Consider the following 223,792-nt stretch of genomic DNA (forward strand, 5'->3'; position numbering starts at 1 on the left):
CACGCGCGTGATCCAGAGATCGAAAATCCGCGGATCGCGCAGGCTCGCGAGCATACCAAGCCCGTGGATTCCGACCGCGACCAGAAGCACCCACCATGCCCTGAAGATTAGGAACAGCTCGACTGCGATGATCGCGTTGATCACGAAAAACGTATACGTCACCCCGGCAAACATCTGCGGGCGGGTCAGCGCTACAAACAGCGTGTCGCGACGGAGTTCTTCAGCCAAAGGATATCCTTCATTCGTTGGCCATTAGGCTAGCGATTCGCAACACACTGCAACACTTGAGGATTTCTGCACTTGGCCCTCTAGATTGCTAGATGTTCGCCTCGCCGTGCCGATTCAGAATCTAGCTACGCTCGCGATACCGACTTGTTGAAGGATCAGCTCGCGTTTCGCCTACGAGTGCAGTCAGTCTCCCACGTATTCATCACGCATGGCGCGGCTGTTGCGCAGGTCCTGAAGCGCCGATCCAGACTTCGAGGCGCCTTCGCGATAGGAGCGGTTATCAAGCTTCCTCTTGTATCGGTCGGGAACGATATCGTTGAGGATATCGAACATCCTCTGCTCCCAGTGCCAGTCCTCGAGCCACTGGGCCTTGCGCTTGTCGCACCTTGCGCGGCGGTACTTGTCGGCGAAGTAGTTTACTTCGTCCTGCGCCTCCGCACGGCGAGCGAGCGCTTCATCAAGACGTTGCTTCTGTTCCTTGGTCTGCGGCCCTTTGATCTTAACCTCGCCAGTCGAGGGGTTGAGGATGATGTCATCGGGATGCGGGAGCGGTTCGGGGGTGGGAAGGCCGTGCTTCTGGCAGCGTTCGAACTCTTCCGACCAGCGCTGCTTGTACTCGACCGCATTGCCGAACAGTTCGAACCTGGCGTCGGCATCACGTTGCTCCAGGTCTCTGACCAATTCAGCCATGGTCTTTTGCGCAAACCGATTTCCCTTCATCGCCGCGACCCCCATGGCCCGGAAGACCGCTTGGATCGCGGGTAGCTCGATGAGCTCGCCGTCTTCGCGCAGTGTAACCGGGCGATAGGCCTCGTGACGCAGGTATTCCTCGGCTGCGCGCATGCCATATCCGGTGTCCACCTTGGGCTTGTTAGTCGATCCCTTGGGCCGCCCTTTGGGATTACCAGACTGGCCCTTCTTGAACCGGTGCTCGACGGGCGGCTTACCGTAGCCGACCGTGTAGGGGACCACGTTGTTGTCTTCAGAAGTGGCGTTGCTTTCGTCTTTGCGCTTCACCTCACTCATTCTGCCGCCTCCAACCCGGCGCCCAGACGCTCGTCAGCCACGACTTCATAGGTTTCTCGGGTGGTCTCAAGGATCGCCTGCTTTCCGGTGTAGGCTTCCCACCGCCGGATTATCGTGTCGCAATAGAGTGGATCGTACTCGATCAATCTAGCCTTGCGCCCGGTCTTCTGGGCCGCGATCAGGGTGCTGCCCGAGCCGCCAAATCCGTCGAGCACAATTTCACCGCGGCGCGAACAGTCACGCAGCGCATCGGCAATAAGCGCGACCGGCTTGACCGTGGGATGCATGGATAGTTCATCGCTGCGCGAGCTGCTGATCGACGAGATGCCCGCATAGTCCCAGACATTGGTGCGATAGCGGCCCGTCTCGCCGAGACCGAAGCTGTTCGTATGGGCAGCTCTGCCCTTCTTGAACACAAAGATGAGCTCGTGTTTTGAGCGATAGAATGCTCCCATCCCGCCATTGGTCTTGTTCCAGACGATGAGGTTCTTGAGCTCGGTGAAGCTCTCCTCGCCGGCTTCAAGCAGCTCGCCCATGTGGCGCCAGTCCATGCAAACGTAGGCGATCGCGCCATCGCGCATGACCGATGCCATGTTGCCAAGCGTCGATTTGAGAAAGGCGGCGAACTGCTTGCGATCCATTTCGCCGCTAGCAAAAGCAAACTCGCGGTGCTTGACGGCTCCAAGCCCGCACACGTTCCCATCGATCGCGACATTGTAGGGCGGATCAGTGAACACGATGTCGGCGCTCTTGCCCGCCATCAATCTGGCAATATCGACCTGCACCTGCGTGTCGCCGCAAAGCAGGCGGTGGTTGCCGAGAACCCAGAGTTCTCCTCGCCGCGAGATGGGCTTCCCCTCGATCTGCGGCACATGGTCCTCGGCGCAATTCGGCCCATCCGGATCGGCTTCGCCGGCCTCGTCGAGCACGAGATCCACCTCCGCCAGGCTGAAACCAGTAAGTTCGGTATCGAACTCGAGATCGACCAAGGCCTGGAGTTCGATCGCGAGGATTTCCTTGTCCCATCCCGCATTGAGCGCGAGCTTGTTGTCGGCGATCACGTAGGCCCTGCGCTCGGTTTCGGAGAGGTGCGAGAGCGACAGCGTCGGCACCGACTTGATGCCGATCGACCTTGCCGCTTCTACCCTGCCATGGCCTGCGATGATTTCGCCCTCGTCCGACACGAGCACCGGATTGGTAAATCCGAACCGCTCGATGGAGCGAGCGATCTGGGCGATTTGCTTCTTCGAGTGTGTTCTCGAGTTGCGCGCGTAGGGGCGCAATTCCGCAATCTTTCGTTCCACAATCTGCTGTGCCGACATTCCAAAACCCCGTTGCTGCAACCGAATCACTGACCGATCTCGTATACATGGATTGAACGCTTGACTTTGTCAACCTCACGCCTATGTCGCTGTACAAACTGATTGAACGAGAGGGTTCATGTCGTTCGCCACAAAGCTTCACGAACTGCGCATCGCAAACCGGCTGTCGCTGCAGCAGGTCGCCGACAAGGTCGGCATCTCAAAGGCGCATGTCTGGAACCTTGAGAAAGGGCAGACCGACAACCCGTCGATGGAGCTGGTCCTGAAGCTTGCGGATCTTTTCCGGGTCCGCGTTGCCGACCTCGTTGGCGAGAATCCAGATGCCGAAGGCGAGGATCCGGAAATCATCGCGATGTTTCGCGACCTCAAGAAGCTCGAAGATGACGACCGCGAGATCATCAAGGGCCTCATGGATCAGCTTAAAAGCAGGCGCAGCGGCAAGCAGTGAAGATCGAACGGCTCGATCTCGACGGAGTGGGCGCGCCCCGAAAGCTTGCCGAGCGCATTCACGAGATTGAGACGCTGCCGCTGGCCGTACCAATCGAAGAGCTGTGCGAAGCGCTTGGCATTCTCTCAATTAAGGAAGTCGAGACCTCGGCCTTCGAAGCCGCGTTGATCACGGACGCTGTCAAATCCGCGGGTCACATCCTGGTCAATCGCAATAGCCCGAGGCATCGGCGCAGGTTCTCCATCGCGCATGAGCTTGGGCATTTTCTGATTGAGGCGCACCGTACTCGTGGCGATCACCCGATCGAATGTGCTCTGCAAGACTTGCATCTGCTGAACCCGCGCGATCGAGACAAACGCATACGCATAGAAGGCGAAGCCAATACCTTCGCAGCAGACCTGCTCATGCCGCCGAGGCGAATCCGGGAATACGTCGGCCATGTCGGCGTTTCGCTCGAAGTCCTTGTCGCAATGGCTCGCGAGTTTGAAGTGAGCAAGGAAGCCATGGCTCGCGCATTCGTTGCCTCGCATCGCGAACCCTGCGCAGTGATCGTATCGCGCAATGGCCGGGTCGAGCGTTTCTACAGACACGAAGACTTCCCATACCTGCCTGTCGCAAAAGGAAAGTCCTTGCCGTTCGACTGCTTAGCCACGGATGATCTGGCGGTGGGGACATTCACCGAGCCGGAGGAAATCGAGCCCGATATCTGGTTATCCGAGCACGATGCCGAGAGGGTTCTGGCGCTCACCGAACAAGCCCTCGGTCAGAGCAATGGCTTTGCAATGACGCTGCTACAGGCCGAGCTCGACGAAGGATGATGCCACTCGCTTCCTCGCTCCCTGTTATCGGCGATCTCGTTCCCTAATCAGTCACTGATACTTCCCTATTAAGCGCGGACGGATTCCCTGTTCCGCGTCTAGGGAATTTGCCTCAAGGAATGGCTGTTTTCTGCGAGCTTCGGGGTCTCAATCGACGACAAAATAGGCCAGCAAATTCGGAATTCGCTGTAGATTCCCTGTTTAGCAGGGAAAACAGGCAAGAGACTGGTGCGCTCGAGACTGCGTCGCGCACCAAACAGTCTCCGAGGCAAATGGAAAAAGCCTGATTGGCGCAGACCGCGCCAAAGAGCGCGCAGGTCTGCAGGGTTTCGGTGAGCTCTGCGCCCGCATTGGTGGTGGCGAACCGATAGACGCCCTTTCCGGTCTGTGGGACCAGCCCTGCGGCTTTTCTTATACAGTTCCGCAGGGAACGGGCGGCAGATTTCCGGCGGCCAGCAACTAAGAGACCAGCAGCGGTGTCCACACCGCTATGAGAGCCCGTCCCAGAAGGCTTTGAGGGGCGTGTTGAAATCGCCCGGACGCTCTTCGGGAAAGAAAAGCATCGCGCTTTCAAGTTCGATCACGGGCTCCGCATTCGGCAATGCATCATGCAGCCAATGCGCCCATTCAACCGGAAAGAAGGGGTCTTTGGCACCCCAGACAATCAAAGCAGGAGTTTGGAGCTTTCTGAGATCTTCCTCGATCACGACCAATTGAGAGTGATCCTGAAATCCCACATACCGATTGAAAGCGTCCTTGCGCGTCTGCGAAGACACTAGCGGGGCGATATTGGCGCGCAATAATTCCGGCGTCGCAAATGCGGGATCCTCGTAGACCAGCTTTCCGGTCGTTTCGGCGAATTGCTCCGGAGCCTCGAGGAAGGCGCCCATTTGATCAGCGAACACACCCGTTTTCGCCGCTTCGCGGATCTCGTTGAGCGTGGTTGGCGGCCAGTTATCGTGCACGTCGCAATTCGAGAAGGCCATCGATCGGACCCTGTCCGGAGCGGTGACAGCCATGATCTGTCCGATCGCGCCTCCACTATCGTTCATGACCAGGTCGAACCGGTCCACGCCGATCTGGTCAAGCACGGCCAGGATCATCTTCGCCTGCTCCCGGAAGCTTACATCGGCCTCCGGGAGGGCTTCCGTATATCCATGCGCCATCAGATCGATTGCAATACACCGGCGAGTGGATTTGAATTCCCTCAGCTGGCCGCGCCAGAAGTATGCGCTTTGGCCAACACCATGGAGAAACACTGCGGGAAAACCGTCACCGACATCGACAAATGCCGTGCGCCCGAACTTCGTATCGACGTAGCGCCGCGCTCCCGCGGAAAAATCGAGGTCTTCAGCCATCATAAAGCCCTTCCAATACATAACATAATTATGTTATTGTTGTTGGCATAATCGAATTATGACGGCAAGTGGCAATCATGGAGAATGCAACAGCCGCCCCAGATCGACGCTCCAGTCGCAGCGAGGCGACGCAGGCGCGAATCATCTCGGTGGCGAAGACCGCTTTCGCGAACGACGGGTATGCAGGGGCTTCCCTGGCGGAAATCGTCCGCCAGGCCGACGTTACGACCGGCGCGGTCTATCACCATTTCAAGGACAAGAAGGGCTTGTTTCGAGCGGTCGCCGAAGCACTCGAGCAGGAAATCATGGACCATGTGACGGAGCTGCCGCCCCGCGAAGATCCGTGGGAGACCTTCATACAAGGCATCGGTGCGACCCTCGAGATTTGCGCCAGGCCGGACATCAACCGCATCGTCTTCAAGGAAGCGCCGAGCGTGATCGGGCCCGCTGAATGGCGAGAAATCGAAGTGCAGTACGCTTTCGGGATGATGCAGGCGGCGATCTCCGGGTTAGCCGACGCCGGAGCCATGGATGCGCCGGACCCCGACCTCACGTCGCAAATCATCCTTGGGTCGATCATCGAAGCCGCGCACGCTGTGGCGTCCGCACCGGTAACCGAGATCGCTCTCGAAGACGCAAAATCCGCCGTTCTGAAAATGATCACTGCGCTCCGCACCTAGGCCAGACTACGGAACACTAGTGTGAAGCGCCCTGCCCGACCGACCGCATCGACATGGTCGAACCGGATGACGAAAGATCCATTCCGCTATTTGAAACGACCTCCAAAGTCATGGCATCTGCGCAAGATCGAGCTGGATGATTGGCATCACCTCAGATCGCCGAACTGAAGCTCCGCGCCGAGGCTTCCCGATAGGGATCGAACAGGGCGGCGATCGTGCGCGCGTAAGGAAGTCCTTCGGGCGTGATCCGCAGCGTAAGTTCGTCGAGCACCGCGAGGCCTCGCGCAAGGAAAGGCTGCAAACGGCTTTCAACCCGAGCGAACAGACATAGCGAAAGCTGCGCTTCGCCCTGACACAGCAGCCTCTCGATGAAGTGGCCGCGCATCCGGTCTTCGGAGGAGCGCTGGATCCCTTCGCTCGCCGACAGCCGCCCTTGCGAAGACAGCATCCGGTAGCGCCCGGTGTTTTTCTCGTTCTGCGCGATGAGGCCGGGAAATCCGCTGATCGCGGTTGCGCCCATGCCGATCAGCACGTCCGACCGGTCGTCGGTGAAGCCCTGGAAATTGCGCCGCAACCTGCCTTCGCGCGTCGCGATTGCAAGCGGATCGAATGCCCGCGCGAAATGGTCGAAGCCGACCGGCTCATAGCCGTTGCCGGTGAGGTAATCGAAGCCGAATTCCGCCATGCGGAAACGTTCTTCGCGTCCCGGCAAGGCACTCGCATCGATGACCCGCTGGCGCGGCACGATCTGCGGGACATGGGCATAGCCGAACAACGCCACCCGATCCGCACCGAGGAGCTGCGTGTATTCGAGCGAGTCCGCGAGATCCTCGAGCGACTGCTCGGGAAGGCCATACATCAGGTCGAAATTGAGCGAGGTGATGCCGGCCGATCGCAGCCAGTCGATGCTGCGGCAGATCAGGCCGTCATCCTGCACGCGGCCTATAGCTTCCTGGCAATGCGCGGCGAAAGTCTGCACGCCCATGCTGGCGCGGGTGACACCCGCTTCCGCAATCGCCTCGCCCCATGCGCTGGTCATGGTGCGCGGGTCGAGCTCGATCGACCATTCGGTGTCATCGAGCCAGAAATGGCGGTTGAGTGCATCGACCAGATCGATGAATTCCGATGGCAGGATCGCATTGGGGCTTCCGCCGCCAAAGGCGATCCTGCGCACCCTCGCGTCTTTGGGGAGGCGCGTGGAAATGATCTCGATTTCGGAGTGGAGCGCGGAAAGATAGCTCTCAACCCGCTGCCTGCGACCGGCTGCGCCGGTGTTGCAGCCACAATAGAAGCAAATCTTCTCGCAGAACGGAATGTGCAGGTAGAGCGAGATGTCCCCGCTCGTCTCCTCCAGCGCCCGCCCAAATGCATCGGCTGGAAGCTTGCCGAAATCGGCGGCGGTCGGATAGCTCGTGTAGCGCGGCACCGGCGTTTCGAGCAGGTCTGGATAATAGGGCCACATATGCAGCCTTAGACAGGGCCTCCGAGCTTGCGTCTTTGCGCGAGATCAAATGCGGCCATCGATGTCGGGCCGATTTCTAGCCCTCATCCTCATCGTCGATCAGGATGCGGTTGGCGGCACCGTCGAGGTCCTCGTACTGCCCGCTTTTCATCGCCCAGAAGAACGCGGCGAGTCCGGCCGCGCCCATGAGCAGGGCGATCGGAATGAGGAACGCCAGACCCGTCATTTGGCGGCGCCCGAAAGACGGAGCGAATTGGCGACCACCACCAGCGAACTGATCGACATCGCGATCGCTGCGATCAGTGGGGTGACATAGCCAAACAGCGCCAGCGGCACGGCGAGGATGTTGTACCCGATAGCGAAAGCGAAGTTTTGCCGAACGATGCGCATGGTCGCGCGGGCGACGCGGACCGCCAACGCGACCGACATCAGCCTTTCGCCTACGAACACGGCATCGGCGGCCTGCTGGCTGGCGTCGCTAGCGGTTCCGGGCGCAATCGACGCGTGCGCTGCGGCGAGCGCGGGGCCATCGTTCAGCCCGTCACCGACCATCAGTGGACGGCTGCCCGCAGCCTTGAGTGCTTCGAGCCTCGCCAGCTTGTCCTTCGGGCTCGCGACGGTCTGCGCTTCGATGTCGAGCCGCTCGGCCACCGCGCGCACAGGAGCTTCACGATCACCCGAAAGGATCGCGGGTTCGACGCCCATGCCCCGCAGGGCCGCGATCGTATCCGGCGCATCGGCACGCAACGGATCCCGGAAGTGGAGCGTGCGGAGGTCTTTTCCGATACGCAGTTGAGTGGCGAGGTCTCCGGTCTCGACCGAGGCGCGTTCAAGGGCAACGGGGGTTCCATTCCAGAACCCGGCAAGCCCTTTCCCGCTTTCTTCCGACACACCTTCGATGCGCGCCGGCTCGATCCGCTCCTGCCGCAGGGTCTTGGTGAGGCCCTGGCTCAGGGGATGGCGGCTGTGCTGTGCAAGGCCCAGTGCAACGGCGCGGGCTTCGGGATCGAGACCGGCAATATCCGGGCGCGGTTCGCCCAGGGTTAGCGTGCCGGTCTTGTCGAAAAGCACGGTATCGACTTCGGCAAGCCGCTCGAGCGCGCTACCGTCCTTCACCAGCAGGCCCCGTTTCAGCAGCGCGCCCGATGCGACGACCTGAGCCGCCGGAACCGCGAGCCCTATGGCGCAGGGGCAGGTAATGATCAGCACCGCAATCGCGATCACGAGCGACTGGTGCCAGCCCGCCCCCGCGATCATCCAGCCGGCGAACGCCAGCGCGGCAAGCGTGTGCACGGCGGGTGCATAGGCGCGCGAGGCGCGATCGGCGATGCGGACGTAGGCACTGCGCGATTGTCCCGCCTCGTCCATCAGCCGCGCGATATCGGCGAGAACGGTGTCGTCGGCGGTCCGGGTAAGCCTTACCCGGATCGGAGCCGAGAGGTTGACCGCGCCGGCATGGACTTCGCTGCCGATGCCGACGCGCTCGGGCGCGCTCTCGCCGGTCAGCATCGCATTGTCGATTGCGCTCGCCCCTTGCTCGATCTCGCCATCGGCAGCGAGCGCTTCACCCGCCGCAACCAGCACCAGCATTCCGGGTTCGAGTTCGGCGGCGGCAATTCGAGTGGTCGAGCCGTCGGGCCCGATCACACTCGCGCTCTTGCCCATCCGGCTGAGCAGCGCACCGATCCCGGCGCGTGTGCGATTGCGCATCACCGCATCGAGCGCGCGCCCCGCGAGTAGGAAGAACAGCAGCATGACCGCGCTTTCGAAATAGGCATGCCCGCCGCCGAATGCGGTTTCGTAAAGGCTGAGCGCGGTCGCGAGGATCACCCCGATCGAGATCGGGACGTCCATGTTCGTCCGACGGTATTTGAGCGCCATCCACGCCGAAGCGAAGAACGGCCTGCCCGAATAGGCGATCACCGGAACGGCGATCAGCGCGGAGAGCCAGTGAAACATTTCCCGCGTCGCGCCATCTGCTCCCGACCATATCCCGACCGACAGCAACATGATGTTCATCATGCCGAAGCCCGCAACCGCCAGCGCGCGGATCAGCAGCTTGCGGTCCTTGTCTTCGCTGCCGAGCGGGTTGTCGGCGACCGGCTGCGCTTCGAATCCGAGATGGAGCAGTGCATCCGCCAAGGCACCGACATCGAGCGATGGATCGTGCCGGATCGCCACCCGTTTGGCGGAGAAATTGACCCGCGCTGCAGCGATACCATCGACCTTTGGCAATTCTCGCTCGATCTTCGCAATACACCCGGCACAGCGCATTCCAGGCACGGTAAAGCGCGTGTCCGCGAGGTGCCCCTCCATGGCGGGTTCGAGGATGTGCGGCGCGTTCATCGCAACTCGCGTTCCCCGGCCCAGACATCGGAGCCCGCTTCGATCCGCAGCCGCATGGTCCATCGGCCGGCGTCTACCTTTTCGGACGAGCGATAACGCCCGTCGCCGAGCGAGGTAAATGTGAGGCTGGCGAATTCGTGCGCACCGAGCGGGCGGCGCAGTTCAGCCGTTGCCAGCGCGCCTGCGGGGATAGCGCTAGTTTCAAGGAGAACATGGCCATCGGCATCGCGGCTGGCCGCGACGTCCCAACCGAGTGCGCGCGATTTCTCCGCTTCGTCGAGCCAGGTGTTGAACTTCTGGCTCGCGACATAGGAATTTTCGACCACGACACCGTGGAATCCCCCCGTCGCGAGGCTGGCCATGAAGAGGTTCACTGCGGCGACTATGCCGAAGCCGACCACCAGCACGATCGCCATGTGCTTGCCGGTAAACTGCCCGCCGCTCGATTTACCTGTCATCATTCGCTCCCGGGGCTGCTGAATGTCGTTTCGGCCACATCCCGTTCACCCTGCCCGTCGAGCGAAGTGAGACTGAAAGCGAAACTGGCAGCGCGGGCGCCTTGCGGCACCGTGACGTAGGCGCGCACGATCCGCGTTTCGTTGGCAGGGACAGTCACGACTTGACGCTCGGCTGCGGCTTCGCTTCCGATGCGGTCGGTCCACATCAGCGCGCCTTCGGGCAGGCCGGTAAGCCCGATCTCCATGTCGCGCGGACGCGCTTCCATATTGCGCAGCCGCAGCGTGTAGGCGTTGCGCACCGCGCCGTCTTTCATCAGCATGTAGGGCGGATTGCGGTCGGGCGAAACGGTAAGGTCGGTGTGCGAACGGGTGCCGAGAGCGAACAGCATCGCCGCGCCTATCGCGCCCCAGATGCCGAAATAGATGAAGGTGCGCGGGCGCAGCAGCGCTTTCCATGCAGGGGTTGCGGGCTGACCCGCCGCCTCGGCCTCGCATTGTTCGAGTGTGGCATAATCGATCAGTCCGCGCGGACGCCCGATGTCCTTCATCACCTTGTCGCAGGCGTCGATGCACAGCGCACAGGTGATGCAGCCGATCTGCTGGCCCTCGCGGATGTCGATGCCGGTCGGGCAAACCGCGACGCATTGCAGGCAATCGACACAGTCGCCATACTTGTCGGGATTTTTCTGGGCCTTCTTGAGGCTGCCGCGCGGTTCGCCGCGCCAGTCCTTGTAGGTGACGATCAGCGATTTCTCATCGAGCATCGCCGCCTGGATGCGCGGCCACGGGCACATGTAGATGCACACCTGCTCGCGCATGAACCCGCCAAGCCAGAAGGTGGTGAAGGTGAGGATGCCGACCGTCGCATAGGCGACCGGCGAGGCTTCGAGCGCAATGAAATCGCGAAACAGCGTCGGCGCGTCGGCGAAATACAGGATCCATACGCCGCCGGTCAGCAGGCTGATGATGAGATAGACCGACCACTTGGACAGGCGCCGCGCGATCTTGGCCGGACCCCACGGCGCCTTGTCGAGCCGGATGCGCGCGTTGCGGTCGCCATCGATGAAGCGGTCGACGTGCTGGAACAGGTCGGTCCAGACGGTTTGCGGGCAGGAGTATCCGCACCATGCCCGGCCTACCGCGCTGGTGACGAGGAAAAGGCCGATCCCCGCCATGATCAGCATTCCGGCGACGAAATAGAATTCGTGCGGCCAGATCTCGATATCGAACATGTAGAAGCGGCGATTGGCGAGATCGACCAGCACCGCCTGATCGGGCGCGTAGGGCCCGCGATCCCAGCGGATCCACGGCGTGACATAGTAGATCGTCAGCGTGACGAACATGACGAACCATTTGAACCGTCGGAACGCCCCGTCGATGCGCTTGTTGTGCACCGCCTTGCGCTTCTCGTAGAGCTGGGGCGGGGGCGTTTGCGGATCGCGAAGTCGCGCCGCAGCGACCGGATCCGCCTTGGCCGAAGGCAGCGCACCGGCCCAATCGCGGGGCTTTACCTCGCCATCGTCGGCGCGGGGCGGATCAGGGGCGTTCATCGTCTCCGCCTTCCCCGGCCGCGGCGATATCGGGCGCCTCGGGGGCGACCTCTTCGACCGCTTCTTCCGGAAACTCGCCGCCGCCGCGCGAATGGACATAGGCGGCCAGCATCCTGATCGTCACCGGGTCGAGCTTGTCGCTCCAGCCCGGCATCACCCCATGGCGCGGATTGAGAATCTGGCCCCTGATGTCTTCGCGGCTTCCGCCGTAGAGCCAGATCGCATCGTTGAGCGCAGGAGCGCCTTGCTGCTGGTCGCCCTGACCACCGGGCTGGTGGCACGCGGCGCAGTTTTGCGCGTAGAGTTGCTCCCCGGTGGCGCTGCTATCCGCCTTTCCGCTTAGCGACAGCACGTGGCTCACAAGGGCATCGACCTGGCCCGGTTGGAACACACCGTCGAACGGCGGCATATAGGCGAGACGGGTCTGGTCCGAGCCCTCCCAGCGGATTCCGTGGGTGAGTGTGTATTCGATTTCCGCAAGCTCGCCGCCCCAGATCCAGTCGTCATCGTTGAGGTTGGGATAGCCATACCGTTCGTAGCCCGCCGCCCCCGCGCCGTGGCACTGGACGCAGTGCTGTTTGAAGGCGGCGGCACCGCCTGCAATCGCTTGCCCCATCAGTTCGGGATTGGCCGGCAATTTGGTGATGTCGGTCGCAGCGATCTGTTCGAAGGTGCTGCGCCGGGCCATTTCCACCTCGCTCAGCTTTTCAGCCAGCTGGCCCCGGCTCGACCAGCCTAGCACGCCTTCGGTTGCCTGCTGGAACAAGGGCCAGGCAGGGTAGAGTATGACGTAGACGAGGCTCCAGGCGATGGTCGCGTAGAAGGTCCACAGCCACCAGCGCGGCAAAGGAGTGTTGAGTTCCTCGATCCCGTCCCATTCGTGGCCGACGAATTCGGTACCGGTGGCTTCATCGATACGGGTCTTCTCAGACATGATCGTCTTCCTTGAAAATCGAGTTCTTGGCCCGGTCCGCGCCCTCGCGCGAACCCGGGAGGAAGTGCCAGCCGCACAGCAGCAGATAGAGGCCGAAAATCACCACCAGCCCGTAGCTGTCGGCGAAATGGCGGAAGATCTCGTAGAAGCTCATCGCCCTTTCTCCTCGGCGAGCTCGGCCTGCGCAGCGGCGCTTTCGACATCGACCAGCGTGCCGAGCATCTGGAGATAGGCGACCAGCGCATCCATCTCGGTCACGCGGTCGGGATCGCCATCGAAGTCCCGCACCTGCGCCTTGGGATAGCGTTCTTCGAGATCGCCCTCGTCGAGATCGGGATCGGCCTGCGCGAACAGATCGTTCTCCGCCATTTCGATGTCGATGTCCTTATAGGGTACGCCCACCCGGCGTAGCGCGACGAGGTTGGCCGAGATATCCGCAATCTCGATCGGCGTTTCGGCCAGGAAGGAATAGCTCGGCATGATGCTTTGCGGGACGACGCTCTGCGGGTCCTTGAGATGCTGGACATGCCATTCGTCCGAATAGCGTCCGCCCACCCGCGCGAGATCGGGTCCGGTCCGCTTCGAGCCCCACTGGAACGGGTGATCGTACATGCTTTCCGCCGCGAGGCTGTAATGCCCGTAGCGTTCGACCTCGTCGCGGAACGGCCGGATCATCTGGCTGTGGCAGACATAGCAGCCTTCGCGGATATAGATGTCGCGCCCGGCCTGCTCGAGCGGGGTGTAGGGCCGCATGCCCTCGACCTCCTCGATCGTGTTGTCGATCCAGAACAGCGGAGCGATCTCGACGATCCCTCCGATCGCGACGGTCACGAAGGTTGCGGCGGCAAGCAGGGTGACGTTCTTCTCAAGCTTCTTGTGGCCATCGAATACGCTCTGCGGCGGAGCTTCGGGTCGTTCTTCGGTCATTTCTCCGCTCCTTATTCGGCCGGTTGGGCTTGGGGTGGCAGAGGCCGGTCGGCGGCCTCGTCGAGCGAGTTCGAATGCAGCGGTGCCTCTTCGCGCAAGTGGCCGGCGATGGTCATCCAGATGTTGAAGACCATGATGAGAGCGCCCGCGAGGTACATCGCCCCGCCGAAAGCGCGCATCAGGTACATCGGGTGCAAGGCCTCGACCGTGTCGACGAAGCTGTTCACCAGGAAGCCGTCGGCACCGTATTCACGCCACATCAGGCCCTGGGTAATGCCGGCGACCCACATGCTCGCGGCGTAGAAAACGATCCCGGCGGTCGCGAGCCAGAAGTGCCAGTTGATCATCCGCAGCGAATACAGCCGCTCACGCTGCCACAACCGCGGTACGAGGAAATAGACGCACGCAAAAGTGATCATGCCGTTCCACCCGAGCGCGCCGGAATGGACATGGCCGATGGTCCAGTCGGTATAGTGCGAGAGGCTGTTGACCGCCTTGATCGAAAGCATCGGCCCTTCGAACGTGCTCATCCCGTAAAAGGCGAGCGCGAGCACCATCATGCGGATGATCGGATCGGTGCGGATCTTGTCCCACGCGCCGTTCAGCGTCATCAGCCCGTTGATCATGCCGCCCCAGCTCGGCATCCACAGCATCACCGAGAACACCATTCCGAGCGTCTGCGCCCAGTCGGGCAGCGCGGTGTAGTGGAGGTGGTGCGGCCCCGCCCAGATGTAGAGGAAGATCAGCGACCAGAAGTGGATGATCGACAGGCGGTAGGAATAGACCGGCCGGTTCGCCTGCTTCGGGACGAAGTAATACATCATCGCCAGGAAGCCCGCGGTGAGGAAGAAGCCGACCGCGTTGTGGCCGTACCACCACTGGGTCAGCGCATCCTGCACGCCCGCGAAGGCGCTATAGCTGCGCGAACCCAACAGGCTGACCGGCATCGCCAGGTTGTTGACGACATGCAGCATCGCCACGGTCACGATGAAGGCGAGGTAGAACCAGTTGGCGACGTAGATATGCGGCTCGCGGCGGCGCAGGATCGTGGCGACGAACACCGCGAGATAGGCGACCCACACGATCGTCAGCCACAGGTCGACATACCATTCGGGCTCGGCATATTCCTTCGACTGGGTAACGCCGAGCAGGTAGCCGGTGGCCGCCAGCACAATGAACAGCTGGTAGCCCCAGAATACGAACCGGGCGAGGTTCGGCAGGGCGAGCGTGGTGCGACAGGTGCGCTGAACCACATAGAAACTGGTCGCCAGCAGCGCGTTGCCGCCGAAGGCGAAGATTACGGCGGACGTGTGCAGCGGGCGCACCCGGCCGAAATTGAGCCAGGGTTCGATATTGAGGATCGGGAAAGCCATCTGCAGCGCGATGAAGACCCCCGCGAGCAGCCCGGCAATGCCCCAGAACATCGTCGCGATGACGCCCCAGCGGATTACGTCATCATCATATTGCGATGGCCCTGGAGGCATACGGAAAATGCTCTGCGCCCGGGCCAGCGGGTCGTAATTGCGCAGTGTTGCAATGATCACGATCCCCACCGCCAAAACGACGATGAACATGTGAATCGCAAAGCCGGTGTCCTGCGCTCCGATCAGTGCGACCATCGCCAAGAGCAGGACAAGCGTCCAGGCTCCTAGCCGTCCAAAGACTGCTTCCATGGTTTAGATCCCCTTGTTCGCAGGAACGAGTAAGCCACTTCGGGCCCGAGAGTATTTGATCCAGATCAATTCCGTCGCAGGGCGCCCGGAACTATCATGCGCCCGCCTCGTTTTTCAGCGCGTCGATATCGGGCAGCGCGACTAGCGAGCGACCCGAAGTGGACAGCAGCCCCTCTTCGCGCAGGTCTGTGAATTGCCGACTCACGGTCTCGATGGTCAGGCCGAGACTGTCCCCGATATCGCCGCGCCCCATCGGCAGGACGAATTCGCACTCACCGTGCGTGCAGCCGCAAAGACGTTTTGCCATCGAGATCAGGAAGCCGGCGACACGCTGGCGCGCGGTCTGGTGTCCGAGGCGCATCATCCTCGTTCTTGTGCGCTGGAGCGATTCGAGCGATTTGATCAGGACCGAACGCAAGACGGCAGGATCGTCTTGAGCGACGTCGAGAAACTCGTCTGCCGAGAACACCAGCAGGTCGGTCTCGCTCAGCGCAACGAGACTCGATCCGCCTTCGCCCCTACGCTGGAGCGACACGATATCGCCGGGGAAATGGAATCCCATCACATGCCGGGCCGGACCCGAAGACGTCGCAGCCGGGCCTGCGCGAGGCGTGCCGGGGCTTTCCTGCACCAGCAGCTTGGCGGCGCCGCTTGCGATGTAGACGAGGCGGTGTTCGTTTTCGCCCGACGGCAGTTCCACCCCCGGCGACAACGTGATGGCTTGTCCGATTGCGCACAACTTGTCGGCCACCCCTTGCGCCCCCGGCCCGCACGGGATCGCGGCGCGAAACGACGCGAAGCTGAAGGATTCGGAAGGGGGCGAAACGCTTGCCATGTTGCAGCAGCCAATTGCACCGCGCGCTGGTCCCGTCTTTGATCAGGATCAAGCCGGGCGATTTGATTTCCATCAATGAGGCCGGCGGATACCTGCGCCAAAGACCCTCCCACAGGCAGCAAGAACCCTGGGCCGCGAAGGGCGGCCGCTGCTGCCGAAGAGGGATGACACATGAAATACCTACTGGCTCCGGTCTGCGCAGCGCTTGCACTGGCAGCTTCCCCCGCCTCGGCCGAAAACGAGGCAGGCGACGTCCAGTTCAAGCTCGTCATGACCGGCGTTCTGCCCGACGGCGAGATCGACCAGTTGAACGTCGACCTTGTCGGTCTGCCTGCGGGCACCGACACAGCGGCCAACGACAATTATGTGCCGACTATCGCGATAGAGTATTTCGTGAGCGAGAACTTCTCGATCGAGACGATCGCGGGCACCACCCAGCACGATGTCGACGCGGTTTCGGGCTTCGCTCCAGGAACCGAGCTCGTCTCGGATGCGCTGCTGCTGCCCGCAACCGTGACAGCCAAGGCCCATCTCGATGCGGGCCCGGTGAAGCCGTACATCGGCGCGGGCGCGGCCTATTTCATCTGGCTGAAGGACGATCCCGGCGCGGCGACAGTGCCGCTCGGAGTCACGGAAACCAACCTGTCCGACGAATTCGGCTTTGTGCTCCAGGCCGGCTTCGACGTCCCGCTCGGCGATGGCGGATTCGGGCTTACGGTCGATGCCAAGCGCTACTTCATCAACACGACCGCGCAATGGTTCGCCGGGAACACGCTGGTGATCGAGACCGAGCACAATCTCGATCCCTGGGTTTTGAGCGCAGGTGTCGCCTATCGCTTCTGACACGTACGAGCGACTAGCGGCGATTTGTCGATTGGGAGAGGAGCAGAAGCCGTTTGACTACGATTGAACCAATGCGCCCCGCACCGATCGCGATCGCGAACGATCTCGCTGTGAAAGATCTTCGCGCCGCGCTCGGTGCGGGTTGGCGCGACTTCGCCGCCCGCCCCGGGTACGGGCTGTTCTTCGGCGCGATCTTCGCGGTCTCGGGGCTGGTGCTCGGCTACCTGTTGCTGGCTCGCGGAGAACCGGAGTGGCTGATCCCGGCAGCGGCGGGCTTTCCGCTGCTTGCTCCGTTCACGGCGGTCGGGCTTTACGAAGTCAGCCGCCGCCGCGAAGCCAATCTGCCGACGAGCTGGTCCGTCATCCTCGGTGCGCTCAAGGGCCGCGGAGACGAACAGATCTTGAGCATGGGCGTGATCCTGTTCGTGGCTTTCGGCTTCTGGATCATCGTCGCGCATGGTGTCTTCGCCGTGTTCATGGCCGAAGCCGGAGCGGGCGCGGAATCGCTGGCCTTTCTGACGACACCCGCGGGCCTGACGATGCTCGGGGTCGGAAGCGTGTTCGGCGCCCTGATCGCGCTCGCTTTCTATTCGATCACCGTCGTCAGCCTGCCGATGCTGGTCGATCGCAAGGTCGATTTCCTGACGGCGATCATCACCAGCCTGCGGGCATTCAGGACGCATCTCGCGGTCCTGCTGGTGTGGGCCGCCTTCGTCGCAGCCGCGCTGTTTGTAGCGATGTTGCCCGCATTTCTCGGACTACTGATCGTGCTCCCCGTGCTGGGGCATTCGACGTGGCACCTCTATCGCCGGATCGTCGACTCCGCGCCCGCTACGGAGTAGCCCGCCGCGGTCAGTGGTTTTTGGCGCTTCCCGCCCCTCGCGGCACGCGGATCAGGTCCACCAGCATGCGGATTTCGGGCGGGACGGGTCGCGTCATCTTCGCCACTGCGATGGCGACAGCGAAATTGACCAGCATCCCGATCGCGCCGATGCCTTCCGGCGATATCCCGAACAGCCAGTTTTCGGGGATGTTGGCCGCTGGCTCCAGCAGCTTGAAATAGGCGATGTAGGCGAAGGTGAAGAGCAGGCCCGAAACCATTCCGGCGATCGCGCCTTCGCGGTTCATCGACTTCGAGAAGATACCCATGAAGATTGCCGGAAACAGGCTCGAGGCGGCCAGTCCGAACGCGAACGCGACGACCTGCGCCACCCAGCCCGGCGGATAGATGCCGAGATAGCCCGCGATCACGATCGCCGCCGTCGCCGCGATACGCGCCGCAAGGAGCTCGGTTTTGGGAGAGATTTCGGGCGCGAAGGTGCTCTTGAGCAGATCGTGGCTGATCGAGCTCGAGATCACCAGCAAGAGGCCCGCCGCCGTCGATAGCGCCGCGGCGAGACCGCCCGCCGCCATCAGCGCGACGACCCAGCCGGGCAGGCCCGCGATTTCGGGATTGGCTAGAACCATGATGTCGCGATCGACATAGACCTCGTTCGCGGCATCAGGGTTTGGCGGATTCGCAATCAGCCGCTCCCCCCAAGGCCCGTCCTCGCCGGTGAAGGCCGGCTTGCCTTCGAAGGCATCGCCCGAGCGATACTGCATCACCCCGTCGCCGTTCTTGTCCTGCCACGCGATGAGATCCGCGCCCTCCCAATTGGTGAACCAGCTTTCCGCCTCGGCATATTCCGTGCCGTCGGTCTTGTTGATGAAATTGTACATGCCGAACGCGCCGACCGCCGGAGCGGTGGTGTAGAGGAGGGCGATGAAGATCAGCGCCCAACCGGCCGATTTGCGCGCATCCGACGCTTTGGGCACAGTGAAGAAGCGCACGATCACATGCGGCAGGCCTGCCGTTCCGACCATCAGCGCCATGGTGATGCAGAACATGTCGATCGTGCTCTTCGACCCGGCGGTGTACTGGTTGAACCCAAGCTCGACGAGCACGTTGTCGAGCTTCTGCAACACATACATGCCCGATCCGTCATTCAGCTCCGACCCGAGGCCGATCTGGGGGATCGGATTGCCTGTCAGCATCATGCTGATGAAGAAGGCCGGGACCATATAGGCGAAGATCAGCACGCAATATTGCGCGACCTGGGTGTAGGTGATGCCTTTCATCCCGCCCATCACGGCGTAGACGAAGACGATCCCCATCCCGATGATCACCCCCATCGTGATGTCCACCTGGAGGAATTGCGAGAACACGATTCCCACACCGCGCATTTGCCCCGCAATGTAGGTGAAGCTGATGAAAATCAGGCAGATCACCGCGACCACCCGTGCCGCCTTGGAATAATATCGCGTGCCGATGAAGTCGGGCACGGTGTACTGGCCGAACTTGCGCAGATACGGCGCGAGCAGCAGCGCGAGCATGACGAAGCCCCCGGTCCACCCCATCAGGTAAACCGAGGCGTCGTAGCCCATGAACGCGATCAGCCCTGCCATCGACAGGAAGCTCGCGGCGCTCATCCAGTCCGCCGCAGTCGCCATACCGTTGACGACCGGATTCACCCCGCCGCCTGCGACATAGAAATCCTGCGTCGAACCCGCCCGGCTCCAAATCGCAATACCGATGTACAGCGCGAAGCTGGCACCTACGAAGAGGTAGATCAGGGTTTGCGTTTCCATCGCTCGCGCGCCCTCAATCGTCGAGATCGTATTTGCGCTCGATCTGGCGCATGCGGATCACGTAGACGAAGATCAGCGCGATGAAGATGTAGATCGAGCCCTGCTGCGCGAACCAGAAACCGAGCGGATATCCCCCGAGGCTGAATTGGTCGAGGAAATCGCGAAACAGGATCCCCGCGCCGAAGGAGCAGGCGAACCAGATCGTCATTAGGGTGGCGAGCAGCCGGATATTCTCGCGCCAATAGGCCCCCTCGGCCGCGTTTTTCGCATCGCGATCCCCGCGTCCTTTTTCAACCTCGCCCGATTTCGAATCTTCCATACCCCGTGCCTCCCGCCACGGCCCTGCCTTATCTGCAAGCCACACGATGAAGGCTAGAGCGAAAGCGAATAAGTCGCGAGAGGGACTTTCGGGATTCACCCGACCAAGCGCGGATGCGACCGGAACGGATATGCGCAGCCGGTCGTATTTGCAGGCAGGGCCCCTCGCCATGGCTCGAGGCCGTGCTATGCGAGAAACGCGAACCCGAGATTCAAGAAGGATACCCCCATGAAGACCCGCGCTGCCGTCGCCTTCGAAGCCAAGAAGCCGCTCGAAATCGTCGAACTCGACCTTGAAGGCCCCAAGGCGGGCGAGGTGCTGGTGGAGATCATGGCGACCGGCATCTGCCACACCGATGCCTACACGCTCGACGGGCTCGACAGCGAGGGCATCTTCCCCTCGATCCTCGGCCACGAAGGCTGCGGGGTGGTGCGCGAGGTCGGCGCGGGTGTCACCAGCGTGAAGCCGGGCGACCACGTGATCCCGCTCTACACGCCCGAATGTCGCCAGTGCAAAATGTGCCTTTCGGGCAAGACCAATCTCTGCTCGGCGATCCGCGCGACGCAGGGGCAGGGCCTGATGCCCGACGGCACCAGCCGCTTCAGCTACAAGGGCGAGACGATCTACCACTACATGGGCTGTTCGACCTTCTCGAACTTCACCGTGCTGCCAGAAATCGCGGTGGCGAAGATCCGCGATGACGCGCCATTCGACACCACCTGCTATGTCGGTTGCGGGGTGACGACCGGCGTCGGTGCGGTCACGAATACCGCCAAGGTCCAGCCGGGCGATACTGTCGTGGTGTTCGGCCTCGGCGGGATCGGGCTCAACGTGATCCAGGGCGCCAAGATGGCGGGGGCCGACCGCATCGTCGGCGTCGACATCAATCCGGCCAAGAAGGAATGGGGCGAAAAATTCGGCATGACCGATTTCGTCAATCCGAAAGAGGCCGGCAATGTGGTCGAGACGCTCGTCGACATGCTCGATGGAGGCGCGGACTACTCGTTCGACTGTACAGGCAACACCGATGTGATGCGCGACGCGCTCGAATGCTGTCACAAGGGCTGGGGCACTTCGATCATCATCGGCGTGGCCGAGGCGGGCAAGGAAATCAGTACCCGTCCGTTCCAGTTGGTGACGGGGCGCAACTGGCGCGGCACCGCATTCGGCGGGGCAAAGGGCCGCACCGACGTTCCCAAGATCGTCGACTGGTACATGAACGGCAAGATCGCGATCGATCCGATGATCACCCACCGCCTGACGCTGGACGAGATCAATACGGGCTTCGATCTCATGCACGCCGGCGAAAGCATCCGCGCGGTGGTGGTGTATTGATGGTGGAAAAGGTCAATCTGGAAGCGAAGTTCGCGCTGTTCTCGGAGCATTGGGCACCGCGTCTCGCCGCGCGCTATAACGGCAACGAAGTGCGCCTCGCCAAGGTCGAAGGCGAGTTCCACTGGCACCACCATCCCGAGACCGACGAGCTCTTCCTGGTGATCGAGGGCGAGCTCGACATGGAGTTCCGCGACCGCACCGAGCATCTGTCGACCGGCGACCTCATCGTCGTCCCGCGCGGAGTCGAGCACCGTCCCTGCGCGCGCTCGGGTGAGGTTAAGCTGCTGGTGATGGACGCCGAAGGCACGCCCAACACCGGCGACGAGGCGACCGCGTTCAAGCCGGTGGAGGTATAGCGTGGCAATCGAGTCAGTTTCCGAAGTGTGCAGCCACGGCGGTGTGCAGGGCGTCTACTCGCACCAGTCGCAAGAAACCGGGACCGAAATGACCTTTGCGGTCTTCGTGCCTCCGCACGAGCCGGGCGCAAAGCTGCCGGTGCTGTGGTATCTCTCCGGCCTCACCTGCACCCATGCCAACGTGATGGAGAAAGGCGAATACCGCGCAGCCTGCGCCGAGCACGGCCTCGTCTTCATCGCGCCCGACACCTCCCCGCGCGGCGGCGATGTGCCCGATAGCGCGGACGAGTACGATTTCGGCAAGGGCGCGGGCTTCTATGTCGATGCGACGCGCGAGCCGTGGTCCAAGCACTATCGCATGCGCTCGTATATCGAGCGCGAATTGCCGGAAGTCATCGCCGAGAATTTCGCTTTCGACATGGACCGCCAGTCGGTCACGGGGCATTCGATGGGAGGCCACGGCGCACTAACCATCGGCTTGCGCAACCCCGAGCGATTTCGCTCGGTCAGCGCCTTTGCCCCGATCGTCGCGCCATCGCAGGTGCCCTGGGGCGAGAAAGCGCTGGGCCGCTATCTCGGCGACGATCGAGTATCGTGGCGCGAATACGATGCGGTCGCGCTAATAGAGGACGGCGCGAGCTTGCCGGAACTGCTGGTCGACCAGGGCTCCGCCGACAATTTCCTCGAGGAGCAGTTGCAGACGCATCGGCTCGTCGATGCCTGCCGGTCGGCGAACATAGACGCCGATATTCGCATGCAGGAAGGCTACGACCACTCCTATTTCTTCATCTCGACCTTCATGCCCGAGCATATCGCCTGGCATGCCGGTCGCTTGAAGCTCTAGCCGTCGATGGCGCGGAAGTGCCCGTTGAAGAAACCGAGCGCGCGCGGCTCCCCGCTTCCCGAAGTCTCCATCGCCTGCACTTCGCCTAGGATCAGGGTGTGATCGCCCGCGGGATGGGCGGCCCAGCGTCTGCATTCGATGGTGGCCAGTGCATCCCTGATTACCGGCATCCCGTTTGAAGTGCGCCTGAAGTCCGCGGGGGTCAGCGCGCTGTCTCCGCGTGCAGCATAGCGCCGGGCGAGCGCCTGCTGGTCGCCGGCCAGAATACTGATCGCGAAATCCTCGGCTTCGAGATACTCCTCATACTGGCTCGCGGAATTCTGCAGGTTCCAGCACACCAGCATCGGATCGAGCGAGACCGATACGAGCGAATTGACCGTCATCCCCGATATGCCGTGCTCGGCCTCGGGCATGTCGAACGACACCACGCACACGCCGGTGGCGAACAAGCTCATCAGCTTGCGGAACTCGGCCTGTGTGGCCGGGTCTGCCGGGCGGGTGTCGGACACAAATGCTCTCCGTGCGGGATGGATGAAGGGCTAACGGGCTCTTGCAACGCGCGTTCCCTTACAGCGCGGCAATTGTCAATTGATGCGGGACAGGCGCCGGTCTGCGCAACGCTTTTCGAAATCGAGCAAAAGCGGTCGATTTTCGGGCACCGATGCGCCGGACGCGCGTTGGGGAAGCAAGGTTACATTGTATCACAGGCAAGGGATGGGTGAACGATGATCGATCGCGTCGGCGAAGCGATGAAGGACTTCCTGAAACAGGAAAGTGCGGGCGGCATAGTGCTGATCGTGGCGGCGGCGCTTGCGCTGGTGATCGCCAACACGCCCGCAGCCGGTGCCTATTTCGGCGCGCTCGAGACCAAGCTCAACCTGTCCTACGGCAGCTTCGCGATCGACAAGCCGCTGCTCCTCTGGATCAACGACGGCCTGATGGCGATCTTCTTCTTCCTGATCGGTCTCGAGGTGAAACGCGAGATTCTGGAAGGCCAGCTGTCGAGCTGGGACAAGGCCTCGCTGCCGCTCCTCGCCGCCATCGGCGGGATGGCGATCCCGGCGCTGATCTTCGTGGGCTTCAACTGGGATTCGCCCGAGACGATCGACGGCTGGGCGATTCCCGCCGCAACCGACATCGCTTTTGCTCTGGGCATCCTCTCGCTGCTCGGCCCGAGGGTGCCCGTGGCCCTGAAGGCGCTTCTGCTTGCGGTGGCGGTGATCGACGATATCGGCGCGATCACGATCATCGCGCTGTTCTACTCGGGCGAGTTGAAGCTCGATATGCTGCTCAGCGCGGGCTTCACCCTGCTGGTCCTCGCCTTGATCGGCCGCGCGAAATTCGGCTCACGCATTCCTTACGTGCTGTTGACCGTGCTGATGTGGGTGTTTGTGCTGAAGTCCGGTGTTCACGCAACGCTGGCCGGGGTCGCCGCTGCCTTCTGCGTGCCGATGGTGACGCGTCACGGCGAACGCTTGCTCGAGGACATGGAGCACGGGCTGCACTATTGGGTCGCGTTCCTGATCATCCCGATCTTCGGCTTCGCCAATGCGGGCGTATCGCTCGTGGGCATTTCCCCCAGCGACTTGCTGGCACCGCTGCCGCTCGGCATCGCGCTCGGCCTGCTGATCGGCAAACAGATCGGCATCTTCGGCTTCGCCTGGCTCGGGGTGAAGATGGGCCTTGCCAAGCTGCCCGAGAATGTCGGGTGGAAGCAGATCCACGGCCTCTCGCTGCTCGCCGCGATCGGTTTCACCATGAGCCTGTTCATCGGCAATCTCGCCTTCACCGATGCGAGCCAGGTCGATGCGGTCAAGCTCGGCGTGCTCTCGGGATCGCTGGTTGCGGCTTTTGCCGGTTTCTTCCTGCTCAAGGCTGTCTTGCCTAAGGCTGCAGCGGAGGATACCGGCGGCGCATGAGGCCAGCCGCGCGCACCATCAGAGTCAACGGGATCAGCCTCGCCTATTTCGAATGGCGCGGCAAAACGGGAAGCCAGGAACCACCGCTGGTCTTCGCGCATGCGACGGGCTTCCACGCCCGCGTGTGGGACGCAGTGATCGAACATTTTCCGGAGCGCCGCGTCCTCTCGCTCGACCTGCGCGGGCATGGCCGCTCCGAAGGCAAGCCGGTCGATCACTGGAAGGTGTTCAGCGAGGATGTCGAGACATTCCTCGATCAGCTGCGCATCCGTAACGCCATCGGCGTCGGGCATTCGATGGGCGCGCATACGCTGCTGCAATGCGCCGCCGACAAGCCCGGAGCCTTCAGCAGGCTCGTGCTGTTCGATCCGGTGATCCTCGCGCCGGAATTCTACGCGGCCCCGGACCCGCTCTTCAGTTCCGACACCCCGCATCCTGCAATCCGCCGCAAGCGCGATTTCAAAAGCGTTGAAGAGATGATCGAGCGCTTCCGCGACCGCGATCCCTACAACCTGTTCGATCCACGGGTGTTCGAGGATTACTGCCGCTACGGCCTGCTCCGGAGCAAGCAGGGCGACTGGCTGGAACTCGCCTGCCTCCCCGAGATGGAAGCGAGCGTCTACGCCTCGAGCCGCAGCAATGCAGGCATCCTCGATGCGGCCGAGTCGGTCGAAATCCCCACGCTGGTCGTGCGCGCCCGGCAGACCGAGGAGCGCGACTTCAAGGGCTCGCCAACCTGGCCGCCGCTCGCCTCGACCATGCCGCAGGGCACGGACATGCCCCGTCCCGACATGACGCATTTCCACCCGTTCCAGGACCCGGCCGACGCGGCACGGATCATCCGCGAATTCGCCTCGGGCTGACGCCGAGGATCAGTCCCCGTCGGCGTGCGCCCCGGCGGCGTGCGCGGCAGCGGGCGATCCGTCCCCGCCGCTGCCTTCCCAGAAGTATGGCAGCCGCTTGCTGTCGCCGGTCGTCACCTCGTTCATCGTCTTGGAATCGTAGAGCCGCCCGCCGAGCATCACCTGCTCGATATCGTCCGAATTGCGGATATCGACGCTCGGGTCGGCGCTGAGGATCACGAGGTCCGCAAGCTTGCCGACCTCGAGACTGCCGATATCGTTCGCCATGCCGAGCGACTGCGCCGGCATGATCGTGCCCGTCTTGAGCGCCGCGACCGGGCTCATCCCGCCGCGTGCGAAGCTCCACAGCTCCCAATGCGCCCCGACACCGGCCTGCTGGCCGTGCGCCCCGATCGACACCTTGACCCCGCGCTCGGCGAGCTTCTTCGCCTCGCGCGCGGCGTTGTCGTCGACAAAGGCCCAGTCGGGCGCCTTGGTCCGCCGCGCGGTCGCCGCGAGCAGCTGTTTGGGCGGTGTGTGGACCATCAGCGGGTTGTCGAACACATCGGTCGCCTGCCGCCAATAGGGATCGCCCGCGAGCCCGCCATAGGTAACCGCCAGCGTCGGCGTGTAGTTCGAGTTCGACTGTCCGAAGAACTGCAGCACGTCTTCGTAGAACACGTCGCCGGGAACGTTGTGCTCGATCGTCGAATTGCCATCGGCGACGAGGTTCATGTCCATCCCGAACAGCGAACCGCCCTCGGCCACATTGAGCATGTTCTCCTCGGCAGCGGCGCGCGCGACCATCTGGCGCTGTTCGCGGCGCGGCTGGTTGTAGTTCTTCACCGAAATGCCGCCCTGCGCCTTGATCCGGCGCACATGCGCGAGCGCGTCTTCGTAAGTGTCGATCCGCGCGTAGACGCTCGGCGCTTTCGCGCCGTAAATGATCTCCCCGGTCGAGAAGATGCGCGGGCCGAGGATCCTGCCCGCCTGCTGCTGCTCGGCAGCGGCGAAGACGAGGCTCGCTTGGCTCGACGGGTTGTGGATCGTGGTCACGCCCATCGCGAGGTCCTGCAACAGCGTCCAGTTCTGCTGCGGCACGATGTCGCCGGTGCCATAGGGCCCGTGGGCGTGCGCGTCGACGAGGCCGGGCATGATCACCTTGCCGCTGGCATCGACCGTGACCGCACCGCTCGGCACGCTCACTTCACTGGACGGGCCGACGGCGACGATCCGGTCGCCTTCGATCACGATCGTACCGTTCTCGATCACGCCCGCGTCGTCCATCTCGAGGCCTGCCGCCATCGTCAGGATACGCGCGCCGGTGATCGCGACCGTGCCGGTCGGCTTGTCGGCGTTGACGGTGACCGCCATCGAAATGCCGGTTTCGGGCGGGGAATAGCCTTCCTCTTCACCCTCGCCCTTCGGCGCGCTGCGGAAGAATTCCTCGACCTGCGCGGAAAGCAGCGTCGGGCCGATCGACCAGAACAGCGTCTCGCCTCCGCGCGCCCAGCCGATATAGTCGGCTCCGCCGGTCGACACCTTGGTCACGGGCAACGCGCCAGTCTTCTCGCTGACATCGACGACCTTGCCGCCCGGGATTACCGGCATGGCAAAGACTTCGTAATTCTGGCGGAAGGCGATGGTCTTGCCATCGGGCGCGATGCGGAAATCGTTGGCGAGATCGCCGCGTGCATGGACCCGCTTGGCCTCGCCATCGAGCTCGGTCGAGATTAGTGCGAATTTGCCGTCTTCGCTGGCGGTCATGAAGATCCGTCCGTTCTCGGCGCCGAATTGCGGGTTCGAGCCCGAGCGCGAGACCTGCACCGGATCTCCTCCATAGGTGGTCTGGATGTAGATCCCGGTGTTCTCTGAATACTCGGGCGAAGTGAGGTAACCGCCCGAGCGCTTTTCATAGGCGATCATCCGCCCGTCGGGGGACCATGCAAGGTTGCCGTAATGGCCCGGCTCGTCCGAAAGCACGCTGGCATTCTCACCGTCGGCATCCGCCACCACGATCCGGCCCAGACCTTCGTCGGTCCATCGCACGAAGGCGATCCGCGATCCGTCGCGGCTGTAGGCCGGGAAGGCTTCGACCGCATCGCTGCCGTCGCCGGTGAGCGGGCGCGGTGCATCGCGGCCGCGCGCCGATTTGGTGTAGAGCTTGCCGAGGCTTTCGAAGACGACGCGCGTCCCGTCGGGCGAAAGCGTGCCGAACTTCGCCATCTTGGTGGCGAAGCGATCGGGCGCGACGTCGATCACCGGATGCGGCGCATCGGCCACGCCGCGTGTGTCGCTGATCGAGAACGGGATCACCGCATGGCCGCTGCCGTCGCGATTCACGCGATTCAATTTCCCGCCCGCCCAGAACACGATGCTGCGGCTGTCGGGCGTCCAGTCCATGTTGGGATAGACCCCGGTCACCGCCCAGGTTTCCTGCAGGTCAAGATCGAGCGCGCCGTAGATCATCCGCTCCTTGCCCGTCGCGATATCCTTCACCCAAAGCTGGCTCTGGTCCTTGTCGCGGCGAACGAAGGCGATCTCCTTGCCGTCTGGCGAAGGTGCCGGGCGCACCGCACCGCCATAGCCATCGACTGCGGTGGTGACTTCGCCGGTTTCGAGTTCGACCTTCTCGATCGCGAAGATGCCGGTCTGCGAATCCTGCGCGTAGATGAAGGTGTTCCCGCCGGTGGTGTTGCGGGTGTAGTAGATCGCCTTGCCGTCGGGCGCGAAGGTCGGCTCGCCGAGTTCCTTCTGCAGCGCCTCGCTCGCGCGCTCGACGATCTGCACGCCGCCGCCGCCCGAGACGTGGTACATCCAGATTTCGCCGGTACCGAGCGAACGCTGCGTGGTGAAGTGCTTCTTCGCGGCGATGAATTCGCCGTCGGGCGACCAGGTCGGCTGGTTCATCAGCCGGAAGTCTTCCTTGGTGATCTGTCGCTTGTCCGACCCGTCACGGTTCATCACCCAGATGTTGTCGCCGCCCCCGCGATCCGAAGTGAAGGCAATCCGCGAGCCATCGGGCGAGAAGCGCGGATGCACTTCCCATGCGAGCCCTTCGGAAATCCGCGTCGGCGTGCCGCCGGTGATCGGCATGGTGTAGATATCGCCCAGCATCGAAAAGGCGATGGTCCGGCCATCGGGCGCGACGTCGACATCCATCCAGGTGCCCTCGTCGGTCTGGATCGCGACCTGCTCGATCGAGGCTCCCTTGGGCGCGGCGATATCCCACGTCTCGTCCCTCTGCTCCTCCTGCGCGGCGAGCGGCGCGGCGGTGACCGCGGCCCCGGCGAGCAAAGCGGCGGCGAAGGTGCGAATGGTGGAACGGTGCATATGGAATCTCCCCTGTGTTGGTGCGGGAAATTAGCGGGGTAGATGGAGATTGCTAGGGGGCTTTGCCCGGAGCGGGGCGTCGTTGGTCGAATTGAACGTTTCCCACCGTCCGATTTGACTTCGCGCAACCTGCCGTCATTCTGCGCCAAGGGGGGACGCGCTTCGCATTCCCGTGGGGGGAAAGCTTTGCAGGAATCACAGAAGCCACCGCGCGTGGTCGGGCCTGTGGGTGCGACGTTGATGAGCATCAACGGGATGATCGGGGCCGGCATCTTCGCCCTCCCCGCGCTGCTCCATGCCGAAGTCGGCAACTTTGCGCCGTGGCTGTTCCTGATCTTCGGACTGCTCTTCAGCGCCAGCATTCTGATATCGGCACGGCTGTCGAACATGTTCCGGTCATCGGGAGGTCCGCAGCTCTGGTCGCAAGCGGCCTTCGGACCGCTTGTCGGGTTCCTCGTCGGCTGGGTCATGGTGCTGGCGATGGCGGCAGGGCGGGCCGCCACGCTGTATGTCCTTGTCTCGTATCTCGCGATCATCTTCCCGGTGTTCGAAGAGCCGCTGGCACGCGGGCTGGCGCTGGCATTCCTGCTCGCCGCGATCACGGGGATCATCATTTCGGGCATGAAGAACAGCGTGGGGTCGCTGGCGGTCGGCACTGCGCTGAAGCTCACCCCGATCCTGCTGCTGTGCGGTGTGGCCTATGCCAGCGGCGGAATCGCCACCGAGTTCACGCTGCCGAATTTCGGTGCGTTCGAAAGCGTCGCATTGCTGGTCTATTTCGCCTTCTCGGGGGCCAATAATTCGAGTTATTCGGCGGGCGAACTCAAGAACCCCCGGCGCGACCTGCCGATGACGATGCTTGGCTCGCTCGGCCTGATCATCGTCTTCTACATGGCGGTGCAATGGGCCTATATCGCCGCCGGCGCGCCGCAGAGCGAAGGCGATGCGACGCCGCTCGCAGCGGCGGCCGAGGCGGTCATGGGCAATACCGGCATGCTGTTGCTGAGCCTTGCAGCGATCTTCTCGATCGCGACCAACGCGCTCGCGTTTTTCATCGCCGGGCCGCGCGTCGTCTTTGCGATGGCGGATCGCGGGCTTCTGCCGGCGAGTTTCGCGCATGTCTCCCCGAGGCTGGAGACCCCCGACCGAGCGGTGATCCTGTTCTCGGCCATTGTCGCGCTGATGCTGGCGAGCGGAGCTTTCACCTTCCTCGCCACGGTGACTTCGCTCGGCGCGCAGCTTGTCACACTGCTGATCGTCGGCAGCTTCGCCGTGCTGATGCGCCGCGCTGACGACCGCCACGACGGGCGCCTTGCCGTCTATTGGTGGCCGGTCATGGTCGTATGCGCCGGGTTCGCCGTCTTCACGATCATCCAGGCACCGGCGAGTGCGTTCGCTCTGCTGGCTGTGCTGCTCGTCGTCGGGACCGGGCTCTATTTCGTGGCACGGCGCGGAGAGACCCATGTGCCCGAGCCGGAATTCGACTGATCGGCTGGTCGAAGCCGGACTTGGGGGAATGGCGGCATACGGCTGATTGACTTGGCGAACCCTTTGCTATCCAACGACGAAGGGGCGCGTTCCTGATGGGGGACGGACAATCGGATACGACAAGAAGCCGCCACGCGTGGTGGGTCTAGCGGGCGCAATCGTCATCAATCTCAACGCGGTTGTGGGGTCGGGCATATTTGCCCTGCCTGCCTTGCTGTTTGCAGCGGCAGGGACATTCTCGCCTTTCGCGATCCTGATCTATGCCTGTCTCTACGGAAGCATCATGGCGGTGATCGCCAAGCTTTCGACGATCTTCAGGCAGTCGGGCGGCGCGCAGCTTTATGCTCAGCATGCCTTTGGCCCGGTGGTCGGCTTCCAGGCGGGATGGCTGGCGCTCGCAACCAACATGATCGGGGCTTCAGCCAACTTCCACGTGCTGACATCGTATCTCGCCGCGATCTTCCCGTTTTTCGACGATCCGGTGATCCGGCTTACGACCATCGCCGCGCTGATCGTGTTCTTCACCGCGATCAGCATGAGCGGGACTTCGCGTTCCGTCAGCGCCATCAAGCTCGGCACCGTGCTGAAGCTGAGCCCGCTCGCCCTGCTGTGCATCCTCGGATTCGCGCAAAACGGCGTGCCGACCGATGTGCAATTGCCGGTCTTTTCGGAATTCGAAGCGATTGCCCTGTTGCTGGCGTTTGCATTTTCCGGGGCGGATGTAGCGGTGGCGGCAGCGGGCGAGACAAAGGAACCGCGCAAGACCTTGATGCGGGCGATCTTCATCAACCTTGCCGGCATCGCGATCCTCTATGCCGTCATCATGTGGGCCTATATCGCGATCGCGCCGAACCCGGGCGAGGTCGATGCACCGCTCGCGGCGGCGGGCGAAGCGGTACTCGGCCCGGCGGGAGTGCTGATGATCAGCCTCGCCGCGATCGTCTCGGTAGCGGTGTTCCAGCTCAACGTGTTCGTCGCGATCCCGCGCATCGCCTATGGCATGGCGCGGCGCGGCCTGATGCCGCATCCGCTCGCTTATGTGTCTCCGCGCTTCGAGACCCCGATCGTGGCCATCGGTGCGTATGGGGCAGTGATCGCGCTGCTGGCGCTTTCGGGAGACTTCACATCTCTCGCAACACTCATGGTCGGTGTGGAACAAGTCCTTTTCATATTGAGCATCGCCGCCCTCATCGTGATGTGGTGGCGCAACGATGCCGGGCTAAGGAATTCGATGGATGCCCGCTGGGCGTTGATCGTTCCGGTCGCGATCGGCGTGGCTTTGTGGCTGTTCTCTCTCGTACCGCTGGAGTCACTTAAGGTGATCGCGCTGTTCGTTGCTGTTGGCTTCGTGCTCTATTTCGCTTCGCGCCGAACCGCTGTCGCGCAGGACGGGATCGAATTGCCGGAAGGACGCGCCTAGCCGAACTTCCCCTTCTTGGGCCCGAGATAGCCGAACAGATACGCCGCCACCTTGCGCATCTGGATTTCCTCGCTGCCTTCGGTGATGCGATAGCGGCGGTGGTGGCGATAGATGTGCTCGAACGGCTTGTGCCGCGAATAGCCGATGCCTCCGTGGACCTGCATCGCGCGGTCGGCGGCTTCGCACACCAGCCGGTTCGCCCAGTAATTGCACATCGAGACTTTGTCCGAAATCGTCCGCTCGATTTCCTCGTGCGGCATGTTGTCCATCTCCCACGCGGTCTTGAAGATGAGGAGGCGGAGCATTTCGGCCTGCGTCGCGAGTTCGACCAGGGGGAACTGGATCGCCTGGTTGCGCGACAGCTCCTGACCGAAGGGCTTGCGCTCGCGCGCATACTTCACGCTCTCGTCGATGCAGAACAGCGCCGCGCCGCAGCTTGAGGCGGCCTGACGTATGCGGTTCTGGTGGACGAAGCTCTGCGCCAGCGCGAGCCCGCGCCCTTCGACGCCGAGGATCGCGCTGTCGGGCACCCAGACGTCTTTCACCGAGAGGCGCGGGTGATCCGTGGGCATATTGAAGGTCCACATCCACTCCTCGATTTCGAGGCCGGGCGTGGGATTCGGGACGAGGAAGCAGGTGATCCCGCTCGCATCGCCTGCCTCGCCGCCAGTCCGCGCAAACATCGCGCAGTGCGTGGCGACATGCATGCCGGTGATCCACATCTTCTCGCCATTGATCAGCCAGCCATCGACGCCGTCGCGGGTCTCGCGCACCGCATGGGTTTCCATGTGCGTTGCGTCGGAGCCGTGATGCGGTTCGGTCAGGCCGAAGGCGACGCGGCGCGTCCGCTCGAACCCACCGAGGATGAATTCCTGCTTCTGTTCCTCGGTGCCCCACTGATCGAACATGGCGACGAAGGGGAAGTTGCCGACGATGCTGTGCTCGTTCTGGAGATCGTTGTGGAGGCCGAGGCCTTGCCGAGCGAAATGCTCGCGGATCACCGCCATCCAGAGGTTGGAGCCGTCCTTGCCGCCATATTGCTTCGGCGCGGAGAAGCGCCAGTGTCCGGCGGCATCGGCGCGGCTTGTGGCTTCCTTGAGCAGTTCTTCCCACTCCTCACGCGGGAGGCCACCGGCTTCCCAATTGGTACGCGCGTGCTCGCGCCGGTGGTCGAAGAAGCGGATGTTGTTATCCTGCTGCTCGAGCGGCTTGATCTCGGCGGCGATGAAGGCATCGAGTTCGTCGAGATAGGCCTGCAGGTCGGCGGGAATTGCGAAGTCCATCAGTGTTCTCCGGTCTTCTTGAATCGTATCGAAGAGTCCGCCCGGGTGGGTGCGGAACGCGCCCGCCGTGGGGTGGGCGGGCGCGGGCTTCCTGCCTTCGCAGCAAGCCGGGTCACAGCCAGCGCTCCCGCGCTACAGCAAGGGCCGGGTATTTTGGTGAGTCCACCTCAATCAATTGCAAAGCATAGGATCTAAGGTGAACCAGCAATTCCTTGGTCGCCAAGGTTCGGAAGCCGCCGAGTATTTCATTCGCCAGCTCCTCTTGATCGGCACCAAATCGAATGGTGCGGTGTTCTCTCTCGATGATACCCAGGGCATTCCTTGCGACTGCCAATTGAAAGCGGTCATGCCCTTCCATGCGGCCTTTGATTGTGACGAGCCATTCTGAGATCGCCATTGCGATTTCGCCCACGTTCGCCTCTCCCGACCAATCCTCGCTCAAATCCCAATAGTTCAAAACTTCGCGTTTCTTCTCACGCTTCGGCGCATCCTCCTCCAGCAGCATCAGCAAGTCCAGCTCCTGCTCGCTCGTCCGGCGCGAGATTACCACGCGTTCGAGCATCCGGTCCTCGCCGCTGCGCCAGATCTTCGCCATCTTGAGGCAGCCCAGCGCCCACCACACGGTGCGGTGGATCAGCCAGTAGCGGAACCGCTCACGGTCGACCGTGACACCCGCCTCGGCTTCGTAGGCGGCGAAATAGTCCTCGAGGCTCCCCAGCCCCAATGCTGGCCTGTCATATCGGTGGAAGCGCCACACCGCCATACAGCCGAACGCCAGGTCCTCGTGCCGGTCGCCGAAATGCGCCAGTTCCCAGTCGAGCACGCCGGTGAGGCGCGAGTCCTCGGCGAGGAGGTTTCCCATCCGATAATCGCCGTGGATCAGCACCGGATCGACCGGATCGGGACAATTGTCCTCCATCCACTTGAGGCCGAGCGCGATGATCGGACGGTCGCCGCCCGCTTCCTCGAACTGCGCTTTGAGGTCGGCGATGGCCGCGCGATAGTCCATCACCGGCACCGCATCGGGCACATCGCCCAGGGTCAGCGAATGGATCCGCGCCAGGTCGCGCGCGGCCTCGCGCAGCATGGCGTCGGGGTTCTCCATTTCGAGGATCAACTTGGGGTTCGGCGTCCCCGGCAGCGCGCGCATGACGAAGCCCGAACCGATTCCCTCCTCCGATTCGAGAACCGCCACCACTTCGGGCGCGGTCACGCCTGCCGCCCGTGCGGCCTCGATCACCGCGGCCTCGACATCGTGCCCGAACGGGCGATCCCGCATGAATTCGAGGCTCGGCGCGCGGCGCAGCACCAAATCATTCTCGCCACACGAAAACCGCCAGCTTTCCATCGTCGCGCCACCGGTGAGGCGCGTCAGTCCCGAAGGTGACGAAAGGCCGGCTCGGGTGCAGACCCGCGCCAGCCCTTCGATCAGTTCATCGGCAGAAAGGTCGCCCACTTGCCTAAGCGGGCACGTTGTCCTTCTTGACGGTGATCACCTGCGGATAGGTGAACTCCTTGAGGCCATCGAGACCGTACTCGGCGCCGAAGCCAGACTGCTTGTGACCGCCGAACGGCGCGAAGGGCGAGAGGTGCAGAAATTCGTTGACCCACACCGTGCCGGTTTCGAGCTGTTCGGCAATCTCGACGCCCTTGTCCGGGTTCGCGGTCCACACCGCGCCCGCAAGACCGTATTCGGAATTGTTGGCGCGCTGGATTGCCTCTTCTTCGGACGAGAATTTCATCAGCGGCATGACCGGGCCGAACTGTTCCTCGGCCACGATCCGCGCGTCTTCGGGCGGATTGTCGAGGATGGTCAGCGGCACGAAATAGCCGGTTCCGCTCGGATCGGTGTCGCCGCCGAGCAGGAACTTGTAGCCGTTGTCCTTCGCGTCCTGGATCAGCTCGAGCACACGGTCGTACTGCTTCTTGTTCTGGATCGGACCGACGCCGGTGCCCTGCTCCGCCCCGTCGCCGACGACGACGTTCTTCGCATAGTCTGCGATCGCCTGGCTCAGCTCGTCATAGATATCCTCGTGGATATAGATGCGCTTGGCGGCGATGCAGATCTGGCCCGCATTGGAAAAGCTCGACCAGAACAGCTGTTCGGCGACCTTCTTGGGGTCGGCATCGGGCATCACGATCGAAGCGTCGTTGCCGCCGAGTTCGAGCGTGATCCGCTTGAGATCGCCACTCGCGCCTTCCATGATCTTCTTGCCGGTAGCGGTCGAGCCGGTGAAGGTGATCTTGTCGATATCGGGATGCTCGGTGATCAGCGGGCCGAGCGAGTCCTCGCCTGTGATGATGTTGACCGTCCCGGCCGGAACCTTGTCGGCGATCAGCTCGGCGATACGCAGCGTCGTCAGCGGCGTGAAGGGCGAAGGCTTTAGCACGATCGTGCAGCCGCTCATCAGCGCGGGAATGATCTTCTGCACCGCCATCATCACCGGGAAGTTCCAGGGCACGATCCCGCCGACCACGCCGACCGGAACGCGGCGGGTGCGCGACAGGCGCTGATCGCTGTCTTCGTTGATGACATCCTCCAGCTTCAGCGTCGCCTGTGCTGCCGACATGCCGGCCGCACCGTAAATCTCGCCCTTGGCCTGTTCGTGCGGCTTGCCCTGCTCGCTGGTGAGCAGGCGGTAAAGTTCCTCGGCGTTTTCCTTGATCGCGCCCGAAATCGCCATGCAGGCGGCCTGGCGTTCTTCGAAAGACGTCTTCTTCCACGTCTTGAACGCGGCGCGCGCGGCGGCGACCGCCTTGTCGAGCTCGTCCTTGCCGCAGGCCGGGACCTGGCCGATGACCTTTTCGTTCGCGGGGTTGACGACGTCGAGCCACTCACCGGTGTCGACCATCTCGCCATTGATCAGGTTCTTGTACTGGGTGACCATGATTGTTCCTCTCTCGAATTGCGTGTGCGGGGATTTCTCTCGCCCTTGAAGGTGGACCTTCGCGCGCGAAAATCAATCATCAATGCTGCCAGCCGTCCTAGGCTTCGAACGCAATCCTATCGCCTATCAGTTGCGCTATGCAACCGGAAGACTATGCAAGGGCGAAAGAGGAGAAGCGCAATGACCGACACCCCCGACCTCGTCATCTACGGCAGCCCCGTATCGCCTTTCGTCCGCAAGGCAGCCGCCGTCTGCATCGAGAAGGACGTCGCGTTCGAGATCGAGGCGGTCAACGTGTTCGATCCGCCGCAATGGTTTCGCGACATCTCGCCCGCCAAGCGCATCCCGGTGCTGCGCGATCGCTCGATCGCCGAGGAAGGCATCGCGGGCACCATTGCCGACAGCTCGGCCATCTGCGCCTATATCGAGAAGAAGCATCCCTCGCCCGCGCTCTATCCGGACCAGCCCTTCGCGCATGGCAGGGCGCTGTTCATCGAGGAATTTGCCGACACCAATCTCGCGGCGACAGGCGGGCTCGGCATCTTCCGTCCGATCTTCTTCTCCGTGACGCAGGGCAAGGAGCCGGACGTCGCCAAGGCGCGCGAAACCTGGGCCGAAGGCTTGCCGCCGATCCTGTCCTATCTCGATAGCGCGCTAGGCGAGGAGGAATTCTACGCCGGCGGCGCGCTCTCGATCGCCGACATAACGGTCGCCTGCGTGCTGATGCAGATCGCGCTTGTCGCGGAGATGCCGCTCAATGCCTATCCGGCGCTGGGCAGCCATTACGAGCGCATGCGCGAGCGGCCTTCGATCGCCGAGCCCTTCGCCAAGGCGGACCGCTTTATCCGCAAGGCCTTGCCCGAGCGCTTCAATCTAACTTAAGGCGCTGTCGCTAAACGCCACGAAACACTGCGGGCGGCAGACAGGGACATGTGAATGGCCAGCGAATGGTGCATCGGGATCATCGGCGGATCGGGGCTCTATAATATCGAGGGCCTCGAGGACGAGCAGTGGATCGCGATCGAAACCCCGTGGGGCGATCCGTCGGACGAGATCCTGTGCGGGCGGATCGGCGATGTGAAGGTGCGGTTCCTGCCGCGCCATGGACGCGGGCACCCTATCAGCCCGACCGAACTCAACAGCCGCGCCAATATCGATGCGCTCAAACGCGCAGGCTGCACCGATATCCTCGCGATCTCGGCGGTCGGGTCCCTGCGCGAGGAAATCGAGCCGGGGCGCTTTGCGATCATCGAGCAATTCATCGACATGACGAAGCGGCGCGAATCGACCTTTTTCACCAGCGGCTTTGTCACCCATGTCTCGATGGCCGATCCGGTGTGCGAGCGACTATCCGATCTTGCAGCCAAGGCGATCTCGGCGGCCAAGGGCAAGGTCGCGGTCGGCGCGACCTATCTCGCGATGGAAGGCCCGCAATTCTCGACTCGCGCCGAAAGCCGCCTGTATCGCCAATGGGGCGCCGATGTGATCGGCATGACCGCAATGCCGGAGGCCAAGCTCGCTCGCGAGGCCGAGCTGCCCTACGCCCTGATCGGAATGAGCACCGACTATGATTGCTGGCGCGAAGGCGAGGCGGTCGATGTCGCGCAGGTGATCGAACAGATGCAGGTTAACGGTGCGCTGGCGCGCGACATGGTGGTGAAGCTGATCGAGAGCCTGCCCAAGAAGCGCAAGCCCTCCCCGATCGACACCGCGCTCGACGACGCGGTGATCACTGCGCCCGACGAACACGATCCGGCGGTGATGGCAAAGCTCGATGCGGTGGCGGGGCGGCTGTTCGGTTGATCAGGCAAGCGGCCTCGCGCCGATTTCCATCGAAAGCGAAGACGCGGCGTCAGCGGTTGGTCGAGAGTAGCGGCCACTTGGCACTCGCCAGTTCGCCCAGCCCTTCGGCTAGCGATGGATGCTCGCGTTCCAGCTTCTTGAGCGCCCGCGCGTATTGGGAGCGTGCGTAGTTCACGGTCGCCACGCTGTCCTGGAACAGCTCCTTGCGCCGCTCGATCGGCAAGGCTTCGGAACGGTCGGCCAATGTGGCGGCTTCCATCCGTGCATAATGGAGGTAGGCCCGTGCGTTCTCGAGATCGCCTTCGTCTTTGACCGCATCGAGCTTGCTCGTCAGCCGCGTAAGCAGCTTGAAATAGACATCGCCCATCTCCGTTTCCGGGACCTCGCTCGCGCGCGGCAAATCCGCGAAGAATTCCTCGGCGACGCGCGTGTCTATCTGGTCGCTTGCCGCAACGGGCTGGTCGCCCCCGGCGGCGGCCGCGTCGTTTTCTGTGGTTTCACTTCCGCAGCCAGCAAGCAGTGTTGCTCCTGCGATGACAACCAAATGACCTTTGAACATTTCGCTCTCCCCCGCTTTCAATCATGAGCGTGGCAACGGGGTATAGGCGAGGCTTGGGCCCGAGTATTGTAAGTCTGCGCCGACCAACGTGAACGGGTGGCACCGGAGCGGCATCGGCGGTCGGGCCTACCCCTCTTTCCACCGCCCCTTGACCGGCTCGAACCGGTCGACGCGGATCGATTGCCACACGCCGCCCACCAGATACGGATCGTCGTTCACCGTCGCGCGCGCGGCGGCTTCGTCGTCGGCTTCGATGATCAGCAGCGATCCGACGTGCTCGCCCTTTGCGTTCAGGAGCGGTCCGGCGGCGAGATAGTTCTCGTCATGCTCGGCCATCCATTCGCGCTGCGCCTCGAGGTGGATCGCTCGCAGCGTCTCGCTGTTTTCGCCATCGCGGCAGTAAAAGCAGAACAGGGCCATGCACCGGTCACTACCCAGCGGCCGGGGTGCGATCAAGCAGCCAATCGCTGGCCCAATACCCTCTGGATCGCCGACTTTCCTTGAAGTCGGAGCCGCGCGGGTCCAAGTCCATGGGGAATTTCGACTCGCCAGCAAAGGAAAGCGAAGACACCACGTGACCACAATGAGCCTGCCAGAGAACTCCGCCCATTTCCTCGACCGTACCGAACTGCGCCGCGCCTATCGCGCGGAAGAGGAGGCGTGCATTGCGGAGCGGCTCGAACAGGCTGCGCCGGCGCGTAAGGTGAGCACCGCTGCGGCGGACCTGGCAATCGACATCATCAACGGCGCGCGCTCGCACAAGGCCAGCGGGATCGACGCGTTTCTGCAGCAATACGGGCTCGACACCGATGAGGGCATCGCGCTGATGTGCCTCGCCGAAGCCTTGCTGCGCGTGCCCGACGAAGACACCGCAGACGCGCTGATCCGCGACAAGATCGGCGAGATCGACTGGGGCGAGCACCTCGGCGAAAGCACATCGACTTTCGTCAACGCCGCAACCTTTTCGCTGATGCTCACGGGCGAGGTGCTGGAGCGCCCCGAGGACCACCAGAAGGGCATGCGCCGCGCGCTGAAGGGCACGATGAACCGGCTGGGCGAGCCGGTGATCCGCAAGGCGACACTGCAGGCGATGCGCATCCTTGGCGGCCAGTTCGTGTTCGGTCGCACGATCGGCGAGGCGTTGAAACGCGCCAAGCCCGAACGCGCGAAGGGCCTCACCCACTCGTTCGACATGCTGGGCGAAGCGGCGATGACCTTTGCCGATGCAAAGCGTTATGCCGATGCGTACGAAGGTGCGATCGACCGGCTGGCCGATGAAGCGCAGGGCGGGATCGGGCCGTCGCCCGGCATTTCTGTGAAGCTTTCGGCGCTGCATCCGAAATACACCTATCTCCACGCCGAAGAAGCGCGGCACGATATCGTGCCGATCGTCAAGCGGCTGGCGATGAAGGCGCGCGATGCGAACATCCACTTTACGCTCGACGCGGAGGAAGCCGAACGGCTCGAGGTCTCGCTCGACATCATCGAGACGCTGGTCGGCGACGACGAGCTGTTTACCCGCGAAGACGGATCGCGCTGGGACGGGTTCGGACTGGCGATCCAGGCGTACCAGAAACGCGGCCTGCCGCTGTGCGACTGGGCCGCCAAGCTGGCGCGCCGGCACAACCGCAAGCTCTTCGTCCGACTGGTCAAAGGCGCTTACTGGGACAGCGAGATCAAGATCAGCCAGGTCGGCGGCTATACCGATTACCCGGTCTTCACCCGCAAGATCGCGACCGATGTGTCCTACCTCGCCTGCGCGGCGCGGCTGTTCGAACACGACGACGTAATCCATCCCGCCTTCGCCACCCACAACGCCTACACCGTCGCGGTGGTGAAGGAGATGGCGCAAGGGCGACCGTTCGAATTCCAGCGCTTGCACGGCATGGGCGAAGAAGTGTTCGATGCGCTGCGCAAGCTCGAGGGCAACGATCCGACCCCGGTGCGGATCTATGCACCGGTCGGCGGCCACAAGGAGCTGCTCGCCTATCTGGTCCGCCGCCTGCTCGAAAACGGTGCCAACACCAGCTTCGTCAACCGCATGGGCGATGCCGACATTCCGGCCGAAGACCTTGTGGGCGACCCGGTAGAGGAACTCGCCGCGCTGGAACCGCGCCGTAACCCCTCGATCCCGCTGCCCAAAGACATCCTGGGTGAGCGGGTCAACAGCGCCGGAGTCGATCTCTCCGATCCGCTGATGCTCGCAGGATTGCAGGCGCGGCTGGCCGAGCTCGCCAAGATCGACTGGCACGCAGGCCCGACCTTCCCGGCGGAGACTGCGGGCGAAACCGCGCCGATCACCATGCCGCACGACCTTTCGGTCAAAGTCGGCACGCGCCGCGACGCGACGGCGGAAGAGGTCGACGCCGCCTTTGCCCGCGCGGTCATGATCCAGCCCGGCTGGGACGCGCTCGGCGGCGAAAGACGCGCTCTGCTGCTCGAAGAAGCCGCCAACCTGTTCGAAGAGCATACCGAGGAATTCCTATCGCTGTGCCAGCGCGAGGCCGGCAAGACCCTGCTCGATGGTGTCGCCGAAGTACGCGAAGCGGTCGATTTCCTCCGCTATTACGCGCAGGAAGCCCGTCGCCAGTTCGGCGGGCCGATCCAGCTTCCCGGACCGACCGGTGAAGACAACACCTTGCGGATGCACGGTCGCGGCGTCTTCGCGACGATCTCCCCGTGGAACTTCCCGCTTGCGATCTTTACCGGCATGGCCTCCGCCGCGCTCGCTGCGGGCAATGCGGTGGTCACCAAACCGGCCGAGCAGACCCCGCTGATCGCGGCACTCGCGGTAAAGCTGATGCACGAGGCCGGAATCCCGCCCGAGGCGCTGCAACTGCTGCCCGGCGCGGGCGAGGTCGGCCAGCTCATCACTTCCGATCCGCGGCTTGCAGGCGTCGCCTTCACCGGTTCGACCGAGACCGCGCAGATCATCAACCGCACCCTCGCCGGACGAGACGGTCCGATCGCCACGCTGATCGCCGAGACCGGCGGCCAGAACGCGATGATCGTCGATTCTAGCGCATTGCCCGAACAGGTGGTGCGCGACGTGCTGGCCAGCGCATTCCAGTCGGCGGGCCAGCGCTGCTCGGCGTTGCGCGTGCTTTACCTGCAGGACGATGTCGCCGACGAAATGCTCGAAATGATCCGCGGGGGGTTCGAGGCGCTGCACGTAGGCGACCCCGCAATCCTCTCGACCGATGTCGGCCCTGTGATCGATCCCGACGCGCAGGCCGCGCTCGAACGCCACGTCGCGCGCTCCGACGCTTCGGGCCGCCCGCTCACCCGCTGCTTCATTCCCGAAGAGACCCGCAAGGGCTGTTTCGTCGCGCCGACCATTATCGAAGTGGATTCGATCCTCGATCTCAACCGCGAGAATTTCGGCCCCGTGCTGCATGTCGCGCGCTTCGATGCCGACGATCTCGGCAAGGTGGTCGAGGACATCAACGCCACCGGATACGGGCTGACGCTCGGCCTCCACAGCCGCATCGCCGCCACCCGCCGCTTCGTTCAGGCGCGCGCACGGGTGGGCAACTTCTACGTCAACCGCAACCAGATCGGTGCGATCGTCGAAAGCCAGCCGTTCGGCGGCGAAGGTCTTTCGGGTACCGGCCCCAAGGCGGGCGGACCCAACTACCTCGCGCGCTTCGCGACCGAGCGGGTGACCTGCATCGACACGACCGCAGCGGGCGGCAATGCAAGCCTGCTTGCAAGCTGATGCAATAGCGCGATAATCAGCGGCCCATGCCCCGATTCATCGTCAAGCTGTTCGTCCTCGTCGCGCTCGTGTGGAGCGGGCCCGCGCTCGCCGCGGTCGAGATCCACTTCCACAGCTTCAACGGCTCGGTGCTGTTCGGGCGCTACCCGCACACCTTCATCGTGCTTGAGGGGACGCTCGACGAGACCGGCGAGGTCATCAACGAGAATTACGGTTTCACCGCGAAAAAGGTGTCGCCCGCGATCCTCAGCGGCCCGGTCTATCACGACATCAGCGTGGAGAAGCCGAAATACCTCAAGAGCACCAACCGGCATTTTTCGCTGACGATCACCGACGACCAGTACCGCCAGATCGTCGCCGAGATGAAAAAGTGGCGCGACGCGCCGGGTAAATATTACATCCTCGACGAGCGCAACTGCATCCACTTCGTCGGCGCGATGGCGCAGATCGTCGGGCTGAAAGTCGAATATCCCGACGACATGCTGCGCCGCCCGAAGAAGTGGCTCAACCACATCACCGCGCTCAACCCGCAGCTGGGCGCGAAGCAAATCAAGTGACGATCCTGCGCCGCAATGACGGCTCGGCAAGGCGAAATTAACACTTAGCCGAAATCAATTGATCAGATCGGACCGCGTATTCCCCCTCGCGAAACACCAACCGCAGGGCCACGAGGATCGCTTGTCCAAGGTAACCTTATCCGTTTTTTGTATTGCCATCGCGCTGATCGTCCTTGCGACGGCATTCGGCATGGTGCCCTTCACCACCGGCATCAGCGGCGCGCTTTTCGTCGCGGGGCTGGTCTATGCCTACATCGTCGCCAAGCGCGAAGTGACGCTGTTATCCTACGCAGTGAAGAAGCGCGATGCGGACAAATGGGGCAGCGATGCGCCGGCGTCCCCCGAGGACGGCGGCATCGAAGCACGGCTTTGAGGCAAGACTCCTTCGGATAAATCCGCCCCGCAGCTTGCCGCCCTTCGCACAATCGGGAATCACTCGCTGATGGCGATTCTTTCCGACAAGTGGATACGCGAGCAGGCGCAGCAGCACGGCATGATCGAGCCGTTCGTCGAAGCGCAGCGGCGCGAAGGCGTAATCAGCTACGGCCTTTCGTCCTACGGCTATGACGCGCGGGTCGCGCCCGAGTTCAAGATCTTCACGAATGTCGACAGCGCGGTTGTCGACCCCAAGGATTTCGCCGCGAACAGCTTCGTCGATCGCGAGACCGATGTCTGCGTGATCCCGCCCAATTCCTTCGCGCTCGCCCGCACGGTCGAATATTTCCGCGTGCCTGAAGACGTGCTGGTGATCTGCCTTGGCAAGAGCACCTATGCGCGCTGCGGGATCATCGTGAACGTGACGCCGCTGGAGCCGGGCTGGGAAGGCCACGTCACGCTCGAATTCTCCAACACCACGCCGCTGCCCGCGAAAATCTACGCCAACGAAGGCGCATGCCAGTTCCTGTTCCTCAAAGGCAACGAACGGTGCGAAACCAGCTACAAGGACCGCGCCGGCAAATATATGGGCCAAAAGGGCGTAACGCTGCCGCGGTTGTAGAGCCTCTCGATGTGAAATCGGCCGGCGAGCCGGCAATCGAACCTCGGCAAGGCAATCTGCGTTCATCGATCCGTGCGGTTCCGGCTTAGGATCGGCGGGGCACGCGGCGGCTCTTTGGAAACAATAACAGCTTGAGCCGTTGACCCAGCGCAAACGTAGGGAAGCAGGCAGCGAGCGCATCCAGCGCTATCGCAGGCGCACCATCGCCTCGGGTCAGCGCCGCTTCCCCAAACTCTATGGGGACATCCTGGAATGAAAATCAGCGATCGCAAGGAATTCGGACAAAAGCCCAAGCCTTTGACGTGTTCGCCCGGGACGACCGTCTTCGATGCGGTCAAACCGATGGCGGCCAACAATTACGGTTCGATCATCGTCGTCAATGACCAGCATGAAGTTATCGGCATGATGACGGAACGCGACATTTTTCGCCGCCTGATCGCGGAGGATCTCGATCCCAAGAAGACGAAGGTCGAGGATATCATGACAACGTCGGTCAGGACCGCAAGGGCCGACGATGAACTGGTCGATTGGCTGCGGCTGATGTCGAACGAGCGCTTCCGGCGGCTGCCCATCGTCGATGAAGGCGGCAAGCTGATCGCCGTGATGTCGCAGGGCGACTTCGTATCCTACACCTGGCCCGAGCTGCTGGCGCGATTCCAGGAGCTTGCCCAGGCCAGCCTGCCTGAGCGGATCAACCCTGCCTTCATCCTTATCAGCATTCTGATCTACACCGCCGCCATCGTCTTCACGGTCGTCAGCCTCACCTAGATCATGCGAGTGGGGAACCGACATTGCGGTTGGAACGCAGCTTTCCGCGCTGTAGCGAACAAACCGGCATGACGTGATGACCCGGCAGCGCTGGGGCGAACAGGTCGCCGGGATCTCGGGCACGAACGGGATCGAAGCGCGCTGTCCGGCGGCGCTCGGCCACCAGCTGTTTTCCTACTTCGCCGCAGCCTGCCATTATTCCCGCATGATGATGGCGGACCTCACCCTGATCGCACTTTCTTTTTCGATCCGGCGAAGTGTCAACTTCGGTTTTCCCGTGCAAGCCATTATTCTCAAATGGGAAATTCTGGATTCTCGAGAGTGACACCCTGTCAACTTCGTCACCTTCGCGTCGATCGACATGGTCTCGCCGGATCAGCCTGTGCTGGCATCTCCCGTCGAAATGCTTAACTGAAACTATTGAGATTCCAGCTTCCGCTGGAATGAAGAGCTGGAGAGAACCCCATGCCTGACACCCGCGAATTCGACATCATCATCTTCGGCGCCACCGGATACACCGGACGTCTGGTCGCCGAATATCTCGATCAGCACTATGGCAATGGCAAGGACGGCCCCAAGTGGGCGATGGCCGGGCGGAGCATGGACAAGCTCGAGGCGGTACGCGACGAAATCGGCGCGCCGAAGGATACGCCGCTTATCGTCGCCAATGCCGACGATCCCGCCGACCTCGAAGCCATGTGCAACCGCACCAAGGTCGTTCTGAGCACGGTCGGCCCGTACCAGCTCTATGGCGACAATCTCGTCGCCGCCTGCGTCAAGACCGGCACCGACTATGCCGATCTGTGCGGCGAGCCGGCGTGGATGGCGGAGAAGATCGCCGAGCACGAAGAGAACGCGAAGACATCGGGCGCGCGGATCTGCTTCTCGAGCGGGTTCGATTCGATCCCCTTCGATCTCGGGGTGATGATGGCGCAGAAGGTGGCGAAGGAGCGCTATGGCAAGCCCGCGCCGCGCATCCGGGGCCGCGTGCGCGCGATGGCGGGGACCTTCTCGGGCGGGACCGCCGCGAGCCTCGGCGCGACGATGAAAGCCGCCGCGAAGAACCCCAAGATCATCAACGTGCTGCGTGATCCCTTTGCGCTCGCACCGGGCTTCGACGGGCCCGACCAGCCCTCGGGCATGGTCCCGAAATACGAGAAGGACGTCGACAAATGGGCCGCGCCTTTCGTGATGGCGCCGATCAACACCAAGAACGTACACCGCACCAACTTCCTGCTCGGCCATCCTTATGGCGAGGACTTCGTCTATGACGAGATGATGCTCACCAGCCCGGGCGAAGCGGGCAAGAAAATGGCCGAAGCCGCCGCCGAGATGATGAAGAATCCGTTCGGCGCGAAGCCCCCTAAGCCCGGCGAAGGCCCGACCAAGGAGCAGCGCGAGAACGGGTTTTACGACGTGCTGTTCGTCGCCGAGATGGGCGACGGGGAATCGTTCCGTTACGGCGTGAAGGGCAAGTACGATCCGGGTTACGGATCGACCAGCCGGATGCTCGCCGAAACCGGAATCGCGCTGGCGAACAGCGACGGGCCAGGCGGGATCGGAACGCCGGGTTCGTTCCTCGGTGAAGACCTCGTGGAGCGTCTCGAGGAACACGCGGAGATCAGCTTCGCGGCGGAGAGCTGAACGCGCACTCGATAAAGAAGGGCGGGGCCGGCGCCAGCCAGTCCCGCCCTTCCCGGAGAGAACCCGGAAATCAGAAACTCAGGCGAACGCTCGCCTTGATGTTGCGCCCGGCGAGCGGAACGAAATCCTTGGTGAAGCTCGCATGGCGGCGGCCGGTGACATCGAAAACGTTGTCCGCCGATAGCTGGACCGTGATGTTCTCGCGGCTCGGCAGCGGGCGCCACGAGACGAGGAAATTGACCAGCGTGAAGGAGTCGGTAGCCGTCTCGAACGCCGCGACCTTGTCTTGCTCGGCGAACCACTGCACCTCGCCGCGCACATCGAAGGCATCGGTCTGCACCTCCAACCCGCCGAGCAGGCTCAGCGGAGGGATGCGCGGCACATCGGTTCCATCGCCCAGTTCGGCCCGGATGTAGGAACCGCTGAGATCGGCGACGAGTCCGAAGCCGCCATTGTCGAACACCGGGAAGGTCACATCGCCCTCGACCCCGAAATAGTCGGCATCCTGCTGGAGATAGACGAACACCGGCAGCTCGTCCTCCTCGAGACCCGTCTCGGAGAGGTAGATGTAGTTGTCGAACCACTGCTGGAAGACCGCGACATTGAATTGCGCGGTACCAAGCCGTCCGCGCACGAAGCCCTCGACGCCCCAGGCGCTTTCGGATTCGAGGTCGGGATCACCGATCTCGAAGGCCTGGGTGGCGATGTGGGGGCCGTTCGAGAACAGCTCTTCGGCGCTCGGAGCGCGCTCGGCGCGCGAGATGTTGACCCCGGCACGCAGCGCTTCGTCGCCTTCGAAGATCAAGCCGACCGCGCCGGAGAAGGTATCGAAATCGCGCGCGATCCGGTTTGCGGTGTCTTCGACATCGGTCGTCTCGAAGCGCCCTGCCAGCTCGATCTGGAACGGTCCGGTGCCGAATTCCTGCAACGCGAATACCGCAAACTGGTCGGTCACGTTCGGCGGAACATAGGCTTCCGCCCCTTCGGCGAAGAAATCGCGATAGCGATATTGCACACCGATCGATCCGCGCGAAGGGCCACTCTCGTTCTGGATCAGTTCAAGCCGCGCCTCGATGCTATCGCTTTCGAACACCGTGCCGACTTCTTCGCCTTCGAATTCGGTGTGGGTGTAATCGGAATAGCCCGCGCGCAGCTTGAGGCGTTCGAAGAAACCGTCGCCGAGAGCGATATCGGCCTTGAAGTCCGCACGCAGCTGTTCGAGGCCGATCGAGACCAGCTCCTCGCCTTCCTCTTCCTCTTCCTCTTCTTCTTCGCCCTCTTCACCGTGGTGATGTCCTGCCCCCGGTCGCGTAGGCACACCGTAATCGGTGTTGTAGTAGCCGACCGAAGCGCCGAACGTGCTCTCGCCGATGATCACGCCAAATCCGCCATTCACGGTCCAGGTCTCGCTCGCGGTGTTGGGAATGAAGCCCTGCTGGTTGGCGGCCTCCTCCAGTTCTTCCGCTTCCTCGAACTCGCCTTCCTCGAATTCCTCGGCGGCTTCTTCGAGCAGCCCCGCACGCAATTCCGGCGCAACCTGAAAGCCGGGGATGTCGAGATCGTCGGTTTCGCGCCAGCTGCCGTCCACGTGAAAGACGAAATTCTGCCCGATCGGAATGTCCAGCGAAGCGCCACCGGTGCGCAGGTCGCTCGCCGTGTCGCCGGCAACCAGCGCATCGAGATGAAAGCCCTCATCGGGAACGCGGATCGGAATGCGTTTGTCGATCACGTTGACCGCACCGCCGATCGCCTGCGAACCGTAGAGCAGCACCGCCGGACCGCGGAGAACCTCGATCCGCTCGGCAGTCAGGGGATCGATCGACGTCGCGTGGTCAACCGAGGTGTTCGAGACATCGGCCGTCCCGATCCCGTCGACCAGCACCCGTACGCGCTCGCCCTGGAAGCCGCGAAGCACCGGACGCGAAGATCCCGGGGCAAAGCTTGTGGCCGAGACGCCGGGAAGCTTGGCGAGGACATCGCCGATCTGCCCCGACAGGTTGCGCTGGATTTCTTCGGCTTCGAACACACTGGTTCCCGCCAGGATATCGAGCTGCTCCAGCCCGTCCGCGCTGACGATGATGTTGCCTTTGTAATCGACCTGGCGATTGTGGAGGTCGTCTTCGAGGCGTTCCTGGGTGGCCGAAGCATCCTGCTCCTGCGCCAACGCCGGGGTCGAGAGCGCCGTTGCCGCCAATGCGGTGACGATAGCGATACGCGAAACGTGAGAGGTCATCTGAATTCCGTATTCTTGAAGGATGTAATAACGTATCACGCACATAACGCCTTTTCGTTCCCGATCAACCGACTTCGGAGCCGGTTCGATGGAACGCGAAGTGTGCACGACGAAAGGCCCAACCGTGGCCGGATGGATTGCCGCCTTAAGATGTCGGAAAATGGAGCGGGCGAGGCGATTCGAACGCCCGACCCCAACCTTGGCAAGGTTGTGCTCTACCCCTGAGCTACGCCCGCTCACTGGCGCCAAGCAGATTCGGCGACTAAACCGCCTACCTGCTGGGGAGGCGCGCAATTAACAGTGGTCCGCGAACGCTGCAAGCCCAAAATCGCCCAATTTCGCCTTGATCGCCAGCCTCGAAACCTTCAGCGCAGCGGCAAGCTGCACTCGGCGCTTCACATCGGGCAAAAATGCCCCACATTGAGCGCAACGAAATTCACACGAAACACAGCAGGAGCATTCCCTTGGCCAGCATGGGTCTCAACATCGAAGAACAGAAAGCCGTCGAGCGCTTCCAGAAAGAGGTGGTCGAGCCCTCGAAGAGCAAGCTGGTGATCATCGATTTCTGGGCCGAATGGTGCGGACCGTGCAAGGCGCTCGCCCCGACGCTCGAGAAGGTCGCCGCCGAATATGCCGACAAGGGCGTGGTGCTTGCGAAGATCAATGTCGATGAAGAGCAATTCATCGCCGGCCAGTTCCAGGTGAAGTCGATCCCGACCGTTTACGCGATGTTCCAGGGCCAGCCGGTGGCCGACCTGACGAACGCGCGCAGCGAATCGCAACTCAAGCAGGTGCTCGACCAGTTGCTCCAGCAGCTGCCGATCCAGGCCGGGGCAGATGGCGGCGAAAACGGCGCGCAGCAAGGCCCCTCGCCCGAAGAAATCGCGCAATTCGTGAAGATGGGCGAGGATGCCTTGTCCGAAGGCGACGCCCAGCGGGCCGCGAGCATTTTCGCTCAGGTGACCGAATTCGCCGCGGACAACGCACCCGCTCACGCAGGGCTGGTGCGCGCCATGGTGCAGCTCGGCCAGGTCGACGAAGCAAAGCAGGTGATGGCAGCGCTTGAGGCCGATCCGAGGCTTGCCGGCGATCCGACCGTAACCGCTGCGAAAAGCGCGCTCGAGCTTGCCGATACGCAGGTTGACGAGGGCGAGCTTGCTTCGCTCAAGGCCGCGGCCGAGGCCGACGGCGCCGACATGGACGCGCGCCTCGCCTACGCCGAAGCGGCATTTGCCGCTGGCCAGCGCGATGAGGCGGCGGACACGCTGCTCGCCATGATCGAGGAAGATCGCGAATGGAACGAGGGCGCGGCACGCGCGAAGCTGTTACAGATTTTCGAGGCGATCGGCCTTGAAGACGATTGGGTGGTTGCCACCCGCCGTCGCCTGTCCAAGCTCCTGTTCGGGTGAAATAGCTTGGCGACACGTCTCTCCATCTTCCCCCTCCCCGGCGCGGTCCTGTTCCCGGGACTGCAGCTGCCGCTGCACATCTTCGAACCGCGTTACCGCGCGCTGGTGGGTGACGCGCTGGTGCGCGATCGCCGGATCGCGATGATCCAGCCGCAGAAGCCGGTTGACGGCGCACCGCTGTTTACGGTCGGCTGTGTCGGCCGGATCGGCGAGATCGAGGCGATGGACGATGGTCGCTACAATCTGATCCTCGAAGGACAGAGCCGCTTCCGGGTAATCCGCGAACTCGATGTGACGACCGCCTTCCGCCAGGTCGAAGCCGAACTGATCGAGGACGACGAGAACGAGACTCTGAGCTACGCTCAGCGCGGCGGGTTCGAGGCCGAGGCGCGCAAGTTCGCTGATCGGCAGGGCTATTCTGTCGACTGGGATTCGGTCGAGCGGCTTGACGACCAGTCGCTCATCAACGGCGTCTCGCAGATCGCGCCTTTCGATCCCGCATCGAAACAGGCGCTGCTAGAGGCCGAAAATCTCTCGGTGCGATGCGAGTTGCTGGTCCAGTTGATGCAGTTTTTCGGTCGCAGCGATGGCGGCGAAGAGATCATGACCCTGCAATAACCGCATGGCGGCCGGATGTTTGTGAGCGGTCGCTAGAAAGTGCGCGCGCGGTTGGTCGGTCGGTCCACCGATTTTGCGACAAGATTTCGCACAAGAGAGCTTTTGGCCAGCGCTGGAAGTAACTAAACGGTTACTTATGAATATCGCTGCGCTTCCCACAAAAGGCGAACGCACCCGTGCCCACATCGTGGCAACGGCGGCCGAGCAGTTCTGGAGGCACAGTTTTCACGGCGTGTCGGTCGATCTCGTCGCCGATGCTGCTGGGGTGAACAAGGCGACGGTCTATCGCTACTTTGCCGACAAACGCGATCTTGCCCTGGCTGTGGTCAAGTACAACGGCGCGCTGTCTCTCGAGCTCATCTTCGAGTCCACATTCGATGAATATGTGCTGCCGCAGGACCGGCTCGCCTCGATCTACAGCTATGCGTACGGCGTCCATCTTGCCACATATAAAACCGATGGCGACGTGTTCGGCTGCCCGATCGTCGGCCTCGCCCTCGAACTCGGACAGGAGATGCCGGAAATCCGGGCCGAGGCCCAGGCGGTCTTCGATCAGGTCGAGGGATATCTTACGAAAATCGCGTCCGACGCGATTGCGGCGCGGGCGGTGAAGGGTGATCCAGACGCTCTTGGGCGAACATTGACGCAACTCCTCCACGGTGCGTTCGCCTCCGCCCGCGTCGCTTCCGATCCGGCCCGGCTGCTCGATGCCGGCCATGCATCGCTCGCACTCATCGGCTTTCCGGAGAAGCGCCTTCCCGAACAGGAGCCACCAGCGTGAACCTTCCGATCTACACAGCGGCGCTAGGCGCATTCCTGATCGTCATGCAGGCCGTCTTGATGGTCGGGGTCGGCGCGCGCCGTCTCAAGGGGCCCTTTATCGGTCTCGGCGACGACAAGAACATGGAACGTCGCGTCAGGCGACACGGCAACCTGGCCGAAAACTCCGGTCTTTTTCTTGCCGTGCTCGCCTTGCTCGAACTGCTCGTTGGCCAAACCCCGTTTCTCGCCGCGCTCTGTCTGCTCTTCGCAGTCGCACGTCTGCTCCATGCAGCAGGCTTCTCTTCGCTCGCAGGGTCGCACGGTGAGGACTTGTCGGGGGCGCGCAAGGGCTTTGCTGCCATGCGCGCCCTCGGCGCTTTTGGAACGTTGATAACGGCGCTTGGGGCGGCGGGGGGAATCGCGGTCGCGCTGGCCTGATCGGCTGTTCAGCCCGCAATCGGGAACGAACCCCGCAGGCCGTCAATCACATATTGCGCCGCGAGGGCAGCCAGCAAGACACCGAGAAGGCGGGTGATCACCGCCTCGACCTTGTCGCCGAGCAACCGGATAAGCGGCCCCGCCGCGACCAGTGCAGCAGCCGTGATCAGCAGGACAGCTGCGAGAGCCGCGAACACTTCGAGCGTTTCGGCCATGCCATCGGCTTCGTTCATCAGCAGCATGATCGCCGCAATCGCGCCCGGCCCGGCGAGCATCGGCATCGCCATCGGGAACACCGAAACGTCCTCGACCTCGGACGCGCTGATTTTCTCGGCACGTTCGGTGCGGCGCTGGGTGCGCTTCTCGAACACCATTTCGAAGGCGATGAAGAACAGCATCAGCCCGCCTGCGATGCGGAAGCTGTCGAGCTGGATGTGGAGCGCCCTCAGCAGGTCTTCTCCGAAGAATGCGAAGATCGTCAGGATCGCCGCTGCGATTGCCGTGGCACGCAGGGCCATGTTGCGCGCCTGTGCGCTCGTGGCCGATTTGGTCAGCCCGGCATAGATCGGCGCGCAGCCCGGCGGGTCGATCACGACGAACAGCGTGATGAAGGCGGAGATGAAAAGCTCGGTCAGGACCATGAGGCCGGATCAATCCGAAAAAGTGTGGTGGCGGACGCGCCGCCCCTCATCATTCTTCGGGGCCGGATGCAAGCGTTTCTTCGACCGCAGTCACCCATCGGCCGTTGAAGAAATAGTCCGCGGATACAAATTTACGCCCATCCGTCAGGTGCTCCCAGCGCCACCTCAGCGTTCCGTCACGCGAAAGCTTGGCAGCACCCGGATTGTCGCTGGCAAGCGAGAGCGCGGGCGGCGGCGGCACGGTTTCACCGGCACGTGGGCAGGTCGCCACCAGCCCCTGAACCGCATCGATCGCGGTCACAACGATATCGCCGTCCTCGAACTGCTTGCGCGGCGGTGGCTGCGGCACGTCCGGGCCACCGACATCGTAGACCCACTTGTAATCGCGGTCGGACTGACGCTCCCACACGGTGACGAAGTTGCCGACGATGCCTTCGGGCGTCTGGAAGCGCCCCACGCTGACGGCAGTCGCACCGTCGCAGCTCATCACCACGGTTCGCGGGCCCCACTGGACCGGGCTTTCGGGATCGCTCTGCTGCGCCAGCCACGGTTCGGCAACGATCGTTCCATTCCGGCCGTGGATCAGCGCACCGGGCGCGGCGAATTCGCGGAACGCGGTCCACTGCCCCTGCTCGCGTGCGGCGCGGGCGAAGGCGCTCTCGGTCGCGACGATCGTGCTCGGCTGGGCTTCACCCGGAGCCCCCTTGAGCGCGCGATCGATCACCTGCGGTGGCGGTCCGCGGCGCTGCTGGCCTGCACAGGATGCCAGACCCAGCGCGACAATACTCGTCGCAAGGATAAGAGCTGGTTTGTTCATGATGCCCCTTGAATGCGTTCGACCGGCGAGTGCAATGCGGCGGATTTACCCAGCCTGACCGGGCTCAAAGGTCGTCCGGAACCTCGAGCCCGGCATTGCGATAGGCTGCGACGAGCGTATTCCGGAGCAGCACGGCGATCGTCATCGGGCCTACGCCTCCAGGCACCGGAGTGATCGCAGCCGCGACTTCGGCTGCTTCGTCATAGGCGACATCGCCGACCAGCTTGCCCTTCTCCGCGCCCGGTTCGGGAGGCAGGCGGTTGATGCCGACGTCGATCACGGTCGCCCCGTCCTTGAGCCAGTCCTTGCGAATCATCTCCGGGCGCCCGGCCGCTGCAACGACGATGTCGGCGCGCTTGACCACACCGGCAAGATCCTTGGTCCGGCTGTGCGCGATCGTGACGGTGGCGTTGGCATCGAGCAGCAGTTGCGCCATCGGCTTGCCGACGATGTTCGAACGGCCGATCACAACGGCCTCGAGCCCCGACAGGTCTCCCAGCCGGTCGGTCAGCAGCATCATGCAGCCGAGCGGTGTGCAGGGTACGAAACCGCTCTGGCCGACGCTCAGCCGCCCGGCATTGATCACATGGAAGCCATCGACGTCCTTGTCGGGACTGATCGCGGCAATGATGCTCTGTTCGTCAAGGTGTTCGGGCAGGGGAAGCTGCACAAGGATGCCGTCGACCCGGTCATCATTGTTGAGCCGCTCGACCAGCGCCAGCAGCGCTGCGGAGCTGGTATCGGCAGGCAGGCGGTGCTCGAAGCTCTCCATATTGGCCGCGAGGGTCGCCTTGCCCTTCGAACGGACATAGACGTCGCTCGCAGGGTCCTCGCCCACGAGCACCACTGCAAGACCCGCTTTGCGACCGGCGACCTCGGCGAAGCGCGCGGCATGGTCGCCCACCCGTTCGCGCAGGCGCGCGGCGAACGCCTTTCCGTCAATCCTCGTCGCGGTCATCCGTAGATGGCCGCATCAACGATGATGAGCAGGATATTCAGCCCGAGGATGAGCACCAGCGGAGAGAAATCGATCGCGCCGGTATTGGGCATGATCTTGCGGATCGGTCGCAGGATCGGATCGAGCAGTGTGTTGATCGACTGGTAGACCTGCATCAGGAACTGGTTGGAGGTGTTGACCACGTTGAACGCGAACAGCAGGCCGATCACGAACTGGATGATGATCAGCATCACCAGCACCTGCACCAGCATGCCGATAATCTGTTGTACCGCTAGCAAACCTGACATTGAATTATCCTGTATTCTTTCTGCTTGTTTCCGCAGTCCCTGATAGGCGTATTAGCGATGTAATACGCCGATGGCCAGTATCAAGCCACTAGCAGCGCGCTCAGGCACGCACCAGCGTACCCGCGCCGCGCGCGGTGAAGAACTCAAGCAGCATGGCGTGCGGCACGCGGCCATCGAGCACGACCGCCGCCTCGCAGCCCGATTCCACTGCGGAAACGCAGGTTTCGAGCTTCGGCACCATCCCGCCCTTGATCACCCCGTCTTCGCGCAATTTGGCGATGTCGGCGGGGTTGAGATCGGTCAGAAGCTCGCCCTCGCCGTCGAGCACGCCCGCGACATCGGTCAGCAGGAACAGACGTGCCGCGCCAAGCGCCGCCGCGATCGCGCCCGCCATCGTATCGGCGTTGATATTGTAGGTCGCCCCGTCATCCCCGCCTGCGATCGGGGCGATAACCGGGATCATGCCCGCTGCGACCGCCGTGTCGATCACGCTGGTGTCGACATGCGCGGGTTCACCAACGAAACCGAGATCGACAGCCTTTTCGATATTGCTGTCGGGATCGCGGGTCGTGCGCTCGACTTTCCTCGCCGTGACCAGCCTGCCGTCCTTGCCCGACAGGCCGAGCGCCTTGCCGCCCGCCGCACCGAGCCAGCCGACGATTTCCTTGTTGATCGCGCCAGACAGCACCATTTCGGCGACCTTAGCGGTCTGCTCGTCTGTGACGCGCAGGCCATCGACAAAGGTGCTTTCGACACCGAGCCGAGAGAGCATTTCGCCGATCTGCGGCCCGCCGCCGTGAACCACGACCGGATTGATGCCGACCGCCTTGAGCAGCACGATATCTTCTGCGAAATCGCGCGCCGCCTCCGGGTTGCCCATCGCGTGGCCGCCATATTTCACCACGAAAGTACGACCGGCGTACCGCTGGAAATAGGGCAGCGCCTCGATCAGCACTTCGGCCTTGGACCGGCCCGATGCTTCTGCGGATTGATCAGCTGTAGACATCATGTCCCCATTCTTCATTGCGGGCCGTCGGCAGGCTTGCGGCGGCGCTTAGCGGCTTATCGCGCGCACTGCAAAACCCGGCTTGCGCCCGGCAGATTTTCGCGTCGCTTCAACTTTCTGCGCTTTGACCTGTAACCAAACGCTGGTTGACTGCGAATCGCCCGATGACGGCGCACGCAAGTGCTGTCGTGAGAATTTTGGACAGGAGGACATTATGAAGAGCACCCGTATTACCGGATCGATTACCCTTGCAGCCATGGCCGGTCTGGCCGCGGCTTGTTCGGGCGGAGGCAATGCGCCGTCAAGCGAAGGCGCGGCAACCACCGAAGCCGAAGCGCTCGCCGACGCAGGCGGCGGCGAAAAGGTGAAATGCTACGGCGTTTCCAAAGCGGGCGAGAACGATTGCGCCGCCGGGCCCGGCACCAGCTGCGCCGGCACCAGCACCGTCGATTACCAGGGCAACGCCTGGACCTATGTCGACAAGGGCACTTGCCTCGAAATCGAAACACCGAAGGGACCCGGCTCGCTCGAACCGATCGACAGATCGGAAGCCTGACAACGCTACGTCGCCGACAAGGCGAGAAGCGAAAGGGCAGTGCGGGTTTCGATCCGCACTGCCCTTGCCGTTTGCGCATGTTGATAAGCCGTTCCGAATTCGCCAGTCACCGTGCTATCGCTACGGTTCCTGTATTGGAGGGCGCGATGACTGACCGCACGAGTGATAATTCCTCCGACGATCCACGCGGTGGCCGACGCGAAGGCGATCGCCGGAAATCAGAAGAACCGTTCGAAGGAGAGGATCGGCGCAAAGGCGACCGCCGGGATGCTGAGGACCGGCGCAAGACCCCTCGGTCCTGATCGCCCGTTCCATCTTGGCATCGCGACCGGGCCTGATAGGCTCGTCGTCCGATGGCCGCCCCCCGACCACCCCGATTCAAACGTGCGCCGCGCCGACGCGGCAGGCTGGCCAACTGGTGGATGCTGTGGCGCGTGCCTGTGCTCATCGCGATCGTCAGCGCGGCGTGGTGGTTCCTTTATCGCCCTTACGCTCATGAGCAGGGCTGGGTGCCTGTAACCGACAGCTTTGCGCTGTGCGGTGAGCCGTGGTCGGGGGCGCAAGGCTGCGTGGTCGATGGCGACACGCTCGTGCTCGGCAATGGCAGTGCCCGCCGCCGCATCCGCCTGACCGGATACGATGCGCCGGAAATGGAGGGAGCATGCCCCGCCGAGAACACGCGGGCGCTCGAAGCGCGGCAGGCGCTGCACGAATGGCTCGGGCGCGGTCCGTTCGAATGGAACGGGGCGGCGGAGCCTCCGCGCGATCAATATGGCCGCGAACTGCGAGAGGTTCGCCGAAAATTGGCCGATGGCAGCCGGGAGTATCTCGCCGAAACCATGATCGAACGCGGCCTTGCCTCGGACAGCGGCTGGGGCAGCGCGCCCGTCGACTGGTGCGGCTAGACACGGGTGAGAGGCGGGGGCTTGCTCTCTGGCGCAGCTCGAATACACTGATCGGGCACATATTTTAGCGGCAAGGGGGATCAGCCATGAATGAACCGGCACCAAGCAACGGTTTCGATTTCAACCAACCGACCATCATCAGCCTGCTTTATCTCGGCAGCTTCCTGACCGGAATTTCGGGCCTGGTCGGGGTCGTGCTTGCGCATGTCTGGCAGGGCGAGAACGCGGATAACTGGGCGGCCTCGCACTTCTCCTACCTGATCCGGACGTTCTGGATCGGGCTGATCGCCTCGGTAGTCCTGTTCGTGACGATCATCGGTATCCCGCTGCTGATCCTGCCCGCGATCTGGGTCGGCGTGCGCAGCGTGATGAGCCTCGTCAAGGCGCAGAAGCACGAGCCGATGCCGGATCCCAAGACGCTGTTGTTCTGAGGAGCGACCGGCGGGCTACTCCGCCAGCGCATCGACTTCGGCGGCGAGCGCAGCGAAGTCTGCGTGGCCGGTCACCGGCGCGACGCGCTCGGCCCACATCGCGTCGATCTCTGCGGCGATCGATGGCGGCACTTCGCTTGCCGAACTCCCCGATGACTGCACCTTGGTCGAATCGCTCGCTTCGGGGATGCCGCACTTCTCCTCGAGCACGCGGCAGACCATCGCGTCGTCGAATTTGTCCTTGTGCGCATGCATGAATTCGCGCGTGGTGCGCTCCAGCACCAGCGCCTCGAGTTCGGGCGTCAGCTCGACATCGATCAGATCGGCCAGCCGCGCGATCGCAGCGGGTTTATTCTTCACCACCCAGCGATAGTTCATCACCAGACTGTCGGGCTCGGCCCGCCGCGCATACCAGCTCAGCACGTGGGTGTAATAGTCGCACCCGCCCGGCCCGCCGCCCATCCAGAACGGCAGGAAGTCTTCGAGCGCAACCGAACCGGGTTCGAGATGCCAGCCGTTGATGAAGCGGTAAAAGGAGATGAAGGTCTCCTTGGGGTCGCGCAGGGTCACGACGTAGCGCTTGCCTTCCGGAAGCCGCTCGTATTCGCGGTGCGACTTGAACCCGCGCGGGGCGGCGACCTGCGGCGCTGTCATGTCGAAATCGAGCATGTAGGCGACATCGTCCCACGGGGTCATCCGGCTGATATCGTCGAAATCCATGTGCCCGCCGGTGCGCAGCTGGTGGAACATCTGCTGCATCAGCGTGGTGCCGCTCTTGGCCCAGCTGGTGATGAAGACGTCACCGTCTTGCGGTTCGTAAGGCCGGTGATTGGGACGTTCGCCTTCGTGCGCGCGCCCCATCATTGCGCCGTATTCCTCGAGGCTGCGAGCGCGCCCCGGTAGTACCTCTGTCATGTCGTGATTACTCCCCCAACGCGCCCCTTTGTCGGTGCATAGCCGCATCGCGCGGCTTCGGAAAGCGGCGCGGGAGCATCAGCATGCCTCGCCGCAAGCGCTTCGCAGCGAGTTGGAGAATGATTGCGCCTGGGTTAGGGCTGAGCCATGCAGATACGATCTCTCGCTTCGCTCGCATGTGTTGCATCGCTCGCCCTGTCGGCGTGCAACGATCAGGCTGGACCCGAGCCTTCGCCAGACCCGCAGGACCGGTTCTGGGCGGCATTGTCGAGCCATTGCGGAAACGCCTATGCGGGCACGCTCGCCAGCGACGACGACGCCGATGCCGATTTCCAGAATGCCGACATGGTGATGCATGTGCGCGAATGTTCGGACGACCGCATCGCCATTCCGTTCCATGTAAAGCTCGGCGGCGAATGGGATCGGTCGCGCACGTGGGTCCTGACGCGGTCCACCGTTGCCATGCCCGGGACAGAAGGCGTTACCGGTTCGATCCAGCTGAAACATGACCACCGGCACGCGGACGGAGCCAGCGATGCCGTAACCATGTATGGTGGAAGCACGCATCTGGGCGATGCCCTGGCTGCCGAAGGGACTGCGCGTCGGCAGGACTTTCCCGTCGATGCCGATAGCGTTGCGTTGTTCGAACGCGAAGGCTTGACCGCATCGGTCACAAACGTGTGGAGCATCGAAGTCGATCCTGCGGACAAAACCGAAGGGGTTTTCGCCTATCAGTTGAGGCGCACGGTCGAAGGCGGCGCGCCCGAGGAACGTTTCTTCCGCGTCGAATTCGATCTGTCACAGCCGGTCGAACCGCCTCCCCCGGCCTGGGGCTGGGACTAGGGCGCGACCAGCCGCTGTTCGGCCTGCTCCAGGATCGCGGTGATTTCGTCGAGCAGCTTGAGCCGCTGCGTCTTCAGTCTCTCGACATGGAATGCGCTGCACCGCTCGACTTCGGTTTCGAAGCGATGGATCGCGCGGTTCAGCGCGTGGTATCGAGCCGCGAGATTGCAGAAATACGCATCGCCCAATCGCAGGCGGTGCAGCATCTCCGCGTCATAGGGAAACTGGTCTTCAAGCCCCCCGGCGGTGTTTCCGGGCGGCATTTCATCGAAATCTGTCGGTGTTTGCACGGGCATGGCGGCGGTTCTCCCCTTCGTTTGCGTGAAGGGAAACTAGGCGCAGCCCGCCGGCGCGGTCATTGATTTGCGTCAAGCGCGCCTCAGCGCTGGATCTCCACACGCACGAAGGGCTCGCCTGTTTCAACCGGAGCGGCGCTGTCGACAGTTTCGGCGACGACTTCTTCCGGCATCACAAGCACCAGGACCATCATCCCGCCCAGGAAACCGAGCATGCAACCGCCGAGACCTTTGACAAAACTCACGTAGAAACCCCTGCCCCTGTGTTAACCACCCGCGTTATCTGTTCGGGGTGTAAACAAAACCTTATCGCGGGGCAGAAAAGCTCCTGATTGTTAAGCCGATTTTGACCTTAACGGCAGGAGGCTGCAGACCACATCCGCTACTCCGTCTCGCCATTGGTTACCGCCTCGCTTTCGGCGTCGCCTTCGGGCACGGGGGTCATCGGCGTTTCGGGCAGGTCGACCTCGACTTCGTCCGGATCGGCCTCGCGGGCGATCAGTTCGCCGCCGCCAACATCTTCGGCGCCGACTTCATAGGTCTTCTGCTCTTCTTCGCCACTGCAGGCCGCGACTGCCAGCGCGAGCACGGCTGCGGCGGGAAATGCGATGGGACTGTCGGGCATGAGGCTTTTCTCCTGAATTGATGGACAGCAGGTTAGGCGTCGCCGGGAGCAGGGTCTTTGACGTGCGTCAAACGGTGGCCGCAAATACCGGCTCGCGCTGCGCGGGTTCGTGGTATCCTCCCCGTATCGACTCGCAGCAACAGGGGGATACAGCGATGAACCGTGACGACATGCTCGCCAAGATCGAGACGCTTTACAAGGGCCGCGCCACCGGGGACTTCTCGCAGTTTCCCGAAGTGCTCGCGCCGCATGCCGAATTCCGCTTCGTCGGCGACGGCAGCACCACCATGACCTTCCCGGGCGGCAAGACCACCAATCCGGAGGAAGCCGGCAAGGACCTGTTCGCGCAGCTCGACCTGCTCGACCGCCGGATGGAATCCGCCACCGTCGAGGAGAACCGCGCGGCGGTGCACTGGCGCGTCGTCCTGCGTTTCAAGGGCGGCGACATCTTCGAGATGGAATTGTTCGACCTGTGGGAATTCGGCGAGGACGGCCGCATCACCAAGGGCAGCCAGTGGCTCGATACCGCCACGCTGATGGACCAGATGGACGAAGCCGACATGGCCCGCTCCGCCAGCGAAACCCGCGATGCGGTGGAGACCGCCAAGAGCGACGCCGCACGGGTGGACTCGATGGATTTCGGCATCGGCTCGCGCTGATCACCGGCGGCAAAATTGACGAAGTTGACACCGTGTCACCCGGCATTTCTGCCGATTTTCCGCCATTTTTGAATGGCTTGTCGCGAAATTGCGAAGTTGACACGTTGCCAGCGCAAAAAAGCGCCCGGCGATCAGGCTTAAGCACGTTCGGGTTAGCGCGCATCCGCCAAACCTAGCGGCACATGGACGAGTAGGAAACGCGCGAGCGGCTCAGTTCCCCTCGCTTTCGACCTCCGCCTCGCCTTCGTGCCCGTAGAAGCCGTAGCGCAGCATCAGGCTCAGCACCCATTCGCGCCCGGGCGTCACCGAGACCACTTCCTCGAGCGCCCAGCGCCCGTCCTCGCGCACGAAATAGTAGTCGAGCACCTGCGGCTGGTCGAAATTGTCGAAATAGGCGGTCACCACCTGCCGTTCGGGATCGTCCTTGCCCTGGCCGATAACCTCATAGGTCTTCACCCGCGCATTGGTGATGATCGCGTCCTGCCCGTTCACCTCCCACGCAAAGCCGAGCCGCCCGATCGGTTCGTCATACTCCTCCTTGCGCGCTTCCTCGTCCGCGAAGGCCTTTTCGAGGCTTTTCGCCAGCGGCAGGCACTCGTTCAGGCATTCGATCCCGTCGACATAGATCGACAGCACCTGATCGGCGGGCGTCGACTCCTGCGCGGCGGCCTCTTCGGCTTCCTGCGAGCCGGCAAGCAGCGGCGACGGCCCCAGCGCGGCAAACACAAGCGCAGCGGCGATGGCGGTTCCGGCGCGCGGCGGTCGGATGGTCATGGTCGGTGTCTCCCCCTGTTCGGGCCGAACCTATGGCATTGGCCCGGCGCGGGCCAAGGGGAAACTGGAGAGAGCAGCGCCCCATCGCGGCGATGGCACCTATGGCGCTGCTCTCATGTGTGCCGCCCGATCCCCCGGCGGCACGACCTCTCAGGCCGCCGCGCGGGCCTTGTTCACGATCGCACTGATCTCGTCGAGCAGGCCGAGGCGTTTCTTCTTCAGCTGCTCGGTACGCTCGTCGCTCGCCGCCTCGGTCTCGGCCTCGATCCGGTGCACCTCGCGGTTCACCTCGTGATACGCGTCGGCGAGGCGCGCATAGTGCTTGTCCTCGGCCTTCAACCGGGTGAGCAAGTCGCGGTCGCGCTTCAAGATCTCGGTCAGTTCGTTGGGCGTGTGCTGGGACATTGAGGGGCTCTCCTTCGTGTGTGTGCGGAGAGGATTAGGGCGCGGCGCGGGCGCGGTCTTTGATGTGGGTCAATATCCGGCGGTTACGCGCCGCATTGCGCCGATTAGCGTCCCCAATCGTCCGAACCGCCTTCGTTGAAGGCGTTCGGATCGCCGCCCCATTCGCTGCCGTCCACCTCGTCGCCGTTCATCCGGTTTTTGACTTCGCGGAAGGGGGCTTGCTTGTCGGCTGGAGCGAAGGGACTGAACGCGCCTGGGGCCTTGTCGATATCGCAGCCGGCCTCGCGCAGCTTGCGTTCGATCGCGTTGAGCTTGGCAATGCCCTGGAGCGCGTTGTCCTCCGAGAGGGCCATCGGCGCGCCGCCTTCATCGACGCCCATCAGCTTGTCGCGCAAGCTGGCGCATTGCGGACCCCATTGCGAATCCGGGCGAGCGTTGTCGGCGGCTTCGGCTTGCCGCATATTCTCGACCGCGCGTTCGACCTCGGCCTCGCCGTCGAAGAAGCCCAGAAAGTAGAAGCCGCCGAAGATGACCGCTAAACAGCCTGCGAGTGCCTTGGCGAAGAACATTGTGCGCGATTCCCTTGCTTGGGGTACGGAAGCAACCGTAGGCGAACTCAATGAAGATTTGGTTAGCGAGGCTTCGAAAAACCTTTGTTTTTCATGATGTTTTCGTGACGGTGCGGGTGTGCCTTGGTCAAGTGCGGTCGGCGGCACTATGCTCGCACCCATGACGGACAAGCGCATCGTATCCGGCCAAGGCTCCGCCATCGCGGCGGGGGCCGCCTATTGGGCGGTGGTGTTCGCATTGGGCTTCGTGCTCGGCACGCTGCGAGTGATGTGGGGTGCGGAGGCGCTGGGCGAGGCGACCTTCCTCGCGCTCGAAGTGCCGGTGATGGTCGGCGCGAGCTTTCTGGCGGCGCGCTGGCTGGTTCGCCGGTTCGGGATCGCGAGCACCGGCGCGGCGCTGACGATGGGCGCGCTCGCTTTCGCGCTGCTGATGGTGGCCGAGATCGCGCTGACGGCGGTGATGGGCGGAAGTCCGATGGCGTGGCTCGCCAGCCTCGCGACCCCGCCGGGGCTGTTCGGATTTGCCGGGCAGGTGGCGTTCGGGCTGATGCCGCTGATGATCGTCGAGCTCGGCGGGCGGTGAGGTTGGCCGCATGATCGGCAGCCGAGTGACCGCATGCGCCGTGCCCGAGGGCAGCCTGCTCGCCGAATACGGCACGCCGAAGGATTACCGCGACTGCTTCGAGCGGATAGTGCCGGGCGAGGTCACACTGCCCGAGTTCATCGAGCGGTTCTATTGCAGCGCGGCGTTCCTGCCCGAGCGGGTGGTGCTGGCGGCGCTGGGCACACCGGCCCGAAGCGCCGACGCCCGCGCGCTGGCGCAGGGCGAGGCCGAGAGCTTCGGCGCGTGGAAGCTGGTGGAGCGGCGGGAGGCGCGCTCAAGCAGCGAAGCGGGAGCGCAGACAAGAGACGAGGCTTTGCTGCTGTCGAAGGAGACGAACACCGCGAGCTGGTTTGCGGTGGAGCCAGTAGGGGATGGGGAGACAAGCCTCCGGTTTGGGAGTTGGGTCGGGAACCTGAACGAGTCCAGCTGGCGCTTTATGGAGCAACCGCATGTCTGGTATTCGCGGTGGTTGCAGGGTGGGGTCAAGAGCTCTCAAAGATAGCGCCGCAAGAATTGCTCAGGCGAAAGTCAAGCGAGAACAGGCCTAATCAAGAAAACCAAGTCTGAGGCAAGTTTGGCGCGAGCCCTCACTTAATTTTTGAAACGATGTCCTTTAGAATTTCAGCGCTTAGCTTGACATCATCCTTTCTCGTGCTGCCTGTCTCTTTCGTTGGGTTTACCTCAATTTGCCTATCAGTCTCCATCAGTTTGCAGGCGATGAACGCGCCTAGTGCCTCGTCCTCCCGGGATTTTGCGATAGCGATGGCCGCTAGCCATGCGTCAATGTTAGTGAGTTCAGCTTGATACACATGAACATCTTCGAGACTCCTCCTATACAGAGAGAGAAAGAAATACGAGATGAAGGTTATAAAGATAGCAAGTGAAACACGGCTAATCAAAATAAAGATAACCGTGTTGTAATTTAATTCCGATACTAGAGCTGGTTCGAAATTCGTCGTAAGGTCACGCAAAACCAGAAGCGCGCCAACGGCAGCTGCAATACCGAATAGCAGACTTACGATACCCCTCGCGGAGATCGATGACGAAAAGCTTTCAATTCTTACTCTAGCTGACCACAGACTCTTTTCGATTTCGCGATCAATCTTTTGCTCGGACCTAGTCTCTATGACTTGATCAATTTGATCTCGGATTTGATCTGATAAATTATCGTCCAACGACTGCCTGAAAAGGTCAACAATCTCCGCCTCCGATGCTTCACTGAGGGGACTGCGACTTGCGGTAAGCGCCCGTTCTCGTTCATCAATCTGGGATAACCACTCTTCAAAATCCATCCGCCCGGGAGGCCGGATGGATCTTGAACCGACAGAGAAAAATGCTTCAGCAAAGTATGAAAGTGAGAGAGCCAGACCGCCAATTACAGATAGGACTCTTTGCCTGAATACCTGGTCGAACAAGAATTTGTATGCCGAGTAGGCAACTATGCTGAACGCTATGACGAAGGCTGCGAGGCCCAAAAAATCAAATGCCTCGTCAAAAGCGATCACGTCTGCAAATATCTCGGACAAGGATCGGCCCTGGCTGTCGGATGACGATCCCGGAAGATCACTCTGTTCTAATACAGGCGCATCCGCTGGCATTACTCCGCCGCTTCAACCGCTCCGAACATGTCCGGACCGTCTTCGCCCTCGCCGTCTTCGTTGACGGCTTTCGCCTTCTGGCGCTTGTCGAAGCTCGACCACACTTCGTTCCAGTTGCCCTTGGTCGCGCCCTTCGAATATTCGGTCGCGCGGGTTTCGAAGAAGTTGGCGTGCTCCACGCCGTTGAGCAGCGGGGCGAGCCACGGCAGCGGGTGCTCGTCGATCATATAGATCGGCTGCAGGCCGAGCTGGCCCAGCCGCCAGTCGGCGATGTAGCGGATGTACTTCTTGATCTCCTTCGGGCTCATCCCGTTGACCGGGCCCATCTCGAAGGCGAGATCGATGAAGGCATCTTCCAGCCGCACGGTCTTCTGGCAGACATCGATGATGTCTTCCTTCACCGCCTTGGTCAGGCAGCCGCGCTCCTCGCAGAAGGTGTGGAACATCTTGATGATGCCTTCGCAGTGGAGGCTTTCGTCGCGCACCGACCAGCTGACGATCTGGCCCATGCCCTTCATCTTGTTGAAGCGCGGGAAGTTCATCAGCATCGCGAAGCTCGCGAACAGCTGCAGCCCTTCGGTGAAGCCGCCGAACATGGCGAGCGTGCGGGCAATATCCTCGTCGGTGTCGACGCTGAATTGCTGCATGTAATCGTGCTTGTCCTTCATCTCTTCATATTCGAGGAAGGCGGAATATTCGCTTTCGGGCATGCCGATCGTGTCGAGCAGGTGGCTGTACGCCGCGATGTGCACCGTCTCCATGTTGGAGAAGGCGGTGAGCATCATCTTGATCTCGGTCGGCTTGAACACGCGGCCGTATTTGTCGTGGTAGCAATCCTGCACCTCGACATCCGCCTGGGTGAAGAAGCGGAAGATCTGGGTGAGCAGGTTGCGCTCGTGCTCGGTGATCTTCTGCGCCCAGTCGCGGCAATCCTCGCCCAGAGGGACCTCCTCGGGCATCCAGTGGATCTGCTGCTGGCGTTTCCAGAAATCGTAAGCCCAAGGATATTCGAAGGGCTTGTAGGTCTTTCTGGCTTCGAGCAACGACATGTTGTGGTCCCTTTGTTTGGCGTGAACGACTCATATAGGGAATCATGCGGCAGATTCGAAGGCAAGAGGGGATGATTCGGCGGGGATAAGCTGTGCTTTTTCCGAGTCGAACCGAGTGCGCTTGCGCACCGTGCAATGTGGTTGATTGCTCGCCGCGCAACAATTCCGGAGGGATTCGCGAGTCCGCAATTTCCGGCCCCAAAATGTTAACCATTACAACCCGCGGAAATACGGGCTTTTCCCTGTATTAGCAGTTGCTTAAGGGCTCGAAATTAACCCGGGCGGGAAATGCAGGAAGCCCTCCCCCTCGAACCGGCTCGCGAATATGCGGAGGCCGAACGCGCGCTCGAAGACGATCTGTCGTACGACCATTGGTCCGAAACGCTCAGGGCGGAACATACCCGCCGCACGGCTCCGCGCACGGCGCAGCTGGTGCGGTTCCAGCTGATCCTCGGCGCGGTGGTGGCCGCCTTCACCCTGCTGTGGGACCTGCTGGTGCTGCCGGACCTGTTCGAAATCGCGCTCGGCTGGCGGCTGGTGACCGTCGTACCGCTCACGGTCATCGGCCTCTACCTGCTGGCGCGGCAAAGGCTGGGACTGGCGAAGATCGCCATGGGGGCGTCGATCGTCAGCTTCGGCATGATCGCGATGCATCTCGCGACCTTCGGCAGCGAGGCGGTGATGACCCGCTATGTGATGGCGGCAACCTTCCTGCTGGGCATTGCCTGCATCGCGCTGCCTTTCACCCCGCGCGAGCTGCGCAGGTTCATGGTCGCGTACACCCTGTTCACCGGCCTCGTCGCACTGTGGCCGAACCCGCTCGAGCCGATGGCCGCCACGCTGCATCTGGCATTCGCACTGCTGGTCGGCGGCACGTCCGTTGCGGTGGCGACGAATTACTGGAACATCGACGCGCAGGGCTTCCTCAAGGATTTGCGCGAGGAGGCGACGCGCGAGGCGCTAGAGCATAGCAACCAGCTGCTGCGCCAGCTTTCGGAACGCGATCCGCTGACCGGCAGCCTCAACCGGCGCGGCTTCGAGCGGGTGTTCGCAAAGCTCATCGCAAAGGTCACCGCGGCGAAGGCCGATCCCTCGGGCACCGTCCCGATCGGCCGCGCGGCGGTGCTGATGATCGATCTCGACCACTTCAAGCAATTCAACGACACCCACGGCCACCAGGCGGGAGACACGTGCCTGAGGATGGTCGCGCAGGCGATCGAGGACGTGTTCGCCAAGGCCGAAGGCATCGTCGGACGGTTCGGTGGAGAGGAGTTCGTTGTTGCATTTCACGAGGTTCAGGCAGGCGAGACGATCGAGATGGCCGAACGGACGCGGCTGGCCATCGCCAGCCTGCTGGTTCCGGCCGGCCCGCTGAGCGATGGAGACCTGCGCCCGCTCGTCACCGCCTCGATCGGGATCGGGCTCAGCGAACCGATCATGCATGCTCTCGACGAGGAGGACGGTGCGGCTCTGCGCGAAGACCTGATCGAGATGGCCGATGTCGCGCTCTACAACGCCAAGCGCAACGGGCGGCACCGGGTCGAGATCATCGAGTGCGAAAAGGTCGAGCGCCGGTCGGCCTAAGCGCGGCGCGGCACCCTTCCTACATGGCGAGGCGGGTCAGCCTTTCTTCCGGCTTTTCGAGCCGAAGACGCTCCCGCCGCCGAGAACGGTGATCCCGAGAAAGAAACCGAAATCGTACCAGCCGCCGGTGTTGGGTACGGCGTAGACTGCGATATCCGGGCTGAACAGCGATCCGATCCAGCTCCACGGAAAGATGAACCCATGCCACAGGCCCCACCAGAAGCCGGGCACGTCCTCACCGGTTGAGACGCCCGCATCGATCTGGCTCGCGCAGGCGGAGACCAACAACGCAAGCGCGCAGGCGGTGGCAATGCGGGTGGCTGTGCTCACAGCGATTTGATCGCGACGATCATCCACAACAGCGGCACGAAGGCGATCGCCATCGGGATGTGGATGCGCGAGGCGTTGGCGACATGGCCGAACGGGCTGATGCGCAGGTTGCGGATGGCGTTGGCGGCGAAAGCCAGCGCGATCACTGTTCCTATGATTCCGATCCACAGCACGAATGTCATTGTGTCAAATCCTCCCGTCTTTCCCGGCGGGGAGTATGGCACAGTCGCTGCCGTTGCGCGAGAGCCGCGCGAGGGTTCAGCAGAAACGCTGCGGGCGCGTGTCGGTCAGGGGCTCGAAATCGCCCGGCATGCCCTGCGCCGCGAGATCGGGGACGTGGCTGCCCTGGAAGGTCTCGAATTCGCTTTCGGATAGCGGGGTTGAGAAGGTTACGCCGACTTCGCCCTTGTCGACCCATTTGATCACCGCGCGGTGCGGACCGGAACCGGCGACATAGATCTGCAGCGGCGTACCCAGGGTGAGCTTGCGCGAGCCCATCGCAAAGCGGCAGCCACCGACCGAAAGATCGGTCAGCACGACGTCTTCCGGGGTGCCCAGACTGGTCATGTAGCGACCGGGAAGCGTGATCGAGCGTCGTTGATTCTTGCGGGTGCGCATAACGTGCGCGGCTCTAACGCAAGTCTGCTTAAAACCTCGTAAAAGCCCGATCAGCGCCCGTCAGACGAGGATATATTCCTGGACGACTTCCACCCCGACGATGATCGCGAGGACGAAAGCGATCACCACAAACACGGCGGAGATCGATAACAGCGCCTTTGCGCGTTGCGGATCGCCGGTCTTCTTGGATTGCGAATTGAGGAAGAAAGCCGCGAAGAGCAGGACGGCAATCGTGGGTATGGTCGCGATCACCGCCCTATCCTCCGGTTACTGGCAGCTCAGGCATTCCTCGTAATCGGTCTGCTCGGGCGCGCCCGCGGCGAGTTCGTATTTCGCTGCGTCGGTGGTGTTGTCGGCCTCGACCCCGCCGGCGAAACCGGCGCGCTGCACCGATTTCGAGCGGAGGTAATAGAGCGACTTGATGCCCTTCTCCCACGCCTGGAAGTGCAGCATCATCAGGTCCCACTTGTCGACATCGGCCGGGATGAACAGGTTCAGCGACTGCGCCTGGTCGATATAGGGCGCGCGGTCGGCTGCGAATTCGAGCAGCCAGCGCTGGTCGATTTCGAAGCTGGTCTTGAAGCTCGCCTTTTCCTCGTCGGTGAGGAAGTCGAGATGCTGGACCGAGCCGCCGCGCTCGAGAATCGAGTTCCAGACATTGGTCGAATTCTTCGACTTCTTGTCGAGCAGTTTTTCGAGATACGGGTTCTTGACGATGAACGATCCCGACAGCGTCTTGTGCGTGTAGATGTTGGCCGGGATCGGCTCGATGCAGGCGCTGGTGCCGCCGCAAATGATCGAAATCGACGCGGTCGGCGCGATCGCCATCTTGCAGCTGAATCGCTCCATCGCGCCCATTTCGGCGGCGTCGGGACACGGGCCCCGCTCCTGCGCGAGCAGCATCGAGGCTTCGGAGGCCTTGGCCTGGATGTGCTTGAACATTTTCAGGTTCAACGCCTTGGCCATCGCGCTTTCGAAGCCCAGCCCCTTCGACTGCAGGAAGGAGTGGAAGCCCATCACGCCGAGACCGACCGAACGCTCGCGCTCGGCCGAATATTTGGCGCGGGCCATTTCGTCGGGCGCGCGGTCGATGTAATCCTGCAGGACGTTGTCGAGGAAGCGCATGACGTCCTCGATGAACTGCTTGTCGGTCGACCACTCGTCCCACTTTTCGAGGTTGAGCGAGGAAAGGCAGCATACCGCGGTGCGATCGTTGCCGAGGTGGTCGATCCCGGTCGGCAGGGTGATTTCGGAGCACAGGTTCGAGGTCGAGACCTTGAGGCCGAGTTCGCGGTGATGCTTGGGCATCATGCGGTTCACCGTGTCGTTGAACACGATGTAGGGCTCGCCGGTGGCGAGGCGGGTTTCGACCAGTTTCTGGAACAGCGAGCGCGCATCGACGGTGGCGCGCACTTCGCCGGTCTTGGGTGATTTGAGCTCGAACTCGGCGCCGTCGCGCACCGCTTCCATGAACTCGTCGGTCAGCAGCACGCCGTGGTGGAGGTTCAGCGCCTTGCGGTTGAAGTCTCCGCTGGGTTTGCGGATTTCGAGGAATTCCTCGATTTCCGGGTGCGAGACGTCGAGATAGCATGCTGCCGAGCCGCGCCGCAGCGACCCTTGCGAAATCGCGAGAGTGAGCGAATCCATGACGCGGACGAACGGAATGATGCCGCTGGTCTTGCCGTTGAGGCCGACCGGCTCGCCGATACCGCGGACATTGCCCCAATAGGTACCGATCCCGCCGCCCTTGGAGGCGAGCCACACGTTCTCGTTCCAGGTGCCGACGATGCCGTCGAGGCTGTCGGACACCGAGTTGAGATAGCATGAAATCGGCAGGCCGCGATTGGTGCCGCCGTTCGACAGCACCGGGGTCGCGGGCATGAACCACAGGTTCGAAATGTAATCGTAGAGCCGCTGCGCGTGCTCCTGGTCGTCGGCATAAGCATCGGCGACGCGCGCAAACAGATCCTGGTACTTTTCACCGGGCAGCAGATAGCGGTCGGTCAGCGTTTCCTTGCCGAATTCGGTCAGGTTGGCGTCGCGCGATTCGTCGATCGTGATATCGAACCGGCGGTCGTTGACCTTCTTGCTGTCGTCCTTCTGCGCCGCGCTCTTGGCGGCATTGGCCAGCGCTTCGCCGGCCTTTTCGGCGATCAGCTCTTCGCTGCCCTTGTCGCTCTTGTCCATGCTCACGGCTTTCTTCTTTTCTTTTGCGCCGGACTTCTCAGTGCCGGGGGCCGCGCCGGTATCGGCATCGGTCATCATATCGCCTGTATTTTCCACCGGCACGCCATCGCTTGATTTGAATTCCATTACTGCCCCGTTCGTGTCCCCCGAATCGGAGCACCGCGTCATACCACTTTTGGCCTGCGATGTTCCAATTCTGTTCTTTACCGATCCGTCGACAGGGTTGCCCACATAATGGCCACAGGGTGGCCCACAGGCTTATCCGCCGACGGCTTCGAATCGATCCGCAAACCCCTTCTCCGAAGCGAATCCTTCCCTAGCCGCGCCCCGCAGGGAGCGAACGGATTCACCAAAGCTTGGGGGTCCGATGCGAACCGAACCACTAGATAATGAATCAGCAGCGATTCCGCGTCAACGGGTGATTAACCATGATCGATTGCGACGACCGCGCGAAAATCCATGTTGCAGTGCAGCGACGCGTGGAGAAAGCTTGAGTCGGCCACCGCGCAAGCCCCAAAATGAATCTGTGAAGAAAAATGTGGTGATTGAATCATCCGAATCAACGCGTGAATCATTCTGCCCTCGGCTCGCATCTTTGTTGCCCGGGCAGGCAAGTTCGTGCACCACCGGGCGGCACAGGGAGAGCCTTCGATGACCTGTCCCCCAAATGCCGACCCCGCGACCGGCACGGCCATGTCTTCCGCTTGGCGAGCCCGCATGCTCGACGCCGTCCCTCCGGCGATCCTCGACGATCTCCGGCGCCGGCATGCCGAACCGCAGCGCCACTATCACGACTGGTCGCATGTCGAAGCGCTGCTCGGCCATTGCGAGGCCGCAGGGGATCGAATCCATGATCGGAGTGCGGTTCTCTTTGCGATCCTGTTCCACGATGCGATCTACGATCCGCGTGCTAAGGATAACGAGCGCCGCAGCGCCGCTCTGCTGGTGGCCACCGACCCGCCGCTGTCGCCCGAAAGCCTCGCCCTCGCGCGGCGCATGATCGAAGCGACCGCAGGGCACCAGCTGCCCGGCGATCTCACCGGCATTGCGCTGGAGGATTGCGCGCACTTCCTCGACATGGACCTCGGCATCCTCGGCGCGCCGCCCGGTCGTTTCGACATCTACGAGGAGCAGATCCGGCGCGAGTACGCCCACGTTGCAGACGATGCGTTCCGAACCGGACGCGCAAAGGTGCTGCGCCACTTCGCCCAGCGCGAGCGGCTCTATTTCACCCCATGGGGGCAGGAGCGGTTCGAGCGACAGGCGCGTGCCAACCTCGCGCGCTCGCTCACCGCGCTGGAGGGTTAGCGACTAGGCCCGAGCCTTCACGCTCGCGGCGTGGTCGGCAATTTCGTTCGCGACACGGTCGATCAGTTCGACCGGGATGTCGTGGCCCCAGCCGGGAATCGTGACCAGTTTTGCCCCCGGAATATGCGCGGCGGTATCCTTGCCGGCTTCGAGCTTCACCAGCGGATCGTCTTCGCCGTGCAGCACCAATGTGGGCGTTGTGACCGATTTCAGCCGTTCGCGCCGGTCGCCGTCGTCGATGATAGCCGCAAGCTGGCGCGGCAATCCCGCCGGATGCACGCTGCGGCGCACCGCCTGGCGCACGCGCTCGCGCTGGCGCTCGGGATCGGGCGGGAAGCCCGGGCTGCCGATGCTCTTCTGGATATTGATGCCGTGCGCGACGAGGTCATCCTCCTCCAGCGAAGGCAGCGGTGCGATCAGCGCGTCCATCGCGTGCTTTTCCGCCTGCGGCAGCTTCGGGTGGCCGGTGGTCGACATGATCGAGGTCATCGAATGCAGCTTCTCGCGGTGGTTGATCGCCATCAGCTGCGCGATCATCCCGCCCATCGAAGCGCCGACGACATGCGCACGGTCGATCGTCAGCGCATCGAGCAGGCCGATACCATCGGCGGCCATGTCGGCGAGTTTGTAGGGCACCTTGGCGGGGAAGCCGATCAGCTTGCGCAGCACCTGCATCTTGAGGCCCGGTGCCTTCGCGCCTTCCATCTTCTGCGACAGCCCGATGTCGCGATTGTCGTAACGGATCACGCGGTAACCGTGCCCGACGAGCGCCTCGACGAATTCGTCGGGCCACAGGATCATCTGCGCGCCGAGCCCCATCACGAGCAGGATCGGCTCGTCATTGGCGTTGCCGGCCTCGTCGTAAAACAGCTCGATCCCGGTGTTGGGCGTGGTGATGGTGGGCATGTCTCGTGCGGTCCCCTGGCTGGATTGCTCGCGCTTTGCATGCCTCAACGAAAAACGCGCCGCAACCCGCACCGCCTATTAAGGGACTGGAGGCGGGTGGGGAGCGGCGCGCTCAGCCCCTCATGCAGACTCGGGGAAGCGCATGAGGGGCCGGTGCTGGCGGGCAGGGGCTAAGTTCTATCCGCCAAGCAGGATCGGGCGATCGTCCTCTGCCATCGAAGCGAAGCGCTGTTCGCGCGATTGTGCGACCTTCGCTGTGAGCTTCTCGTGAATCTCCCTGTCGTCGGCAAAGACGATTGCGGCAAGGAAGCGCGTGCCTTCGGGATTGCGGACCGGGACATCGTCCAATGTGCCGAGCGAGCGTACGGCGGCCTTGGCGGCACGGCGCGCCGACCAATTGCCATTGCCGTCGACAATCCGGATATTTTCCGCCTTGCCATCATAACCAAGCTCGAAAGCGACCTCCACGATCGAATTGTTGGGCCGCACCTTGCGGCTTGTCGGATCGCGGGCGAGCGCCCGATTCAGATCTTTGGTGGTTTCCTTCTGCCATTGCTCCATTGCGGCCTGCGAGCGGACCACGATCGGCGCATTCTCCGCGCTGGTCTTCTCGCCGGCCGATACCGGGACGGTAAGCGGCAGCGCGAGGGCGGCGGCAAGCGCGCCCAGGGCAAGGGGGGTCTTGGTGAATTTCGTACGTGTCGTCATCGGATCATCCTCTCCTGAGAAACTGAAGACGATCGATCGCAAGTGACCAGTCGCGCCGAGCACCAGTCCCTATCACTCGTGCAGTGGCTCTGTCGGTCGATCAGACGCGGCGAGCGGGTGTCGCAGTCGTTTCGGGGTTGCCCGCCGCGTCGATTGAGAGATTGCCATTTTGCACGATTGTTTCAATCTTGCATCGACAAGCGGTCATATATTTCGCTGCAAGGTCTGCGAGAGACGATAAACTGCAAACACGGCTCGACCAGCGTTGACGAGTGAGACCCTGCAACCTCCAGCGCCGCGTCACCTTAGTCTCCGCAGCAGCTCAGTGATCGCGACGCTGGAGTTCTCGCCCGATATTTCGGACGAAACGGGATGCAGGGTCACTCATTCGGCGGTCACCGGCCGCCTAGTTGCGCAGGGCGATATAGGTCCGCGCCCTGCCGCTCGATGCGATCCGCTCGCTCTCCGACTGTTCCAGTCGGGCGGAAAGCCGCTCATAATGATCATCGGTGTCGGCAAAGATGATGTTGGCGAGGAATTCGACCTCGCGCGGATTGGATACTGGCACCTCACTGAGGTTCTTGAGTCTCCGCACGGCGCGCAACGCCATGTGATTGGCAGCCCAGTTGCCGCCGCTTTGGAAGAGCGCGACATTCTCTGGCTTGCCCTCTTCGTCCACCGAAAAGCTGACCTGGACGATCGCGTTGTTGGGACGCGCTCGTGAAGAGACGGGTCCACCACGCAGGTAGCGGCTCAGGTCCTGAGTCGTTTCGGCCTGCCATTTGTCCATGGCCGGTTGCGACCGGACGATGATATCGTCGCCGTCACCCGAGGCCAGCGCTCCTGCCGGAACGGCCAACAGGATCGCGGCACCGATTGCGCGCCGGACAAACAGGGCGGGAATTTTCGTATTCGTATTCATGGCGTCATCCTCTCCATTCATGGTTGGATGATCGGCCACAAAGACCTTCGCAGATTTTTCTCGCGACCTAGTATTCTCAAGCGAGGAAATTTGAGGTCGATCCGGGCATACGGCCTGCGGAACCGCCTCTTCTGCCCGTCATATGAGTGTCATCGAATCGTGGCGATTTGAGGGCATTTTGCCTTACCCCGGCTAACCCGAGGGCAAGCGTTTGGGAGGTCTGGAAAATTCGAATTCGCCCCTGTCGGCCCTCCCTTCCAAAAGTTGTAAGAACGCGACACTAGACCTTGTGCGACGGAGGAAAATCGCACCGCACAGCGCCGACTCGGCAACAAGTCGGCACGCTTTGCCCAAGCCGTTCGCTCATTGCCGCGCCGTGGTATCCTTCGCCCGCCAGTCGGGTCCGCCGATTACAAAGCCGCGTGCATCAAGCTGGTCAAGCACGCCGCCTGTTTCCGCCAGCACTCGCAAGGGCACGACGGCAAGCGTGACGCCCTCCGCTCCGGCGGCGTCCTCGATCATTGCAGTCCATTGCGTCCGGATTTCCTCGCCAAGCTCGTCGTCCGCCCACGGCCAGCAGGTGCCGAGCGCGATCTCGAGCGGATTTTCCATCACCGTAGGGATATCGAACCTGCGCCAGTCGTTGCCGCGCCGCTCGATGATCGGCTGCCCGGCCTCGGTCGCACTCATCGCCGCTTCGAGGCAGGGGATGTGATCGCGCGGGTCCGCTTCGGCGAGATTGTCGAGCAGGTCCTCGCCGCGAAACCGTTCGGGCCGGGTGATCGGCACATCGGCCCTGTTCGCGGCCTTGCGCACGACATCGGTCGCATCGTCGATGGTCTCGTCATCGAAATCGAGCCTGCGGGCGAGCAGGTCGAAGCCGGTCATCAGGAAGCTGCGGCGGTCGTAGTCGATATCGTATTGCGCCTCGAGCTTGGCGAGGCGGGCGCGCTGCTCGATGCTGAGATAATCGGCAGCGACACCCTTGTCCGGCAGCCTGGTGAAGCGCCCACCGCGAAAGATCAGCCGCAAGACGTCGCCGGGTGAGAATTTCGGCGCGGCTCGCAGGATCACGCGGTTCGCCTCTCCCGTCGCCTCCTTCAGGCGGTCGGGTTGCCAGGGCGTCGATTTGGGCACCGCGCGGATTTCGCCAACGAGGATCACGGTTCCGGTGTCGGTGTCGATGGTCCACATCGGCGCACCGGAACGCTGTGCGGTGACGACGATCTGGTTGGTCGTCGGTGCGGCCTGTTCGGGAGATTGCGCGGCGAGCGGAGCGACCGCCCAAAGAGCCAGCACGCTGGCGGCGATCCATGGCTTGTTTGTCACTCGGAACCTTTCGGACAATCCAACAGTCTCGAGACCTATCCCACGCCGATCCTGAAGCGCGTATGACTGGCAGGCTAGGCCGCGACCGTGCCGAACAGGCTACCCACGCCGAAGGTCACTGCCATCGCCAGCGCGCCCCAGAAGACCACGCGGGCGACCGGGCGCGCTATGGGAGCGCCGCCCGCCCGCGCCGCGAGTGCTCCAAGCACGGCGAGTGCGAGCAGCGAAGTCGCGACCACGGCAAGCGTCAGCTGCGACAGCGGGACGAGCACGCCGACCAGCAAGGGCAGGCCCGCGCCGACCGCAAAAGTCCCCGCCGAAGCGAGCGCGGCCTGCAAGGGGCGCGCACGGGTGAGGTCGGAAATCGCCAATTCGTCGCGGGCATGCGTCGCCAGCGCATCGTGCGCGGTCAGTTCTTCCGCCACCTGCCGCGCGAGCTCGCTCGACAGGCCGCGGTCCTCGTAGATCGCCGTCAGCTCGGCCAGTTCGGCCTCGGGCTGGGTCGCGAGCTCGTGTCGCTCGCGCGCGAGGTCGGCGGATTCCGTGTCCGATTGCGAGCTGACCGAGACATATTCGCCCGCCGCCATCGACAGCGCGCCGGCCGCGAGCCCAGCAACGCCTGCGATGATCACTTCGGGCTTGTCCGCCGCCGCCCCGGCGACGCCGACCATCAGGCTCGCGGTCGAGACGATCCCGTCATTCGCGCCAAGCACCGCCGCGCGCAGCCAGCCGATCCGCTCGATCGCGTGGATTTCGGTGTGCAGGCGACTCACGGCACCAGCACCGTATCGCGCGCTTCCTCGAGGGTTTCGGGATAGTCCATCGTGTAGTGCAGCCCGCGGCTTTCCTTGCGGGCGAGCGCGCTTTTCACGATCAGTTCGGCGGACTGGAGAAGGTTCCTGAGTTCGATCAGGTCGGTGGTGACGCGGAACGAGCCGTAATAATCCTCGACCTCCTGCTTGAGCAGTTCGATGCGGTGCTTGGCGCGTTCGAGCCGTTTGGTCGTGCGCACGATCCCGACATAGTTCCACATGAAGCGGCGGATTTCGGTCCAGTTCTGCTTGATGACGACCTCTTCGTCGGAATCGGTCACGCGGCTTTCGTCCCACGGCAGGATCGCGGGCGGCTCCTCGAGCGTGTCCCAGCGAGCGAGGATGTCGTCCGCCGCCGCCTCTCCGAACACGAAACATTCGAGCAGCGAATTCGACGCAAGCCGGTTCGCGCCGTGCAGCCCGCTTTCGGTGCACTCGCCCGCGGCCCACAGGCCGGGCAGGTCGGTGCGCGCCTTGAGGTCCACCACAACCCCGCCGCAAGTGTAGTGCTGCGCGGGCACCACCGGGATCGGCTCCTTGGTCATGTCGATGCCGAGGCTCGTCAGCTTCTCGTGGATCGTCGGAAAGTGCTCCTTCACGAACTCCGCCGGCTGGTGGCTGATATCGAGATGGACGTAATCGAGACCGTGGCGCTTGATCTGGTCGTCGTTTGCGCGTGCGACGATGTCGCGGGGGGCGAGCTCCATCCGCTCGGGATCGTATTTTTCCATATAGCGCTCGCCGGTGGCGGGGTTGAACAGCCGCCCGCCTTCGCCGCGCACCGCCTCGGTGATGAGGAAGTTCTTGACCTCGAGATTGTAGAGGCAGGTCGGGTGGAACTGCATCATTTCCATGTTGGAGACGCGCGCCCCGGCCCGCCAGGCCATCGCGATCCCATCGCCGGTCGCGCCGCGCGGCGCGGTCGAAAACAGGTAGCAGCGCCCGGCGCCGCCCGCCGCCAACACGGTTGCGCGCGCGACATGGCGTTCGACCCGCCCGGTCTCCTCGTTGAGCGCATAGGCGCCCCACACCCGGCCGGCGGCGGAGAACTGCTCGCGGTGGCGATCGGTGATGAAGTCGATGCAGGTGCGGTGCGGCAGCAGGGTGATGTTGGGATTGGCCTCGGCCGCCTTGAGCAGCGCCGATTGCACCGCCCAGCCGGTCGCATCGTCGACATGCACGATCCGCCGGTGCGAGTGACCGCCTTCGCGGGTGAGGTGCAGATCGCCGCTTTCGCGGTTGAACGGGACGCCCAATTCGCACAGCCGGTCGATCGCCTTGGGCGCGCCTTCGATTACGAATTCGACCGCCGCGCGGTCGTTCAGCCCCGCGCCTGCGACCATGGTATCGCGGATATGGTTGTCGAACGTGTCGCCCGCATCGAGCACCGCAGCGATCCCACCCTGCGCCCACGCGGTCGAACCGCCGGTGAGCGATCCCTTGGCCAGCACCAGCACGCGCTTGTGCTCGGCGAGCTCAAGCGCGGCGGTCAGCCCGGCCGCTCCCGAGCCGATGACGAGGACGTCGTGATCTTGTGTCGTTTCTCCCATAGCCAGCGCAATGGCGCGCAATCGGCATCAGGGCAAGAGCGAGCCGCGCTGGCGGTCTCCTGACCGGGTAAGGCTGCGCTGCGCACATAGACTCGCATTCGGCAATGCGCCACTTTGCTCCGCGCAAAGCTCGCAAGACCACCGCAGAGGTTCGATGTGGAAAGCCTCTCTCGCCAATCGCATTGCTCCGGGTCTACCAAGGGTGGGCAACCAGCAGGAGGACCGATTTTGAAAATGTTCGATAGGCTCGCAAAGACATTGGCGCTCGCCCTGTGCGTTTCGAGCGCCGCCGCGGCACCAAGCGCCCAGGCACAGGATAGAAAAGACATTCCAGGCACGGTCTGGCAACAGGCGGTTGGCGAGGCCGATGCGCGGGTGCGAAAGCTCCCCGCGGCCTGCATACTTAACTGGAACAACCGTGTGGGCGACGGATTCGCCATGCTGGCCGGAAGTTCGCGTTTCACAAACCAGCTTATAATCATCGGTCCCGACATGGGCCGGCTCGGCTTCGACGATTTCACGCTGACCGTGACACGCGATAGCGCGGCGGAGGCATTCTCGGCGACTTTCTCGAAGGACGAGTTGCCGATGACCGATGGGAGCGTTGCGTGGCGCTACAGCGCCTATCTCGACAGTCTGATGCTGGACTTCAGCGACCTCGAAGACGCGAGAGCGCTTACGCTCGTGCCGGAGAGCGGATCGGCAAGACCATACACGGTGGCATTCGAAGGAGCCCTGCGAGACACGGCAGTCGCGGAAATGCAGCAGTGTATCGGAAGCCTCGAGCAGGTCTGGACCACCGATAAAGCGGGATAGGCCGCGCCTATCGGCGGTCACCCCGTCCCCGTCAGCTGGACGAACACATCTTCGAGATCCGCCTCGCGCGTAGTCACGTCCTCGATCGTCAGCCCCTGTTCCTGCAGGATCGCGAGCACCTGCCCTGCGCTCATCCGGTCCTTGTCATACGTCACTTCGAGTGCGCGCGGATCGAGCAGCTCGACCTTCGAAAACGCTTCATGCGCCGGTGTCTCGGCGATGTCGCTCTCGGTTTCGACCCGTACGATCTTCTCGCGCGCCATTTCGATCAGTTCGCGCGTGGGTTTGTGCGCGATCAGTTTCCCGTGATTGATGATCGCGATTTCATCGCACAGTTCCTCGGCCTCTTCGAGGTAGTGCGTGGTCAGCACCACGGTCACGCCCTCGCGGTTCATCTCGGTCACGAGCTCCCACAGCTGGCGCCGCAATTCGACATCGACTCCGGCGGTCGGCTCGTCGAGCACCAGGATCGGCGGCGAATGGACCATCGCCTTGGCCACCAGCAACCGCCGCTTCATCCCGCCCGACAGCGTGCGGGCATAGGCATCGCGCTTGTCGGAAAGCCGCACCGCTTCGAGCAGGTCCTCGCTGCGCCGTTCGGCGGCGGGGATACCGTAGAACCCGCCTTGGTTCTCGAGCACCTCATAGGGCGTGAAGAACGGGTCGAACACGATCTCCTGCGGCACGATCCCGATCGCGCGGCTGGCGTTGCGGCGGTGCCGGTCGATATCGAAGCCCCAGATCTCCGCCGAGCCGCCCGTCTTGTTCACCAGTCCGGCAAGGATGTTGATCAGCGTCGATTTACCCGCGCCGTTGGGGCCCAGCAGGCCGAAGATCGATCCCTGCGGCACGTCGAAGCTCACGCCCTTCAAGGCCAGCTTGCCTTCGCCCTTCGCGCCCTTGGGCGCTTCGTAGCGCTTGACGAGGTTGTCGATGCGGATTGCCGGTTCGGTTACCATGAGGCTCGCCCTATTGTGCCGATCCGGTCAGCGCAAACAGCAATTGAATTCGCCGCCCCCTGCGATTATTCGCATCGGGCATGAGCATACCTCCACCCGAAGTCCTGCTGGTCGAGACGAGACGTGTCAGCTGCGATGGCGCCAGCGGCATCCGCGGCGGCGACAGCTATCGTCCTGCCGCGCTCGGCCATCCGCGCATCTATCTCGAGATCGACGAGCACGGCTATGTCGATTGCGGCTATTGCGACCGGCGCTTCGTGTTGAAGGGCGGCCCAGCTGACGGCGTCGACCAGTCGACCCTGCCCGACATTTCCGAGGGCGGCGATCCGGGCCATCGCTGACCTCGGCAGAGCGTGCGCCAATGAGTGGCCAAGTGTGGTCAGGCCGCGTTCAGGCGTGATATGCTGTATCTCTCCCGACTCCAGAGGAGAATACCCCATGTCCACCACAGCAATTCTGTCCAAGTCCCGATTTGCGCTTGCCTGTGCCGGTGCGACCGCTGCACTCGCTCTCGTCGCCGGCCAGCCGGCCGCCGCAGACGATCACAAGGGCGATGACCAGACCGAGATGACCAAGGGTGAGAAGCAGCTCGCCGAAATGCTCGAAGGCCGCGTTGCCGGAGAGCCGCAGCGGTGCATCCGCACCCGGCTCAACGAGCGCCTGCGGGTGATCGACGAGACCGCCTATGTCTATGGCAGCGGCAAGACGATCTATGTCCAGCGCACCAAGAACCCCGAAGACATCGACCGCGACGACATCCTCGTCTCGCGCCGCTTCAACCCGAGCCAGATCTGCAAGCTCGATATGGTGACGACCGCCGATCGTGCGTTCGGCATGTTCACCGGCGCGGTCTTCTTCGAGGACTTCATCCCCTACACGCGGGTCGAGCAGGGCGGCGAGGGCAGCTAAGCCCCCGCCCCAAACACCGATCAGGCGTTCGCCATCGCGTTCATGCGCGCGAGGATGTCTTCTGCCTCGCTCATGATCCGGTCGATCAGTTCCTGGCAGGTCGGGATGTCGTTGATGAGCCCGGCGACCATGCCGCACGACCACGCGCCTGCGTCCATATCGCCTTCCATCATGATCCGCGGATAGACGCCGGCGACCTGTTCGATGATGTCCTCGAATTTGAGGTCGTCGCCCTTTTCCTTCTCGATCTTGAGCAGTTCCTCGACCGCGTCGTTGGTCATCACCCGCTCGGTGTTGCGCAGCGGACGCATGACAAGGCGGGTGTCGAGCTCGGAGGCTGCGACGATCGCGGCCTTCACGTTCTCGTGCACCGGCGCTTCCTTGGTGGCGATGAAGCGGGTGCCCATGTTCATACCCTCCGCACCCATCGCAAGCGATGCGACAAGGCTGCGCCCGTCGGCCATCCCGCCCGAGGAAACGAACGGGATTTCGAGTTCATCGGCGGCGCGCGGCAGGAGGATGAAGTTCGGGATGTCGTCTTCGCCCGGGTGTCCGCCACACTCGAACCCGTCGACACTCACCGCATCGCAGCCGATCGACTGCGCTTTGAGCGCGTGACGCACGCTGGTGCATTTATGGATGACCTTGACACCCGCTTCCTTGAAATAGGGGAGCACCTGCTGCGGGTTGTTGCCTGCGGTTTCGACGACCTTGACCCCGCCATCGATGATTGCCTTGACCAGACCCGGATAGTCGGGCGCGTTGACGGTCGGCAGGAAGGTGAGGTTCACGCCGAACGGCTTGTCGGTCATGTCCTTGCAGCGCGCGATTTCGTTAGCGAGCTTTTCGGGCGTGCCCTGCGTGAGACCGGTGATTATACCGAGGCCGCCCGCATTGGAGACCGCCGCCGCCATCTCGGCGAAGCCGACATAATGCATGCCGCCCTGGATAATCGGATGCTCGATCCCGAACATTTCGGTGATGGCGGTTTTCATAGCTGTGTCTCCCCTCGCATATCTGTTTGCGCGCGAAACAAGCCGAGAATGCGCGCGGTTGCAAGCGCGCTTTTGCGAGGCCCGCGTACCGTAGCGTCAGCTAGTCGCCGCGTTCTATCGGCCCCGTCTCGCACAGGTCGCTGACCGTGCAAATATCGCATTTTGGGATCCGCGCGCGGCACACGCGCTTGCCGAACTGGATCAGCCAGAAATGCCCGTCCGCCATCGCCCAATCGGGGCTGCGTTCCTCCAGTTGCTGCGCGGTCTTCTCGGCGGTCTTTGCCTGTGTGAGGCCGATACGGTTGCAGACGCGGTGGACGTGGGTGTCCACCGCAATCACGTCCTTTCCGAAGGTGAAGCTCATCACGATATCGGCGCATTTGCGCCCGATGCCGGGCAGGCTCATCAGGCCTTCGCGTGTGTCCGGCACGACGCCGCCGTGCTCTTCCAGCAGCGCGGTGCAGAACTTGCGGATGTTCCTCGTCTTGTTGTTGTAGAGCCCGCACGGTTTGATCGCCTCGGCAATGGTCTCGTCGTCGAGTTCGAGCATCTCCTCGGGCGTCTTGGCGAGCCTGAACAGTGCCTTGGTCGCCGCCGCCGTGTTGCGATCGAGCGATTGCGCCGAAAGCATGCAGGAGATGCACGAGCGGAAGGCGTCGGGCTGGCCTTTCGGACCCTTCGCGTTCTTCGTCCGCCCCGGCATCGCTTCCGACAAGCGGCGATAGACCTCTTCGACCTCGGCGCTCTCGAGCATCGTCAGTCCGCACGCTCGAACCGCACGTTGCGGATACGGTTGTTGTCGACCAGCAGCGTGTCGACAGCCCCGCTCGCATCGCGCTGGAACCGGAAGCGATAATTGTTCCACGCCAGCACGTCGGTGGTGACCAGCTCCGCGTCGCGTGCGCGGCCGTTCTTCGTCATGGTGAAAGCGGTGCCGTCCTTCCAGTCGATGACGATCTCTGTGTCGGTCTCGGCGTTGACATAGCGCCCTTCGAGCGCACGCTTGGCGACAGGATCGTCGCTAGGCTCCGGATAGGGAAGCCCGGCCGAAACCGCCTGTCCCGGGTAATAGATGCGGAATCGTCGCTCGCCATCGTCTGTGCGGTCGAACGCCATCTTGAGGCCGGGAACGGTCTCGTATTCGAACAGGTTACCGCGCTCATGCACCAGCTTTGCCGGATCGCAGCCGTCGATTTCGCGGTAAAGCTCCCCGTCCCGCTCGACGATTCGAATGATCGTGCCGGTATCGGTCAGAAAGCGTCCTGTGATATCGGAATTTGCGGGTCGATCCAGCAGCTTATCGGGCTCTGTCGGATAGCTCTGACTCTCGCCGAACGAGCCTTCGAGCAGCGTATCGGACAGCGCGCGCCCCAGCGCCACCACGCCGATTTCGGTGGTGTTGCCGATCAAGACGACAGAGACGTCCTGGCCGGGAAAGCGCTGGAGATAAGCGTTGTACCCGCCGGTGCTGCCGATATGCTCGATTGCGGGCACTCCGCGATAGATGCCGAGTTCCAGCCCGAAGCCGTATTCCCCCGGAAGCTCGGCATCGGGCCGCGTCTGACTGCGCGCCACCAGATCGGCCGATAATGCCGAATCCGCCCCCTGGACCTGCGCTTCCCAAGCTAGCTGGTCGGACAGCGTCGTGAACAGGAAGCCGTCGCCATACAGATTGGCGATCGCCGGATCCTCGCGCCAGCCATTCCAGTTGCCATAGGCGCGGGCAAGATCGGGAACGACCTCGCTGTAGACCCGCTTCCAGCCGGTTTCTTCCATCCCCACACGGTCGAAGAACCAGCGTGCATAGGTATCGAACCGCTCGCCGGTCACTTTGGCGATCATCTCGGCGAGCAGGATGTAATTCGAGTTGCTGTAGAGATAGTCGCTGCCCGGGGCGAAATTGAGTTCGCGCTGGCGGTTCAGCAGTTCCATCGCCTCGCGATTTCGCTGACGCTGGAGGTACCAGGTGATGCCGGTGAGCGACCAGAGGTCGTAAATGTCGCGCACGCCGCTGGTGTGGGTGATCAGGTTGGTGACGGTGATCGCCTCTTCGATTTCCGGAAGCGCGCCGGGCAGGTAGGTGCGAAAGTCCTCGTCCATCGAAATGCGGCCCTGATCGGCCAGGTCGAGCACCATCAGCGCGACATACTGCTTGGCATTAGATGCGATGTTGGTGCGGCTGTCGGGGCCTAGGGGAATGCCGTTCGAGAGGTCCGCAAGGCCGACATAGCGTTCGAACACCACCGCGCCATCGCGCACGATGCCGACCGCGACGCCGGGGTCTTCGGGCGCGCCGATATCCTGCATCACCGCCTCGACCCGCGCAGTCTCCACTTCGGACAAAGGCTGGGCGTGCAGCGCCGGTGCGGCGAGCAGGCTTGTGGGTATCAACACGGCAGCAATCATACGGTTCGGCATTCTCGTCTCTCCGGTCGCCTCCCGCACCAGCTACGGGCACCGTATGCAATCGGATGAAAAATCGCACAAATTTCCAATCGGTCTGGCAACACTGTTCCCGGTTCGGCATGGTTATGCAATGGTCGCGCGCGATTTCACTCGGCGCGCGAACGCAACTCCGCAAGCGCGCGCTCGAGTATCTCGTCGCGCCCGGCGGTAATCCCCGCGATGGTTGGCTCGACTTTGATATCGGGTACGATCCCGATCCGCTGGGTCGGGCTGCCATCGGGATAGAAGACGCCGATCCCAGAGAAACGCATCTGCGCCGAATCCTGCGGCAGCCGGATAACCGAAACATTGCCGTCCGCGCCCGCCGTGGTGCTGCCGATGATCGTCACGCCCGATGCGCGCAGGATCATGGCCTGGAATTCTGGCGAGCTGGCAGTTCCTTCATCGACCAGCGCAACCACCGGCACCTCGATCCGCGGCCCGCCTTCGGCCGGCTTGAGCGTCTGCACCTTGGTCCAGGTAAACAGGCCGGGCGTCGCCAGCGATGGCTGGGTCATCCTTGCGAATTCGACCGGCTGATCGATCAGCACCATGCCGATATCGTAAGCGTGGAAGTTGCGCGCATAGCCGCGCATATCGAGCACGAGACCAGCGCCCTTGTTCGCGATCTCGGGCAGTCCGCGAAGCTCATCGCGCGTAAGCTCTGCGTACCGAACATAGGTAATGCCTCCGTCGAGCTGCTGGATGTTCGGGCCGTCACGGTCGCGGTTGCGCCAGAGGTCGACGCCGGCTTCCGTTTCGGGGATCCAGTCCACCGCCAGATCGATCGCCTTGCCATCACGCTTCACCGTCACCAAACGCTCGCCGCATTCCCAACGCGCGAGCCGGACCGAAAGCCTGCGCAGCCGGTAGGCATCGTTCGACCCGGAGATCATCGGCGAATAGCGATCGTCGAGCGTTTCCACGCTTTCGCCGCCGATCGCGAGGACGATGTCGCCGCGCTTGAGGACACCGGATTGGTGCGAGGTCGCGCCGTCGACCACCAGCCGCCCTTCGAGAAACCGCCAGCTGAAAGGCACAACGCAATCGCCATACGGCAGCATTGCATCCTCGAACCCCAGGATGATCGCGTGGCCATCGTCGGCCTTGGCGACAAGACGCAGCAGTGCGCGTTGATGAGCTTCGCGGGTTTCGGCAGTCAAGACATCGGCGATGGCAGGCGCCAGAATGCTACCGACATCCTCGTCCATGACGTCGCGATAGGGGAACCAGTATCGCAAGCTGTTCCAGATCCGGGCCAGCGCCAGCATCCGCAGCGCCGGATCGTCGCGCGCAGTCGCCTTGTAGTCGGCCTCGTTGACGAACACCGCATTGCCAACCGACCAAGCGCCTTCGATCTGGAAATTCGCGGTGGCAGCGCTGCGGTTCTCGTAGATCGCCTTGATCCGCAATGCCAGCGGCTCAGGCAGGGTCAGTGTCCAACCGTTCGTGGGCTGGATCAGTGCAATGTCGTCGGCTTCCGGGAGCATGTCACCCCCACACGGTTCGCACGGTGCGCCGATACCGATCCGGTCGAGCCAATCGATCAATACACGGTCGGCGGCTGCCATCGAGCCTGCGCCTGCAATCTGCGGATAAAGCTCGAAAAACGCCTGGTCCATCGCCAACCGTCCCTCGCGGGAATCGGTATGGTGATATTTGACGAACCCCCAGACTTCGACAAGCCGGGCAAGGCGCGCCGCGGTATCGCTCGCTTCATCGAATTGCGCGCTGGGAGATACCGTTTGCTCGGCGAGCGCCGGTGCTGGAGGCACAGCGAGAAGCACCGCCGAAACGGCAGCCAAAACGCGATTGAACGTCAATGTATTGATCTCCCACCCGAAAATACGTGGCGGGTGTTAACATCACCCGATGTTGCTGGACGATGAACCCGTCTTGCAATCGCTGCGAACGGGGCATTCGTCGCACTCGGCCCGGCGCGGTCGGCAGTAAGTCTGGCCGAGCTTCTTCAGCAGCAGGTGGTGCTCGTCCATGTCTTCGGCGGTCCACTCTTCCGGCAGTATCGGCATCAGCGCGTCGTAGGTCTTCGCGGTATCGGCTTTGTCCGGGACGATCCCCATGCGCTGCATGATCCGGCGATGATGCCCGTCGATCACCATCGCCTTGCGGTTGTAGGCGCTCGCATTCATCACGCCTGCGCTGTTCTTGCGCGCGACGCCGGGGAGCGTTTCGAGCCACGCCATCGCTTCGGCGGTTTCGAGATTGGAGAGGTGACGCAGGTCGACGCTCCCGCGCGCTGCGATGATCGCGCCGAGGCAATCCTTCAACCGTTTGCCAGCAACGCTCGGAAAGGTCTGACGCTGCAGCCGTGCTTCAAGCTCCTCGACCGGAGCCTCCGCAACCGCTTCCCACGATCCGTATTCGGCGAGCAGCCCGTCGGTCGACGCGTTCGATGCCGCAGTCTTGGTCTGCGCCCCGATCACGCCATGGACCAGAACCCATTCGGGCGAGCGGCGTTTCTCGGGTGGCCGGACGATCCTCCCGAACCGCTCGATGAGCGCGGTTTGGCTGCGACGGAGGATGTCGGTGCGCGGATCGGAGCCGAGATCGAGTTGCATCACGTTCATCGTGGCCTGCGTATCCTTCATCGGCAAGCTCTCGATCCGACTAGACTCACAATCCACCGAGGTTTCCATGAAACGCACGCTCATCGCCTTTGCCATCGCTTTCCTGCCGGCGGCGTCGCTTCCATCGGCGGCATTCGCTCAAAGCCCCGATGGAGGGTCTGAACAAGCGCAGATCGAAACGGCGATCGTTCCGATCGTGACCTTCGAAGGCGAAGAGGGCAATCGCAAAACGCTGGAACAACGCCGCACAGAGCTTGGCGTCCCGGCGGTGAGTACGGCGGTGCTCCGCAACGGCGAACTTTCCTGGGCGCGGGCCTATGGCGAGGGCGCCGACGAAGACACGCTTTTCCAGTTCGCCTCGCTCTCGAAGCCGGTTGCGGCGGCGGGGATCATTGCGCTGGCTTTCGAACGCGGCGTGGGTCTCGACCATGATATTTCGCCACAACTGACCGGTCTCGATCTTGAGCGCCTCAATCCCGATGGCATCCCGATCACGCTTCGCGGCATCCTGTCCCAGACCAGCGGCGCGACAGTGGGAGGCTTTCCCGGCTACATCTCCACCGACCCCGTCCCAACGACGGCAGAGGTCATCGGTGTCGGAGGACCTACCAACACGCCGCCGGTGGTGATCGAGCCCAATCCGGATGGCGAGCGGCGGTATTCAGGCGGAGGCTACACGATCGCGCAATATTGGGCCGAACAAGTCAGCGGCGAGAGCTTCGAGAGCGTGATGCGCAGGCTGATCCTCGATCCGCTAGGGATGGAGCGCAGCACGTTTGCCTCGGCTCCGCCTGCCGGGTTCACGCGCGAGAATGTCGCTTCGGGATGGGGCAATGACGGCGAGATGCTGCGAGGTCAGTGGCGGATACACCCCGAGCAGGCGGCGGCCAGCCTGTGGAGCACGCCGCGCGAATTCTCCCGTTTTCTTTCCGCGCTGATGGCTGCGCTGGATGGCGAAGCGAGCGGCGGGATAACGCCCGAAGTCGCCAAGGCCATGGCCACGCCTGTTTCCGAGACCTACGGCCTCGGCCTCGGCATCGCCGATATCGACGGAGCGATACGGCTCACCCACTCGGGCTCGAATCTGGGCTACAAATCGAACTTCATGGCCTACCCCGCGACCGGCGACGCCATCGTCACCGTGGTCAATTCCGAAAAGGGGTGGCCCTTGGTCGGCGATATCGGCCGCACCGCCAATGTCACCTATGGCTGGCCGATGTCCTCGCTGCTGGTTCGCCAGCGCATGGACGCGTCCGAAAAAGAACTTTCGGCCTATGTGGGCGATTATGTCGCCGAAAGCGGGCCCGCCGTCTTTACCCTCGTTGCCGACGCGCCCGAGCTCCTCGGATCGGCTCCCTCCGGATACACCTTCCGCCTCGTCAAGACCGGGGAAGCGACGTTCATCGATCCCGAAGACGGCCAAGAAGGCACCTTCGTTATCGACGACACCGGGCGCATGAGCGTGACTTTCGCCGGGACGACCTTTGTGCGTGAGCGAGAGGGCGACTAGGCCCGTCGCAGGCGACGCAAGCCGATCCCCGCCATCGCCAGAACGCCGCAGGGGAGCCAAATCCAGCGAATCTCCGAAAGCAGTGTCTCGAGCCCGCGCGCCGAAAAGAACCCCGCGCCGATCGGCGAGACGCGAATCGGCGTCTCGGGCGCGAAGATCCGCGCTTCGCTGAACGGCCACCATAGCGCCGCGGCCAGCCCGCCATCTGTCAGTGTATCGAGCAGCCCGTGGCTCGCCATCGAAATCGCAAGGAACGCCCACGCGAACAGGCTGCGCGCCTCGCGCCAGACCAGCGACACCGCGCCTGCAAACAGCGCGGCGAACACCAGCGAATGCGTCGCCCCGCGATGGCCCCACGCATCGGCATATTCGACCCCGAACCGGAACCCGACCACGTCCGCGTCGGGCAGCACGGTGAGAATCGCCCCAGCCAGCGCCAGCTTGGGCGAAATACGCCCCGCCCCGGCCGCGACCGCGAAGGCCAGCGGAACAAGGGCGTGGGTCATGATGGTGGGCATGGCTTTACGGCTCCGTGCGTCGCCGAGCGATTTGGCCGGATTGATTCCCGTGATCAATCCGTGTCGCAAATCACTCCCACTCGATCGTCCCTGGCGGCTTCGACGTGTAGTCGTAGACCACGCGGTTGATCCCTTGCACCTCGTTGACGATGCGGGTTGCACATCCAGTCAGGAAGGCCGCATCGAACGGATAGACATCCGCCGTCATCCCGTCGGTCGAGGTCACCGCGCGCAGGCCGCAGACGCTGTCGTAAGTGCGGCCGTCGCCCATCACGCCGACGGTCTTCACCGGCAAGAGCACAGCAAAGGCCTGCCAGATTGCGTCATACAGACCGGCCTTGCGGATCTCGTCGAGATAGATCGCGTCGGCTTTGCGCAGGATGTCGCAGCGTTCCTTGGTTACTTCGCCGGGAATGCGGATGGCGAGACCCGGCCCGGGGAAGGGGTGGCGACCGACGAAGGCTTCGGGCAGGCCCAGCTCGCGGCCCAGCTCGCGCACTTCGTCCTTGAACAGCTCGCGCAGCGGCTCGACCAGCTCCATGTTCATCCGCTCGGGCAGGCCGCCGACATTGTGATGGCTCTTGATCGTGACGCTCGGCCCGCCGGTGAAGCTGACGCTTTCGATCACGTCGGGATACAGCGTCCCTTGCGCGAGGAAATCGGCGCCGCCCACAGCGTTCGCTTCCTTCTCGAACAGGTCGATGAAGGCCGCGCCGATGAACTTGCGTTTCTTTTCGGGATCGGTGACGCCCGCGAGCCCGCCGAGGAACTGTTCTTCGGCGTCCACATGGACCAGCGGGATATTGTAGTGGTCGCGGAACAGGGTCACGACCTGCTCGGCCTCGTTCATCCGCATCAGCCCGTGGTCGACGAACACGCAGGTCAGCTGGTCGCCGATCGCTTCGTGGATCAGCACCGCGGCCACCGCGCTGTCGACCCCGCCGGACAGTCCGCAGATGACCTTGCCGTCGCCGACCTGCTCGCGGATTTCGGCGATCTTGGTCTTGCGGAATTCGGCCATGGTCCAGTCGCCCGCGAGCCCGCAGACGTGGCGCACGAAATTGGCGATCAGCCTGCCGCCGTCGGGCGTGTGGACGACTTCGGGGTGGAACTGGGTGCCGTAGAACTTGCGCTCCTCATCGGCGATCACCGCGAATGGCGCGCCGTCGCTGGTGGCGACGATTTCGAAGCCGGGCGCGAACTGGGTGACCTTGTCGCCGTGGCTCATCCAGACCTGGTGGCGCCCACCCTCTTTCCAGAGCCCGTCGAACAGCGCGCAGGATTTGGTGACGGTGAGGTAGGCGCGGCCGAATTCGCCGCCTTCACCGGTCTCGTGGCCCGGGCGGACCTCGCCACCCAGCTGCTTGGTCATCACCTGCTGGCCGTAACAGATGCCGAGGATCGGAATGCCCGCATCGAAAAAGGCTTGCGGGGCGCGAGGGCTATCCTCGTCCGGCACGCTGGCGGGCGATCCCGACAGGATAATGCCCTTCGGATTCAGCCTCCGAAACGCCTCTTCGGCCATGGAGAAGGGGGCGATTTCGGAATAGACCCCGGCTTCGCGCACGCGGCGAGCGATCAGCTGGGTCACCTGACTGCCGAAATCGACGATAAGGATGGAATCGGGGAGGTGCTCTGCGTCCATGGGCGGGGGGTTAAGCAGCGCACCCGCGCCTGTCCAGCATGCCGTAACGTCAGCGGCGCATGTTTCGACAGATATTGCAGCGCAGCATCGCGCGGTTCCCGGAAATCCGCGATTTTTTGTTGCAAACTTGGGAACCGGGAGCGCGCATTTCGCATTTGCACAATCATCTTGTGCGTTGCACCAGAGTTTCAAAGAGCAACCGAGTGCCGGTCAGCGGCACCACACACCTCTTCAATCCGGAGTATCATAATGCGTTTCTCTCTCGCCCTTCTCACCCTCGCAACCATCGCGGCCCCGCTTTCGGCCGCCCCGCAGGTCGGTGAAGACACCGTCACCGTCCGCATCGCCTTTGCCGACATCGACCTCTCCGATGCAGCCGATCGCGCGAAGCTGGAAAAGCGGATCGACGCCCAAATCGAAAGCGCCTGCACCCTCGAAACCAATTCGCGTCTGGTCATGGGTCGCACGATCGTCGACGAGAAATGCGTCAAGGAAGCGCGCGCCACAGCCTTTGCGCAGGTCGAGCGCGTGGCTGCCGCCGAGGCGCGCAGCGGCCGCGAAGTCGCCGCGAACTGATCGCCCAAGCCTTCAGACTACGCAAAATGACGGCCGCCGGAGCGATCCGGCGGCCGTTCTGCATGCGCGCCAGGTCCATGCCGCAACGTCAGCGATTGTGTTGCGCTTTGCGCAACTAAATTGCGGGTTTTCGCATTTGAGTTCCACGCAATCGAACAGCATATGCCCTCTCACGGACGGCGCACGGGACCTCTCTCCACCCCGCGCCCCGCATCGGCAGACGCGAGTTCGAATACGAGCCGCCCTGCCAGTCTGCTTGCCGCTGACAGGCAGCCGCGCGAGATGCGCCCACGGGTATCTTCCAGGACCCTGTGGCCGCTCAAGTCTCGCTACAGACAGCGTTCCCCGACGCTGTGGCTGCAAGAAGGCGCTGGCGCCGGAGGCCCTGAGTACGCCTGGATGAGCGTGCGCGATCAAGGGTCCTCCACTCGCGCCAGCCGCCGCAACGGCGGTGCAGCAGCGCGCGAGACGCGGCCACCATCTCCCCCCCCAACAGGTGGTCGCGTCTCCACCCGCGCTTGCGCTTACCCTGCGGACAGGCCCTCGGCCCGCTCGCGCAATTCGGTCTTGAGCAGCTTGCCGATATGGCTGCGCGGCATCTCTGCAATAGCGTGCAGCGCGAAAAGCCGCTGGGTCTTGCCCAGCCGCGCATTGACCGCGCCGCAGATCTCCTCGCAGCCGCGCGCGTCTTTGCCCAGCACCACGAACCCGACCGGCGTCTCGCCCCATTGGCGCGAAGAAATGCCGACCACCGCAGCCTCGACCACGTCGGGTTCCTTGAGCAATTCGGCTTCGAGATCGCTCGGATAGATGTTGAACCCGCCCGATATGATCATGTCCTTTGCGCGCCCGACAAGCTCGACGAAGCCGTCCTGATCGACCCGCCCGATATCGCCCATCCGCATCCATACCTCGCCGGTTGCAGGATCGGTCCACTGCGCTTCAGCGGTCTTGTCGGGCTGGTTCTTGTATCCGCTCATCATCGTGAGCGAGCGCCCGACCAGATTCCCCGGAGTGCCCGGCGGCACCGGGTTGTCCTCGTCGTCGAGCACCTTCAATTCGCTCCCCGGAGCCGGGCGACCAACAGTGTGGAGCTTGTCGGGGAACTCGTGGCACGCGAGCAGGCACACCACCCCGCCCTCGGTCATCGAATAGATCTCGACCAGCCCGCCCGGCATCCGGCGCAGCACCTCGGCCTTCAGCTCGGCGGAAAACGGCGCCGATGTGCAATATTTCATCGCGAGGCTCGAGAGGTCGAAACCGTCGAAGCCCTCGAAATCCATCAGTCGCTGATATTGCACCGGCACGAGCATGGTCACTGTCGTCTTGTCGGTTTGCGCATGCGCGAGCCATTTGGCGCAGTCGAATTTGGGCATGATCCGCACCGTCCCGCCCGCGAACAGCGGCGCGAGGAACGCGACCATCGTGGTGTTCGAATAGAGCGGCGTTGAGGCAAGCGAGCGGACCGGCAATTCCCCGGCCAGATAGGACAGCGCGGTAGACCCGAACTGCCGCCAGCGCATCTGGTGCGAATGGACGATACCCTTGGGAATGCCGGTCGTGCCCGAGGAATAGATGATGTTGAACGGATCGCCTGACTCGGGAGTAAAATCCGGGGCGTGGGTTCCGGCAGGAGCCATCCAGTCGCCGATATCCTCGAGCGGGATACGGTCCATGTCGGCCATGAAGGCCCGTCCCAGTTCCGCTACCTTGGATGCGTCGATGAACAGGTGCCGCGCGCCCGAATCTTTCGCCATCCCCTCCAGCTGTTCGCGCGAGGCACTTGTGGTGAGCGGTGCGGCGACGCCCCCGGCACGGACTGCAGCGAGGAACACCAGAGCGTAATTGACGCTCGAATAGCCGAGGATCGCGACCGACTGCCCGCGCTTCAGACCGGTTTCGATCAATCGGGCCGCGAGGCGATCGACCCGATCACGCAGCTGCGCCCACGTGATCTCCTGTTCGTCGTCGCAGAGCGCGGGCTTGTCGGGATGGGCCTTGGCCCAATCGCTCAGGATTTCGTGAAACGAGCCGAAGGGTTCGGCGAGGCGGGCTTGAATTGTATCGGCATCCATGGGGAGGGTGTAGCCAAGCTGCCGCACACGGCAAAAGGAATTTCCGTTAAGGTGTCGGTGCGATAAGGGCGCGAAGCAATGGCGCGGGAGAGAACGATGCTAAAGATGACGATTGCGGCAGGTGCTGCGCTGCTGCTGGCCACCGGACACGGGGCCAGTGCGCAGGACGCGCCCGACGCCGATCCGTCGGCGACACCCTCGCAGAAGCAGCCACGCCCGCCGCTGGTCGACGACCTTCCCGACAATGTAGACGATTATGCCGCACCGAGGGACAACACGACTCCGCCTTCGGTGCTGGCGATCTTCGCCCATCCCGACGACGAGATCACGGTGTCGCCGGTCCTGTCGCGCATCGCGCGTGAGGGCGGGACGGTCACCATCGTTTTCGCCACAAGCGGCGATGCCGGACCGGGCTCGAGCGGGTTCGAACCCGGGCAGGCGCTGGCCAACCTGCGCGAACGCGAGGCGCTGTGCGCCGCGCTCGCACTCGGCCTCGACGATCCGCTGTTCTGGAAGCTTGGCGACGGCACCCTTTCGACCATGGCGCGCGCGCCCGACAGCCCGGCGCGCCAGCTCGCTGGCCGGATCACCGATATCATCGCCATCACCCGGCCCGAAGTGATCATGACCTGGGGACCCGACGGCGGCTACGGCCACGCCGATCACCGCATGGTGAGTGCGGCGGTAACGCAGGTCGTCCAGCAAATGGGTCATGATCGCCCCGAATTGCTTTACACCGCGATCCCCGACGGCAGCGGCTCCGAACTGGGCGGCTTCGAAGGCTGGGCGACGATCCATCCTTCGCTGGTGACCGATCGCCTGCGATACACGCCGCTCGACCTGCAGAACGCGAGCAGCGCACTAGACTGCTACGAAAGCCAGTTTTCCGATGAAATCCGGGCCAGCCTGATCCCGATGCTGCACGAATCCGTATGGCGAGGCGCGGTGTTCTTCCGGCTGGCATTTCCACACACCGTCGAGCCTTCGTAAAGCCGCTTTCGGGGCGGTGGAAAAAGCTCTCCCAATATCGCTGCAAAGTTTGGGTTTCCCCCCTCCAGCGCCTATATAATGGGCATGGCAGAAAACACCGAGAATACCCCAGAAAAACAAGCCCAGATGGGCGAATACGGAGCGGACTCGATCAAGGTCCTCAAGGGCCTCGACGCGGTACGCAAGCGCCCCGGCATGTATATCGGCGACACCGATGACGGATCGGGCCTGCACCACATGGTGTTCGAGGTGTCGGACAACGCCATCGACGAGGCGCTGGCGGGGCATTGCGACCTCGTGCTGATCGAACTGAACCCCGATGGCTCGGTTTCGGTCGAGGACAACGGCCGCGGCATCCCGGTCGACATGCACAAGGAAGAAGGCGTCTCGGCTGCCGAGGTCATAATGACCCAGCTGCATGCGGGCGGTAAGTTCGAAAACACCTCGGACGACAACGCGTACAAGGTTTCGGGCGGCCTCCATGGCGTGGGCGTCTCGGTCGTCAACGCGCTCAGCGAATGGCTTGAGCTGACAATCTGGCGCGACGGCAAGGAGCACTGGATGCGCTTCGAGCACGGCAATGCCGTGAACAGTCTCGAAGTCAAAGGCGACGCGCCAGCGGTGGAATCGAACGGGGACAAGAACGGCCTCAAGAAAGGCACGCGCGTCACCTTCAAGGCATCCGAAGAGACGTTCAAGAACGTCATCGAGTTCGATTTCGACCGGCTCGAGCACCGTTACCGCGAGCTCGCCTTCCTCAACTCGGGCGTGCGCGTGCTGCTGCGCGACAAGCGCCACGAAGAGGTGCTCGAACATGATCTCTACTATGAGGGCGGCATTGCGGCCTTCGTCAAATACCTCGACCGCAACAAGGAAGCGCTGATCGAAGAGCCGATTTCGGTCTCGGCAGAGAAGGACGGCATCGGGATCGACGTCGCGCTGGAATGGAACGATTCCTATTACGAGAACGTCCTGTGCTTCACCAACAACATCCCGCAGCGCGATGGCGGCACGCACCTCGCCGCGTTCCGCGCGGCGCTGACGAGTACGCTCAACAACTATGCCGAGCGTTCGGGACTGCTGAAGAAGGAAAAGGTCTCGCTGTCTGGTGAGGATATGCGCGAGGGGCTGACCGCAATTGTCAGCGTCAAGCTGCCCGATCCCAAATTCGGCTCGCAAACCAAGGACAAGCTGGTCTCTTCCGAGGTCCGCCAGCCGCTCCAGTCGCTGATGGGCGAGAAGATGAACGACTGGCTCGAGGAAAACCCCGCCGACGCGAAGGCGATCATCCAGAAGATCGTCGATGCCGCCGCCGCGCGCGAGGCTGCCCGCCGGGCGCGCGAGATGAGCCGCAAAGGCGCGATGAGCGTCGCTTCGCTGCCGGGCAAGCTCGCCGACTGCCAAGAGCGCGACGCGACCAAGGCTGAGCTTTTCCTGGTCGAGGGCGACTCGGCAGGTGGCTCTGCGAAACAGGGGCGCGACCGCAAGACGCAGGCGATCCTGCCGCTGAAGGGCAAAATCCTCAATGTCGAGCGCGCGCGGTTCGACCGGATTATCTCGTCGAAGGAAGTCGGAACCCTGATCCAGGCGATGGGCACCGGAATCCGCGACGAATTCGACCTCGAGAAGCTGCGCTATCACAAGATCGTGATCATGACAGACGCCGACGTCGATGGCGCGCATATCCGCACGCTGCTGCTCACCTTCTTCCACCGCCAGATGCCCGAGATCGTCAAGGCAGGGCACCTGTTCATCGCCCAGCCGCCGCTGTTCAAAGTGGCGAAGGGCCGGAGCGAGGTTTACCTCAAGGATCAGGCCGCGCTCGATCGCTATCTCGTCGATGCGGGCCTTGCGGGCCGGGTACTCGAAACCACCACCGGCGCGCGTTCGGGCGAAGACCTGCACGCGCTGGTCGAGCACGCGCTGCGCATCCGCAACCTGATCGCCTTCGTGCCGCGCAAATACGATCCTTCGATCATCGAGCAGATGGCCCTGTCGGGTGCGCTCGATCCGTCGCTCGACGCCGCGACCCGCAAACAGGCGATGGAGCTAGCGGCCAATCGGCTCGAGCTGGCGGATGAAGACTCGAAATGGTCGGCAGAGATCGCCCCCAACGGTTCGGTGATGTTCGCGCGCGTGTGGCGCGGGGTGACCGATGCACACGAGATCGAGGCGAAATTCCTCGACAGCGCCGAAGCGCGCAAGCTGCACTCGCTCGCCGCTCAACATGCAGAGGTCTATGCACAGGCGGCCAAGCTGGTGAAAGCGAAGGACGCCGAAGCGGAAGAACCCGCCGTGCCAGACGATGAAGACGAAGTGATCGACGCCAGCGCCGACGATGCGATCTTCCGCCCGACCGAGCTGCTCGACAACGTACTCGCAGCCGGTCGCAAAGGCCTCTCGATCGCCCGCTACAAGGGTCTCGGCGAGATGAACGCCGAACAGCTGTGGGAGACGACGCTCGATCCCGAGGCGCGTATCCTGCTGCAAGTGAAGGTCGAAGACGCCGACGTGACCGACGAAATCTTCACCCGGCTGATGGGCGACGTGGTCGAGCCGCGCCGCGAATTCATTCAGGATAACGCTCTCAACGTCGCCAATCTCGACGTGTGATCCAGCTGCTCGCCCAGGGCTGCATCCTCATTGCAGCCGGATGGCTTGCCTGGGTTTCAATCGTCTGCCTGGTCGCACCGCAGGTGGCCCGCAATGCGCTCGCCCGCTTCGGCAGCACCGCCGCGATGCAGTTCGGCGAGCACATTCCGCGCGCCGTGGTCGGCATTGCGCTCATCGTGCGGGCGGCGGAAAGCAAAGCGCCAGCTGTGTTCGCTGTCGGTGGCTGGTTCCTCCTCGCCACCTCAATCGCCATCATGCTGGCCCCGCGCCGCTGGCACCATGCCTATGCCGAATGGTGGGCCGAGCGCATTCCCCTGTGGTTCTATCGCATCGCCGCTCCGCCGACGGTCGCGTTTGCGGGTATGCTCGCATATGCAACGCTTTGACGCGGAAATGCGGCGTGCTCGACCGAATGGCTTGATGTTTTTGAAATAAGGACCGACATCTGGCGCCATGAGCGGCGAAAACCATCACACGATCGAACTTCAGCAGATCAGCTTCCTGCTGATCATCGTCGTGGTCACTTTCCTGCTGGTCTGGATCGCTTGGCCGTTTGCGACGCCGCTGCTGTGGTCCGCGCTCGCCGCGATCATGTTTCAGCCGCTCTACAAGTGGTGCCTGAAGAAATGCCGGGGCAAGCGCAATCCGGCGGCGATCCTTACGCTCACCATCATTACCCTCGCGGTGATACTGCCCGCGCTGTGGATCGGCACGCTCGTGGTGCAGGAGGCGCTCGCGCTGATATCGGCGCTGCAGGAGGACCCGATCGATCTCGCCGCCTGGGCCAATTCGATCTACGAAATGCTGCCCAAGACAGCGCAGGAAATGATCGACCAGAGCGGCTGGGCGGACATGAGCGAGGCGCAGGATCGGCTCCAGGATTTGCTCGGCGAAAGCTCGGGCATGATTGCCAGCCAGGCGTTTTCGATCGGCAGCGGCGCGCTGAGCTTCATTCTCAGCTTCGGTCTCGGTCTTTACGTGCTCTATTTCCTGCTGCGCGATGGTTCGCGGATCGGCGAGACGATCCTCCATTCGGTTCCGCTCGAGCGCGAGATTGCCGACCGGTTGGCCGAGCGGTTCCTCGGCATCGTCCGCGCGGTGATCAAGGGATCGGGCGTTGTCGGGCTGGTACAAGGCACGCTCGGCGGAATCACCATGGCGATCGCCGGTGTCCCCTCGGCACTGCTGATGGGAGTGCTGATGGCGATCCTCGCGCTGATCCCGGCGATCGGGACGGCGCTGGTCTGGGGTCCGGTCGGCGTGTGGCTGCTGGTGACCGGACAGGTATGGCAGGGCGTTTTCGTGCTCGGATCGGGTTTCATCATCATCAGTTCGGCAGACAATGTGCTGCGCCCGATACTGGTCGGACGCGATACCGGCATTCCCGACTGGATTATCCTCGTCACCACGCTTGGCGGTCTGTCGATCGCGGGTTTCTCGGGCATCGTACTCGGGCCGCTTGCCGCCGGACTGTTCCTGGCGAGCTGGTCAATCCTGCAGGAGCAGCGCGCCGAGGACGAAGAGGCCGCTGCGAAATACCGCACCCGGGTGGGTGTCGATGGCAAGGCGCGACCGGAAAACGACGATCAGGAAGAGACCGCAACGGTCGCGCAGCAACAGGACGCCTAGGCCGTGTATTCGATCGCCGAACCGGGAAGCCAGGCCGAACAGGTCGGTCGCCTGCTGCTCGCCGGAGTGATCGTGATCTTTCTCCCCGCACTCCCGTTCGGCGGCTACCTGATCTATCCCTTTGTGATCCTCACCACGTGGTTCCACGAAATGGGGCATGGCCTCACGGCGATGCTGATGGGGCAGGACTTCCAGCGCCTGATGATCTTCGCCAACGGATCGGGCGTGGCCGAAAGCATGGTTTCGGAGGATGCATCGGTCTTCACGCTGGCCGCGATCGCCGCGGGCGGACCGCTCGCGCCGAGCATTGCCGGCGCCGGACTGATCATGGCGAGCGCGCACAAGCGGCTATGGCGTCCGGTGCTGTGGGGTGTCGCCGGCGCGATCTTGGCCTCGACCATCATCTACGTCCGCTCGCCCGTCGGCTATGCCGTGCTGCCGCTGGTCGGGGCGGCGCTCGCGCTGATCGCGTGGCGCGCCAACGAAGGCCTAACGCGCTTCACGCTGCAATTCCTCGGTGTGATCGCGGCGATGAGCATGCTCTCCGATTGGCGTTATCTCTTCACCGAAGTGGCGGTGATCGACGGTTCGCGCATGCTGTCGGACACCGGCCAGATCGAGGCCGCGCTGCTGCTGCCGCACTGGGTCTGGGCGACGGCGCTGTTGCTGGTTTCCGCGGTCTCGATCGGCGGTAGCCTTAAGTACGCGCTCAACGAGAATCGTCTGCGCGGGCGTCCGGTGAAGCCGCCCGCCAACGTGTTGCAGTTCAAGCGCCCGAAACGCTGAGCCTCAGTTGGCAAGGCGCAGCGTGTTGACACCCGCCGCCTCGGGGCCCGCCTCACCCGACAGACCGATGAAAATCGTGTCGATGATCCGCGCGAGCTTTTGCTCGGTCAGCTTGTCGCCGAGATAGATCAGCGAATCCGGGATCGTGTAGTTCGACACCATCTGGTTGATCAGCGACAGCGCCTCGTCGATCTCGAGCCCGCCGAAATACCCTTCCGCCTGCGCTTCGGCGATAATCTCGCACTGGTAATGGTCGGCGAGATCCACGAAGCTGCGCACCCGCTCGAAATTGGCCGCGCCCATTTCGCAGATGTGGGTGAAGAATTCGGGATCGTCGCGAAACCGGTCGCGCGAGATCACGAACCGGCGGCGGAAAAATTCGTACATCTTGCGCGTCGGGGGCAGGTCCGTCGCGACGACGTCTTCCATCGCCTCGATATTGGGCTTCAGCCAGAGCTGCGCGATGGCATCGAACAGGTCGTCGTAATCCTCGAAGATCTGCTCGAACCGCGCACGCGCCAGGCCGCTTTCGCTGACAGCGATCGAATAGGGAATCTCGGCGCCGCGCTGCTTGACGAGATCGAGCACCAGTTGCGCGATGCGCTCGCGCTCGCTTTCCCTGAGTTCCGGTGTAAGTGGCATGCTGCGGTGACCTCCTGAACGAAGGGCTACATAGGCGCGGGTGCCCGCCGCTTAAAGGCGGGGCGGCAAAATACCAATTGAGTGTTGCAGCTTAGTCCTCGGGCGGCATCGGGAAGAAAGCCGAAGTGCGCCGCTTGTAATCGGCGTATTTGTCGCCCTTCGACTTATCCATGCCTTTCTCCAGCAGCGTCACGCCCGACCATTTGGTGAGCGTGAAGCTCAGGAAAATCGGCCCAATCACGGTGTAGAGCGCGTATTCCCACCCGGCAGCGGCGCAGCACAGCCAGATGCCCCACCAGGCGCAGAAGTCGCCGAAGTAATTGGGGTGACGGGTGTAGCGCCACAGGCCAGTGTCGAGCACCTTGCCCTCGTTCGCCGGATCGGCCTTGAACCGCGCGAGTTGCCAGTCGCCGACCCATTCGAAGAATATCCCGATAAGATAGATCGCAAGACCGACCCAGGCGAGTGGCACGAGAGGCGCGGGCTCGGGGCTCGCAAGAATGCCGACCTGCGCCGGGCTCGACACGATGAACAGCAGCACCGCCTGCATCAGCCACACCTTGACCAGCGCGGCGATGGCGAAATTTCCCTTTTCGCGATCCTTCTTGAGGATCATTTTATAGCGCTTGTCTTCGCCCTCGCGGCGCCAGCGGCGAAACAGGTGGATGCCGAGGCGAAAGCCCCATGCCGCCGTCATCAGCATTATCAGCGTCGCGAGCGCGCCGGGTCCGCCATATACATGCAGCCAGCTCGCAATCGCGAGAATGCCCATGCCTGCGCCCCAGAAGGCGTCGATAAACGACACGTCGCCGATCTTCACGCTGATCGCCCACAGGACCAGCACGATGGCAATCAGGATCGCGGCGTTGATCGCCAGCAGTTCAAACATCGTTCTTGCCCGCGATGATATCGCGCGCCTGCTGTTCGAGCACCTTGAAGCGCTCGTAATCGGGCAGCTTGGAACGGAACCATTGTGCGAGTTTCAGCAGGTCTTCGCCATAGTCCCCGCTCGGCGTGAGCGGCTCCCCGAAACCGATGATCATCTTCTCGTTATCGGCATAGGCGGGGACGATCGGGACGCCCGCTTTCTGCGCGATATTGTAAAAGCCCGATTTCCACTTGCCGTCGGTGCTTCGCGTGCCCTCGACCGCAACCACCAGCGCGAGTTCGTCACGCTTGGCGAAGACCTCGGCGACCTGCTCGACCGCGTTGGCGCGCTTGGTCCTGTCGATCGGGATGCCGCCCATGTCGAACATGAAATTGCGCATCCAGCCGGTGAACAGCGTGTGCTTGCCCATGAAATTGGGCTGGACCTGCTCCTTGTGCGTCGCGCCTGCGAAGAACACGAAATCCCAGTTCGAAGTGTGCGGCGCGCCCGCGATCACATATTTCTTGAGATGCTTGGGCAAGTGCCCTTCGATGGTCCAGCCCTTCCAGGCGTAGATCCAGATGATGATCCGCCGGACGATGCGCGAAAGCAGCGTGGGCTTGCGCCGATCGTGGCGGGTTGGTTCGTTTGGCAAATGCTGATCCCTCTCCGTGTGAGTCTCTGCCCGCAAACATGGGAGTTACGCAAGGGAAAGGGCGAGGGTTTCAGAGGATCACATCCTGAACACGCCAAACGCGGGCCGCTCGGCAATCGGCGCTTCCAGCGTCGCAGCGAAGGCCAGCCCCAGCACGTCGCGGGTCTGCGCAGGGTCTATCACCCCGTCATCCCAAAGCCTTGCGGTGGCGTAGTAGGGGTTGCCTTCGTCTTCGTACTTCTGGCGGATCGGGGCTTTGAAGGCCTCGGCCTCTTCCTCGGTCCAGCTGTCGGCGTCGCGGTGGACGGTAGCGAGCACCGATGCCGCCTGTTCGCCGCCCATCACGCTGATCCGCGCATTGGGCCAAGTGAACAGGAAGCGCGGCGAATAGGCGCGGCCCGCCATGCCGTAATTGCCCGCGCCGAAGCTGCCGCCGATTACCACGGTGATCTTGGGCACGGTGGCGGTGGCGACGGCGGTGACGAGCTTCGCGCCATGCTTGGCGATGCCTTCCGCCTCGTATTTCCCGCCGACCATGAAGCCGGAAATATTCTGCAGGAACAGCAGCGGGATGCGGCGCTGGCAGGCGAGCTCGATAAAGTGCGCGCCCTTTTGCGCGCTTTCGGAAAACAGCACGCCGTTATTGGCGAGGATCGCGACCGGCATCCCCCAGATGTGGGCGAAACCGCAGACGAGCGTCGAGCCATAGTGCTGCTTGAATTCGTGGAACTCGCTGCCATCGACCAGCCGCGCGATGACTTCGTGCACGTCATAAGGTGCGCGCACGTCCTCGGGGACGATGGCGTAGAGGTCGTCGGCGTCGAACTTGGGCGGGCGCGGGTCCTTGAGCGCGATATCCTTCGCCGCCGCCGCGTTTGCGCCGAGCTGCGAGACGATATCGCGCACGATGGTGAGCGCGTGCTCGTCATTCTCCGCGAGGTGATCGACCACGCCCGATTTCTTGGCATGCAGATCGCCGCCGCCCAGGTCCTCGGCGCTGATTTCCTCGCCCGTCGCGGCCTTCACCAGAGGAGGACCGGCAAGGAAAATCGTGCCCTGGTTGCGCACGATCACGGTCTCGTCGGACATGGCGGGCACGTATGCCCCGCCCGCGGTGCAGCTGCCCATGACGCAGGCGATCTGCGGAATGCCCAGCGCGCTCATGTTCGCCTGATTAAAGAAGATGCGGCCAAAATGATCGCGGTCGGGAAAGACCTCGGCCTGGTGCGGCAGGTTCGCCCCGCCGCTATCGACGAGATAGATGCACGGCAGCCGGTTCTCCTGCGCGATTTCCTGCGCGCGCAGGTGCTTCTTGACCGTCATCGGGTAATAGGTGCCGCCTTTCACGGTCGCGTCGTTGCACACGATCATCACCTGACGGCCCGACACTCGCCCGATCCCGCAAATGAGCGAGGCGCCATTGATGTCGCCTTCGTACATGCCGTTAGCAGCAAGCTGACCGACTTCGAGGAAGGGCGAACCCGGATCGAGCAACCGTTCGACCCGCTCGCGGGGTAGCAGCTTGCCGCGCGAAACATGCCGTTCGCGCGACCGCTCCGGCCCGCCAAGTGCAGCCTCGGCGACGGTCGCACGAAGATCGTCCGCAAGCGCCTTGTTGTGATCGAACCGCGCTTTCGCATCCGGCGCTTCGCGGTCGAGCATCGAGGTAAGAACGGGTGCGGTCATTCTGATCCCTGTAGTCTATCGGCTTCGCTGCGCAACTCGTCGGGCACGTCGGTGCCCTCGAGCCAACGCCCCTTCATCCATTGGCGCGCGGCAGTCTTTATGTTCTCGGCGTAGTCCTCGGTGTCCAGCCCAACCAGCGGCAAGTCGAATTCTCGCGCGGTGTCGGCGATTGTCGCATCTGTGATCTGCTCTCGATCGCGCACGATATGCCGCGCGATCTCCAGCTCCTGGCCCCAGAAATAGACGCCTTGTGCGCCAATATTGCCCTGCATCCGGCGCGTTTCCTCCGCCCGACCATCGCTCACCATGTCGAGCCAGATATCGGGCATCAGCAGGTCCACCGGGCTGTCGGGCTTCCAATCGAAGGCATCGGTGCGAACCACCTCGATCTTGTCACCGAGCCCATCGGGCAAGCGATCGAACAATCCGATCTCGCGGTTCATCTCGATGACATCCTCGTCTCGTTCCAGAACCGTGATCCGCTCCACTTCGGGATGAAAACTGGCCATGGCCGCAGCCCAGCCTAAACCCAGTCCACAGATGACCGTATGCCCTCCGGCATTGTCGATCCCGATCCACTGGCTTTCGACTTCCATCGGGCAGATCGACATCCAGACATCAGAGCCACGCGTCAGGATCGGCATGCCGTAAACCCGATGCAGTCCGGACCAGTAACCCATCGCCACACCGAAGGGCAGCGCGGTCAATGCCCAGTCGCCCTTTTCGATCGGTCGATAGTAGAACGCGAGCGGATCGCCCTCCCAATCGGGCAAGGCTTCGATGTCAATCGTCGAAAGGTCGGGCACGCCGCTGCGCGGATCGGGTATGCCGCCGATTTGTCCGACCATCGCCGCTCTCCCCGCCCCGCGTACTAGCCAGCAGCCCCGATCAGCTCGCGCCCGATCAGCATGCGGCGGATCTCGTTAGTGCCCGCGCCGATGTCGAGCAGCTTGGCATCGCGCATGTAGCGCTCCACCGGCCAATCGAGCGTGTATCCCGCGCCGCCGAGCGCCTGCACGCTTTCGGCGGCGACGCGGAACGCGTTCTCGGACGACAGCAGGATGACGCCGGCGGCATCGAAGCGCGTCGTGTGGCCCGCATCGCAGGCTTTCGCCACCGCATAGGTGTAGGCGCGTGCCGATTGCAGCGCGACATACATGTCGGCGACCTTGGCCTGCATCAGCTGGAAGCTGCCGATGGGTTTGCCGAATTGCTTGCGTTCGCGCAGGTACGGGATGACAGTGTCGAGACACGCCTGCATGATCCCGAGCTGCAAACCCGCGAGTACCACGCGCTCGTAATCGAGCCCGCTCATCAGCACGCCGACCCCGCCATTGACCGGCCCCATCACGCGGTCTTCGGGAATGTGGCAATCGTCGAACACCAGCTCCGCCGTAGGCGAGCCGCGCATCCCGACCTTCTCGATCTTCTGGCCGATCGAGAAGCCCTCATCCTCCTTCTCGATCAGGAACGCCGTGATCCCGCGCGACCCGGCGCTGCCGTCGGACTTGGCATAGACGACCAGCGTGTCGGCGTAAGGCGCGTTGGTGATCCAGAACTTGGTGCCGTTGAGGACGTAGCCGCCCTGCACCGCTTCGGCCTTCAATTTCATCGAAACCACGTCCGACCCGGCGCTGGCCTCCGACATGGCGAGGCTGCCGACATGCTCGCCCGATATCAGGCCGGGCAGGTACTTCGCCTTCTGCTCGTCATTGCCCCAGCGGCGGATCTGGTTGAGGCACAGGTTCGAATGCGCGCCATAGGACAGGCCGAGCGAAGCCGAGGCGCGGCTGACTTCCTCGACCGCGATCACATGCTCGAGATAGCCGAGGCCGAGGCCGCCATGCTCCTCTTCGACGGTGATGCCATGAAGGCCGAGCTCGCCCATCTGCGCCCACAATTCGTCGCGCGGGAAATAGTCCTCGCGGTCGATCTTCTCCGCCAGCGGCGCGATCTGCTCGTCGGCGAAGCGCGAGACGCTATCGCGGATCATTTCGGCGGCTTCGCCAAGCTGGAAATCAAATTCGGGAGTGGCTCGCATCGGTCAGGTATCCATGGTCTTTCGGTGCGCGCGCAATTGGGATCTTCGCGCGCGAATTGAATGTGCTGCTGCGGGCCTTAGCAACGCGCCTCGCAAACGCCAACGGCAAGCGTGGCGCGCATTTGACCACACCGGACTTTCTTGTATGGCCAGCGCGGAATGCTCCCCCAAGGAGGGCGACCTGAACCTGACCGAGTCTTCACCCTGGCCGATCGGCTCCGCCCCTGCGCGCGAATTCTGCGCGGAGGACGAGCGACTAATCGTGCTTGCCAGCTACGGGCTCGATGCGCTGGAGGGCGACGAGGAGCTTTCGCAGATCGCCGGCTTTGCGGCAAAGCTGTGCGACTCACCGATCGCGCTGGTGAGCATCGTCGAGGAGACGCGCCAGCGTTTCCTCGTGCATAGGGGGCTCAATGCGTCCGAGACGCCGCGCGAATGGAGCTTTTGTGCGCACGCCATGATCGGAGGCAAGGCGACGATCATCCGTGACGCGCGCGAGAACCCGCTGTTCGCCGACAATCCGCTCGTCACCGGGGCTCCCTTCATCCGGTTCTACGCCGGCATTCCGCTGATCAGCAATGAAGGGGCGCCGCTGGGCACGCTCTGTGTAATCGATACAGAGCCGCATCCCGAAGGACTGAACGAGCTTCAGCTCGATGGGCTTGAAGTGCTTGCCCTCGCCGCCCGCCGCCGTCTCGAATCGCATCGTCAGGAGAACCGCGCGTTCGAAGAGATTGCGCTCGGGTCGCAGCGGGTGCAGTTCGTGCTCGACAGCGTTCCGGACATCGCGTGGTCGGCGGCGCCCGGCGGGAAGTTCGATTACTTCAACGCGCGATGGGAAAGGGTAACGGGCCTCCCACCTCCCAAGGACGTCGAGGATTGGCGGCAGGTGGTCCACCCGGATGACTACGAAGCCTCTCGCGAAAAGTTCACCTCGGCCGTAAAGAAAGCCGAACTGTTCGAGGACGAATGGCGCCTGCGACAGAAGGACGGCAGCTATCGCTGGGTCCTGTCGCGCGCCGTCCCTTCGACGCACGATCCCGAGACCGCACGCTGGTACGGCACGCTGACCGATATCGACGACGCCTATCGCATCTCGCAGGAGCGCGAACTGCTCGCAGGCGAGCTTGCGCACCGGATCAAGAACATATTCTCGGTCATCATCGGTCTGATCTCGCTGCATGCGCGCGGCGACGAAACCACGAAGACCTTCGGCGACATGCTCGCAGAAAACATCCGCGCGCTCGCCCGGGCGCAGGAGTTCGCGCTGCAACTGGACAAGCCCAGCGAGGATCGACTGGACCGGCTCTTCGCCGTGCTGATGGCACCCTATGGCGTGCCGGGCCGGAGTGCGGTGACGATCACCGGCGACGACGTGCCCGTGGGCCGCCGCGCGATCACACCGCTGGCGCTCGCCTTCCACGAGCTCGCGACCAATTCCGCCAAATACGGCGCCTTGAGCGTTGCGGAAGGGGCCGTCGAGATCGACATTGCCAAGGCAACCGACACCGTCACGGTTCGATGGCAGGAGACCGGGGGGCCCGCAATCGTGGCGCCCGATGATACGGGTTTCGGCTCGCGCCTGCTGACGATGGCGATCAAGCGCCAGCTGGGCGGGACGATCGACCTCGAATGGCACAGCGAGGGGCTGCGCGCAGTCATCGCCATCCCGCCGGAACGGTTGGCGCGATAGAGCCGCGCGCGCTATCGCCTGACACCATGCCTCCGACCGATCCAGCGCCGAGCGTCCTGTGTTTCGAAAATGTCGAGAAGCGGTATGGCGCGGACGGCGAGACGATCGCGGTCGGCGGGGTCGATTGCGCTATCGCCAAGGGCAGCTTCGTCGCGCTGGTCGGTGCCTCGGGATCGGGCAAGTCGACGCTGCTCAAGATGGTCAACACGCTGGTCGAGCCAAGCGGCGGACGGGTGATGTTCGTCGACGAGGATGTGACCACGCTCCGTCCCGCGAAGCTGCGGCGGCGGGTCGGCTACGTGTTTCAGGGGATCGGCCTATTCCCCCATTTCACCGTCTCCGAGAACATTGCCATCGGCCCGCGACTTGCAGGCGAGAAGCTGAGTCGTGAGCGCATCGCCGAATTGCTCACGCTGGTCGAACTCGAACCCGAGATGGCAAGCCGCATGCCCGACGAGCTTTCGGGCGGTCAACGCCAGCGGGTAGGGGTCGCGCGGGCGCTTGCGGGCGATCCGGAACTGCTGCTGATGGACGAACCGTTCGGCGCGCTCGATCCGATCACCCGCGACGCGCTGGGGAACAAGGTCCGTGAACTTCACGAGCGCCTCGGCCTCACCACGGTGATGGTGACGCACGATATGGCCGAAGCGCTGTTGCTCGCCGACCGGGTGCTGGTGATGGATCGCGGGGAGATCGTCGCCGACGAGACGCCCGCGGCTCTGCTGGCCGGAAACGGCGGTGACGTCGCGCAGGGGCTCGTGGCGGTTCCGCGCGAGCAGGCGGAAAAGCTCGCTGCGATGGAAGGAAGGCTCGCCTGATGGAAGGCTTGCCCGAAATCCTGCTCGGCCTCGGCGACAAGCTCGCGGCGCATGTCGTCCTTTCCGCCAGCGCCATCGGTCTCGGCATCCTTGTCGCGCTGCCGCTCGCGGTTTGGGCCAGCCGCTCGCAGACGGTGAACCGGATCGCGCTGGGGTTCGCGAGCCTCGTCCAGACCATTCCCGCACTGGCGCTGCTCGCGCTGTTCTTCCCGATCCTGCTGTCCCTGCGCGCGGTGTTCGGCGAGGACCTGCCGACGCTGGGCTTTCTCCCGGCCCTGCTCGCACTGGCGCTCTATGCCTTGCTGCCGATCCTGCGGAATGCCGTCACCGCGCAGGCCAATCTCGATCCCGGGGTGCTCGAAGCAGCCGACGGGGTCGGGATGACGGGCTGGCAGAAATTGCGGCTGGTCGAAGCGCCGCTCTCGGCGCCTTTTATCATGGCGGGCATCCGCACCGCGAGCGTGTGGACCATCGGCGCGGCGACGCTCGCCACGACCATCGGCCAGCCGAGCCTCGGCGATCCGATCTTCGCCGGATTGCAGACCCAGAACTGGGCGCTGGTGCTCGCTGGCTGTATCGCAAGCGCGGGGCTGGCGCTCGTCACCGACCTGCTGCTCGGCCTGATCGAGCGCGGACTGGCGGCGCGCGAACGCTGGCAATGGGGCGCTGGAATACTTGCGGTCGCAGCGGGCGTGCTCGCGGCGCTTGCCTACCAGTCGGGCGGCGACGACGAGGACACCATCGTGATCGCCGCCAAGCAGTTTTCCGAGCAGTATATCCTTTCTCGCTTGATCGGCTCGCAGCTCGAAGATGCAGGCTATTCGGTCGAATATCGCGACGGGCTCGGCTCGGCGGTGGTTCACAACGCGGTGGCCAATTCCTCGGTCGACATCTCGGTCGATTACACTGGTACGATCTGGACCAACAACCTGAAGCGCACCGACAATCCCGGGCGCGAAGCCATGTATGAAACGATCAAGCAGTGGGAGGCCGAAGAGAACGGCGTGCGCGTGCTCGGTCGGCTCGGCTTCGAAAACGCCTATGCCTTCGCCATGCGCCAGGACCGCGCCAGCGAACTGGGCATCGTCTCGCTCCACGACCTTGTGCCCGTGGCGCCTCAACTGACCGTGGGCGGCGATCCCGAATTCTTCGAGCGGCCCGAATGGATCGCGGTGCGCGATGCCTATGGATTGCGGTTCGACCAGACCCGCAATTTCTCGCCGACCTTCATGTACAACGCGTTACGATCCGGCGAGGCCGACGTGATCAGCGCCTACACCTCGGACGGGCGGATCGCGGCGGACCGGCTGGTGGTGCTGGAGGATCCGCTTGAAGCGCTCCCGAGCTACGATGCGATGCTGATGATGTCGCCGCGCATCGCCAACGACCCTGCGATCGCTGAAGCGCTCGAACCCCTGATCGGTGCGATTAGCGTCGAGGAGATGCGCGAGGCCAATTTCGCGGTGGACCGCGAGGGCGAAGGCAAACTCAGCCCGTCCGACGCCGCCGCACAGCTGGCGGAGACCATCGGGCTGTAGTGCCCGTCAATCGAACCCTTCACCCATGGGCCAGCGCCGGCCGCAAATTCCCAGAACCTTGAACAGCGCGCCCATTTGGTCGTCGTTGACCAGCCGGTCTCTCTGGCGCTGGATTTCCTTGCCCTTTGCCGGGTTCATGCGTTGCAACGCCTCCATTCGCGTGTCGATATGGAGCTGGCGCAGCCATTCGCCCTGCATCTGCAGCCCCATGACATCGGCGCCGTTCTTTTTCGCCACTTCCACCAGCATTTCGAAATCGACATGCGCGGTGATGTCGGCTTCGCCGGGATGCGAGAGCGGATCGACTTTCTTATGCTCCTTGAGCGCCTGGAGAGTCGACCCCCCGCGCAGTTCAAACGAACCGTAATCGATGATCAGCGCAGCCCCGCCCTGGTCGGCAAGCCGTTGCGCGATCTCGGCCATAAGGGTCGCCGCCGCCGTGCTCGTCTCGATCATCGAGCCCTGCGCGGCGCTCTGCCAGCTGGTCGGGACGATATCGTCCATCGGTTCCTGCCCGGCCACGAAAGCGAACTTGTCCCCTTCGAGCCCGATCATGCGTTCGTGCCAGCCGGTCGCCGATCTCAGAAGCTGGTGGACCGGCAGAGCATCGAAGAATTCGTTGGCAACGATCAACAGCGGGCGATCGGTCGGCAGGGTCGACAGATCGTGGTGGAACTGCACCGTCGGGAAGTCCTGCCGCTGGATCTTGCGCAATTCGATCGAGGTCTCGACGAAGTGCAGCTTCGGGTTGAACCCGTACTTGCCGGCAGACTTGAGAATATCCTTCGAAAGCGTCCCGCGCCCCGGACCGAGTTCGACAAGGTGGATGTTGTCCGACGAGCCCATCTTGACCCATAGATCGGCGAACCACAGCCCCACGAGCTCTCCGAACATCTGGCTGATTTCCGGCGCGGTGATGAAATCGCCCTCTTCGCCCAACGGATCGCGCGTGGCGTAATAGCGCGCGTTGCTCTCACCCATGAACTGGGCGAGGCTGATCGGGCCGTGCTCGCGAATGATCCGGCGGAAACTCTCGTTGAGATCGAGCTTGGCGAGCGCCTCGGCCTCTTCGGCAGCGGCTTTTTCCTTCGCCTTGCGCTCCTCTTCTGCCTTGGCTTCGGCCTCCTCCTTGGCCTTGCGCTCGGCTTCGATCTTGGCCTCGGCCTCTTTGCGCGCCTTCTCTTCGGCTTCGAGCCGGGCCTTTTCTTCGGCTTCCGCCTTGGCCTTCTTTTCCGCTTCGGCCTTCGCCTTGGCGGCGGCGGCTTCCTTCGCCTTTTTCTCCGCTTCGGCCTTGGCTTCCGCTTCCTTGCGGGCCTTCTCTTCGGCCTCGCGTTTCGCTTTTTCCTCGGCTTCCTTCTTGGCCTTGGCTTCGGCTTCCTTGCGGGCTTTTTCCTCGGCCTCGCGCTTGGCCTTCAATTCCGCTTCTTTGCGCGCTTTCTTTTCGGCTTCTTCCTTTGCCTTGCGTTCGGCTTCGGCCTTGGCCTTGGCTTTTGCCTCCGCCGCTTTCCGCGCTTTTTCTTCGGCGTCGCGCTTGGCCTTTGCCTCGGCCTCCTTGCGAGCTTTCTCTTCAGCCGCCTTCTTGGCCTTTCTTTCGGCTTCCTCTTTAGCCTTGCGCTCGGCTTCGGCCTTGGCCTTGGCTTCGGCCTCTTTCCGCGCCTTTTCCTTCGCTTCGACTTCCGCTTTTGCCTTTGCTTCCGCTTCGCGCCGAGCCTTCTCTTCCGCTTCCGCCTTGGCCTTGGCCTTGGCCTCGGCTTCGTCGCGCGCCTTGCGCTCAGCCTCCGCCTTTTCTTCGGCTTCGCGCTTGGCAGCGGCCTCAGCTTCGGCTTTGGCTGCGGCCTTGGCTTCGTCCACCTTTCGGCCTTCGTCGCCGGCTGGATCGGCTGCCGTTTCGGGAACAGCAGCAGCCAGCGGCGGAACCTCGGTCTCGGTTCCGTCGGGATCGATCAGCCGCAGTCCGCGCGGCCGCCATTCGTTGTCGTTTACGCTGCCGCGGCCTGGCCGCTGCCCGTCCCCACCGGTTTCCGCGTCGCCGCGTAGAGCGTTACAATCAACCCAGTCAGGATTAGCGGAATTGTCAGCCATTGCCCCATCGATAGTCCGGTTCGAGCCGCGAAGTCCGCCAGTTGTGGATCGGGTTCGCGGAAAAATTCGTTAACGAAGCGCGCGATTCCTATGCCCAGGGTGAAAACGCCCACCAACAGGCCAGGGCGATAGCGCGCCTTGGTCTTCCAGAACAAGAGCAACAGGACGATCAGCAACAGCAGGCCCTCGAGCCCCGCCTGATAGAGCTGGCTGGGGTGGCGCGCGATCTCGCCCGCGCGCGGATCGGGGAAGATCATCGCCCATGGCACGTCGCTCGCGCGGCCCCACAGCTCGCCATTGTTGAAGTTCGCGAGCCGCCCGAGCATCATCCCCATCGGCACATTTACCGCGATGTAATCGCACACCCGCAGGAAAGACAGATTGCCGCGCCGCGAAACCCACGCGATCGCGAGCAGCACTCCGACCAGCCCGCCGTGGAAGCTCATCCCGCCTTCCCACAGCTTGAGCACATCGATCGGATTGCTCCACATGTCGGGATTGTAGAAGATCGAATAGCCGAGCCGCCCACCGAGGATCACGCCCAGCGTGCAGTAGAAGAACAGGTCGTCGGCATGGCGCTGCGCCATCGGCGCGCCGGGTGCCTTCAGCATCTTCGACAGGTGCCAATAGGCGAAGATGATTCCGATCAGGTAGGCGAGCGAATAGAAGCGCAGCTGGAAACCGCCGATCTCGAAGAGATAGGGCCGCATGCCGAGATCGGACCAGTAGACCGGATCGGCAGCCGCTCCGCTTGCGGCAAGTAGTGACAGCACCAATGGAACCTCTTAATAACCGTGCCAAAGCCGCGTCTGCGACTAAGCTCGGGGCGGCTTGTGGCACAGCGACGCGTTCGGGGGAAGGGCTTTGGAAGAGCCTGCAAAGCGCGCCCTTGCTACCGCCCGAACAATCGGGCAGCGCTATCGTACGCTGCTCGAATACAAGACGAGAGACCTGAAGGAGAGACATTCGCATGCCCACCCAGCTGGACAATGCGCTCGAAGCGATCATCACCGAACTGACCAAGGAGGGGCAACCCTTTGCGACAGTGCCGTTCGAACGCAACGGGGTGGAAATGCCTGCTTTCGTTGGCGCTCCGCCGACTTTGGCGCACTATTTCGCGCATTTCTGCAACGAGCATAAGGACATCCCCTTCCTCGTCGATGGCGAGACGCGGCTGACCTTCGGGGAAAGCTATGCCGCGGCGGTGTGTGTCGCCGAAGGGCTGGTGAAGCATCACGGGATCGAAAAGGGCGACCGCGTCGGGATCGCCGCCCGCAATTCCGCCAACTGGATGATCGCCTATATGGGCATCATCATGGCAGGCGGCTGCGCTACCTTGCTCAACGGTTTCTGGTCGGGCGAGGAACTGGCCTACGGCGTGCGGCTTGCGGACTGCAAGATCGTGCTCGCCGATACGGGCCGGGCGAAGCGGCTCGAGGGCATGGATCATTCGTCCAAGATCGTTCTGTTCGATCACGGCGGCGCGCCTTCGGAAGGTCTTTCGAGCGTCTGGGCCGCACCCGCCGAAGGTGCGCAGTCGGTCGCCATGTCCATGCTGGGCGAGCTTGGTCCGGACGATATCGCGACCATCCTCTACACCTCCGGCTCGACCGGCAATTCTAAGGGCGCGTGGTCCGATCATCGCGGCGTGGTCAGCGGGGTGATGAGCTATGTCGCGCAGAGCGCGATGGCGAAACTGCTGCTCGAAAGCCGGGGCGAGGACGTAAGCGCGCAGCCATGCGCTCTGATCGCGGTGCCGCTCTTCCATGTCACCGGCGAAGTGCCGCTGTTCCTGCAAAGCTACGCCATCGCGCGCAAGCTGGTGCTGATGCCCAAATGGGACGCAGAGGAAGCGCTGCGGCTGATGGAAGCGGAAAAGGTCACATACTTCGTCGGCGTTCCGCTGATGAGCTATGAAATCGCAACCCATCCGAACCGCGAGAAATACGATCTTTCGGCGTGCAAGAGCTTCGCCGCAGGCGGCGCGCCGCGTCCGGTTGAACACGTCAACAAGATCAAGGAGGCCTTCCCGGGCGGTTTCCCGCTGCTCGGCTACGGCCTTACCGAAACCAACGCGGTGGGTTGCGGCAACTTCAACGAGAACTATCTGGCGAAACCCGGCTCGACCGGTCGCGCCTCGAAGCCGATCGTGGATCTGCGGATCCTCGACGATGACGGCAACGAATTGCCGCAGGGCAAGATCGGCGAAGTCTGCATCCGTTCGGTCGCAAATTTCCGCGGCTACTGGGACAATGACGAGGCGACCAAGGCCGCATTCACCGACACCGAATTCTTCCGCACCGGCGATCTCGGATATCTCGACGAGGACGATTATCTCTACATCGTCGACCGCAAGAAGGACATCATCATCCGCGGCGGGGAGAACATCACCTGTATCGAGGTCGAGGACGCGATCTACGCGCATGACGACATCGCCGAATGCTCGGTCTTCGGCCTGCCCGACGAACGGATGGGCGAGGTGCCGGCGGCCGTCATCCGCACCAAGTCGGGTCGCGACCCGATCACCCCGGCACAGATGCGCGCGTACCTGCTCGATCACATCGCACCGTTCAAGGTCCCGCTGGAGGAGCACATCTTCCCGGTCGACGACGCGCTCCCGCGGCTCGGCACGCAGAAGATCGACAAGAAGACGCTGCGCGCGGAGTATACCGAAAAACTGGCGGCGGCTTGACCGCCCGCGATGGAATAGCTCGGCGACGCGATGACTGACTGGACCCTGCCCAGCCGCCGCGTCCCGCGCCAGCGTGACATTATCAACCGGCGCGAGCTGACCTCGCAGGTCGCCGCGCTGGTCGATGAGCACGGCAGCAAGGCACGGCAGCCGATCATCGCGGCGCTGCGCGCGGCGCTCGATTCCGGACGTACCGAGCTGGCCGAGCGCTTGCTGGAGCGGCCGTCTGCCGGGCACGATTGCACCGCAGGCTATGCCTTCCTGATCGACCAGATCGTGCGAGTAATCCACGATTACGTGACCAGCCACGTCTACCCGGTCCCCAATCGCACCGCCGCCGAACGGCTCGCCATCCTCGGCGTCGGTGGATACGGCCGGGCCGAAATGTGCCCGCATTCGGACGTCGACATCGCCTTCATCACCCCGATGAAACGCGCGCCGTGGTGCGAGCAGGTGATCGAGGCGATGCTTTACATGCTGTGGGATCTCGGCCTCAAAGTCGGGCATTCGAGCCGCACCGTCGCGGATACGATGCGGATGGCGAAGGAAGACCTCACAATCCGCACCGCGCTGCTCGAAGGGCGGCTCGTCTGGGGCGACCAGCCAATGTACGAGGAGCTCCGCCAGCGGTTCTGGCAGGACGTGGTCAAGGGCAGCGAGCGGCAATTTCTCGCTCAGAAGCTCGAAGAACGCGACGCTCGGCACAAACGCATGGGTGACAGCCGCTATGTCGTCGAACCCAATGTGAAGGACGGCAAAGGGGGTCTACGCGACCTCCAGACGCTGTACTGGATCGGCAAATACACCCACCGCGTCGACAGCGCCGCGCAGCTGGTCGATGTCGGCCTGCTCACCCAGTCGGAATATCGCAGCTTCCGCCGCGCCGAAGGTTGGCTGCTCGCGGTGCGCTGCCACATGCATGTCATCACCGACCGTGCCGAAGACCGGCTGACCTTTGACCTTCAGCGGCAGGTCGCCGAGCGCATGAATTTCGCCGACCGTCCCGGCAAGAGCGCGGTCGAACGCTTCATGCAATTCTATTTCCTTCAGGCCAAGCGGGTCGGCAGCCTCACCGGCGTGTTTCTCGCGCACCTCGAAGAGGAATCGGCGAAGACCAAGGTGCGCAGCGGCTTTTTCGCCGGCTGGAGCCAGAAGAAGCGCGATCTCAAGGGTTATGTCGTCGAGGGCGGGCGCATCCGCGCGCCGGGCGACGACTGGTTCAAAAGCGATCCGGTGCGCCTGATCGAACTGTTCCAGCTGGCCGAGTCCGAGGGCCTCGAAGTGCATCCCGAGACGATGCGGCAGGCCAATCGCGATTCGAAGCTCATTACGCGGGAGGTGCGCGAGGACCCGCGCGCCAACGCCTTGTTCCTCGACCTGCTGGGCGGACGCAAAGACCCCGAAACCGCGCTGCGCTGGATGAACGAGGCGGGCGTCTTCGGTCGCTTCGTGCCCGATTTCGGTCGGGTCAATGCGCAGATGCAGTTCGACATGTACCACCACTACACGGTCGACGAGCACACGATCCGCGCGATCGGGCTGCTGAGCGAGATCGAGCGCGGGCTGCTCGAAAAGGACCATCCGCGCGCCACCCGAGAGATCCACAAGGTTGCCTCGCGCCGCGCGCTGTTCGTCGCCGTGCTGCTCCACGATATCGCCAAGGGTCGCGGCGGCGACCACTCGGTGCTTGGCGCCGAAGTCGCGCACGAGCTGTGCCCGCGCTTCGGGCTCGACGAGAAGGAAACCGAGCTTGTCGCTTGGCTGGTTTTGCAGCACCTGCTGATGAGCTCGACCGCTCAAAAGCGCGACCTGACCGACCCCAAGACGATCGAGGACTTCGTGGCGCAGGTGCAAAGCCTCGAACGGCTGCGCAATCTCGCGATCCTCACGGCTGTCGATATCCGCGCGGTCGGACCGGGCACCTGGAACAGCTGGAAGGCCCAGCTGATCGGCGAGCTTTACGATGCCGCGCAAGAGCGGTTGCGACTTGGCCATATGCGCCACGGCCGGGCCGAACGCGTGGCTGCGAAGAAGGAGGCCGCAGCCGAAGTGCTGGGCGAAAAGGCCTATCTCGTCGAACAGGTCGGCGCGCTGATGAGCGATGCCTACTGGATTGCCGAACCGCAGGACATCATCGCCAAGAACCTGATCCAGTACGAGGAAGCGCGGCGGATCGAAGACCACCTTTCGATCCATTGCGAAGTCGACGAGGAGCGCGGGGCAACGCTCGTCAGCGTGATCGCACCCGACCATCCCGGCCTGTTCTATCGCATGGCAGGCGGCATCCACCTCGCGGGCGCGAACATCATCGACGCGCGCATCCACACCGCAATGAACGGCTACGCGGTCGATAACTTCCTGGTGCAGGACCTCCACGCCAAGCCGTTTCGCGAAGCGGCGCAGATCGACCGCCTGAAGAAGGGCATTCGCGATGCCCTGCTGGGGCAGGGTGAAATGGTGCCGAAGCTCGCCGCCCGCCCGCTCGCGCATTCGCGGGCCAAGACCTTCACCGTCGCCCCGGCGGTCAATTTCGACAACTCGGCCTCGAACCATTTCACGGTGATCGAAGTCACTGCGCGCGATCGCCCGGCGCTGCTCAACCGCCTCGCCCACGCGCTCTACAAGGCCAACCTGATCGTCCAGTCGGCGCATATCACCGCCTATGGCGAAGCCGCCGCCGACACGTTTTATGTGACCGATCTGACTGGCAGCAAGATCAAGGCACCCGAACGGCTCGCCGAGATCGAAGCTGCGCTGCTGGAGGCCGCGAGCGACCGCAAGCAGGAACAGCTCGAGCGCGCATGATGTCGTTCTGAATCAACCGCTCGCAGAATATCAGCGAGGAATAGGTTGCATTTTGCGGACCTATTGTTATTGGCCGTTGCCCTTACGTCAGGGAGAGTTTTCAATGAATTTTCGTACCCCCACGCGGCGCACCCCCAAGTTTGCCAAACTTGCGCTGCTTCTTTGCACCACCGCTGCCTTCCCCTTCGCAGCTCACGCCCAGGACACGGGCGATGAAGACGAAGACATGGCTGAGGAGGCTGCACCCGCGCAGCGCACCGGATCGCTGGGCAGCATCAACACCATCGTCGTGACCGGCACCAAGACGCAGAACCCCGAAGACGTGCAGGACGTGCCGCTGGCCGTGACCGCGTTCAATGCGGATTCGCTCGAAGCGCTGAAGGTGCGCGACGTTCAGGGCCTCACCTATTCCGCTCCGAACGTGTCGCTCGACCAGATCGGCACCAGTCGCGGCACCGCGAACTTCTCGATCCGCGGCCTCGGCATCAACTCGTCGATCCCCTCGATCGACCCGACGGTCGGCGTCTTCGTCGACGGCGTCTATCTCGGTTTCAACGGCGGCGTCGTGTTCGACCTTTTCGACCTAGAAAGCGTCGAAATCCTGCGCGGTCCGCAGGGCATCCTGTTCGGTCGCAACACCACGGGCGGCGCGGTGCTGATCAACACCGGCAACCCGACCGAGGACTTCCGCGGCAAGTTCCGCGCCGCGGTCGACGGTCCCATCGATAGCGGTCGCGGCGGTGCGAACTACACCGCAAGCGGCGTCATCTCGGGTCCGATCGTCGAAGACGTGCTGCTGTTCAAGATCGGCGCCTACTACAACAACGACGAAGGCTACTTCCGCAACCTGTTCGACGGTTCGAACCATGGTGCGGCGGAGACCAAGATCCTGCGCGGCGCTCTCGAAGCGCGGCTCGGCGATCTGACCGTAACCGGCAAGCTCGACTATTTCACCAGCGAAGGCGACGGCCCCTCCGGCCAGAACCGCGGCCTGTTCGAGCGTGACACGTTCGATATCTCGATCGACGAGCCGGGCAATTACGACAACGAAATCTGGACCGGCTCGCTAACCGCAGAGCTCGACATCGGCCCGGGTACGCTGACCAACATCTTCGGCTATCGCAAATATTCGGCGACGACGCTGGGCGATATCGACAGCCTGCCTTTCTTCGGGTTCCATTCGAGCACCGAAACCGAGCAGGAGCAGATCTCGAACGAAATCCGCTATGCGGTTTCGACCGACAGCTTCGACCTGACAGTCGGCGGGTTCTATTTCGACCAGTCGATCGACTACACCGAAATCCGAGACCTGCCTCCGCTTTCGCCGCTTACCTTCTATGGCGGCGGTTCGCAGGACCACCAGGTGCTCGGCGTGTTCGCTGCGGGCCAAATCTATCTGACCGACCGCTTCTCGGTCATCGCGGGGATCCGCTGGAGCCGCGAAGAAAAGGATGCAGGCGTTACCTATGTCCGTCCGCGTCCGATGTGCTCGGTGGTCGAAGGCACCTGCCCGACGAGCGGCACCAACCCGTTCATTCCCACCGAGAACAACGGCTTTACCGACGACAACTCGTGGGAAAACTGGTCGCCAAAGCTCGGCGTGCAGTATGAATTCGACAATGGCCAGATCTACGGCCACTGGACCCGCGGTTACCGTTCGGGCGGCTACAACTTCCGCATCACCAACGCGACCGTGTTCGAGAACGTCGTGGTCCCCGCGACCAACGGCAATTTCGGGTTCGACGAAGAGCGCGTCGACAACTACGAGATCGGCGGCAAATTCCAGACTGCGGACGGGACCTTCACCCTCAACACTGCGGTCTACCTGACCAAGATCGACAACATGCAGCGTGAAGTGAACCAGAGTTCGCCGACCGCAGGTGTTTCGCAGTTCATCCTGAACACCGCCGATGCGGAGATCTTCGGGATCGAAGCGGAAGGCCGTGTTCAGTTGTCGGATTCGCTGATTTTCACCGCGAACATCGGCATTATCGACGACAGTTACAACGAGGTCCGGTTCGACATTTCGGGCGACGGCGTGATCGACGATGCCGATCTTGATCTGCGCCTGCCGCGTGTGCCGGAGGTGACCTGGGGCGTGGGCTTCATCCACGAGCTGCTGCTCGATCGCGGTGCGATCCTCAGCCGGGTGAACTACCAGTATCGTGACGAGTTCGCCTACACCGACAACAACTTCGGCTGGATCCAGGACGCATCGATCCTCGATGCCAACATCACCTGGGAAACGCCGATGGATGGCCTCGCGATCTCGATCTACGGTCGCAACCTGCTCGATCAGGTGCAGGCCGGTGGCGATACCCAGCTGCCGTTCGGCGGTCCGCTTTCGAACGGCGTGAACCGCCCGTTCGATGCCTATCCGGCCGGCGGCACGCTCTCGCCGCTCGCGAAGGGCCGCAATATCGGTGCGGAACTGACCTTCGAATTCTGATCGAAACGGTCAGCTTGAAAAGGGAGAAGGGCGCTCTTCGGGGCGCCCTTTTTCTATGCTTCGGTGATGAGCAGCAGCGCGATGCGGTGATCGTCGAAGCACACGAAGCCCCACTCGACCGGTGCGCCTGAGATCGGATTCCACAGGCCGTCATAGCGGTTCGAAACGACGGTGCGCGTGGCCGGATCGAAACAGGCCAGGAGTTCGGAAGCGCAGGCCCGCGCTTCCTTATCGCCGAGCCATGCGCGGCTCGGATTCGAAATATCCTTTGCCAGCGCTTCGCTGAGCTGGGTCAGGGCAGCGCGCTCGCCCGAGGCCTCGGGTGATGCGTCGAGCAGTTCCCAATTGAACCCGATACCCGACAGGCCGAGGCTCACCACGAATTCGTCCGCGATCGTCGAGTGCAAACCGATCGCGCCGAATCGCTCTGTGAATTGGAACGTCGTGCGGGCGCCTTCGTTGAGGCGCCCCTGCCAGCGCTGCCGGAATTGCTCCAGCCCTTCGCTCATGGCGCCGTTTTCTGGCGCGGTCCGAACAGCGCGGTGCCCACACGGATGTGCGTCGCGCCGAGTTGCACGGCGGTTTCGTAATCGCCGCTCATGCCCATGCTCAGTCCCTCGATGCCGTTATCCTCGGCCAGCTTGTAGAGCAGCGCGAAGAACGGCGCAGGTTCGATGTCGGCGGGCGGAATGCACATCAGGCCGGCGATCGGAATATCGGCGGCGCGGACCTTGGCGAGGAAGTCGGGCAATTCCGCGATGGCACAGCCGCCCTTCTGGTCTTCGTCGCCGATATTGACCTGCACGAAGCAGGGCACGCTCTTGCCGCTCTTGTCCATCGCCTTGGCAAGCGCCTTGAGCAGACTCGGACGGTCGAGCGAGTGGATATAGTCGAACAGCTCCACCGCATCTTCGGCCTTGTTCGATTGCAGCTGGCCGATCAGGTGCAGTTCAACATCCGGATAGGCTTCGCTCAGCGCGGGCCATTTCTCCTGTGCCTCCTGCACGCGGTTTTCGCCGAAAACCCGTTGGCCTGCCTCGAGCAGCGGCTCGATCGTCTCGACCGGATGGGTCTTGCTCACCGCGATCAGCGTGATGTCCTCTGGCTTGCGGCGCGAGGGCTTGCACATGCGCTCGATATTGGCGCGAACGGCGGCGAGGCGAGATGCTGCACTTTCCATGACGCGGCGCTATAGGGGCCAAGTGCCGCAAGACCAATCCCTGCCCGACATCTGGCTGATCTCCGACGCCCGGAACGATACCGTGCTTGAGCGATCGCTCAGGCGATTGCCGCGCGGAAGCGGGTTTATCTATCGCCACTACCATCTCGATGGTCCGGAGCGCTTCGAGCGGTTTCTTCATTTGAAACGGGTTGCACGCGCCTGCGATCACATCGTCATCCTCGCCGACAGTGCGCTTACCGCGACCGAGTGGGGCGCAGACGGTATCTATGGTCCCCCACGCGCGCTTTACCCGCGCCGAGAAGGGATGTTGCATCTGGCAACGGCGCATGACCTGCATGACGTCGGCTTGGCGAGCCGATTTGGTTCGAATGCCGTTCTTTTATCGCCCGTTTTTGGTACACGCTCGCATCCTGGCGGGAATACGCTGGGGCGCGTGCGGTTCCGGCTGCTTGCGAGCCATGCCAAGGCGCCTGTCATAGCGCTGGGTGGCATGGATTCGCAACGCGCCTACACGCTCCGATGGCCCCGCTGGGCGGCAATCGACGGGCTCAGCTAGTCGCTCTTTCCTTGACCGCGAGTCCGCTTGGATTCATGGTGTGTTCTATCGATCCCGCCCCTTGGGGAGCTGACCATGGCGAGCCGCGCTATCAACACCCGTAAATCCAACGCCGACTGGCGCGCCGGCTTTCGCCGTTCGGTGCGCCGGATTGCGCAGATGACCGGCGCGGGCGTGTTGCTCGGCGCGATGATCTTCCTCGCGCTCTCACTCGCGAGCTACACCCAGACCGATCCGAGCCCCTCGACCGCAGCGGCGCCCGACCAGGTGAGCAACTGGATGGGGCTCGCCGGTGCCTGGACCGCCGACCGCGCGCTGTTCATCTTCGGCCTGCCTGCGGTGCTGCTTCTGCCCTTGCTTTACATTTCCGCCCGCAAATTGTGGCGCGATGTCGAGAACGAGGAGGCACCCGAAACCACCCGGTGGTGGCTGCCAGCCGGGTTGCTGCTGATCGCCATGGTGCTGCTCGGCACCGTCCTCGCGCTCGCGTTCGACACCCGCACCGGGACGCTTCCCGCGCAGCTCGGCGGGGTGTCGGGGCTGCTCGGCGCAAGCGCGATCGAAGCGATCGCGGAACGGTTCGGCGAGGGCGCTTCGGGCTGGATCATCCTCGGCGCGGCGACCGCCTGCCTGGCCGCCGGTGTCGCGCTGGTGACGCGCGTCTTCGCGATAGATTGGCGCGCGCTGCTGACCCTGCCCGAATTCCTTGGCGAGGCCCTCGGCCGCATTCCTTTCTTCCGCGGCCGCAAGACATCGCGGCTCGCATTCATCGATGACGAGAACGACACGCCCGCACCCAAGGCGCGGCGCAAGACGAAGCCGGAGGTCGCAGCCCCCGAACCCGCTCCGCGCCGCGCACCCGAAATCACCGACCCTTCGGCCCCCCCGAAAAAGGCCGCGCCCGCGAAGACCAGCCAGCGCGACATGTTCGCGACTTTCGACCTGCCGAGCCTCGACCTGCTGGCCGAACCGTCCGAAGATTCCGCACCCAAGCTCGACAAGCTCGCGCTCGAGCGTAACGCCCGCCTGCTCGAAAACGTGCTCGACGATTTCAACGTCAAGGGCGAGATCACCGCGGTGCGCACCGGCCCGGTCGTAACCATGTACGAGCTCGAACCTGCGCCGGGCATCAAGGCCAGCCGCGTGATCGGACTGGCCGAGGATATCGCGCGCAACATGAGCGCGATTTCGGCGCGCGTCTCGCCGATCCCGGGGCGGACCGTGATGGGGATCGAGCTGCCCAATACCGACCGGCAGATGGTGATGCTGAAGGAGCTCGCCGCCTGCGAGGCCTTCGCCAATGCCAAGGGCAACCTGCCGATCATCCTCGGCAAGGATATCGCGGGTGAGCCGATCGTCGCCGATCTTGCTGCGATGCCGCACCTGCTCGTGGCAGGGACCACCGGTTCGGGCAAGTCGGTCGGGCTCAACTGCATCCTGTTGTCGCTGCTCTATCGGTTTACGCCGGGCGAATGCCGCCTGATCCTGATCGATCCCAAGGTGCTCGAGCTCAAGAGCTACGACGACATCCCGCACCTGCTCTCGCCGGTCGTCACCGAGCCGCACAAGAGCGTGCGCGCGCTCAAATGGGCGGTCGAGGAGATGGAACGGCGGTACCGGATGATGAGCTCGATCAATTCGCGCAACATCAACAGCTTCAACGAGAAGGTCCGCGCCGCCGCCGCAAAGGGCAAACCGCTTGGCCGCCGCGTGCAGACCGGGTTCGATCCCGACACGGGCGAGCAGCTTTATGAGGAAGAACAGCTCGATTACGAACCGCTGCCGCAGATCGTGCTGATCGTCGACGAGCTCGCCGACCTGATGGTGACGGTGGGCAAGGAGATCGAGGTCCTGATCCAGCGCCTGTCGCAGAAATCGCGCGCAGCGGGCATTCACCTGATCATGGCGACCCAGCGCCCGTCGGTCGATGTCATCACCGGTGTCATCAAGGCCAACTTGCCGACACGCATCAGCTTCAAGGTCACCAGCCGGATCGACAGCCGCACGATCCTCGGCGAGCAGGGCGCCGAACAGCTGCTCGGACGCGGCGACATGCTCTACAAGCCCAACACCGGCGCGATGGTGCGCGTCCACGGCCCCTTCGTCAGCGACGAGGAAGTCGAGGCGGTGGCCGATTTCTGGCGCGCGCAGGGCGCTCCCGAATATGTCGACGCGGTCACCGAAGAACCGGAAGAGGGCGGCTTCAGCTTCGAGGACGAATTCACCGCCTCGGACAATCCCGAAGAGCGCAAGTATCGCCAGGCGTGCCAGATCGTGATCGAAAACCAGAAGGCATCGGGTTCGTGGCTCCAGCGCCAGATGAGCGTGGGCTACAACACCGCCGCCAAGTGGATCGAACGGATGGAGAGCGAAGGTCTGGTCGGCCCTGCCAACCACGTCGGTCGCCGCGAGATCTTCCGCGACCAGGACGGCAACCCGATCTGACGTTATTCCTCGGACGCCGTTTCGTCCTCGATCTCCGGCGTATCCCGCTCGGCGATTTCTTCGGCGCTTAAGGGACGAAAACGGATGGCGAGCGGCGTGACGGTCCCGTCCTCGCGCACCCTTATGCGCACGATGCCGCGCTTATCCGGATCGCGCATCTCCTCCTGGATTTCGAGCGCGCGGTCCTGACCGGCATAGAGCCGTCCGCGGTTCAGTCCGTCATAGCTGTAGACGCCGTAAGGATTGGCAACTGCAAGATCGGTACATTGCGCGGCTTCGGCATCGTTTTCGATCCGCACCGCCGTCTCGATCACCGGAGCCTCGCCCGAGAGACACAGCCGCTCGATCGGAACGCGCTCCCATGGCGCCAGGTCACGTTCGTCGCTTTCCTCGCGAACCAGCGGCCAATCGTAGGTGAACTCGACATAATGCCCGCGCAGAAGGTCGCGCGGGTCGTACCCCTGGATCGGCACGTCCCATTCGGTGCCCTGCCGGCTCTGGTAGTCGGTAAGCGCCCAAAGCCCGCCGAGACCGAGCGCGGGAAGCGCGATGGCCGCCCAGAGAACCGCGCGGTTCACGCCTCGCCTCCTTCGGGCGGCTCTTCGTCCTCATGCTCCGAACGCGGCGCGAATTCGCGGCTCACCCGCAGTGCGGCGTAAGCGATGCCGATGATCAGCAGGCCCGATACGATCAGGCCGAAGCCGCTCAGCAGCAGGTCGCTGGCGAGCTCGAAACTGAGGACGATGAGACGGAGGGCGATTGCCGCTACGGCGAGCTGGAATACACCGCGCCAGCCCGCGACGAGCGCTGCGGCGGCAATCCCGAGCCACAGCGCCATGAACAGCAGCGCTGCCAGCAGGTCGACATCGTTGGTCCAGTAGGCAAGCGCCATGACAAGCCCTGCGCCCGCGATAATCGCGCCCGACATCATCCCCGAGAGGCCCGGCCGCGCGGCGACAACCAGCGCACCCGCAAGCAGAGCGACCACGGCGCGGACCAGCATTGGTCCGGCTGCCATCAAGCCATCGTCGCCGGAATATCCTCCCATCGATGCAAATGAGGAAGCCAACGACGCCCCGACCACCGCGTAGGTGAGCGCCAGTTGCTCCACTCTGCGCCAGAAATCCGCACGGGTGTCGCGCCCGCGCATGAGTGCAGCGAACGGCGCGAACAGGACAGGTAGCCCGGTCACGAACGCCATCCAGACGAAAGGCGGCTCTTTTTCTTGCTCGCGCAGCCAGCCGAATGTGTCGAGCGTGTAGGTGTAATTCCAGGCGCAATAGATCGCCCCACCGATGACGAGCGCCGCAACCAGCCAGCTGCTGCCCATCAGCAGCAGGATCGGGCCGAACAACAACAGCCAAGCCCCGATTGGTTGCCATAACGGTGAATCTGTCTGGTATACCTGACCTATATGGCCAAAAAAGTGAGCCCGAGCAGCGCTGCTACGAACAACAGCGCCTCGACGGCCCAAGGCGAAGCCGCGGCCAGTTCGTCCCTGCGCCAGACCAGCGCGCCGAGCGACGCCACGATCAGCAGAAGGTGCACCGCAAGACGGATCTGCCCCGGGATGTCCTCCCAGTTCGCGGCCACGACCGAGATCAGTCCGAGCCCGATTGCCAGCGCACCTATGCCATAGACCGCCCACAGCGCCAGCGGGCGGGCATGGTCCTGCTCGTAGGCGAGCAGCCGCGAGCGGGTGTCCGCATCGATCACCCCCGCGGCATGCCAAGCCTCGATTTTGCGCGTGCTCATATCCGGACGCTAGACTGCTCCACGCGTTCGGCCAACCTTAATCGCGGGCCGGGCTTTCCGGCGTAGTACAAGGGCCGACCTTGAGGTCGCGCGAAATGACATCGCCGGTCGGCGCGACCTCGATCCGTTCGGCACCACTCAGGCAGATATTCAGCCGTGCCGCCTGTTCGGGTTCGATAATGACGTCGTAGATCCCGGGCTTTACCTCCTCGAAGAAGTAGTACCCCCCGCGCTCGGTGCGGACGAAATGTTTTGCTTCTCGTGCCTCGTCGACAAGCTGCAGGCGCAGGCCGGATACGCCACGCCCCCCCTTGCCATCGACGAATGCGACAAAGCCTTCGATCTCGCTCAATTCCACGATGGGAATCTCGGTTGTGTGGATCCGTCCCGGGCGCGGCACGATTTCGATTCCTCCGCTCACGGGTGCCATCAGGATATCGGGGAGCGTCGATCGATCGATCCGCACGCTAACGCGGTTTCCGTCGCCGAGCTCTCCGAGCATCGCCAATCCGTCCGCGTCGGTTGTCGAGGCGTTGTTGTAGACCGCAAGGCCGACGCCGGGCAGCTTCCTATCCCCAGCCCCGAATAGGCCGTCCCCATCGGTATCGTGGAAAACCCGCGCCGAGACCGCACCGGAAGAGGCAAGGCCGGGCCGATACATGAATACCTGTTTTCGCTTCGGATCATGACCGAGGCTAAATCCGAGCCTGAGCACGACGGCATAGTCATCTTCCCGGACCCTGTAGCGCCCGTCCAGTGCCAGGGTGAAACGTTCGAACTCTCGGATCGCCGACAGGCCGAAAGTGAAGTCATCGCCAAGAAAATTGTACGCGGTCGAGCCGCGCACTACCGTCCGGTCGTCGAAGGCATAATTCACCTCTCCACTCACGGTTGTAATTTCGGGATCAGGACTGATGCGGTATCCCAGCGAGCCGCGAAACTGCGTATCGGATTGGTTGAAGCTGGCGAGATCGAAGTTGCCGAAGAGCTGGGTGACAGTCGATCCAAACGGCGATTCGTTGCGCGAGAATTCGAAGGTGCTTGATGCCAGCATTCCGGGGATCCGCAACGAACTGCGCAGCGTGGCATTGGTCTGTTTCTGGCCGCTCGCAAATTCGAGGTGGCGGCTGCGGACCGTGATGGGCAGGTAGGTGCCCGAAACCAGCCCGCCGATATTGAGCGAGGTGTTGAAATCGAGCTCGGTTGCGCGGCGCAGTGGCTGGCTGCTGAACGCTCGCGTTTCGTCGATGAACCCGCCGCCATACTCGAAATGGGAGAGCGTAAAGGCTCCCCCGAGCACACGCCCACCGATCCCAAGCCCCATTGCATGGCCACCCCCGTCCGAAATGCCGGCATCGGCGCGCAGTGCGAAGCCGCCAATGCCACTACGCAACCCCATTCCTGCAATCCAGCGATCCTCGCCATCATCTTCGAACAGGGCGCCGTTGGCGACCATGGTCAGGCCGGGTGTCAGGCCGTAGGAGACCTCGACCACTCCCTGCCAATCGCCATAACGGTCGCTCGGGCGGAAGTCCGGCCCGGTCACGCCCAGCAAGTTGACGTTCCGCTGGATCGCACCGAGCGTATAGGTCAATTCGCCTTCGGCCAGTCTTCCGTCGCCCACAGTTATGCGTCGCAGTTCCTCGCGCCGCTGGCCCTGCGGCCCGTAAAAGACCAGCCGGAAAACGTTGAGACCGTAGTCGACCGGGACTTGCAGGAATTCGTATTGCCCGTTCACCGCATCGCGAGTGGAGCCCAACAGGATATTGTTGCGGTACAGCTCGACCTCGTATCCGTCGATTAGCACACCCCGCAGATCGATCCGGTCGAACAGCGAAACGCTGTCGAAAGGCTGGTTGGTGATGTAGGCTCCGCGACCCGTGGCCCCGCGCAAGCCAAGCGCCATAGATGTCGTGGACACATCGCCCAGCTGGAATTCGGTCGCTCGCATGGGCCCCAGCAATTCGGCGTCGGGATCCCTGCGGCCCAGCTCAATCAAAGCTGCAACGAGGCCATCACGGGTCGTCACGCCAAGATAAGACTGGGCGGTCATCCATGCGAGATCGGCAGCCAGCCTCAGATCCATCTCCCCCCTGTCCCCACGGGCGGTGTCCGAAACGCCGCGCAGCTCGATATCCGCCATGGGAACCGAAATCGGAAGATAGGGGGTCTCTTCCCTGGGCCAGCGGCGCTGTTCAGGCACCGCATTGCGAGCGTTCAGAAGCGCCCTGGCATTGTCGCGACGCATGCGTTCCTCGAACGGGAAGGGTTCGAGCGTGGTGAGGAGTACGCGTTGTGCGCGAAGGTCTGCTTTCACCTCAAGCGGGAGGAGCTCGGCAAATGCATCAGCGCGCAGGAAAAGCTCGCCATCGAAGGCCACCGCATATCCCCGAGGCATCGGGCGACTGCCGGAGACTGTGATGAGCGTGCCGCTTCGCAGGTCGATGGTTAGCGTGCGGTCTTCGGAGAGGAACCAGCCGCTGGCGTAATTCCCATCGTCGCTGACACGAATGGCGAGATCAAGGATGCGCCCCAATTCGCCAAGCGGCAGATACACGCCATCGCGATTGCCGTAGGCGATGATAGTATCGTTGACCGGCACGCCCGATACCTGGATCTGCAGGATCAGTTCGTCTTCATAGGTGAAAGTGGGAGTGCTTGAACGGGCCGAAATTGAGGTGGGACCGGAAGCGGAGCCGTCCGCCCCTTCTGCAGCAGAAGCAAGGCTTGAACCGGCATCGCTCAGCGCATCCGCAAGAACTGGACCGCCGGTATCGCCGGGGGAAGGCAGAATTCGGTTCCGGACGGTCGTCACTTCGTTCGGTAACAGCGCCTTGAGGCTCAGCGGCGACTTTCCGGCCCCGGAGCGCTCCGTGTAATCGAGAGAATCAAGCGCGACAGCGACTTTCGGCCTGGTTGTCGAAGCCGACCGTTCCTGGGCCTTTGCCGGAGCTGTCGATTGACCCGGCGCATCACCGACAGAAAGATTTCCGGCATCGGCGACGCGCGCCGCCGGCTTGGGCCGCGGCTCGAAAGGAAGGATCGAACCGTAGAGTTCCTGCGCCTCCGTGTTGGTCGGCAACCTCAGCGATGAGGAAGGTTCGGCGACCGGCGGGGGAGCAACCTCCGCAAGCCGGGTGGCCGATGGCCCGGGACCCGCTTTCGGAACCGGATCGGCCGGCGCTTCGGAGGGCTCTGGCGCAGCCGATCGCGAAACCGGCCGATCGGCGAGTTCGGCAGGGTATTCCGCCGCTTCAAATGCGATAACCGGACGTTCTTCCGCAAGCGGATCGTCAGCCGGCCCGGCGACTTCGATCCTGGTGTCCTCCTGGTCGGCCATGGAAGCTGCAGGCAATTCGGCTTCGGGCAGTGCTACGATGAATGCCGGAGCAGAATCGCTGACCTCTTCGATCGCATCGGCAGGTCCGGGAACAGCCCGATCGATGCCGGCCAGCGCCAATGATTCGATCTCCAGCGCGATGACGATGGGGCCGGAATCCTCTGCCAGCACGGCGATCTCGCCAATTCCGGGAGCATTGCCGCGAGGTTCGTCGGTCGCATCGACGAAATCGGCTGACCGCACCTCCAATCCGGACCGGTCAAGCGGCTCGTCGCCAACCATGGGACCGATGTCGGCGCCCGGCAGGAACAAAGGCCCGTTGCGCGAGAATATGGCGAGGTCGGCTGGTGCGCCCGATCGGTCGTGCTGGTCGACATGCATGGTCTGATCCGGCGCATCGAAGCCGAAGGCCGGCTCGGGCAATTCGATGACGGGGTCTGGAACGAGCGGCGGGGGAACCATCTTGCCGACCAGCGCACGGTCGCTGGTACTGCTCTGCGCCTGCACCTTGGTCCGCATTGAAACCGATTGACCTGCTCGGTCCGCTGCGGGGAGCGTGAACCTCAGTTCCGGGGAATCCTCAGGCGGACGACGGGCAGCCTTCACGAGGGAGGAACGGTCATCCTCATCCCAGCGCATCCGGTCTACGTCCGCACTGGAACGGTGGAGCAACGCGATGCCGACGAGGGCGGGTCCGACCGTGATCGGCGCAATCAGGCGGATTGCGCGGCGTTTGGTCACGGCACGGTGAATTCTTGACTTGCCAGAGTGGAGCCGGGCGAAACGTCATCGTCGAGATATTCGATTTTCAGCCTTGTGCCCGAAGCCAGCAGGGCAGGATCGAATTCCGGGTTCAGGGCAAGCACATAGGGACGCGAGTCCACTTCGGGATAGACCCCGATACCGCGCGCAATCGCAACCGGCTCGCTTTGGCCGGGCATCGTCACGACAAGGTCGCCGTAGGCGGAGCGGGTTCCGCTGCGCTCGATCGTGACGCCGATCATCGGACCTTGCTCGGTCCCGAACATGGCGATCTTGCTGAGACTGACGTCCAGCGTGGTCTCGCCGATCCGTACGATCACCGGGATGGAAATTCCGAAACGCGGGCGGATAAGAACTCCGATCCCGGTTTCGCTGCCTTCCTCGCCGTTTACGGCTTCGTCGATAGAGAAACCGCCTTCGACATCGCGCGGGATGGAAACGACCGAAAAGTGCGAACGGTATTCGCCCGGCGGCAGGTCTGCCGGTGGCCGGGCCATGATCCGCACGGTCTGCGCTTCGTTTCCAAGCAGCGTGACTCGGCGGGGCGACCAACGCAACATCCCGTCTGCAGCTTGCAACCCTTCCGCAGTGACGCCCGCGGGCAGAGAATCGACTGCGAAGATCTGGCCTGTGGGGGACATCACCATATTCGAAATGGTGATCTCGTAGTCCCCTTCATTGGCGGTCTTGTTGTAGATGCCCACGGAGGCGATGCGTTGTCGACCGTCGATTACCACCCGGCGAGGATAGAGATTGATGTCACCCATCCCACCAACCGAACCTTCGGGAGCATTGCTGGCGGTTGCGCTTTGATCCTGTGCCTGCACCGAAATCGAGGGACCGGATACAAAAAAAAGGGCTGCGAGAGCGACAGAAAGCCGCAACGCGGCCCCCGCAGGGCCTCTAAATCTGCACGCGACCCCTTGCATGAAAAACTCCGAATTCCGCTCGATTCTCCCGAATCTATGTAGAATCACTGAGTCGCTGGCAAGAGTCCGCTATTGGAAAATCACAGAGACGGTGAAATCGCCGGTATAACTGCCAGGCGCTTGCCATGCGTCGACATTCAGTGTGCCGCCGATATGGAGATAGTACACGCCATTTGCGTCGAGCCGCGGCCTGCCGTTGTTCGGGAGGTTGTCGGTAATTGTATCGACCTTCATCGTGGCCGTTCCGTTCGAGATCGTGATGGTGTTCGGCAGCAGCACCACGACGGCCCGGTTGGCGGTGCCATCGATCCGGAAAATGGCCTGACCCCGACCGGAAGGCGGCTGGGTCATATTCGTGGTAGTCGCAACTTCGCCGGTGCCGGTGGCAGTGCCATCGGGCGCCACGGTAAGCGTCGATACCGCGGTGGGCTGGGCAAACGCCCCGAAACGCAGTTCCCGCAGCTTCATGAGCCGCGAGGGTTCGATGATTTCAGCTGCTGCAGCCCCCGATGTGCTCGAACTGTCGCCGGGAGCAGCCAGTGCCGCACCGGGGATCGCCGCAGAGGCGATCAACCCTGCGAGGGTTAGCGAAGTGTGAAGCCGCATGATTAATCGAACCCGATGGAGAAAGGGCGCAAACAGCCGGTCGGCCGTCTGCGCCCTTTTCCTCGATCAGTTGTAGGTTGCGGTCACCACGTAGGACCCGGAGTAGACACCCGGGGTCTGGTTGGCTGCAACACTCAGGGTGCCGCCGACGGTGAAGCTGGCTGCTCCCGTGCCATCGAGCGTACCGGTCGCGGGAGCATCGGTGGTGAACGCCATGGTCGCACCACCCAATTCCGCAACCGTACCGCCAGCAGCGACGATGTCGAAGCCGCGGTTGGCGTCGCCCGAAACGGTGAACGCGTCGGCCGATTCAACCGAGGTCGCCACATGCACCGCATCACCGGTGGTCGAGCCCACGCCAGCCTGGTCAACGGTGACGGTGCCCGCAGCGGTGCCAGCGGTAAATGTACCGAAGTCCAGAACGGCGCCCACAGTGTGCGTGATCGTGATCGGAGCAACAACTTCAGCGGTGGCTGCACCGGTCGCGGTGTCGGTGTTGCCCGGCGCGGCAAGCGCGGGAGTCGAAATCGCGGCACCAGCGACCGCAAGAATTGCAAGCTTCTTCAAGTTACTTCCCCTAGTCTCTTCGTTAACTCTGCTCGCTTAGAATGCGAGCGCGACCGAAGGACGAAGCCTTTCGCCTCCTCGCGTCTGGCTTACGTGTTAACCCCTATGTCTTAAGGAAAAGCTGATACATGCTTCACGCAGTGCTAACTATTCCGCCAATCAGGTGAACGAGGATTCCCGGCAAGAATGGTAAGCCCGCAGGACCTATTCGTAGGCGAGCAGCACCGGCAGATCAGCCGAGTAGAAATCGGCAGTCGCCCCGGGAGGAACGATCAGCATGCCCCCGACCAGGAATTCGTCTCGGCCTGCGTCATCGAGATGGCCGGCCCCTCCGGCTTCGGGTCTGCCGATGCTGATGGCTTCAAGGCTGGTCACCTCAAGCGCCTCCCCGAAACGGCTGCCGGTGGCAAAGACATTTGCTGGTAGCTTGATGGTGTACCCGTGGCGCGGCTCTCCGGTCACGGAAAACCGGGCAGGATGCGACGAGCAGCCAGCTGTTGCGCCGCAGGTCGGGCGCACGGATCCGGTATAATTCGTGGCGCCGCCGCGGGCGGAAACCACCACGCCGCCCCCGTTCTGCCGGTCGACCGCAATTGCGCCGAACGCCAAAGCAGCCTGTGGCTGTGCACTGATATTCCGAACGACTCTCGCGCTGGCCTGACCGCTGGCCTGATCGGTATCTTGGGCGCTGGAAGAGACCGGAACAATCGCGATGACCAGTGCTGTGGCGGACAGGATCAGGCGCACGTGGTTCACCGGGACAACCCCTCGCCCTACCTACGGCCGGGGTTGTCGCGATCGACCGATATTACTGCGACGTCGAACGGGATGGGGATGACGATGCTTGCTCCTCCGAAGTCGCGGGTGACATCCAGTCTCGCACCCAACTGGAAGCTTTGCGAGCACACCCGCGTCCTGCAGTTAGGTAGCGATATGCGTATCGCCTGCCCCGGCCTGATCCGCAATGCCTGCGGAAGATCGGTCTCGAATGCGGACAACTTGCCTTCGACCCCGCCGACCCTGACCGGGACCGGCGACGACATCACCAATTCCAACTCTACATCAATGACGTGACGGCTGTTGTTTCCCCGATCATAGAGGACCGTGAAATGCGCCGGCACCGGCGTATTTCCTTCCAGCGGAACGATCGACACATCGATCACGCCGCCATTGGCGCTGATGGTCCGGGATCCGGAGCCAAAAACCATGAAACTGCCGAAGCTCAGCTCTCTATCCGGAACAATCCGCACTTCCGGTGGGGCTGCGCGAACGGATACAGGAAACAAAAAAGCACAAACTAGCAGTAAAGATACCGCCAAGAGTGCTAAGCCACTTTGGTCGGATTTGCTTCTCAATTTCGAACCTTGCGTTGATGTTGGCCAATCAAATACTGCCAACAACACTATAGTTTGTCGAGAGGAGAACATCGCCAGGGCCTTTCGGCGAAGAAACGAAATGCACTCATCCGTTTGATCCGGCTCGGTCCCCTTGTAACTCGTTCAGCTTACTTCGCTGAAAAAACGGCCAAGCTCATCCAGCCGAAAGGTTTCCTCAAAAACGAGCCCATAAAACGGCTCGCGGCGCCACTGGATCCTGGCTGTAATCACCAGTAGCCCCTTAATGGTGAGGCGGATCCGTTCCCTTAATGAGAACCGACCCGGGCAATCTATTTGCGCGCCGGAACGGGAAATGTTCACTAGCCTTGAAGTCTCTGTCCTAGCCCCTGCAGTGATTGCGATCGGGCAGGAAATGGTTAGTCTTATCGGTCGTTTCGAATACGGCTTGTTGACTTCGCTGATGAGTTAATCGACGTCGACGGGACTTCTGAAACGCAGGCCCGCTTCACCGTCCTCTGCTCACACCAGATCAACATCGTGCCGCTCGCCGGTTTCGGTTTCCAGGACCAGGTTATCTTCATCGGGAATCGGTAGCAACGTCCTGATCTTAACCCCCATGGCTGATATATTGCGCACCACGCACAAGAACTCCTCACCGCTCGTGATCAGCTTAGCAGCGCGGATCAAAAGCGAGACTCGTGGGGTTTCCCGCTGTTCGCCAAATTGAGACCAAAGGACTCTACCCTGACCAACTTGCTCTAGCTTTCCCACAGATTCGGTTTGCTTGCGACCCATTAGACACTCGGATTTTCCAAAGACGATTTGGGCAATGAATAGTGCAAACCTTGTTACTTTTAAATAAACTTAAGCTGCATCGACAGTCGCCAGACACAGAAATCTTCCACCGTTTTCTTATTGGTACGCTAGAGAGTATCTGGAATATCGGTAAGGCACACGAATTGCATTCAACTTGGAGCATCCATCCCTTCCCAAAGGTCTACCACTAGGAACGCGATTTTCCCGTTTCTGCGCCGATCTGCAAAAATAGGAGATGAAACGGTTCGCATTATTCTGCGGGTCTATTATTGTTAAGAAAGTCCCGCTAGCCCGAGGTAAACGCCCACCCCGGGATCGAAATCCAGAACATCAACCAGGAGGGGCTCAAGGCCCGGTTGGCGATGGCGGGCGAGGACTTCAGCTAGGCGCCGCAGCCCAAGCCCGCCGATTGCCGGAATCAGCCGCCGAGTTCTTCCTTGGTGATCGCGACCTGTTCGTTCACGCGGCGCTCGTTGTCCGCCATCACGTCATCGGGCGAAGCGACGAGGCCGATTTCGGCAAGCGGGCCGTCCGCCTTCCAGCTCTTGACCCATTCCTGCAGGAACGCTTCGAGGCCGGGGATGGCGCGAATGTGAGCCTTCTTGACGTAGACATAGAGCGGGCGCGCGCCCGGGTACTGGAAGCTCGCGATGTTTTCGTAAGTCGGATCGACCCCGTTCATCGGCAGGCCCTGCACCTTGTCGAGGTTCTCTTCGAGATAGGAATAACCGAAGATGCCGACCGACCGCGGGTTGCCCTCAATCTTCTGGACGATGAGGTTGTCCTGCTCGCCCTGGTCGACATAGGCGCCGTCCGAACGCACTTCGGTGCAGATCGTCTGGTGGCGGTCTTCGTCTTCTTCCTTGAGCGCCTTCATCTCGGGATTGCTGTCGCACCCGGCCTCGAGCACCAGCTCCTTGAGCGCGTCGCGCGTGCCCGACGTGCTCGGCGGACCGTAAACGAGGATCGGCTCGGCCGGCAGCGAAGGATCGACGTCGGCCCAGGTCTTGGCGGTCTGTTCACCGCCATACGGATTGGCAGCCAGCGCTTCGTAGACGATCTTGGGCGAGAGGTTGAGCATGATGCCCCCCTTCGCCGAAGCGAACGCGATCCCGTCCAGACCGACCTGAAGCTCGATGACCTCTTCGACGCCGTTGGCCTGGCAACGTTCGAATTCGGAAACCTTCATGCGGCGCGAGGCATTCGCCATATCGGGGGTGTCCGGGCCGAGACCCGAGCAGAACAGCTGGATACCGCCGCCGGTGCCGGTCGATTCGATCAGCGGCGATGCGAAGCCCGTGTTCGAGCGCGCGAAGCTCTCCGCGACCTGCTTGGCGAAGGGATAAACGGTCGACGAACCGACCGCGCGGATCGATTCGCGCGTGCTGCTGCCGCCGCCGGTGCTGTCGCAGGCAACGAGCGAGAGAGTGGCGGCGAGAGCAAGGGTAATTGTGCTTGGCGATTTCATGGAAGTCATCCTTTGATCAGGGTTGCCGGGTCGTTATCGGCAAGATGTAACAGGCATGTGACAAATCCGACGCGTGGCCGATCAAAAATCGATCTGCGCGCGCATCGCGAAGGTATCGACGCCATAGTCGCGCAGCCCGGAGGCGGCTGCGAATACGGCATCGGAATATTCGAGCCGCCCGTAATTGGCGAGCAGCATGGTGTAATCGGTCGGCTTCCACACCAGCGAGGCCATGTACCCGTCCTGCGTTCCGCCAACGATCCCCGCATCGCTCAGGTCGAGCCGGTCGTAGCGCAGGTTGAACTGGAGCGAGCCCATGCCGCCCTCGCCGACCGGGTTGGCCGGTTTGGTGCGGTCGAATTTCCCGCCCTTGTAGCCACGCGTGTCACCCTTGGTCAGGAAATACCCGGCCTCGATCGAGCCGCCGAAGAAGGTGGGGTTGTCCATCGCGCCCGGTATGCGGACATTCTGCCAGTACGCTTCGGCAGCAGCGTGGAACGGGCCGGAAATGAATGCCGCCTCGGTGCCGATGCCGAATTCGCTCGTCGCGTCGAGATTGCCGGTGTTGACGAAACGTTCGGAGCTGAAATGCACCAGCGGGCGCTGGCGATAGCGCACCGTAGAACCTGATTCGAGATCGCTGTAGTGCACCGATCCGCCGAGGTGGATTTGCGTGTCGCCGAGCTTGGGCATGAAGACGGCCCGCCCGTCCGCGCTCCAGTTCTTGTTCGAGAGGTTGGCCATGTTGTCGGTGAACACGCCGCCCTGAAGCAGCACGTCGCCGCTGCCGTATTCGACCGCGACACCGACGCGGCGCTCGAACACGAATGCGTCGGTGAAGGCCGACCGCTCGATGAAGCTGGTGTGGAGGCTGCTGGTGAGTTCCTCGAGACCCTGGAAGGTGTTTAGCTGGCCGACCATGATCTCGGCATCGCCCGCCTCGTAGGAAATGATCGCATCGGTAACGGTGAGGTCGCCGCCCGCAAAATCGAACTCGAACTTGTAGCCGAAGCCGCCCGGCATGTCGCCCGACGCGCCCAGGCGCGCGCGACGCGCTTCGCTGCCGAACCCGTCTTCGCGTCCGGTCGAGTCGGGGGCAGATACGATCCCGGCATCGAATTGCAGGCGCCCGCGCGGCTTGAAGCTCCAGCCGCCCTTGTCCTTGATTTCGGGCATGCCCTTGAAGGCGATCGACGCGCCCTCGCTCGCTTCCGCCTTGGCCGCGACAGCCTCGGCCTTGGCGGCTTCGGCAACAGCCACTGCTGCGCTTGCCTGCGCGGTGGCGGCGGTCGCTTCGGCTTCGGCTTCAGCGAGTTCTGCCTCTAGCGCGTCCATGCGCTGGGCCATGGCGGCCATGTCCGCGCGCATCTGCGCGAGTTCTTCACGCAGGGTGTCGGCATCCTGCGCTGCAACCGGGCTGGCGGCAACGGCTAGCGCGCTAGCAAGCGCGAAATACGAAGTTCTGATGGTCATTGCACACTCGATTGTGACTGAGTTGCGACGCCCCTATGACCGGCATGTGAAACGTATGTGACAAAACCGACGGCTATTTATCCACACCACCCGCGCCCGATTCACTAGCTTTCGAGAAAGGGCGCGATCACCTCGCGCCGGACCCGCGCAAGCCTCTGAGATTGCTTGTCGAGCATCGCCCAGGTGGTCTGCGCCGACACCAGCGTCTTGCCATCGGCATCGGTGAATTCGACATGCCGCACCGATTGCGCCCCGCGCGGCTCTCCCGGAATCCAAGTCTCGCCGGTCGCGATTTCGCCCTCGGCAATATTGCCGCGATAGTCGATCTCGTGGCGGGTCACGACCCAGAAGAACTGCTCGCGATGCTCAGCGGCCGCGACCGCCTCCCAATGCGCGGTCGCGAGGTTCTGGATCCACTGCACCCAGACCGAATTGTTGACGTGGCCAAGCTCGTCGATGTGCTCGGGCGCAGCGGTAAAGGTCTTGGTGAAGCGACGGGTCACTCGCCCTCTGCTTTCTCCGCCATCCCCATCTGCCACAGGATGAACGCAAACTCCTCCGCCGTTTCGTACAGCGAGTTCCACCGCCCAGACTTGCCGCCGTGGCCTGCGCCCATATTGGTCTTCATCAGCAGGACGTTGTCGTCGGTTTTGTATTCACGCAGCTTGGCGACCCATTTGGCGGGTTCCCAATAGGTGACGCGCGGATCGTTGAGACCGGCGGTGACCAGCATCGGCGGATAATCCTGCGCGGAGACCTGATCGTAGGGCGAGTAGGAGAGGATGTAGGCGAACGCCTGCTTGCTTTCGATCGGATTGCCCCATTCCTGCCATTCGCCGGGCGTCAGCGGCAGCTCGGTGTTGAGCATCGTGTTCAGCACGTCGACGAAGGGCACGTGCGCCACGACTGCGCCATATTGCGCGGGGTCCTGATTGACGATCGCGCCCATCAGCTCGCCGCCGGCCGAACCACCGCTCGCGGTCACCTTGCCTTCGGCGGTGTAGCCGCGCTCGATCAGCCCGCGCCCGACATCGACGAAATCGTTGAAGGTGTTGGTGCGTTCGTAGAGCTTGCCCTGCAGATACCAGCGCCGCCCGAGATCGTCGCCGCCGCGGATGTGCGCGATGGCATAGGCGAAGCCGCGATCGACAAGGCTGAGCCGCGTGGTCGAAAAGCCCGGTGGAACGGCATAGCCATAGGCGCCATAGGCATAGAGATGCAGCGGCCCGCCCGGCTCGCGATCCTTGCGCATCAGGATGCTGACCGGGACCATCGTCCCGTCGCGCGCCTGGATCTCCGTCCGCTCGGTCACATACAATGAGGCGTCGTAGCCGCTCGGGATTTCCTGCTGCTTGAGCAGTTCGAGCGAGGCGCTCGCCACGTCGTAATCATAAACCGAATCCGGCGTGATCATGCTTTCGTAGGCGAGCCGCAGCTTCGTCTGGTCGTATTCGGGATTGTTCGAGAGGCCCGCGGTGTAGCTCGCTTCGGGAAGCGCGATCGGCTGCGCTTCGGTCGGCGCGTCGTAGGTGCGCAACTGCACCTGGTCGAGACCATTCAGGCGCCCTTCGGTCACAAAGAAGCCTTTGAACAGCTCGAAATCGGTGAGGTAGAACTCGTCCGATCCCGCGATCACCGTCTCCCATGCGCCGGGATTGTCGAGCGAGGCCCTGGCGAGACGGAAGTTGATGTGTTCGTCATTGGTCCAGACCCACAACTCGCCTTCACGGATGTCGACGCTGTATTCGACGCCCTTTGTGCGCGGCTTGACCAGAACCTGCTCGGCGGTGGGGTTGTCCGCCGGAACGAAGCGGATCTCGCTCGTCTCGTTGTCGCCGGTCGAGATGATCAGGTAGTCTTCCTGCGCCGAAAGCCCCGCGCCGACGCGGAACGAGATATCGTCCTCGGTAAAGATCTCGACATCGTCTTCGACCGGCGTGCCGATCGTGTGCAGGCGGACGTTGTTGACCCGCCAATTGTCGTCGACCTTGCCATAGGCCAGCACCGTGTCGCCCTTGAGCCAGGTGAGGCCCGAGAGTGTCTCGGGAATTTCATCGGGCAACAGTTCGCCGGTTTGCAGGTCCTTGATCCGCGCGGTGAAGCGCTCGGAGCCGTTGGTGTCGGTCGAATAGGCGAGATAACGCCCGTTCTTGCTCACCGAGAGCGCGCCGAGGCGGAAATATTCGAGTCCCTCGGCCAGCGCGGTTTCGTCGAGGATCAGTTGCGGATCACCCCCGGCGACAGGCTTGCGGTAGTGCTTGCGATACTGCGCGCCTTCTTCGAATTCGGACCAGTAGAGATACTCGCCCCGGCGCTGCGGCACGGTCGAATCGTCTTCCTTGATCCGCGCGCGCATCTCGGTGAACAGCGCCTCGGTCAGCTCCTTTTGCGAAGCCATGTTGGCCTCGAACCAGGCGTTCTCGGCCTTGAGATAATCGAGCACGTCCTCGTCGTCGACGGTCGGATAGGACTTGTCGTAGAGCCAGTCATACGGATCGGAAATCGTGATCCCGTGATAGGTGTAGCTGTGCTCGCGCTTCTCGGCGCGTGGCGGGCTTGTGGGCGTAGAGGTGGATGCCTCGCTGGTCACTTCGGTTGAGTCCTCGTTTGCAATTGCCGGAGTTGCGACGATCAGGGCGGCGATGGTCGCTGACGCGGTCAGGATCGATTTCATCGGGGAGATGCTCCTTTGCGCAGGTTACCACTTCGCTGGAAAGCGCGCCGCAACCTCACTATGTTGTTGCCTCATAGACGAACGGAACTGCGCGGCAAGTGACCGCGCGAACACAGGGAATCGACCGAATGCTGATGCAAACCCATGAGGCCCGTCTGAAGGCCCTTCGCGAAGAACTCAAGCGCCGCGATCTCGACGGGTTTATCGTCCCGATTTCCGACGAGCACATGAGCGAATATGTCGGCGACTATGCGCAGCGCCTGAACTGGCTGACCGGATTCGGCGGGTCGGCAGGCTTTGCCGCCGTGACTCGCGATCAAGCCGCGATTTTCGTCGACGGGCGCTACACCGTGCAGGTGAAGGACCAGGTGGACGAGAACCTGTTCGAATATCGCAACATCCCCAATGACAGCCTCGGCGAATGGCTTGCCGCGAAAGCCGGAGACGGTGCGAAAATCGCTTACGATCCATGGCTGCACACCTGGGCCTGGGTCGAAGCGCTGGAGAAAGTCGTCGAACCCAAGGGCATCGAAATGGTGCCCGCGACAAGCAACCCGATCGACGCGGTCTGGGCCGATCAGCCCGTTCCCTCGGGCGCGCAGGCGATCGTCCATGAAGACACGCTATCGGGCCGCCCCTCGGCCGAAAAGCGCGCCGAAGTCGCCGACTGGCTCGCCGAACACGATCTCGACGCAGTCGTGATCCCGGCGCTCGATTCGGTCGCGTGGCTGCTCAACATTCGTGGCGGCGATGTCTCGCATACGCCCGTCGCGCTTTCCTATGTCATCGCCAAGCAGGACGGCAGCGCCGAACTGTTCATCGCCCCCGAAAAAGTGACGCCCGAGCTTACCCGCCATCTCGGCAATGCGGTGACGGTGCGCGACCGCAGCGAATTCCAGGCCGCGCTCGGCGAATATTCGGGCAAGCGCGTCAGCGTCGATCCGACTTTCGGTGTGGTCGGTATCGCACAGGGTCTCCGCGATGGCGGCGCGAAGTTCGTGTTCAAGGAAGACCCGACGATCCTTGCCAAGGCGATCAAGAACCCCGCCGAGGTGCAAGGGCACCGCGACGCGCAGGCGCGTGACGGGGCCGCCGTGAGCCGCTTCCTGCGTTGGATCGAAGTTACCGCGCCCTCGGGCGAGATCGACGAGCTCACTGCAGCCGCCAAGCTCGAGGATTTCCGCCGCGCGCATGGCGACCTGCGCGACACGTCGTTCGACACGATAAGCGCCGCCGCAGGCCATGCCGCCTTGCCGCACTACAAGGTCGACGAAGACACCAATATCCCGATCCCGCCCGGATCGATCTACCTCGTCGATAGCGGCGGGCAGTATCCGGCAGGAACGACCGACATCACCCGCACCGTCTGGATCAACTCCGCCGATGGTTCGGCCAAGCCCACTGCAGAGATGAAGGACCGTTTCACCCGGGTTCTCAAGGGCCACATCCAGATCGACCAGGCAACCTTCCCGCAAGGCACCAATGGCGGTCAGATCGATTGCCTCGCACGGCAATATCTGTGGGAAGCGGGCGTCGATTACGCCCACGGCACCGGCCACGGCGTCGGCAGCTTCCTCGGTGTGCACGAAGGCCCGCAGCGGATCGCCAAGCCGAGCGGCGGGCAGGCCGGTACTTCGCAAGAGCTGTTCGAAGGCATGATCCTCTCGAACGAGCCCGGCTATTACAAAGCGGGCGAATTCGGCATCCGGATCGAGAACCTCGTGTTGACCGTCGCGAAGGATATCGAGGGCGCAGAAGGGCGCTTCCTCGGTTTCGACTGCCTCACCTTCGTGCCACTCGACCGCACGCTGATCGAAAAGAGCCTGCTGGCGGCGGAAGAGATCGCATGGGTCGATGCCTACCATGCCAAGGTCCGTGAGATCGTCGCACCGCAGCTCGAAGGCGATGACCTCGCCTGGCTGGAGCGCCACACGCAACGACTCTGATCGCGCTTGTAGGAGATCGCGTGTTCCTGTAATGTTCCGGCATTGGCGAGTCGCAATCGGGCGGCCCGCCACGGGAGAATTGCGATGATCGGCTATGTGACCCTCGGCACCAACGACCTGCCCCGCGCGGCGGCTTTCTACGACGCAATCGCCGAGCATTTCGGCGTGGGGCGGATGATGGACTTCGATACATTCATCGCCTGGGGCGATATGGGCGGCGCTCCCGGCATCGCCGCGACCAAGCCGTTCGATGGTAAGGAGGCGACGGTCGGCAACGGCACGATGGTGGCGCTGCAGGTCGACACTCCCGAAAAGGTTCAGGCGGTCTACGACACGGCGCTTGCCAATGGCGGCAGCGACGAGGGCGAGCCCGGCCCGCGCGGCGACGACGGCTTCTATGCCGGCTATTTCCGCGATCCGGACGGCAACAAGCTCAACGTCTTCTGCATGACCGCGCCCTCCCCATGAGCGCGCGCAAGCTCGGCGAGAACTTCCTGCATCTGGGGCTAGGTGCGACCGCAGTGCCCCAGCCGCCCTTCGATGGGATGCAATGGTACGAAGGCTATGGCGCGCGGCACGGTGACGATGGGCCGGAAGGCCGCCTCGTCTCGCAATACACCTTCACTGAGGATTGGGATTCGTGGGAGATTCATCTTAAGGGTGCCGAGGTCGTGATATGCACTCACGGAACGATGGTGCTGACGCAGGAATTCCCCGATGGTTCGCGCGAACAGGTGGCTCTCTCGGAGGGCGAGTACGCGATCAACCCGCCCGGCGTGTGGCACACCGCCGATGTCGAGGAGACCGCGACCGCGATTTTCATCACTGCAGGCGAGGGCACCGAGCACCGCCCCCGCTAGCAACACCTGATGCCGTTTCTTTCGTGCAAATGAATGAAATGCTGGCCGAAATTGCGCGCGGGTGAATGGCCGTGCCCGCCTGATACATTCTGCGACATTTTCGCAGGTTTCAGGGATAATACTGCGACACAAAGGCTCTAGAACGGGTCTCACGAGTTGCGGCGGGGATGCCGGTAGCAGTATTCCTCCCTGAACCTGGCGAAAGGCTCCGCTTCCCCCTTGGCGCAGCCCGGCCATTGCACCGGCGCTTCGTCGCAGCTCTCCCGATGAATTCCATTCCGGAGACACAGCAATGCGCAAGACCATCCTTACTCTCACCGGCGCCACCCTCGCCCTGGGCGGAACCGGCGTCGCCCTCGCCGATCATCATCGCGGCAAAGGCATCGAAAGCCGCGGTCCGATGGCCGCCGACACCGACGGCGACGGCATCATCACCCTCGCCGAAGCCAAGGCGCAGGGCGCCGAGCGTTTCGCAAGGATGGACGTCAACGGAGACGGTGCGATCAACCGCGAAGACCGCGAGGCTCGCCGCGCCGCACGCTTTGCCGCCGCCGACACCGATGGAAATGGCGAACTGACCGCCGAGGAAATGAATGTCGCGCACGAAGCGCGCAGGGCCGAGCGTGCCGAGCGCCGCGCTGAGCGACAGGCCCGCCGGTTCGAACGGCTCGACGCCGATAACAGCGGAGGGCTCAGCGAAGCCGAGCTCGACGCCGCCAAACAGGCGCGCGGCGAGGCCCGGGCAGGACATCGCGGAAAGCGCGGCGAAATGCGCCGCGGGGGTCGCGGCGGACCGCGTCATCACGCGATGCGCATGCTCCGCCAGGCCGATGCCGATGGCGACAAGACGGTGACCCGCGCTGAATTCGACGCTGCGATCGAAGCGCGCTTTGCCAAGGTCGATAGCGACGGTTCGGGCACGATCACCGCCGAGGAACGCAAAGCGGCCATGGCGACCATGAAAGAGCGCATGCAGGAACGCCGCGGCAAGTGGCGCGAGCGCCGCGGGCAGCCGGAATCCTGATCCGGCGCATCCCGGCGACCCGATCCGGCGCGGCGCTGCATCCACTCACCGGTTGCACGCCGGGCCGGTTCTCATCATGACACGCTGATGACCCGAGGCGAGCAATGAGCGACGATACACCGGTTTCGATCCTGCTGGTCGATGACGAGCCGACGCTGCGCGAGCCGCTGGCGGAATATCTGTCCGGACAGGGATTCGGCGTAACCGAGGCGGCAAGCGCTGCTGCCGCGCGGAGCGTTCTCACCGAGGCGATCCCCGACATCGTCCTGCTGGATATCATGATGCCGGGCGAGGACGGGCTTTCGTTCTGCCGCCACCTGGTCGAGACCCGCAAGCTCCCTGTCATCTTCCTGACCGCCCGCGGAGAGCCGACCGATCGGATCGTCGGGCTCGAGCTCGGCGCGGACGACTACATCGTGAAACCCTTCGAGCCGCGCGAGCTGGTCGCGCGCATCCGCACCGTCCTTCGCCGGGTGGGGCGCGGCGCTACTCCCGCAACCGCCTCCGAGGACAGGCTCTATGCGTTCGAGGGCTGGAGGCTCGACCCACTGAAACGCAAGCTGACCGATCCGGAAGACGTCACCATACCGCTTTCGACCGCCGAATTTCGCCTGCTGCGCGCTTTCCTCGACCACCCCGGGTCCGTGCTCGATCGCGACAGGCTGCTCGACATGGTGCAGGGTCGGACCGCGCATCTGTTCGACCGCGCGGTCGACAACCAGGTGAGCCGCCTGCGCCGCAAGGTCGAGACCGATACCCGCAATCCGCAATTCATCCAGACCGTGCGCGGCGGCGGGTACCGGTTTGCCGCCAAGGTCGCCCGCATCGCGCCATCAGCGCCGGAATGAAGCGGCTGCTCCCTTCGAGCCTGCTCGGACAGGTCATGCTGGTCCTCGCGATCGGCCTGCTGGTCGCGCAGGTGATCTCCGCCGTGCTGCTCTATCGCGCTGCCGAAGAACGCCGCCAAACCGCGGTCGTCAGCTCGCTCGCCTTTCGCCTGATCGCCGATGATGCGCGGGAGCGTCGCGGCTCCGAACGGCGCGCGCGGTTCGAAGCGCTGATGCGCGAGCGTTTCCGGCGGGAGGGCGCGCCGCGCGCCGGGTCGGGTCCGGCATTCGGGCGGCGCTTGCGTCTCGGCGTCGAGCGCAGCGAGACTTCGTCGGTCTCCCCGGATGAGGCGCGGCTGACGAAGTATCAGGATGCCCTTCGCGACGTTCTCGAAGCGCAGGATCTAGTGATCGGCGAGGTCGCCGTCACGCGCCGTCTGGCGGGGGACGATCCCTATGTTCGCGACGTGATCTCGCAGCGACCGCGCATGCGCACCCCGGGATGGGAGCAGCGCGCGATCCTGCTCGCTTCGGTGCAACGCAGCGACGGCACGGGGTGGGTGACCGCGCGCCTGCCGGAGCCCGAACGCCCCGCCGGAGGCATCGCCACGATCCTGCTGCAAACGCTGCTGATCTTCGCAGTGCTTGTGCTGCTCCTCTACCTCGTTCTGCGCCGCATCACCCGGCCTCTCGCGCAGATGACCGAACGGCTGGCAGACTTCTCCCGCCGTCCCGGACAGGCGGTAATGCTCGAGGAAAGCGGCCCGGCCGACACGCGCCGCCTGATCGCAGCGCACAACGCGATGGAAGCACGGATCGCCGCTCTGCTCGACGAGAAGGACGTGATGCTCGGCGCGATCGGGCACGATCTCAAGACTCCGCTGGCCGCGCTGCGCGTACGGATCGAAAGCGTGCCCGACGAAATGCAGCGCCAGCGCATGGCCGAAAGTATCGAGGATATCACCGCCACGCTAGACGATATCCTGACCCTGTCCCGGGTTGGCCGCCTGCACACGGGCGGGGAAGCCGTGGATCTTGGGGCGCTTGCGCTCGGGGTGGTCGGGGAATTCGAGGATCTCGAGCAGCCGGTCGGCATCGCCGATCCTCCCCGGATCGTGGCCAAAGTACACGTCACCTGGATCAAGCGCGCTCTGCGCAACCTCGTGAGCAATGCCGTGCGCTATGGCGGGAGTGCCTCGGTCTCGCTGGCGAGCGAGGACGGCACGGCGGTGCTGCGAGTCGAGGACAAGGGCCCCGGTATTCCGGCGGACCGGATCGCCGATATGCTCGAACCCTTTACCCGCGGCGAAGGATCGCGCAACCGCGCGACCGGCGGGGCGGGGCTTGGCCTGACGCTAGCGCGGGCAATCGCCGAGCAGCATGGCGGAACATTGAAACTGGAGAACCGGGCCGAAGGCGGGTTGCGGGCTGAGCTGAGGATTCCCGTCTGAGCCCGACAGCTATCGCATCAACCCGCCGATAATATTGCGCACGAACGCATTCGCACCGGTGCGGACCGGGTCGGCGCTCGATTTCTTGCCCAGCACCGTCGCGACCGCGATCGTTGTGAGCGAACCGGCGGCCGCCTTGGCTGCTGCCTTCCCGGCCTTGCCGATATCGATGCCCCACAAAGTCGTCGACTTGCGCTCGCGCTTGCCGACTTCCTCTCGGCCCTTCTCCTCGACCTCTTTCGCGGTCTCGGCGGCATCGGCTGCCTTCTGTGCGAGCACTTCCTCGGCGCTTTCGCGGTCGACCGCCATATCGTATTTGCCTTCGAAGGGGCTGACCGACTGAATGATCGCGCGCTCCTTCGCAGTCACCGGACCGAGCCGCGAGCGCGGCGGCTTGATCAGCGTGCGCTGGACGATCGTCGGCGCGCCATCCTCGTCGAGTGTCGACACCAGCGCCTCACCCACTTTGAGCTGCGTGATCGCTTCCTCGACATCGAGATCGGGATTGATACGGAAGGTTTCTGCTGCGGCCTTGATCGCGCGCTGGTCGCGCGGGGTGAAGGCGCGCAGCGCATGCTGGACACGGTTCCCGAGCTGGCCCGCGACTTCCTCGGGAATGTCGATCGGGTTCTGGGTGCAGAAATAGACCCCCACGCCTTTCGACCGGATCAGGCGGACGACCTGTTCAATCTTCTCCTGAAGCGCCTTGGGCGCGTCATCGAACAGCAGGTGCGCCTCGTCGAAGAAGAACACCAGCGTCGGTTTTTCCGGGTCGCCGACCTCGGGCAGTGTCTCGAACAATTCGGCCAGCAGCCACAACAGGAACGTCGCGTAGAGCTTCGGGCTGCGCATGAGCTTGTCGGCTGCGAGCACGTTGATATGGCCGCGCCCCTGCTCGTCGGCCTTGAGAAAGTCGCTAATCTCGAGCGCGGGTTCGCCGAAGAAATTGTCCGCCCCCTGCGCCTCGAACGACAGCAGCTGCCGCTGGATCGCGCCGACCGACTGCCTAGAGACGTTGCCGTACTTGCCCGAAAGCTCGCTCGCATTCTCGTTCGCCCACTGCAGCAACGACTGCAGGTCGCCGAAATCGAGCAGCAGCAGCCCGTTCTCGTCGGCATACCGAAAGACGATCTGAAGGACGCCTTCCTGCGTATCGTTCAGATCGAGCAGTCGCGAAAGAAGCAGCGGCCCCATTTCGGAGATCGTGGTGCGGATCGGGTGGCCCTGCTCGCCGTAGAGATCCCAGAAAATCGCCGGATTGTCCGAATAGGCATAGTCGTCCATGCCCAGCTCCTTGGCGCGTCCTTCGAGCTTGTCGGCGTGCTTGAAAGTCGGCGATCCGGGCATCGATATCCCCGAAAGGTCGCCCTTCACATCGGCGACGAACACCGGAACGCCATTGGCGGAAAAGCTTTCGGCGAGGCCCTGAAGCGTCACTGTCTTGCCGGTCCCGGTCGCCCCCGCGATCAGGCCATGCCGGTTCGCCAGACCCAGTGCGAGGTTCTGGTTTTCACCATTGCCACCCAGTCCCAGGAAGATGTCGCTCATGTGCAGTCAGGCCCTTTTGCTTTGCAGTTGTCTTGCCAAGCTGTGCAGAGCGATTGCCGGGCGGTCAAGCATCCGCTCCAAACCCAATCTCGCCGACTTGCGATCCGATGGGTTACATTCTCGCAAGCAACGATTATGGCGGAGAAGATGGGTCAGGCAGCGCCATTCGTATTGCTGGACGATGCCCGCGCGGAAGGCGCGGCCGATGCGCTGTTGTATGAAGCGCCGGGCGAAATCTTCGCCGCCTATCGCCCCGGTGAAGTCGAAGACGCGCTGGCGCGGGCAAGCGCAGCGCAGGCCGAGGGCCGCGGCGTGCTGGCGGGCTACATCGCTTACGAAGCGGGTCTCGCGCTCGAACCGAAACTGGAAGGACTGGCCGAAGCGCGCGGCGGCGCGGCCGGCCCGTTGGTCTGGCTCGGCCTGTTCGATGCACCGGTGCGCATGGCGGCGGACGAAGTGCCCGGCTGGCTCGAAGCCCGCGGAGAGCGAACCGCCAGCCTCGGTCCGCTCGACCCGCAGCTCTCGCCCGGGGGATACGAAGCCGCCTTCGCCGCGATGCGCGAAGCGATCCATGCGGGCGACATTTATCAGGCGAACCTCACCTATCCGCTCGCCGGTTCCTATCGCGGCGATCCGGTCGCGCTCTACCGGCAGCTGCGCCCGGCGGCGCAGGCCGGTTATGGCGGGCTGCTGTTCGACGGATCGCATTGGCTGCTGAGCTTCTCGCCCGAACTGTTCGTTGCGCTCGAAGGCGATAGCGCCAAGGCCAAGCCGATGAAGGGCACGCGCCCACGCGGCTCGGATGAAGCGAGCGATATCGCACTGGCCGAAGAACTGGCGACATCGGTCAAGGACAAGGCCGAAAACCTGATGATCGTAGACCTGATGCGCAACGATCTCAGCCGCGTCGCGGTGCCGGGGAGCGTCCGGGTCGATGCGCCGTTCGCGATCGAGAGCTATCCGACTGTGCACCAGATGGTGTCGGGCGTGCGCGCCAAGCTCCAGCCCGACAAAGGCGCGATGGACCTCGTGCGCGCGCTGTTTCCGTGCGGATCGATCACCGGCGCGCCCAAGATCCGCGCGATGGAGTTGATCGACGAACACGAACGCGATGCGCGCGGGCCCTACTGCGGAGCCATCGGGCGGATCGACGCGGACGGAAATGCGGCTTTCAACGTCGCGATCCGAACGCTTCGGCTGACGCCCGTAGAGAACGACCAGGGCAGCGCCGTGCTGGGTGTCGGATCGGCGATCGTCGCCGACAGCGACAGCCAAGCCGAGCGACGCGAATGCGAAGTCAAAGCAGGCTTTGCACGGCGCTCCTCGCCCGATCACACCGCGCCGCAATTCGACCTCATCGAGACGATGGAATTCAATCCCGAGATCGGGATCGCAATGCTCGAATTGCATCTTGCCCGCATGAAGCGCAGCGCGCAGGAACTGGGCTTCGAATTCGATCGCCACGCGGCGCGCAACCAGATCCAGGCGCTGTGCTTCGAGCTCGATGCACCCGTGAAGCTTCGCCTGCTCGCGTCGCGCAGCGGCGCGACCGCGCTCGAAACCGGGCCGATGCCCGCGCCCTTCGAGGGGCCGGCGAAGACCGTCGCTCTCCCGCTGCCACTCGATCCGTCCGACTGGCGGCTGCGCCACAAGACCAGCGATCGCAACTTTTACGAAGACGCTCTTGCGGCGGCCAGAGGGATGGGTGCGCACGAAGCCGTGCTTGTGCGCGAGGACGGCCTTGTAACCGAGGGCAGCTACACCAACATCTTCGTAGAGCGCGACGGCGTTCTCCTTACGCCGCCGGCCTCGCTCGGCCTCCTCCCCGGCATCTTGCGCGAATTCCTGATCGAAAAGGGACAGGCGCGCGAAGCCGAACTCATGCTCGACGACCTTGCCGACGGCTTCTTCCTTGGCAATGCTGTGCGCGGCCAATTCTATGCGAAATTGATATGAACATCCCAATCCTCTTCGAAGACGGCGAAGCGCTGGTCATCGACAAGCCCGCCGGTCTTCCGGTCGATCGGCCCAAGCGCGGCGGTCCGGCGCTGTTCGACCATATCGAACAGTTGAAATTGGGCTTCCAGCGCCCGCCGGTGCCGGTCCACCGGCTTGACACCGACACCAGCGGCTGCCTGCTGCTGGCGCGCAATCCCAAGGCGCTGAAGCGTTTCAACAAGGCGTTCGAGGATCGGCTGGTCGGCAAGACCTATCTTGCGATCGTCGACATCGAACCGACCGAGCAATCGGGCACGATCGAACTGGCGCTGTCGAAAATCAGCTCGGCCGAAAAAGGCTGGCGGATGATCGCGGCGAAGAAGGGCAAGCCGGCGATTTCGCATTGGGAGTTGCTCCAGACCATCGGAGAGGGCGACCGCAAGCGTTCGCTCATCCGCTTCCGTCCCGAGACCGGGCGCACGCACCAGCTGCGCGTCCATGCCTTGCAGGGGCTCGGCGCGGCGCTGCTCGGCGATCCGGTCTACGGCCCGGTGCGCGGGCAGAACAAGGGCGCACCACGCACCATGCTCCATGCCGAAGCGATCCACGTGACGCGCGAGGGCAAGGACCCGATCAGCGCCTTCGCCCCGTTCCCCGAAGATTTTCTCCGCGCAGGCCTCGCCGCACCCGAACCGCCCGCGCCGCCCGAGCGCGCGCCAACGGCGACCGATGGATAAGGGCCTGCTGGACCGCGCGCACGCGCTGGCGGAGGAAACTTTCCTCGCCGGGTCGGGCCCGGGCGGGCAAAACGCCAACAAGGTCGCAACCGAAGTGCAACTGCGCGTCAACATCTACGCGCTGCGCCTGCCGCCGCCGGTTTTCGCCCGGCTGCGCGATATCGCCGGAAGCAAGATCACCAATGCCGGCGACCTGCTGATCACAGCGCGCCAGCACCGCACGCAGGAGGCCAACCGCCAGGCCGCGCGCGACAAGCTCGAAGAGCTGCTCGAAGCGGCACACCGCCAACCCAAGAAGCGCGCCAAGACGCGGGTGAACCGCGTCGGCAAGACCCAGCGCCTCAAGGCCAAGAAGGCACGCGGCCAGGTAAAGGCGAAACGCGGCAAGGTCAGTCGCCACGATTGGTGAGCCAAAGTCGCTCTCCCGCCTTGACTTTTCCCCGTGAATCGGCAATTGGGCGCGCCGGAACGGCGGTGCGTGCTGCGCGCCGCCTTAAATTTTTGGCTCACCGAGAGCCCACCAGACAGATTTAGGAAACCGCCATGGCGAAGCCCGCAACCGTCAAGATCAAGCTCGTCTCGACCGAGGGCACGGGCTTTTACTACGTGACCAAAAAGAACCCGCGCAACATCACCGAGAAGATGACGTTCCGCAAATACGACCCGGTCGCGAAGAAGCACGTCGAATTCAAGGAAGCGAAGATCAAGTAAGGTCTTTGCAGGCGAGGCGCGCAGCATCGTGGATGCGCGGCCCGTACCCCTTGAACTCTGTCCAGTTCAGCCGCAGTTCAATGCCGCGTCCCTAGCGATCGAGGCATGCCGATGCTGAACCTTACCCTTTCGAAACGCCCCTTCCGCCTCGCCCTGGCGGCGACGGTCGGTGCGCTTGCGCTCGCTTTGCCCGGCGCAGGCCCGTCACAAGTCGTTCCCGCCGCTCAGGCGCAGACCGACAGCGCCGATCTCGACCGCGCGGTTTCCGCGCTGCGCGCGATCTCGACCATGAAGGCCGATTTCTCGCAGACCGACCGCATGGGCAATGTCGCCCGCGGCACCATGACTCTCAAGCGTCCGGGCAAGATCCGCTTCGATTACGGCAAGGATGCCGACCTGCTGGTCGTCTCGAACGGCAGCTCGCTCTACATGATCGATTACGAGGTCCGGCAGGTCGAACGCTGGCCGATCAGGAATTCGCCGCTCGGCGCGCTGCTCGATCCGAACCGCGACGTGAAGAAATACGGCAAGCTGATTCCGACCGGCAGCCCCGATGTCCTGAGCATCGAGGTGCGCGATCCCAAACGCCCCGAATTCGGCGTGATGAACCTGATCTTCGTGCGCAATTCGCGTGCACCGGGCGGATTGCAGCTGACCCACTGGGTCGCGCTCGACGCACAGAACCATCGCACGACGGTACGGCTGACGAATCACCGCTACGGGATTGCGGTCTCCGACAGCACCTTCAAGTTCGACGATCCTCGCCGATCATCTCGTCGACCACGGTGAACGGCTCGACCCCGATAAGTTGTAAGAATGCGACAAATCTAGGTCGTTATTCATATACGTGAAAGCCGGATCGCGGTATTTAGGGACAACAAGGCGGTCGAGGACGGGTTTCCCCCCTGTTGCCCTGTCCCCGGCGAAAGCCGCCTTGAACAAGCGTGACGAACGCTAACATGGAACCCCTGTCCCACCGCCCCCGGGACAGGGGTTTTTTGTTGGCGCCTTGATTGCGCAGCCCATCCGGGCTGCGATATCCTCACGCCTTCGGCGCTGCGGGCGGGCGGTCGCCCTTGCGGCTGCTGCGCAGCCGAACACCGCGAAACCAAAGCATGGTTGTGCTGGATCGACGCCATCGGCGTCGCAAGGCCGACTGGCCGTCGCCGCTCTTGCGGCGAAGCCAAGCGGGCCGGATGGCCCGCGCCCGGCGTATGAGGGCACTGGAACTTCAGTTCCAGCCAAAAGCAGAGCGGATGATATCGTAAATCACGTTCTGTTCGATCACGCCCCTAGCAGCGTCCGAGCCGGGGCCGGTCGCATAAAGCGCAACGTCTTCGCCAGCATGGGTCTCGCTGTAGAGCGGGATTGCGGACTGCTGGCGCGCATCGACGCCGGTTTCAGGCAGGGGTCGTTCCGCCATGTTGGCGATCGCGCCGGGGCCGTTGGTATAGCCGAGCGTAGTGTAGGGTTTTTCGTCGAGCGCGGTGCTTACATCGCCTACTTCCTCACCGCCTCCTTCCGGCGGCACCACCAGCCCCAGGATGTCGTTCCCGCGGCGCGGGTAGCCAGAAATCGTGAACACATGGCTGTGATCGGCAGTAACGAGGATCAGCGTCTCCTCCGGATCGGTGTTCTCGATCGCGTATTGGACCGCGCGCGCGAACTCGATCGTTTCCTCGAGCGCATATCCGGCCTGACCGGCATGGTGCCCGTGATCGATCCGGCCGCCTTCGACCATGAGATAGTAGCCGTCAGGATCGGACCTCAGTCGCGCAATCGCCTGCTCGGTCATCGCAGTCAGCGTCGGTTCGCTGCTGCCTTCGCCCTTCGCCCGATCGGCCATGTAGGTCATGTGGCTCGACGAGAAAATCCCGAGCACCGGCTTGTCCATCGGCGCGGCCGAAAGCCCGGCGGCATCGGTTACGTAGGTCCCGCCGGTGCGTGCACGCCAGGTTGCGGGAAGATCCGCATTCTCCTCGATCCTGCGGCCGCCGGCAGCCTGACCATAGAAGGCTGCGGTTCCGCCGCCCAGCGCAACGTCCCATTCCGCCTCGATCAGCTGCGTGGCGATATCCTTGCAGCCGAGGCCGTCCTGCTCTGCAGCGGGATCGATATAGCCCTCCCAGTTCCGGTCGGCGCTGCGGGCATAGACGCTCGCAGGGGTTGCGTGGGTTATCCGGGCCGTCGAAACGATGCCCAGTGCGAGCCCCTTTTCCTTCACCTCCTCGCCCAGCAGCGGCAGCGGATTGGCAAGGCCGGAAAGGCAATCGGCGCGCACGGTATCCGGCCCCACGCCAAGCAGTCCGATATTGGTCTTTTGCCCCGAATGCATCGCGGTTGCGGTGCCCGCGCTGTCGGGAACCTGCGCGTTGGTGTTGTAGGTCTTGACCAGCGCCACATTGGGGAATTTCTCGAAGCTGAGCAGGTTTTCTTCACCTGTCTCTCCGCGTTTCTGCGCTTCGTAGATGCGCGCCGCCGTGATGGTCGAAATGCCCATGCCGTCGCCGATAAACAGGATCACGTTCTTCGCTTTCGCCGGAGCCTGCGCTGCGGGCGCGCCCGCGCTGGCGCTCTGGATGGTCCCTTTGTCGGCCGGCGAGCACGCCGCGAGCGGCAACGCGGCGCTGGCGAGGACGAAGGCGAGTTGGCGGGCACGGATCATCGGTGAAGTCTCCTCAACTGTTGCCGCCTCGCTATCGGATGTGAATGCGACGGGAAAGTGAAAGGTGGAGTTTCTGCGCGCCTGACACTAAATCCCCGGCCATGATCTCTGTTGCCACCTGGAACATCAATTCGGTTCGCCTGCGGCTGCCGATCGTCGAAAAGTACCTTCGCGAGGAAGCGCCCGACGTGCTGTGCCTGCAGGAAATCAAGTGCCAGGAGCACCAGTTTCCGGCCGAGGCGCTGGCGGAACTCGGATACGAGCATCAGGCGGTGTGCGGGCAGAAGGGCTACCACGGCGTCGCTACGGTCAGCCGCCTCCCGATCCGCGAGGTCTCGCGCCACGACTGGCAGGACAATGGCGAGGCACGCCATGTCGGGGTGGAGATTGTCGGCAAGGACATGGTGGTCGAAAACGTCTACGTGCCCGCGGGCGGCGACGAGCCGGATCGGCAGAAGAACCCCAAGTTCGGTCAGAAACTCGATTTCCTTGAGCGTATGACGCGCTGGGCGGACAAGGTGGACATCCCCACGCTGATCGTCGGCGATTTCAATATCGCCCCGCTCGAAAGCGATGTCTGGAGCCACAAGCAGCTGCTGAAGGTCGTCAGCCACACTCCGATCGAGGTCGAGACGCTGCAGCGCTTCAAGGACGCGCATGGCTGGACCGATCTCGGGCGCGAGTTCATTCGCGATCCCGAGCGCTATTACAGCTGGTGGAGCTATCGCGCGAAGGACTGGAAAGCGAACGATCGCGGGCGGCGGCTCGATCACATGTGGGCGAGCGAGCCGCTGGCGAAGCAGGCTACCGGCCACCGGGTGCTCGAAGAAGCGCGCGATTGGGAAAAGCCATCCGACCATATCCCGCTGATCACGGAGTTCGATCTCTGAGTAAGACTGCCTCTCCCGCGCGCCGTGCCGCGCAGGCGGTCGATGCCTTGCGCCATGGTTGGGCGCTCGCGTTCGAGGGTGGACCGACTCTGCTCCCGGTAGAAACCGCGATTGCGAGCGGCGCGACGAGCGAACGCATGCTGATTTCGTTCGCGCGTGCAGCGACGCTCAAACTGGTCAACCAGCTCGAAGCGGCGAGCCCGCATGCACCGGTGCTGATCCGGAGCGGGGAGCCATTCGACATGACCGGCGCGGTGCCGATCGCCGATCCCGCGCTCGACCTGCGCAATCCGCTCAAGGGCCCGTTCCGCGCCGAACCGCTCGAATGGACGGGACAGGCCGAGGCGGCGATGGAGCTGGCGCGGATAGCCGGAATCCTGCCCGCCTTCATGGTCGACCCGGAGGAAGCGGGCGAAGCGCAGCCGGTCTCCGCCAGCGATCTCGAAAGCTACTCCGCAACCGGCGCGCTGAACATCGTCACCCGGGCGCGCCTGCCCGTCACGGCCAGCGAGTCCGCCGAGATCGTCGCCTTCCGATCCCCCGCCGATACGCGCGAGCATGTCGCGCTGATTATCGGCAAACAGTCGGGCGACCACGCGCCGCTGGTGCGGCTGCATTCGGAATGCCTTACCGGCGATATCCTCGGCAGCCTCAAATGCGATTGCGGGCCGCAACTGGATGCCGCGCTTCATGCGATGGCCGAACACGCCGAGAAGGACGGCGGCTGGGGCGCGCTGCTCTACCTCCGGCAGGAAGGGCGCGGGATCGGCCTTGTCAACAAGCTGCGGGCCTATCGCTTGCAGGACGAGGGTTTCGACACGGTCGATGCCAACCGCAGGCTCGGCCTGCCTGACGAAGCGCGCGATTTTCCCACTGCGGCGCGGATGCTCGATCTCCTCGGCGCGCGCACAATCCGGCTGATGACCAACAACCCCGCCAAGGTCGAAGCGCTCGAAGCGGCCGGGATTTCGGTCGCCGAGCGGGTCCCGCACCAGCTGCCCGATAACCCGCACAACGCCCGCTACCTCGCAACCAAGCGCGATCGCTCGGGTCACCTGCTCGAATGAGCGCGATTACGATCCGGCCCGAAACTCCGGCAGATGCGGAGAGGATCCACACGCTGACGCAGGCGGCCTTTCGCGACATGCCCTTCAGCGATGGCGACGAGCAGGATGTTGTCGACCAGTTGCGCGCAGACGGGGACCTGACCTTGTCGCTGGTGGCCGAGGATGCGGAGCGGATCGTCGGCCACATCGCCTTCTCCCCGGTCACGATCAGCGACGGGACTCAAGGCTGGTACGGTCTTGGCCCGGTCTCGGTCTGGCCGGAACTTCATGGGCAAGGCATCGGCAGCCGCCTGATCCGTCGCGGGATCGCCGATATGCGGACGCTTGGCGCGAAGGGTGTCGTCCTGCTCGGAAGCACCGAGTTTTACCCGCGCTTCGGCTTCGCGCACGATCCGCAGCTGACCTATCCCGGTGCCCCGACCGAATACTTCCAATGCCTCGTGCTGGAGGGCGCGATGCCGCGCGGCCAGGTCGCCTACGCGCCCGCCTTCGGCTAACGCCGCTCGTATTGCGTCAGCCCTTCCGCAAGCCGGTTGCCCGACATCACGATCCGCGAGTCCGTCCAGTCGGCGAGGAACGTGCTCGTGCGCCGGAGGCCGGGCACGAAACGCGCCTCGTTGTCCCTGACCATAAGTCCATCCGATGAGTGCAGCCGCTCTTCCGCTCCCACCGCGATAAACGCCGAGTAGTTCTCTTTGTCGCGCCCCTGCACGAACCAGTTGTCGGCAATGCTCCCCACCGCACCTGCCGGCAGGTCGATCATGTAATTCGTCCCGCTGCCATTGGCGTCGTCGAACGAATTGCTTTCGATCGTGACGTTGCCCGCGCGCGATTTGAGATAGTGCCCGCCGCGCCCGCGCTCGAAACGGGATTCTCGCACGGTCAGCTGGCCATAGTCGCCGGTGTAGATCGAATGCGCACAACCGGCGGAATTCTCGCAGGTTCCGAGCCCGCTAAAGGTCGAACGGGTGATGTAGATCCGGCCGTCGGGATCATTCGCGGTAAGGATACCCTGCTGACTGTCGAGGAAACGGCTGTAGGCGACGTTGAGCGCCCCCTTTTCCAGCCTGATGCCGGCGCCATTGCCATCGGGCACGTTGATACCGCTGAAGGTCAGACCGCGCACCTCGGCTCCCACTCCGCGCAGCACGAGTGCGGCCTTGCCTTCGCATGCCGTCCCGGCGAATTCGACCATGCCGTAATCGCTCGCGACATAGGTGATCACCCCGGCCTCCTGCACCCCGCATTGGCGATAGGTGCCCGAAGAAATCGTGATCGTTCCGCGCCCGCTACCGATCGCGTTGATTGCCTGCTGAAGCGTGGAATAGCCGCGCCCGGTTTCCTCGACCATGAAGGCAGCGCGCGGGGAGCCTTGCGCCATCAGCGCGGCGGCGGGGATCAGCGCGACCGTGATCGCGCCAAGGGTCATTCGGCGGTATTTCATACCGCCAGCGATACTCCGTCAAACCCGGCGATCGGGAAACGAATGTCGGCACTGTCCCGTTTCGAACCATGAATTCGCGCTTGGCGACTCCCCCTTCGCTTGGCTACACCCTCCCCGCTATCGGATCACCCGGGCCGCCCGGGCACGAGAATTCAGGAGGAATTGCCATGAAGAAACTCATCACCGCAGCCGCGCTCGGCACCGCATCGCTCGCGCTCGCAGCCTGCGGCAGCTCGGATGATGCATCGAGCGATCTCGAGATCGACACCGTCGAAATGCCCGCCGACGAGGCGCTCGAACCGGTGACCGAAGAACCGGTGGAAGACGAGAACGCGAATGTCGATGACGTCGCAGGTCCGGCCGCAGTCACTCCCGAGACCGCCAATGAAGCGGCCGACGCCGCCGCAGACGTCGCCGCGGAAGCTGCCGCTGCCGCCGAAGCGGCCGACGCCGCGGCCAATATCGACATCGAAGAGTGATGCGCGCACCGGTCGCCCGCTTCGGCGCGACCGCATGGTTGCTCGTCGGCCTCGCTGGCTGCAGCGATCCGGGCGGCCCCGCACCCGGCGCAGTGAGCGAGGGCGAGGCACAGGCACTGGAGGAAGCGGCAGAAATGCTCGACCAGCAACGCCTGCCAGACGGCGTGGTGCCTGTGCTAGAGCCCGCCCCGACACAGGATCGAGCCGGCGATCCGGACGTTGAACCTGCGGATGACGCGCCCGCACCGGATTAACCTCGCCAACCGCCCCCAAATCGAAACGAAGGTCTGAACCATGAATGCCCCCACCAATCCCGTCCGCTCGAACCCCGGCATGGACGAAGACGTCTTCGAACAATTCGCCGAGCAGCTTGAGCGCTACGTCAACGAGCGCCTGATCCCGTCTGAAGAGAAGGTGATCGCGAACGACGCGGTCCCATCGGAAATCATCGACGAAATGCGTGACATGGGCCTGTTCGGGATTTCGGTACCCGAGGAATACGGCGGCGCAGGCCTCAACATGACCCAGTATGCGCGAGTGGTGAACACAATGAGCTACGCCGCGCCGGCTTACCGTTCGATTTTTTCGATCAATGTCGGGATGTTCTCGAGCGCCTTGAAGAACGGCGGCACCGAGGACCAGCGTGCCGAATGGTACCCCAAGCTCGTCGAGGGCAAGATCGCCTGCTTCGGCCTGACCGAGCCGGGTTCAGGCAGCGACAGCGCGGCGATGCAGACTACCGCCACGCCCGATCCGGATGGCAACGGATGGATCCTCAACGGCACCAAGCGCTACATCACCAACGCGCCGCATGCCGATGTCGCGCTGATCATGGCGCGCACGGAAAAGGAGGCGCTGCCCAAGAACGCGCATGTCAGCGCTTTCCTCGTGCCGATGGACACGCCGGGCGTTTCGACCGGATCGCCCGACAAGAAGATGGGTCAGGCAGGCTCGCATATCTCCGACATCATGCTCGACGACGTGAGGGTTCCCGGCGATGCGCTGCTCGGTGGAGAAACCGGCAAGGGCTTCCGCTTCGCGATGCAGAGCCTCGACAACGGGCGCATTTCGGTTGGCGCGGCCGCCACCGGCTATGCACGCCGCGCGCTCGACTCCGCGCTGCGCTATGCCAATGAGCGCAAGGCGTTCGGCGAACCGATCGCGCGCTTCCAGCTGATCCAGGCGATGCTGGCCGACAGCGAAACCGAAATCTATGCCGCCGAATGCATGATGCGCGACGTCACCGCCCGCGCCGACCGCGGCGAGAACATCATCGGCAAGGCCGCCGCGTTCAAGGTTTTCGCCTCCGAAATGTGCGGGCGGGTGGTGGACCGCGTAGTGCAGATCTATGGCGGCGCGGGCTACCTCGCCGAATACGACGCCGAGCGGTTCTTCCGCGATGCGCGCATCTACCGCATTTACGAGGGCACGACGCAGATCCTGCAGCTCCAGATTGCCAAGCACATGCTGCGCGAATGGGAAGCTGCGCACGGGTAGGGGCGCTTCACCCGGACAGGGAAACAGATGTACAAACTCCTCACCGACCTCTCGATCGTCGAGGTCTCGAGCTTCGTCGCCTCGCCGACGGCGGGCCTGTATTGCGCGCAGATGGGCGCCGAGGTGATCCGGGTAGATCACAAAGCGGGCGGGCTCGATTACGACCGCTACATGCTGACCAAGGAAGGCCGCTCGCTCAGCTGGGAGAACCTCAACCGCGCAAAGAAATCGGTCGCGCTCGACCTGCGCTCGGGCGAGGGGCGCGAGCTGTGCGTCGAACTCGCGGCCAAGACGGGCAACTGCATCACCAACCTGCCCGAGCAGAGCTTTCTCAGCCACGCGGCGATGAAGGCCGCCCAAGAATCCTCAGGGCCCGACGGCGCACCGGACATGACTTCGGTCCGCATCATGGGCTGGCATGATGGGCGGCAGGCAATGGACTTCACCGTCAATGCCGCATCGGGTTATCCGCTGATGTGCGGACCCGAGGAGTGGGACATGGAAACCGCGCCGCCGGTCAACCAGGTGCTGCCCGCCTGGGATTTCATCACTGGCGCCTATTGCGCCTTCGCGATGCTCGCCGCACTGCGGCACCGCGACGCGACCGGTGAGGGGAGCGAAGTGCGCGTGCCGCTCGGGGACGTCGCGATCGGCACGGTCGCCAATTCGGGCATGATGGCCGAAATGCTCTATCGCGGCGGCGACCGCGAGCGGCTCGGCAACGCGATCTGGGGCGCATTCGGGCGCGACTTCCGCTCGAAGGACGGCGTGCGCTTCATGGTTGCGGCGCTGACGCCCAAGCAATGGAACGGGCTGGTCGAAGCCTTCGGCGTTTCAACGCCTATCGGCCAACTCGAAGTCGAACTGGGCGTGAAATTCGCCGATGGCGACCGCCCGCGCTTCGAGCACCGCCACCGCCTGTTCGAGCTGTTCCAGCGGGTAGCAGGCAGCCATGACTGGAAAGCGCTGGAAGGGATGATGAGCGCGCGCGGCTGCACGTTCGAGAAGTACCGAACCGCGCACGAGGCGGCGAACGATCCGGTGCTGGTCGCAGACAATCCGCTGTTCGGCCCCTCGCCAGCGAATCCTTCGGGGTTCGAATATCCCGCCACCCGCAGCTTCGCCCACCTGCCGGGCCGCGAGCCGGGCAATCCCGCACCGGCACCGTATCTCGGCCAGCATTCGGAAGAGGTTCTTGCCGAACGGCTCGGCCTTTCGAGCGGGGCGATCGGCAAGCTCGTCGATGCAGGGACGGTCGCGCTCAGCGACGAAGGCACAATTTACAACCGTTAGGAAACACCAATGTCGAGAAGAGCCGCCATCGTTTCGCCCCTGCGCACGCCCGTAGGCAAATTTCTCGGCGGGCTGTCGAGCCTCAATGCAGGGGAGCTCGGCGCGATCATCCTCAAGGCGCTGGTCGAACGCTCGGGCATCGATCCCGAACGCGTCGACGATGTGGTGTTCTCGCAGGGCTATGGCAACGCCGAAGCGCCCGCGATCGGTCACTGGTCGTGGCTCGCGGCGGGACTGCCGCTCGAAGTGCCCGGCTACCAGCTCGACCGGCGCTGCGGATCGGGTCTCCAGGCGGTCGCCAATGCGGCAATGATGGTCGAAACCGGCATGGCCGATGTCGTGGTCGCAGGCGGCTGCGAGAGCATGTCCAATGTCGAGCACTACACGCTGCAGGGTCGCGGCGGCGCGCGAATGGGCGACATCACCCTGCACGACCGCCTCTCGCGCGGGCGGCTCATGAGCCAGCCGATCGAGCGCTTCGGGATCATCACCGGCATGATCGAGACCGCCGAAAACCTCGCCAAGGATTACAACATCACCCGCGAACAGGCCGATGCCTACGCGGTGCGCTCGCACCAGAATGCGGCGGCGGCGTGGGAGGCGGGCAAGTTCGCCGATCATCTTGTGCCAGTCGAAGTCCCCCAGCGGCGCGGCGATCCGGTCACTTTCGCGCAAGACGAAGGCTTCCGTGCCGATGCCTCGATGGAGATGCTGGGGAGCTTGCGCGCGATCGACGGCAAGCGCGATCCGGATGCGATCGTCACCGCCGGTAACGCGAGCCAACAGAACGACGCGGCGGCGGCGTGTCTGGTGGTGGCCGAGGACAAGCTTGAAGAACTGGGCCTGACCCCGTCACTGTGGTTCGGTGGATGGGCGGCAGCGGGCTGCGATCCCTCGCGCATGGGGATCGGCCCGGTCCCGGCTGTCGAGCGGCTGTTCGAACGGCGCGGCTACAGCTGGGACGATATCGGCCTCGTCGAGCTCAACGAAGCGTTCGCGCCGCAAGTGCTCGCGGTGCTCAAGGGCTGGGGCTGGTCGGAGGACGACAGCCGCCGCGAGGTCCTCAACGTCAACGGCTCGGGGATCAGCCTCGGCCACCCGATCGGCGCGACCGGCGGGCGCATCCTCGCCGACATGGCTGCCGAAATGCATCGGCGCGAGGTCAAGTACGGGCTCGAGACCATGTGCATCGGCGGCGGTCAGGGGATCGCCGCCGTCTTCGAGCGCGCCGCCTGATGGGCGAGTGGGACGCCTGGATCGGGCGCGAGCAGCGCTCTGCCGACCGACTCGATGAAGCGCTGGCCGCACGCTGGCTGGCGACGCTGGATCTGCCCGCCCCGGCGAGGCCGATCATGCCCCAGGGCATCCACTTCTGCCTCTGCACCCCCAGCGCGCGGACCGAGCAGCTTGGCGAGGACGGCCATCCTGTGCGCGATGACAGCCCCGCCAGCTTTTTTCCGCCAGTGCCGCTGCCGCGCCGAATGTGGGCGTCGAGCAAGATCACGTTTCGCGCTCCGATCGCCGTCGGCGCGGCGATCGAACGCACCAGCCGCATCGTGTCGATCAGCGAAAAGGAAGGAGGGAGCGGCAAGCTCGCCTTCGTCGACGTCGCGCATGAAACCCACGCCAATGGCACGCTATCGGTGATCGAGACCCAAACGCTCGTCTATCGCGAGGCGGTGCCTGCCGATGCGCCACTGTCACCACCGGATGCAGGCCAGCCGGGTTTCGATTCCTCGGAGTGGGACGCGCACCGCGCGATCACACCCGATCCCCGGCTGCTGTTCCGCTATTCGGCGCTGACTTTCAACACCCACCGTATCCATTACGATGCGCCCTATGCACGCGACGTGGAGCGCTATCGCGGACTGGTCGTGCACGGCCCATTGACCGCGAGCTTGCTGTTGCAGCTGGCCGCGAGCGAACTCGGCGACAATCGCCTGCGCAGCTTCGGATTTCGCGCGATATCGCCCGCCATCTCTGATGAGGAGCTGTACCTCGTGATGCGCGAGGCCGAGGGCGGTTTCGAGATGGGCGCCTTTGCTTCGGACGGACGGCAGGTGATCCGGGCCAGCGCCGCTATCTAGTCTTCTTTCGGCGGCCTGCCCCGCCTCGGTGCCTTGGTCCGCTCCACCTCGATCCCGCGTTCCGTAAGCGCTTCGCGCAGCAGCATTTCGATTTGCGCGTTGGCAGAGCGCAATTCGCTTGCAGCAAGCCGCTCGACCGCCGCGTGAACCGCAGGGTCGAGCCGCAAGGCGAATGCTTTCTTCTTGGGTGCAGCCATGGCTGCCTCCTCGGACGTTGCCTTACTGGTAGAGCGTTCCGGCGTTCACGACAGGCTGTGCCTCGCGGTCGCCGCACAGCACCACCATCAGGTTCGAAACCATCGCCGCGCGGCGCTCGTCGTCGAGATCGACCACGCCATCGTTGGAGAGCTTGGCGAGCGCGTCCTCGACCATGCCGACCGCACCGATCACGACTTTCTTGCGCGCCGCGATGACCGCGTCGGCCTGCTGGCGGCGGAGCATCGCCCCGGCGATTTCGGGCGCATAGGCGAGATGGGTGAGGCCCGCTTCGTCGACGATGATGCCCGCAACCTGCAGCCGCTCGTTGAGCTCCACGCGCAGCTCGTTGTTCACGACATCGGCACTGCCGCGCAGGGTCGTCTCGTCCTCGTCGGACATATCGTCATAGGGGTGCCGCGCGCCCACCGTGCGCAGACCGGCTTCGATTTGGATGTTCACGAACTCCTTGTAGTCGTCCACGTCGAACACCGCTTGCGCTGTGTCGGCGACCCGCCACACGACGTTGCAGGCAACCTCGATCGGGTTGCCGCGCAGGTCGTTGATCTTGACCTTTTCGGAGTGGATGTTGTGCGCACGCGCGCTAATCTTCTGCTTCATCATCCACGGCCAGACCCATTGCAGGCCCTCCTTGCGCACGGTGCCGCGATATTCGCCGAAGAGGGTGATCACCGCCGCCTGATTGGGCTGGATCATGAAGAACCCGATGCTGACGAGCACGCCCGAAAGCACGCCTAGCGCCAGTGTGCCGACGAACATGATCTTCTCGAACCTGGACGCCCCGTCTGCGGGAATCGCATTGAAGATGAGGTAGATGACGAAAACGGTGAGCGCAGCGAGGACTGCGAGCATGACGTATCCGTTATAGGCGGATCCGCTGCGTTCGCGGCTCCGCGTCATGGCGGAATGAGACTCGGGCATGATACTTTCTCCGATATAATTATGATATCATATTTATATCGGATCGATGGATTGTCAATCTTCGATCGGATAATTGCCGATCGGCTTCATCACCGAGTAGCTTTCCGGCTTGGGTTCGCGTCCAAGCTCCGGAAAGTCGATCTCGGCGGGTTCGACATGCGTATCCGGCAGTCGGTCGAGCAAATTGCGGATCAGCGTCAGCCTTCCGCGCTTCTGATCGTTGAAATCGACCAGTGTCCACGGCGCAGACGGTGTGTTCGTAGCAGCCAGCATCGCTTCGCGAGCTTCGGTATAGGCATCGTATTTTTCGCGTGCGGCGAGGTCGATCGGCGAAAGCTTCCAGCGCTTCAAAGGGTCGTCGAGCCGCTCTTTGAGCCGCTCTTCCTGGTTTTCCTGATCGGTGGTGAGCCAGTATTTGAAGAGAAGAATGCCATCTTCGACCAGCATGCGCTCGAATACCGGGACCTGATCCAGGAACAATTCGACCTGGTCCTCCTCGGCAAACCCCATGACCTTTTCGACGCCCGCACGGTTGTACCAGCTGCGGTCGAACAGCACGATTTCGCCTGCGGTCGGCAGGTGCGCGACATAGCGCTGGAAATACCACTGCCCGCGCTCGTCGTCGGTCGGCTTGCCCAATGCCACCGTGCGACACTGGCGCGGATTGAGCTTGTCGCGCACCGCAGTGATGGCGCCGCCCTTGCCCGCCGTGTCGCGCCCTTCGAACAGCACCACGATCCGTGCGCCCGTAGTCCGCGCCCAGCGCGCCATGCCGACCAGTTCTTCGGTCAGCGGCTCGAGCAGCCTGCGGTATTCCTTGCCTTTGAGGGCCATAGAGTTTCCCCGTTTGTCCTTGTACGCGAGCGGTGGTAGTATCAAATGTAACGTTATGGCTACACTTGCTGAACCCGAACACGATTTTAGCGTCCTGCCCGACTTGCCGGCGGATGTCTTCACCGCGCCCCTGAAAAAGCCCGCGCATGTCGGCGACGACTGGCTCGAGCCCGAACAGACCAACTACACATCCGAAGATCACGAAATCTGGAACGACCTGTTTGCGCGCCAGATGGAGGTGCTGCCCGGGCGCGCGGCGAGTGCGTTCATGGCGGGACTGGAAAAGCTCGATCTGGGGCGCGGCGGCGTCCCCGAATTCGGGCAGCTCTCCGAAGAACTCGGCGCACTGACGGGATGGAGCGTGGTGCCGGTGCCGATGCTGATCCCTGATCACGTGTTCTTCTGGCACCTCGCCAATCGCCGTTTTCCGGCGGGCAATTTCATCCGCACGCGCGAGACCTTCGACTACATCCAGGAGCCGGACGTCTTCCACGACGTGTTCGGCCACGTGCCGATGCTGACCGATCCGGTCTTCGCCGATTACATGCAGGAATACGGCCGCGCCGGGTGGAAGGCGATGCGCTACAACCACCTCAAGGCGCTGGGCTCGCTGTACTGGTACACGGTCGAGTTCGGGCTGATCCTCGAACACGGCAAGGACCTGCGTGCCTACGGAGCGGGAATCCTGTCAGGCCCGACCGAGGCGGTGTTCGCGGTCGAGGCCGAAAGCCCCAACCGGATCATGCTCAATGTCGACCGGGTGATGCGCACCGATTACGTGATCAGCGACCTGCAACCGACCTATTTCGTGATCGAGAGCTTCGAGGATTTATACAGGCAAACGGTCGAGCGTGATTTCGACCGGCTGTATCGCAGTCTCGGCGCGGGCTTCACCTACGCCAACAGCGCGATCATCGATGTCGACAATGTCCTGCATCGCGGAACACAGGAATATCACCTGCGCGGCGGGCGCGGATCGGGCGCGAAGCCGGTCTAGGTTTCGACGCGCCGGCCCATAACCCCGTGATAGAGCACGAGCGCGGCCACTCCGGCCGCCAGCGCACTGCCGAGCGCGATCAGCGTGAGGCTGCCGAGAACGGTCCCGCCGTTGACAGCGATTCCCACAATCAGAGTCGCGACGATCCCTGCACCCATCTGGCGCAGGATCTCGCCCGCGGCTTCGGTCCGCGCAAGAATCGAGGCCAGCCAGCCTATCGTCGCTCCAAGAACTATCAGCACCAGCAGCGCCATTGAGTGTCAAATCCCGGTTACAAAAGGTTTCGGTTCGATAATGCGTGTGCCCGCCGCTTGGTTCCGGAGATCGTTAACCGGCCTTAACCCCTAGAAGAAATAGAACAGCGCACACCCCATCGCGATGCGATAAAGGACGAACACCAGCATCGAGGCGCGTTTGAGGAAGTTCATCAGGAACGCCATAGTCGCGAAGGCCGAGATGAAGGTGAGCACCCCCGCGATCAGCGCGTCCCAGGCGAGCGTCGCCCCCGCTTCGAAGATTTCGGGCACGATCAGGACGCCGGCGCCGGCGACCGCCGGGATCGACAGCAGGAAGGAAAAGCGCGCCGCTTCGACCCGCTGGAAGCCAAGCACGCGGGCCGCCGTCATGGTCACGCCCGAACGGCTGGTGCCCGGAATGATCGCCAGCGCCTGCGCGATGCCGACCACGAGGCCGTCGCGCCATGTCATCTGCTCGAAAGTCTTCACCGACTTGCCGAAATGGTCGGCGAGCCCGAGCAGGATGCCGTAGAAGATCAGGTTGAAGGCGATCAGGTCGGTAAAGCGGATCGAGCTCATCAGATCGTCGTCGACCACGGTGATGTTGAACATCGTTTCCGCAACCGAGTTGAACGCCCCGAGCTTGATCGCGAGGCCGAACGCGACAGCCGGGATGGTGCCGAGCACGATCCACCAGAACAGTCGCCGCTCGAACGCGGCCTCGGGCCGTCCGGACCCGATCCCGATGCTGGCAAAGCCGCCGCGCGCGAGCACCAGCACGTCTTTCAGGAAATAGACGATGATCGCGAGCAGCGAGCCGACATGCACTGCGACGTCGATCAACGGTCCCTGATCGGGAAACTCGGTGAGATAGGGGATGAGAATGAGGTGTCCCGAGGATGATATCGGGAGGAACTCGGTGATCCCCTGGACGACCGCGATGATCAGGAGCTGCAGAAAAGTCATGACCCGCGCTCCATGGCGGAAGCGCGGGTCAAGTCAATTCGTTTGCGATTTCCAGTCGCGATAAATCACCAGATGCGGATGCGTTCTTCCGGCGGAAGGTAGAGCGCGTCGTCTTCGGTGACGTTGAACGCCTCGTACCATGCATCCAGATGACGCACCGCGTTGTTGAGGCGGAATTCACCCGGCGGGTGGTTGGCCGTCATCACGCGGTTGCGAAGGCTTTCCTCGCGCTCCATCCCGCGCCAGATCTGCGCGAAACCCAGCAGGAATCGCTGATCGCCGGTCAGGCCATCGATCACCGGCGGTTCTTCGCCCTTGAGGCTCATGCGATAGGCTCGGTAGGCCATCTGCAGTCCGACAACGTCGCCCAGCGTCTCGCCCATCGACTGTCCGGCGCGCAGACACACCGGGCCTTCGGGGCTGTCGACCGGGCAATAGCTTTCAATGAGCTCGCCCATCTTCTGGGTGAATTGCACGAAGCCTGCGCGATCTTCGTCCTGCCACCAGTTGCGCAGCGTGCCGGTCGCATCGAATTGCGAGCCTTGGTCGTCATAGCCGTGGCCGATCTCGTGGCCGATTACCGCCCCGATCCCGCCATAGTTGACCGCCGGATCGGCGTCGGCGTTGAAGAATGGCGGCTGGAGGATCGCCGCCGGGAACACGATCCGGTTCGTAAGCGGCGAATAATAGGCGTTCACCGTCTGCGGTGTCATGCCCCATTCGGTCGGATCGACTTCGGTGCCGAGCCGCGAACGGTTGTCCTCGCTGTTCCAGCGCGCCGCCGACATGCGGTTGGCGAGCGGGTCGTCGGCGGTCACTTCGAGCCCGTCATAGGTCTTGAACTCGTCCGGATAGCCGATCATCGGCACGAACCCTTCGAGCTTGGCGCGCGCCTGCTCGATGGTGGCGGGCGTCATCCATTCATTGTTGTCGAGCGCTTCGTTCATGGCCTTCTGGAGGTTGGCAACGAGCTCATCCATCCGCGCCTTGCTTTCGGGCGGGAAATACTCGGCGACATAAAGCGCGCCGAGCTGTTCGCCCAATCCGCCTTCGACCTCGTTGATCGCGCGCTTCCAGCGGGCTTGCTGCTCTTCCCGTCCGTTGATCGTCTTGCCGTAGAACGCGAAAGCGGCGTCATCGAGCTCGCTCGAAAGGACCGCTGCGTTGTTCGTCAGGAAACTCTTGGCCATGTACGCCTTGAGCGTCGGCAACGGTGTTCTGGTGAGTAGCTCCATCATCGCCGGAAGGCCGCCGCCGATCATGCCGATCTGCTCTTCGGTGAGTTCCGCACCCGCGATTTCCTCATCGGTGGGCGGGATTTGCGAAGCGAGGAAGCGCTCTTGCCCGTCCAGCTTGGCCAAAGCCAGAAGCGTCTTGATCGGGAATTCCCCCGCATACCCTTCGAGGTCGGCAAGGCTGAGCTCGTTGTAGGTCAGCGTCGGCTTACGGAAAATCTGGCGCGCCCATTCGATCTTCGCGACCTGCGCTTCGAAGGCATAGACCGCTTCGGCTGCGGCAGCCGGGTCGGTGTAACCTGCGGCTCCGAGGACCGTCGCCAGATAGTCCTTGTACTTGGCGCGAATCTCGAGGTTGCTCTCCGAGTCGACGAGATAATAATCGCGATCGGGCAGGCCCATGCCGTCGAACCCGATACCGACCGCATATTGGGTGGGGTTGCGGGCATCGATCCTGACGCCTGCGCTCACGAGCGAGGGATAGCCCGGCGTGCCGAACAGGGCAGCGAGCGCTTCAAGATCCTGCGCGCCATAGATCTCGGCGAGATAGGGCTGAGCGGGAGCGAGCCCCGACGCGTCGATCGCTTCGACGTCCATGTACGCGTTGTAGGCATCGACGATCCGGCGGGCCTGCGTGCCCGGTTCAGGGTCGGAGGCGACCAGGCCTTCGACCAGCGTGCGAACATCCTCGGTCGCGCCTTCGCGCAGCATGTCGAAAGCTCCGAAACGCTGGCGGTCGGCCGGGATTTCATTGGCGGCAATCCACTTGCCGTTGACATAGGCGTTGAAGTCGTCGCCCGGATCGACATTCTGATCGATATAGGTGGTGCCCACTCCCCACGACCCGAAGTCCATGGTCGGCGTCGATGTTTCGGCGCCTTCGCTTTCCTCGACCAGCGTGTCGAGCGGCATTGCGTCGGGGCCCGTGTTTGCGAGCGCCGGAGTGGTAACGGCGAGCGCGATCGCGCTGACGCCGAGAAGGGTGGTTGAACGGATCATTGTTGCGTGTCCCCGATTGGTCATTGGAAGAAGTTCCTCGCAGCCTCTTTAGCGGCGCGGGACGACGGCGGTTTGCGTTGATCAGACGGAACCGGCTATTCGTCGATTTTCCGGTCGGGAATCAGGCCGCCTGCGTGGCGGTGAACTGCAGCTTGGCGAGGCGCGAATAGAGCCCGCCCGCAGCCGAAAGTTCGGCATGGTTGCCCTGTTCGACGATCTCGCCCCCTTCGAGAACGACGATCCGGTCGGCCGCGCGCACGGTGGCGAGCCGGTGAGCGATCACCAGCGTGGTGCGGCTTTTCATCAGCTCGTCGAGCGCTTGCTGCACCAGTTGCTCGCTTTCCGCGTCGAGCGCGCTGGTCGCCTCGTCAAGCAGAAGGACCGGCGCGTCGCGCAGGAGCGCGCGTGCGATCGCAACGCGTTGCTGCTGGCCGCCGGACAATTGCGTGCCGCCTTCGCCGAGATAGGTGTCGAGCCCTTCGGGCAGGTCGCGCAGGAACGTCTCGGCATTGGCCGCGCGCGCAGCCTCCCAGATTTCCTCGTCGGAGGCGTCCCATTTGCCATAGCGCAAATTGTCGCGCGCATTGGCGCTGAACAGCACGCCGTCCTGCGGCACCAGTGCGAGCCGCTCGCGGATATCGGCGGGATCGGCCTTGGTCAGCGGCACGCCGTCGAGGCGGATGGTGCCGAGCTGCGGATCGTAAAACCGCTCGACCAGCTGGAAGATCGTCGACTTGCCTGCCCCCGAAGGACCGACGATCGCAACCGTCTCGCCCGGTTCGATCTCGAGCGTGAAATCCTTGAGCGCAGGGGTTTCTGGCCGGGCCGGATAGCGGAAAGTGACATTGCGGAACGAGAGACTTCCGCGCGGCGGTTCGGGCAGCTTCTCGGGGCGTGCCGGCGCAGCAATGGTCGGCCTGGCCTCGAGCAGTTCGGCGAGGCGGGAGGCCGCCCCTGCGCCGCGCAACAGGTCGCCATAGACCTCGGTCAGCGCGCCGAACGCACCTGCGACAATCCCGCCGGTAATCACGAAAGCGGCGATAGTGCCGCCGCTGATCGCCCCTTCGGAAACCGCGATCGCGCCGCGCCACATCACCAGCGTGATCCCGCCGAAAATCAGGACGATCACGATCGAGGTCATCGCGGCACGTAGGATGATCCGCTTACGTGCGGTTTCGAACGTTCGCTCGACGACTTCGCCGAAGCGGTCGCCCTCGCGGCGCTCCTGGCCGAAGCTCTGGACGATCTTCATCGCGCCGAGCACTTCGGAGACATAGGCGCCGACATCAGCCACCCGGTCCTGGCTCGACCGCGAAATCGTACGGATCTTGCGACCGAAAAAGACGATCGGCGCGAGCACCAAAGGGATACCGATCAACAACCCGATTGTGAGCGTCGGCGCGAGATACAGCAGCAGCGCGGTGCCCCCGATCGCGGTCAGCGTGTTGCGCAGGGCGATCGATACGGTGGTTCCAACGACGGTCTCGATGATCGCGGTGTCCGACGTCATCCGGCTCGAGATCTCTTTTGGGCTGTTTTCCTCGTAAAAGCTGGGAGAAAGCCGCATCAGGTTGCGTTGAACCTTGAGGCGGATGTCGGCTACGACCCGCTCCCCGATCCAGCTGACAAAGTAGAAACGCAGCGCCGTTCCAATCCCGAGAAGCACGACGATCATCAACAGGTATTGAAAAGCCGTAGCGATCTGCTCCGGCCCCGCATTCCCGACGAATGCCTCGTCGATGATGACCTTGAACTGCCACGGAATCGCCAGCGTCGCGCCCGCAGTGATCAACAACGAGAAAAGCGCAAACCGGATCTCTCTCGGGTATCTCGCCGCCTCGCGATAGACCATGCGCAGCGGCGCGAGCGAACGCGGTTTGCGTGGCTTCTCGGCGTCGTCGAGCTCTTCGACTTCGGGATCCTGCGTAGTTGGCGCGTCCATCGTCCCGCCGATCTAGACACGGCCAGCACAAATTTCACGTGCAAAAAGCACACAGCCCCCCGCCAAGTCCGGTACGAAAACCTTTTGTGCATTGCACAATCGCGCGAAAGCGCCCATCTATCTAGGTGTAAGGGGATCGAATAACACGCAGGCAGCCGCGCGACGGCTCGCCCTGCCAGATACGGGGCACCCATGCTTTACCACGCCTATGAACTGCAGCGCAGCTGGCTCAATTCGGTCAGTTCCTGGGCTTCGATCAGTTCCGAAATGCTTTCCAGCCCGGCCAATCCGTTCGGTCGGGTCGGCCTCATGCCGATGGCCGCCAACGCGCTCGACGTGTTCGCGCACGCCACGGCGAATTACGGCAAGCCCGCTTTCTGCATCACGGAAGTCGAAATCGACGGTGAGATCCACCCTGTCGAGGAAGCCACGGTGGTCAACCGGCCGTTCGGCGATCTCAAGCGCTTTCGCCATACCGGCCTGCCCGAAACTTCGCCGCGGCTGCTGATCGTCGCCCCGATGAGCGGGCACTACGCCACGCTGCTGCGCGGCACGGTCGAGCGCATGCTGAAAAGCTGCATCGTCTACATCACCGATTGGGCCGATGCGAAGCTGGTGCCGCTCCACGAAGGCCATTTCGATCTCGACGATTACATCGACTACCTGACCGCATTTCTCGAGCAAATCCGCATCGAGGGCGATGGCGAACGCCCCCACATGATGGCGGTGTGCCAACCTTCGGTCCCGGCATTCGCCGCGACCGCCCTGCTAAATCAGCACAATTCGCCCGCGGCCCCGAAGACGCTGACGATGATGGGCGGCCCGATCGACACGCGCGAAAGCCCGACCAGCGTCAACGATCACGCGATGAACCGCCCGATCGAATGGTTCCGGCGGTCCGTGATCGCGACCGTGCCGACGAATTATCGCGGCGCGGGGCGCAAGGTCTATCCCGGCTTCATGCAGCTTTCGGCGTTCATGAGCATGAACCTGCAAAGCCACATGATGAGCCATTACGAGATGTTCAAACACCTCACCGCGGGGGACGAGGACAGCGCGCAGGCGACCAAGGATTTCTACGACGAGTATCGCGCGGTGTGCGACATGACCGCGGAATTCTATCTCCAGACGGTCGAAGAGGTGTTCCAGAAGCACTCGATCCCCAACGGCGAATTCCGTCACAAGGGCGAGATCGTCGATCTGACGCAGATCACCGACACCGCGCTGCTCGCGATCGAAGGCGAACGCGACGACATTTCGGGGCTCGGACAGACCAGGGCGGCGCTCAAGCTGGCCAGCGGCCTCTCCCAGGACAAGAAGAAATACTACATGGCCGAAGGTGCCGGACACTACGGCATCTTCAACGGCAGCCGCTGGCGCAACAAGGTCGCGCCGGTGGTCGAGGAATTCGTCTTCGAATACACCTAGGTATCGGGCTCTCGCACCCGGAAGAACACCCGCCTGATTATCCGCCGCGCTATCAGGAGGAGCGCGATCGCGATGGCGAGCAGCACGAGCGCAATGCCCGCCGCGACTACGGGATATTCGTAGGCCAGCCATAGCAGGCCGACCGTGGCGATGTCCTCCAGTCCCGAAACCGCGACATTGCTCACCGGTTCGGGACTCGTGTTGACCACCGCCCGCGCGCTCGCCTTGCCTCCATGCGCGAGGAAGCTCGCGCCTCCGCCGAGCAGGAACGCGATCACCTGCATCGCCGGGTCAGAGGGATCGACGATCGCCAGCGCCAGGAGCGCCCCGCCGACCGGGCGGACCAGCGTGTGGACGGTGTCCCAGATGCTGTCGAGCCACATCACCTTGTCGGCAAAGAATTCCGCCAGCGCTCCGACCAGCGCGATCCCCATCACCCACGGGTTTTCGAGTACGGCCAAGCTCGCAAGATGCTCGGGCACAGGCAGCGCATCGAATCGCATCGCAAGACCGGTCGCGAACACGCACAGATAAAGCCGCCAGCCCGAGAGCAGGCTGACGCTGCCCGCGATCCCGATGATTTCCATGATGCCCATTGCGGGGAAGAATGCGCGGCTTTCGTCTTTACGGCAAGCTTTTGGGATGGTTTCCAAGAAGATGAGCGAAGAAACCGAATGCCAACCGGTAGAGAAGGTACAAAAAGCATGCAGCGAGCATGGGCACGATCCCCGCATTGAAGTGCAGATCACCGGTCCAAAAGATCCCATCCCATAGCGGACCCGTCAGGAGCAAATGGAAAGCCACGGCGCCGCCGACCCCTGCGGTATCGGCAATCAACGGCTGGATCGGCAGGCGCTTGAGTGCGGCCGCAAGGCCATATGCTACCGCGCACAGGCTGGAATGGCATGCGAGAGTAAACGCAAACCAGGCGCCCGGGGCCTCCGAGAAAGGAGACCCCGGGCGTGAGATATGATCCCAGTAATCAAATCCGCTGACGACAGTCAGTACAGCAAAGAACCAGACCCAGTGTGAGCGGAAGACCGCCACGGGCTTAGAACACCTCGAACAGGCCCGCTGCGCCCATGCCGCCGCCTACGCACATGGTGACGACGACGTATTTCGCGCCGCGGCGCTTGCCTTCGATCAGCGCGTGGCCGGTGCAGCGCGCGCCGGTCATGCCGTAGGGGTGGCCGATCGAGATCGAGCCACCATTGACGTTGAGGATGTCGTTATCGATGCCGAGCTTGTCGCGGCAGTACAGCACCTGCACTGCGAAGGCTTCGTTGAGCTCCCAGAGGCCGATGTCGTCCATCTTGAGGCCGGTTTGCTTAAGCAGCTTCGGAATTGCGAAGACCGGGCCGATACCCATTTCGTCGGGCTCGGTGCCCGCGACCGCCATGCCGACATAGCGGCCGAGCGGCTCGAGGCCCTTCTGCTCGGCGACCTTGGCTTCCATCAGCACGCTTGCCGAGGAACCGTCCGAAAGCTGCGAGGCGTTGCCTGCGGTGATGACCTTGTCCGGTCCCATGACAGGATTGAGACCCTGGAGACCTTCGAGCGTGGTCGATGGGCGGTTGCCCTCGTCCTTGGTGATCGTGACTTCCTGCTGCGAAACCTCGCCGGTTTCCTTGTCCTTGACCATCATGGTGGTGGTCGCCGGCACGATTTCGTCGTCGAACTTGCCCGCTTCCTGCGCGGCGGCGGTGCGCATCTGCGATTGCAGCGCGTATTCGTCCTGCGCTTCGCGGCTGATGTTGTACCGCGCAGCCACCGTCTCTGCGGTGCCGAGCATCGGCATGTAGACGTCCTTGTGCATCGCGATCAGCGAAGGATCGGGGGCGACGCGCATTTCGGGCGTCTGCACCATCGAGATCGAATCCTGACCGCCGCCGACGACGATATCCATATTGTCGACGATGATCTGCTTGGCAGCGGTGGCGATCGCCATCAGGCCGGAGGAGCACTGGCGGTCGATCGTCTGGGCTGCAACCGTCACCGGAGCGCCGCCGCGCAGCGCGACCTGACGGCCGATATTGCCGGCCTGCGTACCCTGCGTGAGGACTGCGCCCCACACGACGTCGTCGATTTCGGCGGGATCGATCTTGGCGCGCTCGACGGCGGGCGCAAACGAGAAGGAGCCGAGCGTGGCGCCCGGCGTGGCGTTGAAGCCGCCCTTGTAAGCGCGCCCGATCGGCGTGCGGGCGGTGGAGACGATGACTGCATCGCGTGACATGGGGGAGTCCTTTCAAAAGGTATGGGATCCAGCCCCGCGCGGCGGGGCGGTATTCGAAAATTGTGTGTCCGAGCCCGGCTCAGACGAAATACATCGTGATCCATTCGCAGATCAGGGCAGGCTTGTCCTCGCCTTCGATCTCCATGGTCACTTCGCTGGTTTGCTGCCACTGGCCAGGGCGCTTCTCGACCATTTCGAGCAGCTTCCAGTGGCCGCGGATACGCTTGCCGGCGCGGACGGGAGCGATAAAGCGGGTTTTGTTGCCGCCATAGTTCACGCCCATTTTCACGCCGTCGATCTTGGGCGTGTCGCTGTTGGCGCCGAGATAGGGCATCATCGACAGCGTCAGAAAGCCATGCGCGATGGTCCCGCCGAACGGCGTCATCTTGGCGGCTTCTTCGTTGACGTGGATGAACTGATGGTCGCCGGTCGCATCGGCAAACTGGTTGATGCGTTCCTGGCTCATTTCGACCCATTCGCTGGTGCCGATGTTCTCGCCGACTTTCTCGGCCAATTCCTGTGGGGACATGGGATGCTCCTCTGCCATTATCGCCGCACGAAATCCCACCGCGCGGCCGGTTTACGTGCACGTTACATGGCAGGGGAGAAAGCCGAGCGCAATGCGCGCTTTTGTGCCGTTACGGCATCGCAGGCGCAGCGCCGCCGGGGACCGGTTCCGAAGCACCGGCATCGCGTTCATCGGGCGGCAGCCGGCGCTCGGAACGGGCGAGATCGAGCCGCGCCGATTCGACCCGCTTGCAGTAATTGTCGAGCCCGATCTGCAAGCCGATGATCATCAGCATCACCGGCTGATAGGCGATGCCTTGGAACAGCGCCCCGGTGATGTAGACGAGGCTGGCGAGTTGCAGGCAGGCCGCCATCGGAGCGATCCATGCCTCGGTCTCGTCGCGGCGGTCCTTCCAGCGTCGGCGCACCCGCTCCATCTGCCACACGCCGAGCGCTTGAAGCAGCAACCAGATCGCGAGGCCAGGATAGCCCTGTTCACCCAGCACTTCGAAGATCGCCGAGTGATAGGCTCGGCCCTCATCGGTGATCTCACGATATTCGATCGCGGTGGTGCTGCCGTCTTCCTGCCTGACCGGCATTTCGTAGGTGAAGCGGTTGCCGCGATAGGCGTCGAAACCGCCGCCGAAGGGATTGTCCGCGACATAATCGAGGGTCCAGGTCCACACCGCGACGCGGGTGGAGGCGCTTTCATCGCCACCCGGCTGGGCGATGGTGCTCATCCGTTCGTAATAGCTTTGCGGAAGGAACGGCAGCGCCGCGAGCCCCAGTGCCGCGCCCGCCGCAACGAACAGAACGCGCCGCTTGACGTAGCGCAACAGCAGCACGCCAAGCACCGCGATACAGACGAGCCCGGTACGCGCCTCGGTGCCGATCGGGACCGTCAGGCAGGCAAAGATCAGCAGCGCGGCGAAAGTCGTTACCGCCCAGCTGGGCTTGAATATCGTGCCGTAGCGGGTGAACCACGCGATCATCGGGGTCAGCGCGATAGCGACCGTTGCCAGCGTCGAGCTTTCGTAGATGCCGCTGTTGTCGTTGACGAAGAATTTGAGGTTCTCGTAACCCCCGCCGCCCAGGACGGTCTTCATACCCGTCCCGATGACGATCGTTGCGACCGACAGGACGAGGACCAGCGCGAGCGCTTCGAGCCGCGCGCGGGTGGTGATGGTGAAGGGCAGGAACAGCGCGAACAGCAGCGCCTTCCACACCCACTCCCACTTGGTCGCCGCCTGTTCGGGGAAATCGGCATTGCCGGTCGTCCACCAGCAATAGACCAGCAGCGCGAGGATGAGCCCCTGTCGCAGCGTGAAGCGTAGTCCGTGCTTGTTGTCGAGCAGCAGCCATCCGCCGAAGGCTGCGGCAAAGGCGATGAAGGACACCGACAGATCGGTGATCAGCGCATACCCGATCCGCTGCGGGGCGATGATGTCGATGTAGACATACAGGAGCACCCACAGGAACGGGCGCCGCAGCCCGAGCAGCAGGACGTAGAAGATGAAGGCGAGGAAGACCAAGTCGAGCATCAGGCGTCTGATCCCTCGCGCCGCGCCGCATTGCGTCCGGCCGTGCTGGTCAGCTTGCGGTTGGCGGCCTCAGCCTCCCGGAGCTCTTCGATCAGCGGATCGACATCGACGCTGCGACGCATGAACAGGTGCCAGAACGCAAGCGCGAGCAGGCCGTGTCCGATGCTGAGGGCGATGTAGTCGATCATGCGTTTGCGGGTCCAAGGCGGGCGCTAGGCCCATTCCAACTGATCCGCCCTAGCGAAACGCAGTTGACGCTCCGTTAAGCACAATCATGGCAATGGGAGCGCATGACTCGCGTCCTTCACGTTCTCGACCATTCGTTGCCGCTGCACAGCGGCTATACCTTCCGCACGCGCGCGATCTTGAAAGCGCAGGAGCAGGCGGGACTGGACGTGCGCGGGATCACTTCGCAGCGCCACCAGCTCGAAGCGCCCACCGAAGATGCTGTGGAAGAGGTCGATGGGCTCACCTTCCACCGCACCGCAGGCGTCCCGCACGGGCCGATGATGGTGAGCGAGATGCGCGAGATGGCAGCCCTTTCGTCGGCGATCCAGGAGCTCGCGAAGGACTGGCGTCCCGACGTCATCCACGCCCATTCGCCGGCGCTGTGCGGCGGCGGAGCCTATCGCGCCGCGCAGGCGCTCGGCATTCCGCTGGTCTATGAAATCCGCGCCTTCTGGGAAGATGCCGCGGTGGGCAACCGCACCGGCACCGAAGGCTCTGCCAAATACCGCCTCACCCGCAGCCTCGAAACGCAGGTGGTGAAACGCGCGGACGCGGTCTTCACGATCTGCCAGGGGCTGCGCGACGACCTGATCGCTCGCGGAATTGCGCCGGGCAAGATCGGGGTGATGCCCAACGGCGTCGATCTCTCGCTGTTCGGCGAGCCGCTCCCGCGCGACGATGCGCTGGCCGCCGAACTCGGGATCGAAAACGGCGCGCCGGTGATCGGCTACATCGGCAGCTTCTACGATTACGAGGGCGTCGACGATCTGATCGCGTCCATGCCGATCCTGCGACGTTCCTGCCCAAGCGCCCGTCTGCTGCTGGTCGGCGCAGGCGAAATGGACGCCGAATGGCGCGCCGCAGCCGCGCGACTGCCCGAGCCGGAAGCCGTTATCTTCACCGGACGCGTGCCGTATGCCGAAGTCGAGCGCTATTACTCGCTGATCGACGTGCTTGCCTATCCGCGCAAGCGCTCGCGGCTCACCGATCTCGTGACACCGCTCAAGCCGCTCGAAGCCATGGCCCAGCGCCGGATCGTCGCCGCATCGAATGTCGGCGGGCACCGCGAGCTGATCAGCCATGACGAGACCGGCTATCTGTTCGCGCCCGACGATCCCGAAGCCTGCGCCGAAACGCTGGCGGAGATCCTCTCTTCGCGCGAAGAATGGGAAGCGGTGCGCCATCGCGGCGAGCACCATGTCCGCACCCGGCACGATTGGGCGACGAACGTTCAGCGTTATCTATCCGTTTACCAAGTCCTGCTAGCCGATGTTAATCGCGACAGCGGGTCTTTGCCCTCTGCGCGGCAACACGGTTTACGGGCATAGGGAGCAAACCCGCTTCCCATGCCAAGGAGCAGGGGCGAAATGCGGGCTTTACGACAGCGCATTGCCGAATTCGAAGCTGCACGGGACGCGGAAGCGGGAGCGGCCGAGCCGCCGCGCAAGTCCCCGAAACGTCGCGGACGCAAGAAGGCGTCGATTGCAAGCCACCCTGCCTTCGTGCCGATGGTGACGGTATGGGGCGCGGCGCTGGGCGGGTGTTCTGTCCTGGTCCTGCCCGAACCGACGATCACGCGCCTTGCAGCCGCTTCAGGGCTCGCCGGAACCGGAGCGATCGCCGGATATCTGATCGCCGCTATCGCTGCGCTGCTATGCGGGGGAATCGCCGGCGCGCTTGCCGCTGCAATTCGGCGCTCGCGCGGAGGATCGACAGGGAAAAGCGGCGTCGCCTCCAAAGTGACCGAACTGATCAAGCCGATCGATCCGGCCTCCGAACTCGGCAGCGAAAGCCTCGACGCACCGATCGAAGAAGACGGTGCGGATGAAGTGACAATTCCGGATTCCGCCGAAGAACCGGAGGATGTCGACGAGGACCCGCTAGTCCTCGACGAAGCCCAAATCTGCGAGGCCGCGGAAGAGGAAGAGACGCCGCGCGGGCCGACGCTCGGAGAGCTTGCCGAGCGCGGTTACGAGGACGAACCGCCTGTCCTCCCCGAAAAGTCTCCCGACAAGGCCAACACGGGAATTCGCTTTACCCGCCGCGACTTCCAGGAAGCTCTGGAAGCGACCTGCGAGAGCTTCGGCGAGAGCGAAGAGATAGTGAAGGAAGAGGCACTCGGCCGTCCGCGCGAACTCGACCTTGCCGAATTTGCCGACCTGCCCGGTCGCAATGCGGTCTGGGTAGAAGAAGACGAACCTCAGTCCCGCGCGCCGGAAGTGCACGAGATCGATCAGCCGCCCGCTCCGCGACCGGCCGTATCGGCGGTCGAGAAGCTGCGTCAGGTCCCGCCAGCCGAACTCAGCCTTGTTCAGATGGTGGAGCGCTTCGCCGTCGCGCTGCACGAGCACCAGGATGCCGAGCGCAAACGCAGTCATGCCGCTGGCACACCCAAACGCGATGCCGCGCTCGCCGAAGCACTGCGGGCGCTTACGGTCCTGACCGAGGGTGGGCTCGACTTCCGTTCCGATTTCGGAAGCGCTGCGGGCGACGACAAGGCCGCAGCCCTCCGCGACTCCACCCGCGAACTGCGCGATGCGCTGGCAAAGTTGCAAAATCTGCGCGGCGCGGCCTGATCCGACCGGTTTTCGCGCAAAATTTGCAAGAAGCTCGGCAATCCCATGCGCTTGGCGCACGAAACATAAAGCACATGCTTAGGTATGCGTAATTAAACTTCGTCTTTCGCGGTTGCAAAATCACAAATCCGTCGGCAAAGGATAGTCGAAACGATGCGGGGCCCCACGCGTTGGTGAGTCACGCTCGACATTCTGCCGCTGTCCGGACCGCGCGCTGACCGCGTGAGGGGCCGAAAGCAGCGGCATCTGACAGAACGGATCTTTTGCCATGGGACTGCCCACTTCCCAGGGTCTTTACGACCCCGCCAATGAACATGACGCCTGCGGAGTGGGCATGGTCGCCCATATCAAGGGCGACAAAAGCCATGCGATCATCGAGCAATCGCTCGAGATCCTGGAAAAGCTCGACCATCGCGGCGCGGTCGGCGCCGACCCGTTGCTCGGCGACGGCGCGGGTCTGCTGATGCAGATTCCCGATCCGCTGATCCGGCGCTGGGCGGATAGCGAAGATATCGATCTGCCCGCAGTCGGCGATTACGCGGTGGCGATGTGTTTCATGCCGCAGGACGACGAAGCGCGCGAATTCCTGATCGACCGGTTCGAAGAGCTCGCCGCGAAGGAAGGCCAGACTATCCTTGGCTGGCGCGACGTTCCGACCACCAAGGACGGGCTCGGCGATGCCGTGCTCGCCTCGATGCCGGTTATCCGGCAAGCCATCGTCGCGCGTGGCGAGAGCTGCGCGGACCAAGACGCCTTCGAACGCAAGATCCTCGCGCTGCGCAAGCAGGTCCTCAACCCGCTCGGCGCGCTTGCAGAAAAGCACGGGCTGCCCGGTCTCACCGAGACCTACATGCCGAGCTTTTCGAGCCGCACGATCGTCTACAAGGGTCTGCTGCTGGCGACCCAGGTCGGCAGTTTCTACGACGACCTGCGCGACCCCGAATGCGTTTCGGCCTTCGGCCTCGTGCACCAGCGTTTCTCGACCAACACCTTCCCGAGCTGGCGGCTCGCCCACCCGTTCCGCCTGATCGCGCACAATGGCGAGATCAACACGGTGCGCGGCAACGTCAACTGGATGAATGCCCGCCGCCGCACGATGGAAAGTGACCTGCTGGGCCCCGATCTCGACAAGATGTGGCCGATCATCCCGCACGGCCAGTCCGACACCGCCTGCCTCGACAATGCGCTCGAACTGCTGCTCGCGGGCGGATACAGCCTCGCGCACGCGATGATGATGCTGATCCCCGAAGCGTGGAGCGGCAACGACCTCATGGATCCCGATCGCCGCGCGTTCTACGAATACCATGCCGCGTTGATGGAGCCCTGGGACGGCCCGGCGGCAGTGTGCTTCACCGATGGCCGCCAGATCGGTGCGACACTCGACCGCAACGGCCTGCGCCCCGCGCGCTATTGCGTGACCAAGGACGATATCGTCTGCCTTGCTTCGGAAAGCGGCGTGCTGCCGTTTGCCGAGGAAGACATCGTGCGCAAATGGCGCCTCCAGCCGGGCAAGATGTTGCTGATCGATCTCGAACAGGGCCGCATCATCGAGGACGAAGAACTCAAGGCCGAGCTCGCGCAGTCCGAGCCTTTCGCCAAGTGGCTCGAACAGGCGCAGTTCAAGCTCGAGGATATCGACCACATCGAACCCGATCTGTCCGAACTTCCCGAAGAGCACACCACGCTGCTCCAGCGCCAGCAGGCCTTCGGCTACACGCAGGAAGACATCGCGCGCTTCCTCGAACCGATGGCCGTGGCCGGAGACGATCCGGTCGGCTCGATGGGCACCGACACGCCGATCGCGGTGCTTTCGAACCGCGCGCGGCTGCTCTACGATTACTTCAAGCAGAACTTCGCGCAGGTCACCAATCCGCCGATAGACCCGATCCGCGAAGAGCTTGTGATGAGCCTGCTGTCGATGATCGGACCGCGTCCCAACCTGCTGGGCCACGACGCGGGCACGCACAAGCGGCTCGAAGTCGACCAGCCGATCCTCACCAACGATGATCTCGCCAAGATCCGTTCGGTCGAGGCGGTGCTGGACGGGGCCTTCCGCTGCGAGACGATCGACATCACCTGGGATGCCTCGCAGGGCGTCGAAGGGATCGAACTCGCGCTCAAGGAAATGTGCTGGGCGGCGACCGAAGCGGTGCTGCAGGACCAGAATATCCTCGTGCTTTCGGACCGCGCGCAGGACGAGAACCGCGTGCCGATGCCCGCCCTGCTGGCCACGGCGGCGGTGCACCACCATCTCGTGCGGCAGGGCCTGCGGATGCAGACCGGCCTCGTGATCGAGACCGGCGAAGCGCGAGAAGTGCATCACTTCTGCGTGCTCGCAGGCTATGGCGCGGAAGCGATCAACCCTTATGTCGCGTTCGAAACGCTCGAGGATATCCGGGTCAAGAAGCACTCGGACCTTACCGCCGAGCAGGTCCAGCAAAATTACATCAAGGCGATCGGCAAGGGCATCCGCAAGGTCATGTCCAAGATGGGCATTTCGACCTACCAGTCCTATTGCGGCGCGCAGATATTCGACGCGGTCGGACTCTCGAGCAAATTCGTCGAGAAGTATTTCACCGGCACTGCCACCATGATCGAAGGCGTCGGCCTGAACGAAGTCGCCGAGGAAAGCGTGCGGCGCCACGCGCAGGCCTATGGCGACAACCCGCTTTACAAGGGCATGCTCGATGTCGGCGGCATCTACCAGTATCGCCTGCGCGGCGAGGAGCATGCCTGGACGCCGACGAATGTCGCAAACCTCCAGCACGCGGTGCGCGGCAACGACCCGAAGAACTACGAGGAATTCGCCAGGTCGATCAACGAGCAGTCCGAGCGGCTGCTGACGATCCGCGGACTGATGGAGCTGAAGAAAGCGGACGAGCCGCTGCCGCTCGATGAAGTCGAGCCGGCGAGCGAGATCGTCAAGCGCTTCAGTACCGGAGCCATGAGCTTCGGATCGATCAGCCACGAGGCGCATTCGACCCTCGCGATCGCGATGAACCGCATCGGCGGGCGCTCGAACACCGGCGAGGGCGGCGAGGAACCGTTCCGCTTCAAACCGCTCGACAACGGCGATTCAATGCGCAGCCGGATCAAGCAGGTGGCTTCGGGCCGGTTCGGTGTCACCACCGAATACCTCGTTAATTCGGACGATATCCAGATCAAGATGGCGCAGGGCGCAAAGCCGGGCGAAGGCGGGCAATTGCCGGGGCACAAGGTCGACAAGCGCATCGGCGCGGTCCGGCACTCGACCCCGGGCGTGGGCCTGATTTCGCCGCCACCGCACCACGATATCTATTCGATCGAAGACCTCGCGCAGCTGATCCACGATCTCAAGAACGTGAACACCGACGCGCGGATTTCGGTGAAACTCGTCTCCGAAGTCGGCGTCGGCACGGTCGCGGCAGGCGTTTCCAAGGCGCGTGCCGACCATGTCACGATCTCGGGCTATGATGGCGGGACCGGCGCTTCGCCGCTCACCTCGCTGACCCATGCGGGCAGCCCGTGGGAAATCGGCCTCGCCGAAACCCAGCAAACGCTGCTGCTCAACGACCTGCGCACGCGCATCGCGGTGCAGGTCGATGGCGGGCTGCGCACCGGGCGCGACGTTGCGATCGGGGCGCTGCTCGGAGCGGACGAGTTCGGCTTCGCCACCGCGCCACTGATCGCCGCCGGGTGCATCATGATGCGCAAATGCCACCTCAACACCTGCCCGGTCGGCGTCGCGACGCAGGATCCGGAGCTGCGCAAGCGCTTCACCGGAACGCCCGAGCATGTGGTCAACTACATGTTCTTCGTCGCGGAGGAGCTGCGCCAGATCATGGCGGATATGGGCTTCCGCACGGTCGAGGAAATGATCGGCCGGGTCGACCGGCTCGACATGACCCGCATGCACCGCCACTGGAAGGCGCGCGGGATCGATCTCACCCGCCTGCTGCACGCACCGGAGGTGGGTGAAGGCGTGCCTCTGCACAACACCGAGATTCAGGATCACGGTCTCGGCGCGGCGCTCGACAACACTCTCATCGAGGATGCGAAGGACGCGATCGAAGCGGGCAAGCCGGTCCAGCTCGAATACGAGGTACGCAACGTCAATCGCACCGTCGGCGCCATGCTCTCGGGCGAGATCGCCAAGGCGCACGGCCACGAAGGTCTGCCGGTCGACACCGTCCGCATCAACCTCACCGGCGTGGCCGGGCAGAGCTTCGGCGCTTGGCTCGCGCACGGTGTCACGCTCGATCTCTCGGGCGATGCCAACGACTATGTCGGCAAGGGTCTTTCAGGCGGTCGCATCATCGTGCGCCAGCCCGATGGCGTACCGCGCGCCTCGGGCGACAACATCATCGTCGGCAACACCGTGTTGTATGGCGCGATTGCGGGCGAAGCGTTCCTCAACGGCGTCGCAGGCGAGCGGTTTGCGGTCCGCAATTCGGGTGCGATCGCGGTCGTCGAGGGCACCGGGGACCATGGCTGCGAATACATGACCGGCGGCGTGGTGGTCGTCCTCGGAAAGACGGGGCGCAACTTCGCTGCGGGCATGAGCGGCGGGGTCGCCTATGTCTACGATCCCGAAGGCAGGTTCTCGCAACTCGTCAACCACGCGCAGGTCGATCTCGAGCAGATCTCGGCGCAGCCCGACTCCGATGAAGGCACCGGTCGCCCGGCACAGCGCCCGCGCTCGGTCCACGATTACGGGATGGGCGACATGCTGCGTCACGATGCCGAGCGTCTGCGCATCCTCGTGGAACGGCATCAGCTCCACACGGGCAGTGCGGTTGCAGGCGACCTGTTGGCTGACTGGGACGCCGCGCTGGGCAAATTCGTCAAGGTCATGCCGCGCGATTACAAGCGCGCGCTCGAAGCGCTCGAGGCCGAGCGCGAAGAAGCCGCGTCGGTCGCGGCGGAATAAAGGTCAGACACAATGGGTAAGGAAACCGGCTTTCTCGAACTGGATCGGCGCGATCGCGACTATCTCGATCCCAAGGAACGCCTGAGCAACTATCGCGAATTCGTGATCCAGCCGGATGAGGCGACGCTGGCCGGACAGGCGAGCCGCTGCATGAACTGCGGTATCCCTTATTGTCACAACGGCTGTCCGGTGAACAATCTGATCCCGGACTGGAACCACCTCGTCTACGAGGACGACTGGAAGAACGCGCTCGACCTGCTGCATTCGACCAACAATTTCCCCGAGTTTACCGGTCGCATCTGCCCCGCACCGTGCGAGGCCAGCTGCACGCTCAACATCACCGACCAGCCGGTAACGATCAAATCGATCGAATGCGCGATCATCGATCGCGGCTGGCAGGAAGGCTGGGTCGAGCCGCAGGTGCCCGAAAAAAAGACCGGGAAGTCGGTCGCGGTGGTCGGCTCCGGACCGGCTGGTCTCGCTTGCGCCCAGCAGCTTGCGCGAGCCGGCCACTCGGTCACCGTGTTCGAAAAGAGCGACCGCGTCGGCGGCCTGCTGCGCTACGGGATCCCCGACTTCAAGATGGAAAAGCACCTGATCAGTCGGCGCTGCATCCAGATGGAAGCCGAGGGGGTAACCTTCAAAACCTCGAAGGAAGTCGGCGTCGACATCTCGTTCAAGAGCCTCGAGGAGAATTTCGACGCGGTTGTGCTGGCCGGCGGATCGGAAGATGCGCGCGCGTTATCCATCCCCGGCGCGGAAATGCCGGGCGTGCGGCTGGCGATGGAGTTCCTGACGCAGCAGAACAAGCGCAATGCCGGCGATGACGAGGTGCGCGCGGCGCCGCGTGGAAGTCTGCTCGCGACCGACAAGCATGTCGTCGTGATCGGCGGCGGCGACACGGGCAGCGATTGCGTCGGCACCTCGAACCGGCAGGGCGCAAAGAGCGTCACGCAGCTCGAAATCATGCCCAAGCCGCCCGAAAAGGAAGACAAGGCGCTGACATGGCCCGATTGGCCGCTGAAGCTGCGCACCTCGTCGAGCCATGAGGAAGGCGTCGAGCGCGACTGGGCGGTCCTGACCAAGCGCGTCATCGGCGATGGCGAAAAGGTCACCGGGCTGGAATGCGCGCGCGTCGAATGGGTCGACGGGGAAATGCGCGAGATCGTCGGCAGCGAGTTCACCATTCCCGCCGATCTGATCCTGCTTGCGATGGGCTTTGTCGGACCCAAGAAGGCTGGAATGCTCGAACAAGCCGGGGTCGAACTGACCGATCGCGGCAATGTTGCAGCAGACACCGATCGCTACGCAACCAGCGTCGAGAATGTGTTCACCTGCGGCGACATGCGGCGCGGGCAAAGTCTCGTCGTATGGGCGATCCGCGAAGGCCGCCAATGCGCGCGCAGCGTCGACGAAGCGCTGATGGGCGTGACCGAACTGCCGCGCTAGGCGCAGTCCGGTTTCAGCTGCCGGTCGCGCACCCCACACACCGCGCGACGCTCGGATCATGGGCAAGGCGCTTCTCGGCGATCTCCTCGCCGCATTTGACGCAGTAACCCCATTCGCCTTCGTCGATCCGATCGAGCGCCGCGGCGATCCGGGCGCGCTCGGCTGCACGGCGGCGCTCCTGCGCCTGCGCCATCGCCTGCTGCTGCATCGCGTCCATCCGCGAGAGGCGCCCGACGCTGTCCTGCTGCAGCGTCACCGGCGCGCGCCCCTCGGCGCTGATCCGGTCTTCTTCGGCCAGTTCCGCCTGCCGTGCGAGCAGCGCCGCTCGGGCTTCCTCCTCAGTCACCCGCAAGCGGTCGCGCGAAATAATCGCGGTTTCCGAAACGCTCGATATAGTCGATCGAACCGTCATCCTTACGGTGGAAGGTGACGATATCGCGTTCCTCGCCCTCGTCATTGATGACGCGGAATCGATCGTCGCCCAGCGGCTTCAATCGTCCGATCCCACCGCTAGGCTCGTCATAGCTGACCTCGACGCTCGCGAGACCGCCCGCCCACGGCACGATCACCCATTCACGGCCCCAAGGCTGCGAATCGTAGAAACCGGCATAATCGGAAAGGTCCACCTCGATACCCTCGGGCGCTTCGAACTCCTCGGCGTCCTTGCGATTGCCGAGCAGCCCGGCCAGCTGCGATGCGATCGCGCCCGGCGATTCCATCGTGTTCATCGCCAGCGCAATGGCGAATTCGTTTTCGAGGTTCATCATCAGCGTGCTGCGATAGCCCGGGCAACTCCCGCCGTGGCCGACGAAGCCGGTGCCATCGATATCGTAGATCGCGAAACCCAACCCCCAGGTGGTTTCCTTGTCGGGGGTGATGTAGTGAACACGCTGCATTTCGCGCAGCGTCGAGGCGCGCAGAACTTCGGGCTCGCCGGTCCGCAGCAGCCTGAACTGCCACGCGGCAAACCTGGCCAGATCCTCGACCGTCGAACTGAACCCGGCGGCAGGGTTGATTCCTTTCGCATCGAACAGCGCGACGTCGGGGCGGGTTCCGTCCTCGTGCAGCGAGCCCCAACCGACCGCCATCTGTCCGCCATGCTTGTCGGACTGGATGTAGGGCCGAGTGTTCTCCATACCGAGCGGTTCGAGGATGCGGGTGGAAACGTAGTCGCCATAGGGCTCCCCGCTGACGGACTCGACGGTCTCGCCCACCAGCGTGAGGCCGAGGTTCGAATACTGCCAGGTGGTCGAGGCCGGATAGAGCGGGGATTGCCCCGCCATCGTGGTCCGGATTTCCGCCTGCGTCGGGAACGGGAAATCGGGCCCGGTCCAATAGGGATGCGCGGATTCGCGCGGCAAGCCTGCCGAATGCGTCAGGAGCCCGCGCATGGTGATCGGAACGCTTTCGCGATCGTCGGGCGCGAGCGTCGCCCATGGCAGGTGGGTGGTGACCGTATCGTCGAGCCGGACGCTGCCCTTTTCCCACTGCTGCATGAAGGCGACGGCGGTGAACAGCTTGGAAATGGAACAGATCGAATAGATCGTGTCGGGCCGGGCGGGCTTCGTCATCTCGCGGTCGGTGAAGCCGTAGCCCTTCGAGAAAAGGGTGTCGTCGCCCTTGACCATCGCGACCGAGAACGCCGGGATGCGGTTGCGCTTGCGATACTTGTCGAGCCAGATGTCCGCAACCACAAGCGCCTCGCGCGCGGCGGCCATCTGCTTGGCCATCTCCGCCGCTTCGTCGGACTCCTTCGCCGCCGCCTGCGATTCCTGCGCCTGCAAGGCGACCGGCACGGCGACCAGCGAGGCCCCGACGGCAAGCGAAACGGCGATAGATCTGAAACGGTGCATGGTGTGTCTCCCCCTCAAGAATGCGATTTATGCCGCCAAGCAGGGCGTCCGCCAAGCCCTTCCGCTCTAGACCGCCCAGTCGATCGCACCGCGCCCGTGGCGTTCGAGGAAGGCGTTGGCCTGGCTGAACGGGCGCGAGCCGAAAAAGCCGTTATGTGCCGAGAGCGGGCTCGGGTGCGGCGCGGTCAGCACGAGGTGATGGTCGCCCGATCCCAGTGCTTTCACCCGTCCCGCCTTCTTCTTTGCATGGCTGCCCCACAGGATGAAGACGGTGGGATTACCGCTTTCGGCAACCGCCTGCACCGCCGCATCGGTGATCGCGTCCCACCCGCGTCCGGCATGGCTGCCCGCCTGCGACGCCTGCACCGTCAGCGTGTTGTTGAGCAGCAGCACGCCCTGCTCGGCCCAGCGGGAAAGATTGCCATGCGACGGGCGCTCGATCCCGAGATCGCTTTCGAGCTCCTTGTAGATATTCACCAGCGACGGCGGGATCTTCACCCCGTCCTGCACCGAAAAGGCGAGGCCATGCGCCTGCTCCGGTCCGTGGTAGGGATCCTGCCCGAGGATCACGACGCGCACGTCTTCGAGCGGGGTGAGCGCCAGCGCCGCCAGCCTTTGCCCGCGCGGCGGATAGATCGTCTTGCCGGCATCCTCTTCGGCACGCAGCCAGCCGCCGAGCCGCCGTGCTTCGGGGGTTTGCAGCGCCGGTTCGAGCACAGGCCGCCAGCTTTGGGGAATATCCTCGGTTGCCATCGTGCCCGCAGGATACACCGCGCGTCGCGCCGCGCACCACTCGCCTCTTTCCCTCTATCCCCAATCGGCGTAGGGCACTGGCGATATGGCCGTATATTTTCACGAAGAAGACCTGCCCGATGGCGTGCTCGAAGACGTTTCCGTTTCGGGGGGCGCGCTCGCAGTCGATACCGAGACCATGGGTCTCATCACGCACCGCGACAGGCTGTGCGTGGTGCAGATCAGCGACGGATCGGGCGACGAACATCTGGTGCGCTTTTCGCCGGGCAGCGAGTATGAGGCACCCAACCTCACCCGCATCCTCGGCGACCCCTCGCGCACGAAGCTGTTCCACTACGCCCGCTTCGATCTCGCCGCGATCCATTACTACCTCGGCGTGATGGCCACGCCGGTGTTCTGCACCAAGATCGCCAGCAAGCTGGTGCGCACCTACACCGACCGTCACGGGCTCAAGAACCTGACCGACGAGCTGCTCGGCGAGAGCATTTCGAAACAGCAGCAGAGCTCGGACTGGGGCGGGCCCGATCTGAGCGAAGCGCAGCGCGACTACGCCGCCTCCGATGTGCGCTTCCTTCACCGCCTGCGCGACGAACTCACCGTGCGGCTCGAGCGCGAAGGTCGCATGCACATTGCGCAGGCGTGCTTCGATTTCCTTCCCACCCGCGCCGAACTCGATATCGCCGGCTGGGCAGAGCACGATATCTTCAACCACTCGTAATTCGCAGGGAGCCCGAGCACGCCGCCATGGTGATGAAGCGCCGGATCGAGACCAGCGAAGCGAAGGAGCTGCGCAACAAGCGGCAGCACTTTGCCGCTCCGGGCGGTTCGCACGATCGTCTGGTCGGCTTCCTCGCCCGCGCCCTGCCGCTCGGCGTCGGGATCGTCGCAGCCTTGATGGTCATCACTCCGCTTTCCCCTCGCGGCGAGGTCAGCTTTCTGCTCGACCGCAACGAGGTCGCGGTGATCGACGAGCGGCTCAGTGTCGACAACGCGATGTATCGCGGGCGCGACAATGCGGGCCGCCCCTTCTCGATCACGGCCGGCGAGGCAGTGCAACGTTCGAGCGCCGAAGGCCTGGTGCGTATGGATGAGCTGGTTGCGCAATTGCTGTTGTCCGACGGTCCGGCAAGGTTGACCGCTTCCGGAGGCACTTACGATATCGACAGCGAGATCGTGACGATCGATGGCGCGGTCCGGCTGAGCGCAGCCGACGGGTATTCGATGGTCGCGCGCGGCGTGTCGATCAATCTCGACGAGCGCACCATCAGCGGCGATGGCGGAGTCGAGGGCGAGATTCCGGCCGGCACATTCTCCGCCGACCGCATGCGGGCCGATCTTGACGCACGCACGGTCACACTTGAAGGGAATACACGCATGAGGATAGTTCCCGGCCAGTTGAGGATGCCATGATTGCAGATACGAACACCGCGGCGTCTCCCCCGAACCGGAACCGGCTGGGCCGGATTGCCCTCGCATGGATGGCGGGCGGCTTTGCCCTCACGCTGGCGCTCGCGGGAGGTGCCTATCTCAACGCGCAAGGTATAGCCGCGCACAATTCGCGCGCACCGATCAACCTGAATGCCGGGCGCACCGTGGCCGAGGGACGCTCGGACCGGATTTCGTTCACCGGCGGCGTTACAATTACTCAGGCAGGACTGACCGTGAGTTCGGACCGCATGCTGCTCAATTATTCCGACGATGACGGATCGCTCGATATCCAGCGCATCACGGCGAGCGGCGGAGTGACGGTGAGCAGGGGCAACGAAAGCGCGCGCGGCGATGTCGCGATCTACGACCTCGACCGCCGGATCATCACCATGGCGGGCAACGTCCGGCTGCAGCGCGGCAATGACACGCTCAACGGCGGCCGGCTGGTGATCGATCTGCGGAGCGGGATTTCGAGCGTCGACGGCAATCCATCGGGCGGATCGGATCTGAGCGGATCGGGCAGCGGCCGGGTCACCGGCACGTTCACCGTGCCGCAGGGCGACGAGGACGACTAAACCGCGCTCAGTAAGCGTTTTCGTGCCGCAGGACCCACAGGGTCTTGGCGATGATCTGGATATCCCGCCGAAGCGACCAGCCTGCGATATATTCGAGATCCGACTGGAGCCGGTCGGTCAGATCCTTTTCCCGCTCGGTCGCACCGCGATGGCCGCGCACCTGCGCGAGACCGGTGAGGCCGGGCTTGAGGCTGTGACGCTGCCAGTACTGGCCGTCGACTTCCCAGAAATACTTGTTTTTCGCGCGACTGCCGAGCGCGTGCGGGCGCGGGCCGACGACCGACATGTCGCCGCGCAGCACATTGATCAGCTGCGGCAGCTCGTCGATGCTCGTGGCGCGGATGAACGCGCCGATCCTCGTGATCCGGTCATCATCGCGCGCGGTCGACCGGTCGCCGTTTTGGTCGTTCTTTTCGACCCGCATCGAGCGGAACTTGAGCATTTCGAAGAACTGGTTGCCGCGCCCCAGCCTGCGCTGGACGAACAGCACCGGCCCGCCATCCTAGAGCTTGATGAGCAGCGCCACCAACAGCAGCAGCGGCGAAAGCGCGATGAGGCCAAGGGTTGCGGCGCAAACGTCGAAGCCGCGCTTGATGATGCGCCCGCGCAAGCCGAGTGGCCCGGTCGATACGACCAGCGTCGTGCGGTCGAGCTTCTCGTAGCGGTGCACCCCGACGGCCCCGAGATCGTGCGCCGGTTCGCTGACGATCTCGCCATAGATGCCCGCCGACTTGAGCAGAAACGCCCATTGCTGGCGGCGCGAACGCGGTCAGCTGACCACCACCTTGTCCTGGTTGCGCAGGAGCTTTCCGAGCCGGTCGAGCATGTAGGGATCGTGGCTGGTGGGATCGAGGCCCAGTTCGGCAGCGGACACGACAGTCGCCTGCGGGTACGGAAAATCCGAGCCCCCGTCGTCGATCACCAGCCGGTTGCGGGTGCGCCCACCCCAGAACCGTTCGATCACGACCGGGATCAGGCGCCGGAATCCCAGCAGCATTGCCGCCGCGAGGATCAATCCGAGCGTTACCGCAACGCGCGAAAACTCGGCATTTGACTTGGTGTAAAAGGCGACGAAATTGAGCAGGGCAGCAGATACCGCCAGCGCAGTGACCGCCTGCCGCGTGGCGTAGAGCCAATCGTCGAGCGCGCGCGCACCATAGCTTGAGTTATAGAGCGCGATGGTCATGTAGAGTGGCAGCAACGTTTGCGCGACCAGCATCGAGCGCGGTTCCCACCAGCGCCCCTCGTAAACGAAGGCCGCGACGGCAAAGCTGAGGTTGATCAGTACCGCGTCGATCAGCAGCATCAGGACGTAGGCACGCAGCCTGCGCCGCTCGAGCGAGGGCGCGATCCGGGATTCAACCCGGTCGGGTTGAACCTCGTTCAGCAGCGGCCCTGTGAACTTGTTCATTACGCACGCCCTTATCGGTACTGTCCGATACGTGTTTTTACTTATTCGGGCTGCATCTCATATTTGGAGGTATATTGCGACTGCGAAGAGCGCGATTGCCGCGATTTATCAACGCTTGGCCGCGAAACGGGCGATTTCGGCCAGATCCTGGGCCAGCAAAAGCTCTGCTGCCTGGCTGTTCGACAGCAGGTTGCGGTGCACCATGACAAGGCGCGGGATCAGCCGGTCGAGCTTGCGCCGATGCCAACGGGATAGCTGGTGCCGGATGTCGCGCTCGTCCTTCCAGAAGATCCCGAGCTGCGCCTTCTCGCCCCGACCGAGATTGTCGAACGAACCGCGCGGGCCCAGCTTGGCGGTGATCTGAGCCAGTTGCGCCGCACGCCGCTCGAGCGCGAGCAGCAGGCCGACCGGATTGAGGCCGAGCTCGCGCATCCGCTTCACTTCGCCCGAAACGCGGTTCAGTTCTCCACCCATCACCGCGTTGACGACCGGCTGGAACCCGTCCTCCTCGGTCGCCGCACCGATTGCGTCATAGTCTCCGATGCTGGCGGTCTTGGGCGACTGCGGATCGGCATCGCAATACAGCGCCAGCTTGGTCACTTCCGATTGCGCCAGCCGCACGTCGAGGCCGGCAGCCCGCGCAATCCGCTCGGCAAGGTCGCCGCCGAGCCGCAGTCCCGCCGTATCGGCCATCGCGCGCACCGACGCGGCAACGGTCATCAGGTCGGGCGGATAGAACATCGCCACCAGCGCATCGGGACGCTTTTCGAGCAGCTTCGCGGTGCGCGACTTGTCGGTCGCAGAGGTCGCCACCACGAGCACCGGCGCCGCTTCACCCGCACCGACATCGCCGGTTTCGATCAGCACCTTGAGGGCATCGTGCGCCTCGTCGCCGCTGGCGCGCACCAGGATGTGGCGCTTGTCTCCGAACAGGCTTTCGGTGCGCGCTTCGTCGCCGAGCAGGGCCGGGTCTCGCCTGAGGTCGGCCCCCGCCATGTCGACGCGCTCTCCCGCATCGGGCAGCGCTTCGATCACCTTCGCCGCAGCGGCCGAAGCCCCCGCTTCGTCGGGCCCGCAGAAGAAGAAGATGCCCGCTTTCTCCGCCCCGCGCGGCAGCCCCCGGGCGAAATCCTTCTGGGTGGCCTTCATTGCGCGATCACCGCGCGCCGTCTTCGCTCGCGCGCTGGCGCAGGGTCAAGGCAATCCGCGTCACCATGCGATCGGCCACTTCCTTGGCGAGGTTTTCAAGCGCGCTCTGCTCGGCCGCAATGGTCGCATATTCGCTCGACACGACGTCGATACCGGCGTCGGCACCGGCGGTGGCGTCTAGCAGGATTTCTCCCGTCGCGAGGTCGACCAGCTGGTACCGCGCGCGCAGGATGCGGCGTTCGCGGGTGATCGTGTCATCGTTGAGCACCCCGAGCGCTTCGAGCGCATCGTCGAGCCGCACGTCGAGCCGGTACTGCGGCGTCGCCTCGCCGCCCGCGCCGAAGCGCTCCTCGAGCGCATTGCGCACCAGCCAGCCCTCGCGTCCCGGGATCGCCGGGACATCGATCGCCGCCATGCCCTGCGCGACGCTCGCGCTCCCGCCACCGGCATACATCGGCTGCAACCCGCAGGATGGCAGCGCGACGAGCGCGATCAGGGCGAGCAGTGCGCGCATCAGGTTACGATGTTCACCAACCGGTCGGGCACGACGATCACCTTGCGAATGTCCGCTCCATCGATCGAACGCTGGACGTTCTCGCTGGCGAGCGCAAGCGCTTCGAGATCCTCTTTCGAAGCACCCTTGGGCGCAGTCACGGTGTCGCGCAGCTTGCCCATATGCTGGACCGCGATGGTCACCTCGTCCTCGACCAGCATCGCCGGATCGTGCTCGGGCCATGCCGCGTTTGCGATGAGTGTGTCCTGCCCAAGCTTGGCATGGGCTTCTTCGGCAAGGTGCGGCATCATCGGCGCGATCAGGTGCAGGACCGTGCGGATCGCGAAATTGCGGCTCTCGCCCGGCTCGGCCTTTTCGGCGGCGCTGGTGAGTTCGTAGATGCGCGCCACCGCCTTGTTGAAGCTCAGCGCCTCGATATCCTCGGCCACCGCGACGATCGCCTGGTGCGCTTTGCGCGCCAGCGCCTTGTCCTCGCCGGTTGCCGACGGGTCGACCTGGTCGAACAGGCGCCACAGCCGCTGGACAAAGCGCCAGCAGCCCTCGATCCCGCTTTCGGACCACGGCAGGTCGCGTTCTGGCGGGCTGTCCGACAGCATGAACCAGCGCGCGGCGTCGGCGCCATAGGTGTTGATGATGTTGTCGGGATCGACGACGTTCTTCTTCGATTTCGACATCTTGACGACGCGGCCTGCGGTCACCGGCGCACCGCTCTCGATATGGACATAGTCCTCGCCGTCCTTGCGGACTTCGTTGGGCGAAAGCCAGCTGCCGTCGCCGAGGCTGTAGGTCTCGTGCGTCACCATGCCCTGCGTGAACAGCGCGGCGAAGGGTTCCTTCACTTCGAGCTTGCCGATCCGCTCCAGCGCGCGGGTCCAGAAGCGGGCGTAGAGCAGGTGCAGGATCGCGTGCTCGATCCCGCCGATATACTGGTCGACCGGGAGCCACGCGGCGACCTCCTCGGGGTCGAACGGCGCGTTGTCGGGCTGGCTCGCGAAGCGCAGGAAATACCACGAGCTGTCGGCGAAAGTATCGAGCGTATCGGTCTCGCGCCGCGCCTTGCCGCCGCATTCGGGGCAATCGACGTACTTCCATGTCGGGTGCCGTTCGAGCGGGTTGCCGGGCGTTTCGAAATCGATGTCTTCGGGCAGCACGACCGGCAGCTGGTCCTTGGGCACCGGCACCACGCCGCAGCCACCGTTTTCTTGGGCGCAGTGGATGAACGGGATCGGCGTACCCCAATAGCGCTGGCGCGAAACGCCCCAGTCGCGTAGCCGCCAGACGGTCGTGCCCTCGCCCCGGCCCTCTGCTTCGATCCGCTTGATGACCTCGGCCTTGGCATCCTCGACGCTCATTCCGTCGAGGAAGTCCGAGTTGACGATCACGCCGTCGCCGGGCTCGGCCTCACCCGCCATCGGCGCATCGGCTTGGCTGACATCGCTGGCGACCACCCGCACGATCGGCAGTTCGTACTTGGTCGCGAATTCGAAGTCGCGCTGGTCATGGCCGGGGACGCCCATGACCGCGCCGGTGCCGTAATCCATCAGCACGAAGTTGGCGATGAACAGCGGCATGGCCTCGCCGGTGAAGGGATGTGTCGCAGTGATATCGGTGCGGAAGCCGAGTTTCTCGGCCGTCTCGAGCTCGGCGGCGGTCGTCCCGCCGCGCTTGCATTCTTCGATGAACCTGACCGCCAGCGGGTCCTGCGCCGCGACGCCTTGCGCGACCGGATGGTCGGCGGCGACCGCGACGAAGCTCGCCCCGAAAATCGTATCCGGGCGCGTCGTGTAGACCGGCAGCTTTTCGCCGCTCGACAGGTCGAAGGAGAATTCGAGGCCCGAGGACTTGCCGATCCAGTTCTCCTGCATCAGCCGGACCTTGTCGGGCCACTGATCGAGCTCGCCCAGCCCCGCCAGCAGCTCCTCGGCGAAATCGGTGATCTTGAGGAACCACTGGTCGAGCTTGCGCTTCTCGACTTCGGCGCCCGAGCGCCAGCCCTTGCCGTCGATCACCTGCTCGTTGGCGAGCACGGTCATATCGACCGGGTCCCAGTTCACTTCGCTCGACTTGCGGTAGACGAGGCCCGCCTCGTACATGTCGATGAACAGCGCCTGTTCATGCCCGTAATATTCGGGGTCGCAGGTGGCAAATTCGCGGGTCCAGTCGAGCGCGAAGCCGATCCGCTTCAGCTGCGCCTTCATCGCGTCGATGTTCGAACGGGTCCAGCCGCCCGGATGGACCTTCTTTTCCATCGCTGCGTTTTCCGCGGGCATGCCGAACGCGTCCCAGCCCATCGGGTGCAGCACTTCGAACCCGCGCATCTTCTTGTAGCGCGCCAGCACGTCGCCCATCGTATAGTTGCGCACGTGGCCCATGTGGATGCGCCCCGAAGGATAGGGGAACATCTCGAGGATATAGCTCTTGGGCTTCGGGCTCGAGCTGTCGGCGGTGAAGGTGCCGGCCTCTTCCCACGCGCGCTGCCAGCGCCCGTCAGCGGAGGACGGATCGAAACGGGTATCGGTCATGTGAGGTCCGCTAACGCGAAATGGATCAGGAAGCGAGAGCCTTGCGGCGCAGGTCGCGCGCCTTGGTGAGGATGATGTCCTCGAGCTTCTGCACGGTCGCGGCCTGGACCGGTGCTTCCACCCAGCGACCATCCTGCGCCACCTGGCGGCTGGCGGCGACGCGCAGGGCATCGGCGCGCAGGTCCTGATCGAGGATCGTGACGGTCAGCTTGACCCGCTCGTCCGGATTGGAAGGGTTCGCATACCAGTCGGTCGCGATCACCCCGCCCGAGCTGTCGGCGGAAAGCAGCGGCGCGAAGCTGACGGTTTCGAGCGCGGCCCGCCACAGGAAGGCGTTGACCCCGATCGTGTTGATCTGCGCGGCCTGCAGCTCGGTCGTCGGGCGATCGCGCCCGCCGCAAGCGGCAAGGCTGGCGATCGCGCCGCATGCCAGCGCGACTCGAGTCGTTTGCAGAAGAGCGTGTTTGGCGCGTGTCACAACGAGAAATCCCTTTGTCTGTGTTTCATGGCTCTATAACTCCCGCACGCCGCGCGGCAAGCGTTGTGCCACCCGGTCCATCGCACGCAATGCCCGGAATCCTCGCGAATCTAGGCCATTGTGCGCCTTAAGCCCCGCTGAATCGGGGATTTCCGCATCGCCAAGCTGTGTGCCTTGGGCAACAGTTTGGCAGCGAACATGGCTGGATGGTGTGGAAAAGATTGCACAGCGGGCTACGGCAATCCTATCAACAACGTCTTGTAGTACGAATCTAATGGCGCTCATCGGGGATTAAGGCGCAATCTGCTTTATCCGGTGGGGCTGAAAGAAGCGCAGGCTGAACTGCGCGGATATGGGATAGCAGGCGAATATGTCAGGCGGACCGAACAAGCGAGCGACGAAGCAGCACAAGCTGCCCGTGCTGGCCATGGCCGGTGCCCTGCTGCTCGGTCTCCCCACGGCAAGCCTCGCAGTGGTCGGTTTCAGCCAGAACTCGGCTTCCGGCGCGAGCTCCGCGCTCGACATATTCACCCCCGCCTCGGTCGATCCCGAGCTTGCGGCCCGCGTGGCCAAGAAAGCCGGCGAGAAGGGCATCCGCTTCACTCCGGCCGGATCCAATCCGGTCCTGCGCGACAGGACTGTGACCGTCGCCGTCCGGATCGACGACGAAACCGCCAAGGCGGTGTCGGTCCGCAACGCGATCGACGCTGCACCGGGCGTGGGCACCTCGCTCTCCGCGCTGCAACCGAGCAAGTTCAACCTCGGCACCGCGCGCGGATATCAGAGCTTCGCCCGCCCGATCGAACTGCCGAGCAACGTCAAGAACCTGAGCGTTCCCGATCTTTCGGAATTCGCACCGGCCAAGCCGCGCGCGGAAGACAAGCCGAGCCGCCTCCAGCCGCGCATCGAGCTTGAGGACCGCGCGATTGCGGGCCGTTCGCCGAACACGCTCGACGCGTCCGAATCCTCGGTCGATGTCGGCGGCAGCTTCCGCCTGTCGAAGAACCTCGATGTCACCGCCGGCGTTCGCTACTCGCAGGAGCGCGACCGGCTCGATCCGCTCACCGACTCGGTGCAGGACAGCCAGGCGGTTTATGTCGGGACCCAGATCCGCTTCTGATCCGACACGGAAATTCGTATGCAGGGACCCCGCTTCGGCGGGGTTTTTCTTTGCCTTCCGTAACGTCACCGCTAGGTTCGTAGCAATCAAGATTTCTGGGAAGGATGCTGCACAATGAACCCGATGAATCGAGTAGCCGTTGTTACGGGTGGAACCCGCGGAATCGGGCGCGCGATCTGCGAACGACTCAAGTCGGACGGGTTCAACGTCGTCGCCAACTATGCCGGCAACGATGAAGCGGCGAAGAAATGCAGCGAAGAGCTCGGCATTTCGACCTACAAATGGGACGTCGGCGATCACGAGGCGACGCTTGCCGGGTGCCAGCAGATCCATGACGAGATCGGTCCGGTCGAGGTGGTGGTGAACAATGCGGGCATCACCCGCGACGGCACGCTCCACAAGATGAGCTTCGAGGACTGGAACGAGGTGATGCGCATCAACCTCGGCGGGTGCTTCAACATGGCCAAGGCCTGCTTCCCCGGAATGCGCGAGCGCGGCTGGGGCCGGATCGTCAATATCGGCTCGATCAACGGACAGGCCGGGCAATACGGCCAGGTCAATTACGCCGCCGCAAAGTCGGGCATCCATGGCTTCACCAAGGCGCTGGCGCAGGAAGGCGCGAAGTTCGGCGTGACGGTGAACGCGATCGCGCCGGGCTATATCGACACCGACATGGTCGCCGCCGTGCCGCAGGGCGTGCTCGAGAAGATCATCGCCAAGATCCCGGTCGGCCGGCTCGGCCAAGCCGAGGAAATCGCGCGCGGGGTAAGCTTCCTGTGCGCAGAGGACGCAGGCTTCGTGACCGGCTCGACGATGAGCATCAATGGCGGCCAGCACATGTATTGATGAAAGTTCATCTCTGGGCAATCGCGCCGGTCTAAGGCCGGTCGTTCGGAGGGATTTGGCTCTGATGAAGCGTTTGAAAGCGGGTCTGGTTTCGGCCCTTGCTGCTGCGATCTTGCTGGCATCCGCTCCAGCCAGCGCCGGGCTCATATCCGGCCGAGTGTATCAGCCGGTTTCGCTGGCCGATACCGAGGTCGAATGGTCGGGCGAAGCTCCCGCCGCCCTTTCTGTCACGACTGAAGACGGTTTGACCCTCGAAGGCGCGCACTTCCCGAGGAAGGGCGAGGATGCACCGGTCATGCTCGTCTTCCACGGGAACAGCTACAACCACCTCGTCATGGCGCGCCGCGTCGAACCCCTTGCGGCCCAAGGTGCAGGAGTGATCGCTGCGTCGTATCGCGGCTATGGCGACAATCCCGGGACACCTTCGGAAGCGGGCCTTTACCGCGATGCGGAGTCGTGGGTCGCCAAGACGCGCGAGCTCTATCCCGATGCCCGCATCTTCGTGTTCGGGTTTTCGCTGGGCGGCGCGGTCGCCATCGAGATGGCAACGCGTCACGATTTCGATGGCGTGGTGACGCTTGGCGCGTTCACACGCTTGAAAGATGCCGTGCCGTGGATCGCGCGACCGTTCGTGAAGGAAAAGTACGATAATCTCGCAAAAGTCGCGCTGATCAACGAACCGCTCTTCCTGCTGCACGGCAGTGCGGACGAAACGATCGACGCGGAATCGGCCGAGAAACTGGAACAGGCTGGCGGCGCAAATGTGACGCGTATCAACATCGTGGGCGGCGACCACTGGGTTCCGCTCGATGATCTGGCGCAGCGCCTCTGGCAAACGATCGATCCGCAGCAAGATCGACGCGAGTGATGCAGCGGCGCTGAAGGGAGCCGCAGGGCCCGCTGCATTTTCCTACCTATGCGGAATCGGTTAGGACCACAGCTCCAACATGTCGTCGACCTCAACACCAATACCGCTTGATCAGGCAAATTCGGGCACCGATCCCGCGAAGTGTCAACTTCGCTTTCCGCGATATTTTGTTATTTCACTCAGGAGGTTGCGGGTGACAAATACGGGTGACACGGTGTCAACTTCGTCAACTTTCCGGATTTCCTGCAGACTCGCTGCGGACAGGGATTCAGCCACTTGCTACCCGCTATGTCGATGAGCAGCACGCCCTATCACCCCCCAGTCAAACGCTCGGTCGAGATCGCTGGGCACAAGACCTCCATCAGCCTCGAGCCCCTGTTTTGGGACATGCTCCGTACAGCTGCGGAAGAGCGGGACATTCCGATCAACGCGCTCGTCGCACGGATCGATGCCGAGCGGATCAAGGCGGACACACCGCCGGGGCTGGCGAGCGCGATACGGGTGTGGCTGTTTCAGGAGATCAGAACATGACCCGCGTCCTGAACTATCGCGACGAGCATTTCGACGGTGTAGATCGCCTTTGGCGCGAGGTCTTTCCCGGTGCCGCACCGCGCAACCGCGCCGAAAACGCCATCCCGTCGAAGGTGGCGCTAGGTGATGGCTTGTTCTGGGTGGCGCTCGATGGCAAAGGTCAGGTGATCGGCACCGCCATGGCTGGCTGGGATGGTCATCGCGGCTGGCTTTATCTGATCGCCACCTCGCCCGATCACAGGCGCAAGGGCGTGGGCAAAGCACTGGTTGAGAGAGCTGTAGCCGAACTTGGCAAGCGCGGATGCGGCAAGGTCAACTTGCAGATTCGCGCCGATAATGTCGAAGTTGCCAGCTTTTATGCCTCGCTTGGTTTCATCGAAGAACCGCGCATGAGCATGGGGCGCGAGTTACCCGGTTGAAGGTCAGTCGTCGCCGACCCGCTCGATATCCGCGCCGACCAGCTGGAGCTTCTCTTCCAGCCGTTCGTATCCACGGTCGAGGTGGTAGATGCGTCGCACTTGCGTTTCGCCCTCGGCCGCGAGCGCGGCGATGATCAGGCTCATCGAGGCGCGCAGGTCGGTCGCCATCACTTCGGCGCCGGTCAGATCGCTCGGTCCCTTGACGATCGCGGTGCGGCCTTCGGTCGCGATATCCGCGCCCATCCGCGCGAGTTCGGGCACGTGCATGAAGCGGTTTTCGAAGATCGTTTCCTTGAGCACGCTCGTGCCCTCGGCCTTGGTCAGCAGGCTCATCAGCTGCGCCTGCATGTCGGTGGCGAGCCCCGGGAAAGGCGCGGTGGTGAGATTGACCGGCTTCAGCGCGCCCTTCGCGCGCACCGTCACGCCCTTCTTGTCCTCTTCGACTTCGACGCCGATCGCTTGCAGCGCGTGGGTAGTGGAGGCCATATCGTGCGCATTCGCGCCTTCGAGGCGGACTTCGCCTCCGGTGATCGCCGCCGCGCAGGCATAGGAGCCGGCTTCGATCCGGTCGGGCATCACGCGGTAGGTCGCGCCGTGGAGCCGCTTGACCCCGTGGATGGTGAGATCCGAGGTGCCAATACCCTCGATTTCGGCTCCCATCGCCACGAGCAGGTTGCACAGATCGACGATTTCGGGCTCGCGCGCGGCGTTGAACAGTCGGCAGGTGCCGTTCGCCAGCACTGCAGCCATGACCGCGTTCTCGGTCGCGCCGACCGAAACGACCGGGAAGTCGAACTCGCCGCCGGGGAGGCCGCCCTCGGGGGCCATCGCCTTGACGTAGCCCTGCGTCAGCTCGATCTCGGCGCCGAAGGCTTCCAATGCCTTCAGATGGAGATCGATCGGCCGGTTGCCGATCGCGCAGCCGCCCGGCATCGAAACCGTCGCCTCGCCTGTGCGTGCGAGCATCGGTCCGAGGACGAGGATCGAGGCGCGCATCTTGCGCACCAGATCGTAAGGCGCGACGGTCGAGGTGATCCGCGTCGCTTCGAGCGTCATCACCCTGCCGAAATCCTCCGGACGGGTGCCCTGGATCGCGGTGGTGACGCCGAACTGGTTCATCAGGTGCTGGAACCCGTCGATATCCGCGAGCCGCGGCAGGTTGCGCAAAGTCACCGGTTCTTCGGTGAGCAGCGCGCACGGAATCAGCGTGAGCGCGGCGTTCTTCGCGCCCGAGATCGGAATGGTGCCGGAAAGGCGATTGCCGCCACGAATGATGAGTTTGTCCATACGGCTGCCTTTATCGTGTTTGCACGCGCGCGCAAACGTCACAGAGCGGCAATGCAATGCATCCAGTTGACGCGGCGATCTCCAAGGCCCTAACCGAGGTGACATGAGCAGCCACAAACCGATCAAGAAAGCCGTCTTCCCCGTTGCGGGGCTGGGCACGCGTTTCCTCCCTGCGACAAAGGCGATTCCGAAGGAACTTCTGCCGATCGTCGACCGCCCGCTGATCCAGTATGCGGTGGACGAGGCGCGCGAGGCGGGGATCGAACAGATGATTTTCGTCACTGGGCGCGGCAAGACCGCGATCGTCGAACATTTCGACGTCGCCTACGAGCTCGAAGACACGATGAGCGAGCGCGGAAAGGACCTGTCGGTGCTCGAATCGACCCGCGCGACTCCGGGCGACATCATCACCGTTCGCCAGCAGGTCCCGCTGGGCCTCGGCCACGCGATCTGGTGCGCTCGGGCCATCGTCGGCGACGACCCCTTCGCGATCTTCCTTCCCGACGAGCTGATGATCGGCAATCGCGGGGGAACCGGCTGCATGAAGCAGATGGTCGATGCCTATAACGAGGTCGGCGGAAACCTGATCAGCGTCCTCGAGGTGCCGATGGCCGAGGTGTCGTCCTATGGCGTGATTGCGCCCGGCGCGACGAACGGGGCGCTGACGGAGGTTACCGGGCTGGTCGAAAAGCCTGCGGTTGCCGATGCGCCCTCGAACAAGATCGTCTCGGGACGCTACATTCTCCAGCCCGAAGTGATGCGGGTGCTCGAGAGCCAGGAAAAGGGAGCGGGCGGCGAAATCCAGCTGACCGACGCGATGGCGAAGATGATCGGCGACCAGCCGTTCCACGCGGTCACATTCGACGGCAACCGCTATGACTGCGGCAGCAAGACCGGCTTTGTCGAAGCGACGCTTGCGCTCGCGCTGCAGCGCGAAGACATGGGCGCGGATGTGCGCGCGATCGCCGAGCGGTTGCTCAATTAGGCAAGCGAAAACCCCGGAGCGGCAAGGCACCCCGGGGCTTCGATCTCAAGCTCGCCGAGCCTACTCGGCGGCTTCTTCCTTCGGCTCTTCGCCTTGGACGCCGAGGCCTTCGGGAGCGACAATGTCCTCGTCGAAGCTGAGCTCGGACAGCGCCCGGGCTGCATCCGACTTGGGGTCTTCCGCCGCGGCCTTCACCAGCGTGCCGAGCGAAGAGCCGTCGAGACCAAGCTCCTTCATCAGCCCGTCGAGGACGGGTGCTTGCGCGCGATAGGCGAGCGCGGCTGAGACCGCATCGCTGGCAAGGTTGCCCGAACCGCCACCGACCGAGCCATTGCCGCCGGAGCCTTTTCCGCCACCATTGGTGAGACCATCGACCTGGACGATCTTGATCGAATCGATAGCTTCCATCGGCTTGGCGCTTTCGCGGATTACCTCGGGTAGGACCTTGAGCAGCGCCAGCTTCGTCTGCAGGCTGATCTGGTCCATCGACAGGATGTTCGCGGCCTCGTTGATCGCCTGCTGACCGGCAGCTTCGACCTCGAAGCGCACACGGGCGGCTTCGGCGCGAAGCTTTTCGGCTTCGGCTTCACCCTCGGCCTCGCGGCGGAGCGCTTCGGCGCGATTGCCCGCAGCGTCGCGTTCGGCCTCGGCTTCGACTTTGATGCTGATCGCATCGCGTTCGGCCTGCTTCGACGCCTCGATCAGCTCGATCTTCTTCTGACGTTCGGCGATCTCGCTTTCGCGAGCCGTCGCGACCTGCTCTTCGGCTTCGACCGCCTTGGCGCGCGCGGCGTCGGCTTCGGCCTTGGCCTGGCTTTCCTCGCGCGACTTGTTCTGGACTGCGATCTGCTGTTCCTGCCGGGCGATTTCGAGGGCGCGAACCTGGTCGATCCGGGCCTCTTCGACGAGCCGGTCGGCCTCGATCTGCTGCGCGTCGACCTGCTTTTTGGCCTCGATCCGCGCGGCATCGGCTTCACGCTGGCGTTCGGCCTGTTCGCGGGCGATTTCCGAGGCCTGAGCGGCGCGTCGGATTTCGACCTCCCGTTCCTGTTCGAGCCTCGCATATTCGGTGTCGCGCCCGATTTCGAAGCTGCGCTGGTCGGCTTCAAGGTTCTTTGTCTCCATCTGGACGCGCGTGTCCTGTTCGATGTCGTTGCGCAGCTTCTTGCGCGCTTCGATCTGCTCGGTGAGCTTGGTGAGACCTTCGGCGTCGAACGCGTTGTTGGCGTTGAAGTGCTCGATCGAAGTCTGGTCGAGTCCGGTGAGCGAGACCGATTCAAGCTCCAGACCGTTCATCGCAAGGTCGTTCGAGGACACCTGCTGCACCTTCTGGACGAAGTCGGCACGCTGTTCGTGCAGTTCGTTCATGCTCATGCCCGCCGCGACCGAGCGCAGCGCGTCGACGAATTTGCCCTCGACGAGATCCTTGAGCATTTCCGGCTGCATCGTGCGCTGGCCGAGCGTCTGCGCCGCCATGGCGATTGCGCCGGCATCGGGGCGAACGCGGACATAGAATTCCGCCTTCACGTCGATCCGCAAGCGGTCGAGCGTGATCAGCGCTTCGGCATCGCGGCGGATAACCGAGAGCACCAGCGTGTTCATGTTGACCGGCATTGTCTCGTGGAAGACCGGCAGCACCAGCGCGCCGCCATTCATCACGACCTTTTCGCCGCCGACGCCGGTCCGCACGAAGGCGGTTTCCTTCGACGCGCGGCGATAGAGCATCGTCATCGATATGATGATGACAAGGAAGGCGGTGAAGATGATGCCAGCCCACATCAGGATATCAAAAAGTTCCATCATTCCTCCTGTTTCGGGTTTGCCATGCGCTTCGGGGCTGCGCATCGGCGTGTGGTGTGCCCGGCGAGTGCAACCTCTTAATCCAGTCCGAGCAAGCGATTTTCGTATTGCACCGCGAAGAAGATTCCCCCTTCGCGGCGAACCAGGAGGACTGTTTCTCCCTCCCTGAGTTCTACATCGGGATCATGGGGTTCGACCATGACGAAATGCGGGTGCCCGTGGATATCGAGCACTTTCGAGCGCGCAGGCGAGCCTTTGCGCGCCGTGCCTGTGTAAATCTCGGCATCGCGGCGCACGAGGCTGTCGAGACCGACGGCGGACGTTTCATCCTTGGGCAGCAACGCGCCTATCGGGCGAGCGACAAGTCCGGCGACCGGCAAGGTGCCGATACCGGCGAGCACGCCTGCAAGCCCGGTGTGGAGCGGCGAGCCCAACAGGCTGAGCGCGAGCGCCTGACCCGACACGCCGATCGCGGCGAACAGGACGAGAAACATCGTTAGCCAGACGAGGAAGGGCACGCGCCCCAGGCCGATCAGGCTGAGCAGCCCGCCGAGGAACCCGGCGCCCGAAACGACCTCGCCGCCATCGACGTCGGCATCAATGTCGATATCGATCTCCGCATCGCCACCGAACATGTCGCCCGCGCCGAGGATCTGGGCGATCGCCACGAACGCCAGCAGGGCGATCGCCACCGCAAATGGCAGGTTGTATGGTTCAAGCAAAGTCATCGTATTTCACCCAAACGACTCCGCGCCGCAGAGCCTGCAACATCCATTCTCCAAGTTTTTCCCATGAATGGTCGATTAACACATGTTTCCCGGAAATAACAGGAAAATCGGAATTTGCGTTCGATAAATTCGTCAAACAAACAAATCTTGCACGATTGCACTTGAATTGTTCAAGATACAGCCCATATATAAGGCTTACACTGGCGTGATCCTGAGCGGCAGTGTCTTCAAACCTCCCACGAATGTACTGGTCGCGCGCTTCGCTTCGCCTGCAGGTTCGACCGTCTCGATCCGGTCGAGGAGCGCTTCGAACAGGATGCGCATTTCGAGCCGCGCAAGATGCAGGCCGAGGCACTGGTGCGCCCCCGCTCCGAACGCCAGATGTCGGTTGGGCGAGCGCGCAGCATCGAATGTGCGCGGATTGTCGAATTGCGCCGGATCGTGATTGGCCGCGACGTAGTTGATCATCATCCAGTCGCCCGCCTTCACCTGCTGCCCGCCGATCTCGACGTCTTCGGCGGCAGTGCGCATGAAATGCTGCACCGGCGAGGTCCAGCGGATGGCCTCCTCGACGATACCCGGAAGCAGCGACCGGTCGGCTTTCACCTTCGCCCATTGCCCGGGATCGTTCGCCAGCGCCTGCATCGCTCCGGCGGTCGACGCACTGGTGGTGTCATGCCCGGCGGTGGCAACAATGATGTAGTAGCCTGCCATGTCGCGCGGCGGCAGCGGCTTGCCGTCGACTGTGGCGTTGGCGATCACGCTCGCGACGTCCTCGGTCGGGTTCGCACGGCGATCCTCGGCGAGCGCGGCGAAGTAACCCTCGAAAGTCTTCACCGCCCCGGCGACGATCTGCACAACCTGTTCGGGCGTCATCTGGTCCATGCCGGTGCCCGAAAGATCGGCATCCTGCCCGCCGAACAGCTGCTGGGTGAGCATCTGCATCCGCGGCTCGTCTTCGGGAGGCACGCCGAGGATCTGCATCACCACCCGAAGCGGATAGGGTCCGGCGACTTCCTTGACGAAATCGACTTCCGCGCCCTGCTCGATCATGCGGTCGACAGTGCGATGCGCCAGCGCGCGGATCTCGTCCTCGATCCGCGCGAGGTTGCGCGGCATGAACCAGTCCTGCGTCAGCTTGCGGTACTTGGGATGGATCGGCGCGTCGAACACCACCAGCGAATCGACCAGCATGTCCGATCCGGTCGCCGCGCGGCTGAATTCGATCGCCTGATTGAAGCTGAACACGACCGGGCGCGGATTGTTGAGGAAGGTTGAGTTGTCTTTCGAAATCCGCATCACGTCATCGTAGCGGGTGACCAGCCAGAAAGGTTCGAACAGCCCTTCCTGTTCGGGCACGATCCTGGCGACTGGGCTCTCTTCGCGCAGCCGGTCAAACGTGTCGAGCAGGCTGTTCCATTCGGCGTAGGCGTGCGGGTCGATCACCTGCTTGGCGATCTCGGTCGGCAGGATTGCCGGTTCGCCCATCAGGCGTCAGCCTTCTCTGCGTATTCGTCGCGCAACTCGCGCTTATAGAGCTTGCCGTTGGCCTCGCGCGGCAAATCGGGCCGGAAATCGAACAGCTTCGGCATCTTGATCTTGGACAAGTTGGGCGCGAGGAAATCGCGCAGCTCGGCTTCGAAATCCTCGCCGGCATCGGCCATGTCGAGCGGCTGCACCACCGCCACGACCTTCTCGCCCAGGTCGGGATCGGGCGCGCCGATCACCGCTGCGTCCATCACCTTGTCATGCGTCACCAGCAGGTTCTCGATCTCCTGCGGATAGATGTTGACCCCGCCCGAGATGATCATGTGGCTCTTGCGGTCGGTGAGATAGAGGTACCCATCCCCATCGACATGCCCGATATCGCCCAAAGTCATCCAGCCCTTGGGATGCATCGCCTCGCGCGTCTTTTCGGGATCGTTGTGATAGGTCGGCAGCAACACGTTCTCGAAATAGATGAGGCCGTCCTCGCCTGCCGGGAGTTCCTCGCCATCGGGCCCGCAAATGTGCAACGTGCCGTAGATCGCCTTGCCGACCGTGCCCGGGTGGGCGAGCCAGTCTTCGGACCTGACCATGGTCATGCCGATGCCTTCGCTACCGGCGTAGTACTCGTTCACGATCGGCCCCCACCATTCGATCATCTCGCGCTTGATCGGGACCGGGCATGGCGCAGCAGCATGGAGCGCGCGCCGGTGGCTCGAAAGATCGTATTTCGTCCGGATTTCCGGATCGAGCTTGAGGAAGCGCACGAAGTGGGTCGGCACCCACTGGCTGTCGGTGATCCTGTAATCCTGGATCGCCTTCAGCGCCGCCTCGGGCTCGAACTTTTCCATCACCACCAGCGTTCCGCCAAGCCGATGCACCGCCGAGCACCATGCAAGCGGTGCGGCGTGGTAAAGCGGCGCGGGCGACAGGTAGATCATGGTGCCATCGGTCGGCATCCCCGCACCCATCGTGGCGAGGCCGAGGAACGGCACGACCGCTTGCGGATCGGGATCGGCGGGCGGCGCCGGGCGGATACCCTTGGGTCGCCCGGTTGTGCCCGAAGAATACAGCATGGTGGCCCCGGCGCGCTGATCGGCGATCGGCTCGGCAGGCTGCGCTGCGAGCGCAGCTTCGAAACCTTCCGACCCATCGTCGCCCACCAACATGACGGGGAGGTCGGGGCATTGCTCCCGGATTGACGTGAGCACCTCGTCGAAGGCATGCGACGTGATCAGGAATTTCGCCCCCGAATCCTCAAGGATATAGGCGATTTCGGGCGCGGTCAGCCGGGTCGAGATCGGGACGAGCATGGTGCCCGCACGCTGCGACCCCCAGACGAGCGTGAAGTAGTCGATCCGGTTTTCGAGAAGCACCGCAAAGGCATCGTCGGGCCCGAGCCCGCGGGCGCGCAGCAATTGCGCAAACCGGTTCGCCGCCTGATCCATCTCGGCATAGGTGATTTGCTCGCCCGATCCCGCCATGATCACGGCGGGATGGTCGGGACGGTTCGCGGCGTGCGCGATCGGATGCATGCTCATTGATTTCTCCCTCGCGCGGCACGGGCCGCGCCTGTCTCTCTTGGGAAGAAATCTAACGGGAGGGCGCACGCACTCAAGCGAAATCGAAACAGGCGCTTGCGGACGCCGGACAGAAAAAAGGCGGCGGGATAACCCGCCGCCCATGTTCGGACACCCTCTCCAATGTCCGACCCGCTTCCAGGCGGGTAAACCGTTCGGAGGCTTATTCGCCGCCGATGCCGGTCAGCGCGCTATCCTGAGCGAGCGCGACCTGTGCCTCGGTTTCCACCATATAGGGAATCGGGTTTACTGCAACCCCATCGACGCGGACTTCGTAGTGAAGGTGCGGGCCGGTCGAACGCCCGGTCGAGCCAACATAGCCAATAATGTCGCCCTTGCGCACGGTTTCACCGGCGGTGACGGCGAGCTTCGACATGTGCGCGTAGCGGGTTTCCAGATCGGCGCCGTGATCGATGCTGATGTAGAGACCGTAGCTCGAAAACCAGTCGGCGCGGCCGACAATGCCGTCAGCCGTCGCGTAAACCGGCGTGCCGGTTGGAGCGGCGAGGTCGACGCCCTTGTGGCGGGCGCGCTTGCGCAGGACCGGATGGTTGCGCATGCCGTAGCTGCTCGTCATCCGCGCACCCGAAAGCGGCATACGCGACGGCACTGCGACGATCGGCTGTTCGACGGGCGCACCCGGTCCGGCCTGATCGAGCGCGGTCCAGCTTGCGAACAGCTGGCGGAAGCGCGGATCGCCCGATGTCAGGCTCTCGGCCTGCGCTTCCTTGACGGGCGCGGTGACATCGGCGGCGGAATTGGTGGAGGTGTTTGCAGCGGCCGGCGCTGCGGCAATCAGCGACGCAGCGGCGCAAATTGCGGCGGTCGCCTTCCCAAAATGACGCTTCAACAGCGTGTTCATAACTGACCCGGTCCTTGTTAGCGGCGTTTTCGCCTTCGCGCTTCGTCAGCGCGTCATCTCAACTCTTGCGCCACTCCGACTTCGCAATCTGAACTGCTGCGATTTGCAGTGCGGCGGTGTTCAAACGGACCGATTGGCCTGCCTGAACGCGTGAGGGTGGAGTTATCGAGCGAAAATCTTAATGCGCAACTTCCGCGTAGAATTCGCGCGACAAACCGGCTGCAAGACGCGCCGAGTCGTTGAACGGCGGCTTAATGGCACCCCGAAAGTGCTCCCGAACGAGCGATTGCCACATCGATTCTGCTGGATTCCCGCGCATTTGCGCGCACCGCAAAAAGTGCTTGGTTCCGAATCCGACATGCCGGATTTCGTCGTCAAGGATCCGGGAGAGAATTTTTGCGCCATGGTGATCGCCCGCCGATTTGACCCGCTCGAGCGTTGACGGAGTGACGTCAAGTCCGCGCGCTTCGAGCACCATCGGAACGATCGCCAGCCGGGCGGCGACGTCATGCCGGGTGTTATGCGCCGCCTCCCACAGCCCGGCGTGCGCGGGCAATGCACCGTAATGGCTGCCAAGCGATTCGAGCTTGCGGGCGAGCAGCGCGAAATGCATCGCTTCGTCGGCAGCGACCGAGAGGAAGTCGCCGACGAACTCCTCGTCCATCGTTTCCCCGAATCGTCCCGCCATGTCGAGCGCGAGGTCGATCGCCACGAATTCGATATGGGCAAGACTGTGCCAGAGCGCGATTCGCGCCCGCTCGGATCCGAACTTTCCGCGTTTGGGCATGCGATTCGGCGGCAGCAGCTCTGGGGCATCGGGCCAGGCCGGCTGGTCGGGCATCGCGACGTCGAATTGCCATGCAAGCTGGCCACGACGCCATCGGCGCGCAACATCGCGCGTCGCAAAGCACTTCGCGCGCGGATCGGCTGTCAGCAGCGCCGAACGAATGGCGGATGCGACGGTTTGCATCGGGGCTTAAAGCGCCTTGGCGGCGTCAAGCACTTCTTCGGCGTGCCCCTTGACCTTCACCTTGTTCCAGATCTGAGCGATCTTTCCATCGGGCCCAACCAAATAGGTTGTCCGTACCATACCCATGAAGGTCTTCCCGTACATCTTCTTCTCGGTCCAGATGCCGAGCGCATCGGACAGCCCGCCTTCCTCGGCATCGGTCGCCAGCGGCGTCTTGAGATCGTGCTTGGCGATGAAATTCTGGTGCTTTTTCGCGCTGTCCTTGCTCACGCCGAGAAGCTCCACACCCGCCTTGTCGAATTCACCCTTTAGCGCGGTGAAATCCTTGGCCTCGGTGGTGCAGCCGGGCGTGTTGTCCTTGGGATAGAAGAACACCACCAGCTTTTTGCCCTTGAAGTCGGACGGTTTGACCGTGCCGCCATCGGGGGTTTCCATCGCGATATCGGGCATGGCATCGCCGACGCTGGGAAAATCACTCATTGTCGCTCTCCGTTGATTGGTTCTGCTCGTCAATAGGCTGACCGAAGATGTTGTTCCACACTATCGTGACAGCGTGGCGCGCGTTGACGAGGCGATGCAGCAGATCCTCGTAAACGCTTGCGCCGCACGCTTTGGCCAACGCCTTGGCCGCGCATTCGGGAGGCTCCTTGCCGCCCGGGGCCAGCAAGCGTCCGGCCACGAGGATGCGCGTCATCAGGTCGTAGGCTGACACGATCTCTTCCGGCAACAGTCCTGCGGCGACCAATCCGGGAATCGCGGTGCCGAGATCGGGATCGAACGCAGCCGGATGTGCATCGGCCAGTTCGCGCCCGCCTCGCAGCTGCAGGAAATGGATCAGGAATTCGAAGTCAACCAGCCCGCCGCGCAGCAACTTGACGTCGATCGGACCGCCCGGCCGCTTGTGTTTCGCAATCTCGCCGCGCATCGACAGCACAGCCTCGCAAAGCTCGTCGGGATCGCGATCCTGACGGATGACGGCATCGACGATCCGCTGCAGGTCCGCCCGTGCCTCCTGCGACCCGGCAAGCGGGCGCGAGCGCGCGAGCGCCATGTGCTCCCACGTCCACGCGCTCTCCTGCTGGTATTTGGCAAACGCCTCGCAGCTCACCGCAAGCGGCCCCTGCGCGCCCTGCGGCCGCAATCGCGTGTCGACCTCGTAGAGCGCGCCCTGAGCGGTCGGCACCGAAAGGGCGGCGCTGACACGGCTCGCCAAGCGGTTGAAGTAATGCGTGGCTCCGAGCGGTCGCTGCCCGTCCGATTGCGCTGCGAAGTCCCCGGTGAAGAGGTAGACGATGTCGAGGTCCGAGGCATGGGTCAGCGCCCCTCCGCCCAGCCTTCCGAGGCCGAGCACCAACAATTCGCCGCCTTCTATCCGGCCATGCACTCTGGCGAATTCGAGCTCGGTCTCGCGCAGTGCCAGCTGGAGCGCCGCCTCGGCCGTGCGCGAGAGCGCGGCGGCTATATCGAGCGGGTCCGACATCCCTTCGATCAGCTGAACCCCGAGCGCGAAACGGATCTCGCCGGTCACCACCCGGATGGCGTCGAGCACCGCCTCGTAGTCGCGCCGGACCGCAGCGCCTTCCATCCGGGCGACGATCTCCTCGATCGAGCCGGGCAGGTCGAGCGCCTCGCGGTCGAGCAGGGTGTCGAGCAGCTCGGGCCTGCGCGCAAGCTCGTCGGACAGGCTCGGGGTGAGCGTCAGCGTCGCGACCAGACGGTCGAGCAGTTCGGGCCGCGCATCGAGCAGGCGGAACAGGGTGATTGCCGACGAAGCGCGTTCGAGGATGCCTTCCCAGCGGACGATCGCGCGATCGGGGTCGTCGCTCGCGGCCATCGCGTCGAGCAGGGCGGGAAGCAGGTGGTCGAACGCCTCGATCGCCTGCTTCGAGCGCAGCGACTGAAACCTGCCATCGCGCCACCCCTCGATCCGTTCGGCCAGCTTCTCCGGCTCTGCGAAACCTTGCGAGCCCAACCTTTCGGCCAGCTGGCTGGCAGCGGGAGTCTCCACCTTGCTTCGCTGCTTCCCGCCGATCTGGGCTTCGTAGATCTGGCCGGTCCGCTCGGAGAGCTCTTCCAGTTCCTCGACCAGCGCTGCCCCGTTTTCCAGCCCGTCGAGCCGTGCCACGCCATCGAGCGCCTCGCTCTCGGGCAGAATGTGCGTCTGGCGGTCATTCACCATCTGCAGCCGGTGCTCGATCTGCCGCAGCCGGTCATAGCCTTCGCCGAGCGTGACGGCATGGTCCGGGTCGATCCAGCCCGCCCGTGCGAGAGCATCGAGAGCCTCTCGCGTGCCGCGCACCCGCAAGGACGGGTCGCGACCGCCATGGATGAGCTGGTGCGTCTGCGCGTAAAATTCGATTTCGCGAATACCGCCGCGCCCGCGCTTCACATCGAACCCGGGCCCGGGCCGCTGCGGCCCCTTATAGCTTTCGCGGATTCGCCGGGTCAGTTCGCGGATCTCCTCGACCGCGCCGAAATCGAGGTCGCGGCGCCACACGAACGGCCGGATCGCTTCGAGAAATCTCTCCCCGGCGGCAAGATCTCCTGCCGCCGCCCGGGCGCGAGTGAACGCGGCGCGCTCCCAGGCGAGCGCCTGCCCCTGATAATGCGCCAGCGCCGTGCTATAGGGCACCGCCATAGGGCTGATCTCGCTGGCAGGACGCAAACGCAGATCGACCCGCTGGACGTAACCCTCGACCGTATTTTCGGACAGCAGTTTGACGACCTGCCGCGCATAGCGCTGCGCGGCTTCGCCCGGATCCTCGCCCTCCCGACGTCGCAATGTCTGCGGATCGTAGAGCAGGATCGGGTCGATATCGGAGGAATAATTGAGCTCATGCGCTCCCTGCTTGCCGAGCGCGAGGGCGATAAAGCCATCGGGGCCGTCGCTTCCGGTCCGATCCAGGATCGCGGTGCGGATCGCCCGGTCGAGCGCGCGGTCGGCAAAGTCGCTCAGCTCGCCGACCACCCGTGCCAAAGGAAAGGCGCCAGCGAGATCGGCGATCGCCACGGTTGTCGCGAGTGCCAGCCGCTCGCGCCGCATGCCAATACCCGCATCCTCGTGCTCGCCCCGTTTCCTCGCCCAAGCGAGCGCTGCTTCTCCGTCCCCATCGACGAGCAAACCACGCAGTTCGGGCTGCCGGTCGAGCGAGCGGGCGAGGAACGGCGCGTGCGCTTCGGCCCGCGCCAATGCGTCCTGCCAATCGCCTTGCTCCGTCCTGCTCATGATTGCCTCTCTTGCAGTGCCCCTTTCGCTCTGCAAGAGAAGCGCCATCAGATTTTGACGAGAGGACTACCCCCATGATGAAACGCGCGATCGGCCTTACCGGCCTTCTCGCAGGCGCGCTCGCGATGGCATCTTGCGATGCCATAATGACGGGCGGCGATGGTGCCATCGAGCTCGACATTCCCGAAGTCGAGGCGGGCGATATCTCCGAAGAGACGATGAAGGACATCACTCGGACGCTTTCGAGCGACGAGTTCGAAGGGCGCATGCCGGGCACCGAGGGCGAAGAGCTGACGGTCGCGCTGCTCACCGAACGCTTCGAAGCCGCCGGGCTGCAGCCGGGCAACGGCGACAGCTGGGTGCAGGAAGTGCCGCTGGTGGAAATCACCGGCAAGAATTTCGCCCCGCTCACCATCACCGATGGCGAGACCGACCTGGTCTACGATTTCGGCAGCGAATGGGTCGGTGTCACCTACCAGGAGGAAGCCCGCACCCAGCTCGCGAACAGCGACATGGTTTTCGTCGGTTACGGCATCAACGCACCCGAGCGCGGCTGGAATGATTACGAGGGCGTCGATGTCGCGGGCAAGACGGTGGTTATCCTCGTCAACGACCCGGACTACGAGACCGAAGGGCTCGAAGGGAAATTCAACGGCCGGGCGATGACGTTCTACGGCCGCTGGACCTACAAGTATGAGGAAGCCGCACGTCAGGGCGCTGCCGCCGCGATCATCGTCCACGACACCGAACCGGCGAGCTACGGCTGGAACGTGGTCGAAAGCTCGTGGAGCGGCCCGCAGGCCTATCCGCAATATGGCGACAACCCGCCTCCGCGCACGACGATGAATGGCTGGGTGCAGAAGGACGTGGCGCGCGAGATCCTCGCCGCCGCCGGTCAGGATCTCGACGAACTCAGCGCCGCAGCCAAAACCGAGGGCTTCGAGGCGGTCGATCTGGGGCTCAAGGCTTCGACCAGCTTCGAGAACGACATGCGCACATTCACCTCGCAAAACGTGATCGGCGTCCTGCCGGGATCCGAGGCTCCCGAAGAATATGTCATCCACACCGCGCACTGGGACCACCTCGGTCGCTGCACCCGCGCGCCCGATGGCGACGACATCTGCAACGGCGCAGTCGACAACGCGACCGGCACCGCAGCACTCGTCGCGCTGGCAGAGGCTCACGCCAAGGCGGGCGCTCCCCGGCGCAGCCTCGTGTTTCTCGCCGTGACCGCGGAGGAATCGGGCCTGCTGGGCGCGTATTACTACGCGTCGAACCCGGTATTTCCGCTCGACCAAACCGTCGGCGGCATCAACATGGACGCGTTCCAGGTGGCAGGTCCGGCGAAGGACGTGACCGTCGTGGGCCCGGGCAAGTCGCAGCTCGACGCATTTATGAGCGCCGCGCTCGAAGCCGATGGCCGCACCGCGACGCCCAATCCAAGCCCCGAAGCCGGTTATTACTACCGTTCGGACCACTTCGCCTTCGCCAAGCAGGGAGTGCCGATGCTTTATATCAACGGCGGCCAAGACCTCGTCGAAGGCGGAACCGAAGCGGGCAAGGCGGTTGCCGACGACTATCGCGCCAATCGCTATCACGGCCCGAAAGACGAGTTCAACGAGGACTGGGACTGGTCCGGAGTGATGTCCGATCTCCAGCTGTTCTACCGCATCGGCCGGATGATGGCGATGAGCACCAGCTGGCCCAACTGGAACGAGGGCGACGAATTCCGAGCCACTCGCGACGAAAGTTGCGCCACGTCCGACGCTGGGTGCTGAACGCAGCCTGGGACGTACTGAAAGCGACAGAAGCCGATCCATGGCCATCCTGATGCCACCCGAATGGGCGCCGCAGGACTGGCTGTGGATCGGCTTTCCGCATTTGGCCGAGGAATGGCCGGGTTTCCTTGAAGCGGCACAGGACCAGATCGCCGCTTTCGCCAATGCGGTTGCCGAGAGCGGGCAGGAGGTCCGCTTGCTGGTCCGCGACGAAGCGAACGAGGCACGGGCCCGCAGCCTCGCCAGCGAGAAGGTCGTGCTGGAGCGGCGGCTCTACGGCGACATCTGGCTGCGCGACACCGGACCGCTGATTGTGAGCGGCGCCGAAGGCCGCGAAGCACGCCGGTTCGGCTTCAACGGCTGGGGCGGCAAATACGAAATGCCGGGCGACGAAACCGTGGGCGCTGAACTGGCGCGCGACGCCGGATTGCCCGTCGAAATTTCGCCCATGATCCTCGAAGGCGGGGCTGTCGATGGCGACGGGACCGGACTGGTCGCCACTACCGAGCAATGCCTGCTCAACCCCAATCGCAACCCCGGCATGACCCGTGAAGAAATCGAGGCGGAGCTGCACGCACGGCTCGGCTTCGAAAGGGTGCTCTGGCTCGGCGACGGCCTGATCAACGACCACACCGATGGCCATGTCGACAACCTCGCGCGCTTCGTCGCTCCAAACCGGTTGGTCGTGCCGGAAGCGGCCGGTGCGGATGATCCCAATGCCGAAATCTATGCCGATGCGGCCCGGCGCGCCGGGGATTTCGGGGTCGACGTCATCCGCATCCCTTCGCCCGGACGGATTGAGCGCGACGGCACGATCGAGCCCGCGAGCTATGTGAATTTCGCGATCACCACCAACCTCGTCGTGGTGCCGACTTTCGGCACGCCGCACGATAGCGACGGAGTCGCCGCCATCGCCGCGCTGTTCCCCGACCGCGAGACGGTGGGGCTGCGCGGAGACGCCGTGCTCGCCGGTGGAGGCGGCTTCCATTGCGCCAGCCAGCAGATGCCCGCCGCGTTTTAAGACCCCGTTAGGGTTTTGGCGCGACAATCGCTGCGATGACCAAAGCGATCGCCCTTTCCCGCACAGCCGTCGAAACCGCCCGCGCGTGGCAGCTCGAGATCCTGCGTTCGGCGATAGTGCTCGGCTGCGGCGCGGCGCTGATCCTCGCCGGACAGCCGCTCCCGCTTTGACTGCAGCGCTCTAGACCAGCTTCGCCAGCGCGCCGATCGCGGCGCCTCCCAGAACAAGTGCGGTTGCGACCTGCCACTGCGTCGCCGTGACGCGTCCGAAGGCTCTGTGCCCGAACCAGTCGCCCACCAACACCGCGGGGAACAACGCCGCCGCAAGCGCGACTTCGCGCCAGCTGCCGACACCGAGCACGATGAAGAACGCGGCGGATAGCGGGGTCACGACCAGGAAAATTGCCATCATCGAAGCCCGCGCGGCTTTCGGCTCAAGCCTCCCGCGCAGGTAGAAAGGCGCCATTCCCGGCCCGGGCATACCCGCAAATCCGCCGAAGAAGCCGGTGAAGAAACCCGACAGGCCCATGGCTGGCATGCGCGGCATGACGACCTTCCCGAGCGGGACGACCACCAGCACGAATGCCCCGAGCGACACCAGCGCGATCAGGAACCGCGCCCAGTCGGTCGGCAGCGCAACCAGCGCCCAGAGTCCCAATGGCATGCAGGCGAGCGCGATCAGCGTCAGCGGGATGGCGGACGTGTCGGCATCACGCCGGATCCGTCCGATATCGGTAAGGCCGATCAGGAACAGCGAAACGATACCGACCAGCACCGAGGATTCGGGCGCGATCTCCAGTTGCAGTACCGGCACCAGCACAACCGAAAGTCCGAACCCGGCGAGCCCTCGCACAAAGCCTGCCGCAATCGCGGCGAGGAACGCGACGACGATCGCCTCGGGGGTGAAACCGAACATCCGCCGTTCCTAGATCAGTTTGACGAGCGCGGCGATGGCTGCGGCTGCGAGCACAACCCCGACGAAGGTGCGCCACAGCCGATCGCTGACCTTGCCGAATGCCAGGCTGCCGATCCAGTTGCCCAGCAACACCAGCGGAAACAGCGCCAGTCCCAGCAGCACGACATTCCATTCGAGCACGCCGAGCGCCGTACCCGAAGCCACTCCCGCAGCTGCGGCAACGCCGAATATCCCGATCATCGAGGCCTTGGCGACGGTGCGCGGGATATCGCGACCGACATAATAGGGCACGACCGGTGGCCCCGGCATGGCGGCAAAACCGGTGAGCACACCCGCGGAAAGGCCGACGGCAGCGGTGGTGGCGGTCCCCGGTTGCTCCGCTCCGCGCCGAGGCAGCAGCACCGCGACGAAGGCGGACAGCGCGATCATCGCAATCAGGAAACGCGCCAGTCCCGTCGGTGTGGCGTCGAGCAAGGCGAGCCCGAAGGGAGTTCCGACAACCACCAGCCCGCCGATCAGCAGCGCGCTTTTTTCCGCGTCGCGCAGGATCATGCGGATATCGACCAGCGCAAGCAGCCCCGCCATGATGTTGATCGCCAGCACCGCGTCCACCGGCGTCAGGGCCAGCGCGAGGATCGGCACCAGCAGGATACCGAAGCCGAACCCGGTCAGTCCGCGGATGAACGCCGCACCGAGCGTCGCAGCCACCGCGACCGCGATCTGAACCGCGCTGAATCCGGCGAGGAAATCCAAGTGGTTATCCGCGCTGGTCCGGCGGGGTCGCCTCTGCGGTCAGCATCGCGACGGCCTCGTCAACGCTCATCACCCGCTGATCCTTTTCGCCGAGTGTGCGGATTGCGACGGAGCCGTCCTCCTCCTCGCGCTTGCCGACGACGAGCAGGTGCGGGACCTTGGCGAGCGAGTGCTCGCGGATCTTGTAGTTGATCTTCTCGTTGCGAAGGTCGCTTTCGACGCGGATACCCGCCGCGCGCAGCTTGCTCTCGACTTCCTGCGCATAACCATCGACGTCCGAAACGATCGGCGCGACCACCGACTGCACCGGCGAAAGCCAGCACGGAAGGCGCCCGGCATAGTGTTCGATCAGGATGCCGATGAAACGCTCGTAAGACCCGAAGATCGCGCGGTGGAGCATCACCGGGCGGTGCTTTTCACCGTCTTCGCCGATATAGGTCGCATCGAGCCGCTCGGGTAGCACACGGTCGGACTGGATCGTGCCGACCTGCCAGGTACGCCCGATTGCATCGGTGAGGTGCCATTCGAGCTTGGGCGCATAGAACGCGCCTTCGCCCGGCAGCTCTTCCCAGCCGAAATCGTCATTGGCCATTCCGGCTTCGATCACGGCATCGCGCAGTTCCTGTTCGGCCTTGTCCCAGTCCGCGTCCGACCCGAAGCGCTGTTCGGGGCGGAGGGCCAGCTTGATCTCGTATGTGAAGCCGAAGTCCTTGTAGACGCCATCGGCCAGCTCGCAAAACTTGCGGACCTCTTCGACCACCTGCTTTTCGGTGCAGAAGATGTGCGCGTCGTCCTGCGTGAACTGCCGTACGCGCATCAGCCCGTGGAGCGCCCCGTGTGGTTCGTTGCGGTGGCAGCAGCCCATCTCGCCGAGCCGGATCGGCAGGTCGCGATAGGAAGTGATGCCCTGCTTGAAGACGAGCACGTGCGCGGGGCAGTTCATCGGCTTCAGCGCCATCCAGTCGGCGTCCTTGGAGATCAGCTCTCCTTCTTCCTCGGTGTTGGGCACCTCGTCGGGGATGACGAACATGTTCTCGCGATACTTGCCCCAGTGGCCGGACTGCTCCCACTGTCGCGCATCCATCACCTGCGGCGTCTTGATCTCGCGGTATCCGCCGCCGTCCATCTTGCGGCGCATGTAGCTTTCGAGCTCGCGCCAGATGCGATAGCCCTTGGGGTGCCAGAAGACCGAGCCGTGCGCTTCTTCCTGAAGGTGGAACAAGTCCATCTCGCGGCCCAGCTTGCGGTGATCGCGCTTGCCCGCTTCCTCCAGCCGGTGGAGGTGGGCGTTGAGCTGCTTCTTGTTGAGCCAGCCGGTGCCATAGATGCGCGTCAGCTGCGCATTGCGCTGGTCGCCGCGCCAGTAAGCTCCGGCAACGCGCATCAGCTTGAAGGCATCGGGATCGAGCTTGCCAGTGCTGGCAAGGTGCGGCCCGCGGCACATGTCGAGCCAGTCGTCGCCCGACCAGTAGACCGTCAATTCCTCGTCCTCGGGCAATTCCTTGGCCCATTCGGCTTTGAAGGTTTCGCCTTCGTTTTCCCACTTCTCGATCAGCTGCTCGCGCGACCAGACTTCGCGGCGCAGCGGCTTGTCGGCGCGGATGATTTCGCGCATCTTTTCCTCGATCGCGGGGAGATCGTCCATGCTGAACGGCTCGCGCGAGGCGGGGGCCATCACGTCGTAATAAAAGCCGTCGTCGGTTGCGGGACCGAAGGTGATCTGCGTGCCCGGCCACAGCGCCTGCACCGCTTCGGCGAGAACATGAGCGTAATCGTGGCGCGCGAGTTCGAGCGCGTCTTCCTCGTCGCGGCTGGTTATCAGCGCGAGCTCGGCGTCGCCGTCGAAGGGCCGATTGAGGTCGCGGACCTCTCCATCGACGCGCGCGGCCAGCGCGGCCTTGGCAAGGCCCGGGCCGATCGCGGCGGCGACGTCTGCCGGCGTCGAGCCGGCTTCCATTTCGCGCACCGATCCATCGGGCAGGCTGATTTTCAGAAGTTCCGTCATCACACAAATCCGTTGTTTGGCCGCGCCCTGCCACAAGCGGGCGCGTACCGGAAGTGCGGTGTTGCTCTGTCAGGCAATTTCGGGAGGACACCGCGCCACCCGAAACCCAAAGTCCGGGGCGCGGCGATGGCTGCGACTAAATCGCGAGCCCCCGCTCCCGGAAATCCGAGGTGGTAGTGGTCGTGGTTGTGGTCAGCAGTTTGGCCATGGTGAGCGATATAGTCGGTGCAGGTTGCAATGTCATTACCCGCATTCGTCCATCACAAACGGAAAGCACCGACTCCTTTTTGGAAAGTTCACTTGACAAACAGTCGAATCAATGACAAGTGTCCTTTCCATAGTTGAAAGGGAGCTTTCCTTATGAGCAAGACAGTTCAATCATTGATCTGGGCCAGCGCCATCATCGTCGCGGCGCTTGCATGTGTGTCTAGCGGCGTCAGCGACGCAGCCAGCTTCGGAATCGTCATGGGCCTTTCCGGAGCAGCATGGGGCAGCCTGCACAGCGACTTGGGCTGCGGTCGCGGGTGCTTGTCGTGAGCGCCGATATTCAATCTCGAAAAGGTGTGTTTGGGCGCGGACCGCTGTTCTGGGGTGCGATGGTTGCTCTCACGACAGCGCTCGTTGTGGCACTGGCGGCTACCGGATCGATCGAGGGCAAGGCCCCGCTGCTCCTGCTCGCGCTTGTGCCTTGCATTCTTGCGATGATCATGTTCCGCGCCGGATACAAGGCCGCAGATGATCCCGAGAGCGTTTGCGGCGGAACGGGCGAAGCGCAGAAGCGCTACATCAAACGCACGGCGATCTTCACTTCGCTCTATCTCGCGACCTTCGGCCTGCTCGTGTTTGCCGACCTTGAATTCAGGATAACGCGGGAGGTCCGCTTTGCGCTCGCGCTGTTGCCCGGCCTCGCGATCACCGGCGTCTTCTGGACGATCGGGCGGTTGATCGTTGAAGAGACCGACGAGTTTATTCGCATGCTGGTGATCCGACAAACGCTGATCGCGTCGGCAATCGCGCTAACTTTGGCAACGGTGTGGGGCTTTCTCGAATCCGCCGATGTCGTGCCCCATCTCGATGCCTATTGGTGGGCGGTCGCCTTCTTCGCAGGATTGTTCGTCGGAGCGGTTGTGAACCGGATCGAACACGGCACATGGGGAGCAGTGTAATGAAGAGCCTGTCTCCCGCGATGCAGCGTTACACACGGCGGCTGGCTGCCTTCATGCTGGCCTATATTGCGCTGATCCTTGCTGTCGGCACACTGTTCCGTGCTTCGCCACCTGCCGGCATTCTGGCCTGGGGCATGGCAATCCTTCCCGCTTGGCCGATCATCGGTGTGTTCTGGACCATCTTTCGGCTGCTGATCGAAGAGAGTGACGAGTTTATGCGCATGATGTTTGTGCGTCAGGTACTGTTCGCCACCGCTTTTTGCCTGTGCGTCATGACAGTCTGGGAATTCCTCCAGAATTATGATGTGATGCCTGACGGCACTGGCGGTTTTGGAACAGCGTTTTTCTGGTTTGTCGGGCTTGCCCTCGGGGCTATCTGGAACGCATTGTCTCTGCGGCGTGAGGCCGGTGAAGAATGAACAACCGCCTCAAAGTGCTGCGCGCCGAACGCGACTGGTCGCAACAGGACCTCGCCGACCGGCTGGAGGTTTCACGTCAATCAGTGAACGCCATCGAGAAAGGACGCTACGATCCTTCGCTCCCGCTGGCGTTCAAAATTGCCGATGTGTTCGGCCTCGCCATCGAGGAAATTTTCAGCCGGGACTAAATCTCCAGACTATGCGACCCGGCTGCGCTCTCGACCCGCTTCGTCCCCGCGAGGCGGGTCGATCGCGTTTTGATGCTTTCGACAAAGCGGTATTCGGTCACCGCCCGCGCCGGAGTCAGCTCGACCGCCATGTAGCCGCGCTGCGAGGTATCGGCCCATTTGAGGCCCTCGTTCGTCTGCACCAGCGAGCGCGCGAAATCCTGCGGAGCGACCGCGGGGAGCGAATTCTCGAGACCCGGCGAGGTGACACCCGGCACGCCGAATTCGACGCCCGCCTTCGCGCCATCCATGCCAAGCTCGAACGCCCAACCATTGTGGGTGTCGCCCGCAAGCACCACAAGGTTGGCATCGGCATCGAGCGAGGCCTTGAGCAGCCGCTCGCGCGCGGCGGGATAGCCGTCCCACGCGTCCATGTTGGCGGGCAGACCGACCGAACTGGCGAGCGCGGCACCGAGCAGGCGCTGCCGCACGAATTCGGGCATGTCGTCGCTGATCGCGCCGATGATGCTCGGCGGGGTTTTGAGATTGCCCATCAGCACCTGCTGCACCAGCACCTGCCACGTCACACCGCGCGATTTCGACGCCGCAAGCCCCTCGCCAAGCCATTGCTCCTGCGCGGCGCCGAGCAGCTGGCGATCGGGATCGGCCCATGCGCCATCGCGGAACCCGGTGAGCACGGCTGCCGCCGCTTCGGGCGTCGTCGCCCCGTCGAGCACCTTTGCGAGGCTGAATTGCTCCTCGCGCCCCTCGAGCCTTGTATCGAGCCGGAACAGGGTCGCCAGATCGCCGATGTCATAGGCGGCGTACGGTTCGTCGGAAACCGGCATCCACTCGCGATAGACCCGCTTGGCTGCGGCCTTGCGCACCGCCCATTCGCCCTCGGTTTCGGGCTGGTGGTTCTGCGCGCCGTCCTTCCAGCTGTCGTTCGCGCTTTCGTGATCGTCCCAGACGCTGATCACCGGCAAGATCTGGTGCAGGCGCCTCAGGTCGGGATCGGTGCGATAGGTTGCATAGCGCAGACGGTAATCGGCCAGGGCGACGATCTCGCTGGCGGGATTGAGACCGCGCGCCGGATTTGCCTGACTGTTGGAAGGATAGGTTTCGGCGCCATATTCGTAGATGTAATCGCCCAGATGCAGCGCGAGATCGCAATCGCCCGCTTCGGCGGCATGGGCATAGGCGTTGAACCAGCCGAAGCCGAAGTTGGAGCACGAGAACACCGCCAATTTGAAGCGGTCGGTCGGACCTTCGGGGAGCGTGCGCGTCCTGCCCGTATCCGACATCGTCCCATCGGGCGCGACGAAGCGGTAGAAATACCAGCGATCCGCCCGAAGCCCGTCGGCCCAGGCCTTGCCGCACCAATCGGTTTCGGCGCTGGCGCGAGCGCTTCCTTCGGCGACGACGGCGGTGAAGTCGGGGGTCTCGCTAACCTCGAAGGCCAGATAAAGGTCCTGCTCGCCCACATAGCGGGTCCACAACATCACGCTCTCGGATCCCGGCTCTCCGCTCGCAACCCCGTGGGTGAAGCCGCTGCCGAAGCTACGCGCAATGGTGGGGCTTGCCGCGAGCGCCGCCGAGGCTCCCGCCAGCGTGAACAGGCCGCGCCGGGAAATGTCGGCGAGAGGGCGGGCGGGCATGGCAGCCGGATCGTTTGTGATCATGCCCCACTTCATACGCCGCGCCCGCGACGAAGCAATGACAAGGCTTGCATGGCCCCTCCCCAAACAGGCATTAGCCATCGCGATGACCGATATCCGATTTCACGAGATGCCCGATGGCAGGCGCATCGCTTTTCGCCATCTCGAAGGCAACGGCCCGACGCTGGTGTTCCTGCCCGGCTACATGTCCGACATGGCCGGAGGTAAAGCGACCGCGCTGTTCGCCGAGGCTGAAGCGCAGGGGCGCGGCTGTCTGTTGCTCGACTATTCCGGCTGCGGGCAGAGTTCGGGCGACTTCGCCGACGGCACGCTTTCCCGATGGCGCGACGAGGTGCTGGCGCTGGTCGAGGCCAATGCCGAAGGCCCGATCCTGCTGGTCGGCTCCTCGATGGGCGGGTGGCTGATGCTGCTGGTGGCGGAGAAGCTGGGCGAGCGGCTGGCCGGTGTCGTCGGTATCGCCGCAGCTCCGGACTTCACCCGGTGGGGCTACACCGACGAACAGCGCTCCACGCTGGCCAACGGCTCTGCGGTCTACGAAGACAATCCCTATGGCCCCGAACCGACTCCGACGCATCCCGGCTTCTACGCCGATGCGGAGCGGCAATTGCGGCTCGACAAGGAAATCGCAATCGATTGCCCCGTGCGCCTGCTGCACGGCCAGCGCGATGCCGATGTCCCTTGGGAAATCTGCATGCGGCTCTCCGAAGCGCTGCGTTCGGATGCGGTACAGGTCACGCTGGTAAAGGACGGCGACCATCGCCTGTCGCGCGAGCAGGACATTGCCCTGCTCAAGGCGACGGTTGCCAGCTTCTACTGACGGAAACACCTGTATGGCCCCCGCTTCGTTTCTTCTTCCCTTGCTGCTCCAGGTCGGACCCAATCCGGCGGCAACCGACACGCTCGGCCTGCCCGAGGAACTCGCCAATCGTCCTCCGCGCGCGACATCGATCCAGGAGCCGACCAATCCGACGAGCAAATGGCTTTCGGAGTGTCTCGACCAGCTCGCGGAGGATCCGTCTCGCGCGCACACCCAGGCACAGATCCGCCGCAACGAGACGAGCGGCGCGGACCGCGTGATCGCGAACCACTGTCTTGGGTTGGCTGCGACCGAGCTTGGTCTCTGGGACGATGCCCGCAGCGCCTTCCTTGCTGCGCGCGACGAGACGCCTGAGGATGAATCGGCGACGCGCGCCCGCTTCGGCACAATGGCGGGCAATGCAGCGCTCGGTGGCGGAGATGCGGAAGCGGCCGTGTCGCTGCTCGCGACCGCTCAGGCCGACGCGCGCGAAGCATCGTCTGCGACGCTCGAAGCGCTGGCCGCGCTCGACTCCGCGCGAGCGCTGGTCGCACTCGAGCGGCCGCACGAAGCCATCCTTGCACTTTCGACCGCGACCCGGCTTGAACCCGACATGGCGGAAGGCTGGCTTCTCACCGCGACGCTGTTTCGTAGACTGGGCCGGCTGGACGATGCGCAAGAAGCAATCGAACAGGCCTCGCGGCTTGCGCCGATGGAGGCCGATATCGGGCTCGAAGCGGGAGTGATTGCCGTGCTATCGGGGCGCGAAGATGCGGCGCGGCAAAGCTGGGAATCGGTGATCGCGATCCAGCCCGACAGCCTCGCCGCGCAAACCGCTAAGACCTATCTGGCGCAGCTCGGCCCTGCGCCGGAGGAAGAGGCAAACCCATGACCCAATTTTCCGTTCTCGACCTCGTTCCTGTACGCGAAGGCGGCACACTGTCGGAGGCGTTCGAAGCGAGCGTATCGCTGGCCAAGACCGCCGACCGGCTCGGCTGCATGCGCTTCTGGGTGGCCGAGCATCACGCGATGGAAGGCATCGCCGGCGGCGCGACCTCGGTCGTGCTCGCGCATATCGGCAACGCCACCAGCCGGATCCGCATCGGCTCGGGCGGGATCATGCTGCCCAACCACACCCCGTTCCAGATCGCCGAGCAATTCGGCACGCTCGATGCGCTGTTCCCGGGCCGGATCGATCTCGGCCTCGGGCGAGCGCCCGGTGCCGGGCCGGAACTCCAGCGCGCCTTGCGCAAGGATCTCCACGCTGCCGCCGAATACTTCCCTCAGGACGTGGTCGAACTGCGCGCGCTGCTGACCGGCGATGTCGAATTGCCGATCAAGGCCACGCCCGGCCTCGGGGCAAAGGTGGAATTGTGGATGCTGGGATCGAGCCTGTTCGGCGCCCAGCTCGCCGCCAGGCTGGGCCTACCCTATGCCTTTGCCGCGCATTTCGCGCCCGACCATCTCGATGCTGCGCTTGAGCTGTACCGCCGCGACTTCCAGCCGTCCGAGGCGCTGGCGAGGCCGCATGTCATGGTCGCGATGAACGTTTTCGCAGCCGGCACCGACGATGAAGCCGAGACCCTCGCATCGAGCCAGCAGCAGGCCTTCGTCGCCTTGCGCACCGGCACACCGGGCAAGCTCAAGCCTCCGGTCGAAGGCTACACGACCGGCCTACCCTCACCGCAGCGCGCAATGCTCGATCACCTGGGACAAGCGGCAGCGGTCGGTTCTCCTGAGACGGTGCGGGCGAAGATCGAAGCGTTCATCGAGCGAACGCGTGCCGACGAGATCATCCTGTGCGGATCGACATACGATCCCGAGGCC

At 63.5% G+C, this 223,792-nt stretch carries 218 protein-coding genes, 1 tRNA gene and 1 pseudogene (1 of these 220 cut by a window edge); 97 read left to right on the forward strand and 123 right to left on the reverse strand.

The genetic code is table 11. The annotated features are described in order from the left end of the window. From ACI5KX_RS00005 to ACI5KX_RS00015, 3 genes are all read right to left on the reverse strand, one after another. Window positions 1-228, reverse strand: a 228-nt coding sequence (locus tag ACI5KX_RS00005; protein WP_406808630.1) for a type IV secretion system protein VirB3, incomplete at its 3' end; no start/stop codon positions are given. A gap of 183 nt (window positions 229-411) precedes the next feature. Continuing rightward, complete coding sequence (locus tag ACI5KX_RS00010; protein ID WP_406808631.1) at window positions 412-1,254, reverse strand: DUF5681 domain-containing protein; 843 nt, start codon at window positions 1,252-1,254, stop codon at window positions 412-414. Continuing rightward, window positions 1,251-2,576: a site-specific DNA-methyltransferase gene (locus ACI5KX_RS00015; RefSeq protein ID WP_406808632.1), complete on the reverse strand. Its 1,326-nt coding sequence runs from the start codon at window positions 2,574-2,576 to the stop codon at window positions 1,251-1,253. The genes ACI5KX_RS00010 and ACI5KX_RS00015 overlap by 4 nt, the downstream gene beginning before the upstream one ends. 118 nt (window positions 2,577-2,694) lie before the next feature. Between ACI5KX_RS00015 and ACI5KX_RS00020 the strand changes: the two genes are divergently transcribed. Then, window positions 2,695-3,024 (forward strand): helix-turn-helix domain-containing protein, encoded by a 330-nt coding sequence (locus ACI5KX_RS00020; RefSeq protein WP_406808633.1) that lies wholly within the window; start codon window positions 2,695-2,697, stop codon window positions 3,022-3,024. Next, a complete protein-coding gene (locus ACI5KX_RS00025) occupies window positions 3,021-3,842 on the forward strand; it encodes an ImmA/IrrE family metallo-endopeptidase (protein ID WP_406808634.1) in 822 nt (273 codons plus the stop codon). The genes ACI5KX_RS00020 and ACI5KX_RS00025 overlap by 4 nt, the downstream gene beginning before the upstream one ends. Window positions 3,843-4,330: 488 nt before the next feature. Here the strand turns inward: ACI5KX_RS00025 and ACI5KX_RS00030 are convergent, their stop codons facing one another. Beyond that, window positions 4,331-5,200: an alpha/beta fold hydrolase gene (locus tag ACI5KX_RS00030; protein WP_406808635.1), complete on the reverse strand. Its 870-nt coding sequence runs from the start codon at window positions 5,198-5,200 to the stop codon at window positions 4,331-4,333. 77 nt (window positions 5,201-5,277) lie between these two features. Between ACI5KX_RS00030 and ACI5KX_RS00035 the strand changes: the two genes are divergently transcribed. Then, window positions 5,278-5,880, forward strand: coding sequence for a TetR/AcrR family transcriptional regulator (locus ACI5KX_RS00035; protein WP_406808636.1), 603 nt, complete (start codon window positions 5,278-5,280; stop codon window positions 5,878-5,880). Between the two features lie 151 nt (window positions 5,881-6,031). Here ACI5KX_RS00035 and hemN read toward each other — a convergent pair whose 3' ends face one another. The 10 genes from hemN to ACI5KX_RS00085 all read right to left on the reverse strand — a co-directional run bounded on the left by hemN (window position 6,032) and on the right by ACI5KX_RS00085 (window position 15,981). Beyond that, a complete protein-coding gene (gene hemN / locus ACI5KX_RS00040; protein ID WP_406808637.1) occupies window positions 6,032-7,342 on the reverse strand; it encodes an oxygen-independent coproporphyrinogen III oxidase in 1,311 nt (436 codons plus the stop codon). A 76-nt stretch (window positions 7,343-7,418) separates the two neighbouring features. Beyond that, a complete protein-coding gene (ccoS, locus tag ACI5KX_RS00045) occupies window positions 7,419-7,568 on the reverse strand; it encodes a cbb3-type cytochrome oxidase assembly protein CcoS (RefSeq protein ID WP_406808638.1) in 150 nt (49 codons plus the stop codon). Beyond that, complete coding sequence (locus ACI5KX_RS00050) at window positions 7,565-9,688, reverse strand: heavy metal translocating P-type ATPase (protein WP_406808639.1); 2,124 nt, start codon at window positions 9,686-9,688, stop codon at window positions 7,565-7,567. The genes ccoS and ACI5KX_RS00050 overlap by 4 nt, the downstream gene beginning before the upstream one ends. Further along, window positions 9,685-10,146, reverse strand: a complete 462-nt coding sequence (locus tag ACI5KX_RS00055; RefSeq protein ID WP_406808640.1) for a FixH family protein — start codon at window positions 10,144-10,146, stop codon at window positions 9,685-9,687. The genes ACI5KX_RS00050 and ACI5KX_RS00055 overlap by 4 nt, the downstream gene beginning before the upstream one ends. Next, the gene (gene ccoG / locus ACI5KX_RS00060) at window positions 10,146-11,696 is read right to left on the reverse strand and encodes a cytochrome c oxidase accessory protein CcoG (RefSeq protein WP_406808641.1); all 1,551 of its coding nucleotides are present in this window, start codon (window positions 11,694-11,696) and stop codon (window positions 10,146-10,148) included. Before ccoG ends, ACI5KX_RS00055 begins: the two co-directional genes overlap by 1 nt. Further along, entirely contained in the window at window positions 11,683-12,630 is a 948-nt protein-coding gene (gene ccoP / locus ACI5KX_RS00065; RefSeq protein WP_406808642.1) for a cytochrome-c oxidase, cbb3-type subunit III, read from the reverse strand. Before ccoP ends, ccoG begins: the two co-directional genes overlap by 14 nt. Next, window positions 12,623-12,784, reverse strand: coding sequence for a cbb3-type cytochrome oxidase subunit 3 (locus tag ACI5KX_RS00070; protein ID WP_406808643.1), 162 nt, complete (start codon window positions 12,782-12,784; stop codon window positions 12,623-12,625). Before ACI5KX_RS00070 ends, ccoP begins: the two co-directional genes overlap by 8 nt. Beyond that, a complete protein-coding gene (ccoO, locus tag ACI5KX_RS00075) occupies window positions 12,781-13,557 on the reverse strand; it encodes a cytochrome-c oxidase, cbb3-type subunit II (RefSeq protein ID WP_406808644.1) in 777 nt (258 codons plus the stop codon). The genes ACI5KX_RS00070 and ccoO overlap by 4 nt, the downstream gene beginning before the upstream one ends. A gap of 11 nt (window positions 13,558-13,568) precedes the next feature. Beyond that, window positions 13,569-15,230 carry a cytochrome-c oxidase, cbb3-type subunit I gene (gene ccoN, locus ACI5KX_RS00080; RefSeq protein WP_406808645.1) on the reverse strand — a complete coding sequence of 554 codons (1,662 nt, stop codon included), beginning with the start codon at window positions 15,228-15,230 and terminating at the stop codon, window positions 13,569-13,571. 94 nt (window positions 15,231-15,324) lie between these two features. Beyond that, window positions 15,325-15,981 (reverse strand): helix-turn-helix domain-containing protein, encoded by a 657-nt coding sequence (locus tag ACI5KX_RS00085; protein ID WP_406808646.1) that lies wholly within the window; start codon window positions 15,979-15,981, stop codon window positions 15,325-15,327. A gap of 255 nt (window positions 15,982-16,236) precedes the next feature. Between ACI5KX_RS00085 and ACI5KX_RS00090 the strand changes: the two genes are divergently transcribed. Together ACI5KX_RS00090 and ACI5KX_RS00095 are read left to right on the forward strand one after the other, a co-directional pair. Beyond that, the gene (locus tag ACI5KX_RS00090) at window positions 16,237-16,908 is read left to right on the forward strand and encodes an OmpW/AlkL family protein (RefSeq protein ID WP_406808647.1); all 672 of its coding nucleotides are present in this window, start codon (window positions 16,237-16,239) and stop codon (window positions 16,906-16,908) included. 53 nt (window positions 16,909-16,961) lie between these two features. Further along, window positions 16,962-17,750 (forward strand): DUF2189 domain-containing protein, encoded by a 789-nt coding sequence (locus ACI5KX_RS00095; RefSeq protein ID WP_406808648.1) that lies wholly within the window; start codon window positions 16,962-16,964, stop codon window positions 17,748-17,750. 10 nt (window positions 17,751-17,760) lie between these two features. Here the strand turns inward: ACI5KX_RS00095 and ACI5KX_RS00100 are convergent, their stop codons facing one another. Both ACI5KX_RS00100 and ACI5KX_RS00105 read right to left on the reverse strand, forming a co-directional pair. Then, on the reverse strand, window positions 17,761-19,536 hold the full coding sequence (locus tag ACI5KX_RS00100) for a sodium:solute symporter family protein (RefSeq protein ID WP_406808649.1): 1,776 nt from the start codon (window positions 19,534-19,536) through the stop codon (window positions 17,761-17,763). Window positions 19,537-19,549: 13 nt separating this feature from the next. After that, complete coding sequence (locus tag ACI5KX_RS00105) at window positions 19,550-19,855, reverse strand: DUF4212 domain-containing protein (RefSeq protein WP_406808650.1); 306 nt, start codon at window positions 19,853-19,855, stop codon at window positions 19,550-19,552. 228 nt (window positions 19,856-20,083) lie between these two features. Between ACI5KX_RS00105 and ACI5KX_RS00110 the strand changes: the two genes are divergently transcribed. The 3 genes from ACI5KX_RS00110 to fghA are packed head-to-tail and all read left to right on the forward strand — an operon-like array spanning window position 20,084 to window position 22,390. Next, window positions 20,084-21,190, forward strand: coding sequence for an S-(hydroxymethyl)glutathione dehydrogenase/class III alcohol dehydrogenase (locus tag ACI5KX_RS00110; protein WP_406808651.1), 1,107 nt, complete (start codon window positions 20,084-20,086; stop codon window positions 21,188-21,190). Next, a complete protein-coding gene (locus ACI5KX_RS00115; RefSeq protein WP_406811282.1) occupies window positions 21,190-21,546 on the forward strand; it encodes a cupin domain-containing protein in 357 nt (118 codons plus the stop codon). The genes ACI5KX_RS00110 and ACI5KX_RS00115 overlap by 1 nt, the downstream gene beginning before the upstream one ends. Before the next feature lie 7 nt (window positions 21,547-21,553). After that, window positions 21,554-22,390, forward strand: a complete 837-nt coding sequence (fghA, locus tag ACI5KX_RS00120) for an S-formylglutathione hydrolase (RefSeq protein ID WP_406811283.1) — start codon at window positions 21,554-21,556, stop codon at window positions 22,388-22,390. Here fghA and ACI5KX_RS00125 read toward each other — a convergent pair. Beyond that, window positions 22,387-22,899, reverse strand: coding sequence for a flavin reductase family protein (locus ACI5KX_RS00125; protein WP_406808652.1), 513 nt, complete (start codon window positions 22,897-22,899; stop codon window positions 22,387-22,389). The genes fghA and ACI5KX_RS00125 overlap by 4 nt on opposite strands. A 216-nt stretch (window positions 22,900-23,115) precedes the next feature. Between ACI5KX_RS00125 and nhaA the strand changes: the two genes are divergently transcribed. After that, on the forward strand, window positions 23,116-24,309 hold the full coding sequence (gene nhaA, locus ACI5KX_RS00130; RefSeq protein ID WP_406808653.1) for a Na+/H+ antiporter NhaA: 1,194 nt from the start codon (window positions 23,116-23,118) through the stop codon (window positions 24,307-24,309). Beyond that, window positions 24,306-25,172, forward strand: a complete 867-nt coding sequence (locus ACI5KX_RS00135; protein WP_406808654.1) for an alpha/beta fold hydrolase — start codon at window positions 24,306-24,308, stop codon at window positions 25,170-25,172. Before nhaA ends, ACI5KX_RS00135 begins: the two co-directional genes overlap by 4 nt. Window positions 25,173-25,181: 9 nt before the next feature. Here ACI5KX_RS00135 and ACI5KX_RS00140 read toward each other — a convergent pair whose 3' ends face one another. After that, complete coding sequence (locus ACI5KX_RS00140) at window positions 25,182-28,484, reverse strand: amidohydrolase family protein (protein WP_406808655.1); 3,303 nt, start codon at window positions 28,482-28,484, stop codon at window positions 25,182-25,184. Between the two features lie 42 nt (window positions 28,485-28,526). On the opposite strand from ACI5KX_RS00140, the gene ACI5KX_RS00145 reads away from it, so the two are divergent. Together ACI5KX_RS00145 and ACI5KX_RS00150 are read left to right on the forward strand one after the other, a co-directional pair. Continuing rightward, the gene (locus ACI5KX_RS00145; protein ID WP_406808656.1) at window positions 28,527-29,972 is read left to right on the forward strand and encodes an APC family permease; all 1,446 of its coding nucleotides are present in this window, start codon (window positions 28,527-28,529) and stop codon (window positions 29,970-29,972) included. Window positions 29,973-30,108: 136 nt separating this feature from the next. Next, window positions 30,109-31,392 carry an APC family permease gene (locus ACI5KX_RS00150; protein WP_406808657.1) on the forward strand — a complete coding sequence of 428 codons (1,284 nt, stop codon included), beginning with the start codon at window positions 30,109-30,111 and terminating at the stop codon, window positions 31,390-31,392. Here the strand turns inward: ACI5KX_RS00150 and ACI5KX_RS00155 are convergent. From ACI5KX_RS00155 to ACI5KX_RS00165, 3 genes are all read right to left on the reverse strand, one after another. Beyond that, window positions 31,389-32,675, reverse strand: a complete 1,287-nt coding sequence (locus tag ACI5KX_RS00155) for an acyl-CoA dehydrogenase family protein (protein WP_406808658.1) — start codon at window positions 32,673-32,675, stop codon at window positions 31,389-31,391. The genes ACI5KX_RS00150 and ACI5KX_RS00155 overlap by 4 nt on opposite strands. Before the next feature lie 112 nt (window positions 32,676-32,787). Continuing rightward, entirely contained in the window at window positions 32,788-34,131 is a 1,344-nt protein-coding gene (locus ACI5KX_RS00160; protein WP_406808659.1) for a phosphotransferase, read from the reverse strand. Window positions 34,132-34,135: 4 nt separating this feature from the next. Beyond that, window positions 34,136-35,563, reverse strand: coding sequence for an aldehyde dehydrogenase family protein (locus ACI5KX_RS00165; protein WP_406808660.1), 1,428 nt, complete (start codon window positions 35,561-35,563; stop codon window positions 34,136-34,138). Window positions 35,564-35,743: 180 nt separating this feature from the next. On the opposite strand from ACI5KX_RS00165, the gene ACI5KX_RS00170 reads away from it, so the two are divergent. Further along, window positions 35,744-36,445, forward strand: a complete 702-nt coding sequence (locus ACI5KX_RS00170) for a glutathione S-transferase family protein (RefSeq protein WP_406808661.1) — start codon at window positions 35,744-35,746, stop codon at window positions 36,443-36,445. 54 nt (window positions 36,446-36,499) lie between these two features. Next, window positions 36,500-37,366, forward strand: coding sequence for an S-methyl-5'-thioadenosine phosphorylase (gene mtnP / locus ACI5KX_RS00175; protein WP_406808662.1), 867 nt, complete (start codon window positions 36,500-36,502; stop codon window positions 37,364-37,366). Window positions 37,367-37,415: 49 nt separating this feature from the next. On the opposite strand, the gene ACI5KX_RS00180 is transcribed toward mtnP, so the two are convergent. Then, window positions 37,416-37,925 (reverse strand): hypothetical protein, encoded by a 510-nt coding sequence (locus tag ACI5KX_RS00180; protein WP_406808663.1) that lies wholly within the window; start codon window positions 37,923-37,925, stop codon window positions 37,416-37,418. Between the two features lie 126 nt (window positions 37,926-38,051). Continuing rightward, on the reverse strand, window positions 38,052-38,345 hold the full coding sequence (locus ACI5KX_RS00185; protein WP_406808664.1) for a YciI family protein: 294 nt from the start codon (window positions 38,343-38,345) through the stop codon (window positions 38,052-38,054). 163 nt (window positions 38,346-38,508) lie between these two features. On the opposite strand from ACI5KX_RS00185, the gene putA reads away from it, so the two are divergent. From putA to ACI5KX_RS00220, 7 genes are all read left to right on the forward strand, one after another. Next, window positions 38,509-41,643 (forward strand): bifunctional proline dehydrogenase/L-glutamate gamma-semialdehyde dehydrogenase PutA, encoded by a 3,135-nt coding sequence (gene putA / locus ACI5KX_RS00190; RefSeq protein ID WP_406811284.1) that lies wholly within the window; start codon window positions 38,509-38,511, stop codon window positions 41,641-41,643. 26 nt (window positions 41,644-41,669) lie between these two features. Continuing rightward, on the forward strand, window positions 41,670-42,200 hold the full coding sequence (locus tag ACI5KX_RS00195; RefSeq protein ID WP_406808665.1) for a hypothetical protein: 531 nt from the start codon (window positions 41,670-41,672) through the stop codon (window positions 42,198-42,200). Window positions 42,201-42,321: 121 nt separating this feature from the next. Beyond that, window positions 42,322-42,573: a hypothetical protein gene (locus ACI5KX_RS00200; protein WP_406808666.1), complete on the forward strand. Its 252-nt coding sequence runs from the start codon at window positions 42,322-42,324 to the stop codon at window positions 42,571-42,573. 69 nt (window positions 42,574-42,642) lie between these two features. Then, window positions 42,643-43,197 carry a dCTP deaminase gene (gene dcd / locus ACI5KX_RS00205; RefSeq protein WP_406808667.1) on the forward strand — a complete coding sequence of 185 codons (555 nt, stop codon included), beginning with the start codon at window positions 42,643-42,645 and terminating at the stop codon, window positions 43,195-43,197. Window positions 43,198-43,449: 252 nt separating this feature from the next. Beyond that, window positions 43,450-43,965 (forward strand): CBS domain-containing protein, encoded by a 516-nt coding sequence (locus ACI5KX_RS00210; RefSeq protein ID WP_406808668.1) that lies wholly within the window; start codon window positions 43,450-43,452, stop codon window positions 43,963-43,965. 76 nt (window positions 43,966-44,041) lie between these two features. Further along, complete coding sequence (locus ACI5KX_RS00215) at window positions 44,042-44,290, forward strand: hypothetical protein (protein ID WP_406808669.1); 249 nt, start codon at window positions 44,042-44,044, stop codon at window positions 44,288-44,290. Between the two features lie 140 nt (window positions 44,291-44,430). After that, complete coding sequence (locus tag ACI5KX_RS00220; RefSeq protein WP_406808670.1) at window positions 44,431-45,609, forward strand: saccharopine dehydrogenase family protein; 1,179 nt, start codon at window positions 44,431-44,433, stop codon at window positions 45,607-45,609. A 70-nt stretch (window positions 45,610-45,679) separates the two neighbouring features. Here the strand turns inward: ACI5KX_RS00220 and ACI5KX_RS00225 are convergent, their stop codons facing one another. Further along, on the reverse strand, window positions 45,680-47,842 hold the full coding sequence (locus ACI5KX_RS00225) for a TonB-dependent receptor (RefSeq protein ID WP_406808671.1): 2,163 nt from the start codon (window positions 47,840-47,842) through the stop codon (window positions 45,680-45,682). 161 nt (window positions 47,843-48,003) lie between these two features. Beyond that, window positions 48,004-48,078, reverse strand: a tRNA-Gly gene (locus ACI5KX_RS00230). A 237-nt stretch (window positions 48,079-48,315) separates the two neighbouring features. Here ACI5KX_RS00230 and trxA point away from each other — a divergent pair. The 4 genes from trxA (at window position 48,316) to ACI5KX_RS00250 (ending at window position 51,069) form a co-directional block, all read left to right on the forward strand. Further along, window positions 48,316-49,251 (forward strand): thioredoxin, encoded by a 936-nt coding sequence (gene trxA / locus ACI5KX_RS00235; protein WP_406811285.1) that lies wholly within the window; start codon window positions 48,316-48,318, stop codon window positions 49,249-49,251. Window positions 49,252-49,257: 6 nt separating this feature from the next. Beyond that, window positions 49,258-49,869, forward strand: coding sequence for an LON peptidase substrate-binding domain-containing protein (locus ACI5KX_RS00240; RefSeq protein ID WP_406808672.1), 612 nt, complete (start codon window positions 49,258-49,260; stop codon window positions 49,867-49,869). 187 nt (window positions 49,870-50,056) lie between these two features. Next, entirely contained in the window at window positions 50,057-50,650 is a 594-nt protein-coding gene (locus tag ACI5KX_RS00245) for a TetR/AcrR family transcriptional regulator (RefSeq protein ID WP_406808673.1), read from the forward strand. Continuing rightward, window positions 50,647-51,069: an MAPEG family protein gene (locus tag ACI5KX_RS00250; protein ID WP_406808674.1), complete on the forward strand. Its 423-nt coding sequence runs from the start codon at window positions 50,647-50,649 to the stop codon at window positions 51,067-51,069. The genes ACI5KX_RS00245 and ACI5KX_RS00250 overlap by 4 nt, the downstream gene beginning before the upstream one ends. A gap of 8 nt (window positions 51,070-51,077) precedes the next feature. Here ACI5KX_RS00250 and ACI5KX_RS00255 read toward each other — a convergent pair whose 3' ends face one another. The 5 genes from ACI5KX_RS00255 to argB form a co-directional block, all read right to left on the reverse strand. Further along, on the reverse strand, window positions 51,078-51,704 hold the full coding sequence (locus ACI5KX_RS00255) for a MarC family protein (RefSeq protein ID WP_406811286.1): 627 nt from the start codon (window positions 51,702-51,704) through the stop codon (window positions 51,078-51,080). Window positions 51,705-51,759: 55 nt separating this feature from the next. Further along, complete coding sequence (locus ACI5KX_RS00260) at window positions 51,760-52,527, reverse strand: hypothetical protein (protein WP_406808675.1); 768 nt, start codon at window positions 52,525-52,527, stop codon at window positions 51,760-51,762. Window positions 52,528-52,591: 64 nt separating this feature from the next. Further along, a complete protein-coding gene (gene folD / locus ACI5KX_RS00265) occupies window positions 52,592-53,485 on the reverse strand; it encodes a bifunctional methylenetetrahydrofolate dehydrogenase/methenyltetrahydrofolate cyclohydrolase FolD (RefSeq protein ID WP_406808676.1) in 894 nt (297 codons plus the stop codon). After that, window positions 53,482-53,772, reverse strand: coding sequence for a YggT family protein (locus ACI5KX_RS00270; RefSeq protein ID WP_406808677.1), 291 nt, complete (start codon window positions 53,770-53,772; stop codon window positions 53,482-53,484). The genes folD and ACI5KX_RS00270 overlap by 4 nt, the downstream gene beginning before the upstream one ends. Window positions 53,773-53,872: 100 nt before the next feature. Continuing rightward, window positions 53,873-54,778, reverse strand: coding sequence for an acetylglutamate kinase (argB, locus tag ACI5KX_RS00275; protein ID WP_406811287.1), 906 nt, complete (start codon window positions 54,776-54,778; stop codon window positions 53,873-53,875). Between the two features lie 214 nt (window positions 54,779-54,992). Here argB and ACI5KX_RS00280 point away from each other — a divergent pair, with 214 nt between their 5' ends. The 3 genes from ACI5KX_RS00280 (at window position 54,993) to ACI5KX_RS00290 (ending at window position 56,670) form a co-directional block, all read left to right on the forward strand. Next, complete coding sequence (locus ACI5KX_RS00280) at window positions 54,993-55,334, forward strand: DUF2282 domain-containing protein (protein WP_406808678.1); 342 nt, start codon at window positions 54,993-54,995, stop codon at window positions 55,332-55,334. Between the two features lie 353 nt (window positions 55,335-55,687). After that, window positions 55,688-56,239 carry a thermonuclease family protein gene (locus ACI5KX_RS00285; protein ID WP_406808679.1) on the forward strand — a complete coding sequence of 184 codons (552 nt, stop codon included), beginning with the start codon at window positions 55,688-55,690 and terminating at the stop codon, window positions 56,237-56,239. A gap of 86 nt (window positions 56,240-56,325) precedes the next feature. Then, entirely contained in the window at window positions 56,326-56,670 is a 345-nt protein-coding gene (locus ACI5KX_RS00290) for a DUF4870 family protein (RefSeq protein ID WP_406808680.1), read from the forward strand. Between the two features lie 15 nt (window positions 56,671-56,685). Here the strand turns inward: ACI5KX_RS00290 and ACI5KX_RS00295 are convergent, their stop codons facing one another. Then, entirely contained in the window at window positions 56,686-57,585 is a 900-nt protein-coding gene (locus ACI5KX_RS00295; protein WP_406808681.1) for a sulfotransferase domain-containing protein, read from the reverse strand. 147 nt (window positions 57,586-57,732) lie between these two features. On the opposite strand from ACI5KX_RS00295, the gene ACI5KX_RS00300 reads away from it, so the two are divergent. Further along, the gene (locus ACI5KX_RS00300; protein WP_406808682.1) at window positions 57,733-58,428 is read left to right on the forward strand and encodes a hypothetical protein; all 696 of its coding nucleotides are present in this window, start codon (window positions 57,733-57,735) and stop codon (window positions 58,426-58,428) included. Here ACI5KX_RS00300 and ACI5KX_RS00305 read toward each other — a convergent pair. From ACI5KX_RS00305 to ACI5KX_RS00315, 3 genes are all read right to left on the reverse strand, one after another. Next, complete coding sequence (locus tag ACI5KX_RS00305) at window positions 58,425-58,724, reverse strand: YdcH family protein (RefSeq protein ID WP_406808683.1); 300 nt, start codon at window positions 58,722-58,724, stop codon at window positions 58,425-58,427. The genes ACI5KX_RS00300 and ACI5KX_RS00305 overlap by 4 nt on opposite strands. An 83-nt stretch (window positions 58,725-58,807) precedes the next feature. Next, window positions 58,808-58,969, reverse strand: a complete 162-nt coding sequence (locus ACI5KX_RS00310) for a hypothetical protein (protein ID WP_406808684.1) — start codon at window positions 58,967-58,969, stop codon at window positions 58,808-58,810. A 137-nt stretch (window positions 58,970-59,106) separates the two neighbouring features. Next, window positions 59,107-59,349, reverse strand: coding sequence for a hypothetical protein (locus ACI5KX_RS00315; RefSeq protein ID WP_406808685.1), 243 nt, complete (start codon window positions 59,347-59,349; stop codon window positions 59,107-59,109). A 155-nt stretch (window positions 59,350-59,504) separates the two neighbouring features. Between ACI5KX_RS00315 and ACI5KX_RS00320 the strand changes: the two genes are divergently transcribed. After that, window positions 59,505-60,008, forward strand: coding sequence for a nuclear transport factor 2 family protein (locus tag ACI5KX_RS00320; protein ID WP_406808686.1), 504 nt, complete (start codon window positions 59,505-59,507; stop codon window positions 60,006-60,008). Between the two features lie 210 nt (window positions 60,009-60,218). Here the strand turns inward: ACI5KX_RS00320 and ACI5KX_RS00325 are convergent, their stop codons facing one another. The 3 genes from ACI5KX_RS00325 to ACI5KX_RS00335 form a co-directional block, all read right to left on the reverse strand. After that, window positions 60,219-60,782: a hypothetical protein gene (locus ACI5KX_RS00325; RefSeq protein WP_406808687.1), complete on the reverse strand. Its 564-nt coding sequence runs from the start codon at window positions 60,780-60,782 to the stop codon at window positions 60,219-60,221. Between the two features lie 150 nt (window positions 60,783-60,932). Next, on the reverse strand, window positions 60,933-61,187 hold the full coding sequence (locus ACI5KX_RS00330) for a YdcH family protein (protein ID WP_406808688.1): 255 nt from the start codon (window positions 61,185-61,187) through the stop codon (window positions 60,933-60,935). 104 nt (window positions 61,188-61,291) lie between these two features. Further along, the gene (locus ACI5KX_RS00335) at window positions 61,292-61,756 is read right to left on the reverse strand and encodes a hypothetical protein (protein ID WP_406808689.1); all 465 of its coding nucleotides are present in this window, start codon (window positions 61,754-61,756) and stop codon (window positions 61,292-61,294) included. A 160-nt stretch (window positions 61,757-61,916) separates the two neighbouring features. Between ACI5KX_RS00335 and ACI5KX_RS00340 the strand changes: the two genes are divergently transcribed. Then, window positions 61,917-62,339: a hypothetical protein gene (locus ACI5KX_RS00340; protein WP_406808690.1), complete on the forward strand. Its 423-nt coding sequence runs from the start codon at window positions 61,917-61,919 to the stop codon at window positions 62,337-62,339. Between the two features lie 10 nt (window positions 62,340-62,349). Beyond that, window positions 62,350-62,862 (forward strand): hypothetical protein, encoded by a 513-nt coding sequence (locus ACI5KX_RS00345; protein WP_406808691.1) that lies wholly within the window; start codon window positions 62,350-62,352, stop codon window positions 62,860-62,862. Between the two features lie 85 nt (window positions 62,863-62,947). Here the strand turns inward: ACI5KX_RS00345 and ACI5KX_RS00350 are convergent, their stop codons facing one another. Together ACI5KX_RS00350 and ACI5KX_RS00355 are read right to left on the reverse strand one after the other, a co-directional pair. After that, complete coding sequence (locus ACI5KX_RS00350; RefSeq protein WP_406808692.1) at window positions 62,948-63,886, reverse strand: hypothetical protein; 939 nt, start codon at window positions 63,884-63,886, stop codon at window positions 62,948-62,950. Between the two features lie 71 nt (window positions 63,887-63,957). Then, window positions 63,958-65,007 carry a ribonucleotide-diphosphate reductase subunit beta gene (locus ACI5KX_RS00355; protein WP_406808693.1) on the reverse strand — a complete coding sequence of 350 codons (1,050 nt, stop codon included), beginning with the start codon at window positions 65,005-65,007 and terminating at the stop codon, window positions 63,958-63,960. A 288-nt stretch (window positions 65,008-65,295) separates the two neighbouring features. Here ACI5KX_RS00355 and ACI5KX_RS00360 point away from each other — a divergent pair, with 288 nt between their 5' ends. Next, window positions 65,296-66,591: a GGDEF domain-containing protein gene (locus ACI5KX_RS00360; protein ID WP_406808694.1), complete on the forward strand. Its 1,296-nt coding sequence runs from the start codon at window positions 65,296-65,298 to the stop codon at window positions 66,589-66,591. A gap of 36 nt (window positions 66,592-66,627) precedes the next feature. Here ACI5KX_RS00360 and ACI5KX_RS00365 read toward each other — a convergent pair whose 3' ends face one another. From ACI5KX_RS00365 to ACI5KX_RS00385, 5 genes are all read right to left on the reverse strand, one after another. Then, window positions 66,628-66,921 carry a hypothetical protein gene (locus ACI5KX_RS00365; protein WP_406808695.1) on the reverse strand — a complete coding sequence of 98 codons (294 nt, stop codon included), beginning with the start codon at window positions 66,919-66,921 and terminating at the stop codon, window positions 66,628-66,630. Further along, the gene (locus tag ACI5KX_RS00370; protein WP_406808696.1) at window positions 66,918-67,103 is read right to left on the reverse strand and encodes a hypothetical protein; all 186 of its coding nucleotides are present in this window, start codon (window positions 67,101-67,103) and stop codon (window positions 66,918-66,920) included. Before ACI5KX_RS00370 ends, ACI5KX_RS00365 begins: the two co-directional genes overlap by 4 nt. Window positions 67,104-67,179: 76 nt before the next feature. Further along, window positions 67,180-67,539 carry a PilZ domain-containing protein gene (locus ACI5KX_RS00375; RefSeq protein WP_406808697.1) on the reverse strand — a complete coding sequence of 120 codons (360 nt, stop codon included), beginning with the start codon at window positions 67,537-67,539 and terminating at the stop codon, window positions 67,180-67,182. A 60-nt stretch (window positions 67,540-67,599) separates the two neighbouring features. Further along, entirely contained in the window at window positions 67,600-67,791 is a 192-nt protein-coding gene (locus ACI5KX_RS00380; protein ID WP_406808698.1) for a hypothetical protein, read from the reverse strand. 15 nt (window positions 67,792-67,806) lie between these two features. Continuing rightward, window positions 67,807-69,852 carry a ribonucleoside-diphosphate reductase subunit alpha gene (locus ACI5KX_RS00385; protein ID WP_406808699.1) on the reverse strand — a complete coding sequence of 682 codons (2,046 nt, stop codon included), beginning with the start codon at window positions 69,850-69,852 and terminating at the stop codon, window positions 67,807-67,809. A gap of 525 nt (window positions 69,853-70,377) precedes the next feature. Between ACI5KX_RS00385 and ACI5KX_RS00390 the strand changes: the two genes are divergently transcribed. After that, on the forward strand, window positions 70,378-71,034 hold the full coding sequence (locus ACI5KX_RS00390; protein ID WP_406808700.1) for a hypothetical protein: 657 nt from the start codon (window positions 70,378-70,380) through the stop codon (window positions 71,032-71,034). Between the two features lie 3 nt (window positions 71,035-71,037). On the opposite strand, the gene ACI5KX_RS00395 is transcribed toward ACI5KX_RS00390, so the two are convergent. From ACI5KX_RS00395 to nadB, 6 genes are all read right to left on the reverse strand, one after another. Then, window positions 71,038-71,940 carry an alpha/beta fold hydrolase gene (locus ACI5KX_RS00395; RefSeq protein WP_406808701.1) on the reverse strand — a complete coding sequence of 301 codons (903 nt, stop codon included), beginning with the start codon at window positions 71,938-71,940 and terminating at the stop codon, window positions 71,038-71,040. A gap of 177 nt (window positions 71,941-72,117) precedes the next feature. Then, window positions 72,118-72,648 carry a hypothetical protein gene (locus ACI5KX_RS00400; RefSeq protein ID WP_406808702.1) on the reverse strand — a complete coding sequence of 177 codons (531 nt, stop codon included), beginning with the start codon at window positions 72,646-72,648 and terminating at the stop codon, window positions 72,118-72,120. Between the two features lie 406 nt (window positions 72,649-73,054). After that, window positions 73,055-73,570, reverse strand: coding sequence for an energy transducer TonB (locus tag ACI5KX_RS00405; protein ID WP_406808703.1), 516 nt, complete (start codon window positions 73,568-73,570; stop codon window positions 73,055-73,057). Window positions 73,571-73,933: 363 nt separating this feature from the next. Beyond that, window positions 73,934-74,899 (reverse strand): TraB/GumN family protein, encoded by a 966-nt coding sequence (locus tag ACI5KX_RS00410; protein WP_406808704.1) that lies wholly within the window; start codon window positions 74,897-74,899, stop codon window positions 73,934-73,936. 74 nt (window positions 74,900-74,973) lie between these two features. Next, window positions 74,974-75,672 (reverse strand): VIT family protein, encoded by a 699-nt coding sequence (locus tag ACI5KX_RS00415; protein WP_406808705.1) that lies wholly within the window; start codon window positions 75,670-75,672, stop codon window positions 74,974-74,976. Next, window positions 75,669-77,261 carry an L-aspartate oxidase gene (gene nadB, locus ACI5KX_RS00420; protein WP_406808706.1) on the reverse strand — a complete coding sequence of 531 codons (1,593 nt, stop codon included), beginning with the start codon at window positions 77,259-77,261 and terminating at the stop codon, window positions 75,669-75,671. Before nadB ends, ACI5KX_RS00415 begins: the two co-directional genes overlap by 4 nt. Before the next feature lie 228 nt (window positions 77,262-77,489). Here nadB and ACI5KX_RS00425 point away from each other — a divergent pair, with 228 nt between their 5' ends. Continuing rightward, entirely contained in the window at window positions 77,490-78,077 is a 588-nt protein-coding gene (locus ACI5KX_RS00425; protein ID WP_406808707.1) for a hypothetical protein, read from the forward strand. A 17-nt stretch (window positions 78,078-78,094) separates the two neighbouring features. Here the strand turns inward: ACI5KX_RS00425 and ACI5KX_RS00430 are convergent, their stop codons facing one another. After that, window positions 78,095-79,036, reverse strand: coding sequence for an ABC transporter ATP-binding protein (locus tag ACI5KX_RS00430; protein WP_406808708.1), 942 nt, complete (start codon window positions 79,034-79,036; stop codon window positions 78,095-78,097). A gap of 80 nt (window positions 79,037-79,116) precedes the next feature. Between ACI5KX_RS00430 and ACI5KX_RS00435 the strand changes: the two genes are divergently transcribed. Both ACI5KX_RS00435 and ACI5KX_RS00440 read left to right on the forward strand, forming a co-directional pair. Beyond that, window positions 79,117-79,377 carry a zinc-finger domain-containing protein gene (locus ACI5KX_RS00435; RefSeq protein WP_406808709.1) on the forward strand — a complete coding sequence of 87 codons (261 nt, stop codon included), beginning with the start codon at window positions 79,117-79,119 and terminating at the stop codon, window positions 79,375-79,377. 97 nt (window positions 79,378-79,474) lie between these two features. Next, a complete protein-coding gene (locus ACI5KX_RS00440) occupies window positions 79,475-79,945 on the forward strand; it encodes a hypothetical protein (protein ID WP_406808710.1) in 471 nt (156 codons plus the stop codon). 20 nt (window positions 79,946-79,965) lie between these two features. On the opposite strand, the gene ACI5KX_RS00445 is transcribed toward ACI5KX_RS00440, so the two are convergent. The 5 genes from ACI5KX_RS00445 to nth (ACI5KX_RS00465) form a co-directional block, all read right to left on the reverse strand. Further along, window positions 79,966-80,940, reverse strand: coding sequence for an NAD(P)H-dependent flavin oxidoreductase (locus tag ACI5KX_RS00445; RefSeq protein ID WP_406808711.1), 975 nt, complete (start codon window positions 80,938-80,940; stop codon window positions 79,966-79,968). A gap of 100 nt (window positions 80,941-81,040) precedes the next feature. Next, window positions 81,041-81,694: an endonuclease III domain-containing protein gene (nth, locus tag ACI5KX_RS00450; RefSeq protein WP_406808712.1), complete on the reverse strand. Its 654-nt coding sequence runs from the start codon at window positions 81,692-81,694 to the stop codon at window positions 81,041-81,043. Window positions 81,695-81,696: 2 nt separating this feature from the next. Beyond that, entirely contained in the window at window positions 81,697-83,358 is a 1,662-nt protein-coding gene (locus ACI5KX_RS00455) for a serine hydrolase domain-containing protein (protein WP_406808713.1), read from the reverse strand. A 134-nt stretch (window positions 83,359-83,492) separates the two neighbouring features. Beyond that, on the reverse strand, window positions 83,493-85,208 hold the full coding sequence (locus tag ACI5KX_RS00460) for a S41 family peptidase (protein WP_406808714.1): 1,716 nt from the start codon (window positions 85,206-85,208) through the stop codon (window positions 83,493-83,495). Between the two features lie 42 nt (window positions 85,209-85,250). Next, on the reverse strand, window positions 85,251-85,994 hold the full coding sequence (gene nth, locus ACI5KX_RS00465; protein WP_406808715.1) for an endonuclease III domain-containing protein: 744 nt from the start codon (window positions 85,992-85,994) through the stop codon (window positions 85,251-85,253). Window positions 85,995-86,040: 46 nt separating this feature from the next. Between nth (ACI5KX_RS00465) and ACI5KX_RS00470 the strand changes: the two genes are divergently transcribed. Beyond that, window positions 86,041-87,483, forward strand: coding sequence for a serine hydrolase domain-containing protein (locus tag ACI5KX_RS00470; protein WP_406808716.1), 1,443 nt, complete (start codon window positions 86,041-86,043; stop codon window positions 87,481-87,483). On the opposite strand, the gene ACI5KX_RS00475 is transcribed toward ACI5KX_RS00470, so the two are convergent. Further along, window positions 87,480-88,001: a metal-dependent hydrolase gene (locus ACI5KX_RS00475; RefSeq protein ID WP_406808717.1), complete on the reverse strand. Its 522-nt coding sequence runs from the start codon at window positions 87,999-88,001 to the stop codon at window positions 87,480-87,482. The genes ACI5KX_RS00470 and ACI5KX_RS00475 overlap by 4 nt on opposite strands. A gap of 70 nt (window positions 88,002-88,071) precedes the next feature. After that, a complete protein-coding gene (guaA, locus tag ACI5KX_RS00480; protein WP_406808718.1) occupies window positions 88,072-89,646 on the reverse strand; it encodes a glutamine-hydrolyzing GMP synthase in 1,575 nt (524 codons plus the stop codon). Window positions 89,647-89,895: 249 nt separating this feature from the next. On the opposite strand from guaA, the gene ACI5KX_RS00485 reads away from it, so the two are divergent. After that, window positions 89,896-90,222 (forward strand): UrcA family protein, encoded by a 327-nt coding sequence (locus ACI5KX_RS00485; protein ID WP_406808719.1) that lies wholly within the window; start codon window positions 89,896-89,898, stop codon window positions 90,220-90,222. 524 nt (window positions 90,223-90,746) lie between these two features. On the opposite strand, the gene ACI5KX_RS00490 is transcribed toward ACI5KX_RS00485, so the two are convergent. Beyond that, a complete protein-coding gene (locus ACI5KX_RS00490; protein ID WP_406808720.1) occupies window positions 90,747-92,297 on the reverse strand; it encodes a class I adenylate-forming enzyme family protein in 1,551 nt (516 codons plus the stop codon). A gap of 96 nt (window positions 92,298-92,393) precedes the next feature. Between ACI5KX_RS00490 and ACI5KX_RS00495 the strand changes: the two genes are divergently transcribed. From ACI5KX_RS00495 to ACI5KX_RS00515, 5 genes are all read left to right on the forward strand, one after another. Next, a complete protein-coding gene (locus ACI5KX_RS00495; protein ID WP_406808721.1) occupies window positions 92,394-93,287 on the forward strand; it encodes a PIG-L deacetylase family protein in 894 nt (297 codons plus the stop codon). Between the two features lie 84 nt (window positions 93,288-93,371). Next, entirely contained in the window at window positions 93,372-95,900 is a 2,529-nt protein-coding gene (gene gyrB / locus ACI5KX_RS00500; protein WP_406808722.1) for a DNA topoisomerase (ATP-hydrolyzing) subunit B, read from the forward strand. Beyond that, on the forward strand, window positions 95,897-96,286 hold the full coding sequence (locus ACI5KX_RS00505; RefSeq protein ID WP_406808723.1) for a hypothetical protein: 390 nt from the start codon (window positions 95,897-95,899) through the stop codon (window positions 96,284-96,286). The genes gyrB and ACI5KX_RS00505 overlap by 4 nt, the downstream gene beginning before the upstream one ends. A gap of 67 nt (window positions 96,287-96,353) precedes the next feature. Then, the gene (locus ACI5KX_RS00510; RefSeq protein ID WP_406808724.1) at window positions 96,354-97,529 is read left to right on the forward strand and encodes an AI-2E family transporter; all 1,176 of its coding nucleotides are present in this window, start codon (window positions 96,354-96,356) and stop codon (window positions 97,527-97,529) included. 3 nt (window positions 97,530-97,532) lie between these two features. Then, window positions 97,533-98,315 (forward strand): M50 family metallopeptidase, encoded by a 783-nt coding sequence (locus ACI5KX_RS00515; RefSeq protein WP_406808725.1) that lies wholly within the window; start codon window positions 97,533-97,535, stop codon window positions 98,313-98,315. 3 nt (window positions 98,316-98,318) lie between these two features. Here the strand turns inward: ACI5KX_RS00515 and ACI5KX_RS00520 are convergent, their stop codons facing one another. The 6 genes from ACI5KX_RS00520 to ACI5KX_RS00545 form a co-directional block, all read right to left on the reverse strand. After that, window positions 98,319-98,957, reverse strand: a complete 639-nt coding sequence (locus ACI5KX_RS00520) for a hypothetical protein (RefSeq protein ID WP_406808726.1) — start codon at window positions 98,955-98,957, stop codon at window positions 98,319-98,321. A 91-nt stretch (window positions 98,958-99,048) separates the two neighbouring features. Next, complete coding sequence (locus ACI5KX_RS00525) at window positions 99,049-99,846, reverse strand: DUF1295 domain-containing protein (RefSeq protein WP_406808727.1); 798 nt, start codon at window positions 99,844-99,846, stop codon at window positions 99,049-99,051. Then, entirely contained in the window at window positions 99,839-100,480 is a 642-nt protein-coding gene (locus tag ACI5KX_RS00530; RefSeq protein WP_406808728.1) for a 1-acyl-sn-glycerol-3-phosphate acyltransferase, read from the reverse strand. The genes ACI5KX_RS00525 and ACI5KX_RS00530 overlap by 8 nt, the downstream gene beginning before the upstream one ends. Window positions 100,481-100,558: 78 nt before the next feature. Further along, window positions 100,559-102,166: a carboxyl transferase domain-containing protein gene (locus ACI5KX_RS00535; protein ID WP_406808729.1), complete on the reverse strand. Its 1,608-nt coding sequence runs from the start codon at window positions 102,164-102,166 to the stop codon at window positions 100,559-100,561. Further along, on the reverse strand, window positions 102,163-103,014 hold the full coding sequence (locus tag ACI5KX_RS00540) for a hypothetical protein (RefSeq protein WP_406808730.1): 852 nt from the start codon (window positions 103,012-103,014) through the stop codon (window positions 102,163-102,165). The genes ACI5KX_RS00535 and ACI5KX_RS00540 overlap by 4 nt, the downstream gene beginning before the upstream one ends. A 23-nt stretch (window positions 103,015-103,037) precedes the next feature. Next, complete coding sequence (locus tag ACI5KX_RS00545) at window positions 103,038-104,207, reverse strand: isovaleryl-CoA dehydrogenase (RefSeq protein ID WP_406808731.1); 1,170 nt, start codon at window positions 104,205-104,207, stop codon at window positions 103,038-103,040. A gap of 145 nt (window positions 104,208-104,352) precedes the next feature. On the opposite strand from ACI5KX_RS00545, the gene ACI5KX_RS00550 reads away from it, so the two are divergent. From ACI5KX_RS00550 to ACI5KX_RS00560, 3 genes and pseudogenes are all read left to right on the forward strand, one after another. Continuing rightward, the gene (locus ACI5KX_RS00550; protein WP_406808732.1) at window positions 104,353-105,900 is read left to right on the forward strand and encodes a sensor histidine kinase; all 1,548 of its coding nucleotides are present in this window, start codon (window positions 104,353-104,355) and stop codon (window positions 105,898-105,900) included. Between the two features lie 26 nt (window positions 105,901-105,926). Further along, complete coding sequence (locus tag ACI5KX_RS00555; RefSeq protein WP_406808733.1) at window positions 105,927-106,718, forward strand: ATP-binding cassette domain-containing protein; 792 nt, start codon at window positions 105,927-105,929, stop codon at window positions 106,716-106,718. Further along, a pseudogene (locus tag ACI5KX_RS00560) lies at window positions 106,718-108,253 on the forward strand (glycine betaine ABC transporter substrate-binding protein); the annotation flags it as partial. The gene ACI5KX_RS00555 and the pseudogene ACI5KX_RS00560, both read left to right, overlap by 1 nt. Window positions 108,254-108,262: 9 nt before the next feature. On the opposite strand, the gene ACI5KX_RS00565 reads toward ACI5KX_RS00560, so the two are convergent. Together ACI5KX_RS00565 and lgt are read right to left on the reverse strand one after the other, a co-directional pair. Then, complete coding sequence (locus ACI5KX_RS00565) at window positions 108,263-110,338, reverse strand: class I SAM-dependent methyltransferase (RefSeq protein ID WP_406808734.1); 2,076 nt, start codon at window positions 110,336-110,338, stop codon at window positions 108,263-108,265. Continuing rightward, window positions 110,236-111,111 carry a prolipoprotein diacylglyceryl transferase gene (gene lgt / locus ACI5KX_RS00570; RefSeq protein ID WP_406808735.1) on the reverse strand — a complete coding sequence of 292 codons (876 nt, stop codon included), beginning with the start codon at window positions 111,109-111,111 and terminating at the stop codon, window positions 110,236-110,238. The genes ACI5KX_RS00565 and lgt overlap by 103 nt, the downstream gene beginning before the upstream one ends. A gap of 197 nt (window positions 111,112-111,308) precedes the next feature. Between lgt and ACI5KX_RS00575 the strand changes: the two genes are divergently transcribed. The 3 genes from ACI5KX_RS00575 (at window position 111,309) to ACI5KX_RS00585 (ending at window position 118,284) form a co-directional block, all read left to right on the forward strand. Then, window positions 111,309-113,030, forward strand: a complete 1,722-nt coding sequence (locus tag ACI5KX_RS00575; RefSeq protein WP_406808736.1) for a class I adenylate-forming enzyme family protein — start codon at window positions 111,309-111,311, stop codon at window positions 113,028-113,030. A 30-nt stretch (window positions 113,031-113,060) separates the two neighbouring features. Continuing rightward, complete coding sequence (locus ACI5KX_RS00580; protein ID WP_406808737.1) at window positions 113,061-115,835, forward strand: [protein-PII] uridylyltransferase; 2,775 nt, start codon at window positions 113,061-113,063, stop codon at window positions 115,833-115,835. Window positions 115,836-115,938: 103 nt separating this feature from the next. Beyond that, on the forward strand, window positions 115,939-118,284 hold the full coding sequence (locus ACI5KX_RS00585; protein ID WP_406808738.1) for a TonB-dependent receptor: 2,346 nt from the start codon (window positions 115,939-115,941) through the stop codon (window positions 118,282-118,284). Window positions 118,285-118,337: 53 nt separating this feature from the next. Here ACI5KX_RS00585 and ACI5KX_RS00590 read toward each other — a convergent pair whose 3' ends face one another. Together ACI5KX_RS00590 and ACI5KX_RS00595 are read right to left on the reverse strand one after the other, a co-directional pair. After that, complete coding sequence (locus ACI5KX_RS00590) at window positions 118,338-118,793, reverse strand: hypothetical protein (RefSeq protein WP_406808739.1); 456 nt, start codon at window positions 118,791-118,793, stop codon at window positions 118,338-118,340. Beyond that, entirely contained in the window at window positions 118,790-119,464 is a 675-nt protein-coding gene (locus ACI5KX_RS00595) for a YggS family pyridoxal phosphate-dependent enzyme (protein ID WP_406808740.1), read from the reverse strand. The genes ACI5KX_RS00590 and ACI5KX_RS00595 overlap by 4 nt, the downstream gene beginning before the upstream one ends. Before the next feature lie 22 nt (window positions 119,465-119,486). On the opposite strand from ACI5KX_RS00595, the gene ACI5KX_RS00600 reads away from it, so the two are divergent. Both ACI5KX_RS00600 and ACI5KX_RS00605 read left to right on the forward strand, forming a co-directional pair. Continuing rightward, on the forward strand, window positions 119,487-120,023 hold the full coding sequence (locus tag ACI5KX_RS00600; protein WP_406808741.1) for a thiamine phosphate synthase: 537 nt from the start codon (window positions 119,487-119,489) through the stop codon (window positions 120,021-120,023). Between the two features lie 75 nt (window positions 120,024-120,098). Continuing rightward, window positions 120,099-122,468 (forward strand): DNA translocase FtsK 4TM domain-containing protein, encoded by a 2,370-nt coding sequence (locus ACI5KX_RS00605; RefSeq protein ID WP_406808742.1) that lies wholly within the window; start codon window positions 120,099-120,101, stop codon window positions 122,466-122,468. A gap of 2 nt (window positions 122,469-122,470) precedes the next feature. On the opposite strand, the gene ACI5KX_RS00610 is transcribed toward ACI5KX_RS00605, so the two are convergent. The 15 genes from ACI5KX_RS00610 to ACI5KX_RS00680 form a co-directional block, all read right to left on the reverse strand. Further along, a complete protein-coding gene (locus ACI5KX_RS00610) occupies window positions 122,471-123,046 on the reverse strand; it encodes a GDYXXLXY domain-containing protein (RefSeq protein WP_406808743.1) in 576 nt (191 codons plus the stop codon). Continuing rightward, window positions 123,043-123,825: a hypothetical protein gene (locus ACI5KX_RS00615; RefSeq protein ID WP_406808744.1), complete on the reverse strand. Its 783-nt coding sequence runs from the start codon at window positions 123,823-123,825 to the stop codon at window positions 123,043-123,045. The genes ACI5KX_RS00610 and ACI5KX_RS00615 overlap by 4 nt, the downstream gene beginning before the upstream one ends. A gap of 53 nt (window positions 123,826-123,878) precedes the next feature. Next, complete coding sequence (locus tag ACI5KX_RS00620) at window positions 123,879-124,223, reverse strand: DUF2157 domain-containing protein (RefSeq protein ID WP_406808745.1); 345 nt, start codon at window positions 124,221-124,223, stop codon at window positions 123,879-123,881. Window positions 124,224-124,260: 37 nt separating this feature from the next. After that, window positions 124,261-128,304, reverse strand: coding sequence for a hypothetical protein (locus ACI5KX_RS00625; protein WP_406808746.1), 4,044 nt, complete (start codon window positions 128,302-128,304; stop codon window positions 124,261-124,263). Next, window positions 128,301-129,092, reverse strand: coding sequence for a hypothetical protein (locus ACI5KX_RS00630; protein WP_406808747.1), 792 nt, complete (start codon window positions 129,090-129,092; stop codon window positions 128,301-128,303). Before ACI5KX_RS00630 ends, ACI5KX_RS00625 begins: the two co-directional genes overlap by 4 nt. A gap of 231 nt (window positions 129,093-129,323) precedes the next feature. Further along, entirely contained in the window at window positions 129,324-129,860 is a 537-nt protein-coding gene (locus tag ACI5KX_RS00635; protein WP_406808748.1) for a DUF4402 domain-containing protein, read from the reverse strand. A 66-nt stretch (window positions 129,861-129,926) separates the two neighbouring features. Continuing rightward, the gene (locus ACI5KX_RS00640) at window positions 129,927-130,427 is read right to left on the reverse strand and encodes a DUF4402 domain-containing protein (protein WP_406808749.1); all 501 of its coding nucleotides are present in this window, start codon (window positions 130,425-130,427) and stop codon (window positions 129,927-129,929) included. 204 nt (window positions 130,428-130,631) lie between these two features. After that, window positions 130,632-131,183, reverse strand: coding sequence for a DUF4402 domain-containing protein (locus ACI5KX_RS00645; protein ID WP_406808750.1), 552 nt, complete (start codon window positions 131,181-131,183; stop codon window positions 130,632-130,634). A 17-nt stretch (window positions 131,184-131,200) separates the two neighbouring features. Continuing rightward, complete coding sequence (locus ACI5KX_RS00650; RefSeq protein WP_406808751.1) at window positions 131,201-131,746, reverse strand: DUF4402 domain-containing protein; 546 nt, start codon at window positions 131,744-131,746, stop codon at window positions 131,201-131,203. A 180-nt stretch (window positions 131,747-131,926) separates the two neighbouring features. Then, window positions 131,927-132,226: a PilZ domain-containing protein gene (locus ACI5KX_RS00655; protein WP_406811288.1), complete on the reverse strand. Its 300-nt coding sequence runs from the start codon at window positions 132,224-132,226 to the stop codon at window positions 131,927-131,929. A gap of 57 nt (window positions 132,227-132,283) precedes the next feature. Beyond that, entirely contained in the window at window positions 132,284-132,559 is a 276-nt protein-coding gene (locus ACI5KX_RS00660; RefSeq protein ID WP_406808752.1) for a hypothetical protein, read from the reverse strand. A gap of 439 nt (window positions 132,560-132,998) precedes the next feature. Further along, entirely contained in the window at window positions 132,999-134,048 is a 1,050-nt protein-coding gene (locus tag ACI5KX_RS00665) for a substrate-binding domain-containing protein (RefSeq protein ID WP_406808753.1), read from the reverse strand. 81 nt (window positions 134,049-134,129) lie between these two features. Next, a complete protein-coding gene (locus ACI5KX_RS00670; RefSeq protein ID WP_406808754.1) occupies window positions 134,130-135,521 on the reverse strand; it encodes an OprO/OprP family phosphate-selective porin in 1,392 nt (463 codons plus the stop codon). Window positions 135,522-135,625: 104 nt separating this feature from the next. After that, on the reverse strand, window positions 135,626-136,024 hold the full coding sequence (locus tag ACI5KX_RS00675) for an acyl-CoA thioesterase (RefSeq protein WP_406808755.1): 399 nt from the start codon (window positions 136,022-136,024) through the stop codon (window positions 135,626-135,628). Further along, window positions 136,021-138,195, reverse strand: a complete 2,175-nt coding sequence (locus ACI5KX_RS00680) for a S9 family peptidase (protein ID WP_406808756.1) — start codon at window positions 138,193-138,195, stop codon at window positions 136,021-136,023. The genes ACI5KX_RS00675 and ACI5KX_RS00680 overlap by 4 nt, the downstream gene beginning before the upstream one ends. A gap of 128 nt (window positions 138,196-138,323) precedes the next feature. Here ACI5KX_RS00680 and ACI5KX_RS00685 point away from each other — a divergent pair, with 128 nt between their 5' ends. From ACI5KX_RS00685 to ACI5KX_RS00710, 6 genes are all read left to right on the forward strand, one after another. Next, a complete protein-coding gene (locus tag ACI5KX_RS00685; protein ID WP_406808757.1) occupies window positions 138,324-140,141 on the forward strand; it encodes an aminopeptidase P family protein in 1,818 nt (605 codons plus the stop codon). 84 nt (window positions 140,142-140,225) lie between these two features. Next, window positions 140,226-140,609 carry a VOC family protein gene (locus ACI5KX_RS00690; protein ID WP_406808758.1) on the forward strand — a complete coding sequence of 128 codons (384 nt, stop codon included), beginning with the start codon at window positions 140,226-140,228 and terminating at the stop codon, window positions 140,607-140,609. Continuing rightward, window positions 140,606-141,001, forward strand: a complete 396-nt coding sequence (locus ACI5KX_RS00695; RefSeq protein WP_406808759.1) for a cupin — start codon at window positions 140,606-140,608, stop codon at window positions 140,999-141,001. Before ACI5KX_RS00690 ends, ACI5KX_RS00695 begins: the two co-directional genes overlap by 4 nt. A gap of 292 nt (window positions 141,002-141,293) precedes the next feature. Beyond that, entirely contained in the window at window positions 141,294-142,025 is a 732-nt protein-coding gene (locus ACI5KX_RS00700) for a calcium-binding protein (RefSeq protein WP_406808760.1), read from the forward strand. 104 nt (window positions 142,026-142,129) lie between these two features. Continuing rightward, a complete protein-coding gene (locus tag ACI5KX_RS00705) occupies window positions 142,130-142,873 on the forward strand; it encodes a response regulator (protein ID WP_406808761.1) in 744 nt (247 codons plus the stop codon). Then, window positions 142,870-144,303, forward strand: coding sequence for a sensor histidine kinase (locus ACI5KX_RS00710; RefSeq protein ID WP_406808762.1), 1,434 nt, complete (start codon window positions 142,870-142,872; stop codon window positions 144,301-144,303). Before ACI5KX_RS00705 ends, ACI5KX_RS00710 begins: the two co-directional genes overlap by 4 nt. A gap of 9 nt (window positions 144,304-144,312) precedes the next feature. On the opposite strand, the gene ACI5KX_RS00715 is transcribed toward ACI5KX_RS00710, so the two are convergent. Further along, a complete protein-coding gene (locus ACI5KX_RS00715) occupies window positions 144,313-145,851 on the reverse strand; it encodes a helicase HerA-like domain-containing protein (RefSeq protein ID WP_406808763.1) in 1,539 nt (512 codons plus the stop codon). A gap of 147 nt (window positions 145,852-145,998) precedes the next feature. Between ACI5KX_RS00715 and pabB the strand changes: the two genes are divergently transcribed. The 5 genes from pabB to ACI5KX_RS00740 all read left to right on the forward strand — a co-directional run bounded on the left by pabB (window position 145,999) and on the right by ACI5KX_RS00740 (window position 150,026). Continuing rightward, entirely contained in the window at window positions 145,999-147,807 is a 1,809-nt protein-coding gene (gene pabB / locus ACI5KX_RS00720; RefSeq protein ID WP_406811289.1) for an aminodeoxychorismate synthase component I, read from the forward strand. After that, on the forward strand, window positions 147,804-148,526 hold the full coding sequence (locus ACI5KX_RS00725; protein ID WP_406808764.1) for an RluA family pseudouridine synthase: 723 nt from the start codon (window positions 147,804-147,806) through the stop codon (window positions 148,524-148,526). The genes pabB and ACI5KX_RS00725 overlap by 4 nt, the downstream gene beginning before the upstream one ends. Then, entirely contained in the window at window positions 148,519-148,935 is a 417-nt protein-coding gene (gene arfB / locus ACI5KX_RS00730; protein WP_406808765.1) for an alternative ribosome rescue aminoacyl-tRNA hydrolase ArfB, read from the forward strand. Before ACI5KX_RS00725 ends, arfB begins: the two co-directional genes overlap by 8 nt. A 134-nt stretch (window positions 148,936-149,069) precedes the next feature. Continuing rightward, window positions 149,070-149,237, forward strand: a complete 168-nt coding sequence (gene rpmG, locus ACI5KX_RS00735; protein WP_406808766.1) for a 50S ribosomal protein L33 — start codon at window positions 149,070-149,072, stop codon at window positions 149,235-149,237. 111 nt (window positions 149,238-149,348) lie between these two features. Beyond that, complete coding sequence (locus tag ACI5KX_RS00740) at window positions 149,349-150,026, forward strand: LolA family protein (RefSeq protein ID WP_406808767.1); 678 nt, start codon at window positions 149,349-149,351, stop codon at window positions 150,024-150,026. Window positions 150,027-150,468: 442 nt separating this feature from the next. Here the strand turns inward: ACI5KX_RS00740 and ACI5KX_RS00745 are convergent, their stop codons facing one another. Beyond that, the gene (locus ACI5KX_RS00745; RefSeq protein ID WP_406808768.1) at window positions 150,469-151,902 is read right to left on the reverse strand and encodes an alkaline phosphatase; all 1,434 of its coding nucleotides are present in this window, start codon (window positions 151,900-151,902) and stop codon (window positions 150,469-150,471) included. 101 nt (window positions 151,903-152,003) lie between these two features. Here ACI5KX_RS00745 and xth point away from each other — a divergent pair, with 101 nt between their 5' ends. The 3 genes from xth to ACI5KX_RS00760 are packed head-to-tail and all read left to right on the forward strand — an operon-like array spanning window position 152,004 to window position 154,356. Beyond that, window positions 152,004-152,792, forward strand: a complete 789-nt coding sequence (gene xth / locus ACI5KX_RS00750) for an exodeoxyribonuclease III (RefSeq protein ID WP_406808769.1) — start codon at window positions 152,004-152,006, stop codon at window positions 152,790-152,792. Then, window positions 152,741-153,859, forward strand: a complete 1,119-nt coding sequence (gene ribA, locus ACI5KX_RS00755; RefSeq protein WP_406808770.1) for a GTP cyclohydrolase II — start codon at window positions 152,741-152,743, stop codon at window positions 153,857-153,859. Before xth ends, ribA begins: the two co-directional genes overlap by 52 nt. After that, on the forward strand, window positions 153,856-154,356 hold the full coding sequence (locus ACI5KX_RS00760) for a GNAT family N-acetyltransferase (RefSeq protein ID WP_406808771.1): 501 nt from the start codon (window positions 153,856-153,858) through the stop codon (window positions 154,354-154,356). Before ribA ends, ACI5KX_RS00760 begins: the two co-directional genes overlap by 4 nt. On the opposite strand, the gene ACI5KX_RS00765 is transcribed toward ACI5KX_RS00760, so the two are convergent. After that, entirely contained in the window at window positions 154,353-155,303 is a 951-nt protein-coding gene (locus tag ACI5KX_RS00765; protein WP_406808772.1) for a right-handed parallel beta-helix repeat-containing protein, read from the reverse strand. The genes ACI5KX_RS00760 and ACI5KX_RS00765 overlap by 4 nt on opposite strands. A 167-nt stretch (window positions 155,304-155,470) precedes the next feature. On the opposite strand from ACI5KX_RS00765, the gene ACI5KX_RS00770 reads away from it, so the two are divergent. Genes ACI5KX_RS00770 through ACI5KX_RS00795 form a run of 6 tightly spaced genes read left to right on the forward strand, consistent with a single transcriptional unit; the run spans window position 155,471 to window position 160,659 of the window. Further along, complete coding sequence (locus ACI5KX_RS00770) at window positions 155,471-155,782, forward strand: hypothetical protein (RefSeq protein ID WP_406808773.1); 312 nt, start codon at window positions 155,471-155,473, stop codon at window positions 155,780-155,782. Continuing rightward, window positions 155,779-156,036 carry a hypothetical protein gene (locus ACI5KX_RS00775; RefSeq protein ID WP_406808774.1) on the forward strand — a complete coding sequence of 86 codons (258 nt, stop codon included), beginning with the start codon at window positions 155,779-155,781 and terminating at the stop codon, window positions 156,034-156,036. Before ACI5KX_RS00770 ends, ACI5KX_RS00775 begins: the two co-directional genes overlap by 4 nt. A 40-nt stretch (window positions 156,037-156,076) precedes the next feature. Then, window positions 156,077-157,279 carry an acyl-CoA dehydrogenase family protein gene (locus tag ACI5KX_RS00780; RefSeq protein WP_406808775.1) on the forward strand — a complete coding sequence of 401 codons (1,203 nt, stop codon included), beginning with the start codon at window positions 156,077-156,079 and terminating at the stop codon, window positions 157,277-157,279. Window positions 157,280-157,306: 27 nt separating this feature from the next. Next, the gene (locus ACI5KX_RS00785; RefSeq protein WP_406808776.1) at window positions 157,307-158,572 is read left to right on the forward strand and encodes a CoA transferase; all 1,266 of its coding nucleotides are present in this window, start codon (window positions 157,307-157,309) and stop codon (window positions 158,570-158,572) included. Window positions 158,573-158,581: 9 nt separating this feature from the next. Continuing rightward, on the forward strand, window positions 158,582-159,808 hold the full coding sequence (locus ACI5KX_RS00790) for an acetyl-CoA C-acetyltransferase (protein WP_406808777.1): 1,227 nt from the start codon (window positions 158,582-158,584) through the stop codon (window positions 159,806-159,808). Beyond that, on the forward strand, window positions 159,808-160,659 hold the full coding sequence (locus tag ACI5KX_RS00795; RefSeq protein ID WP_406808778.1) for a MaoC family dehydratase N-terminal domain-containing protein: 852 nt from the start codon (window positions 159,808-159,810) through the stop codon (window positions 160,657-160,659). The genes ACI5KX_RS00790 and ACI5KX_RS00795 overlap by 1 nt, the downstream gene beginning before the upstream one ends. Here the strand turns inward: ACI5KX_RS00795 and ACI5KX_RS00800 are convergent. Genes ACI5KX_RS00800 through ppk2 form a run of 3 tightly spaced genes read right to left on the reverse strand, consistent with a single transcriptional unit; the run spans window position 160,656 to window position 162,630 of the window. Next, window positions 160,656-160,856 (reverse strand): toxin-antitoxin system HicB family antitoxin, encoded by a 201-nt coding sequence (locus ACI5KX_RS00800; protein WP_406808779.1) that lies wholly within the window; start codon window positions 160,854-160,856, stop codon window positions 160,656-160,658. The genes ACI5KX_RS00795 and ACI5KX_RS00800 overlap by 4 nt on opposite strands. 22 nt (window positions 160,857-160,878) lie before the next feature. Further along, on the reverse strand, window positions 160,879-161,796 hold the full coding sequence (locus tag ACI5KX_RS00805) for an SPFH domain-containing protein (protein ID WP_406808780.1): 918 nt from the start codon (window positions 161,794-161,796) through the stop codon (window positions 160,879-160,881). 54 nt (window positions 161,797-161,850) lie between these two features. Further along, a complete protein-coding gene (gene ppk2, locus ACI5KX_RS00810) occupies window positions 161,851-162,630 on the reverse strand; it encodes a polyphosphate kinase 2 (RefSeq protein WP_406808781.1) in 780 nt (259 codons plus the stop codon). A 55-nt stretch (window positions 162,631-162,685) separates the two neighbouring features. Here ppk2 and phhA point away from each other — a divergent pair, with 55 nt between their 5' ends. Next, window positions 162,686-163,627 (forward strand): phenylalanine 4-monooxygenase, encoded by a 942-nt coding sequence (gene phhA, locus ACI5KX_RS00815; RefSeq protein ID WP_406808782.1) that lies wholly within the window; start codon window positions 162,686-162,688, stop codon window positions 163,625-163,627. Here phhA and ACI5KX_RS00820 read toward each other — a convergent pair. From ACI5KX_RS00820 to ACI5KX_RS00835, 4 genes are all read right to left on the reverse strand, one after another. Beyond that, window positions 163,624-163,881 (reverse strand): hypothetical protein, encoded by a 258-nt coding sequence (locus tag ACI5KX_RS00820; protein WP_406808783.1) that lies wholly within the window; start codon window positions 163,879-163,881, stop codon window positions 163,624-163,626. The genes phhA and ACI5KX_RS00820 overlap by 4 nt on opposite strands. A 90-nt stretch (window positions 163,882-163,971) precedes the next feature. Next, the gene (locus tag ACI5KX_RS00825) at window positions 163,972-164,829 is read right to left on the reverse strand and encodes an undecaprenyl-diphosphate phosphatase (RefSeq protein WP_406808784.1); all 858 of its coding nucleotides are present in this window, start codon (window positions 164,827-164,829) and stop codon (window positions 163,972-163,974) included. 65 nt (window positions 164,830-164,894) lie between these two features. Beyond that, the gene (locus ACI5KX_RS00830; RefSeq protein WP_406808785.1) at window positions 164,895-167,063 is read right to left on the reverse strand and encodes a M13 family metallopeptidase; all 2,169 of its coding nucleotides are present in this window, start codon (window positions 167,061-167,063) and stop codon (window positions 164,895-164,897) included. Between the two features lie 121 nt (window positions 167,064-167,184). Next, entirely contained in the window at window positions 167,185-169,005 is a 1,821-nt protein-coding gene (locus tag ACI5KX_RS00835) for an ABC transporter transmembrane domain-containing protein (protein ID WP_406808786.1), read from the reverse strand. A gap of 192 nt (window positions 169,006-169,197) precedes the next feature. On the opposite strand from ACI5KX_RS00835, the gene ACI5KX_RS00840 reads away from it, so the two are divergent. After that, complete coding sequence (locus ACI5KX_RS00840; RefSeq protein WP_406808787.1) at window positions 169,198-170,433, forward strand: polyhydroxyalkanoate depolymerase; 1,236 nt, start codon at window positions 169,198-169,200, stop codon at window positions 170,431-170,433. Here the strand turns inward: ACI5KX_RS00840 and ACI5KX_RS00845 are convergent. From ACI5KX_RS00845 to ACI5KX_RS00870, 6 genes are all read right to left on the reverse strand, one after another. Then, window positions 170,430-171,029, reverse strand: coding sequence for a DUF4126 domain-containing protein (locus tag ACI5KX_RS00845; protein WP_406808788.1), 600 nt, complete (start codon window positions 171,027-171,029; stop codon window positions 170,430-170,432). The two genes, ACI5KX_RS00840 and ACI5KX_RS00845, sit on opposite strands and share 4 nt — an antisense overlap. Before the next feature lie 28 nt (window positions 171,030-171,057). Next, the gene (locus ACI5KX_RS00850) at window positions 171,058-171,480 is read right to left on the reverse strand and encodes a hypothetical protein (protein ID WP_406808789.1); all 423 of its coding nucleotides are present in this window, start codon (window positions 171,478-171,480) and stop codon (window positions 171,058-171,060) included. A gap of 4 nt (window positions 171,481-171,484) precedes the next feature. Continuing rightward, window positions 171,485-172,666 carry an acetyl-CoA C-acyltransferase gene (locus ACI5KX_RS00855; protein ID WP_406808790.1) on the reverse strand — a complete coding sequence of 394 codons (1,182 nt, stop codon included), beginning with the start codon at window positions 172,664-172,666 and terminating at the stop codon, window positions 171,485-171,487. A 79-nt stretch (window positions 172,667-172,745) separates the two neighbouring features. Continuing rightward, a complete protein-coding gene (locus tag ACI5KX_RS00860) occupies window positions 172,746-173,195 on the reverse strand; it encodes a MaoC family dehydratase (protein WP_406808791.1) in 450 nt (149 codons plus the stop codon). 109 nt (window positions 173,196-173,304) lie between these two features. Further along, complete coding sequence (locus ACI5KX_RS00865) at window positions 173,305-174,714, reverse strand: putative O-glycosylation ligase, exosortase A system-associated (RefSeq protein WP_406808792.1); 1,410 nt, start codon at window positions 174,712-174,714, stop codon at window positions 173,305-173,307. Then, on the reverse strand, window positions 174,714-174,902 hold the full coding sequence (locus ACI5KX_RS00870) for a hypothetical protein (protein WP_406808793.1): 189 nt from the start codon (window positions 174,900-174,902) through the stop codon (window positions 174,714-174,716). Before ACI5KX_RS00870 ends, ACI5KX_RS00865 begins: the two co-directional genes overlap by 1 nt. 102 nt (window positions 174,903-175,004) lie before the next feature. On the opposite strand from ACI5KX_RS00870, the gene ACI5KX_RS00875 reads away from it, so the two are divergent. The 4 genes from ACI5KX_RS00875 (at window position 175,005) to ACI5KX_RS00890 (ending at window position 183,876) form a co-directional block, all read left to right on the forward strand. Then, on the forward strand, window positions 175,005-176,270 hold the full coding sequence (locus tag ACI5KX_RS00875; protein WP_406808794.1) for a TIGR04063 family PEP-CTERM/XrtA system glycosyltransferase: 1,266 nt from the start codon (window positions 175,005-175,007) through the stop codon (window positions 176,268-176,270). Window positions 176,271-176,309: 39 nt separating this feature from the next. Further along, complete coding sequence (locus ACI5KX_RS00880) at window positions 176,310-177,518, forward strand: hypothetical protein (protein WP_406808795.1); 1,209 nt, start codon at window positions 176,310-176,312, stop codon at window positions 177,516-177,518. A gap of 268 nt (window positions 177,519-177,786) precedes the next feature. After that, window positions 177,787-182,427, forward strand: coding sequence for a glutamate synthase large subunit (gene gltB / locus ACI5KX_RS00885; protein WP_406808796.1), 4,641 nt, complete (start codon window positions 177,787-177,789; stop codon window positions 182,425-182,427). A 12-nt stretch (window positions 182,428-182,439) separates the two neighbouring features. Continuing rightward, entirely contained in the window at window positions 182,440-183,876 is a 1,437-nt protein-coding gene (locus ACI5KX_RS00890; protein WP_406808797.1) for a glutamate synthase subunit beta, read from the forward strand. A 13-nt stretch (window positions 183,877-183,889) separates the two neighbouring features. Here ACI5KX_RS00890 and ACI5KX_RS00895 read toward each other — a convergent pair whose 3' ends face one another. From ACI5KX_RS00895 to ung, 3 genes are all read right to left on the reverse strand, one after another. Next, the gene (locus tag ACI5KX_RS00895; protein ID WP_406808798.1) at window positions 183,890-184,222 is read right to left on the reverse strand and encodes a TraR/DksA family transcriptional regulator; all 333 of its coding nucleotides are present in this window, start codon (window positions 184,220-184,222) and stop codon (window positions 183,890-183,892) included. Further along, window positions 184,215-185,729, reverse strand: coding sequence for a serine hydrolase domain-containing protein (locus ACI5KX_RS00900; protein ID WP_406808799.1), 1,515 nt, complete (start codon window positions 185,727-185,729; stop codon window positions 184,215-184,217). The genes ACI5KX_RS00895 and ACI5KX_RS00900 overlap by 8 nt, the downstream gene beginning before the upstream one ends. Before the next feature lie 66 nt (window positions 185,730-185,795). Further along, a complete protein-coding gene (gene ung / locus ACI5KX_RS00905; RefSeq protein ID WP_406808800.1) occupies window positions 185,796-186,482 on the reverse strand; it encodes a uracil-DNA glycosylase in 687 nt (228 codons plus the stop codon). A gap of 85 nt (window positions 186,483-186,567) precedes the next feature. On the opposite strand from ung, the gene ACI5KX_RS00910 reads away from it, so the two are divergent. From ACI5KX_RS00910 to ACI5KX_RS00920, 3 genes are read left to right on the forward strand one after another with little or no spacing between them, the layout of a single operon-like run. Next, window positions 186,568-187,200 (forward strand): ribonuclease D, encoded by a 633-nt coding sequence (locus ACI5KX_RS00910; RefSeq protein ID WP_406808801.1) that lies wholly within the window; start codon window positions 186,568-186,570, stop codon window positions 187,198-187,200. Between the two features lie 26 nt (window positions 187,201-187,226). Continuing rightward, a complete protein-coding gene (gene lptC / locus ACI5KX_RS00915) occupies window positions 187,227-187,892 on the forward strand; it encodes an LPS export ABC transporter periplasmic protein LptC (protein ID WP_406808802.1) in 666 nt (221 codons plus the stop codon). Then, on the forward strand, window positions 187,889-188,485 hold the full coding sequence (locus tag ACI5KX_RS00920; protein ID WP_406808803.1) for an LptA/OstA family protein: 597 nt from the start codon (window positions 187,889-187,891) through the stop codon (window positions 188,483-188,485). The genes lptC and ACI5KX_RS00920 overlap by 4 nt, the downstream gene beginning before the upstream one ends. A 7-nt stretch (window positions 188,486-188,492) precedes the next feature. Here the strand turns inward: ACI5KX_RS00920 and ACI5KX_RS00925 are convergent, their stop codons facing one another. From ACI5KX_RS00925 to ACI5KX_RS00955, 7 genes are all read right to left on the reverse strand, one after another. Further along, complete coding sequence (locus tag ACI5KX_RS00925; RefSeq protein WP_406808804.1) at window positions 188,493-188,975, reverse strand: sugar transferase; 483 nt, start codon at window positions 188,973-188,975, stop codon at window positions 188,493-188,495. A 12-nt stretch (window positions 188,976-188,987) separates the two neighbouring features. Beyond that, entirely contained in the window at window positions 188,988-189,155 is a 168-nt protein-coding gene (locus ACI5KX_RS00930) for a hypothetical protein (RefSeq protein ID WP_406808805.1), read from the reverse strand. Window positions 189,156-189,254: 99 nt separating this feature from the next. After that, window positions 189,255-189,896, reverse strand: coding sequence for a hypothetical protein (locus ACI5KX_RS00935; protein WP_406808806.1), 642 nt, complete (start codon window positions 189,894-189,896; stop codon window positions 189,255-189,257). Between the two features lie 108 nt (window positions 189,897-190,004). Further along, window positions 190,005-191,045 (reverse strand): DNA polymerase III subunit delta, encoded by a 1,041-nt coding sequence (holA, locus tag ACI5KX_RS00940; RefSeq protein ID WP_406808807.1) that lies wholly within the window; start codon window positions 191,043-191,045, stop codon window positions 190,005-190,007. Window positions 191,046-191,052: 7 nt separating this feature from the next. Further along, window positions 191,053-191,559: an LPS assembly lipoprotein LptE gene (gene lptE / locus ACI5KX_RS00945; RefSeq protein ID WP_406808808.1), complete on the reverse strand. Its 507-nt coding sequence runs from the start codon at window positions 191,557-191,559 to the stop codon at window positions 191,053-191,055. Continuing rightward, a complete protein-coding gene (gene leuS, locus ACI5KX_RS00950) occupies window positions 191,559-194,081 on the reverse strand; it encodes a leucine--tRNA ligase (RefSeq protein ID WP_406808809.1) in 2,523 nt (840 codons plus the stop codon). The genes lptE and leuS overlap by 1 nt, the downstream gene beginning before the upstream one ends. A gap of 25 nt (window positions 194,082-194,106) precedes the next feature. Further along, window positions 194,107-194,535 (reverse strand): DUF3576 domain-containing protein, encoded by a 429-nt coding sequence (locus tag ACI5KX_RS00955; RefSeq protein ID WP_406811290.1) that lies wholly within the window; start codon window positions 194,533-194,535, stop codon window positions 194,107-194,109. A gap of 394 nt (window positions 194,536-194,929) precedes the next feature. Between ACI5KX_RS00955 and ACI5KX_RS00960 the strand changes: the two genes are divergently transcribed. The 5 genes from ACI5KX_RS00960 to ACI5KX_RS00980 all read left to right on the forward strand — a co-directional run bounded on the left by ACI5KX_RS00960 (window position 194,930) and on the right by ACI5KX_RS00980 (window position 198,343). After that, on the forward strand, window positions 194,930-195,679 hold the full coding sequence (locus tag ACI5KX_RS00960; RefSeq protein ID WP_406808810.1) for a hypothetical protein: 750 nt from the start codon (window positions 194,930-194,932) through the stop codon (window positions 195,677-195,679). Window positions 195,680-195,802: 123 nt separating this feature from the next. After that, window positions 195,803-196,525, forward strand: coding sequence for an acetoacetyl-CoA reductase (gene phbB, locus ACI5KX_RS00965; RefSeq protein WP_406811291.1), 723 nt, complete (start codon window positions 195,803-195,805; stop codon window positions 196,523-196,525). A 64-nt stretch (window positions 196,526-196,589) separates the two neighbouring features. After that, window positions 196,590-197,393: an alpha/beta hydrolase gene (locus ACI5KX_RS00970; protein ID WP_406808811.1), complete on the forward strand. Its 804-nt coding sequence runs from the start codon at window positions 196,590-196,592 to the stop codon at window positions 197,391-197,393. A gap of 294 nt (window positions 197,394-197,687) precedes the next feature. Then, on the forward strand, window positions 197,688-197,924 hold the full coding sequence (locus ACI5KX_RS00975; protein WP_406808812.1) for a ribbon-helix-helix domain-containing protein: 237 nt from the start codon (window positions 197,688-197,690) through the stop codon (window positions 197,922-197,924). Continuing rightward, a complete protein-coding gene (locus ACI5KX_RS00980) occupies window positions 197,921-198,343 on the forward strand; it encodes a GNAT family acetyltransferase (RefSeq protein WP_406808813.1) in 423 nt (140 codons plus the stop codon). The genes ACI5KX_RS00975 and ACI5KX_RS00980 overlap by 4 nt, the downstream gene beginning before the upstream one ends. Before the next feature lie 3 nt (window positions 198,344-198,346). Here ACI5KX_RS00980 and murA read toward each other — a convergent pair whose 3' ends face one another. Next, a complete protein-coding gene (murA, locus tag ACI5KX_RS00985) occupies window positions 198,347-199,630 on the reverse strand; it encodes a UDP-N-acetylglucosamine 1-carboxyvinyltransferase (RefSeq protein ID WP_406808814.1) in 1,284 nt (427 codons plus the stop codon). A 103-nt stretch (window positions 199,631-199,733) separates the two neighbouring features. Between murA and ACI5KX_RS00990 the strand changes: the two genes are divergently transcribed. After that, on the forward strand, window positions 199,734-200,615 hold the full coding sequence (locus ACI5KX_RS00990) for a UTP--glucose-1-phosphate uridylyltransferase (protein WP_406808815.1): 882 nt from the start codon (window positions 199,734-199,736) through the stop codon (window positions 200,613-200,615). Window positions 200,616-200,675: 60 nt separating this feature from the next. Here ACI5KX_RS00990 and ACI5KX_RS00995 read toward each other — a convergent pair whose 3' ends face one another. From ACI5KX_RS00995 to glnE, 8 genes are all read right to left on the reverse strand, one after another. Next, window positions 200,676-202,394, reverse strand: a complete 1,719-nt coding sequence (locus ACI5KX_RS00995) for a flotillin family protein (RefSeq protein WP_406811292.1) — start codon at window positions 202,392-202,394, stop codon at window positions 200,676-200,678. Window positions 202,395-202,492: 98 nt separating this feature from the next. After that, window positions 202,493-203,143 (reverse strand): OB-fold-containig protein, encoded by a 651-nt coding sequence (locus ACI5KX_RS01000; RefSeq protein ID WP_406808816.1) that lies wholly within the window; start codon window positions 203,141-203,143, stop codon window positions 202,493-202,495. A gap of 195 nt (window positions 203,144-203,338) precedes the next feature. Next, window positions 203,339-204,631, reverse strand: a complete 1,293-nt coding sequence (locus ACI5KX_RS01005; RefSeq protein WP_406808817.1) for a cytochrome P450 — start codon at window positions 204,629-204,631, stop codon at window positions 203,339-203,341. Further along, a complete protein-coding gene (locus tag ACI5KX_RS01010; RefSeq protein WP_406811293.1) occupies window positions 204,631-206,163 on the reverse strand; it encodes an acyl-CoA synthetase in 1,533 nt (510 codons plus the stop codon). Before ACI5KX_RS01010 ends, ACI5KX_RS01005 begins: the two co-directional genes overlap by 1 nt. A gap of 208 nt (window positions 206,164-206,371) precedes the next feature. After that, window positions 206,372-207,070 carry a M23 family metallopeptidase gene (locus tag ACI5KX_RS01015; RefSeq protein ID WP_406808818.1) on the reverse strand — a complete coding sequence of 233 codons (699 nt, stop codon included), beginning with the start codon at window positions 207,068-207,070 and terminating at the stop codon, window positions 206,372-206,374. Between the two features lie 178 nt (window positions 207,071-207,248). After that, window positions 207,249-208,040 carry a ferritin-like domain-containing protein gene (locus ACI5KX_RS01020; RefSeq protein WP_406808819.1) on the reverse strand — a complete coding sequence of 264 codons (792 nt, stop codon included), beginning with the start codon at window positions 208,038-208,040 and terminating at the stop codon, window positions 207,249-207,251. A gap of 6 nt (window positions 208,041-208,046) precedes the next feature. Beyond that, window positions 208,047-208,520 carry a peroxiredoxin gene (locus ACI5KX_RS01025; RefSeq protein ID WP_406808820.1) on the reverse strand — a complete coding sequence of 158 codons (474 nt, stop codon included), beginning with the start codon at window positions 208,518-208,520 and terminating at the stop codon, window positions 208,047-208,049. Next, the gene (gene glnE / locus ACI5KX_RS01030) at window positions 208,513-211,266 is read right to left on the reverse strand and encodes a bifunctional [glutamate--ammonia ligase]-adenylyl-L-tyrosine phosphorylase/[glutamate--ammonia-ligase] adenylyltransferase (protein WP_406808821.1); all 2,754 of its coding nucleotides are present in this window, start codon (window positions 211,264-211,266) and stop codon (window positions 208,513-208,515) included. Before glnE ends, ACI5KX_RS01025 begins: the two co-directional genes overlap by 8 nt. Before the next feature lie 74 nt (window positions 211,267-211,340). On the opposite strand from glnE, the gene ACI5KX_RS01035 reads away from it, so the two are divergent. Genes ACI5KX_RS01035 through ACI5KX_RS01045 form a run of 3 tightly spaced genes read left to right on the forward strand, consistent with a single transcriptional unit; the run spans window position 211,341 to window position 214,235 of the window. Next, complete coding sequence (locus ACI5KX_RS01035; protein WP_406808822.1) at window positions 211,341-213,044, forward strand: M28 family metallopeptidase; 1,704 nt, start codon at window positions 211,341-211,343, stop codon at window positions 213,042-213,044. A 40-nt stretch (window positions 213,045-213,084) separates the two neighbouring features. Continuing rightward, entirely contained in the window at window positions 213,085-214,065 is a 981-nt protein-coding gene (locus tag ACI5KX_RS01040; RefSeq protein WP_406808823.1) for an agmatine deiminase family protein, read from the forward strand. A 35-nt stretch (window positions 214,066-214,100) separates the two neighbouring features. Next, the gene (locus ACI5KX_RS01045) at window positions 214,101-214,235 is read left to right on the forward strand and encodes a hypothetical protein (protein WP_406808824.1); all 135 of its coding nucleotides are present in this window, start codon (window positions 214,101-214,103) and stop codon (window positions 214,233-214,235) included. A gap of 10 nt (window positions 214,236-214,245) precedes the next feature. Here ACI5KX_RS01045 and ACI5KX_RS01050 read toward each other — a convergent pair whose 3' ends face one another. From ACI5KX_RS01050 to thrS, 3 genes are read right to left on the reverse strand one after another with little or no spacing between them, the layout of a single operon-like run. Beyond that, window positions 214,246-214,980: a TSUP family transporter gene (locus ACI5KX_RS01050; protein WP_406808825.1), complete on the reverse strand. Its 735-nt coding sequence runs from the start codon at window positions 214,978-214,980 to the stop codon at window positions 214,246-214,248. A gap of 9 nt (window positions 214,981-214,989) precedes the next feature. Next, window positions 214,990-215,733: a TSUP family transporter gene (locus tag ACI5KX_RS01055; protein WP_406808826.1), complete on the reverse strand. Its 744-nt coding sequence runs from the start codon at window positions 215,731-215,733 to the stop codon at window positions 214,990-214,992. Between the two features lie 4 nt (window positions 215,734-215,737). Then, window positions 215,738-217,738 (reverse strand): threonine--tRNA ligase, encoded by a 2,001-nt coding sequence (thrS, locus tag ACI5KX_RS01060; RefSeq protein WP_406808827.1) that lies wholly within the window; start codon window positions 217,736-217,738, stop codon window positions 215,738-215,740. A 360-nt stretch (window positions 217,739-218,098) separates the two neighbouring features. Here thrS and ACI5KX_RS01065 point away from each other — a divergent pair, with 360 nt between their 5' ends. Genes ACI5KX_RS01065 through ACI5KX_RS01080 form a run of 4 tightly spaced genes read left to right on the forward strand, consistent with a single transcriptional unit; the run spans window position 218,099 to window position 219,511 of the window. Then, entirely contained in the window at window positions 218,099-218,275 is a 177-nt protein-coding gene (locus ACI5KX_RS01065) for a hypothetical protein (RefSeq protein WP_406808828.1), read from the forward strand. Between the two features lie 26 nt (window positions 218,276-218,301). Beyond that, window positions 218,302-218,904, forward strand: a complete 603-nt coding sequence (locus ACI5KX_RS01070; protein WP_406808829.1) for a hypothetical protein — start codon at window positions 218,302-218,304, stop codon at window positions 218,902-218,904. Then, on the forward strand, window positions 218,904-219,323 hold the full coding sequence (locus ACI5KX_RS01075; RefSeq protein ID WP_406808830.1) for a hypothetical protein: 420 nt from the start codon (window positions 218,904-218,906) through the stop codon (window positions 219,321-219,323). Before ACI5KX_RS01070 ends, ACI5KX_RS01075 begins: the two co-directional genes overlap by 1 nt. Continuing rightward, window positions 219,320-219,511: a helix-turn-helix transcriptional regulator gene (locus ACI5KX_RS01080; RefSeq protein WP_406808831.1), complete on the forward strand. Its 192-nt coding sequence runs from the start codon at window positions 219,320-219,322 to the stop codon at window positions 219,509-219,511. The genes ACI5KX_RS01075 and ACI5KX_RS01080 overlap by 4 nt, the downstream gene beginning before the upstream one ends. On the opposite strand, the gene ACI5KX_RS01085 is transcribed toward ACI5KX_RS01080, so the two are convergent. Continuing rightward, window positions 219,508-221,172, reverse strand: coding sequence for an alkaline phosphatase D family protein (locus tag ACI5KX_RS01085; protein ID WP_406808832.1), 1,665 nt, complete (start codon window positions 221,170-221,172; stop codon window positions 219,508-219,510). The genes ACI5KX_RS01080 and ACI5KX_RS01085 overlap by 4 nt on opposite strands. Before the next feature lie 82 nt (window positions 221,173-221,254). On the opposite strand from ACI5KX_RS01085, the gene ACI5KX_RS01090 reads away from it, so the two are divergent. The 3 genes in view from ACI5KX_RS01090 to ACI5KX_RS01100 are tightly spaced (at most 13 nt apart) and all read left to right on the forward strand, a layout consistent with a single transcriptional unit that may run on beyond the window. Continuing rightward, window positions 221,255-221,986 carry an alpha/beta fold hydrolase gene (locus ACI5KX_RS01090; RefSeq protein ID WP_406808833.1) on the forward strand — a complete coding sequence of 244 codons (732 nt, stop codon included), beginning with the start codon at window positions 221,255-221,257 and terminating at the stop codon, window positions 221,984-221,986. 13 nt (window positions 221,987-221,999) lie between these two features. After that, window positions 222,000-222,857: a tetratricopeptide repeat protein gene (locus ACI5KX_RS01095; protein WP_406808834.1), complete on the forward strand. Its 858-nt coding sequence runs from the start codon at window positions 222,000-222,002 to the stop codon at window positions 222,855-222,857. After that, on the forward strand, window positions 222,854-223,792 hold the 5' portion of the coding sequence (locus ACI5KX_RS01100) for an LLM class flavin-dependent oxidoreductase (RefSeq protein ID WP_406808835.1). The gene runs 57 nt beyond the window's last position; 939 of the gene's 996 nt are visible here — the first part of the coding sequence; it begins with the start codon at window positions 222,854-222,856; its stop codon lies off the right edge, out of view. Before ACI5KX_RS01095 ends, ACI5KX_RS01100 begins: the two co-directional genes overlap by 4 nt.

The sequence above is a fragment of the Erythrobacter sp. GH1-10 genome (assembly GCF_045363165.1).
In the GTDB taxonomy this organism is placed as follows: Bacteria; Pseudomonadota; Alphaproteobacteria; order Sphingomonadales; family Sphingomonadaceae; genus Erythrobacter.

What these genes read in the sequence shown, in the direction of transcription:
- ACI5KX_RS00360 (WP_406808694.1), top strand. Translation starts at nt 65,296, where the DNA reads ATGCAGGAAGCCCTCCCCCTCGAACCGGCTCGCGAATATGCGGAGGCC.
- ACI5KX_RS00215 (WP_406808669.1), top strand. Translation starts at nt 44,042, where the DNA reads ATGACCCGGCAGCGCTGGGGCGAACAGGTCGCCGGGATCTCGGGCACG.
- ACI5KX_RS00875 (WP_406808794.1), top strand. Translation starts at nt 175,005, where the DNA reads ATGACTCGCGTCCTTCACGTTCTCGACCATTCGTTGCCGCTGCACAGC.
- ACI5KX_RS00455 (WP_406808713.1), bottom strand. Translation starts at nt 83,358, where the DNA reads ATGCCGAACCGTATGATTGCTGCCGTGTTGATACCCACAAGCCTGCTC.
- ACI5KX_RS01095 (WP_406808834.1), top strand. Translation starts at nt 222,000, where the DNA reads ATGGCCCCCGCTTCGTTTCTTCTTCCCTTGCTGCTCCAGGTCGGACCC.
- ACI5KX_RS00545 (WP_406808731.1), bottom strand. Translation starts at nt 104,207, where the DNA reads ATGCGAGCCACTCCCGAATTTGATTTCCAGCTTGGCGAAGCCGCCGAA.
- ACI5KX_RS01045 (WP_406808824.1), top strand. Translation starts at nt 214,101, where the DNA reads ATGACCAAAGCGATCGCCCTTTCCCGCACAGCCGTCGAAACCGCCCGC.
- ACI5KX_RS00370 (WP_406808696.1), bottom strand. Translation starts at nt 67,103, where the DNA reads ATGACATTCGTGCTGTGGATCGGAATCATAGGAACAGTGATCGCGCTG.
- ACI5KX_RS00510 (WP_406808724.1), top strand. Translation starts at nt 96,354, where the DNA reads ATGAGCGGCGAAAACCATCACACGATCGAACTTCAGCAGATCAGCTTC.
- ACI5KX_RS00155 (WP_406808658.1), bottom strand. Translation starts at nt 32,675, where the DNA reads ATGGACTTCGCAATTCCCGCCGACCTGCAGGCCTATCTCGACGAACTC.
- argB (WP_406811287.1), bottom strand. Translation starts at nt 54,778, where the DNA reads ATGTCTACAGCTGATCAATCCGCAGAAGCATCGGGCCGGTCCAAGGCC.
- ACI5KX_RS00970 (WP_406808811.1), top strand. Translation starts at nt 196,590, where the DNA reads ATGAAGCGTTTGAAAGCGGGTCTGGTTTCGGCCCTTGCTGCTGCGATC.
- ACI5KX_RS00870 (WP_406808793.1), bottom strand. Translation starts at nt 174,902, where the DNA reads ATGATCGACTACATCGCCCTCAGCATCGGACACGGCCTGCTCGCGCTT.
- ACI5KX_RS01075 (WP_406808830.1), top strand. Translation starts at nt 218,904, where the DNA reads ATGAAGAGCCTGTCTCCCGCGATGCAGCGTTACACACGGCGGCTGGCT.
- ACI5KX_RS00595 (WP_406808740.1), bottom strand. Translation starts at nt 119,464, where the DNA reads ATGGAAAGTGCAGCATCTCGCCTCGCCGCCGTTCGCGCCAATATCGAG.
- ACI5KX_RS00590 (WP_406808739.1), bottom strand. Translation starts at nt 118,793, where the DNA reads ATGAGCGAAGGGCTGGAGCAATTCCGGCAGCGCTGGCAGGGGCGCCTC.
- ccoG (WP_406808641.1), bottom strand. Translation starts at nt 11,696, where the DNA reads ATGAACGCCCCTGATCCGCCCCGCGCCGACGATGGCGAGGTAAAGCCC.
- ACI5KX_RS01020 (WP_406808819.1), bottom strand. Translation starts at nt 208,040, where the DNA reads ATGCAAACCGTCGCATCCGCCATTCGTTCGGCGCTGCTGACAGCCGAT.
- ACI5KX_RS00115 (WP_406811282.1), top strand. Translation starts at nt 21,190, where the DNA reads ATGGTGGAAAAGGTCAATCTGGAAGCGAAGTTCGCGCTGTTCTCGGAG.
- dcd (WP_406808667.1), top strand. Translation starts at nt 42,643, where the DNA reads ATGGCGATTCTTTCCGACAAGTGGATACGCGAGCAGGCGCAGCAGCAC.
- ACI5KX_RS00670 (WP_406808754.1), bottom strand. Translation starts at nt 135,521, where the DNA reads ATGACCATCAGAACTTCGTATTTCGCGCTTGCTAGCGCGCTAGCCGTT.
- ACI5KX_RS00565 (WP_406808734.1), bottom strand. Translation starts at nt 110,338, where the DNA reads ATGGCTGACAATTCCGCTAATCCTGACTGGGTTGATTGTAACGCTCTA.
- ACI5KX_RS00830 (WP_406808785.1), bottom strand. Translation starts at nt 167,063, where the DNA reads ATGATCCGTTCAACCACCCTTCTCGGCGTCAGCGCGATCGCGCTCGCC.
- ACI5KX_RS00990 (WP_406808815.1), top strand. Translation starts at nt 199,734, where the DNA reads ATGAGCAGCCACAAACCGATCAAGAAAGCCGTCTTCCCCGTTGCGGGG.
- ACI5KX_RS00765 (WP_406808772.1), bottom strand. Translation starts at nt 155,303, where the DNA reads ATGAAATACCGCCGAATGACCCTTGGCGCGATCACGGTCGCGCTGATC.
- ACI5KX_RS00345 (WP_406808691.1), top strand. Translation starts at nt 62,350, where the DNA reads ATGATCGGCAGCCGAGTGACCGCATGCGCCGTGCCCGAGGGCAGCCTG.
- gltB (WP_406808796.1), top strand. Translation starts at nt 177,787, where the DNA reads ATGGGACTGCCCACTTCCCAGGGTCTTTACGACCCCGCCAATGAACAT.
- ACI5KX_RS00795 (WP_406808778.1), top strand. Translation starts at nt 159,808, where the DNA reads ATGGGCGAGTGGGACGCCTGGATCGGGCGCGAGCAGCGCTCTGCCGAC.
- ACI5KX_RS00630 (WP_406808747.1), bottom strand. Translation starts at nt 129,092, where the DNA reads ATGGGTGACATCAATCTCTATCCTCGCCGGGTGGTAATCGACGGTCGA.
- ACI5KX_RS01010 (WP_406811293.1), bottom strand. Translation starts at nt 206,163, where the DNA reads ATGCATCCGATCGCGCACGCCGCGAACCGTCCCGACCATCCCGCCGTG.
- ACI5KX_RS00705 (WP_406808761.1), top strand. Translation starts at nt 142,130, where the DNA reads ATGAGCGACGATACACCGGTTTCGATCCTGCTGGTCGATGACGAGCCG.
- ACI5KX_RS00335 (WP_406808689.1), bottom strand. Translation starts at nt 61,756, where the DNA reads ATGTTCTTCGCCAAGGCACTCGCAGGCTGTTTAGCGGTCATCTTCGGC.
- ACI5KX_RS00900 (WP_406808799.1), bottom strand. Translation starts at nt 185,729, where the DNA reads ATGCACCGTTTCAGATCTATCGCCGTTTCGCTTGCCGTCGGGGCCTCG.
- ACI5KX_RS00845 (WP_406808788.1), bottom strand. Translation starts at nt 171,029, where the DNA reads ATGGGCATCATGGAAATCATCGGGATCGCGGGCAGCGTCAGCCTGCTC.
- ACI5KX_RS00090 (WP_406808647.1), top strand. Translation starts at nt 16,237, where the DNA reads ATGAAATACCTACTGGCTCCGGTCTGCGCAGCGCTTGCACTGGCAGCT.
- ccoN (WP_406808645.1), bottom strand. Translation starts at nt 15,230, where the DNA reads ATGGAAGCAGTCTTTGGACGGCTAGGAGCCTGGACGCTTGTCCTGCTC.
- ACI5KX_RS00800 (WP_406808779.1), bottom strand. Translation starts at nt 160,856, where the DNA reads ATGGCTGCACCCAAGAAGAAAGCATTCGCCTTGCGGCTCGACCCTGCG.
- ACI5KX_RS01005 (WP_406808817.1), bottom strand. Translation starts at nt 204,631, where the DNA reads ATGGGCGAACCGGCAATCCTGCCGACCGAGATCGCCAAGCAGGTGATC.
- ACI5KX_RS00440 (WP_406808710.1), top strand. Translation starts at nt 79,475, where the DNA reads ATGTCCACCACAGCAATTCTGTCCAAGTCCCGATTTGCGCTTGCCTGT.
- holA (WP_406808807.1), bottom strand. Translation starts at nt 191,045, where the DNA reads ATGAAGGCCACCCAGAAGGATTTCGCCCGGGGGCTGCCGCGCGGGGCG.
- ccoS (WP_406808638.1), bottom strand. Translation starts at nt 7,568, where the DNA reads ATGACGGGTCTGGCGTTCCTCATTCCGATCGCCCTGCTCATGGGCGCG.
- ACI5KX_RS00185 (WP_406808664.1), bottom strand. Translation starts at nt 38,345, where the DNA reads ATGGCCCTGTTCTGCTTTTACTGCCGCGATGGCGAAAACAGCGAGACG.
- ACI5KX_RS00330 (WP_406808688.1), bottom strand. Translation starts at nt 61,187, where the DNA reads ATGTCCCAGCACACGCCCAACGAACTGACCGAGATCTTGAAGCGCGAC.
- ACI5KX_RS00220 (WP_406808670.1), top strand. Translation starts at nt 44,431, where the DNA reads ATGCCTGACACCCGCGAATTCGACATCATCATCTTCGGCGCCACCGGA.
- ACI5KX_RS00400 (WP_406808702.1), bottom strand. Translation starts at nt 72,648, where the DNA reads ATGACGACACGTACGAAATTCACCAAGACCCCCCTTGCCCTGGGCGCG.
- ACI5KX_RS00575 (WP_406808736.1), top strand. Translation starts at nt 111,309, where the DNA reads ATGCCCACCCAGCTGGACAATGCGCTCGAAGCGATCATCACCGAACTG.
- ACI5KX_RS00805 (WP_406808780.1), bottom strand. Translation starts at nt 161,796, where the DNA reads ATGCCCGAGTCTCATTCCGCCATGACGCGGAGCCGCGAACGCAGCGGA.
- ccoP (WP_406808642.1), bottom strand. Translation starts at nt 12,630, where the DNA reads ATGTCTGAGAAGACCCGTATCGATGAAGCCACCGGTACCGAATTCGTC.
- ACI5KX_RS00430 (WP_406808708.1), bottom strand. Translation starts at nt 79,036, where the DNA reads ATGGTAACCGAACCGGCAATCCGCATCGACAACCTCGTCAAGCGCTAC.
- ACI5KX_RS00100 (WP_406808649.1), bottom strand. Translation starts at nt 19,536, where the DNA reads ATGGAAACGCAAACCCTGATCTACCTCTTCGTAGGTGCCAGCTTCGCG.
- ACI5KX_RS00020 (WP_406808633.1), top strand. Translation starts at nt 2,695, where the DNA reads ATGTCGTTCGCCACAAAGCTTCACGAACTGCGCATCGCAAACCGGCTG.
- ACI5KX_RS00935 (WP_406808806.1), bottom strand. Translation starts at nt 189,896, where the DNA reads ATGAACAAGTTCACAGGGCCGCTGCTGAACGAGGTTCAACCCGACCGG.
- ACI5KX_RS01035 (WP_406808822.1), top strand. Translation starts at nt 211,341, where the DNA reads ATGATGAAACGCGCGATCGGCCTTACCGGCCTTCTCGCAGGCGCGCTC.
- ACI5KX_RS00395 (WP_406808701.1), bottom strand. Translation starts at nt 71,940, where the DNA reads ATGCCCACCATCACCACGCCCAACACCGGGATCGAGCTGTTTTACGAC.
- ACI5KX_RS00325 (WP_406808687.1), bottom strand. Translation starts at nt 60,782, where the DNA reads ATGACCATCCGACCGCCGCGCGCCGGAACCGCCATCGCCGCTGCGCTT.
- ACI5KX_RS00680 (WP_406808756.1), bottom strand. Translation starts at nt 138,195, where the DNA reads ATGAAATCGATCCTGACCGCGTCAGCGACCATCGCCGCCCTGATCGTC.
- ACI5KX_RS00975 (WP_406808812.1), top strand. Translation starts at nt 197,688, where the DNA reads ATGAGCAGCACGCCCTATCACCCCCCAGTCAAACGCTCGGTCGAGATC.
- ACI5KX_RS00285 (WP_406808679.1), top strand. Translation starts at nt 55,688, where the DNA reads ATGGCCGCCCCCCGACCACCCCGATTCAAACGTGCGCCGCGCCGACGC.
- ACI5KX_RS00550 (WP_406808732.1), top strand. Translation starts at nt 104,353, where the DNA reads ATGGCCAGCGCGGAATGCTCCCCCAAGGAGGGCGACCTGAACCTGACC.
- leuS (WP_406808809.1), bottom strand. Translation starts at nt 194,081, where the DNA reads ATGACCGATACCCGTTTCGATCCGTCCTCCGCTGACGGGCGCTGGCAG.
- ACI5KX_RS01000 (WP_406808816.1), bottom strand. Translation starts at nt 203,143, where the DNA reads ATGACTTTGCTTGAACCATACAACCTGCCATTTGCGGTGGCGATCGCC.
- ACI5KX_RS00770 (WP_406808773.1), top strand. Translation starts at nt 155,471, where the DNA reads ATGAAGAAACTCATCACCGCAGCCGCGCTCGGCACCGCATCGCTCGCG.
- ACI5KX_RS00050 (WP_406808639.1), bottom strand. Translation starts at nt 9,688, where the DNA reads ATGAACGCGCCGCACATCCTCGAACCCGCCATGGAGGGGCACCTCGCG.
- nadB (WP_406808706.1), bottom strand. Translation starts at nt 77,261, where the DNA reads ATGGGAGAAACGACACAAGATCACGACGTCCTCGTCATCGGCTCGGGA.
- ACI5KX_RS00585 (WP_406808738.1), top strand. Translation starts at nt 115,939, where the DNA reads ATGAATTTTCGTACCCCCACGCGGCGCACCCCCAAGTTTGCCAAACTT.
- folD (WP_406808676.1), bottom strand. Translation starts at nt 53,485, where the DNA reads ATGACCGCGACGAGGATTGACGGAAAGGCGTTCGCCGCGCGCCTGCGC.
- ACI5KX_RS00710 (WP_406808762.1), top strand. Translation starts at nt 142,870, where the DNA reads ATGAAGCGGCTGCTCCCTTCGAGCCTGCTCGGACAGGTCATGCTGGTC.
- ACI5KX_RS00385 (WP_406808699.1), bottom strand. Translation starts at nt 69,852, where the DNA reads ATGGAATTCAAATCAAGCGATGGCGTGCCGGTGGAAAATACAGGCGAT.
- trxA (WP_406811285.1), top strand. Translation starts at nt 48,316, where the DNA reads ATGGGTCTCAACATCGAAGAACAGAAAGCCGTCGAGCGCTTCCAGAAA.
- ACI5KX_RS00485 (WP_406808719.1), top strand. Translation starts at nt 89,896, where the DNA reads ATGCGTTTCTCTCTCGCCCTTCTCACCCTCGCAACCATCGCGGCCCCG.
- ACI5KX_RS00225 (WP_406808671.1), bottom strand. Translation starts at nt 47,842, where the DNA reads ATGACCTCTCACGTTTCGCGTATCGCTATCGTCACCGCATTGGCGGCA.
- ACI5KX_RS00405 (WP_406808703.1), bottom strand. Translation starts at nt 73,570, where the DNA reads ATGAATACGAATACGAAAATTCCCGCCCTGTTTGTCCGGCGCGCAATC.
- ACI5KX_RS00660 (WP_406808752.1), bottom strand. Translation starts at nt 132,559, where the DNA reads ATGGGTCGCAAGCAAACCGAATCTGTGGGAAAGCTAGAGCAAGTTGGT.
- ACI5KX_RS00840 (WP_406808787.1), top strand. Translation starts at nt 169,198, where the DNA reads ATGCTTTACCACGCCTATGAACTGCAGCGCAGCTGGCTCAATTCGGTC.
- ACI5KX_RS01090 (WP_406808833.1), top strand. Translation starts at nt 221,255, where the DNA reads ATGACCGATATCCGATTTCACGAGATGCCCGATGGCAGGCGCATCGCT.
- ACI5KX_RS00580 (WP_406808737.1), top strand. Translation starts at nt 113,061, where the DNA reads ATGACTGACTGGACCCTGCCCAGCCGCCGCGTCCCGCGCCAGCGTGAC.
- ACI5KX_RS00860 (WP_406808791.1), bottom strand. Translation starts at nt 173,195, where the DNA reads ATGTCCCCACAGGAATTGGCCGAGAAAGTCGGCGAGAACATCGGCACC.
- ACI5KX_RS00685 (WP_406808757.1), top strand. Translation starts at nt 138,324, where the DNA reads ATGCTGATGCAAACCCATGAGGCCCGTCTGAAGGCCCTTCGCGAAGAA.
- ACI5KX_RS00195 (WP_406808665.1), top strand. Translation starts at nt 41,670, where the DNA reads ATGCCCCGATTCATCGTCAAGCTGTTCGTCCTCGTCGCGCTCGTGTGG.
- glnE (WP_406808821.1), bottom strand. Translation starts at nt 211,266, where the DNA reads ATGAGCAGGACGGAGCAAGGCGATTGGCAGGACGCATTGGCGCGGGCC.
- ACI5KX_RS00490 (WP_406808720.1), bottom strand. Translation starts at nt 92,297, where the DNA reads ATGGATGCCGATACAATTCAAGCCCGCCTCGCCGAACCCTTCGGCTCG.
- ACI5KX_RS00035 (WP_406808636.1), top strand. Translation starts at nt 5,278, where the DNA reads ATGGAGAATGCAACAGCCGCCCCAGATCGACGCTCCAGTCGCAGCGAG.
- ACI5KX_RS00790 (WP_406808777.1), top strand. Translation starts at nt 158,582, where the DNA reads ATGTCGAGAAGAGCCGCCATCGTTTCGCCCCTGCGCACGCCCGTAGGC.
- guaA (WP_406808718.1), bottom strand. Translation starts at nt 89,646, where the DNA reads ATGGACGCAGAGCACCTCCCCGATTCCATCCTTATCGTCGATTTCGGC.
- ACI5KX_RS01040 (WP_406808823.1), top strand. Translation starts at nt 213,085, where the DNA reads ATGGCCATCCTGATGCCACCCGAATGGGCGCCGCAGGACTGGCTGTGG.
- ACI5KX_RS00445 (WP_406808711.1), bottom strand. Translation starts at nt 80,940, where the DNA reads ATGAAAACCGCCATCACCGAAATGTTCGGGATCGAGCATCCGATTATC.
- ACI5KX_RS00825 (WP_406808784.1), bottom strand. Translation starts at nt 164,829, where the DNA reads ATGACTTTTCTGCAGCTCCTGATCATCGCGGTCGTCCAGGGGATCACC.
- ACI5KX_RS00070 (WP_406808643.1), bottom strand. Translation starts at nt 12,784, where the DNA reads ATGAGCTTCTACGAGATCTTCCGCCATTTCGCCGACAGCTACGGGCTG.
- ACI5KX_RS01025 (WP_406808820.1), bottom strand. Translation starts at nt 208,520, where the DNA reads ATGAGTGATTTTCCCAGCGTCGGCGATGCCATGCCCGATATCGCGATG.
- ACI5KX_RS00495 (WP_406808721.1), top strand. Translation starts at nt 92,394, where the DNA reads ATGCTAAAGATGACGATTGCGGCAGGTGCTGCGCTGCTGCTGGCCACC.
- mtnP (WP_406808662.1), top strand. Translation starts at nt 36,500, where the DNA reads ATGGCCAGCGAATGGTGCATCGGGATCATCGGCGGATCGGGGCTCTAT.
- ACI5KX_RS00535 (WP_406808729.1), bottom strand. Translation starts at nt 102,166, where the DNA reads ATGACCGCACCCGTTCTTACCTCGATGCTCGACCGCGAAGCGCCGGAT.
- ACI5KX_RS00030 (WP_406808635.1), bottom strand. Translation starts at nt 5,200, where the DNA reads ATGGCTGAAGACCTCGATTTTTCCGCGGGAGCGCGGCGCTACGTCGAT.
- ACI5KX_RS00290 (WP_406808680.1), top strand. Translation starts at nt 56,326, where the DNA reads ATGAATGAACCGGCACCAAGCAACGGTTTCGATTTCAACCAACCGACC.
- ACI5KX_RS00210 (WP_406808668.1), top strand. Translation starts at nt 43,450, where the DNA reads ATGAAAATCAGCGATCGCAAGGAATTCGGACAAAAGCCCAAGCCTTTG.
- ACI5KX_RS00780 (WP_406808775.1), top strand. Translation starts at nt 156,077, where the DNA reads ATGAATGCCCCCACCAATCCCGTCCGCTCGAACCCCGGCATGGACGAA.
- ACI5KX_RS00320 (WP_406808686.1), top strand. Translation starts at nt 59,505, where the DNA reads ATGAACCGTGACGACATGCTCGCCAAGATCGAGACGCTTTACAAGGGC.
- ACI5KX_RS00855 (WP_406808790.1), bottom strand. Translation starts at nt 172,666, where the DNA reads ATGTCACGCGATGCAGTCATCGTCTCCACCGCCCGCACGCCGATCGGG.
- ACI5KX_RS00700 (WP_406808760.1), top strand. Translation starts at nt 141,294, where the DNA reads ATGCGCAAGACCATCCTTACTCTCACCGGCGCCACCCTCGCCCTGGGC.
- ACI5KX_RS00740 (WP_406808767.1), top strand. Translation starts at nt 149,349, where the DNA reads ATGCTGAACCTTACCCTTTCGAAACGCCCCTTCCGCCTCGCCCTGGCG.
- ACI5KX_RS00305 (WP_406808683.1), bottom strand. Translation starts at nt 58,724, where the DNA reads ATGCCCGTGCAAACACCGACAGATTTCGATGAAATGCCGCCCGGAAAC.
- ACI5KX_RS00355 (WP_406808693.1), bottom strand. Translation starts at nt 65,007, where the DNA reads ATGTCGTTGCTCGAAGCCAGAAAGACCTACAAGCCCTTCGAATATCCT.
- lptE (WP_406808808.1), bottom strand. Translation starts at nt 191,559, where the DNA reads ATGCGCGCACTGCTCGCCCTGATCGCGCTCGTCGCGCTGCCATCCTGC.
- ACI5KX_RS00135 (WP_406808654.1), top strand. Translation starts at nt 24,306, where the DNA reads ATGAGGCCAGCCGCGCGCACCATCAGAGTCAACGGGATCAGCCTCGCC.
- ACI5KX_RS00725 (WP_406808764.1), top strand. Translation starts at nt 147,804, where the DNA reads ATGAACATCCCAATCCTCTTCGAAGACGGCGAAGCGCTGGTCATCGAC.
- ppk2 (WP_406808781.1), bottom strand. Translation starts at nt 162,630, where the DNA reads ATGGCCCTCAAAGGCAAGGAATACCGCAGGCTGCTCGAGCCGCTGACC.
- ACI5KX_RS00520 (WP_406808726.1), bottom strand. Translation starts at nt 98,957, where the DNA reads ATGCCACTTACACCGGAACTCAGGGAAAGCGAGCGCGAGCGCATCGCG.
- ACI5KX_RS00470 (WP_406808716.1), top strand. Translation starts at nt 86,041, where the DNA reads ATGAAACGCACGCTCATCGCCTTTGCCATCGCTTTCCTGCCGGCGGCG.
- ACI5KX_RS00295 (WP_406808681.1), bottom strand. Translation starts at nt 57,585, where the DNA reads ATGACAGAGGTACTACCGGGGCGCGCTCGCAGCCTCGAGGAATACGGC.
- phhA (WP_406808782.1), top strand. Translation starts at nt 162,686, where the DNA reads ATGGCTACACTTGCTGAACCCGAACACGATTTTAGCGTCCTGCCCGAC.
- ACI5KX_RS00995 (WP_406811292.1), bottom strand. Translation starts at nt 202,394, where the DNA reads ATGTGGGCTGGCATCATCTTCACCGCCTTCCTTGTCATCATCATATCG.
- ACI5KX_RS00315 (WP_406808685.1), bottom strand. Translation starts at nt 59,349, where the DNA reads ATGCCCGACAGTCCCATCGCATTTCCCGCCGCAGCCGTGCTCGCGCTG.
- lptC (WP_406808802.1), top strand. Translation starts at nt 187,227, where the DNA reads ATGGTGATGAAGCGCCGGATCGAGACCAGCGAAGCGAAGGAGCTGCGC.
- ACI5KX_RS00110 (WP_406808651.1), top strand. Translation starts at nt 20,084, where the DNA reads ATGAAGACCCGCGCTGCCGTCGCCTTCGAAGCCAAGAAGCCGCTCGAA.
- ACI5KX_RS00105 (WP_406808650.1), bottom strand. Translation starts at nt 19,855, where the DNA reads ATGGAAGATTCGAAATCGGGCGAGGTTGAAAAAGGACGCGGGGATCGC.
- ACI5KX_RS00170 (WP_406808661.1), top strand. Translation starts at nt 35,744, where the DNA reads ATGACCGACACCCCCGACCTCGTCATCTACGGCAGCCCCGTATCGCCT.
- xth (WP_406808769.1), top strand. Translation starts at nt 152,004, where the DNA reads ATGATCTCTGTTGCCACCTGGAACATCAATTCGGTTCGCCTGCGGCTG.
- murA (WP_406808814.1), bottom strand. Translation starts at nt 199,630, where the DNA reads ATGGACAAACTCATCATTCGTGGCGGCAATCGCCTTTCCGGCACCATT.
- ACI5KX_RS00010 (WP_406808631.1), bottom strand. Translation starts at nt 1,254, where the DNA reads ATGAGTGAGGTGAAGCGCAAAGACGAAAGCAACGCCACTTCTGAAGAC.
- ACI5KX_RS01015 (WP_406808818.1), bottom strand. Translation starts at nt 207,070, where the DNA reads ATGAACACGCTGTTGAAGCGTCATTTTGGGAAGGCGACCGCCGCAATT.
- ACI5KX_RS00980 (WP_406808813.1), top strand. Translation starts at nt 197,921, where the DNA reads ATGACCCGCGTCCTGAACTATCGCGACGAGCATTTCGACGGTGTAGAT.
- ACI5KX_RS00715 (WP_406808763.1), bottom strand. Translation starts at nt 145,851, where the DNA reads ATGAGCGACATCTTCCTGGGACTGGGTGGCAATGGTGAAAACCAGAAC.
- putA (WP_406811284.1), top strand. Translation starts at nt 38,509, where the DNA reads ATGAGCCTGCCAGAGAACTCCGCCCATTTCCTCGACCGTACCGAACTG.
- hemN (WP_406808637.1), bottom strand. Translation starts at nt 7,342, where the DNA reads ATGTGGCCCTATTATCCAGACCTGCTCGAAACGCCGGTGCCGCGCTAC.
- ACI5KX_RS00145 (WP_406808656.1), top strand. Translation starts at nt 28,527, where the DNA reads ATGGAGATTGCTAGGGGGCTTTGCCCGGAGCGGGGCGTCGTTGGTCGA.
- ACI5KX_RS00910 (WP_406808801.1), top strand. Translation starts at nt 186,568, where the DNA reads ATGGCCGTATATTTTCACGAAGAAGACCTGCCCGATGGCGTGCTCGAA.
- ACI5KX_RS00375 (WP_406808697.1), bottom strand. Translation starts at nt 67,539, where the DNA reads ATGCGCACCCGCAAGAATCAACGACGCTCGATCACGCTTCCCGGTCGC.
- ACI5KX_RS00960 (WP_406808810.1), top strand. Translation starts at nt 194,930, where the DNA reads ATGTCAGGCGGACCGAACAAGCGAGCGACGAAGCAGCACAAGCTGCCC.
- ACI5KX_RS00390 (WP_406808700.1), top strand. Translation starts at nt 70,378, where the DNA reads ATGACCTGTCCCCCAAATGCCGACCCCGCGACCGGCACGGCCATGTCT.
- ACI5KX_RS00745 (WP_406808768.1), bottom strand. Translation starts at nt 151,902, where the DNA reads ATGATCCGTGCCCGCCAACTCGCCTTCGTCCTCGCCAGCGCCGCGTTG.
- ACI5KX_RS00635 (WP_406808748.1), bottom strand. Translation starts at nt 129,860, where the DNA reads ATGCGGCTTCACACTTCGCTAACCCTCGCAGGGTTGATCGCCTCTGCG.
- nth (WP_406808715.1), bottom strand. Translation starts at nt 85,994, where the DNA reads ATGAAGGATACGCAGGCCACGATGAACGTGATGCAACTCGATCTCGGC.
- ACI5KX_RS01080 (WP_406808831.1), top strand. Translation starts at nt 219,320, where the DNA reads ATGAACAACCGCCTCAAAGTGCTGCGCGCCGAACGCGACTGGTCGCAA.
- ACI5KX_RS00785 (WP_406808776.1), top strand. Translation starts at nt 157,307, where the DNA reads ATGTACAAACTCCTCACCGACCTCTCGATCGTCGAGGTCTCGAGCTTC.
- ACI5KX_RS01050 (WP_406808825.1), bottom strand. Translation starts at nt 214,980, where the DNA reads ATGTTCGGTTTCACCCCCGAGGCGATCGTCGTCGCGTTCCTCGCCGCG.
- ACI5KX_RS00760 (WP_406808771.1), top strand. Translation starts at nt 153,856, where the DNA reads ATGAGCGCGATTACGATCCGGCCCGAAACTCCGGCAGATGCGGAGAGG.
- ACI5KX_RS00340 (WP_406808690.1), top strand. Translation starts at nt 61,917, where the DNA reads ATGACGGACAAGCGCATCGTATCCGGCCAAGGCTCCGCCATCGCGGCG.
- arfB (WP_406808765.1), top strand. Translation starts at nt 148,519, where the DNA reads ATGGATAAGGGCCTGCTGGACCGCGCGCACGCGCTGGCGGAGGAAACT.
- ACI5KX_RS00180 (WP_406808663.1), bottom strand. Translation starts at nt 37,925, where the DNA reads ATGTTCAAAGGTCATTTGGTTGTCATCGCAGGAGCAACACTGCTTGCT.
- gyrB (WP_406808722.1), top strand. Translation starts at nt 93,372, where the DNA reads ATGGCAGAAAACACCGAGAATACCCCAGAAAAACAAGCCCAGATGGGC.
- ACI5KX_RS00920 (WP_406808803.1), top strand. Translation starts at nt 187,889, where the DNA reads ATGATTGCAGATACGAACACCGCGGCGTCTCCCCCGAACCGGAACCGG.
- nth (WP_406808712.1), bottom strand. Translation starts at nt 81,694, where the DNA reads ATGCTCGAGAGCGCCGAGGTCGAAGAGGTCTATCGCCGCTTGTCGGAA.
- ACI5KX_RS00300 (WP_406808682.1), top strand. Translation starts at nt 57,733, where the DNA reads ATGCAGATACGATCTCTCGCTTCGCTCGCATGTGTTGCATCGCTCGCC.
- nhaA (WP_406808653.1), top strand. Translation starts at nt 23,116, where the DNA reads ATGATCGATCGCGTCGGCGAAGCGATGAAGGACTTCCTGAAACAGGAA.
- ACI5KX_RS00820 (WP_406808783.1), bottom strand. Translation starts at nt 163,881, where the DNA reads ATGGCGCTGCTGGTGCTGATAGTTCTTGGAGCGACGATAGGCTGGCTG.
- phbB (WP_406811291.1), top strand. Translation starts at nt 195,803, where the DNA reads ATGAATCGAGTAGCCGTTGTTACGGGTGGAACCCGCGGAATCGGGCGC.
- pabB (WP_406811289.1), top strand. Translation starts at nt 145,999, where the DNA reads ATGGGTCAGGCAGCGCCATTCGTATTGCTGGACGATGCCCGCGCGGAA.
- ACI5KX_RS00260 (WP_406808675.1), bottom strand. Translation starts at nt 52,527, where the DNA reads ATGAACAAACCAGCTCTTATCCTTGCGACGAGTATTGTCGCGCTGGGT.
- ACI5KX_RS00165 (WP_406808660.1), bottom strand. Translation starts at nt 35,563, where the DNA reads ATGGTCACCCAGTACAAGAACCTGATCAATGGCGAGATGGTCGACACC.
- ACI5KX_RS00270 (WP_406808677.1), bottom strand. Translation starts at nt 53,772, where the DNA reads ATGTCAGGTTTGCTAGCGGTACAACAGATTATCGGCATGCTGGTGCAG.
- ACI5KX_RS01085 (WP_406808832.1), bottom strand. Translation starts at nt 221,172, where the DNA reads ATGATCACAAACGATCCGGCTGCCATGCCCGCCCGCCCTCTCGCCGAC.
- ACI5KX_RS00280 (WP_406808678.1), top strand. Translation starts at nt 54,993, where the DNA reads ATGAAGAGCACCCGTATTACCGGATCGATTACCCTTGCAGCCATGGCC.
- ACI5KX_RS00555 (WP_406808733.1), top strand. Translation starts at nt 105,927, where the DNA reads ATGCCTCCGACCGATCCAGCGCCGAGCGTCCTGTGTTTCGAAAATGTC.
- ung (WP_406808800.1), bottom strand. Translation starts at nt 186,482, where the DNA reads ATGGCAACCGAGGATATTCCCCAAAGCTGGCGGCCTGTGCTCGAACCG.
- ACI5KX_RS00015 (WP_406808632.1), bottom strand. Translation starts at nt 2,576, where the DNA reads ATGTCGGCACAGCAGATTGTGGAACGAAAGATTGCGGAATTGCGCCCC.
- ACI5KX_RS00695 (WP_406808759.1), top strand. Translation starts at nt 140,606, where the DNA reads ATGAGCGCGCGCAAGCTCGGCGAGAACTTCCTGCATCTGGGGCTAGGT.
- ACI5KX_RS00620 (WP_406808745.1), bottom strand. Translation starts at nt 124,223, where the DNA reads ATGAGCACGCGCAAAATCGAGGCTTGGCATGCCGCGGGGGTGATCGAT.
- ACI5KX_RS00690 (WP_406808758.1), top strand. Translation starts at nt 140,226, where the DNA reads ATGATCGGCTATGTGACCCTCGGCACCAACGACCTGCCCCGCGCGGCG.
- ACI5KX_RS00880 (WP_406808795.1), top strand. Translation starts at nt 176,310, where the DNA reads ATGCGGGCTTTACGACAGCGCATTGCCGAATTCGAAGCTGCACGGGAC.
- thrS (WP_406808827.1), bottom strand. Translation starts at nt 217,738, where the DNA reads ATGACGGAACTTCTGAAAATCAGCCTGCCCGATGGATCGGTGCGCGAA.
- ACI5KX_RS00540 (WP_406808730.1), bottom strand. Translation starts at nt 103,014, where the DNA reads ATGGTCGGACAAATCGGCGGCATACCCGATCCGCGCAGCGGCGTGCCC.
- ACI5KX_RS00890 (WP_406808797.1), top strand. Translation starts at nt 182,440, where the DNA reads ATGGGTAAGGAAACCGGCTTTCTCGAACTGGATCGGCGCGATCGCGAC.
- ACI5KX_RS00665 (WP_406808753.1), bottom strand. Translation starts at nt 134,048, where the DNA reads ATGAAATCGCCAAGCACAATTACCCTTGCTCTCGCCGCCACTCTCTCG.
- ACI5KX_RS00140 (WP_406808655.1), bottom strand. Translation starts at nt 28,484, where the DNA reads ATGCACCGTTCCACCATTCGCACCTTCGCCGCCGCTTTGCTCGCCGGG.
- ACI5KX_RS00435 (WP_406808709.1), top strand. Translation starts at nt 79,117, where the DNA reads ATGAGCATACCTCCACCCGAAGTCCTGCTGGTCGAGACGAGACGTGTC.
- rpmG (WP_406808766.1), top strand. Translation starts at nt 149,070, where the DNA reads ATGGCGAAGCCCGCAACCGTCAAGATCAAGCTCGTCTCGACCGAGGGC.
- ACI5KX_RS00475 (WP_406808717.1), bottom strand. Translation starts at nt 88,001, where the DNA reads ATGCCCACCATCATGACCCACGCCCTTGTTCCGCTGGCCTTCGCGGTC.
- ACI5KX_RS00835 (WP_406808786.1), bottom strand. Translation starts at nt 169,005, where the DNA reads ATGGACGCGCCAACTACGCAGGATCCCGAAGTCGAAGAGCTCGACGAC.
- ACI5KX_RS00605 (WP_406808742.1), top strand. Translation starts at nt 120,099, where the DNA reads ATGGCGAGCCGCGCTATCAACACCCGTAAATCCAACGCCGACTGGCGC.
- ccoO (WP_406808644.1), bottom strand. Translation starts at nt 13,557, where the DNA reads ATGACCGAAGAACGACCCGAAGCTCCGCCGCAGAGCGTATTCGATGGC.
- ACI5KX_RS00525 (WP_406808727.1), bottom strand. Translation starts at nt 99,846, where the DNA reads ATGTTTGAACTGCTGGCGATCAACGCCGCGATCCTGATTGCCATCGTG.
- ACI5KX_RS00055 (WP_406808640.1), bottom strand. Translation starts at nt 10,146, where the DNA reads ATGACAGGTAAATCGAGCGGCGGGCAGTTTACCGGCAAGCACATGGCG.
- ACI5KX_RS01065 (WP_406808828.1), top strand. Translation starts at nt 218,099, where the DNA reads ATGAGCAAGACAGTTCAATCATTGATCTGGGCCAGCGCCATCATCGTC.
- ACI5KX_RS00865 (WP_406808792.1), bottom strand. Translation starts at nt 174,714, where the DNA reads ATGCTCGACTTGGTCTTCCTCGCCTTCATCTTCTACGTCCTGCTGCTC.